The 230686-nt window shown below is 70.8% G+C and carries 183 protein-coding genes, 5 tRNA genes and 1 pseudogene (1 of these 189 cut by a window edge); 82 read left to right on the forward strand and 107 right to left on the reverse strand.

What is annotated here, in order from left to right:
• Positions 1 to 102: 102 nt before the first annotated feature.
• Together ACFYNU_RS00005 and ACFYNU_RS00010 are read right to left on the reverse strand one after the other, a co-directional pair.
• The gene (locus ACFYNU_RS00005; RefSeq protein ID WP_356592755.1) at positions 103 to 2796 is read right to left on the reverse strand and encodes a GH92 family glycosyl hydrolase; all 2694 of its coding nucleotides are present in this window, start codon (positions 2794 to 2796) and stop codon (positions 103 to 105) included.
• Positions 2797 to 2938: 142 nt separating this feature from the next.
• Positions 2939 to 4051, reverse strand: coding sequence for a PfkB family carbohydrate kinase (locus ACFYNU_RS00010; RefSeq protein WP_356592757.1), 1113 nt, complete (start codon positions 4049 to 4051; stop codon positions 2939 to 2941).
• A 190-nt stretch (positions 4052 to 4241) separates the two neighbouring features.
• On the opposite strand from ACFYNU_RS00010, the gene ACFYNU_RS00015 reads away from it, so the two are divergent.
• Positions 4242 to 5804 (forward strand): HEAT repeat domain-containing protein, encoded by a 1563-nt coding sequence (locus ACFYNU_RS00015; protein ID WP_356592759.1) that lies wholly within the window; start codon positions 4242 to 4244, stop codon positions 5802 to 5804.
• Positions 5805 to 5862: 58 nt separating this feature from the next.
• Here the strand turns inward: ACFYNU_RS00015 and ACFYNU_RS00020 are convergent, their stop codons facing one another.
• The 6 genes from ACFYNU_RS00020 to hrcA form a co-directional block, all read right to left on the reverse strand.
• Entirely contained in the window at positions 5863 to 6771 is a 909-nt protein-coding gene (locus ACFYNU_RS00020; protein ID WP_356592761.1) for a ribonuclease Z, read from the reverse strand.
• Positions 6772 to 6774: 3 nt separating this feature from the next.
• Positions 6775 to 7134 carry a histidine triad nucleotide-binding protein gene (locus ACFYNU_RS00025; protein ID WP_356592763.1) on the reverse strand — a complete coding sequence of 120 codons (360 nt, stop codon included), beginning with the start codon at positions 7132 to 7134 and terminating at the stop codon, positions 6775 to 6777.
• An 84-nt stretch (positions 7135 to 7218) separates the two neighbouring features.
• Positions 7219 to 7959, reverse strand: a complete 741-nt coding sequence (locus tag ACFYNU_RS00030; RefSeq protein WP_356592765.1) for a 16S rRNA (uracil(1498)-N(3))-methyltransferase — start codon at positions 7957 to 7959, stop codon at positions 7219 to 7221.
• Entirely contained in the window at positions 7956 to 9029 is a 1074-nt protein-coding gene (locus tag ACFYNU_RS00035) for a nitronate monooxygenase (RefSeq protein ID WP_356592767.1), read from the reverse strand. The genes ACFYNU_RS00030 and ACFYNU_RS00035 overlap by 4 nt, the downstream gene beginning before the upstream one ends.
• A 110-nt stretch (positions 9030 to 9139) precedes the next feature.
• A complete protein-coding gene (gene dnaJ, locus ACFYNU_RS00040; RefSeq protein ID WP_356592769.1) occupies positions 9140 to 10273 on the reverse strand; it encodes a molecular chaperone DnaJ in 1134 nt (377 codons plus the stop codon).
• Positions 10274 to 11290 (reverse strand): heat-inducible transcriptional repressor HrcA, encoded by a 1017-nt coding sequence (gene hrcA / locus ACFYNU_RS00045; protein ID WP_356592927.1) that lies wholly within the window; start codon positions 11288 to 11290, stop codon positions 10274 to 10276.
• 165 nt (positions 11291 to 11455) lie between these two features.
• Here hrcA and ACFYNU_RS00050 point away from each other — a divergent pair, with 165 nt between their 5' ends.
• Both ACFYNU_RS00050 and ACFYNU_RS00055 read left to right on the forward strand, forming a co-directional pair.
• Positions 11456 to 12175, forward strand: coding sequence for an MBL fold metallo-hydrolase (locus ACFYNU_RS00050; RefSeq protein WP_356592771.1), 720 nt, complete (start codon positions 11456 to 11458; stop codon positions 12173 to 12175).
• A 25-nt stretch (positions 12176 to 12200) separates the two neighbouring features.
• Positions 12201 to 13028: a DUF3097 domain-containing protein gene (locus ACFYNU_RS00055; protein ID WP_356592773.1), complete on the forward strand. Its 828-nt coding sequence runs from the start codon at positions 12201 to 12203 to the stop codon at positions 13026 to 13028.
• A 644-nt stretch (positions 13029 to 13672) separates the two neighbouring features.
• Here ACFYNU_RS00055 and hemW read toward each other — a convergent pair.
• On the reverse strand, positions 13673 to 14905 hold the full coding sequence (gene hemW / locus ACFYNU_RS00060) for a radical SAM family heme chaperone HemW (RefSeq protein WP_356592775.1): 1233 nt from the start codon (positions 14903 to 14905) through the stop codon (positions 13673 to 13675).
• A gap of 30 nt (positions 14906 to 14935) precedes the next feature.
• Positions 14936 to 17089 (reverse strand): SpoIIE family protein phosphatase, encoded by a 2154-nt coding sequence (locus ACFYNU_RS00065; RefSeq protein ID WP_356592777.1) that lies wholly within the window; start codon positions 17087 to 17089, stop codon positions 14936 to 14938.
• A 253-nt stretch (positions 17090 to 17342) separates the two neighbouring features.
• Between ACFYNU_RS00065 and ACFYNU_RS00070 the strand changes: the two genes are divergently transcribed.
• Complete coding sequence (locus ACFYNU_RS00070) at positions 17343 to 17969, forward strand: response regulator (RefSeq protein WP_356592779.1); 627 nt, start codon at positions 17343 to 17345, stop codon at positions 17967 to 17969.
• A 51-nt stretch (positions 17970 to 18020) separates the two neighbouring features.
• On the opposite strand, the gene ACFYNU_RS00075 is transcribed toward ACFYNU_RS00070, so the two are convergent.
• The gene (locus ACFYNU_RS00075) at positions 18021 to 19910 is read right to left on the reverse strand and encodes a long-chain fatty acid--CoA ligase (protein WP_356592781.1); all 1890 of its coding nucleotides are present in this window, start codon (positions 19908 to 19910) and stop codon (positions 18021 to 18023) included.
• A 238-nt stretch (positions 19911 to 20148) separates the two neighbouring features.
• Positions 20149 to 22014 carry a translation elongation factor 4 gene (gene lepA, locus ACFYNU_RS00080; RefSeq protein ID WP_356592783.1) on the reverse strand — a complete coding sequence of 622 codons (1866 nt, stop codon included), beginning with the start codon at positions 22012 to 22014 and terminating at the stop codon, positions 20149 to 20151.
• Positions 22015 to 22214: 200 nt separating this feature from the next.
• Between lepA and rpsT the strand changes: the two genes are divergently transcribed.
• Positions 22215 to 22481, forward strand: coding sequence for a 30S ribosomal protein S20 (gene rpsT / locus ACFYNU_RS00085; RefSeq protein ID WP_356592785.1), 267 nt, complete (start codon positions 22215 to 22217; stop codon positions 22479 to 22481).
• Positions 22482 to 22669: 188 nt separating this feature from the next.
• On the opposite strand, the gene holA is transcribed toward rpsT, so the two are convergent.
• On the reverse strand, positions 22670 to 23656 hold the full coding sequence (gene holA, locus ACFYNU_RS00090) for a DNA polymerase III subunit delta (RefSeq protein ID WP_356592787.1): 987 nt from the start codon (positions 23654 to 23656) through the stop codon (positions 22670 to 22672).
• Positions 23657 to 23725: 69 nt separating this feature from the next.
• Here holA and ACFYNU_RS00095 point away from each other — a divergent pair, with 69 nt between their 5' ends.
• Together ACFYNU_RS00095 and ACFYNU_RS00100 are read left to right on the forward strand one after the other, a co-directional pair.
• Positions 23726 to 23977, forward strand: a complete 252-nt coding sequence (locus ACFYNU_RS00095) for a hypothetical protein (protein ID WP_356592789.1) — start codon at positions 23726 to 23728, stop codon at positions 23975 to 23977.
• Between the two features lie 274 nt (positions 23978 to 24251).
• Positions 24252 to 25238 carry a hypothetical protein gene (locus tag ACFYNU_RS00100; RefSeq protein ID WP_356592791.1) on the forward strand — a complete coding sequence of 329 codons (987 nt, stop codon included), beginning with the start codon at positions 24252 to 24254 and terminating at the stop codon, positions 25236 to 25238.
• Positions 25239 to 25273: 35 nt separating this feature from the next.
• Here ACFYNU_RS00100 and ACFYNU_RS00105 read toward each other — a convergent pair whose 3' ends face one another.
• The 5 genes from ACFYNU_RS00105 to leuS form a co-directional block, all read right to left on the reverse strand.
• Positions 25274 to 27778: a ComEC/Rec2 family competence protein gene (locus tag ACFYNU_RS00105; protein WP_356592793.1), complete on the reverse strand. Its 2505-nt coding sequence runs from the start codon at positions 27776 to 27778 to the stop codon at positions 25274 to 25276.
• A complete protein-coding gene (locus tag ACFYNU_RS00110; protein ID WP_388764599.1) occupies positions 27775 to 28884 on the reverse strand; it encodes a helix-hairpin-helix domain-containing protein in 1110 nt (369 codons plus the stop codon). The genes ACFYNU_RS00105 and ACFYNU_RS00110 overlap by 4 nt, the downstream gene beginning before the upstream one ends.
• Positions 28885 to 29038: 154 nt before the next feature.
• Positions 29039 to 29884, reverse strand: coding sequence for a DegV family protein (locus ACFYNU_RS00115; protein WP_356592798.1), 846 nt, complete (start codon positions 29882 to 29884; stop codon positions 29039 to 29041).
• A gap of 299 nt (positions 29885 to 30183) precedes the next feature.
• Complete coding sequence (locus ACFYNU_RS00120) at positions 30184 to 31041, reverse strand: hypothetical protein (protein ID WP_356592800.1); 858 nt, start codon at positions 31039 to 31041, stop codon at positions 30184 to 30186.
• A 268-nt stretch (positions 31042 to 31309) separates the two neighbouring features.
• Positions 31310 to 34219: a leucine--tRNA ligase gene (gene leuS, locus ACFYNU_RS00125; RefSeq protein WP_356592802.1), complete on the reverse strand. Its 2910-nt coding sequence runs from the start codon at positions 34217 to 34219 to the stop codon at positions 31310 to 31312.
• Between the two features lie 534 nt (positions 34220 to 34753).
• Between leuS and ACFYNU_RS00130 the strand changes: the two genes are divergently transcribed.
• Both ACFYNU_RS00130 and ACFYNU_RS00135 read left to right on the forward strand, forming a co-directional pair.
• Complete coding sequence (locus ACFYNU_RS00130; RefSeq protein WP_356592804.1) at positions 34754 to 36289, forward strand: ferric reductase-like transmembrane domain-containing protein; 1536 nt, start codon at positions 34754 to 34756, stop codon at positions 36287 to 36289.
• Positions 36286 to 37881: an NADH-ubiquinone oxidoreductase-F iron-sulfur binding region domain-containing protein gene (locus tag ACFYNU_RS00135; RefSeq protein ID WP_356592806.1), complete on the forward strand. Its 1596-nt coding sequence runs from the start codon at positions 36286 to 36288 to the stop codon at positions 37879 to 37881. Before ACFYNU_RS00130 ends, ACFYNU_RS00135 begins: the two co-directional genes overlap by 4 nt.
• Positions 37882 to 37909: 28 nt before the next feature.
• Here ACFYNU_RS00135 and ACFYNU_RS00140 read toward each other — a convergent pair whose 3' ends face one another.
• Together ACFYNU_RS00140 and ACFYNU_RS00145 are read right to left on the reverse strand one after the other, a co-directional pair.
• Positions 37910 to 38809: a putative RNA methyltransferase gene (locus tag ACFYNU_RS00140; protein WP_356592808.1), complete on the reverse strand. Its 900-nt coding sequence runs from the start codon at positions 38807 to 38809 to the stop codon at positions 37910 to 37912.
• 75 nt (positions 38810 to 38884) lie between these two features.
• A tRNA-Ala gene (locus tag ACFYNU_RS00145) sits at positions 38885 to 38957 on the reverse strand.
• Between the two features lie 119 nt (positions 38958 to 39076).
• Here ACFYNU_RS00145 and ACFYNU_RS00150 point away from each other — a divergent pair.
• On the forward strand, positions 39077 to 40351 hold the full coding sequence (locus ACFYNU_RS00150; protein ID WP_356592810.1) for a glycosyltransferase 87 family protein: 1275 nt from the start codon (positions 39077 to 39079) through the stop codon (positions 40349 to 40351).
• Here ACFYNU_RS00150 and ACFYNU_RS00155 read toward each other — a convergent pair.
• From ACFYNU_RS00155 to ACFYNU_RS00165, 3 genes are all read right to left on the reverse strand, one after another.
• The gene (locus ACFYNU_RS00155; RefSeq protein WP_031231688.1) at positions 40330 to 40563 is read right to left on the reverse strand and encodes a hypothetical protein; all 234 of its coding nucleotides are present in this window, start codon (positions 40561 to 40563) and stop codon (positions 40330 to 40332) included. The genes ACFYNU_RS00150 and ACFYNU_RS00155 overlap by 22 nt on opposite strands.
• 3 nt (positions 40564 to 40566) lie before the next feature.
• Positions 40567 to 40731 (reverse strand): hypothetical protein, encoded by a 165-nt coding sequence (locus ACFYNU_RS00160; RefSeq protein WP_356592812.1) that lies wholly within the window; start codon positions 40729 to 40731, stop codon positions 40567 to 40569.
• An 82-nt stretch (positions 40732 to 40813) separates the two neighbouring features.
• Entirely contained in the window at positions 40814 to 42310 is a 1497-nt protein-coding gene (locus ACFYNU_RS00165) for an MFS transporter (RefSeq protein WP_356592814.1), read from the reverse strand.
• 111 nt (positions 42311 to 42421) lie between these two features.
• Here ACFYNU_RS00165 and ACFYNU_RS00170 point away from each other — a divergent pair, with 111 nt between their 5' ends.
• A complete protein-coding gene (locus tag ACFYNU_RS00170) occupies positions 42422 to 43342 on the forward strand; it encodes a helix-turn-helix transcriptional regulator (protein ID WP_356592929.1) in 921 nt (306 codons plus the stop codon).
• Between the two features lie 20 nt (positions 43343 to 43362).
• On the opposite strand, the gene ACFYNU_RS00175 is transcribed toward ACFYNU_RS00170, so the two are convergent.
• The 6 genes from ACFYNU_RS00175 to ACFYNU_RS00200 all read right to left on the reverse strand — a co-directional run bounded on the left by ACFYNU_RS00175 (position 43363) and on the right by ACFYNU_RS00200 (position 47349).
• Positions 43363 to 43435: transfer RNA gene (locus ACFYNU_RS00175), tRNA-Ala, on the reverse strand.
• 129 nt (positions 43436 to 43564) lie between these two features.
• Positions 43565 to 44218: a histidine phosphatase family protein gene (locus tag ACFYNU_RS00180; protein WP_356592931.1), complete on the reverse strand. Its 654-nt coding sequence runs from the start codon at positions 44216 to 44218 to the stop codon at positions 43565 to 43567.
• The gene (gene rsfS, locus ACFYNU_RS00185; RefSeq protein WP_023541808.1) at positions 44215 to 44646 is read right to left on the reverse strand and encodes a ribosome silencing factor; all 432 of its coding nucleotides are present in this window, start codon (positions 44644 to 44646) and stop codon (positions 44215 to 44217) included. Before rsfS ends, ACFYNU_RS00180 begins: the two co-directional genes overlap by 4 nt.
• Before the next feature lie 108 nt (positions 44647 to 44754).
• On the reverse strand, positions 44755 to 46497 hold the full coding sequence (locus ACFYNU_RS00190) for an LCP family protein (protein ID WP_356592816.1): 1743 nt from the start codon (positions 46495 to 46497) through the stop codon (positions 44755 to 44757).
• A gap of 19 nt (positions 46498 to 46516) precedes the next feature.
• Positions 46517 to 47146 carry a nicotinate-nucleotide adenylyltransferase gene (gene nadD, locus ACFYNU_RS00195; RefSeq protein WP_356592818.1) on the reverse strand — a complete coding sequence of 210 codons (630 nt, stop codon included), beginning with the start codon at positions 47144 to 47146 and terminating at the stop codon, positions 46517 to 46519.
• Between the two features lie 38 nt (positions 47147 to 47184).
• Positions 47185 to 47349: a hypothetical protein gene (locus ACFYNU_RS00200; RefSeq protein WP_356592820.1), complete on the reverse strand. Its 165-nt coding sequence runs from the start codon at positions 47347 to 47349 to the stop codon at positions 47185 to 47187.
• Between the two features lie 196 nt (positions 47350 to 47545).
• Between ACFYNU_RS00200 and ACFYNU_RS00205 the strand changes: the two genes are divergently transcribed.
• Positions 47546 to 48661, forward strand: a complete 1116-nt coding sequence (locus ACFYNU_RS00205; protein ID WP_356592822.1) for a M48 family metallopeptidase — start codon at positions 47546 to 47548, stop codon at positions 48659 to 48661.
• 28 nt (positions 48662 to 48689) lie between these two features.
• Here the strand turns inward: ACFYNU_RS00205 and ACFYNU_RS00210 are convergent, their stop codons facing one another.
• The 12 genes from ACFYNU_RS00210 to ACFYNU_RS00265 form a co-directional block, all read right to left on the reverse strand.
• Positions 48690 to 49790, reverse strand: coding sequence for a hypothetical protein (locus ACFYNU_RS00210; RefSeq protein ID WP_356592824.1), 1101 nt, complete (start codon positions 49788 to 49790; stop codon positions 48690 to 48692).
• 151 nt (positions 49791 to 49941) lie between these two features.
• On the reverse strand, positions 49942 to 50538 hold the full coding sequence (locus ACFYNU_RS00215; protein ID WP_356592826.1) for a hypothetical protein: 597 nt from the start codon (positions 50536 to 50538) through the stop codon (positions 49942 to 49944).
• Between the two features lie 95 nt (positions 50539 to 50633).
• Positions 50634 to 51926 carry a glutamate-5-semialdehyde dehydrogenase gene (locus ACFYNU_RS00220; RefSeq protein ID WP_356592828.1) on the reverse strand — a complete coding sequence of 431 codons (1293 nt, stop codon included), beginning with the start codon at positions 51924 to 51926 and terminating at the stop codon, positions 50634 to 50636.
• 105 nt (positions 51927 to 52031) lie between these two features.
• Positions 52032 to 52559: a hypothetical protein gene (locus ACFYNU_RS00225; RefSeq protein WP_356592830.1), complete on the reverse strand. Its 528-nt coding sequence runs from the start codon at positions 52557 to 52559 to the stop codon at positions 52032 to 52034.
• Positions 52560 to 52704: 145 nt separating this feature from the next.
• Positions 52705 to 53832 carry a glutamate 5-kinase gene (proB, locus tag ACFYNU_RS00230; RefSeq protein ID WP_356592832.1) on the reverse strand — a complete coding sequence of 376 codons (1128 nt, stop codon included), beginning with the start codon at positions 53830 to 53832 and terminating at the stop codon, positions 52705 to 52707.
• Between the two features lie 444 nt (positions 53833 to 54276).
• Entirely contained in the window at positions 54277 to 56442 is a 2166-nt protein-coding gene (locus ACFYNU_RS00235) for a hypothetical protein (protein ID WP_356592834.1), read from the reverse strand.
• Positions 56443 to 56583: 141 nt separating this feature from the next.
• A complete protein-coding gene (locus ACFYNU_RS00240) occupies positions 56584 to 58086 on the reverse strand; it encodes a bifunctional cytidylyltransferase/SDR family oxidoreductase (protein ID WP_356592836.1) in 1503 nt (500 codons plus the stop codon).
• Between the two features lie 306 nt (positions 58087 to 58392).
• On the reverse strand, positions 58393 to 60429 hold the full coding sequence (locus tag ACFYNU_RS00245) for a glycosyltransferase family 4 protein (protein WP_356592838.1): 2037 nt from the start codon (positions 60427 to 60429) through the stop codon (positions 58393 to 58395).
• Positions 60430 to 60855: 426 nt separating this feature from the next.
• Complete coding sequence (gene obgE / locus ACFYNU_RS00250) at positions 60856 to 62292, reverse strand: GTPase ObgE (protein WP_356592840.1); 1437 nt, start codon at positions 62290 to 62292, stop codon at positions 60856 to 60858.
• A 139-nt stretch (positions 62293 to 62431) separates the two neighbouring features.
• The gene (gene rpmA, locus ACFYNU_RS00255; RefSeq protein ID WP_023541794.1) at positions 62432 to 62689 is read right to left on the reverse strand and encodes a 50S ribosomal protein L27; all 258 of its coding nucleotides are present in this window, start codon (positions 62687 to 62689) and stop codon (positions 62432 to 62434) included.
• A 14-nt stretch (positions 62690 to 62703) separates the two neighbouring features.
• Positions 62704 to 63027 carry a 50S ribosomal protein L21 gene (gene rplU / locus ACFYNU_RS00260; RefSeq protein WP_031231678.1) on the reverse strand — a complete coding sequence of 108 codons (324 nt, stop codon included), beginning with the start codon at positions 63025 to 63027 and terminating at the stop codon, positions 62704 to 62706.
• A 286-nt stretch (positions 63028 to 63313) separates the two neighbouring features.
• Positions 63314 to 64753: a hypothetical protein gene (locus tag ACFYNU_RS00265; RefSeq protein ID WP_356592843.1), complete on the reverse strand. Its 1440-nt coding sequence runs from the start codon at positions 64751 to 64753 to the stop codon at positions 63314 to 63316.
• A gap of 231 nt (positions 64754 to 64984) precedes the next feature.
• On the opposite strand from ACFYNU_RS00265, the gene ACFYNU_RS00270 reads away from it, so the two are divergent.
• The 3 genes from ACFYNU_RS00270 to wecB all read left to right on the forward strand — a co-directional run bounded on the left by ACFYNU_RS00270 (position 64985) and on the right by wecB (position 67942).
• On the forward strand, positions 64985 to 66187 hold the full coding sequence (locus ACFYNU_RS00270; protein WP_356592845.1) for an acyltransferase family protein: 1203 nt from the start codon (positions 64985 to 64987) through the stop codon (positions 66185 to 66187).
• Positions 66132 to 66740 carry an acyltransferase gene (locus ACFYNU_RS00275; RefSeq protein ID WP_356592847.1) on the forward strand — a complete coding sequence of 203 codons (609 nt, stop codon included), beginning with the start codon at positions 66132 to 66134 and terminating at the stop codon, positions 66738 to 66740. Before ACFYNU_RS00270 ends, ACFYNU_RS00275 begins: the two co-directional genes overlap by 56 nt.
• A gap of 77 nt (positions 66741 to 66817) precedes the next feature.
• Positions 66818 to 67942: a non-hydrolyzing UDP-N-acetylglucosamine 2-epimerase gene (wecB, locus tag ACFYNU_RS00280; protein ID WP_356592849.1), complete on the forward strand. Its 1125-nt coding sequence runs from the start codon at positions 66818 to 66820 to the stop codon at positions 67940 to 67942.
• A 72-nt stretch (positions 67943 to 68014) separates the two neighbouring features.
• Here wecB and ACFYNU_RS00285 read toward each other — a convergent pair whose 3' ends face one another.
• From ACFYNU_RS00285 to ACFYNU_RS00325, 9 genes are all read right to left on the reverse strand, one after another.
• Positions 68015 to 69568 (reverse strand): glycosyltransferase family 4 protein, encoded by a 1554-nt coding sequence (locus tag ACFYNU_RS00285; RefSeq protein WP_356592851.1) that lies wholly within the window; start codon positions 69566 to 69568, stop codon positions 68015 to 68017.
• 24 nt (positions 69569 to 69592) lie between these two features.
• The gene (locus tag ACFYNU_RS00290; protein ID WP_356592853.1) at positions 69593 to 70876 is read right to left on the reverse strand and encodes a nucleotide sugar dehydrogenase; all 1284 of its coding nucleotides are present in this window, start codon (positions 70874 to 70876) and stop codon (positions 69593 to 69595) included.
• Positions 70873 to 72510, reverse strand: coding sequence for a glycosyltransferase (locus ACFYNU_RS00295; RefSeq protein ID WP_356592855.1), 1638 nt, complete (start codon positions 72508 to 72510; stop codon positions 70873 to 70875). The genes ACFYNU_RS00290 and ACFYNU_RS00295 overlap by 4 nt, the downstream gene beginning before the upstream one ends.
• Positions 72507 to 74111 (reverse strand): glycosyltransferase family 4 protein, encoded by a 1605-nt coding sequence (locus tag ACFYNU_RS00300; protein ID WP_356592857.1) that lies wholly within the window; start codon positions 74109 to 74111, stop codon positions 72507 to 72509. The genes ACFYNU_RS00295 and ACFYNU_RS00300 overlap by 4 nt, the downstream gene beginning before the upstream one ends.
• 54 nt (positions 74112 to 74165) lie before the next feature.
• Positions 74166 to 75179: a Gfo/Idh/MocA family oxidoreductase gene (locus tag ACFYNU_RS00305; RefSeq protein WP_356592859.1), complete on the reverse strand. Its 1014-nt coding sequence runs from the start codon at positions 75177 to 75179 to the stop codon at positions 74166 to 74168.
• On the reverse strand, positions 75176 to 76294 hold the full coding sequence (locus tag ACFYNU_RS00310) for a DegT/DnrJ/EryC1/StrS family aminotransferase (RefSeq protein ID WP_356592861.1): 1119 nt from the start codon (positions 76292 to 76294) through the stop codon (positions 75176 to 75178). The genes ACFYNU_RS00305 and ACFYNU_RS00310 overlap by 4 nt, the downstream gene beginning before the upstream one ends.
• A gap of 361 nt (positions 76295 to 76655) precedes the next feature.
• Positions 76656 to 80813 carry an Rne/Rng family ribonuclease gene (locus ACFYNU_RS00315; RefSeq protein ID WP_356592863.1) on the reverse strand — a complete coding sequence of 1386 codons (4158 nt, stop codon included), beginning with the start codon at positions 80811 to 80813 and terminating at the stop codon, positions 76656 to 76658.
• A 237-nt stretch (positions 80814 to 81050) separates the two neighbouring features.
• Positions 81051 to 81833 carry a TIGR03936 family radical SAM-associated protein gene (locus ACFYNU_RS00320; protein ID WP_356592933.1) on the reverse strand — a complete coding sequence of 261 codons (783 nt, stop codon included), beginning with the start codon at positions 81831 to 81833 and terminating at the stop codon, positions 81051 to 81053.
• 131 nt (positions 81834 to 81964) lie between these two features.
• Complete coding sequence (locus tag ACFYNU_RS00325; protein WP_356592865.1) at positions 81965 to 83110, reverse strand: hypothetical protein; 1146 nt, start codon at positions 83108 to 83110, stop codon at positions 81965 to 81967.
• Between the two features lie 351 nt (positions 83111 to 83461).
• Here ACFYNU_RS00325 and ACFYNU_RS00330 point away from each other — a divergent pair, with 351 nt between their 5' ends.
• Positions 83462 to 84436, forward strand: a complete 975-nt coding sequence (locus ACFYNU_RS00330) for an SGNH/GDSL hydrolase family protein (protein ID WP_356592867.1) — start codon at positions 83462 to 83464, stop codon at positions 84434 to 84436.
• Positions 84437 to 85694: 1258 nt separating this feature from the next.
• On the opposite strand, the gene ACFYNU_RS00335 is transcribed toward ACFYNU_RS00330, so the two are convergent.
• A complete protein-coding gene (locus tag ACFYNU_RS00335) occupies positions 85695 to 88076 on the reverse strand; it encodes a P-loop NTPase fold protein (protein ID WP_356592869.1) in 2382 nt (793 codons plus the stop codon).
• A 280-nt stretch (positions 88077 to 88356) separates the two neighbouring features.
• Here ACFYNU_RS00335 and ACFYNU_RS00340 point away from each other — a divergent pair, with 280 nt between their 5' ends.
• Positions 88357 to 89877: a hypothetical protein gene (locus ACFYNU_RS00340; RefSeq protein WP_356592871.1), complete on the forward strand. Its 1521-nt coding sequence runs from the start codon at positions 88357 to 88359 to the stop codon at positions 89875 to 89877.
• 142 nt (positions 89878 to 90019) lie between these two features.
• Here ACFYNU_RS00340 and ACFYNU_RS00345 read toward each other — a convergent pair.
• Together ACFYNU_RS00345 and ACFYNU_RS00350 are read right to left on the reverse strand one after the other, a co-directional pair.
• Positions 90020 to 90867 (reverse strand): IS5 family transposase gene (locus ACFYNU_RS00345; protein WP_388764869.1). Its coding sequence is split into 2 segments (ribosomal slippage): positions 90020 to 90513 and positions 90513 to 90867, totalling 849 coding nucleotides; the frame shifts between segments, so codons are not numbered across the junction.
• Positions 90868 to 90889: 22 nt separating this feature from the next.
• Positions 90890 to 91153, reverse strand: a complete 264-nt coding sequence (locus ACFYNU_RS00350; protein WP_356592873.1) for a hypothetical protein — start codon at positions 91151 to 91153, stop codon at positions 90890 to 90892.
• 269 nt (positions 91154 to 91422) lie between these two features.
• Here ACFYNU_RS00350 and ACFYNU_RS00355 point away from each other — a divergent pair, with 269 nt between their 5' ends.
• From ACFYNU_RS00355 to ACFYNU_RS00365, 3 genes are all read left to right on the forward strand, one after another.
• On the forward strand, positions 91423 to 92163 hold the full coding sequence (locus tag ACFYNU_RS00355; RefSeq protein WP_356592875.1) for an SAVMC3_10250 family protein: 741 nt from the start codon (positions 91423 to 91425) through the stop codon (positions 92161 to 92163).
• A gap of 64 nt (positions 92164 to 92227) precedes the next feature.
• On the forward strand, positions 92228 to 94369 hold the full coding sequence (locus tag ACFYNU_RS00360) for an AIPR family protein (protein WP_356592877.1): 2142 nt from the start codon (positions 92228 to 92230) through the stop codon (positions 94367 to 94369).
• On the forward strand, positions 94347 to 95711 hold the full coding sequence (locus ACFYNU_RS00365; RefSeq protein WP_356592879.1) for a serine/threonine-protein kinase: 1365 nt from the start codon (positions 94347 to 94349) through the stop codon (positions 95709 to 95711). Before ACFYNU_RS00360 ends, ACFYNU_RS00365 begins: the two co-directional genes overlap by 23 nt.
• A 460-nt stretch (positions 95712 to 96171) precedes the next feature.
• Here ACFYNU_RS00365 and ACFYNU_RS00370 read toward each other — a convergent pair whose 3' ends face one another.
• Positions 96172 to 98883, reverse strand: a complete 2712-nt coding sequence (locus ACFYNU_RS00370) for a helix-turn-helix domain-containing protein (protein ID WP_356592880.1) — start codon at positions 98881 to 98883, stop codon at positions 96172 to 96174.
• 103 nt (positions 98884 to 98986) lie between these two features.
• On the opposite strand from ACFYNU_RS00370, the gene ACFYNU_RS00375 reads away from it, so the two are divergent.
• Both ACFYNU_RS00375 and ACFYNU_RS00380 read left to right on the forward strand, forming a co-directional pair.
• Positions 98987 to 99184 carry a hypothetical protein gene (locus ACFYNU_RS00375; RefSeq protein ID WP_147879091.1) on the forward strand — a complete coding sequence of 66 codons (198 nt, stop codon included), beginning with the start codon at positions 98987 to 98989 and terminating at the stop codon, positions 99182 to 99184.
• 196 nt (positions 99185 to 99380) lie between these two features.
• Positions 99381 to 100471, forward strand: a pseudogene (locus tag ACFYNU_RS00380) (IS630 family transposase).
• Positions 100472 to 100664: 193 nt separating this feature from the next.
• On the opposite strand, the gene ACFYNU_RS00385 reads toward ACFYNU_RS00380, so the two are convergent.
• The 11 genes from ACFYNU_RS00385 to ACFYNU_RS00435 form a co-directional block, all read right to left on the reverse strand.
• Entirely contained in the window at positions 100665 to 102599 is a 1935-nt protein-coding gene (locus ACFYNU_RS00385; RefSeq protein WP_356592883.1) for a TIGR03960 family B12-binding radical SAM protein, read from the reverse strand.
• Positions 102600 to 102680: 81 nt separating this feature from the next.
• Positions 102681 to 104300: a CYTH and CHAD domain-containing protein gene (locus ACFYNU_RS00390; protein WP_356592885.1), complete on the reverse strand. Its 1620-nt coding sequence runs from the start codon at positions 104298 to 104300 to the stop codon at positions 102681 to 102683.
• 61 nt (positions 104301 to 104361) lie between these two features.
• On the reverse strand, positions 104362 to 105561 hold the full coding sequence (gene rodA, locus ACFYNU_RS00395; RefSeq protein WP_356592887.1) for a rod shape-determining protein RodA: 1200 nt from the start codon (positions 105559 to 105561) through the stop codon (positions 104362 to 104364).
• 3 nt (positions 105562 to 105564) lie between these two features.
• Positions 105565 to 107841 (reverse strand): penicillin-binding protein 2, encoded by a 2277-nt coding sequence (gene mrdA / locus ACFYNU_RS00400; RefSeq protein ID WP_356592889.1) that lies wholly within the window; start codon positions 107839 to 107841, stop codon positions 105565 to 105567.
• Entirely contained in the window at positions 107838 to 108503 is a 666-nt protein-coding gene (gene mreD / locus ACFYNU_RS00405) for a rod shape-determining protein MreD (RefSeq protein ID WP_356592891.1), read from the reverse strand. Before mreD ends, mrdA begins: the two co-directional genes overlap by 4 nt.
• An 11-nt stretch (positions 108504 to 108514) precedes the next feature.
• Positions 108515 to 109474: a rod shape-determining protein MreC gene (mreC, locus tag ACFYNU_RS00410; RefSeq protein WP_356592893.1), complete on the reverse strand. Its 960-nt coding sequence runs from the start codon at positions 109472 to 109474 to the stop codon at positions 108515 to 108517.
• Between the two features lie 235 nt (positions 109475 to 109709).
• The gene (locus tag ACFYNU_RS00415) at positions 109710 to 110729 is read right to left on the reverse strand and encodes a rod shape-determining protein (protein WP_031231655.1); all 1020 of its coding nucleotides are present in this window, start codon (positions 110727 to 110729) and stop codon (positions 109710 to 109712) included.
• A 285-nt stretch (positions 110730 to 111014) separates the two neighbouring features.
• Complete coding sequence (gene ndk, locus ACFYNU_RS00420) at positions 111015 to 111425, reverse strand: nucleoside-diphosphate kinase (protein ID WP_023541729.1); 411 nt, start codon at positions 111423 to 111425, stop codon at positions 111015 to 111017.
• 130 nt (positions 111426 to 111555) lie between these two features.
• On the reverse strand, positions 111556 to 111918 hold the full coding sequence (locus ACFYNU_RS00425) for a DUF4233 domain-containing protein (RefSeq protein ID WP_356592896.1): 363 nt from the start codon (positions 111916 to 111918) through the stop codon (positions 111556 to 111558).
• 5 nt (positions 111919 to 111923) lie between these two features.
• The gene (locus tag ACFYNU_RS00430) at positions 111924 to 113438 is read right to left on the reverse strand and encodes a folylpolyglutamate synthase/dihydrofolate synthase family protein (RefSeq protein ID WP_356592898.1); all 1515 of its coding nucleotides are present in this window, start codon (positions 113436 to 113438) and stop codon (positions 111924 to 111926) included.
• A gap of 68 nt (positions 113439 to 113506) precedes the next feature.
• Entirely contained in the window at positions 113507 to 116128 is a 2622-nt protein-coding gene (locus ACFYNU_RS00435) for a valine--tRNA ligase (RefSeq protein WP_356592900.1), read from the reverse strand.
• A 136-nt stretch (positions 116129 to 116264) separates the two neighbouring features.
• Between ACFYNU_RS00435 and ACFYNU_RS00440 the strand changes: the two genes are divergently transcribed.
• Positions 116265 to 117239 carry a hypothetical protein gene (locus ACFYNU_RS00440; protein WP_356592902.1) on the forward strand — a complete coding sequence of 325 codons (975 nt, stop codon included), beginning with the start codon at positions 116265 to 116267 and terminating at the stop codon, positions 117237 to 117239.
• A gap of 88 nt (positions 117240 to 117327) precedes the next feature.
• On the opposite strand, the gene clpX is transcribed toward ACFYNU_RS00440, so the two are convergent.
• The 5 genes from clpX to ACFYNU_RS00465 form a co-directional block, all read right to left on the reverse strand.
• Positions 117328 to 118620 carry an ATP-dependent Clp protease ATP-binding subunit ClpX gene (gene clpX / locus ACFYNU_RS00445; RefSeq protein WP_023541724.1) on the reverse strand — a complete coding sequence of 431 codons (1293 nt, stop codon included), beginning with the start codon at positions 118618 to 118620 and terminating at the stop codon, positions 117328 to 117330.
• Between the two features lie 153 nt (positions 118621 to 118773).
• Positions 118774 to 119457, reverse strand: a complete 684-nt coding sequence (locus ACFYNU_RS00450) for an ATP-dependent Clp protease proteolytic subunit (protein ID WP_031231654.1) — start codon at positions 119455 to 119457, stop codon at positions 118774 to 118776.
• Positions 119458 to 119511: 54 nt separating this feature from the next.
• Positions 119512 to 120117: an ATP-dependent Clp protease proteolytic subunit gene (locus tag ACFYNU_RS00455; protein ID WP_031231653.1), complete on the reverse strand. Its 606-nt coding sequence runs from the start codon at positions 120115 to 120117 to the stop codon at positions 119512 to 119514.
• Between the two features lie 277 nt (positions 120118 to 120394).
• Positions 120395 to 121837 (reverse strand): trigger factor, encoded by a 1443-nt coding sequence (tig, locus tag ACFYNU_RS00460; RefSeq protein ID WP_356592905.1) that lies wholly within the window; start codon positions 121835 to 121837, stop codon positions 120395 to 120397.
• A gap of 176 nt (positions 121838 to 122013) precedes the next feature.
• Positions 122014 to 122090: transfer RNA gene (locus ACFYNU_RS00465), tRNA-Pro, on the reverse strand.
• Positions 122091 to 122225: 135 nt separating this feature from the next.
• On the opposite strand from ACFYNU_RS00465, the gene ACFYNU_RS00470 reads away from it, so the two are divergent.
• Positions 122226 to 122296, forward strand: a tRNA-Gly gene (locus ACFYNU_RS00470).
• A 78-nt stretch (positions 122297 to 122374) separates the two neighbouring features.
• On the opposite strand, the gene ACFYNU_RS00475 is transcribed toward ACFYNU_RS00470, so the two are convergent.
• From ACFYNU_RS00475 to ACFYNU_RS00490, 4 genes are all read right to left on the reverse strand, one after another.
• The gene (locus ACFYNU_RS00475) at positions 122375 to 122887 is read right to left on the reverse strand and encodes a hypothetical protein (RefSeq protein WP_356592907.1); all 513 of its coding nucleotides are present in this window, start codon (positions 122885 to 122887) and stop codon (positions 122375 to 122377) included.
• 7 nt (positions 122888 to 122894) lie between these two features.
• Positions 122895 to 124622: an alpha/beta hydrolase gene (locus ACFYNU_RS00480; protein WP_356592909.1), complete on the reverse strand. Its 1728-nt coding sequence runs from the start codon at positions 124620 to 124622 to the stop codon at positions 122895 to 122897.
• Between the two features lie 6 nt (positions 124623 to 124628).
• A complete protein-coding gene (locus ACFYNU_RS00485) occupies positions 124629 to 125078 on the reverse strand; it encodes a hypothetical protein (RefSeq protein ID WP_356592911.1) in 450 nt (149 codons plus the stop codon).
• 168 nt (positions 125079 to 125246) lie between these two features.
• On the reverse strand, positions 125247 to 125441 hold the full coding sequence (locus ACFYNU_RS00490; RefSeq protein ID WP_031231641.1) for a hypothetical protein: 195 nt from the start codon (positions 125439 to 125441) through the stop codon (positions 125247 to 125249).
• A gap of 447 nt (positions 125442 to 125888) precedes the next feature.
• Between ACFYNU_RS00490 and ACFYNU_RS00495 the strand changes: the two genes are divergently transcribed.
• Positions 125889 to 127091 (forward strand): acyltransferase family protein, encoded by a 1203-nt coding sequence (locus ACFYNU_RS00495; protein ID WP_356592913.1) that lies wholly within the window; start codon positions 125889 to 125891, stop codon positions 127089 to 127091.
• Here ACFYNU_RS00495 and ACFYNU_RS00500 read toward each other — a convergent pair.
• Positions 127071 to 127517: an HD domain-containing protein gene (locus ACFYNU_RS00500; protein WP_356592915.1), complete on the reverse strand. Its 447-nt coding sequence runs from the start codon at positions 127515 to 127517 to the stop codon at positions 127071 to 127073. The genes ACFYNU_RS00495 and ACFYNU_RS00500 overlap by 21 nt on opposite strands.
• A gap of 133 nt (positions 127518 to 127650) precedes the next feature.
• On the opposite strand from ACFYNU_RS00500, the gene ACFYNU_RS00505 reads away from it, so the two are divergent.
• Positions 127651 to 128859, forward strand: coding sequence for a cation:proton antiporter (locus tag ACFYNU_RS00505; protein WP_356592917.1), 1209 nt, complete (start codon positions 127651 to 127653; stop codon positions 128857 to 128859).
• A gap of 100 nt (positions 128860 to 128959) precedes the next feature.
• The gene (locus ACFYNU_RS00510; RefSeq protein ID WP_356592919.1) at positions 128960 to 130012 is read left to right on the forward strand and encodes a hypothetical protein; all 1053 of its coding nucleotides are present in this window, start codon (positions 128960 to 128962) and stop codon (positions 130010 to 130012) included.
• Between the two features lie 54 nt (positions 130013 to 130066).
• On the opposite strand, the gene ACFYNU_RS00515 is transcribed toward ACFYNU_RS00510, so the two are convergent.
• Positions 130067 to 131275 (reverse strand): MFS transporter, encoded by a 1209-nt coding sequence (locus tag ACFYNU_RS00515; protein ID WP_356592935.1) that lies wholly within the window; start codon positions 131273 to 131275, stop codon positions 130067 to 130069.
• Between the two features lie 124 nt (positions 131276 to 131399).
• Positions 131400 to 132545: a PP2C family protein-serine/threonine phosphatase gene (locus ACFYNU_RS00520; RefSeq protein ID WP_356592921.1), complete on the reverse strand. Its 1146-nt coding sequence runs from the start codon at positions 132543 to 132545 to the stop codon at positions 131400 to 131402.
• Positions 132546 to 132653: 108 nt separating this feature from the next.
• Between ACFYNU_RS00520 and ACFYNU_RS00525 the strand changes: the two genes are divergently transcribed.
• The gene (locus ACFYNU_RS00525; protein ID WP_356592923.1) at positions 132654 to 133925 is read left to right on the forward strand and encodes a GNAT family N-acetyltransferase; all 1272 of its coding nucleotides are present in this window, start codon (positions 132654 to 132656) and stop codon (positions 133923 to 133925) included.
• A gap of 46 nt (positions 133926 to 133971) precedes the next feature.
• On the opposite strand, the gene ACFYNU_RS00530 is transcribed toward ACFYNU_RS00525, so the two are convergent.
• Together ACFYNU_RS00530 and ACFYNU_RS00535 are read right to left on the reverse strand one after the other, a co-directional pair.
• Entirely contained in the window at positions 133972 to 134793 is an 822-nt protein-coding gene (locus ACFYNU_RS00530) for a DNA-formamidopyrimidine glycosylase family protein (protein ID WP_356592925.1), read from the reverse strand.
• 102 nt (positions 134794 to 134895) lie between these two features.
• Positions 134896 to 135384 (reverse strand): ribose-5-phosphate isomerase, encoded by a 489-nt coding sequence (locus tag ACFYNU_RS00535; RefSeq protein WP_388764635.1) that lies wholly within the window; start codon positions 135382 to 135384, stop codon positions 134896 to 134898.
• Positions 135385 to 135538: 154 nt separating this feature from the next.
• Between ACFYNU_RS00535 and ACFYNU_RS00540 the strand changes: the two genes are divergently transcribed.
• The gene (locus tag ACFYNU_RS00540) at positions 135539 to 136888 is read left to right on the forward strand and encodes an FAD-binding oxidoreductase (protein ID WP_356590019.1); all 1350 of its coding nucleotides are present in this window, start codon (positions 135539 to 135541) and stop codon (positions 136886 to 136888) included.
• 45 nt (positions 136889 to 136933) lie between these two features.
• Here the strand turns inward: ACFYNU_RS00540 and ACFYNU_RS00545 are convergent, their stop codons facing one another.
• Positions 136934 to 137527 carry a biotin transporter BioY gene (locus ACFYNU_RS00545; protein ID WP_356590017.1) on the reverse strand — a complete coding sequence of 198 codons (594 nt, stop codon included), beginning with the start codon at positions 137525 to 137527 and terminating at the stop codon, positions 136934 to 136936.
• Between the two features lie 333 nt (positions 137528 to 137860).
• Between ACFYNU_RS00545 and ACFYNU_RS00550 the strand changes: the two genes are divergently transcribed.
• A complete protein-coding gene (locus ACFYNU_RS00550; RefSeq protein ID WP_356590015.1) occupies positions 137861 to 139291 on the forward strand; it encodes an amino acid permease in 1431 nt (476 codons plus the stop codon).
• Positions 139292 to 139325: 34 nt separating this feature from the next.
• On the opposite strand, the gene ACFYNU_RS00555 is transcribed toward ACFYNU_RS00550, so the two are convergent.
• Positions 139326 to 139700, reverse strand: coding sequence for a MerR family transcriptional regulator (locus ACFYNU_RS00555; RefSeq protein ID WP_356590013.1), 375 nt, complete (start codon positions 139698 to 139700; stop codon positions 139326 to 139328).
• A 152-nt stretch (positions 139701 to 139852) separates the two neighbouring features.
• Between ACFYNU_RS00555 and ACFYNU_RS00560 the strand changes: the two genes are divergently transcribed.
• Entirely contained in the window at positions 139853 to 140758 is a 906-nt protein-coding gene (locus ACFYNU_RS00560) for an NADP-dependent oxidoreductase (RefSeq protein WP_356590011.1), read from the forward strand.
• Positions 140759 to 140806: 48 nt separating this feature from the next.
• Here the strand turns inward: ACFYNU_RS00560 and ACFYNU_RS00565 are convergent, their stop codons facing one another.
• A complete protein-coding gene (locus ACFYNU_RS00565) occupies positions 140807 to 141379 on the reverse strand; it encodes a helix-turn-helix domain-containing protein (RefSeq protein WP_356590009.1) in 573 nt (190 codons plus the stop codon).
• Between the two features lie 89 nt (positions 141380 to 141468).
• On the opposite strand from ACFYNU_RS00565, the gene ACFYNU_RS00570 reads away from it, so the two are divergent.
• Positions 141469 to 142350 carry an NAD-dependent epimerase/dehydratase family protein gene (locus ACFYNU_RS00570; protein WP_356590007.1) on the forward strand — a complete coding sequence of 294 codons (882 nt, stop codon included), beginning with the start codon at positions 141469 to 141471 and terminating at the stop codon, positions 142348 to 142350.
• Between the two features lie 145 nt (positions 142351 to 142495).
• Positions 142496 to 142678, forward strand: a complete 183-nt coding sequence (locus ACFYNU_RS00575; RefSeq protein WP_356590005.1) for a hypothetical protein — start codon at positions 142496 to 142498, stop codon at positions 142676 to 142678.
• Between the two features lie 355 nt (positions 142679 to 143033).
• Here ACFYNU_RS00575 and ACFYNU_RS00580 read toward each other — a convergent pair whose 3' ends face one another.
• Both ACFYNU_RS00580 and ACFYNU_RS00585 read right to left on the reverse strand, forming a co-directional pair.
• Entirely contained in the window at positions 143034 to 143675 is a 642-nt protein-coding gene (locus tag ACFYNU_RS00580) for a histidine phosphatase family protein (protein ID WP_356590003.1), read from the reverse strand.
• A complete protein-coding gene (locus ACFYNU_RS00585) occupies positions 143672 to 145102 on the reverse strand; it encodes an FGGY-family carbohydrate kinase (protein ID WP_388764643.1) in 1431 nt (476 codons plus the stop codon). Before ACFYNU_RS00585 ends, ACFYNU_RS00580 begins: the two co-directional genes overlap by 4 nt.
• 144 nt (positions 145103 to 145246) lie before the next feature.
• On the opposite strand from ACFYNU_RS00585, the gene ACFYNU_RS00590 reads away from it, so the two are divergent.
• Genes ACFYNU_RS00590 through ACFYNU_RS00625 form a run of 8 tightly spaced genes read left to right on the forward strand, consistent with a single transcriptional unit; the run spans position 145247 to position 154045 of the window.
• Positions 145247 to 146677: a sugar ABC transporter substrate-binding protein gene (locus ACFYNU_RS00590; protein ID WP_356589998.1), complete on the forward strand. Its 1431-nt coding sequence runs from the start codon at positions 145247 to 145249 to the stop codon at positions 146675 to 146677.
• 6 nt (positions 146678 to 146683) lie between these two features.
• Positions 146684 to 147691: a sugar ABC transporter permease gene (locus ACFYNU_RS00595; RefSeq protein ID WP_356589996.1), complete on the forward strand. Its 1008-nt coding sequence runs from the start codon at positions 146684 to 146686 to the stop codon at positions 147689 to 147691.
• The gene (locus tag ACFYNU_RS00600) at positions 147688 to 148557 is read left to right on the forward strand and encodes a carbohydrate ABC transporter permease (protein ID WP_356589994.1); all 870 of its coding nucleotides are present in this window, start codon (positions 147688 to 147690) and stop codon (positions 148555 to 148557) included. The genes ACFYNU_RS00595 and ACFYNU_RS00600 overlap by 4 nt, the downstream gene beginning before the upstream one ends.
• Entirely contained in the window at positions 148554 to 149669 is a 1116-nt protein-coding gene (locus ACFYNU_RS00605) for an ABC transporter ATP-binding protein (RefSeq protein ID WP_356589992.1), read from the forward strand. The genes ACFYNU_RS00600 and ACFYNU_RS00605 overlap by 4 nt, the downstream gene beginning before the upstream one ends.
• On the forward strand, positions 149666 to 150472 hold the full coding sequence (locus ACFYNU_RS00610; protein WP_356589990.1) for a DeoR/GlpR family DNA-binding transcription regulator: 807 nt from the start codon (positions 149666 to 149668) through the stop codon (positions 150470 to 150472). Before ACFYNU_RS00605 ends, ACFYNU_RS00610 begins: the two co-directional genes overlap by 4 nt.
• Positions 150450 to 151580 (forward strand): ABC transporter ATP-binding protein, encoded by a 1131-nt coding sequence (locus ACFYNU_RS00615; RefSeq protein WP_356589987.1) that lies wholly within the window; start codon positions 150450 to 150452, stop codon positions 151578 to 151580. The genes ACFYNU_RS00610 and ACFYNU_RS00615 overlap by 23 nt, the downstream gene beginning before the upstream one ends.
• Entirely contained in the window at positions 151577 to 152587 is a 1011-nt protein-coding gene (locus tag ACFYNU_RS00620; protein ID WP_356589985.1) for a 2-hydroxyacid dehydrogenase, read from the forward strand. Before ACFYNU_RS00615 ends, ACFYNU_RS00620 begins: the two co-directional genes overlap by 4 nt.
• Before the next feature lie 36 nt (positions 152588 to 152623).
• Positions 152624 to 154045 carry an FGGY-family carbohydrate kinase gene (locus tag ACFYNU_RS00625; protein WP_356589983.1) on the forward strand — a complete coding sequence of 474 codons (1422 nt, stop codon included), beginning with the start codon at positions 152624 to 152626 and terminating at the stop codon, positions 154043 to 154045.
• Here ACFYNU_RS00625 and vanX read toward each other — a convergent pair.
• From vanX to vanH, 3 genes are read right to left on the reverse strand one after another with little or no spacing between them, the layout of a single operon-like run.
• Complete coding sequence (gene vanX, locus ACFYNU_RS00630) at positions 154042 to 154650, reverse strand: D-Ala-D-Ala dipeptidase VanX (protein WP_356589981.1); 609 nt, start codon at positions 154648 to 154650, stop codon at positions 154042 to 154044. The genes ACFYNU_RS00625 and vanX overlap by 4 nt on opposite strands.
• Positions 154647 to 155714 carry a D-alanine--(R)-lactate ligase gene (gene vanA, locus ACFYNU_RS00635; protein ID WP_356589979.1) on the reverse strand — a complete coding sequence of 356 codons (1068 nt, stop codon included), beginning with the start codon at positions 155712 to 155714 and terminating at the stop codon, positions 154647 to 154649. The genes vanX and vanA overlap by 4 nt, the downstream gene beginning before the upstream one ends.
• Positions 155707 to 156705, reverse strand: a complete 999-nt coding sequence (vanH, locus tag ACFYNU_RS00640) for a D-lactate dehydrogenase VanH (RefSeq protein ID WP_356589977.1) — start codon at positions 156703 to 156705, stop codon at positions 155707 to 155709. Before vanH ends, vanA begins: the two co-directional genes overlap by 8 nt.
• A gap of 142 nt (positions 156706 to 156847) precedes the next feature.
• On the opposite strand from vanH, the gene murF reads away from it, so the two are divergent.
• The gene (gene murF, locus ACFYNU_RS00645) at positions 156848 to 158197 is read left to right on the forward strand and encodes a UDP-N-acetylmuramoyl-tripeptide--D-alanyl-D-alanine ligase (RefSeq protein WP_356589975.1); all 1350 of its coding nucleotides are present in this window, start codon (positions 156848 to 156850) and stop codon (positions 158195 to 158197) included.
• Between the two features lie 27 nt (positions 158198 to 158224).
• On the opposite strand, the gene ACFYNU_RS00650 is transcribed toward murF, so the two are convergent.
• Positions 158225 to 159403, reverse strand: coding sequence for a peptidoglycan bridge formation glycyltransferase FemA/FemB family protein (locus ACFYNU_RS00650; RefSeq protein WP_356589973.1), 1179 nt, complete (start codon positions 159401 to 159403; stop codon positions 158225 to 158227).
• 87 nt (positions 159404 to 159490) lie between these two features.
• On the opposite strand from ACFYNU_RS00650, the gene ACFYNU_RS00655 reads away from it, so the two are divergent.
• The 4 genes from ACFYNU_RS00655 to ACFYNU_RS00670 all read left to right on the forward strand — a co-directional run bounded on the left by ACFYNU_RS00655 (position 159491) and on the right by ACFYNU_RS00670 (position 163307).
• Positions 159491 to 160186, forward strand: coding sequence for a response regulator transcription factor (locus tag ACFYNU_RS00655; protein ID WP_356589971.1), 696 nt, complete (start codon positions 159491 to 159493; stop codon positions 160184 to 160186).
• On the forward strand, positions 160179 to 161267 hold the full coding sequence (locus ACFYNU_RS00660) for a HAMP domain-containing sensor histidine kinase (protein ID WP_356589969.1): 1089 nt from the start codon (positions 160179 to 160181) through the stop codon (positions 161265 to 161267). The genes ACFYNU_RS00655 and ACFYNU_RS00660 overlap by 8 nt, the downstream gene beginning before the upstream one ends.
• 150 nt (positions 161268 to 161417) lie before the next feature.
• Positions 161418 to 162509: a glycerophosphodiester phosphodiesterase family protein gene (locus ACFYNU_RS00665; RefSeq protein ID WP_356589967.1), complete on the forward strand. Its 1092-nt coding sequence runs from the start codon at positions 161418 to 161420 to the stop codon at positions 162507 to 162509.
• A gap of 153 nt (positions 162510 to 162662) precedes the next feature.
• Positions 162663 to 163307 carry a superoxide dismutase gene (locus ACFYNU_RS00670; RefSeq protein WP_356589965.1) on the forward strand — a complete coding sequence of 215 codons (645 nt, stop codon included), beginning with the start codon at positions 162663 to 162665 and terminating at the stop codon, positions 163305 to 163307.
• Positions 163308 to 163427: 120 nt separating this feature from the next.
• Here the strand turns inward: ACFYNU_RS00670 and ACFYNU_RS00675 are convergent, their stop codons facing one another.
• On the reverse strand, positions 163428 to 164675 hold the full coding sequence (locus ACFYNU_RS00675) for an MFS transporter (protein WP_356589963.1): 1248 nt from the start codon (positions 164673 to 164675) through the stop codon (positions 163428 to 163430).
• Positions 164676 to 164808: 133 nt separating this feature from the next.
• On the opposite strand from ACFYNU_RS00675, the gene ACFYNU_RS00680 reads away from it, so the two are divergent.
• Positions 164809 to 165570 (forward strand): TetR/AcrR family transcriptional regulator, encoded by a 762-nt coding sequence (locus ACFYNU_RS00680; protein WP_356589961.1) that lies wholly within the window; start codon positions 164809 to 164811, stop codon positions 165568 to 165570.
• Positions 165571 to 165601: 31 nt separating this feature from the next.
• Here ACFYNU_RS00680 and ACFYNU_RS00685 read toward each other — a convergent pair whose 3' ends face one another.
• Positions 165602 to 166240 (reverse strand): DsbA family protein, encoded by a 639-nt coding sequence (locus ACFYNU_RS00685; protein ID WP_356589959.1) that lies wholly within the window; start codon positions 166238 to 166240, stop codon positions 165602 to 165604.
• 160 nt (positions 166241 to 166400) lie between these two features.
• Here ACFYNU_RS00685 and pepN (ACFYNU_RS00690) point away from each other — a divergent pair, with 160 nt between their 5' ends.
• From pepN (ACFYNU_RS00690) to ACFYNU_RS00705, 4 genes are all read left to right on the forward strand, one after another.
• Positions 166401 to 169010, forward strand: coding sequence for an aminopeptidase N (gene pepN, locus ACFYNU_RS00690; RefSeq protein ID WP_356589957.1), 2610 nt, complete (start codon positions 166401 to 166403; stop codon positions 169008 to 169010).
• 218 nt (positions 169011 to 169228) lie between these two features.
• The gene (locus tag ACFYNU_RS00695; RefSeq protein WP_356589955.1) at positions 169229 to 170296 is read left to right on the forward strand and encodes a hypothetical protein; all 1068 of its coding nucleotides are present in this window, start codon (positions 169229 to 169231) and stop codon (positions 170294 to 170296) included.
• Positions 170297 to 170492: 196 nt separating this feature from the next.
• A complete protein-coding gene (locus tag ACFYNU_RS00700) occupies positions 170493 to 173798 on the forward strand; it encodes a S8 family serine peptidase (protein ID WP_356589953.1) in 3306 nt (1101 codons plus the stop codon).
• 217 nt (positions 173799 to 174015) lie between these two features.
• Positions 174016 to 175044 carry an aspartate-semialdehyde dehydrogenase gene (locus ACFYNU_RS00705; protein WP_356589951.1) on the forward strand — a complete coding sequence of 343 codons (1029 nt, stop codon included), beginning with the start codon at positions 174016 to 174018 and terminating at the stop codon, positions 175042 to 175044.
• A gap of 142 nt (positions 175045 to 175186) precedes the next feature.
• On the opposite strand, the gene ACFYNU_RS00710 is transcribed toward ACFYNU_RS00705, so the two are convergent.
• Entirely contained in the window at positions 175187 to 175684 is a 498-nt protein-coding gene (locus ACFYNU_RS00710) for a DUF1203 domain-containing protein (RefSeq protein WP_356589949.1), read from the reverse strand.
• Between the two features lie 192 nt (positions 175685 to 175876).
• Here ACFYNU_RS00710 and pepN (ACFYNU_RS00715) point away from each other — a divergent pair, with 192 nt between their 5' ends.
• A complete protein-coding gene (gene pepN, locus ACFYNU_RS00715) occupies positions 175877 to 178447 on the forward strand; it encodes an aminopeptidase N (protein WP_356589947.1) in 2571 nt (856 codons plus the stop codon).
• 84 nt (positions 178448 to 178531) lie between these two features.
• Here pepN (ACFYNU_RS00715) and ACFYNU_RS00720 read toward each other — a convergent pair whose 3' ends face one another.
• Entirely contained in the window at positions 178532 to 179434 is a 903-nt protein-coding gene (locus ACFYNU_RS00720; protein WP_356589945.1) for an NAD(P)-binding domain-containing protein, read from the reverse strand.
• Between the two features lie 129 nt (positions 179435 to 179563).
• Here ACFYNU_RS00720 and ACFYNU_RS00725 point away from each other — a divergent pair, with 129 nt between their 5' ends.
• Positions 179564 to 179893: a helix-turn-helix domain-containing protein gene (locus ACFYNU_RS00725; RefSeq protein ID WP_356589943.1), complete on the forward strand. Its 330-nt coding sequence runs from the start codon at positions 179564 to 179566 to the stop codon at positions 179891 to 179893.
• A gap of 57 nt (positions 179894 to 179950) precedes the next feature.
• On the opposite strand, the gene alc is transcribed toward ACFYNU_RS00725, so the two are convergent.
• From alc to ACFYNU_RS00755, 6 genes are all read right to left on the reverse strand, one after another.
• The gene (gene alc, locus ACFYNU_RS00730) at positions 179951 to 181195 is read right to left on the reverse strand and encodes an allantoicase (RefSeq protein ID WP_356589941.1); all 1245 of its coding nucleotides are present in this window, start codon (positions 181193 to 181195) and stop codon (positions 179951 to 179953) included.
• A 59-nt stretch (positions 181196 to 181254) separates the two neighbouring features.
• The gene (locus ACFYNU_RS00735) at positions 181255 to 182178 is read right to left on the reverse strand and encodes a LysR substrate-binding domain-containing protein (RefSeq protein WP_356589939.1); all 924 of its coding nucleotides are present in this window, start codon (positions 182176 to 182178) and stop codon (positions 181255 to 181257) included.
• 153 nt (positions 182179 to 182331) lie between these two features.
• Positions 182332 to 182568 carry a hypothetical protein gene (locus ACFYNU_RS00740; RefSeq protein ID WP_356589937.1) on the reverse strand — a complete coding sequence of 79 codons (237 nt, stop codon included), beginning with the start codon at positions 182566 to 182568 and terminating at the stop codon, positions 182332 to 182334.
• 58 nt (positions 182569 to 182626) lie between these two features.
• Entirely contained in the window at positions 182627 to 184756 is a 2130-nt protein-coding gene (gene malQ, locus ACFYNU_RS00745; RefSeq protein ID WP_356589935.1) for a 4-alpha-glucanotransferase, read from the reverse strand.
• Positions 184757 to 185014, reverse strand: a complete 258-nt coding sequence (locus ACFYNU_RS00750; protein ID WP_356589933.1) for a hypothetical protein — start codon at positions 185012 to 185014, stop codon at positions 184757 to 184759.
• 268 nt (positions 185015 to 185282) lie between these two features.
• Positions 185283 to 185819 (reverse strand): HNH endonuclease, encoded by a 537-nt coding sequence (locus ACFYNU_RS00755; RefSeq protein WP_356589931.1) that lies wholly within the window; start codon positions 185817 to 185819, stop codon positions 185283 to 185285.
• A 289-nt stretch (positions 185820 to 186108) separates the two neighbouring features.
• Between ACFYNU_RS00755 and ACFYNU_RS00760 the strand changes: the two genes are divergently transcribed.
• From ACFYNU_RS00760 to ACFYNU_RS00825, 14 genes are all read left to right on the forward strand, one after another.
• Positions 186109 to 187188 carry a mechanosensitive ion channel family protein gene (locus tag ACFYNU_RS00760; RefSeq protein ID WP_356589929.1) on the forward strand — a complete coding sequence of 360 codons (1080 nt, stop codon included), beginning with the start codon at positions 186109 to 186111 and terminating at the stop codon, positions 187186 to 187188.
• Positions 187189 to 187483: 295 nt separating this feature from the next.
• Positions 187484 to 188650 (forward strand): ROK family transcriptional regulator, encoded by a 1167-nt coding sequence (locus ACFYNU_RS00765; RefSeq protein ID WP_356590033.1) that lies wholly within the window; start codon positions 187484 to 187486, stop codon positions 188648 to 188650.
• 140 nt (positions 188651 to 188790) lie between these two features.
• Positions 188791 to 190125 (forward strand): ABC transporter substrate-binding protein, encoded by a 1335-nt coding sequence (locus ACFYNU_RS00770; protein ID WP_356589927.1) that lies wholly within the window; start codon positions 188791 to 188793, stop codon positions 190123 to 190125.
• Between the two features lie 19 nt (positions 190126 to 190144).
• Positions 190145 to 191086 carry a sugar ABC transporter permease gene (locus ACFYNU_RS00775; protein ID WP_356589925.1) on the forward strand — a complete coding sequence of 314 codons (942 nt, stop codon included), beginning with the start codon at positions 190145 to 190147 and terminating at the stop codon, positions 191084 to 191086.
• A 2-nt stretch (positions 191087 to 191088) separates the two neighbouring features.
• Positions 191089 to 192009: a carbohydrate ABC transporter permease gene (locus tag ACFYNU_RS00780; RefSeq protein ID WP_356589923.1), complete on the forward strand. Its 921-nt coding sequence runs from the start codon at positions 191089 to 191091 to the stop codon at positions 192007 to 192009.
• 7 nt (positions 192010 to 192016) lie between these two features.
• A complete protein-coding gene (locus ACFYNU_RS00785) occupies positions 192017 to 193291 on the forward strand; it encodes a 6-phospho-beta-glucosidase (RefSeq protein ID WP_356589921.1) in 1275 nt (424 codons plus the stop codon).
• Positions 193288 to 194295 (forward strand): BadF/BadG/BcrA/BcrD ATPase family protein, encoded by a 1008-nt coding sequence (locus tag ACFYNU_RS00790; RefSeq protein ID WP_356589919.1) that lies wholly within the window; start codon positions 193288 to 193290, stop codon positions 194293 to 194295. The genes ACFYNU_RS00785 and ACFYNU_RS00790 overlap by 4 nt, the downstream gene beginning before the upstream one ends.
• Positions 194296 to 194629: 334 nt before the next feature.
• Complete coding sequence (locus ACFYNU_RS00795; RefSeq protein WP_388764667.1) at positions 194630 to 196042, forward strand: hypothetical protein; 1413 nt, start codon at positions 194630 to 194632, stop codon at positions 196040 to 196042.
• Positions 196043 to 196053: 11 nt separating this feature from the next.
• Complete coding sequence (locus ACFYNU_RS00800; RefSeq protein WP_356589915.1) at positions 196054 to 197130, forward strand: glutamate ABC transporter substrate-binding protein; 1077 nt, start codon at positions 196054 to 196056, stop codon at positions 197128 to 197130.
• 106 nt (positions 197131 to 197236) lie between these two features.
• Positions 197237 to 198565 (forward strand): hypothetical protein, encoded by a 1329-nt coding sequence (locus ACFYNU_RS00805; protein WP_356589913.1) that lies wholly within the window; start codon positions 197237 to 197239, stop codon positions 198563 to 198565.
• A 64-nt stretch (positions 198566 to 198629) separates the two neighbouring features.
• Complete coding sequence (locus ACFYNU_RS00810; protein WP_356589911.1) at positions 198630 to 201473, forward strand: tetratricopeptide repeat protein; 2844 nt, start codon at positions 198630 to 198632, stop codon at positions 201471 to 201473.
• 2 nt (positions 201474 to 201475) lie between these two features.
• Entirely contained in the window at positions 201476 to 203005 is a 1530-nt protein-coding gene (locus ACFYNU_RS00815; protein ID WP_356589909.1) for a PP2C family serine/threonine-protein phosphatase, read from the forward strand.
• A gap of 141 nt (positions 203006 to 203146) precedes the next feature.
• Positions 203147 to 204502 (forward strand): VWA domain-containing protein, encoded by a 1356-nt coding sequence (locus tag ACFYNU_RS00820; RefSeq protein ID WP_356589907.1) that lies wholly within the window; start codon positions 203147 to 203149, stop codon positions 204500 to 204502.
• A gap of 66 nt (positions 204503 to 204568) precedes the next feature.
• Positions 204569 to 205849 (forward strand): FHA domain-containing protein, encoded by a 1281-nt coding sequence (locus tag ACFYNU_RS00825; protein WP_356589905.1) that lies wholly within the window; start codon positions 204569 to 204571, stop codon positions 205847 to 205849.
• On the opposite strand, the gene ACFYNU_RS00830 is transcribed toward ACFYNU_RS00825, so the two are convergent.
• The gene (locus ACFYNU_RS00830; RefSeq protein ID WP_356589903.1) at positions 205830 to 206855 is read right to left on the reverse strand and encodes a methyltransferase domain-containing protein; all 1026 of its coding nucleotides are present in this window, start codon (positions 206853 to 206855) and stop codon (positions 205830 to 205832) included. The genes ACFYNU_RS00825 and ACFYNU_RS00830 overlap by 20 nt on opposite strands.
• A gap of 134 nt (positions 206856 to 206989) precedes the next feature.
• Here ACFYNU_RS00830 and ACFYNU_RS00835 point away from each other — a divergent pair, with 134 nt between their 5' ends.
• The 4 genes from ACFYNU_RS00835 to ACFYNU_RS00850 all read left to right on the forward strand — a co-directional run bounded on the left by ACFYNU_RS00835 (position 206990) and on the right by ACFYNU_RS00850 (position 214889).
• Positions 206990 to 207388 carry a globin gene (locus ACFYNU_RS00835; protein ID WP_023541640.1) on the forward strand — a complete coding sequence of 133 codons (399 nt, stop codon included), beginning with the start codon at positions 206990 to 206992 and terminating at the stop codon, positions 207386 to 207388.
• A 226-nt stretch (positions 207389 to 207614) separates the two neighbouring features.
• A complete protein-coding gene (locus tag ACFYNU_RS00840; RefSeq protein WP_356589901.1) occupies positions 207615 to 211061 on the forward strand; it encodes an ABC transporter permease in 3447 nt (1148 codons plus the stop codon).
• Position 211062: 1 nt separating this feature from the next.
• Positions 211063 to 213921 (forward strand): FtsX-like permease family protein, encoded by a 2859-nt coding sequence (locus ACFYNU_RS00845; RefSeq protein ID WP_356589899.1) that lies wholly within the window; start codon positions 211063 to 211065, stop codon positions 213919 to 213921.
• The gene (locus ACFYNU_RS00850; protein ID WP_356589897.1) at positions 213918 to 214889 is read left to right on the forward strand and encodes an ABC transporter ATP-binding protein; all 972 of its coding nucleotides are present in this window, start codon (positions 213918 to 213920) and stop codon (positions 214887 to 214889) included. The genes ACFYNU_RS00845 and ACFYNU_RS00850 overlap by 4 nt, the downstream gene beginning before the upstream one ends.
• 457 nt (positions 214890 to 215346) lie before the next feature.
• Here ACFYNU_RS00850 and ACFYNU_RS00855 read toward each other — a convergent pair whose 3' ends face one another.
• The 7 genes from ACFYNU_RS00855 to ACFYNU_RS00885 form a co-directional block, all read right to left on the reverse strand.
• Complete coding sequence (locus tag ACFYNU_RS00855; protein WP_356589895.1) at positions 215347 to 216039, reverse strand: hypothetical protein; 693 nt, start codon at positions 216037 to 216039, stop codon at positions 215347 to 215349.
• Positions 216036 to 216461, reverse strand: coding sequence for a thioesterase family protein (locus tag ACFYNU_RS00860; protein WP_356589893.1), 426 nt, complete (start codon positions 216459 to 216461; stop codon positions 216036 to 216038). Before ACFYNU_RS00860 ends, ACFYNU_RS00855 begins: the two co-directional genes overlap by 4 nt.
• Before the next feature lies 1 nt (position 216462).
• The gene (gene ettA, locus ACFYNU_RS00865; protein ID WP_356589891.1) at positions 216463 to 218127 is read right to left on the reverse strand and encodes an energy-dependent translational throttle protein EttA; all 1665 of its coding nucleotides are present in this window, start codon (positions 218125 to 218127) and stop codon (positions 216463 to 216465) included.
• A 196-nt stretch (positions 218128 to 218323) separates the two neighbouring features.
• Positions 218324 to 219817 (reverse strand): Cys-Gln thioester bond-forming surface protein, encoded by a 1494-nt coding sequence (locus ACFYNU_RS00870; RefSeq protein WP_356589889.1) that lies wholly within the window; start codon positions 219815 to 219817, stop codon positions 218324 to 218326.
• A gap of 137 nt (positions 219818 to 219954) precedes the next feature.
• The gene (locus tag ACFYNU_RS00875) at positions 219955 to 220527 is read right to left on the reverse strand and encodes a single-stranded DNA-binding protein (protein WP_356589887.1); all 573 of its coding nucleotides are present in this window, start codon (positions 220525 to 220527) and stop codon (positions 219955 to 219957) included.
• A 202-nt stretch (positions 220528 to 220729) separates the two neighbouring features.
• Positions 220730 to 222583: a GTPase gene (locus tag ACFYNU_RS00880; protein WP_356589885.1), complete on the reverse strand. Its 1854-nt coding sequence runs from the start codon at positions 222581 to 222583 to the stop codon at positions 220730 to 220732.
• A 5-nt stretch (positions 222584 to 222588) separates the two neighbouring features.
• Positions 222589 to 224181, reverse strand: coding sequence for a dynamin family protein (locus tag ACFYNU_RS00885; RefSeq protein ID WP_356590031.1), 1593 nt, complete (start codon positions 224179 to 224181; stop codon positions 222589 to 222591).
• Positions 224182 to 224506: 325 nt separating this feature from the next.
• Here ACFYNU_RS00885 and ACFYNU_RS00890 point away from each other — a divergent pair.
• From ACFYNU_RS00890 to ACFYNU_RS00900, 3 genes are all read left to right on the forward strand, one after another.
• Positions 224507 to 224579: transfer RNA gene (locus ACFYNU_RS00890), tRNA-Arg, on the forward strand.
• Positions 224580 to 225372: 793 nt separating this feature from the next.
• A complete protein-coding gene (locus tag ACFYNU_RS00895) occupies positions 225373 to 225738 on the forward strand; it encodes a hypothetical protein (protein WP_356589883.1) in 366 nt (121 codons plus the stop codon).
• 65 nt (positions 225739 to 225803) lie between these two features.
• Positions 225804 to 226253, forward strand: a complete 450-nt coding sequence (locus ACFYNU_RS00900) for a hypothetical protein (RefSeq protein ID WP_356589881.1) — start codon at positions 225804 to 225806, stop codon at positions 226251 to 226253.
• A gap of 281 nt (positions 226254 to 226534) precedes the next feature.
• On the opposite strand, the gene ACFYNU_RS00905 is transcribed toward ACFYNU_RS00900, so the two are convergent.
• Entirely contained in the window at positions 226535 to 226738 is a 204-nt protein-coding gene (locus ACFYNU_RS00905; protein WP_356589879.1) for a hypothetical protein, read from the reverse strand.
• Positions 226739 to 226871: 133 nt separating this feature from the next.
• Between ACFYNU_RS00905 and ACFYNU_RS00910 the strand changes: the two genes are divergently transcribed.
• The 8 genes from ACFYNU_RS00910 to ACFYNU_RS00945 form a co-directional block, all read left to right on the forward strand.
• A complete protein-coding gene (locus ACFYNU_RS00910; protein ID WP_356589877.1) occupies positions 226872 to 227075 on the forward strand; it encodes a hypothetical protein in 204 nt (67 codons plus the stop codon).
• Positions 227039 to 227437, forward strand: a complete 399-nt coding sequence (locus ACFYNU_RS00915) for a DUF6879 family protein (RefSeq protein WP_356590029.1) — start codon at positions 227039 to 227041, stop codon at positions 227435 to 227437. Before ACFYNU_RS00910 ends, ACFYNU_RS00915 begins: the two co-directional genes overlap by 37 nt.
• The gene (locus ACFYNU_RS00920; protein ID WP_356589875.1) at positions 227427 to 228269 is read left to right on the forward strand and encodes a helix-turn-helix transcriptional regulator; all 843 of its coding nucleotides are present in this window, start codon (positions 227427 to 227429) and stop codon (positions 228267 to 228269) included. The genes ACFYNU_RS00915 and ACFYNU_RS00920 overlap by 11 nt, the downstream gene beginning before the upstream one ends.
• An 87-nt stretch (positions 228270 to 228356) precedes the next feature.
• A complete protein-coding gene (locus ACFYNU_RS00925; RefSeq protein WP_356589873.1) occupies positions 228357 to 228536 on the forward strand; it encodes a hypothetical protein in 180 nt (59 codons plus the stop codon).
• A gap of 84 nt (positions 228537 to 228620) precedes the next feature.
• The gene (locus ACFYNU_RS00930) at positions 228621 to 228839 is read left to right on the forward strand and encodes a hypothetical protein (protein ID WP_356589871.1); all 219 of its coding nucleotides are present in this window, start codon (positions 228621 to 228623) and stop codon (positions 228837 to 228839) included.
• The gene (locus ACFYNU_RS00935; RefSeq protein WP_356589869.1) at positions 228836 to 229012 is read left to right on the forward strand and encodes a hypothetical protein; all 177 of its coding nucleotides are present in this window, start codon (positions 228836 to 228838) and stop codon (positions 229010 to 229012) included. Before ACFYNU_RS00930 ends, ACFYNU_RS00935 begins: the two co-directional genes overlap by 4 nt.
• Positions 229013 to 229630: 618 nt before the next feature.
• Positions 229631 to 230443: an AfsR/SARP family transcriptional regulator gene (locus ACFYNU_RS00940; RefSeq protein ID WP_356589867.1), complete on the forward strand. Its 813-nt coding sequence runs from the start codon at positions 229631 to 229633 to the stop codon at positions 230441 to 230443.
• Positions 230444 to 230650: 207 nt separating this feature from the next.
• A protein-coding gene (locus tag ACFYNU_RS00945) for an NADH oxidase (protein WP_356589865.1) crosses the window boundary here: on the forward strand, positions 230651 to 230686 show its 5' portion. Its footprint extends 591 nt past the window's final position; only the first 36 of its 627 coding nucleotides appear in the window; the start codon lies at positions 230651 to 230653; the stop codon falls past the right edge of the window.

Genomic DNA, 230686 nt, shown 5'->3' on the forward strand with positions numbered 1-230686 from the left:
GGGGGGGGGGGGGGGGGGGGGGGGGGGGGGGGGGGGGGGGGGGGGGGGGGGGGGCCCGGCGGGGGGGGGGGGGGGCCCCCCCCCCCCCCCCCGCCGGGCACCTCAGCGCCGCCTGACCTTCACCACGACCGGGTCGCTGGTGGAGCCGGTCGCCCGCTCGCCATCGGCCGGGACGTACTCGGCCGTGAACGTGCGGTTACCGACCGTGGTGTCGGACTCCAGGGTGTACGTCGCCCTGCCGGACCGCACGGGCGCGGTGGAGAGCTTCTGCCCGCCCGACCGGAAGACCACGGTCCCGGCCGGCCGCGCCTGCGGGTCCAGGGTCACCCGGGCGGTGAGCCTGACCGGGTCGTTGGTGCCGTACCGCTGCGAGTCGTCCGATGCCTTGAGCTTCACCGCGGACGTCGCGGCCGGAATCTCCTGCGCGCCCAGCATGGCGGGCGGCTGGTTCCGCACCCCGCGACCCCACCGGCTGCTGGCGCCGTCGGTGGTGAGCTTGAAGTTCACCGTGCCGGCGGAGAGCAGGTCGTGCTCCGAGATCCAGCTGCGGGCGGTCTTCTCACCGGCGACGGTCAGCGTGTCGATGTACTGGATCGTCGACGCCTTCGCGCCGGGGGCGTTCAGGGTCAGCCGGGTGCCGTCGGGCCGCGTGATCACGGCCTTCGGGAACATCGGCGCGGAGAAGACGTAATTGCCGGAGCCGGGCTGGGCCTCGAAGAAGCCCAGCATCGCGAACGCGGCCATCGCCGAGCTGGCACCGAGGTCGTCGTTGCCGGGAACGCCGTTGTAGGTGTCGGTGTAGAGCGCCCGCTGGGCGCGGGTGACCGCGGACGTCTTCCAGGGGCTGTCCGTCCACGCGTACATCCACGGGGCGTGGAAGTCGGGCTCGTTGTTCGGGTTGAACTCGAAGTGGCCGTTGTAGTCGATGGGCCCTGTCACCCAATGCTTGGACGCGGCAGTCGCGACGTCGTCCTCGATCGCCGGGAAGGTGAAGAATGTGTCGAGCCGCTTCTCGGCCTCGTCGGCGCCGCCCATCAGCGCGAACAGGGCCTCGGGGTGCTGCTGGCCGAGCCACTGGTACTGCCAGGCGGTGCCCTCCTTGAAGCCCTTGCCGTTCACGACGGCGTCCGTCGGTACGAAACTGCCGTCGGCGGCGCGGACGTGCGGGAATCCGGTGTAGCCCTTGGATTCGATGTCCGGATTCCAGATGTGCGCGAATTCGTCGCAGCGCGGCCGGAGTTGGTCCGCCTCCTCGTACTTCTTCAGACCGATCGCCATTGTGCCGAGCGCGCAGTCCGCGAGGGAGTATTCCAGGCCGATCGACGCCGCCTCGTTCGCGCTCAGCTCGGCGGGAATGTAACCCTTCGCCAGATACTGCGGGTTGAATTCACGCGCCTTGATGTTGGTGGCGGGCGGCGGCACTTCGTTGACGTTCTTCCACAGTGCGGCGAACAGCTTCTCGGCGAGTTCGTCGTCGAGCAGACCGCGCGAATAGAGGGTGACCACGAACGGGGTGACGGGGTCACCGCTGGTGGCATTCGTCTCGGCCTGGCCGAGGGACCAGCGCGGTACCCAGCCGCCCTGTTCGTAGATCGCCAGGATCGACCGGGCGATGTCCGTCGCGCGTTTGGGTTCGAGCAGCGCGACCAGCTGGTTCTGGGACCGGTAGGTGTCCCACATGGACAGCATCTGGTAATAGTCGTCGCCCGGTGCGACCTTGTGCTTCTTTCCGTCGAAGCCCTGATAGGTGCCGTCCACGTCCTGTGCGACCGACGGGTGCAGCAGGCTGTGGTACAGCTCGGTGTAGAAGGTCTTCAGGTCGTCGTTCGAGTCGCTGGAGACCCGTACGCTCCGCAGCTGCTTCTGCCACGCCCTGTGGGCGTCGGCGCGCACCGTGTCGAAGGACTTCAGCTTGCTTCCGGACCCGGTGGAGAGTTCGGCGACGCGGTTCTTCTCCGCGCCCTCGACCGAGGTGTAGGAGACGCCGGTGTGGGTGACGACCGGGGCCTTGCCGCCGGGCGCGAAGGAGATCACGGCGCCGCCGGTGGCCGCCGTACGCCCGGCGACCGGGACCTTCTCGCCGCGGTTCCAGGTGGCGACGCCGGCGATCGGCTCGGACAGGGTCATGCTGAAGTGCAGGGTGTAACGGCTGGGCCGGTCGGGCCCGCAGAACGATCCGCTCGTCACGGAGCCCTGGATCTTGTTCCCGACCACCTTCACGTCACTGGCGAACGTCTGGCCCCACACGTCCGTCACATTGACGATCAGTTTGCGGTCCTGGGCACCCTTGTCATAGGTGAACCGGTCCACACCGGTGCGGGTGGTCGACGTCAACTCGGCCCGGATGTTGTTCTTTTCGAGCGTGACTCCGTAGTAACCCGGCTTCGCCACCTCGGTGTCATGACTGAATTTCGACATGTTCGCCGACAGGGAGGTGTCGGTCACATCACCCACGGTCGGCATCACCCGTATCCAACTGCCCGCGGGACAGCCGATACCGGAGAGATGCACCTGACTGAATCCGGTCAGCGTGGTCGCGTCGTAGTTGTAGGCCGCGTTTCCGACATTCGTGTCGGGGCTGTTCTGCACCATGCCGAAAGGCATCGACGCCCCGGGGAATGTCATTCCCGAAGTCGTCGTGCCCACCATCGGATTGACATACACGGTGGGGTCCGAGACCAGAGGCGGTGCGGCACTGGCGACGGGAGCCCCCAGCAGGCCCGCCACCACCGCCGCCGCGACCGTACCCACCGTTGTCCCCACCGCCGTTCGCCAGCGGGTGCCGAATCCAGACATGTTGACCCCTCCCGATTGACAACGTTGTCTTCTCAACACCTCGGATGTTTACAGGTGCTGTGCGGCAAGTCAATAGACCGCGCAGCGGCGACCGACAGTGACGGGAAGGGGGATCGAGAGGGGATCGAGGGGAGATGCGGGGTCAGCCGGAGCGGCCGAAGCCGATCGTCGGTACGGCCCTGCGCAGCGGCCACGGCCGGGTCGGCGCGGGCAACAGCCCCGCCAGGAAGGCGTATCGGCGCAGCGCCGCCGGATCCTGGTCGGAGGACTCCTGGACGTAGTTCCACCACGCGGCGACCTCCGCCCAGCCGGGCGCCGACAGCGATCCGCCGAACTCCTGGACGGACAGGGCCGCCGTGAGTCCGGAGAAGGCGAGCCGGTCGGCGAGCGGCCAGCCGGCCAGGGTGCCGGTGACGAACCCGGCGACGAACACATCGCCCGCGCCCGTCGGATCGAGCGCCTCCACATCGATGGCGGGCACCTCGGCGGTGGCGCCGGTGGCGCTGTCCACCGCGTACGCGCCCTCCGCGCCGAGGGTCACGACCACCAGCGGCACCAGCTCGGCGAGCGCCCGCGCGGCGGCCCTCGGGCACTCGGTACGGGTGTAGCGCATGGCCTCCTCCGCGTTGGGCAGGAACGCCTCGCAGTGCGCCAGGTCGGGCAGGCTCGCCAGGTCCCAGCGGCCGGTGTCGTCCCAGCCCACGTCGGCGAAGACCCGTGCCCCGTGCCGGGCGGCGCGGGCGATCCATCCGTCGCTGCGCCCCGGCGTGAGCGCGGCGACGGCGGCACGCGCGCGCGGCGGGCACTCGGGCAGGGCGCCCTCGGGCGGCGGGGCCTCGTGGCCGTGCGAGACCATCGTGCGCTCGCCCTCGTACGCCATGGAGACGGTGACCGGCGAGTGCCAGCCGGGGACGGTGCGGGAGCCGGACAGGTCGATGCCCTCGCCCTGCTCAAGGGCGTCCCAGCAGTACTCCCCGTAGTGGTCGTCGCCGAAGGCCGCCGCGAGCGACGTACGCAGGCCGAGCCGGGCCAGCGCGGAGGCCATGTTGGCGATGCCGCCCGGGCTGGAACCCATGCCCCTGGCCCAGGATTCGGTGCCGCGCACGGGGGCGCTGGCGAGGCCGGTGAAGATGATGTCCAGGAAGACCGTGCCGGTCAGGTAGACGTCGCAGTCCGGGTCGTCCGGGGAGCGCAGGGCGCCCAGCGGGTCGACATGGGCGATGTGCTCCTGCGGCGTTCCTTCACGTGGGGTCACGGTCGCGCTCCCGGATCGGCTAACGGTCCGGACAGTGTGCCCGATGCCACTGACATTCGACGTCAGGAGCGCGCCAGGCGGTCGGGACAGGTCGGTGCCCCCTCCGGCAGCGCCGGATGCGTGCCGGTGTACGTCGCCGGCGGGGCAACCCCGGCGTCCGCCGCGGGTCTCACACTGAAAGGGGGGCAACATGAGCAACGAACATCAGATCGCCTTTTTCCTGCGGGAGTTGTCGGCCCCGCAGCCGTGGCGGCGGGCGGCGGCGGCCAAGGGGCTCGGCCGTACCGGGAGGGCCGGGAGGGCGGGGCACGCCTCGGCGCTCGTCACGGCGGGCGGAGATCCGGATCCCTCGGTCCGCGCCGCCGCCGCGCTCGGCCTCGGCCGCCTCGGCGCTCCCGCCGGGCACGCCGACGGTGTCGAAACCGGCACGGGCGCCGCGACCGGCACGAGCTTCGGCGCCGACACCGAGACCGACACCCTCGACTTATTGATCCGGCTGATGCGGGACGCCGACCCGCGCGTACGGCGCCGGGCCTCGCTCGCCGCCGACCGGCTCCGGCTGACCGGCCCGGCCGTCACCGAGGCGTTCACGCGCCTGCTGCGGGACGAGGACTGGCATCTGCGGCTCAACGCGCTCCTCGCCCTGAGGCGGCTGGACACGCTCGGCGACATCGAGGCGATGGTCCGGCTCCTGGGCGACCCCGAGCCCATGATCTGGGGGAACGCGCGAATGCTGGTGTGGCCGCGGCTGGCTGACAGCGACGTCGGGGCGGAAGTTCTCCGCTCGGCGCGCCACGGCTCCGGTGCGGCCCGTGCCCGCGCGCTCGACATGCTGCCCGCCCGCGACACGCGGCGGCTGTGGGACTCGCTGGTCGAGGGTCTGCGTGATCCGTCCCCGGAGGTGCGCCGGGCGGTGGTGCGCAGACTGGGCTCCGCCAAGAGACGCGGAACGGCCGATCTGCTGCTGGCACGGCTGGACGACGAACAGGACCCGGATGTCGCGCGGTCGCTCCTCGCGGCCCTGGGGTCGATGGGCGAACACCGCGCCCTGCCCGCGGCACGGCGCTGGATCGACCATCCCGAACTGGGCCCGACCGTCGTGGACGCGCTGGCCGGCATGGGTACGTCGGCCGCCGCCCGGCTGCTGAGATCCGTCCTCACGCGGTGGCCCTGCCACCCCCAACTGCGCGCGGCGGCGGCCGGTGCCGTCGGTGAGCTGGGCGACCGGGGGGACCTCGATCTCCTCCTGCCGCTCCTGCGGGACGAGGACGTACGGGTCCGGGCGGGGGCGTTGAACGGCCTGGCCCATCTGGGCCGGCACCGGCTGCGTCGCCCGGACCGCGACAGGGCGGCGGGGGCGCTGATGGACTGTCTGGTGACCGACCCCCAGGTGAGCTGGCAGGCCGGTCGCGCGCTGGCCCCCTATCCCGAAGTCCTGCCGTCGATAAGGCGGTTGCTGGACGGGCCGTCGGCGGGGGCCGAGGTCCGGGCGGTGGCGCTGTCACTGCTGGACGACCCGGACGCGGCGGACGGGGCGCGCTTCGTGGCGCATCTGGACGACCCGGAGGAGGCCGTCCGCTACCAGGCGGTGGTGCGCCTCGGCGGGTACGTACGGGAGTACGGCGGCCCTCCGGCGGGCGCGGACAGGGCGGTCGAGTCGCTGACCGCGCTCACGTCCGACGCCTCGCGCCGTACCCGCGAGGCGGCGGCCGAGCTGCTCGGCGCGTGGAGACCGGCGACCGCCCGGTCCTGACCGGCGACGGCCCCCGCCGTTCGGGAGAACGGCGGGGGCCCAGGCCGGATCGGCCGGATCAGCCGGAGCGCTTGGGCAGCGGTACGCGGACGAGGTCGGCGGCGACGGTCAGCTCACCGTCGTAACCGGCCGCCCGCGCCTGCCGTTCGAACTCGGCGGGGTCGCTGTAACGCTGCGAGAAGTGCGTCAGCACGAGGTGCCGTACCCCGGCCTCCTTCGCCACCGCGCCCGCCTGACCGGCGGTCAGATGACCGTGGTCGGCGGCCAGTCGGGCGTCCTCGTTGAGGAAGGTCGACTCGATGACCAGCAGGTCGCAGCCGTCGGCCAGCGCGTGCACCCCGTCGCAGAGCCGGGTGTCCATGACGAACGCGAAGCGCTGGCCCCTGCGTTCCTCGCTGACATCGGCGAGCGTCACCCCGCGCAGTTCGCCGTCCCGCTGGAGACGCCCCACGTCGGGCCCCTCGATGCCGTGCGCGGCGAGGCGTTCGGGGAGCATCCGGCGTCCGTCGGGCGCGGTGATCCGGTAGCCGTAGGACTCGACGGGGTGCGAGAGCTTGTGGGCCCGGAGGGTGTACGAGTCGGTCCGGGCGAGCACGCCGTCTGCGTCGACGGGCGCCTCGGTGATCCCGACGGTCTCGCGGTACGCCGTCGCGTACCGCAGCCTCCTGAAGAAGACGTGTCCGCTCGCCGGGTAGTGCGCGGTGACCTCGTGCGGGACGCGGTCCAGATTGATGCGCTGGATCACCCCGGCGAGACCGAGCGAGTGGTCGCCGTGGAAGTGCGTGACGCAGATCCGGTTGATGTCGTACGCGGCGACGCCCGCGCGCACCATCTGACGCTGGGTGCCGTCCCCTGGGTCGAAGAGGATGCCCTCGCCGTCCCAGCGCAGCAGATAGCCGTTGTGGTTGCGGTGCCGGGTGGGCACCTGGCTGGCGGTGCCCAGGACGACGAGTTCCCGTACGGACACGGCCTAGCCGGGGGGCCAGTTGAGGCCGCGTCCACCAAGGACATGGGCGTGCGCGTGGAAGACGGTCTGACCGGCGCCGCTGCCGGTGTTGAAGACGATCCGGTAGCCGCTGCCCACGGTCTTGTCCTCGGCGGCGACCTCGGCGGACTCGCGCAGGATGTCGGCGGCGATCCCCGGCTCGGCGGCGGCGAGGGTGGCCGCGTCCGGGTAGTGGACCTTGGGGATCACCAGCACATGCGTGGGGGCCTGCGGGTTGATGTCCCTGAAGGCCACGGTGGTGTCCGTCTCGCGTACGACGGTGGCGGGCACCTCCCCGGCGACGATCTTGCAGAACAGGCAGTCGGCCTGTCGTTCTCCCGCCATGGTCCGGGTCTCCTCATCGGTCGGCCGGTCGCCCCTGGTCACTTCCGTACGAAGGCATGCTATCCGGCCGCCGAAGCCTCGCGATCAGGACCAGCGGCCGGTACGGCCCAGCAGCAGCGCGCAGGCGGCCGTGCCGGCGGTGGAGGTGCGCAGGACCGTGCGGCCGAGCCGGTACGGCGCGGCCCCGGCCTCCGCGAACAGCGCCAGTTCGTCCGGGGAGACGCCGCCCTCGGGTCCGACGACGAGCACGATGCTTCCGGCGCCGGGGAGTTGGGCGGTGGCCAGCGGCTCGCTGCCCTCCTCGTGCAGGACGGCGGCGAGGTCGGCCGATGCCAGCAGCGCCGCGACCTCTTTGGAGGACGCCGCCTCGGCGACCTCGGGGAAGCGGAGCCTGCGCGACTGCTTGCCCGCCTCGCGGGCGGTGGCGCGCCATTTGGCCAGGGACTTGGCGCCCCGCTCGCCCCTCCACTGCGTGACGCAGCGCGCGGCCTGCCAGGGCACGATCGCGTCGACGCCGGTCTCGGTCATCGTCTCGACGGCCACCTCGCCCCGGTCGCCCTTGGGGAGTGCCTGGACGACGGTGATACGTGGCGCGGCCGGGCCTTCCGTACGTACGCCGGTGACCTCCACGTCCAGCCGGTCCTTGCCGTGGACGGCGGCGACGGTGCCGTGGGCGCCGGTGCCCGCGCCGTCGGTCAGGACGATCTCCTCCCCGACGCGCAGCCTCCTTACGGAGACGGCGTGGCGGCCCTCGGGTCCGTCGAGTGTGACGATGCCCGGCCGCAGTCCGACGGTGGCGTCGACGACGAAGACAGGTGCGGTCATGAGGCGTTTCCCGGGGTCAACGAGGCGCGGGCGGCCTCAAGTTCGTCGGCGAGGACTTCCACGAGCTCTCCGGCGGGCAGGCCGCGGGCCATCCGGTGGCCCTGGCCGGCCCACAGGGCCATGCCCTGGGGGTCGCCGACCTTGGCGGCGGCCCTGCGCAGTCCGGCGGTGAGATGGTGCACCTCCGGGTACGCGGGCGGGGCGTAGGGGCCGTGTTCACGCATGAAGCGGTTGACGAGCCCGCGCGCCGGCCGCCCGGTGAACGCGCGGGTGAGTTCGGTGCGGGTGAACAGCGGGTTGGTCATGGCGTGCTTGTGCAGGGCGTGGGCGCCGGACTCGGGGCAGACGAGGAACGCGGTGCCGAACTGCGCGGCGTCGGCGCCCGCGGCCAGCACGGCGGCGATCTGGGCGCCGCGCATCAGCCCGCCGGTCGCGATGACCGGCAGCCGTACGGAGTCCCGTACCTGCGCGACGAGGGACAGCAGCCCGATGCCCGCCCCGTCGGTGGCGGGATCGTCGCGGTGCGTGCCCTGGTGACCGCCTGCCTCGACGCCCTGCACGCAGACGACGTCGGCGCCCGACCACTGGGCGGTCTGGGCCTCCTCGGGTGTGGTCACCGTCACGATCGTCAGGGTGCCCACGCGGGTGAAGGCGTCCAGGACGGTGGGCGTGGGACAGCCGAAGGTGAACGACACGACCGGGACGGGATCGTCGAGGAGTATGGCGAGCTTGGCCTCGTACCCGTCGTCACGGCCCGCCTCCGGGTCGCCGAGCGGAGTCTCGTACCAGGTCGACTCACCGGCGAGCTGTTCGCGGTAGACCTCCACGGCGGCGCGGTCGTCGTGGTGCGGCTGCGGCATGAACAGATTGATGCCGAACGCCGCGCCGGTGAGCCCCCGGAGCTGTTTGACCTCTTCGTACATCCCGTCGGCGGTCTTGTACCCGGCGGCGAGGAAACCCAGCGCCCCGGCGTCACCGACGGCCGCGACCAACTGCGGGCAGGACGCGCCGCCGGCCATGGGAGCCTGCACGATCGGATACCGGCAGATGTCGGTCAACACGGAGGACATGCACGCATGGTGCCATGTCGCCCCACAGGCGCCGGTGCCGGTTCGCCGTCAGGTGGCGTGGTTGGCGTGCTTCCGGGCCAACCACGCCACCCGAGAACCGGCAACTGGGCCTAGCGGCCGTTGAACGCGTCCTTCAGCCGGGAGAAAAGCCCCTGCTGCCCCGGTTGAAACTGGCCGGTGGGCCGCTCCTCGCCCCTGAGCTTCGCCAGCTCTCGCAGCAACCGCTCCTGCTCCGGGTCGAGTTTCGACGGGGTCATGACCTCGACATGGACGATCAGGTCGCCCCGGCCGCCACCCCGCAGATGCGTGATGCCGCGGCCGTGGAGCGGGATCGACTGGCCCGACTGGGTGCCCGGCCGGACGTCGATGTCCTCGACCCCGTCCAGCGTCTCCAGCGGACACTGTGTGCCCAGGGCGGCGGCGGTCATCGGGATGGTGACCGTGCAGTGCAGATCGTCACCGCGCCGCTGGAACACCGCGTGCGGCGACTCGTGGATCTCGACGTACAGATCGCCCGCCGGACCGCCGCCGGGCCCGACCTCGCCCTCACCGGAGAGCTGGATACGGGTGCCGTTGTCGACGCCCGCCGGGATCTTGACGGTCAGCGTGCGGCGCGACCGGATACGGCCGTCGCCCGCGCACTCGGGGCAGGGGGTCGGCACGACCGTACCGAAGCCCTGGCACTGCGGGCACGGCCGCGAGGTCATGACCTGGCCCAGGAAGGACCGCGTGACCTGCGAGACCTCGCCGCGACCGCGGCACATGTCGCAGGTCTGCGCGGAGGTGCCGGGTGCGGCGCCCTCGCCCGAGCAGGTCGTACAGACGACCGCCGTGTCGACCTGGATGTCCTTCGTCGTACCGAAGGCCGCCTCGTTGAGGTCGATCTCCAGCCGGATCATCGCGTCCTGGCCGCGCCGCGTCCGCGACCTCGGCCCGCGTTGCTGCGACGTCCCGAAGAACGCGTCCATGATGTCGGAGAAGTTGCCGAAGCCACCCGCCCCGAAACCGCCTGCCGCGCCGCCCGCCTGTGACAGCGGGTCGCCGCCGAGGTCGTAGACCTGCTTCTTCTGCGGGTCCGACAGCACCTCGTAGGCGGCGTTGATCTCCTTGAAGCGCTCCTGCGTCTTCGGATCGGGATTGACATCCGGGTGCAGCTCGCGGGCGAGTCTGCGGAATGCCTTCTTGATCTCGTCCTGTGATGCGTCGCGGCGTACGCCGAGTACGGCGTAGTAGTCCGTGGCCACTTACGACTCCGCCAGGATCTGTCCGACGTAACGTGCCACTGCGCGTACCGCTCCCATCGTTCCGGGGTAGTCCATGCGGGTCGGTCCGACCACGCCGAGTTTGGCGACTGCCTCGTCGCCCGAACCGTAGCCGACCGCGACGACGGACGTGGAGTTGAGGCCCTCGTGGGCGTTCTCATGCCCGATTCGTACGGTCATGCCCGAGTCCTCGGCCTCGCCGAGCAGCCTGAGGAGCACGACCTGCTCCTCAAGTGCCTCCAGCACCGGCCGGATCGTCAGGGGGAAGTCGTGCCCGAAGCGCGTCAGATTGGCGGTGCCGCCGATCATCAGCCGTTCCTCGGTCTCCTCGACCAGCGTCTCCAGCAGCGTCGCGAGGACCGTGGTCACCGTGGCCCGGTCCTCCATGTCGAAGGACTCGGGCAACTCCTGCACCAGCAGCGGCACATCGGAGAACCGGCGCCCCACGACCCGGGCGTTGAGCCGGGCCCGCAGATCCGCCAGCGACGTATCGCCGAACGGGACCGGACAGTCGATCATGCGCTGCTCGACCCGGCCGGTGTCGGTGATCAGCACCAGCATCAGCCGCGCGGGAGCCAGCGAGAGCAGTTCCACATGCCGCACCGTCGAGCGGGTCAGCGAGGGGTACTGCACGACCGCGACCTGCCGGGTCAGCTGCGCGAGCAGCCGCACCGTACGGCCCACCACGTCGTCCAGGTCGACGGCGCTGTCGAGAAAGTTCTGGATGGCCCTGCGCTCCGGCGCCGACAGGGGCTTCACGCCCGCCAGTCGGTCCACGAAGAGCCGGTAACCCTTGTCCGTCGGAATACGCCCCGCACTCGTGTGGGGCTGGGCGATGAAGCCCTCGTCCTCCAGGACCGCCATGTCGTTACGGACAGTGGCCGGGGAGACACCGAGCTTGTGCCGCTCGGTCAACGCCTTGGAGCCGACGGGCTCCTCGGTGCCGACATAGTCCTGGACGATGGCGCGCAGCACCTCAAGCCTGCGTTCGCTCAGCATCGCGCACACCTCCAGCTCTGGTTCCTCGGATCCGGCTTGGCACTCGATGCGTAGGAGTGCCAGCATTCCCCGGGCCAGTGTACGGCCGTGAGGTACGCCCCTAGCAAGGCCGACCGGACACGCTACCGCGCGCGGTACCGCCCGCCCCACCGATAGCGTCGCCGTATGAACGTCCGTTGGGAAGAGCACGGCTGGGAACGGATCGCCCCGGGAGTCGGCAGACGGCGGCTGCCTGGCTGGGATGCGACGGTCGGCCTCGTCGTCGGCGAGGAAGCCGTCCTTCTGTACGACACGGGCTCCACGCTCCGTGAGGGCGCGGAGATCCGGGCGCAGGCCCAGGCGCTGAGCGGGCGGCGCGTCAGCCATATCGCGCTCAGTCACCCCCACTTCGACCACGTCCTCGGTACGGCGGCCTTCTCGGGCACGCGGGTCTACGGCGCGGTCGGCCTCCGGGAGCTGCTGCTGCGCGCCCGCGAGAGCCTGCTCACCTCGGCCGTACGGCATGGCGTACCCGCCCCGGAGGCCGCCTCCGCGGTGGACGCGCTTGTCGTGCCGCACCACCCGGTGACCGGCGAGTGGACGCTCGACCTCGGCGGCCGGCAGGTACTTCTCGCCAATGTCGGCCCCGGACACTCCGGGCACGATCTCGCGCTGTTCGTCCCGGGCGACCGCGAGGTCGTCTTCTGCGGCGACCTGGTCGAGGAGTCGGGCGAACCGCAGGCCGGCGACGACGCGATCCCCACGCGCTGGCCGGCCGCGCTGGACCGGCTGCTGGCCCTCGGCGGCGAGGACGCGGTGTACGTTCCCGGCCACGGCGCGGTGGTCGACGCGGCGTTCGTACGGGCCCAGCGCGGGGCGCTGGCCGCGCGTTTCGGCACGGCGTAGCGCGGGGCCCCGTTATCGTCTGCGGATGCGCAGTTACAGCCCCGACCTCACCCCGCCGTGGAAGCGTTCGAAGCCGGTGCCCGAGGTGCCCGCCGAACCGGATCTGGTGGTCGAGGAGGTGTCGACGGGCTTCTGCGGAGCGGTGATCCGCTGCGAGAAGACGGCGCAGGGCCCGACGGTCACGCTGGAGGACCGCTTCGGCAAGCACCGGGTGTTCCCGCTGGTGGAGCGGGGGTTCCTGCTGGAGGGCCGGGTCGTGACCCTGATCCGCCCCACCGCCGCCGGCCCGGTCAGGCCCACCCGTACGGCCTCCGGCTCGGTCGCCGTCCCGGGCGCGCGAGCACGGGTGGCCCGTGCGGGCCGCATCTATGTGGAGGGGCGGCACGACGCGGAGCTGGTCGAACGGGTCTGGGGCGACGACCTCCGTATCGAGGGCGTGGTCGTGGAGTACCTGGAGGGCATCGACGACCTCCCGGCGATCGTCGCCGATTTCGCCCCGGCGCCGGACGCGCGCCTCGGCGTCCTGGTCGACCACCTGGTGCCGGGCTCCAAGGAGTCGCGGCTCGCCGAGCAGGTGACGGGGGCGGACGTACTGATCGTGGGCCACCCGTACATCGACGTGTGGGAGGCGGTGAAGCCGTCGTCGGTGGGCATCCCGGCGTGGCCGACGGTGCCGCGCGGCCAGGACTGGAAGACGGGGGTGTGCCGGGCGCTGGGCTGGCCGGAAAACACCGGTGCGGCGTGGCAGCGGATCCTGTCCTCGGTCCACACGTTCCGCGACCTGGAGCCGTCGCTGCTGGGGCGGGTGGAGGAACTGATCGACTTCGTGACGGAACCGGACGCTGAGCGCTGAGCTGTTTTGGGGTTCGCCCGGGGGTTGGTTGCGGGTTGCGGTTGTCGGTTGACGGTCGGGGTGCGGGGTCTTCGGAGGGGGGTGTCCGGACGGCGTGACTTACGCCGCGTGCAAGGCTCGTTGGACCCGATGAGGCCTCCTTGTTCACGCGACACAAGTCAGCCTGAGTGTCCGGACACCCCCCTCCTGCGACCCCGCCCCCCTCACACCGCCACGACGTCCCCACAAACCCCGGGGAGGGGTGGGCTGAGCCTGGACGTGCGGCCATGACACCCGTCTTGCCGGGGTGGGTTGCCTGCCGGGCAGCGTGTTGCGGGTCCCCGCCCCCCACCCGCGGGTTGGGAGGGGGACGCGCAGGGGTCGTGGTCGGACACTCAGGCTGACTTGTGCCGCGTGGACAAGTTGGGTCGTCGGGTCCAACGAACCGTGCACGCGGCGTAAGTCACGCCGTCCGGCCATGACCCCGGAGCGGCACCCGGACACCGGCCGCAACCCACCCAGCCCGTCCGGCGCCTGAGGACGAACCCACCCACCGGCCTGCGGGTGGACCCGGACACCAGCACAACCCACCCAGCCCGTCCGGCGCCTGAGGACAAACCCGACCCGCAGGCGCGGACCCCGGCGGACCCGGTACACGAACCCCCTCAGTCCACCAGATCCCGCACCACCGCGTCCGCCAGCAACCGCCCCCGCAGCGTCAGCACCGCCCGGCCCTCCCCGTACGGGCCCTCCGACAGCAGCCCCTCCCCCAGTGCCCGCCCGGCGGCGGCCAGGCCCGCAGGGCGCAGCAGGGACAGTTCCACGCCCTCCGACAGCCGCAGCTCCAGCAGGATCCGCTCCACGCGCCGGTCCTCCGCCGTGAGGAGTTCGCGGCCCGCGCCCGGTGAGCGGCCGGACGCGAGCGCCGCCGCGTACGCGCCGGGGTGCTTCACGTTCCACCAGCGGACCCCGCCCACATGGCTGTGCGCGCCCGGCCCCGCGCCCCACCAGTCCGCACCGCGCCAGTACAGCTCGTTGTGCAGGCACCGGCCGGCCGGCGTGGTGGCCCAATTGGAGACCTCGTACCAGGAGAAGCCCGCCGCGGCCAGCGTCTCGTCCGCGATCAGATAGCGGTCGGCGTGCTCGTCGTCGTCCGTCATGGGGACCTCGCCCCGGCGGATACGGCGCGCCAGCCCCGTGCCCTCCTCGACGATCAGCGCGTACGCCGACACATGGTCCGGCCCCGCCCCCACCGCCGCCGCCAGGGACGCGCGCCAGTCGTCGTCGCTCTCGCCGGGCGTGCCGTAGATCAGGTCGAGGTTCACATGGTCGAACCCGGCCGCGCGGGCCTCCGCGACGCACTCCTCGGGCCGCCCCGGGGTATGCGTGCGGTCGAGCACCTTCAGGACGTGCTGCTTCGCGCTCTGCATGCCGAAGGAGATCCGGTTGAAGCCGCCCGCGCGCAGCTCCGCGAGGTACGCGGGGCCGACGGACTCCGGGTTCGCCTCGGTGGTGATCTCGGCGTCGTCGGCGAGGCCGAACTCCTCGCGTACGGCGCCCAGCATCCGTACGAGGTCGGCCGCGGCCAGCAGCGTGGGCGTACCGCCGCCGACGAAGACCGTGCGGACGGGCCTGGTGTCGTCGCCGAGGACCTTGCGGGCGAGCCGGATCTCGTCGGTCAGGGTGTCGGCGTAGTTGTCGCGGGAGGCCAGTACACCGCCCGAGCCGCGCAGCTCCGTCGCGGTGTAGGTGTTGAAGTCGCAGTAGCCGCAGCGGGTGGCGCAGTACGGCACGTGCAGATAGAAGCCGAGCGGCCGGTCCGCCGCGCCCTGGAGGGCGTACGCGGGCAGCGCACCGGACTCGGGCATGGGTTCACCGTCGGGCAGGGCGGAAGGCATGACCCCAGTGTCCCGCACCGCCGGAGGAAGCTACTCCGCGCGCAGCACCAGCAGCGCCAGGTCGTCCGAGGGCGGGCTCGGGTCGTAGTCGTGCACGGCCCGTCTGATCCGCTCGGCGACGCCCTGGGCGTTCAGGCCGGTGCAGCCCGCGAGGATCGCGGCGAGACCGTCGTCGTCGTCGAGGAGCAGCCGGCCGGAGCGGCGCTCGGTGACGCCGTCGGTGACGCACAGGAGGGTGTCCCCGGACTCCAGGTCGAAGCTCAGGCTCTCGTACGCGACGTTCTCGTCGACCCCGAGGAGCAGCTGCGGCTCGGCTGCCACGCGTACCGTCCCGTCCGGTTTCAGGAGCAGCGGCAGCGGGTGGCCCGCGCTCGCCAGGGTGCAGCGGGCGCCGCCGGCGGTGCCGGGGAGCGGGGCCAGTTCGCCGTAGAGGAGGGACAGGAAGCGTGACTGGCCGCCGTCGGCGAGACCGCCGCCCCGGCCGCCGTCGCCGAGGCTCTTCTCCATGTCGCCGATCTCACTGAGGGCGCCCAGGTCGCTGAGGCCGGGGAGCGCGCCGTCGCCGCCCGACAGGTCCTGTCCGCCGGCGACGGCGACCATCAGCGCGGCGGCCTCGGCGGCTTCCATGGCGTCGTCGAGCAGGAGCCGGTTGAGGCGGTCGAGCACTTCGCCGACGCCGTACCCCTCGCGGGCGAGGAGCCGCAGCCAGGGCCGGGCGAGGCCGGTGACGACGGCGGCCTCGGGGCCGCTGCCCTGGACGTCGCCGAGCATGAAGCACCAGCGCCCGCCGGGCGGCGCGGGGAAGACGTCGTAGAAGTCGCCGCCGACCACGCCGTCGTCGGCGGGCTCGTAGACGAGGTGGCTCTCAACTCCGGGGATCCGGGCGACCTGGCTGGGCAGCAGGCTGCGTTGCAGGACCCGGCTGATGGTGACCTGCCGGGTGTAGCGGCGGGCGGCGCCGATGGCGAGGGCGACGCGGCGGGCGAAGTCCTCGATGAGCGCGGTCACTTCGTCGGGCATCCGGGCGAGCCGGCGCCGGCCGAGGACGAGGGTGCCGAGGGGGCGGCCGTTGGCGACGAGCCGGCAGGCGACGGCCGCGCCGTCGTGCGCGCCGGTCTGGCCCGAGCCGGGCCAGGGGACGGGCACAGGAACGTTACGGCCGCCGGTGCCGCCCCCGGCGCCGTCCTGTCCGCGCTGGGTGTCGAGCAGCCGTGGCGGCTCCTTCTCAAGGAGGGCGCGCAGCAGCTCGATGCGGGACTCGTCGGAGTGCCAGACGCGGGCGAGGCGGGGCGCGCCCGTCCGGCCGTGTGCCTCTTCGCCGTCGAGCCAGATCGCGCACCAGTCGGCGAGCCGGGGGACGAGCAGTTGGCCGGCGAGGGCGGCGACCAGGTCCTCGTCGAGCTGTCCGGCCAGCAGGTCGGAGGCTTCGGCGAGGAAGGAGAGGGCGCCGCGGCTGATCCAGTCGGGGTCCTCGCGGGGCATGCCGCGCGGTGCGGCGGCGAGGATCTCGGCGGCGCGCAGGCCACGGCGCAGGGCGGGTTCGCCGACGACGCCGTTGACCGCCATGGCTCCGTCGGCGGCGTTGCCGGCCGGGACCTCGGCGGTCGGTCCGTCGAGCGGGAGACGTGCCCAGACGGTCTTGAGGCCGGTGCGGTAGGTGATGCCCCAGCGTTCCGCGAGGGCGGCGATGAGCTGGAGGCCCCGGCCGTACTCGGGGGAGCCGTCGGTCGCGGGGCCGTGGGCGTCGCTGCGTACGGAGCGGGCGGGGTGGTGGTCGGACACCTCGACGACGAGTGCGGCGGGCTCCTGGTCGGAGGGGGTGAGGGCCGGTCCCGCGGACGGGTCGTCGGATCTGACGGCTTCCGGGTCACCGGTGGCCGGTTCGAGGCGGCAGAGCAGTTCGACGTTGGTGCCCGCGTGGACGACGGCGTTGGTGACCAGCTCGTCGACGATCAGCACCGCGTCGTCGGCGAGCCCGTCGGAGCTGTGCCGGCCCGGCGGGCAGGCCTCGTCGCCCTGGCAGAGGGCGCAGGTGGTGAGCAGTCCGAGGCTGGTCCACTCGGCGAGCGCCGCGCGTACGAACCGGCGCGCGGCGGACGGGGCGAGCGGGTTCCCCGGCAGGCTGGTGCGAGCCGTGCGTCGCTCGTCGTTGCGGAACGTCCGGCTCCGTGCCGGAGGCGGCACTTCCGGATCATTCGGATTCCGACGGTCCCCTATAGGCCCCACGTGCGGCTCCTGGTCGTTTCTCTCGTTGCGCCGCTTACGACCCCGACAGAGTGACAGACTGAGCGTGCCCATAAGCGTCGAGTCATCGAACTGGGTGAAGAAGTGGGCGAAGAACGGAGCTCAGAGGCCCCTCCCCGGTCGCCGCACCCCCGACACACTACGCACCCGGATCCCCCCAGCCCGGCCCTCACGTACTCGGACACCACCGACGATGAGCACCCAGATACCCACCGACCCACCCGCTGACACCCCGGTCACCGACCGCGCGGGAATCCTTCTCGTCGACGACATGGAGGAGAATCTTCTCGCGCTCGAAGCGGTGCTCGCCTCGCTCAACGTCCCGCTGGTGCGGGCCCGTTCGGGCGAGGAGGCGATACGGGCGCTGCGCCGCGAGCGGTTCGCGCTGGTCCTGCTGGACGTACGGATGCCGGGCATGGACGGCTTCGACACGGCCGCCGGCATCAAGCGGCTGGATCAGGCGAAGGACGTCCCGATCATCTTTCTCACGGGGAACGACCCGGACAGCGGTTTCACGTTCCGCGGTTACGCGACGGGCGCCGCCGACTTCATCCCGAAGCCGTTCGACCCGTGGGTGCTGCGCGCCAAGGTGACGGTCTTCCTCGAACTGCACCGTAAGAACCGCCAGTTGGAGGCCCTGCTGGCGCAGGACCACGTACAGCTCGCCGAGATGGCCCGGCGGCTCTCCGCGATCGAGGCCCTGCTCGGCGAGGACCGGGGCGAGGGCGACGACGCCGGAACCGCGCAGATGCGGGCACATGTGACCGGGCTCGACAACATACTGCGGGAATTACGACACGGGCGGAGCCCTCAGCCGTAGTTCCCGGCCGCCGGCTCCGCCCGCGTACTCCGTCACGACGCGTAGATGTGTCTACGCCTCCCGCGCGCCCTCGTACATCTCGTCCAGCAGATGCTTGTACTCGCGCTCCACGACCGGCCGCTTGAGCTTCAGACTGGGCGTCAGCTCACCGTGCTCGATGTCCAGGTCGCGCGGCAGCAGCCGGAACTTCCTGATCGTCTGCCAGCGCTGGAGGCCCGCGTTCAGCTCGTTCACATAGCCCTCCATCAGCTCCCGTGTGCGCGGTGACGCGACGACGTCCGCGTACGAGGCGCCCTCCATGCCGTTCTCGGCGGCCCAGCCGAGCAGCGCCGGCTCGTCCAGCGCGATGAGCGCGGTGCAGAAGTTCCGGTCGGCGCCGTGCACGAGGATGTTGGAGACGTACGGGCACACGGCCTTGAACTGGCCCTCGACCTCGGCCGGCGCGATGTACTTGCCGCCGGACGTCTTGATCAGGTCCTTCTTGCGGTCGGTGATCCGCAGATAGCCGTCGACCGACAGCTCGCCGATGTCGCCGGTGTGGAACCAGCCGTCGGATTCGAGGACTTCGGCGGTCTTCTCGGGCAGCCCGTGGTAGCCGTCCATGATGCCGGGACCGCGCAGCATGATCTCGCCGTCGTCGGCGATCCGGACCTCGCAGCCGGGCAGCGGCTTGCCGACGGTGCCGGTGCGGTACGCCTCGCCGGGGTTGACGAAGCTGGCGGCGCTGGACTCGGTGAGGCCGTAGCCCTCCAGGATGTGGATGCCGGCGCCGGCGAAGAAGAAGCCGATCTCGGGGGCGAGGGCGGCGGATCCGGAGATCGCGGCGCGCAGCCGGCCGCCGAACGCCTCGCGGAGCTTGGCGTAGACGAGCTTGTCGGCGACGGTGTGCTTGGCGGAGAGGGCGAAGGGCACCGAAGCGGTGCCGGTGTGGCGGAAGTTGTCCTGGCTGACCTTGGCGTACTCGCGTGCGACGGCCGCGGCCCACTGGAAGATCTTGTACTTCGCGGCGCCGCCGGCCCGTGCCTTGGCCGCGACCCCGTTGTAGACCTTCTCGAAGATGCGCGGCACCGCCGCCATGTAGGTCGGGCGCACCACCGGCAGATTCTCGATGATCTTGTCGACACGGCCGTCGACGGCGGTGACATGCCCGATCTCGATGTGACCGGACGTCAGCACCTTGCCGAAGACGTGTGCCAGCGGCAGCCAGAGGTACTGGATGTCGTCCTTGGTGAGGAGCCCGGTGCCCGCGATGGCCTTCGCCATGTACGACCAGTTGTCGTGCGGCAGCCGTACGCCCTTGGGGCGGCCGGTGGTGCCGGAGGTGTAGATGAGGGTCGCGAGCTGGTCGGACGTGATCTCGCCGACCCGCTCCTTGACGGCCTCGGGGTGCTCCTGGAGGTACTTCGTCCCGCGCTCCTCCAGCTCCGCGAGGGAGAGCACCCAGCCGTCCGGGTCGCCCTCGGCGGGCTTCGCGTCCGCCGCGTCGATCACCACGACATGGGCGAGGTTCGGCAGCTCGGCGCGGCGCTCGCGCGCCTTGGCGAGCTGTTCGCCGTCCTCGGCGATCAGGACGCGGCTCTCGGAGTCGGCGAGGATGTACGCGCACTCCTCGGCGTTCGTCGAGGGGTAGACGGTCGTGGTCGCGGCGCCCGCGCACATCACACCGAGGTCGCAGAGGATCCACTCGACGCGGGTGGCGGCGGCGAGCGCGACGCGCTCCTCGGGCCGTACGCCGAGCGACATGAGGCCGGCGGCCACCGCGTACACCCGGACCGCGGCCTGGCCCCAGCTGAGGGACTTCCAGTCGTCGGGGCCCTGACCTGTGGCGGGAGGAACGGGATAGCGGTACGCCTCCGCGTCCGGCGTGGCCGCCACGCGCTCAATGAAGAGGGCCGCCACCGACGGCGGCCGGTTCTCGATCAAGGTCTTTGTGTCGCTCACGACGTCCTCCGGGCCCCGCAAAGCTTGCGCGACTGGTTTGTTGTTTAACTGGTGAGTAACCATCGAGCAGTGATCAGAGTAGAGCGCACCCGCCCGGTGCGTAAGGGGACGCGGGCAGCCGCTTCATAACGAACCGGACCCGTGAACGACGGTCGGGCCCGCGCCTCAAGCGCACGGACCCGAACCGTTCCTACTCGCGAGTCATCCGCCCGCTACTTCCCCGTGCCACACGGTCGTGTCATTTCTTCTTGCCCGACGACTCGTCGCTGGAGAGCACCGCGATGAACGCCTCCTGCGGCACCTCCACGCTGCCGACCATCTTCATCCGCTTCTTGCCCTCCTTCTGCTTCTCCAGCAGCTTGCGCTTCCGGGAGATGTCACCGCCGTAGCACTTGGCGAGGACGTCCTTACGGATGGCGCGGATCGTCTCGCGGGCGATGACCCGCGATCCGATGGCCGCCTGGATGGGCACCTCGAAGGCCTGGCGCGGGATGAGTTCCCTGAGCTTGGCGACGAGCCGTACACCGTACGCGTACGCCTGGTCCCGGTGCGTGATGGCGGAGAAGGCGTCGACCTTGTCGCCGTGCAGCAGGATGTCGACCTTGACGAGCTGGGCGCTCTGCTCGCCGGTGGGCTCGTAGTCCAGGGACGCGTAGCCGCGGGTCTTGGACTTCAGCTGGTCGAAGAAGTCGAAGACGATCTCGGCGAGCGGGAGGGTGTAGCGGATCTCGACCCGGTCGGCGGAGAGGTAGTCCATGCCGAGGAGCGTGCCGCGGCGGGTCTGGCACAGCTCCATGATGGAGCCGATGAACTCGCTGGGCGCGAGGATCGTGGCCCGTACGACCGGCTCGTGCACCGAGTCGATCTTCCCCTCGGGGAACTCGCTCGGGTTGGTGACGGTGTGCTCCTTGCCGTCCTCCATCTCCACCCGGTAGACCACGTTCGGCGCGGTCGCGATCAGGTCGAGGTTGAACTCGCGCTCCAGCCGCTCCCGGATCACATCGAGGTGCAGCAGGCCGAGGAAGCCGACGCGGAAGCCGAAGCCGAGGGCCGCGGAGGTCTCCGGCTCGTAGACCAGGGCCGCGTCGTTGAGCTGGAGCTTGTCGAGGGCGTCGCGCAGCTCGGGGTAGTCGGAGCCGTCCAGCGGATAGAGGCCGGAGAACACCATCGGCTTGGGGTCCTTGTAGCCGCCCAGCGCCTCGGTCGCGCCCTTGTTGAGGGACGTGATCGTGTCACCGACCTTGGACTGCCGGACGTCCTTCACACCGGTGATGATGTAGCCCACCTCGCCGACCCCGAGACCGTCGGCCGGGGTCATCTCGGGCGAGGAGACACCGATCTCCAGCAGCTCGTGGGTGGCGCCGGTCGACATCATCCGGATGCGCTCGCGCTTGTTGAGCTGGCCGTCGATGACACGGACATAGGTGACGACACCCCGGTAGGAGTCGTACACCGAGTCGAAGATCATGGCGCGCGCCGGGGCGTCGGCGACGCCCACCGGCGGCGGCACGTCCTTGACCACCCGGTCGAGCAGGACATCGACGCCGACACCGGTCTTCGCGGAGACCTTGAGGACGTCCTCGGGCTGGCAGCCGATCAGGTTCGCCAGCTCCTCGGAGAACTTCTCGGGCTGCGCGGCCGGCAGGTCGATCTTGTTGAGCACCGGGACGATGGTGAGGTCGTTCTCCATCGCCAGATAGAGGTTGGCGAGGGTCTGCGCCTCGATGCCCTGGGCGGCGTCCACCAGCAGGACCGTGCCCTCGCAGGCGGCGAGCGAGCGGGACACCTCGTAGGTGAAGTCCACGTGGCCCGGTGTGTCGATCATGTTCAGGACATGGGTGGTGCCCTGGTCAGGACCCTCGTTGGGGGCCCATGGCAGCCGGACCGCCTGGGACTTGATCGTGATACCGCGCTCGCGCTCGATGTCCATCCGGTCGAGATACTGGGCGCGCATCTGCCGCTGGTCGACCACCCCGGTCAGCTGGAGCATCCGGTCGGCGAGTGTCGACTTGCCGTGGTCGATGTGCGCGATGATGCAGAAGTTACGGAGCAGTGCCGGGTCCGTACGGCTCGGCTCGGGCACGTTGGTAGGGGTCGCGGGCACGCAGGGTCCTGATTCTTGAGACGCGCGGCGTCTCGTCTCGGGTCACATCGGATCGATACGTAGGCTCCATCGTCCCACGGGTACGGGGCTGCGCCCGGTTTGGGCCGGTCGGACAGTGGCTGGTAGCGTGGGCGGCTGTGTCTGCTGTCGTCTCGGCGTGGACGCTCATTCAAAGATCATCGAACCTGAAAAGGCATTTCGTGGCGAACATCAAGTCCCAGATCAAGCGGAACAAGACCAACGAGAAGGCGCGCCTGCGCAACAAGGCCGTCAAGTCGTCGCTCAAGACCGCGATCCGCAAGGCCCGCGAGGCTGTCGTCGCCGGTGACGTCGAGAAGGCCAACGTGGCCGTCCGTGAGGCGTCGCGCAAGCTCGACAAGGCCGCCTCGAAGGGTGTCATCCACAAGAACGCCGCCGCCAACAAGAAGTCGGCGCTGGCGTCCAAGGTTGCCGCCCTCCAGGCCTGAGCGAATTCTCGCTCACTCTTGATTCGAACCGCCGGAACGGACTCAGCGGGCCCTCTCTACCGCTCCTGACCGGTGTCTTACGGATCCGCGCACGACTGCGTTCGCCACGCGGGTGCGGGTCCAACCAGGTTTGACGACGAAGGCCCCGGTACTCACCGGGGCCTTCGGCATTCCCTGCCAGGTCGGGCTCAGCGGCCGGCGCGCGCCGCGCGGGCGATCGAGACGACCGCCTTCTCCAGCGCGTACTCGGGGTCCGCGCCGCCGCCCTTGACGCCTTCGTCGGCCTCCGCGACCGCGCGCAGCGCCGTCGCCACACCGTCCGGGGTCCAGCCCCGCATCTGCTGCCGGACCCGGTCGATCTTCCACGGCGGCATGCCCAGCTCACGGGCCAGATCGGCGGGCCGGCCGCCCCGCGCCGACGACAGCTTGCCGATGGCCCGTACGCCCTGCGCGAGGGCGCTGGTGATCAGTACGGGCGCGACGCCCGTCGACAGCGACCAGCGCAGCGCTTCGAGCGCGTCGGCGGCGCGGCCCTCCACGGCCCGGTCGGCGACGGTGAAACTGGAGGCCTCGGCGCGGCCCGTGTAGTAGCGGGCGACGACGGCGTCGTCGATCGTCCCCTCGACATCGGCGGCGAGCTGCGACACCGCGCTCGCCAGCTCCCGCAGATCGCTGCCGATCGAGTCGACCAGCGCCTGGCACGCCTCGGGGGTGGCCGAGCGGCCCAGCGTCCGGAACTCCGACCGTACGAAGGTGAGCCGCTCGGCCGGCTTGGTCGTCTTCGCGCAGACGACCTCACGGGCGCCGGCCTTGCGGGCGGCGTCCAGCAGGGCCTTGCCCTTGGGTCCGCCCGCGTGCAGCAGCACGAGGGTGATCTCCTCGGCCGGCGCGTCGAGATACGCCTTGACGTCCTTGATCGTGTCCGCGGCGAGGTCGTGCGCGTTCCGTACGACGACGACCTTGCGCTCGGCGAACAGCGACGGGCTCGTCAGCTCGGCGAGGGTGCCCGGCTGGAGCTGGTCGGAGGAGAGGTCGCGCACGTCCGTGTCCGGGTCGGCGGCGCGGGCCGCCGCCACGACCTGCTGGACGGCGCGGTCCAGCAGCAGGTCCTCCTGGCCCACGGCGAGCGTGAGAGGGGCGAGCGGATCGTCGGGGGAAGTCTTCCTGGTGGCCATCGCCGTCCAGCATCGCACGGCCCACCGACACCGCTCCGCGTGCCCGCACGCGTACGGGAGAATGAGCGGGTGAGCGATGTGCGACATGTACTGGTGCTGCCCGACCGCGACGCCGCCGAGGAGGTGGCGGGCGAACTCGCCGACCGCTTCGGGGTGCTGGAGGAGCCCCAGCTCGTCCGGGACGCCCTGGCCGGCGAGGACGACGCCGAGGACGCGCAGTGGCTGGTCGTGATCGAGGACGCGCGGGCGCGGCTCGACCCGACGGCGCTGGACGCCTTCGCGGCCGAGTACGAGGGCTGGCTCGAAGCACCGCAGGACTGAGGCCCGGCGCTGGACGCCCCCCGGCGCGGTCCGCGCACGGGTGGCGCCCGGCTCCACGCCGCTGCGTGAACTCCCGTCACCTCCCCATCCCCGCCCGGGACTTGTCCGGTCCACGACGGGCCGTGACGGCTCTCCTCCCTCACCCACGCCCCGCTGGCAGCTCCCGGTCTCCCTCATCGGCGTGCCTGCCGGAGACATCCCGACATATGCGTAACTCTCGGTCATGACTCGCGGCTGTGCGGGTCATGGGAAACGTTCTTGTTGGAGGTGGAGAGTGTCACGCACGCGTCAACGGCTCGGAGTTCTCGCCCTGGCGGCGCTGGTCCTGTCGGGTCCATCGGTCGCTCCGGCGGCTTCGGTAACCGCTCGGCCGGTCGCCACGACCGTCCAGAGCCCGATTCTCCGGGCAGGCACGGCCGCCGCGGAGGATCCCGGATTCGTCAAGAGGCGCCAGGAGGCCCAGGCCAAGGGGCTCATCGACTCTGACGGCAGGGTCCCGGGAAGCCAGCGCGAGGGAATCCGGGCCTGGCCGCACGATGACACGGGATACCGCATCCAGTCCCGGGACCTGGCGTTCCTGGGACTGTCGCGGCAGCAGGTCGACTGGTGGCGCCGCTACCAGGCGCCGCTGGGCACGACACCCCGGCAGTTCAAGGCCATGTCGTCGTCCCTGTTCGAGGCCCTGTGCGCCCGCTGCGAGCGAGCCGGGGAGTACGACGTACGGCTCCAGGGATCGTGGGCCTTCTTCTTCTCGGGCCGCCACAAGGACTTCCCCACCGAGAAGGAACTGGCCGGCCAGCCTCTGGCGCAGGAACGGCTGCGTGAGTGGATGGGCTCCACACCTCCCTCCGAGCGCCCCGCACGCCGCCCGTTCGACACCCTGCACAAGCTGGGCGTGGCCGACGAGACCGGGAAGCCGACCGGCCCCAGCGACGGCGACTTCCAGATCTCGTCCGATGTGATGGTCGACGCGGCCCGGCAGAAGTGGGACGAGCTGAAGGCCGCGGGGAAGCTCAGCGACGACGACCTCCAGAAGGGCTTCATCCACCGGAAGTACAACTTCGTCAACCGCACCGCGGTGCGGGAGGCGTTCCCGGACCTCGTCAAGTGGGCGACGGTGTGGGAGGAGCGACTGGGGCGCGGTGTCGTGCCCTCGGTGTTCCCCAGCTCCGGACCGCCCGACACCTCGCAGAAGGGGAACGGAGTCTCCACCCACTTCCGTAACTCCGACTGGGTCGTGTCCCACTCCCCGAGGCGCTGACCCCGTCCCCTGACGGTCCCGGCACGCGGCCCCGGTCACCCGGGGCCGCGTGCCACCGCCCGCAACTCCTCCCCCGCGCCCGTCACCGCGACCGCGCCGTCGGTGTCGGTACGCAGCACCACCGCTCCCCCGGCCCGCAGCGCGCCCACCGTACGCGGCGCGGGATGGCCGTACGGGTTGTCCCTGCCGCAGGAGATCAGGGCCAGCCGGGGCCGCACCCGACGCAGTAGCCCCGGGTCCTGGAAGGCCGAGCCGTGGTGCGCGACCTTCAGCACGTCCACCGGCGGCAGCGCCGGGTGGTCCCTGGACAGGCCCTGCTGGGCGGGCGGTTCGAGATCGCCGAGCAGCAGCAGCGTGGGTCCGCCGGCCGTCCGGACGAACAGGGTGACACTCGCGTCGTTCGGCCCGCCCGCGCCCAGCCCGGGCCCGGCCCTCGGCCACAGCACCCGCCAGTCGAGCCGCCCGACCCTCCGCCGCTCCCCCGGTATCGCGCGCACCAACGGCACACGTGCGGCCCGCGCCGTCCGCGTCACGAACTCGCTCTGCTCCCAGGGCTCTTGAAGGGTCGTCGTCTGGATGGCCCCGACGCTCCGGCCACGCAACACGCCGGGCAGCCCGGTGACATGGTCGGCGTGGAAATGGCTCACCACGAGCAGCGGTACCCGGGTGATCCCGAGGTCCCGCAGACAGCGGTCGGCCAGCCGGGGATCGGGCCCGGCGTCCACGACCACACCCGCGCCCTCGCCGGCCGCGAGCACCATGGTGTCGCCCTGGCCGACGTCGCACATCGCCAGCGCCCAGCCCGGCGGCGGCCAGCCGGAGACCATCCGGGTGAGGGGCGCAGGGCGCAGCACAGCCAGCAGCAGGAGCACCACACAGGTGGCGGCGACCCACGGGTGGCCGCGTATGCGCCGTACCGCGCAGACGACGAGGACCGTGACGACGGCGAGCAGCGCCCCGCCCCGCCAGCCGCCGGGCCACTCGGCCTCGGCGCCGGGCAGTGCCGCGCCCGTGCGGGCGACGGAGGCGATCCAGCCGGCGGGCCAGCCCGCGCACCGGGCCAGCAGCTCCGCCACCGGCATGGCCACCGGCGCGGTGGCGAGCGCCGCGAACCCGAGCACCGTCGCCGGCGCCACCGCCAGCTCCGCGAACAGATTGCAGGGGATCGCGACCAGGCTGACCCGCGCGGCGAACACCGCCACCACCGGTGCGCACACGGCCTGCGCCGACGCGGCTGCCGCCAGTACCTCGGCGAGCCTGGGCGGCACCCCGCGCCGCCGCAACGCCGCACTCCAGCGCGGCCCGACGGTGAGCAGCGCGCCCGTGGCGAGCACGGACAGCACGAAGCCGAAGCTGCGGGCCAGGGCGGGATCCCACAGGACAAGAAGCAGTACGGCGGCGGCCAGCGCCGGGATCAGCGATCTGCGCCGGCCGGTGCCGATGGCGAGCAGGGTGATCAGTCCGCAGGCCGCCGCCCGCAGCACGCTGGGCTCGGGCCGGCAGACCACCACGAACGCGAGCGTGAGGACCCCGCCGAACAGGGCGGTCGAGCGCAGTGAGATCCCCAGCCGTGCGGCGAGCCCGCGCCGTTCGGCCCGCAGCGCGAGCCCCGGTGGTCCGATGAGCAGGGCGAGGACGATCGTCAGATTGCTGCCGGAGACGGCGAGCAGATGGGACAGGTCGGTCGCGGTGAACGCGTCGTACAGCTCGGGCGGGATACGGGAGGTGTCGCCGACGACCAGGCCGGGCAGCAGGGCACGGGCGTCCGGCGGGAGCCCTTCCGTCGCCTCCCGCAGTCCGGCGCGCAGTTGACCCGCCGTGCGTTGCAGACCGGTCGGCGGGTGCACGACCCGCGGCGGCCCGCTGCCCTCCACCCGCAGCAGGGCCGCGTACCTCTCGTCCCCCTCCGTGGGCGGCGTGAGCCGCCCCGCCAGCCTGAGTCCGGTCGACGGCAGCAGGCGCTGCCAGGCCTCGGCGCTCTCCCCGGCACCGGCCCCGGCGAACACGAGCACCGGTGTACGGACGGCGGTGGCGGCCCCGTCGGCGGACGTCACCCGTGTGAGGTCCGCGTCCAGGACGAGGCCCGCCGCCGAGAGCCGGTCGCCGTGGACCCGTGGCCGGGTGGGGCGCGGGTCGGAGGTGACCGTCAGCTCCACGGTCACGCGTGCGTACCGGTCCGCCAGTCCCGGCACCGGGCCCCGGTGCCGGTCCGCGCCGTGCAGCCAGGCGGACCCCGCTCCCGCGACGGCGCAGAGCAGCACGGCGGCTACCGCGACGCCGTTCACCCGCCGCCGCACACCTCGCTGCCCTGATCCCGGCCCCGGCAGCAGAGCGGCCCGGACCAGCAACACCCCTGCCACGACGAGCCCGGCCGGCACCAGAGCGGCGATCCACCCGCCCGGTGCGCCGGCCGCCAGCGCCGCCGCGGCCCAGGCCGCCAACGCGGGTGGCACCAGCCGCAGATCGGCCGGTCCCTCCTGACGAGGGGCGGCGGCGCCGAGCGGATTCCCCGAGGCCGCGTGGACGGCCGCGCGGGTCATGGCCGCACACGGGGCTCGATGTCGGCGAACCGGCGTTCGCCGATCCCGTTCACCTCGCGCAGTTGGTCGACGGAGCTGAATCCGCCGTGCTGCGCGCGGTAGTCGACGATGTGCCGCGCGAGCACCGGTCCGACACCGGGCAGGGTGTCGAGCTGTTCGACGGTGGCCGTGCTGAGACTCACCGGCGCCCCCTCCGGACCCGCGGCGCCGGTGCCCGGCACGGTGGCGGCCTGCGCGGGCGGCTGGGGGCCGCCCACGACGACCTGCTCGCCGTCCATCAGCACCCGTGCCCGGTTGAGCCCCGTCAGATCGGCGCCGGGCTTGACTCCCCCGGCCGCCCGCAGCGCGTCGGTGACCCTCGATCCGGCGGGCAGCCGGCGGACGCCGGGGCTGCGCACCTTGCCGCTGACGTCGACCACCACCCGCTTCGACGCCGGCGCGGCGGCCGAGGGAGCGGCCCCCGGCGGCGGGGCGGGATCGCGCGCGGGCCCCGTCGCGGTCACCGCGTCCCGGACGGTCTCCGGCGCGCCGACCGCCTGCGGCCGACCCGACCAGAAGTGCTGGGCCGCCAGCACGGCGGCCACGACCAGCACCACGACCAGCGCGGCAAGCGTCCTCGGCTCAAGCCCGCATCTGAGCTGCACCCACAGCGGCAACCGCTCCCGTACGGCGAGCCACACCCGCTCCCGCCGCCCACCGGGCGGCTCCCCCACACCGGGTGGCGCCACCGGGTCGGCGGCGCCACCGGGCGTCGGCCCGGCCGGAGTTGGCCCGGCCGGAGTTGACGCCCCGGAAGTTGCCCCCGCCACAGTCGACCCGGCCGGAGTCGGCGCCGGGGCCGGGGCAGGCGCCGCGCCACCCACCGCCGCGGCCGACCGCGCGGCCCCCGCGTCCGCGTCCGCGAGTCCCACCGCGAACATGGCGTCGGCGCGGCGGCGTAACTCCGTCGTCGCGGGTGCCGTCCCCGCGCGCCGGTGGCGCGCGCGTGACGCGGAATAGACGAACGTCCGGCCACGGCCGGCGCCTTGGCGAACATGACGGACCCGGCCGTCCGAGGCAGGAGCGCGACCGGGGCCGCTGGTCACGGAGTGTGATCGAAGACTCATGCCCCAGACGGTAGGGACTCCCGCCCGATGCCGCCGAGGAGGCCGAATTGCCGTGGATAACTCACCAGTTGTGGATAACTCGGCCACCCGAACGAGTGATTCCGCCCGGTCACCCGACCCGCGCCGGCCCCCGGCCCCAGCCTCAGCCCCGGCCTCAGCGTGGCGAGACCACTGCCCCCAGCAGCCCCGGCCCGGTGTGCGCCCCGATCACCGCGCCCACCTCGCTCACATGCATCTCGGCGAGACCCGGCACCCGCTCCCGCAGCCGGTCGGCGAGCGCGGCGGCCCGCTCCGGCGCCGCGAGATGGTGCACGGCGATGTCGACCTGACCGGTGCCCGCCCGCTCGGCGACGATCTCCTCCAGGCGTGCGATCGCCTTCGAAGCCGTACGCACCTTCTCCAGCAACTCGATCCGCCCGCCGTCCAGTTGGAGCAGGGGCTTCACCGCGAGCGCCGAGCCGAACAGCGCCTGCGCGGCGCCGATACGCCCGCCGCGCCGCAGATAGTCCAGCGTGTCGACGTAGAAGTACGCGTACGTCCCGGCGGCCCGCTTCTCCGCGGCGGCCACCGCCTCGTCCAGCGAGCCGTCCGCCTCCACGGTCTCGGCCGCCGCCAGGGCGCAGAAGCCGAGGGCCATCGCGACCATCCCGGTGTCCACCACCCGTACGGGCACGGGCGCGTCGCGCGCGGCGAGAACCGCCGCGTCGTACGTCCCGGAGAACTCCGCCGACAGATGCAGGGAGACGATGCCCGTCGCCCCGGCGTCGGCCGCCGCCCGGTAGGCGGCGGCGAAGACCTCGGGGCTCGGCCGCGAGGTGGTCACGGAGCGTCGTTTCTGAAGCGCGAGCGCGAGCGATCTGGCGGAGATCTCGGTGCCCTCTTCGAGCGCCCGGTCGCCGAGGACCACGGTCAGCGGGACCGCGGTGATGCCATGGCGTTCCATCGCCTGGGGCGGCAGGTAGGCCGTTGAATCGGTGACGATCGCGACATGGCGGGACATGAGCGGGAGGTTACCCGGCGCGACCGCCGGTCGGCAGCCCGGCCCCGCCAGGCCGGTCGAATTCGAAGAGGTCCCCATTCGGCTTTCGCCCTCTTCCTTGCCTCGCCGTGTCCGATCTCGACGGGTCCATGTCTCCGACGGCCCGCCACCGCCTCATGCGTGTGCCCCTTCCGACCACCCGCAACCCGGTCAACGGCGAGCGGGCCAGACGGGACTTTCCGGACACGCCCCAGGGCATCGGGACGGGCAGGGCGGCCCGCTGCCGGGCCGGCCCGCACGTCACTTCATGTCACATCTCGTCAGTTCGTCGTCTCCGGACGCGCCGACTTCTCCTGCCAGGGGTAGGTGGTCTGCCGGGGGTCGGGCGGGTTGATCGCCTGGGGTCCTTCGCCCGCCGGCGGCGGCTCGGGCCAGGTCTGGTCGGCGAGCGTGGGCTCCACACCGGCCGGGCGCGCCGCGCGCCCGCCACGGGGCGATGCCTTCTCCGGCCCGCTCGTGGGCTCCGGCTCCGGCCACTCCATGGGCTCGGGCTGGGGCTGCGGCTGTGACCGCGAGATCCCCTCGCCGTTCCCCTGCGCGTTCGGGGCCGCGTTCGGGGCCGTGCTCGGGTCCACCGCCGACCAGTGCCGCAGCGCCCCCGATTCCACGTCGATCTGCTCGCTCAGCAGCGCCAGCTCGTCCTCGGAGAACTTCCGCGCCCGGTCCCTGGCCGCCCACCGCAGCGAGTCGGCCGACTTCGTGATCCGTTCCGTACGCTCCCGCAGCTCGACGAGCCGCTGCGCGATCGTCGCCCGGTCCGGGTCCCGCTCCAGCCGCTTCAGCTCGTCGTCCAGCTCACGCCCGTACACACTCAGCCGCTGGAAGAGGCTCAGCGACTCCGCGAGCGAGGCGTCCTCCGCCTCGTTCGCCCGCAGCGCCTCCTGGGTGGCCCGCATCGACGTACGCAGCGTCAGCCGCAGCTGCGCCAGCTCGGCGGGCACGCCCGTCTGCCCGAGGCTCTTCGCTCTCAGGGTGGTGTCCTCGACGGTGCGGCGGGCCTGCGTGATCGTACGGTCCACGCCTCGCTTGGCAGCACGGACCGCCTTGACGCTCACGAATACGCCCAAGGCCACGAATGCGACAAAGAGCAGCGCCACGATCAAAAGCACGGCCTCCATGTGGATGCCTCTCCGGTGTCGACGTCGGTACCTCCACGGTAAACGGAACGGGCAGCCTGAGGGTTCCGTGCGGACCCTCAAACTGCCCGTAAGGGAAAGCCCTGTGCCTTCGGGCCACCCTCAGCGACCTTCGCGCCGCCCTCGCGCCCCCTCAGCCGCCCTCAGACCGACCGCCGAACGCCGACCGCCGACCGCCGACCGCCGACCGCCGACCGCCGACCGCCGCGACGGTCTGCCCCGCATACCCCACCGGGGCAGACCCCAGGCCTTACACGGTCACGATGTTGACCAGCTTCGGCGCCCGCACGATCACCTTGCGGATCCCCGCGCCGCCCAGCGCCGCGACGACACCCGCGTCGCCCAGCGCCAGCGCTTCCAGCTCCTCGTCCGAGATCGACGGGGAGACCTCCAGCCGCGCCTTGACCTTGCCCTTGATCTGTACGACGCAGGTGACCGTCTCGTCGATCACATACGCCGGGTCGGCCACCGGGAAGTCCTCGTGCGCCACCGAGCCGGTGTGCCCCAGCTTGCGCCACAGCTCCTCGGCGACGTGCGGCGCCAGCGGCGCCACCAGCAGCACCAGTCGCTCCGCGACGGAGCGCGCGACCGGCCCGCCCACCTTGGTCAGATGGTTGTTCAGCTCGGTGATCTTGGCGATGGCCGTGTTGAAGCGCAGGTCGGCCATGTCCTGGCCGACCCCGTCGATCGCCTTGTGCAGGGCGCGCAGGGTCGTCACATCGATCTCGGCGTCCGGCACGTCCACGACCGTGACCTCACCGGTCGTCTCGTCCACGACGTTGCGCCACAGCCGCTGGAGCAGCCGGTACTGACCCACCACCGCGCGCGTGTCCCACGGCCGTGAGACATCCAGCGGACCCATGGCCATCTCGTACAGCCGCAGCGTGTCGGCGCCGTACTCCGCGAAGATCTCGTCCGGAGTGACCGCGTTCTTCAGGGACTTGCCCATCTTGCCCAGCAGCCTGCTGACCTTCTCGCCCCGGAAGAAGTACCCGTCCTCGCGCTCCTCGACCTCGGCGGCCTCGACCGCGATGCCGCGGCTGTCGCGGTAGACGAACGCCTGGATCATGCCCTGGTTGTACAGCTTGTGGAACGGCTCGACGGAGGAGACATGACCCAGGTCGAACAGCACCTTGGACCAGAAACGGGCGTACAGCAGGTGCAGTACGGCGTGCTCCTGACCTCCTACGTACAGGTCGACGCCGCCGTGCGGCATGCCCTCGCGCGGGCCCATCCAGTACTGCTCGACCGTGGGGTCGACCAGCTTCTCGGTGTTGTCCGGGTCCAGGTAGCGCAGCTCGTACCAGCACGAACCGGCCCAGTTCGGCATGGTGTTGGTCTCGCGGCGGTAGCGCCGTACGCCCTTGCCGTCGCCCAGGTCCAGCTCGACGGCGACCCAGTCCTCGTTGCGTGACAGCGGTGTCTCGGGGCGGGTGTCCGCGTCGTCCGGGTCGAAGGTGCGCGGCGAGTAGTCGTCCACCTCGGGCAGTTCCAGCGGCAGCATCGACTCGGGCAGCGCGTGCGCGATGCCGTCCTCGTCGTAGACGACGGGGAAGGGCTCGCCCCAGTAGCGCTGCCGGCTGAACAGCCAGTCACGCAGCCGGAAGTTGACGGTTCCCTCGCCGATGCCCTCGGCGGTCAGCCACTCGGTGATCCTCGCCTTGGCGTCGACCACGCCCAGCCCGTCCAGCGTGAGGGCGGGGGCGGAGGAGTTGACGATCTTCGCGTCGTACGCGACGAACGCGTCCTCCCACTGAGAGGCGTCGGTGCCCCGGCCGTCCGTCGGCTCCACGACGCAGCGCATCGACAGCTCGAAAGCGCGTGCAAACGCAAAGTCACGGCTGTCGTGCGCCGGGACGGCCATGATCGCGCCGGTGCCGTATCCCATCAGGACGTAGTCCGCGATGAAGACCGGGATCCGCTCGCCGTTGGCCGGATTGGTGGCATAGGCACCCGTGAAGACGCCCGTCTTGTCCTTGGCCTCGGCCTGCCGCTCGACGTCGGACTTCGACGCGGCCTGCTTGCGGTACGCGTCGACGGCGTCGGCGGGCGTCGCGTGACCGCCCGTCCACACGTCGTGCGTGCCCTCGGGCCAGGCGGCCGGGACGATCTTCTCGACCAGCTCGTGCTCCGGCGCCAGCACCATGTACGTGGCGCCGAACAGGGTGTCCTGACGGGTCGTGAAGACGGTGATGGCACCGGCGTCGCCGACCGCGAAGTCGACGCGCGCGCCCTCGCTGCGCCCGATCCAGTTGCGCTGCGCCTGCTTGATCGCGACGGGCCAGTCCAGCCCGTCCAGGTCGTCCAGCAGCCGGTCGGCGTAGGCGGTGATGCGCATGTTCCACTGACGCAGCTTGGACTTGAAGACGGGGAAGTTGCCGCGCTCGGACCGTCCGTCGGCGGTGACTTCCTCGTTCGCCAGGACGGTACCCAGGCCGGGACACCAGTTGACGGGGGCATCGGAGGCGTACGCCAGCCGGTACTCGCCCAGGATGTCCGCCCGCTCCTTCTCGGTCAGCTCGCCCCAGCTCCGGCCGTCCGGCGTCGGGCGCTCGCCGCTCTCGAACCGTGCCACCAGCTCGGTGATCGGGCGGGCCCGGTCGGCCTCGGGGTCGTACCAGGAGTTGAAGATCTGTACGAAGATCCACTGGGTCCAGCGGTAGAACTCGGGGTCGATCGTGGCGACCGAGCGCCGCTTGTCGTGCCCCAGACCCAGCCGGCGCAGCTGGCGCGTCATGTTCTCCATGGCGGCCTCGGTCGACACCCGGGGGTGGGTGCCGGTGCTGATCGCGTACTGCTCGGCGGGCAGGCCGAAGGCGTCGAAGCCCAGCGTGTGCAGCACGTTGTAGCCGCTCATGCGCTGATGGCGGGCGTAGACGTCGGTGGCGATGTAGCCGAGGGGGTGCCCGACGTGCAGTCCGGTACCGGAGGGGTACGGGAACATGTCCATGACGTACTTCTTGGGGCGGGCGACGACGGCGGGGTCCCCGGCCAGGTCACCCGTCGGGTTGGGCGCCTCGTACGTGCCCTCGGCGTCCCAGAAGTCCTGCCAGCGTGCCTCGATGTCGGCGGCCATGGCAGCCGTGTAGCGGTGCGGGGCGGTCGTCGCGGTCGTCGCGGTTGTCTCCACGCCGGCGGCGGCCGGATTCGTCTCGCTCATGTCCTCTGAAGCTCCATCGGTCGTCTCTGCCGCGGGGAATGAAAAAACCCCTCACACAGGAGGGGCAGCCACGCTGATTCCGACCGGATCTGTCATCCGTCGGTACTGATCAGCGCGGCTCGCTAAGCAGAAGGCGTACGGCACGCATGCGAGCAGGGTACCGCAGCGGGAGCGGGGCTCGCACGGCGGATTCGGGCGCCACGGGACGTGTGGGGGGAGCGGGAAGAGCGTGCCTGGAGAGGGCGCCCGGACGTTCGAGACCCATACAAGATCGTTCGAGCCGGGAACAGGCCATCGGCGATATGTGATTCATCGAACCTTCGGCGCCCGGATTACTCCGCGTATCGACCCTATCCGGGGCAACCCCAGGGTCAGTTGACGCTCAATCCCCTCGGTAAACCTGCAAACGGCCTACTGCCCGGTTTTGCGCGACTTAGCATGCGGCAGCAACGGGACCGCTTTGCCGAGCCATTCGGAGTTGCCCCTATGACGCTTCAAAGCAAGATCCGTTCATCGCTTCCCTCACGCCACGGTATGAGCCCCTCGGTCCGCGGCGGAGTGTCGGTCGCCGCGCTCGTTCTCGTCCCGCTCCTCGCGGTCGCGGGGGGCGAGGGATTTCGCGCGATGCTCGACTTCACCGCCGGTGTGCTGTCACTGGTGTCCCTGACGGCGGCCGTCGCCTGGGGCCTGATGGCCACCGACCGGCTGCTGCTCTCCCCGCGCCACCGGCTGCTCGCCCAGGGCATCCACCGGTTCACGGCGATGGCCTCCCTCGGCTTCCTGCTGCTGCACGCCACGGTGAAGGTCTCGCTCGGGCATGTGGCGCTGATCGGCGCCGTGCTCCCCTTCGGCCTCGGGATCACCGGCACGAACGGCCTCATCGGCCTCGGGTCGCTCGCCGGCTTCCTGATGGTGGTCGCCGCGTCGACCGGCGCGCTGCGCAGCGCCTTCGCCGCCCCCGGCAAGATCGCCGGGCGGTGGCGCGCGCTGCACATGCTGGCCTATCCGGCCTGGTGCTTCGCGCTGATGCACGGGCTGTACGCGGGGCGCGCCGCCGCGACATGGGTGATGACGATGTACTGCCTGGCGCTCATCGCCGTCATCGGCGCCGTCTCCGTACGACTGCTGCCCCCGCCGGTCAAGCGGCGTCTCGCCGACAAGATCCTTCAGCTGAGCGGCGGTGTACGCGAGGCTCCCGAGCCGGAGCAGCAGGCGCGCCGCGATCTGACCCGCGACCCGCTGCCGGGCGCCGCGAACGTGCCGGAGGTGGAGTTCGAGCAGCGCTTCCCGCGCCAGCGGTCCGCGTCGGCCCCCGCCGGGGCGGCGATGCCGCTCGGGCCGCCGCTGGGCGCGAGCCGGGTCCCGCCGCGCATCGCCCCGCCGTCGCCGCCTCTTTACGAGGCGGGGCGCCCGCCGACCGCGGATCCGTACGCGGACACCTTCGTCCCGGAGTCCTACGCGCCCCCGTCCGCCGCTCCGTACGCCGCCGCCCCGCCGGCGCCGCCCGCGACGCCTCCCTATCCCGACCCGCTCGCGGACACCTACGTCGACCCGGGGGCCGAGCGACGTGGTCCGGGCTCCGGCCCCGGTACGAGGCTGTCGGCCGGCTACCGCGCGGTCTCGGGCACACCGGTGTCCGCGCCCCCGCCCTCGCCGTTCGCCGGCCCGGCGGACCCGTCCGACCCGTTGACGTCGCCCGAGATCCCGTACGCCGAGCGCATCCCGATGACCGAGGAGATACCGGTCATCAGCGAGCCTTCGGCGGCCGGGGCCGGGCTGTGGCCGACCCCGTCGCCCCCGCCGCCCGCGTATCAACAGCCCTACCAACAGCCGTACCAACAGCCCTACTCGCCGCAGGAGACCTACCCGAGGGCTGAGACAAACCCGCTGTCCGACACGTACCTACAGTCGGCCCCCTATCCGCAGCCCGACACCACCCCGGCACCCGACGTCCGGCAGACCGCCCCGTACCGGCAGTCGGACGAGACGTTCCCGCAAGCTCCCGCCGACGGCGGGGGAACCCCGAGTGCCGGTGAACCCTGGTACCCACCCGCAGGAGACCGACAGTGAACGCCCCCCTCCCCGATGTCCCCGAAGTCCGTGTCGTCGGCCTTCCCCAGCTGACACAGGGATTCGACCTCGTCGAGCGACTCGACCTCGCCATGCACCTGAAGGTGCACGGGCCGCTGGAGCCGATGACCGGGGAACTGCTCGCGCAACTCGCCGAGAACATCACCCTGCGCGGGCGCGGCGGCGCCGGATTCCCCTTCGGCAAGAAGCTGCGCGCCGTCGCGAAGGCGTCGATCCGGCGCGGGGTGCGCCCGGTCGTCGTCATCAACGGCAGCGAGGGCGAACCGGCCTGCCGCAAGGACACGGTGCTGCTCAACCGCGCGCCGCATCTCATCCTGGACGGCGCCCTGTTGGCGGCCGAGGCGCTCGGCGCCCGCACCCTGGTCGTCGCCGTCACGCGTAACTCCACCGAGATATCCATGCGGGCCGCGCTCGCCGAACGCGGTCTGTCCGACCGGCGCGGGCAGCAACTGCGGGCACGTGTGATCCGTACGCCCGAGCGCATGGTCTCCGGCGAGGCCTCGTCCGTGATCCGCGCGGCGAACGGCGGCCCCGCCCTGCCGCCCGGCCGCCGCGAGCGGGCCGCCGAGTCGGGCGTCGGGGGCGCCCCGACGCTGCTGTCCAACGCCGAGACGTACGCGCAACTGGCCATCGGCGCCAGGATCGGCGCACGCCGCTACGGGCACACCGGACTCGACGCGGAGCCGGGCACCGTCATGCTCACCGTCTCCGGCGGCGTCGCGCGCCCGATGGTCGTCGAGGTACCGACAGGCGTGCCGCTGCGCTACGTCCTCCAGCTCGCCGGGGCGCCGCCGCTCCCCCAGGGCGTGCTGACCGGTGGCTACCACGGCAACTGGATCGACTCCGTGGCCGCGCACGACGCCGTCGTGTCGCGCGAGTCCCTCGCCGCGGTGGGCGGTTCGCTGGGCGCGGGCGCGATCCTGCCGATCGGCCCCGAGACCTGCCCGCTGGGTGAGGCGCTGCGGGTGGCCAACTGGCTCGCCGCCGAGACGGCCGGCCAGTGCGGGCCCTGCAAGCTGGGCCTGCCGGCCGCGGCCGGGGGTCTGAGCGATGTGCTGAACGGGGGCGGCCCCGCGGCCCTGGAGGCGCTGCGGGAGGTGACCCAGGCGGTACGGGGGCGGGGCGCGTGCAAGCATCCCGACGGGTCCGCGCGGTTCTTCATGTCGACGCTGTCCGCCTTCACCGACGATCTCGCGGCGCATGTGCTGGACGGCGGCTGCGGTCGTGACACCACCGGTGTGCTGCCGCTGCCGGGGCCCGGCTACCAGACCGCCGAGGAGTCCATCCCGAGCGGCGAGAAGCTGGCCGTGGACTGGACGCTCTGCCAGGGTCACGGGCTCTGCGCGGACATCGTGCCGGAGCTGATCCGGCTCGGCCCCGACGGCTATCCGGCGCTCGCCGACGCCTCCGTACCGATGCATCTGCGGGGCCGTGCCCAGCGTGCCGTACGGCGCTGCCCGGCACTCGCGCTCCGTATCGAGCAGCCGGCGCCGCAGCGGCCCGCGCGGCAGGGCGGTCCGGCGGCGCTGCCGTCGGGCGGTGGCAGGAAGGCCCTGGGCAGCGGGCGCTGACCCGCTCGCCTCTTTAAGAGGCCGACGGTCAGTGCGGCCGGTAGACGGAGACGAGGAAGGAGACGGTCACCGGGAGCGGTGTGTCCAGCGACGCGACGCTCCGGTGAACGTCCTCAGGGCTGAGATGGTGGGCGCTCGGCCCCATCAGGATCAGGTCGCGCACGTCCTGGTCGGTCATGGTGACCTCCCGCTCCACCACCTCGGTACGCTCCTGCCGGAAGTGACCGGACAGGGTGCGGTGCAGCCGGTCCTCCTTGGCGGAGTCGACCGACAACATGCCGAGGCTCGCGGGGAGTTCCCCGAGGTGGCGCGCGGTGGGAGTGACGACGACAAGGGCGCCGTCCGGTCGCAGGACGCGCTGGAACTCCGGGCCGTTGCGGGGCGCGAAGACGTTGATCACGACATCGGCGGCGCCGCTCACGACGGGCAGCGGCTTCCAGATGTCCCAGGTCGCGGCGCCCGCCCTCGGGTGGGCCCCGGCGGCCCGGCGCAGCGCGAACTTCGAGGCGTCGAGGCCGAGTCCCACGGCTTCGGGCAGCGCGTCGAGGACGGTGGCCAGGTAGTAACCGGTGCCCGCCCCGGCGTCCATGACGGTGCCGTCCCGCGGGCACAGCCCCTCGACGGTCGCGGCCAGCGCGCGGGCGAGCGGCTCGTAGTGGCCGGCCTTCAGGAAGAGCGTCCGGGCGCTCACCATGTCCGCGCTGTCGGCGTTCGCCGCGTTCGTGTTGCCGGTCAGCAGGCTGAGGTAGCCCTGGCGGGCGACATCGAACGAATGACCCCCGGCGCAGCCGAGGGACTTGACGTGCCGGAGGGTCGTGAACGACGCGGGGACGCCGTGCGGGGGTGCGAGCGGTCCGTCGCACAGGGGGCACCTCAGCACATCGAGGAGCCGGTGCCAAAGATCGGGCGCGGTGGGCGAGTTGGGCACGGCGTTCCTCCGCGACGGGCTGTCAACGAGAAGAACCCGCCCGGACGAGGTGTCCGGACGGGAACTTCCGAGATGTGGAGCTAAGGAGAATTGAACTCCTGACCTCCTGCATGCCATGCAGGCGCTCTACCAACTGAGCTATAGCCCCTTGTGAGGTACCGCACTTCGGGCATCCCCTCGGCGGCGGTGCCAACATTACACGGTCCCTCGGGCCGTCCGCCAAATCGTTTCCGATTTGCACCGATAAGGCTGCTACTGTCACCCTTCGTGACCGCACTCACACCCGTACTCGCACGGGTCACCGCCGGTCGGCGTTCCGTCCTCGTCGGCGCCGCAGTCTGTCTGTTGTCCTTCACGGTGTTCTGGATCGCGCAGCGCGCCGCCGCGGTCTCGATGATCGACGTGATGGTCTACCGGGCCGAGGGCCGTACGGTACTCGACGGGCGCGACCTGTACGCGATGCGCGCCACCTACGCGGGTCTCCCGACGACCTATCCGCCTTTCGCGGCACTGCTGTTCACCCCGCTGACGCTGCTGGGTGTCCCGGAGATGCGCACCCTCGCCACGGTCGGCAATCTCGTGCTCCTCGTCGCGTTCGTCCACCTCTCACTGAGGTTGACGTTCCGCGGGGCGGTGCGGCCCGGTGCCGCACTGTGGGTGGCGGCGGTCGCCGTCTGGTGCGAGCCGGTGTGGACGACCTTCCGCTACGGACAGATCAATCTGCTGATCGGCGTCGCCGTCCTGTGGGACCTCACCCGGCGTGACGGCCACCGCTGGGCGGGCGTCGGCATCGGTCTCGCGACGGCGGTCAAGCTGACGCCCGCGCTCTTCGCCGTCATGCTGCTGATCACCGGCCTGCTGCGGTTCCGCGAGGCCGGCTGGAATCCCTGGCTGCGCACGACCGCGACGGCGGTGGGCACGTTCCTGACCGTGACCGTCGCGTCCGCCGTCCTCCTGCCGTACGACTCCCACCGCTTCTGGACCGACATCGTCTTCCGCGCGGACCGGGTGGGACGTGTCGAGGGCGCGGCGAACCAGTCACTGCGCGGAGTGTTCGCGCGGGTGCTGCACACCACGGAACCGTCGCTCTGGTGGCTTCCGGTGGCCACCGTGGTCGCCGTGGCCGGGCTGACCGTGGCGGTGACGGCCGCCCGGCGCGGGCTGACGGCGGAGGCCACCGTCGCCTGCGCGGCCACGGCCCTGCTGATCAGCCCCATCTCCTGGTCGCACCACTGGGTGTGGTGTGTGCCGATGGTGCTGCTCCTGGTGGCGCACGGGCGGACGGAATGGGCGGCGGTGACGGGGATGGGCTTCTTGTCGTACGCGCTGTGGCGGGTGCCGCACGGCGCCGTGGAACGGCTTGAACTCGCCCAGAATCGCGGCCAGATGATGCTCACCGCGATCTATCCGACGATGGCGCTGGGGCTGCTGGTTTATCTGTGGTTCGCCGGCCGGCAGGAGCGGACGACCGCGCCGCGTACGGTGCGGAAGGTACCGGCGGCGGCCGAGCGGTCGCCGGACTACGCGGTGGCGAAGGAGTAGAAGCGCTTCAGCGTGCAGTGCTCGTCGAGGAGCCGCCCGTAGATGGGCTCGCCCTCCAACTCCCGGTACGTCTCGATGGGGTCGCCTTTTATGATCAGCGCGCGGGCGCACTCCTCGCACCAGTACTGGAACGAGGCGTTGAGCGGGTCCATGTCCCGGACGATGGGGGTGCCGCTGCCGCACCAGTCGCATTTTCTCCTGTGTGCACCCATCACTCAGCTCCAGCTGTGGCCGCAGGCCGTGCACACGTAGGAAACTCCGCCGTTGTCGCCGAGCACTTGGGCCACATGGAACGAACCGCACGAGGGGCAGTTCAGACCGGTGGCCGACTCCGCCGCCGCGAGCAGGGCACCGACCTGGTCGATGCTGCTGGCGGGCATCGCGCTCTCTCCTCCCCATCCGTGCCGTCGTCCCCCTCCGGCCGTCCGATTCTGTCATGGCTTCGCAAGGAGGACAGCATGATCAGGCCGGGTCGTCGCCTTGAACGGAGCCTCGGCGCCGTCCAGGACGGACGGCCGGGCCGGCGGTCGGACGGGCGGCCGGGCCGAGAACCGCGCCGAGCACCGCGGCCCCGGCCAGCGCGAGCGTCGCGACCCACAGCGCGTGGCCGGACGCGACCGGCCCAGGCCCGTCCAACCGGCCGAGGAAAAGCGTGCCGAAGGTGGCGACGCCGATCAGCTGACCGAGCTGGGTCACGGTCATCAACAGCCCACTGGCGTCCGCCGCGTCCTCTTTACGTACGGCGGCGAGCGCGCCCGTCAGCGTGGGGCTGTACCCGAGCGCCAGGCCCGCGCCCATGCCGAGGAACGCGGCGTACATCCACACCCCGCCGTCGCCGCCGTCGCGCAGCACCAGTCCGACGGCCACCGCGAACAGCGCGACGAGAGCGAACCCGGCCGGGACCAGCCTCCTTCGGAGGCGGGCGGGCCAGCTGCGCCAGGTCAGTCCGACCACGCCGAAGACCACGGCCGTCGGCGCGAAACTGAGCCCGGTACGCAGCGCGCTGTGCCCGAGGCCGGCCTGGAAGTGCAGCGCGAAGACGAAGAGGAAGCCCGCGTTCACCGCCATCACCAGGGTGATCCGCAGGGCCGCGCGGCCCATCCCCGGAAGACGCAGCACCCGCGGTGCGATCAGCGGGGCGCCGCCGCGCCGGGCGAGCCGGGACTCATGCGCGAGGAAGCCACCGAAGGAGACGGCGGCGGCCCCCAGTGACAGCCAGGTCCACAACGGCCAGTCCTGGTCCTGTCCGAGGACGAGCGGGACGGTGAGCAGCGAGACGGCGGCGGCGAGCAGCACCAGACCCGGCAGATCCGGGCCACGGGTCCGGCCGCCCGCCGCCGGCCGGTCGTCCGGCAGCAGCCGCGCGCCGAGGACGAGCAGCACGAGGCCGACGGGGACGTTGACCAGGAACACCGGCCGCCAGCCGGCGCCGAACAGATCGGCGCTGACCAGGAGTCCGCCCGCGACCTGCCCCGCCGCCGCGCCGGTGGCGATGACCGCCGCGTACGCGCCCAGCGCCCGCGTCCGCCGTTCGCCGGTGAATTCCCGCTGGATGAGACTGAGCACCTGCGGGATCATCAGCGCCGCGCCGGTGCCCTGCACCAGCCGGAAGGCGATCAACTGGCCGGTGTCCGCGGCCAGTCCGCAGGCCAGCGAGGCCGCGGTGAACACGGCGAGCCCGCCGAGATACGCACGGCGGTGGCCCAGTGTCTCGCCGAGCCGCGAGCCGGTGATCAGCAGTACGGCGTACGAGATGGTGTAGCCGGCGATGACCAGCTGCAACTCGACGCCGGACGCGTCGAGTTCGGTACGGATCGTGGGCGCGGCCACATTGACGATGAAGCCGTCGAGCAGGGCCATGAACTGCGCGGCGAGCACGACGGCGAGCAGCGGGCCCGGCCGTCTGTCGGTGCCACCGGCTTTACTGGGTACCGGGGTCGCGGTTGGGGTGGTCGTCATGGCGGCGAGCCTCACCCGGTTCGGACACCGGTGCCGAGAGCCCCCTGATACGGGTACTGGCAGCACCTGGCAACGGCGGGGCGGGCACCGCACGATGGGGGCGTGACGGCGATGACGGTGACACACACGACGGGCGGGCGGCGCCGCCCTCAGCTGGCGGCGTTCCTGCGCGGACGGCGGGCACGGGTGACTCCGGCGGATGTCGGGATGCCGCCGGGGCTGCGACGGCGTACGCCCGGTCTGCGACGTGAGGAGGTCGCCCAGCTCTCCGGCGTCGGGGTGACCTGGTACACGTGGCTGGAGCAGGGCAGACCCATCAACGCGTCCGCCCAGGTGCTGGACGCGGTGGCGCGCACGCTGCGTCTCGACCGGAGCGAGCGCGAGCATCTGTACCAACTGGCGGAGGTGCCGTTCGAGCGGGACCGGGAGACCGCCGCGCACCGGGTGAGCGACGAGATCCAGGGCGTCATCGACGGACTCGACCCGCGTCCGGCCGTCGTCTACAACGCGCGCTACGACATCCTGGCCGCCAACGCCGGCTACCTCGACCTGTTCGATCTCCCGGCGCTGCGCCGGATCGGGGTGCGCAACGTGCTGTGGATGCTCTTCGCCGTACCGGAGCCGGACTGTCCGCTGGTCTGCCGGGACCTGGAGCTGCCGGTGATGGTGGCCACGCTGCGCGGCGCGTACGGACGGCATGTGGGCGAGCCGGCGTGGGAGTCGTTCGTACGGCGCCTGTCGGCGGCCAGCCCTTATTTCGCGGAGCTGTGGAACGGCGGTGACGTGGTGCGGCCGGGCCCCCGGGTGAAGAGGTTCCGGCACGCGGCGGTCGGTGAGATACGGATGACGTCGGTGTCCCTGTCGATCGACGGAATGCCGGACTGCCGGATCGTGGTCTACACCCCGGACGACGAGGAGAGCCGGCGAAGGACGGCGGATCTGCGCGAACTGCGGGAGCCGCAGGAACCGCGAGAACCGGGAGAATCGCGGGACCGGCCGGTGGACGAGACACAAGAAATCCCGCCCTCGTGACGAGGACGGGATTCGTGGTGTGGAGCTAAGGAGAATTGAACTCCTGACCTCCTGCATGCCATGCAGGCGCTCTACCAACTGAGCTATAGCCCCTCATGTTCGTCGCGCTCCGCGCTGTGAACAAGAAGAACTTTAGCCTGCGGTCAGCCGGAAAGTGAAATCCCGCCCGGCGGCCCGCGAAGACCTCACCACGGCGGCCTCACCACGGCTCCGCCCGGCTCTTCAGTCGTCGTCGCCCAGCACCGGCTCCGGCAGCGTCCCCGCGTTGTGCTCCTGGAGACGCCAGCCCCGCGCGCCTTCGCCCAGGACGGACCAGCAGCAGTTGGAGAGCCCGCCGAGACCTTCCCAGTGATGCGCCTCGAGACCGAGCAGCCGGCCGATCGTGGTGCGGATCGTGCCGCCGTGGCTGACCACGACGAGCGTCCCGTTGTCGGGGAGCTTGTCCGCGTGGTGGAGCACGACGGGCGCGGCCCGGTCGGCGACCTCGGTCTCCAGTTCGCCGCCCCCGCGCCGTACGGGCTCACCGCGCTTCCACGCCAGATACTGCTCGCCGAACCGCTCCACGATCTCCTCGTGGGTCAGTCCCTGCCAGGCGCCCGCGTACGTCTCACGGAGCGCGGAGTCGTAGCTGACGGGGAGACCGGTCAGCGAGGCCAGCTCGTTGGCCGTGGCCACGACGCGCTGGAGGTCGGAGGCGACGAGCGCGTCCGGCCGCAGCGACGCCAGCAGCCGGGCGGAGCGGCGCGCCTGCGCGACGCCGGCCTCCGTCAGCTCGATGTCCGTCGTGCCCTGGAAGCGGCGCTCCAGATTCCAGGCCGTCTGCCCGTGCCGCCAGAGAATGATCCGGCGGCCTCTGCCGCCTTTGCCGCCGTTCAGCTCAGCTCACCTTCCATGGAACCGTTCACCTCGGCGTGCTCGGCGCCCTTGCCACGGGTCTTGACGGCGTCCTCCGGCAGCGGCAGCTCCGGGCAGTCCTTCCAGAGGCGTTCGAGCGCGTAGAAGACCCGCTCCTCGCTGTGCTGGACGTGGACGACGATGTCGACGTAGTCGAGCAGGATCCAGCGGGCGTCGCGGTCGCCCTCGCGGCGCACCGGCTTGGCGCCGAGCTCCTTGGAAAGGCGCTCCTCGATCTCGTCCACGATCGACTTGACCTGACGGTCGTTGGGCGCGGAGGCGAGCAGGAACGCGTCGGTGATCGACAGCACGTCGCTGACGTCGTACGCGATGATGTCGTGCGCGAGCCGGTCTGCCGCCGCCTGGGCGGCGGCGTTGATGAGCTCGATGGAGCGGTCCGTGGCGGTCACAGGCGATGCTTTCGTCGGCGGTCTGGAGACCCCCAGGGTCTCACGGACCGCCGACAAGCCGGTGCAGCCTTCTGGTCGGCGGCTGACCGGCCGCCGCTCCACGGTTGATCAGCCGCTTTCGTAGTCTCCGCCGAGAGTGACCAGGACGTCGGCGTTCGGCGGGGCCTTGTCCTTCTTGACCGCGTCCACCGGCAGCCCGAGCGTCTTGGCGACCTCTTCCGCCTGTGCCTTGTTCTTCGCGTCACCATAGGTGACCTGCGACGACGCGGCCTGGTCGGCCGTACCGCCGTCGACGAAGGTGTAGCCGCCGTTGATGATCGAGACCCGGGCGGCCTCGGTGTCGGCCTTGTCGCCCGTGGCGTTCTTCACACCGACCCGCAGGGCGGCGCCCTCCTCGGGAGCGCTGACGGTGCCGCCGAGGACGTCCTTGACGACGGTCTCGGTCGCCTTCTCACCGAGGCTGCCGTCCTCGCCGACGGGCAGGACAGTCGTCTTGTAGTCACCGACCTTGGCGTGCGCCGCGAGCTTCGCCAGGGCGGCGCCCAGGTCCTGCTCGGTCATCGGCGGCTCCAGGATCTGCGCCAGGGTCTCGACGGTGATCGTGGCGCCCTTGGGGTCTTCCGAGATCTTCCGCAGCACGCCCTGCATGACCGCGCCGAACCGCTCCAGCTGCTTGACCTCGGACTCGTCGGGGCCCAGATAGGTGGCGTACGCGACGGCCGCCTGTCCGTTCAGGGTCTGTCCCTCGCCCTTGGTGACGATCGGGTCCTCGCCCTTCTTGGCGGCCGGGACCTCGGCGTTCGTGGTGATGTCGATGTTGCCGACCAGCTCGACGAGATTCTCCAGATACGGGGTGTCGAGCCGCCAGGTGCCGGAGATCTTGGTGCCGAGCAGGGTGTCGACGGACTCGCGGGTGCCCTGGGAGCCGCTGTCGGCGACGGACTTGGCGAGGGTGCCGGTGGCGCCGGTCTCCCCGTCCGCCACGAGAAGGGAGTTGGGGAGAAGGACGGTGGTGCCCTGCTTGGTCGTGGAGTTGTTGACGAGCAGCGCCGTGGAGGTGGCCTTGTCCTTCGTGTTGTGCAGATTCACCATGATCACGTCGCGCTTCTGCGGCCCGGTGGCGGTGTTCTGCTTCTCCTCGTCCCCCGAGAAGCCGGGCAGTTTGCCCGCGTACCAGAGGTAGCCGACGCCGCCGACGACGACCAGCGCCATGACGACGACGAGGGCGATCACCCGGCTACGGCCGCGGCGGCGGGCCTCCTCGCGGCGCTCGGAGCGGCTCTCGGTGAACTTGAGCCAGTCGATGACGTCCTCGGAGTCGGCGTCCGGCTCCTCTATGAAGGCGAACTGGTCCGTCTTGTAGTCGCCGTCGGGCGCGGACCGCCGCTGCCCGGGTACGGCGGGCTCGGGGGCGGGGGCCGGGGCGGGAGCGGGCGGGGCCGCCGGCGCGGGCTCCTCGACCGGCGCCGACTGCTGGTGCTGGTGGTGCTGTTGCTGCTGAGGGATGTTCCACTGCGAGGTGTCGACGGCCGCCTGCTGCTGCCCGGTGTCGTAGCCGTATCCCTGCTGCTGTTGCTGGTGTTGCTGCTGGGCGTACGGGTCGTACGGGGCCTGCTGCTGGCCGTACGGGTCGTAGCCGTACGCCTGTTGTTGCTGATGCGGTTGCGGCTGCTGCTGCTGCGCGTACGGGTCGTACTGCTGTGCCTGGGGCTGTTGTTGCTGGTCCTGATGCTGTTGTTGCTGCTGCTGTTGCTGCTGGTACACCGGTTGCCCGTACTCGTCGTAGCCCACGATCTGCGGCTGCTGCGTGTAATACGGGTCGTACGGGTCGTACGGCTGCTGGTCGTTCACCGGTGCCCCTCTCCGTGGCTCATTCGCCGCGGTACAACTGGCGCTTGTCGATGTAGCGCACCACACCGTCCGGCACCAGATACCAGACCGGATCGCCCTGCGCGACCCTTGCCCGGCAGTCGGTCGACGAGATCGCCAGCGCGGGAACCTCCACCAACGAGACGCCGCCCTTGGGCAGTCCGTCGTCCGTCAGATCGTGTCCGGGCCGGGTGACACCGATGAAGTGGGCCAGCGCGAACAGCTCTTCGGCGTCCCGCCAGCTGAGGATCTGGGACAGCGCGTCCGCCCCGGTGATGAAGAAGAGATCCGCGTCGCCGTGCAGGGAGTGCAGATCCCGCAGCGTATCGGTGGTGTAGGTCTTGCCGCCACGGTCGATGTCGATCCGGCTGACCGAGAACTGCGGGTTGGAGGCCGTCGCGATGACCGTCATGAGATAACGGTCCTCCGCCGGCGAGACCGCCGCCTGGCTCTTCTGCCACGGCTGTCCCGTCGGTACGAACACCACCTCGTCGAGGCCGAACAGCGCGGCCACCTCGCTGGCCGCCACCAGGTGCCCGTGGTGGATCGGATCGAACGTCCCGCCCATCACACCGAGACGGCGCTTGCCACCGTCTCCCGCCCCGGCCGGCACTGCTTCCTGCTTTCCCATGCCTGCTGAGCCTACTGGCACGGCGCCACGGCCCCGGCTCAGCGGTCGCGGTTGAAGCGGGTGGTGATCCACAGCATGAGGAGCAACGCGAACAGCGCGCCACCGCCCGTGAGATAGGCGCTGAGGCTTTCGTGGTTGCCGCCGTGCTCGCTGCCCTCGGCGGCGACGGTGACCAGGTTGGCGGCGGTGCTGGAGAGGCTCATCTTCGGCAGGACCTATTCGATCGGGGAGCGGAGACTTCGCGCACATCGTATGCGGGCCCGCCGGGCACGCCCACGCCGACTCAGACGTTGTTGTCGACGACGGCGCACGGCAGCCCACGCACAACCGTAGCCGCAGCACATACGGTGGGGGCTGTCAGGGGGACGAGCCGATGACTCGTACGAACAGGGGATTTCCATGACCGAAGACAGCCACGAGGCAGCCAGTCACGAGAATGTGCCGAGCCGGCAGCGCAAGCGCTTCCCCGGTATCTCCTCACGCGCGTACGAACACCCCGCGGACCGCTCGGCCCTGGTCGCGCTGCGCAAGCTGAGCGGTTTCGACACGGTCTTCAAGGCCATGAGCGCCCTGCTGCCGGAGCGCAGCCTGCGACTGCTGTTCCTGTCGGACTCGGTGCGGGTCAGCGACGTGCAGTTCGCGCATCTGCACACGATGCTGCTGGACGCCTGTTACATCCTGGACCTGGAGAAGGTCCCCACGATGTACGTCGCGCAGAATCCGATGCCGAACGCCATGTGCATCGGTCTCGACGAGCCGATCATCGTGGTCAACACGGGCCTCGTCGAGCTGCTGGACGAGGAGGAGATGCGCGCGGTCGTCGGCCACGAGGTGGGCCACGCGCTGTCCGGGCACTCCGTCTACCGCACGATCCTGCTCTTCCTCACGAATCTCGCGCTGAAGGTCGCCTGGATCCCGCTCGGCAATGTCGCGATCATGGCGATCGTGTCGGCGCTGCGCGAGTGGTTCCGCAAGTCGGAGCTGTCGGCGGACCGGGCGGGGCTGCTGGTCGGCCAGGACGCGCAGGCGTCGATGCGCGGGCTGATGAAGATCGCGGGCGGCAATCATCTGCACGAGATGAACGTGGACGCGTTCCTGGAGCAGGCGGCGGAGTACGAGGCGGGGGGCGACCTGCGCGACTCCGTGCTCAAGATCCTCAACGTCCTGCCGCGTACGCACCCGTTCACGACGGTGCGCGCCGCCGAGCTGAAGAAGTGGGGCGAGAGCCGCGACTTCCAGCGGATCATGGACGGGCACTACCCGCGTCGTACGGAGGACAAGGACACCTCGGTCAGCGACTCGATCCGGGACTCCGCCTCGCACTACGCGGACACGGTCCGCACGAGCAAGGACCCGCTGATGAAGCTGGTCGGCGACATCGCGGGCGGCGCGGGCGACCTGGGCGGCAAGCTCCGGGACCGCTTCACGGGCGGCTCGTCCGGCAACGGCGGGACCAGCGGCAACGGCAACGGGAACGGCAACGGAGACAGGCCGGCGGACGGCGAGGCCAAGTAGCGGCCACGGGCAGCCGCCGGCCCGACCGCTACCGGTCGCGGGGCTGTGCGCCGGTGTCGAGCACACCGCACAGCCCGGCGGTCGGCGGCCCTGTCGCGTACGGGTCGGTGCTGCCGGCCGGGCCCGTGGACGTCGCCCTGCCACCGGCCAGCAGGGGGCGCAGGGTGCCCGCCGCCTCGGCCGAGCAGGTCTGCGGCCCCGCCTGGACCTGGCTGGTCAGCAACTCGGTCCGGTGCCTGGGCAGATCCTCCCGGTCGAAGCGGAAGTGCAGTGTCCGCCGGACGGTGAACAGCGACGCGTCCTGCCCCGTCGCCCGCCCGGCCGGGCGGAGCGCGTAGACGAAGGTGTGGTCGGAGAGCACGTCGATCGTGTCGGACGCCGACTCCGCGAACCGGAGCGTGCCCCGGACACGGACGGCCGGTTCGGCGAGGGCCACCTTCGACGGGTCGAAGCGCACCAGCCAGCCCGCCGGCGCGTGTCTGCCGTCGTCGGAGGGGTCGGCGAAGGTCTGGTCGAACTGCGCGAGCTGCTGCGGGTCCAGCAGCATCCGCACGGAGCGCCGCTCGGCGCCGCTGAGGACGTCGGGGTCGACGGACGAGGCGACGAGATAGTCCTTGGCGGTGGTCAGCGCCGTCGTCACCTCGGTCTCCGTGAAGTTCGGGGTACGGCGCGCGAGCGGCAGCGGAATCCCGGAGGCACCGGCCTCGAACCGCGCGGCCGGACTGCGGCGCAGCAGACTCTCGGGGGTGTCGCCCGGGACCGCGCCGGTCGGGGCGAGCGGAATGACCGTCATACGCAGCGGTTCCGCCGAACGGGTGAAGGCGGGCCGGTACGGGGGCCGGACACCGACGTACACGGCGGTGCCGAAGGCCACGGCGACGACCAGCACCAGCAGCAGTGCCTGGACCGATCCCCGGCGGGGTGTCAGCGAGCCGGCGCCGGGTCTCTCGGCGGGGTCCCGTCTGCGTACGGCGTGGGAGTGGTCCCCCATCCGTTCCTTGGCGGAGAACTCCTGGAGCCGGGCAGCGCGGACGAACGATTCGTCGAAGACGACGGACCGGTACTCGTCCTCGCCACCGCCGGGGGTCCCCTCGGGCGTGCCCTCGGGTGGGTCTCCGCGACCTGCCATACCTTCAGGTTAGGTCGGCCGGGCCGAACATAAACTCGGACGCCGTCCCCGGGAACGACCCGAGTCACGGAGCGTCACAGGCGTCACGGGGACCACAGGTTTCACGGCGCGACGCCCCCACCCGGCGCCGCGACGTCACTTCACCGAGACGTCATGGCGTGCTGCGCGGCACCGCCGAGACCTTGGGCACCGCGTACTCGTCCGAGGCGGCGGGCCCGCCTCCGCCGTGCGACGTGTCGACGCCCGTCGTGGCGGGCGGTGGCACCCGGTCCTGCCGGTTGCCCGACGCCCCGCGGTAGACGGCCGTGAACGCGAGGGCGACCATGCCGATGCCCATCACCACGGCCAGGAGCCAGGCGACGGGCCGGTGCCAGCGGGCGCTGCCCCGGTAGGGGCGCAGAGCGCCGCCGTGGGGTCCGTAGGGGCCGAAGACGCCGTGCGGGTCGTCCGGGTCGTACGCGGCGCCGTACGGCCGCTCGTCGCCGTACTCGCCGCCACGGCCGTAGCCGTCCTCGTAGCGGTCGTCGTCGGACGAGCCTCCGTAGGACCGCGCGCGGGCCGCCTCGGCGTCGGCGCGCGCCTGCGCGGCGGCCAGCAGCCGCTCGACGGCGGTCGGTTCATGGACGGGTGCGGACCGGATGAAGTCCTCGTCGAACACCACGGAGGCGAAGTCCTCGTCCGCGCCTCCGCGGTCGTCGTCGGGCTCCCAGCCGTCCGGGAACGGCTTGCCCCCCACGTCGTCCGGCACCGTCCCAGAGTAGACCGGGACGGGCGATTTCGGCAGAGACAGCGGAGATTCTCCCCCGCTGACTACCTCGGGTGACCGCTGCTCCCGGGTGGGTGCTACCGGGTGTGACCGTCGCCCGTGACGATGTACTTGGTCGAGGTCAGCTCGGGCAGTCCCATCGGGCCCCGCGCGTGCAGCTTCTGCGTGGAGATGCCGATCTCGGCGCCGAAGCCGAACTGGCCGCCGTCCGTGAAGCGCGTCGACACGTTGACGGCGACCGTCGTGGAATCGACCAACTGGGTGAACCGGCGGGCCGCCGCCTGCGAGGTGGTGACGATGGCCTCGGTGTGACCGGACGACCAGAGCCGGATGTGCGCGACGGCGGCGTCCAGCGAGTCGACCACGGCGGCGGCGATGTCGTACGACAGGTACTCGGTCTCCCAGTCCTCGGCGGTGGCCGCCACGACGGTGGCCTTCGTGCCGCCCGCCGCCTCCACGAACTCCAGCACCCGCTCGTCGGCGTGCACGGTGACCCCGGCCTGGGCGAGCGCGTCCAGCGCGCGCGGCAGGAACGCGGCGGCGATGTCCTGGTGGACCAGGAGCGTCTCGGCGGCGTTGCAGACACTCGGGCGCTGCGCCTTGGAGTTGATGAGGATGTCGACGGCCATGTCGAGGTCGGTCTCGGCGTCCACGTAGACATGGCAGTTGCCGGTGCCGGTCTCGATGACGGGGACGGTGGACTCCTCGACGACGGTACGGATCAGCGAGGCGCCGCCGCGCGGGATCAGCACGTCGACCAGACCGCGGGCGCGCATCAACTCGCGTACCGAGTCACGGTTCTCGCCGGGCACGAGCTGCACCGCGTCGGCCGGCAGCCCGGCCCCGCCGACGGCGTCGCGCAGCACGCGCACGAGCGCGGTGTTGGAGGAGTACGCGGAGGACGAGCCGCGCAGCAGCACGGCGTTGCCCGACTTCAGGCAGAGCGCCGCCGCGTCCACGGTGACATTGGGGCGCGCCTCGTAGATGATCCCGACCACGCCGAGCGGGACGCGCACCTGGCGCAGGTCGATCCCGTTGGGCAGGGTCGAGCCGCGCACCACCTCGCCGACCGGGTCGGGCAGCGCGGCCACGTCCCGTACGTCGGCGGCGATGGCCCGTACGCGCTCGGGCGTGAGGGTCAGCCGGTCGATGATCGCCTCGCTGGTGCCCGCTTCCCTGGCGCGCTCGACGTCCTCGGCGTTCGCCTTGATGATCTCGTGCGTACGGACCTCAAGAGCGTCGGCGATCGCCAGCAGAGCGTCGTCCTTGACCGAGCGCGGCAGTGGAGCGAGATCGGCGGCTGCGGAGCGGGCGCGGTAGGCGGTCCTGGTGACCGGGGTCAGGTTGTCGTACGGCGAGAGCGAGGTCATGCCCGCAGGGTAATGCGCGTACTGCGGGCACTTCCCCGGTATCCCGTACTCCGAGACGGCCACGCCCCGAACCGTGTAGGGCGCGGCCCCCTGCCCCTCCGGCCGTCAGAAGGGGTGGACGCCCACCGGCGCGGCGGGCGGCGGGCCGTAGCCCTCCGCGATGCGCAGGTGGTAGGTCTCCCGGTCGATGACCTCAAGACCCACGATCTCCCACGGCGGGAGCTTGGCGCTCGACCGGTGTTCGCCCCAGAGCCGCAGCGCGACGGCTGCCGCGTCGTGCAGATCCCGGGCCTCTTCCCAGTAGCGGATCTCGGCGTGATCGTTCGCGTACCTGCTGGTCAGCAGGAACGGATGGTCGTGGGCGAGCTGTTCGAGGCCCCGTCTGACCTCGGTGAGCGGCGCCTCGGAACCCGACACGCTGAGCGTGATGTGCCACAGCTTCGACACCGCGCGGTCCTCACCGCGCGACTGTGCCTTGCGGGACGTGCCCTGATCCGTCACGTCGTCGAAGTCGTCGAAGTCCGGCCCCGCTCCGACGCTGGTCAGCGTCCGCTCTTCCCCCGCGGCCCTCCGGGCGTGCACGGTGCCTCCTCCTGACCCGAGGGACCCCGCCCCCGGGCGCGTTCGTCTCACCGGCGGCCTCCTGTTGGTGCGTCGTCGTACTGCTACCCCGCCTCGTACCCCTGAGACAAAGTTGACCAGTCCGGGACGGGGCATGGGGTGCTTTCGGTAAAGGTCCCTTCCAAAAAACCGGACTTTCAGCCGTTTCAGGGGAAGGTCAAGGATGCAGGATGACCAGATCGTCCCTGTGTACGACCTCCCTCTCGTACGCGGGCCCCAGATCCCGCGCCAGATCCCGGGTGGAACGGCCGAGGAGCTGGGGAATCTCCTTGGCGTCGAAGTTGACCAGACCCCGGGCCACGGCCAGGCCGGCGGTGTCGCGCAGTTCGACCGGGTCCCCCGCGCTGAACTCGCCCTCCACCGCGGCGATCCCGGCCGGCAGCAGCGACGTACGACGCTCCACGACGGCCCGTACGGCGCCGTCGTCGAGGGTCAACGCGCCCTGCGGGGTGGACGCGTGGGCGAGCCAGAGCAGCCGGTCGGCCGATCTGCGCCCGGTTCGGCCGAAGTACGTACCCGTGTCGCGCCCGGCGAGGGCGTCGCCCGCGCGTCCGGCCGAGGTCAGTACGACGGGGATGCCCGCGGCGGCGGCGATCCTGGCCGCCTCGACCTTGGTGACCATGCCGCCGGTGCCGAGCCCGGCCTTGCCCGCGCTGCCCATGGAGACGCCGACCAGGTCGTCGGGGCCGTCGACGCGGGCGATGCGTGAGCTGCCGGGCCTGGCGGGGTCGCCGTCGTACAGGCCGTCGACGTCCGAGAGCAGGACGAGCAGGTCGGCGCGGACGAGATGGGCGACGAGCGCGGCCAGCCGGTCGTTGTCGCCGAAGCGGATCTCCTCGGTGGCGACGGTGTCGTTCTCGTTGACGACCGGGACGGTGCCCATGGTGAGCAACTGGTCGAGGGTGCGGTAGGCGTTGCGGTAGTGGGAGCGGCGGCTGGTGTCGTCGGTGGTGAGCAGGACCTGCCCGACGCGGAGCCCGTACCGCGAGAAGGACGAGGCGTACCGGGCGACGAGCAGCCCCTGGCCGACGCTGGCCGCCGCCTGCTGCCGGGCGAGGTCGCGGGGGCGGCGGGCGAGGCCGAGCGGCGCGAGTCCGGCGGCGATGGCGCCGCTGGAGACGAGCACGATCTCCTTCTCGCCGCCGCCGCGGGCCTTGGCGAGTACGTCGACGAGCGCGTCGACCCGATCGGCGTCGAGCCCGCCGGCGGCGGTGGTGAGCGAGGAGGAGCCGACCTTGACGACGATCCTGCGGGCTTCCGTTACGTACTGCCTTGCCACTGTCACGGCCCGAATGTATGCCAGCGGGCCGCCCCGGCGCGCGTACGTTTCACGCGCTGGACAGGGCGGGTGCCGCTCGCCGGGGCGCGACACGGCGCGGGCCCGCGCAGCCGCGAACGGCCCGCGCGCACGCACGCCGACGCGCGTCCGGTCGGCCTTCGGAGACGGCCCGGGAGGTCGCACGCGTCAACCGCCGGGCCGGGTACGGGCGTACGCCGCCGGGCGCCGTGCCGGACCGCCGGGGCCGCGTGGACGCGCCGGCACCCGCCGACGCGTCCGGCGCGCGCCGGCTGTCCGGGGCGTACGCCTGCGGGGGTACGGCCGGCGCTGCGCCGGGCGTACGGACACGGCGCCGGGGTCCGTGCTCCCGCGAACCCGCGCGGATGCGGCGACGGCCCGGACCGCCCCCGGCAAGGGGCTGATCCGGGCCGTAGGGTCCGCCGGCGTGCGTCAGCGCGCGACCGGGGCCTGCGCGCCGTTCGGCTCCTGGGCGTCGGCCGGGTCCGTCGGCGCCTCCGCCACCGCGCCCTCCGCCTCGGGGTCCGCCGCCGGTTCGCGCTCCGGCTCCGTGCCCGGCTGCTCCTGGGCGCTCAGCCGCTGCGCGACCCCCGCGTTGCGGGCCACGGCCTTGGCGCCCAGCGCCGTCAACGCCGCGTTGAACTGCTCGATCGACGTCGGCTCGTCGGGGCCGAGCAGATACGTCTTCAGCTCGCGCCGCGCCGGCGCCAGCCGGTCGGCCTTCGGGTCGGCGACCGCCTTCAGCAACTCGTCCAGTTCGGCGGCGCTGTTGGACAGGACGACGGCCGCCCGCACGGCGGTGTTCTGCCGCTTGAACTCCTCGACGCCCAGCTGCGCGGAGTCCGTCACCGCGTACGGCTTGCCGCTCGCGATGAAGTCCGACACCACGCTGGAGATGTCCGAAACCATGCCGTCGGACTGGTTGAAGCAGTCGTACAGCTTGGGCTCGGCGCCCGTGACGACCCTGTGCTCCCACCAGCCGAAGGTGCGCCAGTAAGCGTCGTTCCACTCGGCCCGCAGCGCCTTCGCGCGGTCCAGCCGTTCGGGGTCGGCGAGCGAGACGCGCGACTCCTCCGACTCGTCGCCGCCGGAGCGGCCGGGGGCGGTGAGCGCGGCCAGCCGCTCCTCGATACGGGTCAACTCGGCGCGCGCGGCGGCCTGTCCGGCTCCCGCGTCGGCGCTCTCCTTCGCCCAGCGGGGCTCCGCGGCGCGTGCCACGTTCGCCGCGTTCACCATCGCCGTGATCCGATCGTGGACGGCCTTGGCCTTCTTGTCGCGGATCCCGGTGAAGGGGTGCGGCTTGTAGATGACCCGGACCGGCTTCTCGGCCTTCAGCAGCCGCTTGACGATGTTCTCGCCGGCCAGCAGGAGCGAGGTGTTGCCGGGGTTGTCGTCCCAGCCCTCCCAGGTGGGGGCGTACAGGATGGTCGGTACGGGGTGGCCCGGCGCGCCCGTGCCGGTCCTGATCGGCGCGAGCTGCGGGCGGCCCACCTCGACGATGTCGTCGTCGCGTACGCCGACGTCGGCCAGCGCGTAGCGGTCGCGGCCGGCCCGGCCGGCCGTCCACACCTCGTCGTACACCTTGCTGAACGGGTTGACGCTGGCGATCTTGTCGCTGTCGCCGTGGCCGATGAAGACGTGCTTCATGGTCGGTACGCGCAGCAGGTGGATGTTCTTGCCGACGTTCGCCGCGTAGAGCGCGACCTGGACCGACGACAGGTCGAGGTTCATCAGGTGCGTACCGCCGGGGACGCAGAGCACCGGCAGCCAGGTCGGGGCGAGTTGGGTCATGATGGCCCGCTCGCGCAGGATGACCAGCGGCCGGCCCTCGGACTGCTCCAGGGTCTCCAGCCACATGTTGACCTGGTACGCGGACTCCTTGGAGCCGGAGAAGTACAGGACCACCGAAGGCTGGTACTCGCGCAGCCAGTTGTCGACGGCGCCCAGGACGGCGGGCGGCGTCGGTACGCGGCGGCTGCGGCGCAGATAGGGCACGAGCAGCAGGATGTAGACCACGCCGAGGACGAGGGTGATGCCGAGTCCCGCGTAGCCGTACCAGTCGGTGCCCGTCTGGGCGGCGGCCAGCAGACCGGCCATCGCGAACAGGTCGAGGTGGAGCATCTTCTCGGCGGAGCGGTTGACCAGGTAGTTCGGCGGGGCGTCGGGGATGCGCAGGGCGTGCAGGTCGACGTTGCGGGCGACGACCGGCATGCCGCGGCGCAGCCGGATCAGTGTCGCCAGCGCGCCCTGCGGTGCCTGGATGCCGTAGAAGAGCAGGAAACCGGCGACCGCCGCGTAGAACAGGGGCTGTTCGGCCAGGTCCATCCGGGCCAGCAGCAGCACGAGCAGCAACTGGCGTACCAGGAAGCGGATCGACAGACCGGCCCGGACCTTGTTGAGCCGGTTGATCAGATAACTGCCGCGCTGGTGCAGGAATCGGTCGGCACCGTAGGTCACGGCGCAGGCCGCCGCGAAGAACCAGAGATTCGGGATCAGCGCTGCGAGCATGACGCAGGGGTATCCCAGCCCCAGCAGGGCTGCCGCGGCCAGCTCGGCTCGGCTGCCCACGCGGGCCAGGCGGATGGCGGTCGAAATCACGAAGAACCTGCTCCAGGAGAGGGTGCCGGTTAATTCACGGTTGGCGGGAATTGTGAAGCCGTGGCTTCACGCACACGGGCCTCTGCAATTCACCGAATAGGTGAACGCAAAGGCCCGTGAATGCAAACTTGTCGAGAATTATTACACATCTTCCTGACGGTCAAGAACCGAGGCCAGCGCCTGCTCGAATCCGGAGCCCGCGGCGGAGGCTTCCCGCGTCGGATCCTGCTGTCGCACGTCGATCACATGACCGGTCAGTTCAGAGAGAAGAACGTCGAGCGAGGTACGGGCCACGGCCTCGGAGGAGAGCAGCGAGCCGGCGGGCTCGACGCCGAAGGCCTTGGTGCGCATCGGGGTCGCGGTACGTTCCGGGTTGACGCAATTCACCCGGATGCCCTCACCCGCCCATTCGTCGGAGAGGGCCTGGGTGAGATTCACCATGGCCGCCTTGGTGGACGAATAGAGGCTGTATTCGGCGCGACCGCGCGTGTAGCTGCTGGATGTGTAGAGGAGCAGCTGGCCCTTGGTCTCGGCCAGATACTTGTACGAGGCGCGGGCGATCTGGACGGGCGCCAGATAATTGACGTTCAGAGCTTCCTGAATCGTCGTGTTGTCGGTCTCGGCCAGTTTGCCGATACGCAGCACGCCCGCCGTGTTGATCACGTAGTCGATCCGGCCGGTCGCCGAGTACGCCTTCGACAGCGCGTCGTCGACATGCTCCGGGTTCTCGACATGGGTGCCGGTGGTGGAGCGGCCCAGCGCGTACACCTTCGCGCCGTACTGCTCGGCGAGGGCGGCGATGTCGGCGCCGATGCCGTACGAACCGCCGAACACCACCAGCGTCTTGCCGGACAGCAGCTCACGGTAGGCCGCCTCGTCCGCCTGCACGGGGGCGGCGGAGGAGGCGAGTTGGAAGAGCTTGTCGGCGATGAAGACGTCGACGGGCTGCGTCACCTTCATGTTGTACTCGTCGCCGGCGACGACGTAGATCGGCACGTCGGGCAGATAGCGCAGGACCACCGAACAGTCGTCGGTGGCCTGGAAGTTGGGGTCGCCCGCCGCGATCTCGTACGCCTTGCGGATCGTGGACAGCTTGAACGCCTGGGGCGTCTGGCCGCGCCGCAGCCGGGAGCGGTCGGGGACCTCGGTGATGAACTCGCCGTCGTTGCCGTGGGTGCGGGTCACGATGATGGTGTCGGCGGAGGGAATGGCGACGTCGACGGCCTGGTAGCGGTCGAGCGCGTCCACACAGTCCTTGATGACGCGCTGTGACAGAAGCGGACGGACGGCGTCATGGAACAGGACGTTGCGGTCCTCGCCGTCGGCCAGTCCCTCGCCCAGCGCCGAAATCGCCCGCTCGGTGGTCTCGTTGCGGGTCTGGCCGCCCTCGATGACCTTGGTCACCTTGGTGAGGCCGGCCTTGGCGACGATCCGCTCGACGTCGGGCACGAAACCCGGTGCCATCAGCACGATCACGTCGTCGATCGAGTCGGACTGCTCGAAGATCGACAGCGTGTGCTCGATGACAGCCTTCCCCGCGATCTTCAGCAGCTGCTTGGGGATCGACAGACCCACGCGCTGACCGGTACCACCGGCGAGCACGACTGCCGTGGTGCGGGGATGGGCTGCTTGCGGCACAGACACAGAACGACCTACCTTGCGACGAGTGGGGGACGCTGTGATGGTCGCACTCTCCGTGACCGTCTCGCAAGGCGGACGCCCGCTGCCCCTCACCCACAGGAAACCATCCGTTCACCCTCTGGCCAGCCACATTGGGTCGGCATCCGGCCAAGTGCGGCGTGACCGACTCCACATCGACACACCGCCCGGGCATATACCTCCACCGGACCTCTACTTCGCGTCCGCTATTTCCCGGCCGCGGTGTAAGCGTCGCGTAAGGGAAATCCCCTGCTCGTCGGGGGTGTCCGCGTTCGCCGAGGCGTTGCGGCGCTATTTCAGCGGTGCGTCAGCCACGTTGACGATCAGGTCGTTGGTGCCCATGTACATGATCCGTACCCGCACCCACTGGGCCGGCCGGCTCCTCAGTTTACGGACCACCCTGCGCAACGGTCCCCAGGGCCTGCTCTTGCGCACCTCGGTGACCGGGTACTCGTAGATCGGCCGCTTCTCCACGACGTCGTCGAGCACCCGTGCGACCTTCACCGGCGCGGCGTCCGGGGCGTACTTGAGCAGCAGGTCCCACGACTCCGACCTGGCGATCTGCCGTCCGGCCGGCCCCGCCGCGGGGAAGGTGAAGCGGAATCCGCGCTCCCCCAGCCGACTGCCCGAGTACGTCAACTCCTCGGCGGGCTTGCCCCGTCGGCGTACCACCAGCGAGGGCTCCTGGGCCATCGCGCCGACACCGAACAGCTCGCCCGCGACCGTGATGCGCTTGCCCTCGACGCGGATGTCACCGGCCTCCGCGTGGATGGGCCGGAGCCAGGAGCGGAGCGAGAGGTACTTGTGGGGCCGGCTCGCGTACGGCACCAGATTGTGGACGGGCTCGCCGCGCCGCGCGCGTTCGCAAGCGCTCATCGCGCCGCGCTGGTCGATGGAGCGGGCGGCGATCCGTACCCGCCGTCCGGATTCCGGGAGTTCGGCGTAGCACTCCCAGATGCCCTCGGCGAACGCCTCCCGCGCCGAAATCGTGACCGTGCCGTTGCCGGAGAGCGGGAAAACATGCTCCTCCGTACGGACGTCGGCGCGTACGCAGACGAGTTTCAGCCCCTCGTGGACGGCCGCGGCGGCCTGCGGGGCGACGAGCGAGAAGGCCAGCGCGCCGCCGGAGTCCACCACGCAGTCGGCGACCGGGGCGAAATCGCCCACGGCCGCGCGCTGGGCGGCGACCGTCCGCAGCTCGCCGAAGAGTTCCTCGTACTTCTTCGCGACCTGGCCGGGGTCGAACCGGGACGCGTTGCGTACGGCCGCCGCGCTCATCCGCCGGCGCCGCGGCTCGTCGTCGATGAGCCCGAGCAGCGCCTCGGCGACCGCGCCGGGATCCGACACCGGCACCAACAGGCCGTCCACGCCGTCCTTGAGGATCTCCCGGGGGCCGTAGTCGCAGTCGCTGCTGACGACCGGCAGGCCGCAGCGCATGGCCTCCACGAGCGTCATGCCGAACGACTCGTGGCGTGAGGTGGACGCGGCGATGGCGCCCTTCGCCCACTCCGGCTCGATCGGCGAGACCGAACCCATCAGCCGCACACTGTTGTAGAGGCCGAGCCGGTCGATCTGCCGGCGGAGGTTCTCCTTCTCCGGGCCGCCGCCGTAGATGCGCAAATCCCATTCCGGGCGCGCGGCCACGACCTCGGCGAAGGCGTCGACGAGCACGCTGTACTGCTTCTCGGCGGACAGCCGCCCGGCGGCGACGATCGTCGTGCCCGAGCCGGTGGACGGCCGGATCGACGGCTCGGGAACGCTGTTGGAGATGGCGAGCACCCGGGTCGCGGGCAGCGGCATGTGCGCGCGGTAGACGGCGGCGTCGCCCTCGGAGACGGTGACGTAGGCGTCGAGCGCGTCGATGTGCTGGTACATCTCGTTGCGCAGCGCGGGCTTGTGGTGGTTGTACGTCATGTGCTCCTGGCCGATGAGCACGGCGCTCGCCGGGGCGAACTGGGCGACGTACGCGGCGAGTCCGGGCCGGGTCCCGATGACGACGTCGGCGTCCGAGTCCGCGTAGTGGTCCCTGACCCGCTCGTCGGTGAGCTTGCTGTACTCGCGGTAGCGGGCCTCGTGCCGGGGAAAGTACTCGGCGGGCTGGAGATGGAGCGGGTGCTCCTTCTCGTACGCCGGGGACTCCTTCCAGGTGTAGACGAGCGGTACGAGTCCGATGCGCGGGTCGATGTCGAAGGCAGCGAGCGGACGGTGCTTGAACACCGAGACGATCTCCACCTCGTGCCGGTCCGCGAGCTCCTCCGCGAGATTCAAGGTGGTGCGGATGGTGCCGCCGATGCCGTAGATGGTGTGGATAAGGAAAGAGATCTTCATCAACGCTCCGTTCGGGGTGCGGGATCCTGGGCGGTCAGTCCCAAGTCCCCTTGCGTTCCGGACGGGTTCACGCGACCGTCACCGGCCGCCCCCCACATGCATGACAGGCGGGGGCGGCCGACGGTTGTGCGAGCACTTGAAGAGAAACCGCATGACCCATTATTCCGCCCATATCGCTCAATGCCCGCAGTTGTCTTTCGGCCATGCGGCGCGTCGTGCGGGTGTCGTGCGGTGCGCGTACGACAAAGGCCGTGGTCCGCTCCGAGGGGAGCGGACCACGGCCTGGCCGGCGGACGCCACTACGTCATGCATTCGATCCGTCACCGCTCGAATTCGACGGCTACGCCCCCGAACTGGAACCGAACGGAAGTCGGACCCGGGCCGGCCGCGGCCTTGCACAGCCCCGACGGCACCGCGGCCGAATCGCTAGAACGGCTTGAATTCGTCGTACTCCTTGTCCGCGTCGTCCCGCTCCGCGTCCCGGTCCTTGCGCCGGATCGCGGCCGGGCGCGGCGTCTCCAGCCGGTGGTCCTCGCCGCGCCGTCCGAGCATCTCGGCACCGGCCAGCACGGTCGGCTCCCAGTCGAAGACGACCGCGTCGTCCTCGGGGCCGATCGCGACGCCGTCACCGGCGCGGGCACCGGCCTTCATGAGTTCGCCCTCGACACCGAGCCGGCTGAGCCGGTCCGCGAGATAGCCGACCGCCTCGTCGTTGTTGAAGTCGGTCTGCCTGACCCAGCGTTCGGGCTTCTCGCCGCGTACGCGGTACAGGCCGTCCTCCTCCAGCACGACGGTGAAGCCGGAGTCGTCGACCGCCTTCGGCCGGATGACGACCCGGGTGGCCTCCTCCACGGGCTTCGCCGCGCGCTGGGCGGCGATGATCTCGGCGAGCGCGAAGGACAGCTCCTTGAGGCCAGTACGGGCCACGGCGGACACCTCGTACACACTCAGGCCGCGCGCTTCGAGTTCGGGCCGGATCATCTCGGCGAGGTCCAGGCCGTCCGGGATGTCGATCTTGTTGAGGACCGCGATACGCGGGCGGTCGTCGAGGCCGCCGTACTGCTTCAGCTCCTCCTCGATCATGTCGAGATCGGAGATGGGGTCACGGTCGGACTCCAGCGTGGCGGTGTCCAGGATGTGCACGAGGACCGAGCAGCGCTCCACATGGCGCAGGAACTCCAGGCCCAGACCGCGGCCCTGGCTGGCGCCCGGGATCAGGCCGGGGACGTCCGCGATGGTGTAGACGGTCGAACCCGCGGTGACGACGCCGAGGTTCGGGACGAGCGTCGTGAACGGGTAGTCGGCGATCTTCGGCTTGGCCGCGGAGAGCACGGAGATCAGCGACGACTTGCCGGCGCTCGGGTAACCGACGAGCGCGACGTCGGCGACGGTCTTCAGCTCCAGGACGATGTCGCCGGAGCGGCCGGGCTCGCCGAGGAGCGCGAAGCCGGGGGCCTTGCGGCGGGCGGAGGCGAGAGCGGCGTTGCCGAGCCCGCCGCGACCGCCCTCGGCGGCGACATAGGTGGTGCCCTGGCCGACGAGGTCGGCGAGGACGTTGCCCTTCTTGTCGAGGATGACCGTGCCGTCGGGGACGGGCAGGACGAGGTCCTGGCCGTCCTTGCCGGAACGGTTGCCGCCCTCGCCGGGCTTGCCGTTGGTGGCCTTGCGGTGCGGCGAGTGGTGGTACTCCAGCAGCGTCGTCACCGACTGGTCGACGACCAGGATGACGTCTCCGCCACGGCCGCCGGTGCCGCCGTCGGGGCCGCCGAGCGGCTTGAACTTCTCACGGTGAACGGAGGCGCAGCCGTGGCCTCCGCTACCCGCGGCGACATGCAGCTCGACGCGGTCCACGAAGGTGGTCATGGTGGTGCCTCCAGTACATACGGAAAAGTCTTTGGCGTTCAGACAGTGGAACAAGCGAAGGGCGGACCCGCTTCCCCTACGGGAAGTGAGGTCCGCCCTCGCGAGAAACCGATCAGAAGATCGCTCTACGGATACCGAATTACTCGGCGACCGGAACGATGTTCACGACGTTACGGCCACGGCTCTTGCCGAACTCGACCGCCCCGGGGGCGAGCGCGAACAGCGTGTCGTCGCCACCACGGCCCACACCCGAACCGGGGTGGAAGTGGGTGCCACGCTGGCGGACGAGGATCTCACCGGCGAGCACGACCTGACCGCCGAAGCGCTTCACGCCGAGCCGCTGAGCGTTCGAGTCGCGCCCGTTACGGGTGGACGATGCGCCCTTCTTGTGTGCCATGTCTCCTCAGTCCCTTACTTCTTCGCCGCGGCGGGAATAGCGGTGACCTTGATCGCCGTGTACTGCTGGCGGTGGCCCTGGCGACGGCGGTAGCCGGTCTTGTTCTTGTAGCGAAGGATGTCGATCTTCGCGCCCTTGTGGTGGTCCACGACCTCGGCCTGGACCTTGATGCCGTCCAGGACCCACGGGTCGCTGGTCACGGCGTCGCCGTCGACCACGAGCAGGGTCGAGAGCTCGACCGTGTCGCCAACCTTGGCAGTGGGAATCTTGTCAACCTCAACGATGTCGTCAACAGCAACCTTGTGCTGACGACCACCGCTGCGCACGATGGCGTACACGCGGATCTCACTCTCGCTCGGAACGGAACCCCTGAAGCCAGCCGCTCACGGGGCCCGGGGGCCCCGCCGCATCCGGATCGGACGAGCGGCCTCCGCCGACGGCGTCGAGGACAGCCACCGGAAGGTGAGGTGCTCAGAAGGTCGGCGCGCACAGAAACACGCCGAGGGTCAAGACTACGGGGCGGCTGTACGGGGGGTCAAACCAGGTGGGGGCGGCCCTGGCTCCGGGAGTCACCGTGCCCGGAGGTCCACGAAGCCGTCGCCACCAGCGCGGTCACGACACTCCCTAGGGGTTCGGGTCCTGATCGGGCTGGGTCAGCCCTGTGCCGGCCGTCCACAGCTGACCGGTGAAGCTGCCGACCGACTCGTGCCACACAGCGGTGGCCCGGCCCTCCGGACCGCCGGCGACCTGCCCGATGGCCACACCCGACGGCTTCCTGCTGAGCTGCGTCGGCGCGCTCCACACGCCGTCGACGCGTGCGGCGTGCAGGAAGACCCGCCCGTCGTCGCCCGTCGAGGCGTTCTCCACCCAGCCCGCCTGGACCGTGCCGTCGGGGCCGATCTCCGCGTCGAACTGCTCGGGGACGTACTCCGTGGACAGGGTCTGTACGGCGGACCAGTCGCCGGTCGTCGACCGGGTGGCGGTTCGGGTGCCGTAGGTGTCGCGCCAGTCGACCCACACCAGGGTGATCTCCCCGTTCGGGGCGACCAGCGGCCGGGGGTCGAGAACGTTGTCGACCGGGCCGAGGCTCTCGATCGGGCCCCACTGGGTGCTTCCCGCCGGGCGGACAACAGCCTCAAGCCGCGTGACCCCCTCCAACTCGCCGGAGGCGGTCCACACGAGCACGGCCCGGCCGTCCGGCCCCACGCCGGCCCGGACTCCGCCGGCCGCGGAGGCGGGGGCGGAGAGCGTCCGGGGGGCGGTCCATCCGGTGGCGCCGACGGGCTTGTCGACGGCCTTGACCGTCCTGTGCTCGGGACCGTTCTCGCTCCACACCGCGGTCAGCGATCCGTCCGGGGCGACGAGGACCTGCGGGCCACCTTCGAGGGTCTCGGCGGGAGTGTCGTCGAGACGGACGGCCGAGGACCACGCGCCGTTCGCTCCGTCGCGCTCGGAGGCGAAGAGCTGGGTGGAACGCCCGCCGGACTGGTTCCACACCGCGACGGCCTTTCCGGACGCGCCGATCGCCATGGTCACGTCGGAGAAACGGGTGCCCTGAGCGATGTCGACCGGGCTGGACCAGGCGGAGGCGCCGGCGGTGAGCGTCGAAGTGCGGATGGTGTTCTGGCTGCCCGCACGCACCCACGTCAGGGTGACGGAACCGTCCGGCGCGGGCAGCAGTTGCACGGTCTCCCGGCCCAGGCTCAGGGTGTCGATCACCGTCGGCGCGCCCCAGGTCTCGCTGGCCGCGGGGCGGACCGCCACCCGGAGTTCGAGCCGGGAGGTCGCGGGGACCTGCCGGTACATCGCGGCGACCACCGTTCCGTCGGCCGCGGTCCGTACATCGATGACGTCCACGATCTCCGTGGTGCCGGTCAGTGCGGTCGGGACGCTCCACGGGCCGTCCGCGTCGGCGCGCGTGCCGACGCGGACGGACTCCGGCGCGGCGGTCGCGGCTGTCGCGACCGCACCCGAGGCGGCGATGCCCAGTGCGAGAACCGGTACGAGTGAAGCGCCGAGGATTCTTCGTACGGTCGCACGGCGAGGCTGGACGCTACTTCTCAAGACTTCCTCCGATTACCTGTCTGCGGGCATGGAGGGAACACGGCGCACGCCGCTGTCGTCACGCGAAGCAAGCCCCCCGGCCCGATCCCCCCAGGTGGACAGAGAGTAACAAGGTCCGCACGGCATGTGCATCCGTCTTTTCGAAGATCGAACGGGAGTCCGGGCGTGTGCGGGGTCGTGGCGAGAGAGTCGTCCGCGGCCTGATTCGAAAACACGCTCTAGGGTGTCGTGATGGTCGAATCCCTCTCCCGGAAGCACCCCGAAGCCCCCGCGGGCGCCGATGCCAGTGCCCCTGCCGAGGCCCAGGCCGGTCCCGGCGCCGTGGAGCGGGATCCGTTTTTCGACAACGCGAAGTATCTGGCCATCGTCCTGGTCGCCGTCGGGCACTCCTGGGAGCCGCTGCCGGGCAGCGGGCGGGTGGTCGAGGCCCTCTACACCTTCGTCTACGCGTTCCACATGCCGGTCTTCATCGTGATCGCGGGCTATTTCTCGCGCGGCTTCGACCTGAGCCCCAAGCGGGTGTGGCGGCTGTTCACGGGGGTCCTCGTGCCGTACGCGATCTTCGAGGTGGCGTACACGCTCTTCCACCGCGCGGTCGAGGATCCGGGATTCCCGCTGACGCCCACGGACCCGTACTGGATCCTCTGGTTCCTGCCCGCCCTGTTCCTGTGGCGGATCACCACACCGTTCTGGCAGCTGGTCCGGTGGCCGGTCGCCCTGTCCCTCGCCGTCGCCGCGCTGGCGTCGATGTCGACGGGGATCGGGGACGACCTCCAGCTGATGCGCGTCCTTCAGTTCCTGCCGTTCTTCGTCCTGGGGCTGCGGCTGCGCCCCGAGCACTTCGCGTATCTGCGCCGCGCCCGGGTACGGGTGGCGGCCCTGCCCGTCCTGCTGGTCGCCCTGCTCGTGGCGTACTGGTCGGTCCCCCGCATGAGCACCTCGTGGCTCTTCAGGAGCTACAGCGCCCGAGAGCTGGACGAGCCGGTGTGGACCGGCGCGGCGATGACCCTGCTGATGTTCGCCGCCGCGCTGGTCCTCGGCGCGTGTTTCCTGGCCTGGGTGCCGCGCCGCCGGCTGTGGATGACCGCGCTGGGCGCCGGGACGCTGTACGGGTATCTGCTGCACGGCTTCTTCATCCGCGGCGCGCGATACCTCGGCGGCTACGACGACCCCTTCCTCGAAACCCAGGCGGGCCGGATCGCGGTCACCCTGGCCGCCGCGCTGCTGGTGACGGCGCTCTGCACGCCGCCGGTACGCCGGATGTTCCGGTACGTGGTGGAGCCCCGGATGGAGTGGGCGCTGCGGGCGGGCGCCGGAATCGGGCTACGGGCCCCGACGTATGCTCAACCGTCGGAAAAGAACTCGGAGAGGCAGCCGCGTGAACTACAGGGTCCAGCCCACCGCACAGGTCGACGAGACCGCGGTGGTCGGTGACGGCAGCAGCGTCTGGGAGCTCGCGCAGATCCGGGAGAACGCGCGGCTGGGCGAGAACTGCGTCGTCGGGCGGGGTGCCTATGTCGGGACCGGGGTCCGGATCGGGGACAACGTCAAGATCCAGAACTACGCGCTGGTGTACGAGCCCGCCGAGCTGGCCGACGGGGTCTTCATCGGGCCCGCCGTCGTCCTCACCAACGATCTCAATCCCCGCTCCGTGGACCCCGACGGCAAGCTGAAGCGCGGCTCCGACTGGGAGGCCGTCGGTGTGAAGATCGCGGAGGGCGCCTCGCTGGGCGCCCGGTCGGTCTGTGTGGCGCCCGTACGGATCGGCCGCTGGGCGATGGTCGCCGCCGGCGCCGTCGTCACCCAGGACGTACCGGACTTCGGGCTGGTCGTGGGCGTTCCCGCCCGCCGGATCGGCTGGGTCGGGCGCGCGGGCGTGAAGCTCGTGGCGCGGGACGGGGAGCCCGGTGTGTGGGAGTGCCCGAGGACCGGCGCGCTGCACGACGAGAAGGACGGCGTCCTCGCCGAGCGGGACCCCGCCCGCTGAACTCCGCACGCACACGTACGAAGAAACCCGTCACACACCAGATCGCCACCACCTGTGGCCTTGCAGAAGAGTGTTCGATGAAAGTCATCAGCATCGTCGGTGCCCGCCCACAGCTGGTCAAACTCGCGCCCATCGCCGCCGCGTTCGCGCGGACCGAGCACCAGCACGTCATCGTCCACACCGGACAGCACTACGACGCCGACCTCTCGGACGTCTTCTTCTCCGGCCTCGGGATACCCGACCCCGACGTCCACCTGGGCGTCGGGTCCGGCAGTCACGGCGTCCAGACCGGGGCCGTACTCTCCGCCCTCGACCCGGTCCTCGAAGCCGAGCGGCCCGACTGGGTGCTGGTCTACGGAGACACCAACTCCACCATCGCCGGGGCGCTCTCCGCGGTGAAGCAGCATCTGCCGGTCGCCCATCTCGAAGCGGGGCTGCGGTCGTTCAACCGCCGGATGCCCGAGGAGCACAACCGCGTCCTCACCGACCACTGCGCCGATCTGCTGCTGGCGCCCACCGCCGAGGCCATGCGCCACCTCGCCAACGAAGGCCTCGCGCAGCGGGCGGAGTTGGCCGGCGACGTCATGGTGGACATCTGCCTGCGGATCCGCGACGCGGTGCTCGCCGGTGAGTTCGCGGCCCCCGCGCTGCCGGAGGGGATCGATCCCGGCGCGCCGTTCCTGCTCGCCACCCTGCACCGCCCGGACAACACCGACGACCCCGACCGGCTCGCCGCGATCCTCAAGGCGCTGGGCGAACTGCCGCTGCCGGTGGCACTGTTGGCACACCCCCGGCTGGTCGCCAAGGCGCAGCTCCACGGCATCGAGCTGAATCAGGGCTCGGTACGCGTGGGCCGGCCGCTGCCGTACGCGGGTCTCGTCGCCGGTGTCCTCGCGTCGGCCGGTGTGGTGACCGACTCCGGCGGCCTTCAGAAGGAGGCGTACCTCCTGGACCGTGTCTGCACCACGATCCGGCCCGAGACCGAGTGGGTCGAGACCCTTGAGGACGGCTGGAACCATCTGGTCCCGGACCCGCACGAGCTGTCCCCGCAGAAGTGGGTGGCGCTGGCCGTACGGCCGGCCCCGACGGCCCCGCACGGCGCCCCGTACGGCGACGGAACGGCCGCGCGCCGTGTCGTCGAGCTGATGGAACAGGCCACCGGGCGGGCGGCGATCCCCGCCCAGGCGGCCGTACGCGTCTGACAGGCACGGCAGTTGTACGAGTGAGGGCCCACCCGCGGCGCGGGTGGGCCCTCACTTCGTGAAACGCGCTCGTCAGCCGAGATGCTTCAACAGCCGCTCGTACAGCTCCACATACTTCTCCGCCTGCGCTTCCCAGCTCCACTCGTCGAGCATGCCGGGCCGGTCGTACGGCGCGGTGTACCGGTCCCGGTCGCTCAGCACCGCGCCCACCGCCCGCGCCAGGTCCTTGCCGTCCTCGGAGCGGAAGACCTCGCCGTTGCCGACCCGGTTCACCTCGTCCGCCATGGCCTTCACATCGCTGACCACGACGGGCAGCCGTGCCTGCATGAACTCGAAGAACTTGGTGCTCAGGGCGACTTCGTGGTTCACCGGCCCCTTGCGCAGCGGGTGGATGCCCACGTCCGCCGTCGACAGGAACCGCACCAGCACGTCGTACGGCACGTACGGCATGAAGTGCACGCGGTCCGCGGCGCCGATGCTCTCGCTGAGTTCGCGCAGCGAGCGTACGTAGTCGCCCTCCAGGTTGTTGATCATGAAGGCGGCGTGCACGTCGTCCGCGAACGCCAGCGACTCCACGATCGTGTGCAGACAGCGCTGCGGCGCCGCCCCGCCGCAGTACACGGCGAGGGGCGTCTCGGGCCCGAGTCCGCACGCCTCGCGTACGTCCCTGGCGCCGTCCTCCGTGGTCCAGTCCGAGGACGTCTCCTCGCCGGGCACGAGCTTCGGCGGCGCGTTGAGGGTGACGACGGGCAGTTCCTTGAGACCGTGCGAGGTCTGGAGCATCTCTGCCAGCGCCGGCGACACCGTGACCACCGCGTCGACGTAAGGAATGTGCTCGCGCTCGTAGGCGACCTGCGAGGCGAGCCACTTCTTCGAGGGGCTGGCCTGCGCGAGTCCGGGCACGAACTCGTGCGCGTCGTACACGACTCGTACGTCACGGCCCGCCGCACGGGCCCGTACGCCGGCGCGCGCCGCGACACCGATCATGCGGTAGTCGTGGGCGTGGATGAGATCGGGCTGAAGCTCCTCGATCTTGTCGCGGTAGCTCAACTCGTAGCGCAGGGGCAGCGGATCAAGCCGCCGCCATGCCCTGTCCCCCATGGTGGCGCCCCAGAAGGCCATCTCAAGACCTTCCAGCGTGCCGTTCTTGTCGCCCCAGGCAGCGGCGGCGGCCTTCGTCTGACGGGTCCTGGCCCGGATGGTGGTGCGCCGGACCTTGCCCGCCAACCGCGCCGCGATCAGCGGCAGTTGCTTGGTGCTGGAGGGCTCCGCGATACCGGTACGGGCCCCGGCGCCGGCGCCGCGCACCTCAAGCTCCGCCCAGTCCACCTTGATCCGGCGGTTCTTGAGCACCGCCTTGTCCTGGCTGTCGTACGCCAGCGGGTAGCGGACACCCGTCACGCGGCGGCGCAGCGTCTTGCGCGGGGGCAGCCGGCGCAGGACCAGCCGGTGGATCTGTGCCTCGCCGAGCCGGTAGCTGTCGGGGCCGCTCGCCGGCGCGCGGCCGATGAGATGGACCTCCCACCCCGCGTCGGCCATCGACCGGGCGTGCTTCTGGACCCGTGAGTCACCGTCGATGGTGTTGTCGACGAGCATCACGACTCGTCCGGGGCGACGCTCTGGCATGTCTCTCGTTCCTCTGCTCACCGCTCAGCCGCCGATGACGACGCGGCGTACGCCGCGCCAGGCGTCCGGGTCGGTGGTACGGCGGCCGTCGACCAGCACCGTGACGTCCGGCAGGTCGGCCGGCTTCAGGTCGCGGTACTCGGCGTGGTCCGCCTGGAGCACGGCGGCCGTGACCTTCTGCCCCTCGTGCGGCGGCAGGCCGTGCGCGGTCAGTTCCTCGGACGTGTACATCGGGTCGGAGACGTACGGCACGGCGCCGCGCAGCCGCAGCGCCTCGACGGTCGGGAAGACGCCGGAGAACGCCGTCTCCTTGACGCCGCCGCGGTAGGCCGCGCCGAGGACGAGCACGCCGACGCCGGTGAGGTCGCCGTACGCGGCGGCCAGCAGGTCAACGGCGTACTCGGGCATCGCCGCGTTCGCCTCGCGCGCCGAGCGCACGACGGTGGCCGCCGGGTCGTTCCACAGATACATCCGCGGGTAGATCGGGATGCAGTGCCCGCCGACGGCGATACCGGGCTGGTGGATGTGGCTGTACGGCTGGCTGTTGCAGGCCTCGATGACCTTCTTGATGTCGATGTCGTTCTGGTCGGCGAAGCGCGCGAACTGGTTGGCCAGGCCGATGTTGACGTCGCGGTAGGTGGTCTCGGCGAGCTTCGCCAGCTCGGACGCCTCGGCGGTGCCGAGGTCCCACACGCCGTTCGCGCGCGGCAGGTCCTCGCGTACGTCGAAGTCGAGGACGGCCTCGTAGAAGTCGACACCGTGCTTGGCCGACGCCTCGTCGATACCGCCGACGAGCTTGGGGTAACGGCGCAGATCCGCGAAGACCCGCCCGGTCAGGACGCGTTCGGGCGAGAAGACGAGATGGAACTCCTCGCCGGGGGTGAGCCCCGAGCCCTCCTGGAGCATCGGCGCCCAGCGGGTGCGGGTGGTGCCGACGGGCAGGGTCGTCTCGTAACTGACGAGGGTGCCCGGCTTCAGGCCCTGGGCGATCGCCTTCGTCGCGGAGTCCATCCAGCCGAAGTCGGGCACGCCCTCGGCGTCCACGAAGAGCGGCACGACGACCACGACGGCTTCGGACTGCGCGACGGCGGCGGCGGTGTCGGTCGTGGCCGTCAGCAGCCCGGCGTCGACGCACTGCTTGAGCTTGACGTCGAGGTCGTGCTCCCCGGGGAAGGGCTCCGTACCGGCGTTGACCAGCTCGACGACCTTCTCGTTGACGTCCGCGCCGATGACGCGGTGGCCCTTGGCGGCGAACTGCACGGCGAGCGGCAGACCGATCTTGCCGAGCGCGACTACACAGATATTCATCGGACTACTTTCCTTTTGAACCGGGGCAGCAGGCTTCGTACCCGCGCGCGGAAGGATGCTGTCGGCTCCCACAGCGGGGCCGTGGTGATCACCAGTCGCCCCTTGGGATTCACATTGGCCGACGCCCGGTACGGGACGGCGTCGCCCCAGCGCCGGGCGAGCGGCATCGGCAGACCGCGGGTGCGGACGGGGATCTCGTACGTGGAGCCGGCGACGTCCACGTAGACGCGGACACCGGCCTTGATACGGGCCGCCGCGAGCGGGATCCGGGCGGTCAGAATGGTGCCGCCACCGCCGTCGGGCTCCGGCGCGCGGGTGAACTCCCCCACCGCATCGGGGAGTTGGTCGTCGGCCCCCAGCCGACGGGCCGCCGCCTTGTCCGCGCTCTTGGGCATCGCGGTCCGGGCCAGCCGGATCACGGCGGAGTCGGTCTGCCCGCTGACGCCGATGCGTACGGTGAACACCGCGAAGAGCGTGTCGCCGTGCCGTTCCCAGCCCGCCTCGAGCAGCCGGGTGCCACTCGCGAGTCGGCCGGGGACCGACTCGCCCACCAACTCGTAAGCGCGATCGGGCAGTTGGACGGCGGGATCACGCAGACCGGGGTAGGCCGCGAACGCCCGTCCGGCGTCGAGCAGGAACGGTGGCGCGCCGTGCTCGGCCTCGTCGGCGATGGCCTTGCTGAGTTCGGCCACAGCGCCACGCTGGGCCAGCAGTATCCGTACCCGGCGTTTGACGTCGAGCGAGTCACGAAGCTCGTCCGTCAGATAGTCGTCGGCGAGTTCGGCGATGCCCGCGCACAGCTCGCGCTGGGTCACGGGGTCGAGCGGCAGGAAGTCGTCCTGGACGAGCTTGGCAAGCTCCCAGGTGAAGTGCCGCTTGAACACGGCGTCGCGTCGCGGCCCCGCCTCGATCAGACCGGCCGTGTGGCGCATGATGCGAGTGGTGCAGTGCAGCCTGGCCAGATGGTCGGCCCGGTAGGTGATGTTGCTCGCGTCGCCGCGCTTCACCGCGTAGTAGTACGTGTAGTCGCCGAGAACGGAGATCCGCTCGGCCCGTACGCAGGCCTCGATGGTGAACGGCTGGTCGCTGCCGACCGGCAGGTCCTCGGGGAAGCGGAGCTTGTACTTCTCCACCAGCTCACGCCGGAAGAGCTTGGTGTTGGCCAGGGCGAACGGCAGGTCGGAGCCGTACAGACTGACGTCGGGATCGTTCTTCTTGTACATCGCCTGGCGGACGTAACGGCCGTTGGTGCCGACCATCTTGCCGATCACCACGTCCGACCCGTGCTCGTCGGCGCAGGCGACCATGCGCTCCAGCGCCTCTTCGCCGAGGTAGTCGTCGGAGCCGATGAAGTAGACGAAACGGCCGGTGGCGATCTCCAGGGCGCGGTTGCTCGGCGCCGCCGGGCCACCGCTGTTCTCCTGGTGGACGACCTTGACCGTGTCCGGGTACTCCTTGGCGAACCGGTCGAGTTCGGCGCCGCTGTCGTCGGTCGAGCCGTCGTCGACGGCCACGACCTCAAGCCGCGCCAGGCCGATGCTCTGGCCTACGAGCGAGTTAAGGCACTCGGTCAGATACGGCATCGTGTTGTACACGGCCACCACGACCGTGACATCGGGAGTGGTCGTCGTCATCGTCTGGCCTCCGACTTCTTCCGGTCCCCGACGAGCGTCGAGTACAGCCCGTCGAGCACGTCGGCCTGCGCCTCCCACGTCCACCCGTCCAGCAGCCCCGGCTTCTCGTACGCCGCCTTGTACGGCTCCGGGTCCGCCAGGACCTGCTTGATCGCGCGGGCCAGGTCGTCGGTGTCCTCGGCCGTGAAGACCTCGCCCTGGCCCGTCGCGCGGGTGACCTCGGACATCGTTCTCACATCGCTCACCACCAGGGGCAGCCGGGCGTGCGAGTACTCGAAGAACTTGGTGATCAGCGCGATCTCGTGGTTCGGCCAGTGGTGGATCGGGATGCATCCGGCGTCCGCCGCCGACAGGAAGCGCACGACCTGCCAGTGCGGTACGTACGGCACCGTGTGCAGCCGGTCGCCCGCGCCCAGCTCCGCGGCGCGCGCCAGCAGCGTCTCCATGTAGGCGGACGTGGGGTTGGGCACGACGAACGCGATGTGGACGCCGTCGAGCTTCGGCAGCGTCTCGACCAGGTCGCCGAGGCCGCGCTGCGGGCCGGGTGAGCCGCTGTAGACGATCAGCGGCACGTCCGGGCCCACGCCGCACAGCTCACGCAGGTCCGGCGTCGGCTCCGGCTCGCCGTCGGCGTCCGCCGCGACGCGCGTGACCGACTCCCCCGGCCGGTCCGGCGCGTTCAGCACGACCGTCGGCCGCTCCGTCAGCCCGTGCCGCTCGATGAGCAGGTCCGACAGCCCCTCCGAGACCGTGACCACCGCGTCGGCGTACGGCGCGTACTCGCTCTCGTGCGCCGTGTTGCCCGGGATCCAGTGGGCGTTGTCCTCCCAGGGGCGCACCCCGGGCAGGAACTCGTGCGCGTCCCAGACCAGCTTCACCGACCGTCCGGCGGCCCTGGCCCGGACCGTGGCCCGCGCGCCGACGCCCAGCATGCGGAAGTCGTTGGCGTGGATGAGGTCGGGCTTCAGCGCGTCGATCTCCGGTCCGTAGGTCAACTCGTAGTCCCACAGGGCGGGTTCGAGCCTGCGCCAGGCACGCCTGCCCTTGACCGCGGTCCAGGAGGCGGTGAACAGCCGGTCCAGCGGACCCCGCAGCCGGCGGCCGGCCTGCTGGGCCTCCTTGCTGTGCCGTGACCGGAGTCCGACCCAGCGCTGCACGATGTTCGACACGGGTCCGGCGACGCGCAGGCGAAGGCCTTCGACCCGGCGGAACAGCGGGCTGCCGACGGCTCCCGGTGCCACCTTGAGCGCGGCACGGCGCGTCGCGACATCCGCGCGCCACGCCTTGGCCCACTGCCGCCGGTAGGCGGCGAGCGGGCCGGGCGGGTAGGCGAGCGGGCGGCGCAGCAAGGAGCGGTGGCGTTCGGCGTGGCGCTTGGCGAGCGGGGCCTTCAGCGGCAGCAGCCGTACCTCCGCGTCGCCGAGCTTCCAGCTGCGGCCCTTGCCGCTGCGGACCAGTCCGAGCAGGGTGACGTCCCAGCCGGCGGCGGCGGCCGACTCGGCCGCCTTCTGTACCCGCGAGTCGCCGTCGACCTTGTTGTCGACGAGCATGACGATGCGCCCCTTGCCGGTCGTCTCACCACCGACACTCTGCGTATCCATCAACTGCCTTTCTGAACCGGTCACTTCAGGAAGCTGGTGCGGACGGACGGGACGTCAGCCGGGGACGGATTCCGTCGCGAGCTGGACGGTCGTGCCGTTCGCGGCGGACTCCAGCAAGGACGCCGCCACCTCGACCGTGCGAAGGCCCTGCCGCAGCGTGCAGATGTCGTGCGACTCGCCGAGTACGGCGTCGCGGAACAGCTCGTGCTCCACCAGCAGCGGCTCGCGCTTGGGGATGGCGTAGCGGATCATGTCGCCCTCGGCCACGCCGCGGAAGGCGCGCAGCGCCTCCCATTCGGTCGTCACCGCGGCGTTGGAGTAGAAGGTCAGGTCGGCGGTGAGCGTGTCGGCGATGAAGCAGCCGCGCTCGCCGGTGACCGAGGTGAAGCGCTCCTTGAGCGGGCTAAGCCAGTTGACCAGGTGGTTGACCATGGTGCCGTCGGAGAGCCGGCCCACGGCGGAGACCATGTCCTCGTGCGGCCGGCCGCTCTTGGACACCGTGTGGGCGGAGATCGAGGTGTACGTCTGGCCGGTCACCCAGCCGGTCAGGTCGATGTCGTGGGTGGCGAGGTCCTTGACCACGCCGACATCGGCGATGCGGTGCGGGAACGGTCCCTGACGGCGTGTCACCACCTGGTACACGTCGCCGAGTTCACCGGCCTCCAGGCGGGCGCGCAGGCTGCGCAGCGCCGGGTTGCAGCGCTCGATGTGGCCGACGCCCGCGACGAGGTTCCGCGACTCGAAGGCCTCGACCAGCCGGCGGGCGCCCTCGACGCTGTCGGCCAGCGGCTTCTCGATGAGCGCGCCCACGCCGGCCTCGGCGAGCTGGAGGCCGACCTCCTCGTGCAGGGCGGTCGGGCAGGCGACGACGGCGTAGTCGACGCCGCGCGCCAGCAGTTCCTCGACGGTGTCGAGGACGGGCGCGCCCTGCGCCAGTCCGTTCTTGTCGCCGAGCGGGTCGACGACCCCGACGAGCGTGACGCCGTCGAGTCCCGCCAGCACGCGTGCGTGATGGCGCCCCATCGAACCCAGTCCGATCAGGCCGGCGCGCAGTCCACCAGTGGTCACAGGTTCTCTCCCAGCTCGTTCACGGCGGTCGCGATCCGCTCCAGTTCGCTCTCGGACAGCGAGGGGTGCACGGGCAGCGAGACGACCTCGGCGGCGGCCCGCTCGGTCTCCGGCAGGTCCCAGTCGCGGCCGGCCTTCTGGTCCGGCTCCCAGAACGGCCGCAGCCGGTGGATGGGGGTCGGGTAGTACACGGCGTTGCCGACGCCCGCCTCGGTGAGCTTCGCCATCGCGGCGTCGCGGTCACCGGTGATCCGGACCGTGTACTGGTGGTAGACGTGGTACGCGCCGTCGGCGACCGGCGGCGTCACCACGCCGGGCGCGGTGATGTGCTCGCTCAGGTAGGCGGCGTTGGCGCGGCGCTGCTCGGTCCAGCCGGCGAGCTTGGTGAGCTGGACGCGGCCGATGGCGGCGGCCACGTCGGTCAGACGCATGTTGGCGCCGACGATCTCGTTCGCGTACCGCTGCTCCATGCCCTGGTTGCGCAGCAGCCGCAGGGTGCGGGCGACCTCGGCGTCACCGGTGGAGATCATGCCGCCTTCGAGCGAGTGCATGTTCTTCGTCGGGTAGAAGCTGAAGGTGCCGCCGGAGCCGAAGGCGCCGACCGGCGTGCCGTGCAGCGACGCGGCGTGCGCCTGGCAGGCGTCCTCCACGACGGCGAGCTTGTGCTTGTCGGCGATGGGCATCAGCTTGTCCATCGAGGCCGGGTTCCCGTACAGGTGGACCGGCATGATCGCGGCGGTGCGCGGGGTGATCGCGGCCTCGACGGCGGCGGGGTCGAGTCCGAAGTTGCCGGGCTCGATGTCGGCGAAGACGACGTCGGCGCCGACGAGCCGTACCGCGTTGGCGGAGGCGGCGAACGAGAACGACGGCACGATGACCTCGTCACCCGGGCCGATACCGAGGGCGAGCAGCAGCAGGTGGAGTGCCGACGTGCCGGAGTTCACCGCCACGCAGTGGCGGCCGGCGACGAGCTCGGAGAAGCCTTCCTCGAAGGCGGCCACCTCGGGGCCCTGGACGACGCGGCCGGTGCGCAGGACGCGGACGGCGGCCTCGATCTCTTCCTCCCCGATGACCGGACGGGCTGCGGGGATGGGCTGCACTTCACTGCTCGACATGGACGTCGTCCTCCTTGAAACACCGCGAAAGCTCTCTGTGGCAGAGGCCAGGAGTGCGGCGGGCGTCTCACGAGACCGCGCGTACCCATACGGCGCGATGGCCGACGCCCTGCCGAGGAATTGGGACCGCTGTCCCTGTACGGGCCGGTCACCGACCGCAGGTTCCGGGCGGGGACTGTCGACGGCGGGGACCGCCAGTCACATTATCAGGGATTTCCGGTGGAATTTCGGCGGTGTTAACCGCCAATCGCATCAATTCCGAAACAAAGAGGGCCCGTACCTACCACTGGAATCCCAGAGGCAGGTACGGGCCGTTCAACCGCCGATCAACCGGCGATCACCAAACGTTCAACCCGGTCACTCACCCATCAGTGGCCACCGACACGGCGGGAGCGGTCTGCTGCTCGGCCGCCGATGTCTTCTTGGCCGCGGACTTCGTGGTGGCCTTCTTCGCGGTGGTCTTCTTGGCGGCGGTCTTCTTGGCCGCCGTCTTCTTCGTGGCCGCCTTCTTGGCCGTGGCCTTCTTGGCGGTCTTTCGAGCCGCCTTCTTGGCCGGAGCTGAAGATTCCGCATTGCTGTCGTCGCCGGACCCGCCGGAGTCACCGGCGTGTCCTTCGGATTCGGCCGACCGGGTGGACTCGGCAGCCGAATCCACCACGAGGACGGCCGCTTCCCCGGCGCCCGCCGGCGAACCGGCCGGGGCCGACGCCTTACGGGTGGCCCTGCGGCGCGCCCGGGGCGGCGCCGCGTCGGACGTCTCCGCGACCGGCGTGTCGGCCGGGGATGTCCCGGTCGCGGGCGCGTCGTTCACGGACGCGTCGGTGCCGGGCGTGTCGGTGACCGGCTCGGTCCGCGCCGGCTCCGAGGGAACGGACTCCGACGGCACGGACTCCGACGGCTCGACGACCACCTCGGCCGCCTCCCGCGCTTCGCCCGACTTCGGCGAACCGGCCGGAGCCGACGCCTTACGCGTCGCCCGGCGGCGGCCACGGCCCTGCGGAGCGACCTCCTCCACATCGGCCTCGGGCTCGGTCACCGGCGCGGACGAGGCGACCGGGACCGGCACCGTGGCCGGCTCCTCGGCCCGTACCTTCGGCTCGGGCTCCGACGACCTCGGCGAACCGGCCGGAGCCGACGCCTTGCGCGACGCCCGGCGGCGCGAGCGCCCGCCACGGGCGGCCGTCTCGGCCTCCGCGACGCTGCTGTACAGCTCCTCGTCGGGCACGAACTCCGGCGCGGGCAGCGCCACCGGGGCGGCGACCTCCGCCGCCACCTCGGCCTCGGACTCCGACTCCGCGTCGACGAGGACATCGGCCGCCGTCTCGTGCTCATGGTCGTGCTCGTGGTCCGCACCGGACCCGCCCCGGCGCTTCTTGGCGCGCTTGCCGTTGCCGCCACCGCCGGCGTTGCCACCGCCGCCGGAGCTGGTCGGCTGCTCCATGTGCACGATCACGCCGCGCCCGTTGCAGTGGACGCAGGTCTCGGAGAACGACTCCAGCAGCCCCTGGCCCACCCGCTTACGGGTCATCTGGACCAGGCCCAGCGAGGTGACCTCGGCCACCTGATGCTTCGTCCGGTCCCGGCCCAGGCACTCCAGCAGCCGCCGCAGCACCAGATCCCGGTTCGATTCGAGGACCATGTCGATGAAGTCGATGACGACGATGCCGCCGAGGTCCCGCAGCCGCAGCTGACGCACGATCTCCTCGGCCGCCTCCAGGTTGTTCCTGGTGACGGTCTCTTCGAGATTGCCGCCCTGCCCGGTGAACTTCCCGGTGTTGACGTCGACCACGATCATGGCCTCGGTCTTGTCGATGACCAGCGAGCCGCCGCTCGGCAGCCAGACCTTGCGGTCCAGCGCCTTCATCAGCTGCTCGTCGATCCGGTACGACGCGAAGACGTCGACCTCGCTCGTCCAGCGGTTCAGCCGGTCGGACAGGTCGGGGGCCACGTGCTCCACGTAACCGTGGATGGTCTGCCACGCCTCGTCACCGCTGACGATGACCTTCGTGAAGTCCTCGTTGAAGATGTCGCGCACGACCCGGACGGTCATGTCCGGCTCACCGTAGAGAAGCGTCGGAGCGTTGCCGCTCTTCGTCTTCTTCTTGATGTCCTCCCACTGCGACTGGAGGCGCTCGACGTCGCGGCGCAGCTCGTCCTCGCTCGCGCCCTCGGCGGCCGTCCGGACGATGACGCCCGCGTCCTCGGGGACGATCTTCTTCAGGATGGTCTTCAGCCGGGCCCGCTCGGTGTCGGGGAGCTTGCGGCTGATGCCGGTCATCGAGCCCTCGGGGACGTACACGAGGTAACGGCCGGGGAGCGAGACCTGGCTGGTGAGACGTGCGCCCTTGTGACCGATCGGGTCCTTCGTCACCTGGACGAGGACCGACTGGCCGGACTTGAGCGCGGTCTCGATACGGCGCGGGCCGCCCGCCATGCCCAGCGCCTCGAAGTTGACCTCACCGGCGTACAGGACGGCGTTGCGCCCCTTGCCGATGTCGACGAACGCGGCCTCCATGGACGGCAGTACGTTCTGCACCTTGCCCAGGTAGACGTTGCCGACGTAGCTGGTGGCCTGCTCCTTGTTGACGTAGTGCTCGACGAGCACGTTGTCCTCGAGGACGCCGATCTGGGTGCGCTCGCCGCTCTGCCGGACGACCATCACGCGCTCGACGGCCTCGCGGCGCGCCAGGAACTCCGCCTCGGTGATGATCGGCACCCGGCGGCGGCCCTGCTCACGGCCTTCGCGCCGGCGCTGCTTCTTCGCCTCAAGGCGGGTCGAGCCCTTGATGGACTGGACCTCGTCCACGCCGGTGCCGGGCTCGGTGTCCTTCGCCCGGCGCTCGCGCGGCTCGCGGACCTTGACGACCGTGCGCTCCGGGTCGTCCACGCCGTTGTTCTCGGTGTCGGAGCCACCGTCACCGCTGCGACGGCGCCTGCGGCGACGCCGACGGCTGCTGCTGCTCCCGCCGCCCGACTGGCCGGCGGAGTCGTCGTCGTCCTGTTCGTCGGAGTCGGCGGCGTCCGTGTCGGACCCGTCCTCGTCCTCGGTGTCGGCGGCGTGCTTCTTGCCGCGGTCCTGGCCCCGGTCCTCGGAGGCGTCGTCGGTGTGCTCGTCCGACTGCTCGTCGCTCTCGGCGGACTCACCGCGGCGACGGCGCCGGCCGCCCCTGCGGCGGCGGCGCGACGGACGGTCGAACTCGTCCGAGTCCTCGGAGTCGGCGTCCGACTCGTCGCTCTCGGCGGCCTGCTCGGTGTCGGGCTCGTCGTCGGCGTCCCGCGCGGCCGGGGTCTGCACGGGCGCGGGCTCGGCGGTGTCGGCGGACTCGCCGCGCCGACGGCGCCGACGGCGGCCCGAAGGCTCGGGGGCGGGCGCGGCGACGGGCTCGGCCGTCGTCTCGTCCTCGATGTCGAGATCGTCCTCGTCGTCCTCGACGTCACCGGCGGCGGCCATCGCGGCGGCCGTCTCGGGCGTCTGGAACATCGGCTCGGCGAAGACGGGCGCCTGGAAGACGGCCACGGCGGGCCGGGCGGCGCGCCGACGCGACCGCTCGGGCGCCTCGGTCTCCTTGTCCTTCGTGGCGGACGGCCCCGAGCCGTTGCGCTGCTCGGCCTTCCTGGCCCTGGGCTCGGACGCCTTGCGCTCCTCGGCCTTGGGCTCGGCCTCGGGGGTGAACTCCGGCGAGCCGGCGCCCCTGCGACGGGTCCGGCCGCGGGTGGCGGCCTTCTCGGCGGCCTCGACCCGCTCCTCGTCGGCGGTGATCTGCGTGACGGTGTTCGCCGGCAGCGTCTCGCCCTGCGTGACCTCGTCGGTGTCGTCGTCCGCCTGGACGGGCTGGGGTGCGGTGGCCGGCGCGGTCACCTTGCGGGTGGCCCGGCGCCGCGCACGCGGCGGCGCGGCCTCGTCGGCCTGGGCCACGGGCTCGGCGACAGAGGCGGAAGCGGTCTCGGCGGCCGGCTCGACCGGCTCCGGCACGCTCTCGGCGGGAGCGGCGACCTTACGCGTCGCCCGACGGCGGGCCCGCGGCGGCGCGGGCTCGTCGGCGACGGCCGCGGACTCGGCAACCGGCTCCGCGACGGCCTCGGGAGCGGCGGGCTCGACCACCGGTGCGACCACCGGCTCGGCGACCGTCTCGACGGGAGCGGCGACCTTACGCGTCGCCCTGCGCCGCGCCCGGGGCGGCGCGGGCTCGTCGGCCTGGGCCACGGGCTCGGCGAGAGCCTCCGGTGCGGCGGCCTCGGGAGCGGGGTCGGCCACGATCTCCACGGGCGCGGTGGCCTTACGGGTGGCCCGACGGCGGGGCCGCGCGGGCGGGGCCTCGCCGGTGGCGGCGGCGGGCTCGGAGGTCTCCTCCGGCGCGCTCGCCGTGGTCTTCGCCCCGTCGGCGGCCTCGGCCGCCGCGGACGGCGGCCCCGCCGGACGCGACGCGGCGCGGCGCCTGCGGCGCGGCGGCAGCGTGTCGCTGGGGCTGTTCAGTTCTTCTTCGGTCTCCCGGTTCGTACCGGGCTCGTTCTGGGACATGCGGGCGGTTCTCCCGTCACGCTCCCGGGCGCCACGCCTTCATCCGGTCCGGCCACGGCCGCGCTGAGGCGCGAATGCCGCCGTCCGGGGCGCGGGCGCCGCACAGGAGCTGTTATGTCTGGGTCGCCGGTTCCGTACGTACGCGTCGTACGTACGGCCTGGCGAAAGTCTTCGTGGTCAGCGCGCCGCCCGACCCAGGTGGCTCCCGAGTCAAAGAGCTGCGCTACGACAACCGTCCTACGCGGAAACCGCACCTTCCGGCGTCTTCGCGGCGGCGGGTCCGGCGGCCGTGGATGGGCCTGCCGTGACTGCCTCGCGGTCGGGCGCGAGCGGGTCGGTCACCGTTCCGGACTCCTCGTCGAAGAGCCCCTGCGCCAGCCTGGTCACCGCTGCGGGGACCGGCGGCGCCAGGTCGGCCACAGCTCGGAGACCGGAAAGGACGTCGTCGGGTCGAACGGCGGGTGTCACGTGCCGAACAACCAGCCGCAGTATCGCACAGCGCTCGGCCCCCGGCCTATCGGCCTGTGGACGAAGTGCCCGCAGGTCGACAACGGCGGCCCGTGCGTCGAAGGTCCGCATGCCGTTCTTCGCGCGCCGTTCGACCTCCACGACCTCGGCGGCCAGGAAGGCGGTCACGGCGCGCTCGGCCTCTTCGTGGTCCACCCCGTCGAGCCGCAGCTCCCACTCGGAGGCGGTCAGCCGGTCGGCGAGTCCCGATGTACGGGCCTCGACGGCGTCGATGATGTCGAGCCCGGTGGGCAGCGAATCGTCGAGCAGTTCGCGCAGGGTGGCGGGGTCGCGCGGCGCCGCGAGCGCGATCTCCAGATACTCGGCCTCGCTGCCCGTGCCGGTGGGTGCGGCATTGGCGTAGCTGACCTTGGGGTGGGGGGTGAAGCCCGCCGAGTACGCCATGGGGACGTCGGCGCGGCGCAGGGCCCGCTCAAAGGCGCGCTGGAAATCGCGGTGGCTGGTGAACCGGAGGCGGCCACGCTTGGTGTAGCGCAGTCGGATGCGCTGCACCGCCGGCGCGGGCGGTGGGCCTTCGGGCTGTCGCTTGCCCAGTGGTTCTTCTCCTCGGTGCGGGGTGCGCGCGGTGGCGCGCACCCTCGAAACGCGCGGCCGACCGGGCGGTCGGCCCCGGAAAACCCGGCTCACACCTGCTTGCGCAGGGAGATCTCGGGTGCGGGTACCACGCCGGGGACGGTTGTCGTACCTCCCAGCGTACGCGCCCCGTCGAGTGACGCCTTCACAGGCTCGGCTGTGCGGGGCGGGCCGACCAGGGCGCGCCAGGCGTCGCGGCGGGCCTGGCGGACCGTTTCGCCGGCGGAGCGCAGCGCGCTCCTGACCGCCCGGCCGGTCTCGACGGCCGCCTTCCTGGCCGGGGCCCACACGTAGTCGCGCACCGCATGCCCGACGGGCGTGCAGACGGCGCGGTAGAACCAGCTCACGGGCTGCCCGATCAGGATCCAGGCCAGCCATTTCAGCGCCCGGCCGACCGCGCGGGAGATCTGTCCGGCGATCCGCCAGGCGACGCCGATCGCGTCGGCGATCTCACGGCCGACGGGGGCGAGGACGGTGCGGTGGAGCCAGCTGAGCGGGGTGACGAGCAGGGTGACGACCAGCCATACGGTCCCCGTCCAGAGGCCGACGGCGGTCAGGGCGACGGCCTTGGCGATCCCGGTGACGAGCCAGGCGATGCCGTGGCCGACCGGGGTGAGGACGTTCCGGTACAGCCACACCACCGGCACCACGAGCCCGTAGCGCACCACCGGCACCAGCGCGTACCGCCAGAGCGCCACCCAGGGCCAGACGAAGAGCGCCCTGCCCAGGAACACCAGCACGGCACCCAGGACATGTCCGGTCGGCGTGAGTAACGTCTCGTACAGCCAGGAGCAGACGGAGCCGATGCCGCGCCCGACGGGGGCGAGGACGCTCTCGTACAGCCACACCACCGGCACCACGAACCCGTACCGCGCCACCGGCACCAGCACGTACCGCCACAGCGCCACCCACGGCCAGACGAAGAGCGCCCTGCCCAGTAACCACCCGACCGGTGCGAGCACCGACTCGTACAGCCAGGAGCAGGCCAGGGCGATCCCCCGTCCCACCGGCCGGAGCACGGAGCGGTGCAGCCCCCGCGCCCCGGCCGCGAGCAGATCCCACACCAGCCGCACGGGCACGACGAGGACGAGTACGACGATCCGGACCGGAATCCGGATGGCCGTGGTGAGACAGCCCTCACCCGGCTCGTAGGGCCGGGGGGCCGGCCCCGGGGCCGGCGTCTTGTCCAGATCCATGCCTCACAGGACGCGCCCGACGCCTGTCCGGCTCCCGGATCGCCGTGCGGCCCGGCATTCGTGCCCGATTCGAGACCGGAACGGGCCGCGTCGGATGATCGGGAACCGGACAGCGGCCGGGAGTGGGGCGCCGAGCCGGGACTCGGCCAGTTGATCAAGGACTCGACTCGCGCCGGACAAATACCGCACGACATCTGTCAGTTGTCGGACGCGAACCGCCGACGCCCCGAAGCAAACCGCCCGAAAGTGGCTCCCTGCGATCATCGATGACTGTCCGCATTGGATCTAGTGCCATGAGTGACGGGCTTCGTACGGTCATTGCGGCATCAACGCCGTACATCTGGAGGATTCGTGACCCCTTTCCGTAGGCGCCTGACACTGCTGGGCTCGACCGCCGCCCTGATCGCGGGGGCCCTCGTGCCGACACAACTCGCCGGGGCGGCCCCGGCGAACGCGGCGGCGTCGTACGAGTGGGTGGCCCTGGGCGACTCGTACACCGCCGGGGTCATCCCGGCGGCGGGCGATGTCTTCGAGGTGCCCCGGGACGGCTGCGATCGCACCGACCGGTCCTACCCGCAGGTCATCGACCGCGACCTCGGCTCGCTCATCGATCTGACCAACGTCAGTTGCGGCGCCGCCACGATCGAGGACATCACCTTCAGGGCCCAGCAGCCGATCGGGCGCCATCTGCCGCCCTTCTCGGAGGACCCGGACTACCCGTTCCCGCCGGTGCCGCCCCAGTCCGAGGCCGTCGGCCCCGGCACGGACGTGATCACCGTCGGCGCGGGCGGCAACACGCTCGGGTTCGCCGAGATCCTCTTCACCTGCCTCCAGCTGGGCTCGGAGAGCGGCGGCGTCGGCACGCCGTGCCGGGACGCGCAGGCCGCCGGCGTCCCCGAGCGGCTGAACAAGGTGAGCGCCGACTACGACAAGATGCTCACCGTGCTCCACGAACGGGCCCCACACGCCAAGATCCTGTCCGTCGGCTACCCGACGGTCATCCCCGACGACACGTCCAAGTGCCGGTACAACGACTGGGAGCAGTTCGCCTCGATCACCCAGGGCGACCTGGACTGGCTCCGCGAGGACGTGCTGGAGCCCCTCAACGCGATCATCGAGAAGTCGACGGGCAACCACGACGCGTCCTTCATCGACCTGTACGACTCCTCCCGGAACCACAGCGTCTGTGACGCCGGCAAGTGGGTGGAGGGCGTCTTCGCCCAGTTCCCGAGCGAGGTGGCCCTCGTCCACCCCAACGCCAGGGGCCACCAGAACGCCGCCGACCGGGTCGCACCGGCCCTGCTGGAAGCGCTGAACGTCGGCTGATCCCCCGATGAAACGCCTCCGGCCGACCGGCCGGAGGCGTTTCGCCGTCTCCCCCGACTGCTTCGCGTGCCTGCCTACTTCACGACCGTCAGCGGCAGCAGCTTCTTGCCCGTCGGGCCGATCTGGATGTCGAGATCGAGCTGAGGCCAAACACCAACTCCACAATCCACGAGAATCTTCCCTGGTCAAAGCGTTATGGGAGCTGATCTACTTGCCAACGACGGTAGGCAGCGGACGCCTCTAGACACTCAGGGACCCGAACACTCCGCAGCCTTCGTGGCCTTGTCACGCAACCCGTTGTCAGAACATCTATGAAGGACAGCCGTGTCGTCTCGCTTTCTCTAGCGAGAGAAGCGTCACCGCTGTAATCGTTGTTTCCGAACTGTCCGGGGTACCGCACCCCCGGCCGGGTCCTGACTGCGTGAGGCGTAGTGGAAGCCAGTGAGCGTAAGGGCCTTGTCCCGGTCACAGGTGAGGGTGTCGGGGCAGGCGCGGACGATGGCACGCAGTCCGTCGACGTCAGCGCCCCGTCGTCGCGCTGCATATAGCCGAGCATCGTGGGCGAAGTACACGGGTTGGTTTCCCCTCCGGTCGGATGCGAGCCGATGGAGTGTCATGTCATCCGCGCCGACGCCGTGCAGCGGACGCCCGGCGCGGACAAACGCCGCGGAGTCGCTGCAGCGACACTCGCTGCCGAACACGGAGTCCGTCGACCGGACCTGGCCCGTGAGGACACGGGAGAGATCGCGGCCCGGATCGCCATCGAACGCGGCATCGCGCTGCCCACCCCCACCACGTCCCAGAGTCCCCGTTCCCTAGCCGCAGTACCGCTGGCCCGTACGCCCGCGGTACCCAGCCCGCGTGAGGAGCCGACCTCTTTGCTGCGGCGGATCTTTCGCTGTGGCGACTGACCTGGCCGCGTGACCGCTACTGGCCATGGATTGGCGGGGATCCTCCAGCGGCCGCAGCACGTTTCCGTGCATCGTGCTTGGGGTCGATGGGCAGGGCCGGGACTTCGGCGTGCCCGAACGGCCGCAAAGCGCGCGCGGGTGTTCACCGGGCAGTGCCGCCTGCAGCGGATCGTCGGCCTGCTCCTCGGAGCCATGGTCTGTCTCAGTGTCGCGGCTGGGTGCTTGCTCACACGCTGGGCGTGTCCACCCCACCTCGCTCTCGCCAACGGATCCGTCGGCAGATCCGCCGCGGGACCCATCGGACGCGCCCGTGGTGGCCTTCGGTGATGAGGCGCCGGGTGGCGGTGTCAGGAACGGCCGCGTACAGCGGATCGTCTGGGCTCTGCGTCCGGTCCGGGCTGCGGCAGGATCTGCGGCAGTGCGGCGGGGCGCAGTGCCCAGTGCACGCGGAACTGTTCCAGGATCTTGCGGGCGCTGTGCGGGGATACGGTCATCTCCAGGCGTGCTTCGGCCAGTCGCTGGAGGTCGGCGGGTGCTTTGTCGGTGCCGGTGTAGGCCTCTTTGCGGGCGGCGAAGTTACGTCGCGCGAACACTTCGAGCAGGGTGCCGATGAAGTAGAGGTAGCAGGAGAACTCCTCCCACCGCTGGGCAGGTTCGCCGACGGGCTCGGCGCCTTCGGGGTGGGGAGGGTGCACTGTGTGTGCCAGGTGCAGGATGCGCTGCTCGAGTTCGGGGTTGGCCCGGCTGGAGTCGGCCTCGCGGATCAGGGTGATCAGGGTGTGCAGGTCGTGCACGGTCTGCGCGGTGGCGGCGGAGTCGTCGTGGCGAGCCAGTAGCGCGCGAAATCCGGCCAGGGCCTGTGCGGCCTCCTCCCACAGCACTTCACGGGCGAGCGCCGCCAATCCGGGCTGCCGGGTGCGCCGGTGGGTCTCTGTCACCTTGCGGGTGTAGCGGATGAGGTCGCGCGGGAGCCCGCCGGACAGCGCATGGACGAGTGCAACGAAGGGGTCGGTGAATCCCGGGACCCGTATCTGCAGCAGCGATCTGGACTCCTCCAGGGTGCGAGCCTCGATGACCAGGACGTCTTCCAGCGAGCTGTCGGTGATGTCGCGGGTGGGCAGTCCGCGGCGGATGAAGGCCGACCCGATGTCCTCCGACACCGACAGGACGAAGTACACGCGCGGTACGTCGAAGATGGCCTTGATCTCAGCGAGGAACGCGCGTGCCTGCTCGCTCGAGCCGAGCCGGTCGAGCTCGTCGATGCCGATGAAGACCTTCCAGTTGTCCTGGCGCTCGATGGCGCTGATGCGGGACAGCAGGCTTCGGAACTCCCACACCAGCTCCGGGTAGGTGAAGGTGCGGGAGCTGCTGCCGCTGGTACGGCCGAATCCCAGGGTGAGGGCGCGGGCCGACGCGCCGAGCGAGGTCGAGGTGCCGACGGACTGGATGTGCTGCAGCAGGTTCAGGTAGTTGTGGCAGTCGTGCACCAGGCGTCGCATCGGCCGTCGGGTGAGCCAACTCCTCGGATCGGCCCAGCACAGCAACAGCGTCCCTACCGCGAGCAGCACCAGTCGGGAGACCACGGAATGCTCCTGCCATGCGGTCAGCGTCCACTCCTGCAGACCCACCGCCCACCCCGCGGCGGCGGGGTGAGCGGACTGGTAGACGGCATCGACGAGATCGCGGACTTCCCTCTGGATCGCCAGGACGACCAGGCCGAGCCCGGCCAGGAGCTGGGTCCACCGGAGGGCCGAGAAGTAAAGGCGCCGGGGGCTCTGTGCTGCACGGGCCCGCGAGCGGAACAGAAACGGGGTACGCGGACGGCGGCCGTACAGCGCGAGGTAGTCCCGGCACACCGACTGGAACAGCGAGAGCAGGAACTCCTCGGGACGGTAGTTGGCCGGCGTCTGGACGATGGTGTGGAAATGCAGTTGGCGGAACGGGCCGAGCCGACCCTGGCATGCCTTCTTCAGCAGGGTGCTCTTGCCGACGCCCCGAGGGCCGCAGATCGCGATCGCGCCGCCGCTCATCTGGTCGAGCTTGCGCTGCAGTGTGGCCTCGACCTGTGTCGATATCCAATACCGGGAGTTGCCGGCGTCGATGAGACCGTCATGGCTGCGGGCCACCAGCAGTGACTCGTGATCAGGCCCGAGCAGCGCCGTCATCTCACGCCGCATGATCGGATCCATTGTCTTCTTCAGCTTGACGAGCGCCCACCAGCCCAGTCTCACCTCGGAGTCGGCCGCGCAGAAGGCACACAGCACGCCGTACACGGCGGTCTGCATCTGTTCGACGAAGTTGCTCCGGTTGTCCGCGTCCCTGAACTCCTTGACGCCGCAGTAGCCGATGGGCCAGATATGGACCGTGACACCAGCCCACCAGGGCATTCCGACCGCTGCGTCAGCCAGCCAGTAGACGAGCGCCACCAGGAACACGAGGGACAGGAAGGGCGTGGCGCGGCATCGCTCCCGGGACTCGATGAAACGTTGACGCAAGGAGTCGACGCGGGCGGCCCGCCGGCGAAGATCTAGGTAGGAGGGATCGGCGCGCAGCACTTCGGAGATGATCCGGGGCTGGTCGAAGGCCTGTTGCAAGTGCTCGTCCGTGACCTGCGGACGGTCCAGGTCCAGATACGCCCGGATCTCTGGGTGCGCGATTGACGCCGTCACGGCACGCTCGTACCAGGGTCGGATCCGCCGGGGCTCCAGGTGCCAGATTCCGCTCGGCATCGATGCCTTCCTCTGAGCAGCGAACGCATCCTGTGGCCCGAGAACGATGGGAAACCGTATGGGGCTGACACCTGCTGTCCCGTCTGGCGCCACTGGACCGAGGCAGCATCGTAGGAGCCATCATGCTCAACAGGACCCGTCACGAGGAAGGTTGACGCAATATCGCTGGTGGCAGCTGGCGGTCGCGGCATTTCATGGATGCGGCCCATCGAGGTCCGGTGGAGGACACGGTCGGCGCACGCGTTGCATCGAGGAGCAACTGCACCAAGGAGAGGGCAACGTGGCCTGGCCGAACATGACTTACCTGCGCAGATACGAGGTGGAGAAGCTTCTCCACCTGGAAAAAGGCGAGCTGGATCGTCTGCTGGAGGAAGACGGAGACTTCCCTGAAGGGTCCCGGGAACATCACAACCTGTTCGACCAGGCACTCGGCAAGGAGCCCCCCGTGACGTGGGACGGCGGCTCGATCTATTCCTGGGCGGCCCGCTCCAGCCGGTTTCGTGAGCGAGGAGCCGTGCTGCTTGATCCGTCCCTGGACACTCGGTCCGTCGCCCCCGGCAAGTGGCTCGGATTCCAGCCCACGTCACAGGGCCCGGCCATGGACTGGGAAACAGAGCTCGGTGTCGTGCGCATCGTTCACACCACTCGTCGTGGCGCAGCCTGCGCCATGGCCGAAGAACTGGCCGAGGACCCCGGCGCTCAGGGCGTCATCACCGTATGCGTCCTGTTCGGCGACATCGGATTCTCAGGACCGGCCCTGATTGCTGCCGACACCGCACAGCCGTCCCTGGAGTACGAAACCCAGTGGGGTCTTCTCACCCGGCTCGTCGGCCAGCCGCTGCCCTGGTGGCCCCGCGCGCTGCGACGCTCCGACGTGATCAGCCAATGGTCTCCGGGCGCACCCGTCACCCCCGCCGAAGTCCTGCCCGACGAGAAGGAGAGCACCCTGCGGCAGGCAGCCACCGTCCGATGGCCATACGACGCTGCCAAAACGGCACTCCTTGACCTGGCCAACTCCATGCGCAATCAGCACATCGACAACCTCGCCAGCGAGATACGCATCTTCGCCGAGCACGGTGGAGATCCTCGCGGCGCCCCGCTCCTCATCGCCGCCCGCCACCGCACCGACGGCTATCCCCTGCCCCGCACCGGTGACCGTGACGTGCTTGCCGCAGGCTGGCGCAGCATCGCCTCCAGCCAGCTCTTCGAAGCTTACGAACCGATGGAGATCGGCATGTGCTACGCAACCGACCTCCTGCCGTACGGCCCGCACACTGAAGTACGCACCCGAGGCCCCGCCGCCCGCCGGTGGGGGCAGCAACTCACGCCGTGCACCCCCACCGCCGTGCACGCCGTCCTCGCCGACGACGCCCAGGACGTGACCTTCTACACCGACCACACCACCGGCATTCCCGCCGTCCGCAAGGGATCCTCCCGCGACGGCACCTGGGCCTTCCTGGCCCCACTGCGGCTACCAGACCAAGGCGCCCAGCTCAAGTCCGTGATTCTGGAAGACACCGTGTGGATACAGACCACGGACGGCCGGATCCACCCCGGGCCATGCACCCCCGGGGATCATCTGTGGTGGGGCCCCGGCGGAGGGGACCGGCCCACGGAAGCCTCCTGGGTCATCTCCCAGCTCATGGACGACATTAGTACGCACGTGAGCCTGACCGACCACTGGCGCCACGCCCCCGCCGGCCTAACGAAGCTGCTCAACCAAATCCGGGCGTACGGCACGGAATTCCCATGGGCCGCACTCGAGCATGCCCGGACGCAACAGGCCGACGACACCCCATAGCCCACGGTCCACGCCGCCTCACGAGAGAGCACGGTCGGCGGGGACGCTGCCGTAGATCGTCGCGAGGAGCACCTCACCCAGCGCCGAACGCGACCACCGGATTGGACGGGGCGGACCACCCAACTAGGCCGTTTCGTTTGGATCATCGGGCTGACCACAGGAAGATGCCTGCGATGTGGAGTCCGGCCAGGTAGATCGTGGCGGTCTTCTCGTAGCGGGTGGCAATGCCGCGCCATTGCTTCAGGCGGTTGATGCATCGCTCGACGGTGTTGCGTTGTTTGTATGCCTCGCGGTCGAAGGCTGGGGGTCTACCGCCTTCGCTGCCGCGCCCCAGCCGATGGCCCTGCTGGTCTGCCGGAATAGGGATCAGTGCTCGGATACCGCGCTCGCGGATGGCGCGTGAGGAGTACGCCTTGTCGGCCAGGACGACATCTGGCCGGGTGCGGGGCCGCCCGCGTGGGCGAGGGACGCGAAGTTGGGCCATCACATCGGTGAAAGCCGGGGCGTCGCCAGCCTGTCCGGCGGTAAGAACGAAGGCCAGGGGCCTGCAGTGGGCGTCGGAAGCGAGATGGATCTTTGTGGTCAGTCCTCCGCGGGACCGGCCGATGGCGTGGTCGTGCGGCTCGCCGGCCGGGGCCCCTTTTTGCGGGCACCGGCAGCGTGCTGGTGAGCGCGCACGATAGTCGAGTCCACCGAGACGACCCAGTTCAGGTCCTCATCAACATCGGCCTGGGCCATGAGCGCGGTGAACACCCGCTCCCAGGTGCCGTCCACGGCCCACATCCGCAGCCGGTTGTAGACGCCCCACCCGTTGCCGTACCGCTCCGGCAGGTGCACCCACTGCGATCCGGTCTGGAACTTGAAAGCGATCGCGTCGATCACCTGCCGATGGTCGCGCCACCGCCCACCCCGCTTTCGCGACCGGTCCGGAAGCAACGGCTCGATCCGCGCCCACTGCGCGTCAGTCAACGACACACCCAGACTAACGATCGGATGATCCGAACGAAACGGCCTAGTCCTTGTTCGGCAGGTACCACCCGTGCTCGCGATGCCTAGGCTCTGGTGGGTTCGGGTTCTCGCGGGCATAGGCCTCGTTTGCACGGCGCGTCATCTCTTCGTCGTAGTGGTGCAGCTCGTCGTAGAGTTTCGACGCCTCGCTGACATCCCCGCTAGACACGTAACGCTGTCGCAGCGCCTCGCGCTCATCTTCGAGTTCCGCGTCGGACAGCGGGCGGAGGCTACCGAGGCCACGCCCGATGGAGTCGAAGATGCCCATGCGTTGATGTTGTCACACTGGGGGCTACCGCCGCGCCGTTGTCCACCACTACCGCCACGAAGGTGAGCGAAAACGCTCGGCTCGCGGCCGCCGAGATCACCGCGCCGGAAGGTCCCATCCACAACTCTTGACTATTGCCCGCCTGCGCGAGCGCAAGAAGCGTCACCACCAGAGGACCTGACCTTTGCGTAGACAGCTCGCCAACGACAGGATCATGGCAGCATGGCACACAAAGAAGCAGCACCGTAAACAGAGCAACTGGGGGGCCAGTGCGTGAGGTTGTCTACTTGTCCGAGGGAAAGCTGAATGAGTTCCTTCCGGAGCCTCGCCGCGCCCTCCCAACCGTCAAGCTGCACGCTGGAGTATCCGTAGCCGGGATCAACGTCGAGACGCCCGCGCCGGACAACGCGCGGGATCTACGGCGCCATCTGGAACGGGTGGAGAAGGAGATGAGTCTTCACACAGCCTGGTACACGGAACCGGATCTCACACCAGGTCGCTGGGTCCAGTTCGAGGCACCGCTCAACTGGTTCACACTCCGGGGCCGGCACCAAGATCTCGTGCTGTTCGTGGATCCGACCTCCGAGTCAGAGTCGCCTCATGAGCCCGGTGCCGGCCGTCGACTGCTGCTGCATGGATCTGCCCGGCATCTGCTCGGTCAACCCCCTATCCAGATCGACGGGCCAGAATTGACCGGCCTCGAGGGCAACGGCCACAGCGCTGGCAGACTCTTCGTCACTAACGCTGGCCATGTCGTCAATGCGCTGACTCATGCTCACGACCCACTTGAAGTGGGTAGCGGAGCCCCCGAGAGGCCATCCGTGCCCCCAACATCCCTGCGGCGCAGTGGCATCCGCGATCTCCTCGCGGCCGTGGACGCCGACAGCAGCGAAGTCAGCACGCACGCCTTGATGATCGGCTACGCCCGAGTTAGCGCACTACTACCTGAGACCGACACCGAGATGGGCTGCCTGGTGGCTAGCCCACTCATTGTGGAATACGCGAACTAGCCCAGTTTTACGGCGGTACCAACCCGGACCGCGTGTCGCAAGACCACCCTGGAGGGAGGCCACCGTGGAAGATCGAAACGACACACCTCAGGACCTACCGGTGCAGGTACAGCAGGTACGTCAGGCACTGACCCACGAGTTCGCCAACCTCCTGGATCTGACCGACGTATCCAGCCGCTCTCGGGAACAACAGGAGACGGTTTTCCTCAGTCGCGCGCTGGCCGCGAAGGCAGTGCAACTGGTCGCGGGATGCACGACAGTGGAGGCGGCAAATTCCGTCACTGATGGGGTCGATGATAACGGTATCGACGCCATCATGGTCTCATCGGACACAGCCGAAATCTGGTTGACTCAGGCACGTTGGAGTAACAAAGGAAGAGCCAGCTTTGACAGCGCTTCCATATTGCAGCTACTTCACGGTCTGCGGCGACTTATTAATCTTCGATACGACCGCTTTAATGCAAAGTTTGACCCGCTGATCGAACAACTCAACACGGCTCTCAAGGCGCCATCTTGCCGAATTCATTTGGTTCTCGCCGCCATGGGCGACACTGGACTTGCTGCTGGAAGTCGAGACCTCTTGGACGAGGAGGCATCAGACTTCAACCACGAACAAGAGTTGCTGGACTTTCGATTCCTCGGTGCCGCCGACTTTCATTCCGCGGCACGGCGGGGCGTGGTTCCCGAGTCAGTGTCTGTGACCGCCACGCTGTCCGACGGCTGGCACATGAACTCCACCCCATACCAGACCTATCTCGGCACGGTGGGCGCAGACGAACTCGCTAATTGGTACGAGGAGCACGGTCGGCAGCTCTTCGACCAGAACATTCGCTATCCTTTGGGCTTGACCAATGCCAACCTCGCCGTCATCGAGAGTCTGCTTAATAACCCTCATGAGTTCTGGTACTTCAACAACGGCGTCACGGTGTTGTGCGACTCCGTACGAGCCCACTACTTTGCCAGACGCGCGATCGGCCAGCCCGCACGGCTAGAACTGGTCAATGCCCGAGTGGTCAACGGTGCTCAGTCAGTCGCTTCCATTCATCACGCTTATGGACGGGATCCCGAAGCGGTCATGGAAGCGCGCGTCTCGCTCCGAGTCATCTGTTTGGACGGTGCCCCGGCCGACCTGGCTCAGCGGATCACGCAAGCCACCAATACTCAGAATCATGTCGAGCCACGAGATTTCGCCGCGCTCGACCCTCAGCAGCTGCTCATCCGTCAGGATTTCGCTGTGTCCCTCGGCAAGATATACGTCCTCAAACGCGGTGAGCTCGAGCCTGCACCCGCCGCTGGATGCACCGTTGTCGAGGCGGCATTTGCTCTGGCCTGCGCCTACCCCGACGCTGCCGTGGTCGCCCGCCTCTGGCGGGACAGTAGCGTTTTGTGGAGCCATGGCCCCCGCGGAATCTACACCCAGCTCTTTGTCAGCCCCCCGACCGCACTGCAGATCTGGCGGTCAGTCGGGCTCATGCGCGGAGTCCGCGATGCGCTAGCGACTCTTTCAGCCGGCCTTGAAGGCCGCGCCCAGATGGTCGCCGATCGAGCTGATTTACTCATCACCCACATCGCCTTCCAACTGATCGGCAACGATGGCATCGATGAACCAGGCGACGAGTGGGATGCCAGACAGCAGGCAGCGCTCAGGCGGACCGATGAGCTTCTGTTGGGGCTGATTGAAAAACTGGGCGCCGAGTATGGCCAGTTCGCGCTACTCGCACGCATCCTCCGCGATGAGGAGCGCTGCCGTCACCTGGCGTCGAGTGTGCTGGAGTCCCTGAAAAATGGTGGGGCCGCGCAGCTTCCACGCCCAGGACAGCCAGCTCGCCGACGACGACGCTCGAACGCCGTTCCCCTGCTGGTTCAATACGGCCGCCTCGAAGATGGGACGCAGTTGGTCTACCGACCGAACAGCGCCCCGGAACGTGAAGCACTTCACGAGTGGCTCAGCGAGGCCCCAGAGCGGTATCTGGCCTCCTGGGTCAACGACGACCGAAAGCCTCTGGTCTGGGCTGTAGACGGGCAGCGCTATTCGCCGACCGGTCTGGTGTTCCGGATCTGGGAGGAGGCTCACTGGGCCGAGCATCCAGCGGCAGTAGCCGGTACGAGAAACTGGTACGTGCCGGGCGAAGGCACACTAGCCAGCCTTGCAAGTGAGCTGTCGGCCGATGAAGAAATAGCGAGTGACGGTCCTGGTGCGAAGTGACGCCCGCGTCCTCAATGAGCGCTACGAGATGCGTCAGCGAATCGGCGGCGGCGCCATGGGAGAAGTGTGGCTGGCATACGACTCCGAAGCGCGTCGCTCTGTTGCCGTCAAGTTGATTCACCAGGAGCTACTAGATTCGCACGCTCCAGAGGAGGCGATTCAGCGCTTCGAACGAGAGGCGGAGTTGCTCGCACGACTGCAGCACCCTGGCATCCCAGAATTCCTTGACGCCCACCTGGGCCTCGGGGCAGACAACCCTTACCTCGTGATGGAGCTTATTCTCGGGCAGGATCTGACGGAAATCGTCGGCGGCAGAGGCAGACTGTCCGAGGACGAGGTGGTGTCCATCGCCGTTCAGATCTGCCATGTCCTCGAGTACACTCATGCAATTCCGGTTGTCCACCGGGACCTCAAGCCAGCGAACATCATGTTGACGGACTATCAGCGAGTGGTGATTCTTGATTTTGGCGTAGCCAGGATATTCAGGACGGACCACGCGCGATTGACCCAGCACGACAGGGTGCTAGGCACGGTCGCGTATATGTCTCCTGAGCAATGCGAAGGACGCGATGTCAATCCGCGTAGCGATCTCTACTCTCTTTCTTGCTTGCTGTACGAACTTCTAACAGGCGTTCCGCCATTCACTGGCAACGCCACCAGGGTCATGTACCACCACCAGTACCATGCACCCATTTCGATCAGCGTGCTGCGCCCCGGGGTCAACCCGGCGCTGGAGTCTGTAATCATGGCTGGATTGGCGAAGCGGGCTATTGATCGGCCAGCGACAGCTCGCGAGTTTCGGGAACGAATTGGCTCACATCCGTTGAAATCCGAGGATTCTGACACTCCTCCCTCGAACCTTCCCATCCAAGCCCCGAACGTGCACAGCCCGAGCCATGCTGTGGCCGAACCTCTTCCGCTACAGGTGCGGGTCGTGCAAGCCCAGGCGCTCTTCGACGAGGGCTTGATTGCACAATCCATGCCGATGTTCGCCAGCCTCGTGCGAGAGTTGGAAGAACGCGGCTCGGAGTATGCCGCCGAGGCAGCGAAGTGCCGCTTCAGCCACGCGCGATGTCAGGCGCACCTTGGACTTCAGCAAAATGCACTGAAGGGCATGCAAACGCTCGCGGAACAACTGCGCCTGTGTAGTGCACCTGATGATCGGTTTCTGCTCGAAGTTCGCTTCCAAATAGGGCAGTTACTACTTGACTTGGGAGACCAACACGGTCTTAGCGAGTTCGCAGACGTCTACACGATCTTGACCGCGGCTGGTCGCGCAGGGGATGCGCAGATGATCGCGGAGGTGCGTACGGCACTGGCCCGAGCGGCCTCGTTCGGCTAGTACTCCGGCCGTGGTTCTCCATTTGTCCTGGTCAAATGGCTCTCTTGGAGTCTAGTTGGCTGACGTCCCGTCGGGTGAGTGGTGGTTCGTGACTCACCCGATCGGGGTGCGTTGAACCGGTCATGGAAATGGAGAGTGATGTCGAAGTAGGGCAGTGGGATGCCGAGTTGGAGTCGTTGTTGAACCGCTCATCGACGAGGGAATGCCCTTCCTCATCGACGACGACCTCCGGTCCGAAGACGATGCCGGCCCCCGACCGACGGTCGCCGCGAACCAATGGCTCGGGCAACTGTCAACCAGCGGCGTCCGGTCCGCGCACACCTGGCCGGGGTACGCGCGAGCCCTACGTTCCTGGTTCGAGTTCCTGGAGAGCCGCGGCGTGCACCCGTACGGCGAGAGGGAGAGCCTGCCTGGGGGGCGCCGAGTACCGCTCCGCACCATCCCGGAGACTATGACGTTCCTACGACGCTGCTGGCGGTACATGTGAGCCGAGCGGGGCAGACGACAACTGCTGCCACGGAGGTGTCGGCGTACCATTCGGGTCCAGTCCGTTCGGCCACAGGCCGTTGAACAACCCCCGTATTCTGATCACAGGCCACGGGACGCTCTCACGGCCGTGGTCGGCGGCCTGGCGGGCCAGCGTCTTGGCGCCCTCCCGGTCCCCGGCCTCCTCCCGCATCTCGGCCAAGTGATACAGGGCGTAGGTATTGCCGTGGTCGGCGGCCTGCCGGGCCAATATCTCGGCGCCCTCCCGGTCCCCGGCCTCCTCCCGCATCTCGGCCAAGCAGCGCAGAGCTTCGGTGTCGCCGTGGTCGGCCGCCTGCCGATAAAGGGCCTCGGCGCCCTCACGGTCCCCGGCCTCCTCCCGCTCCGCAGCCAAGTGGTACAGAACGGCGGTGTGGCCCTGGTCGGCGGCTTGCCGGGCCAGTGTCTCGGCGCCCTCCCCGTCCCCGGCCTCCTCCCGCATCTCGGCCGCGCGGCGCAGGGCGTAGGTGTCGCCGTAGTCGGCCGCCTGGCGGACCAATATCTCGGCGCCCTCCCGGTCCCCGGCCTTTTCCCGCACCTCGGCCAAAAGGAGCAGAGCCTCGGTGTCGCCGTGGTCGGCCGCCTGCCGATAAAGGGCCTCGGCGCCCTCACGGTCCCCGGCCTCCTCCCGCTCCGCAGCCAAGTGGTACAGAACGGCGGTGTGGCCCTGGTCGGCGGCTTGCCGGGCCAGTGTCTCGGCGCCCTCGTGGTCCCCGGCCCTCACACGCATCGCGGCCAAGTGATGCAAGGCGTTGGTGTCGCCATGATCGGCGACCTGCCAGAAAAGGGCCTCAGCGCCCTCAGCGTCCCCGGCCTCCTCCCGGACCATGGCCAAGCGGCGCAGAGCTTCGGTGTCGCCATGGTCGGCGGCCTGCCGGAAAAGGGCCTCGGCGCCCTCACGGTCCCCGGCCCTCACGCGCATCTCGGCCAAGCGGCGCAGGACGTAAGTGTCATCCTGGTCGGCGACCTGCCGGACCAGTGCCTCAGCGCCCTCACGGTCCCCGGCCTCCTCCCGCATCTTGGCCAAGCGGCGCAGGGCGTAGGTGTCGCCGTGGTGGGCGGCCTGGCGGACCAATATCTCGGCGCTCTCCCGGTCCCCGGCCTCCTCCCACGCCATGGCCAAAAGGCACAGAGCAAGGGGGCTTCCGTGGTCGGCGGCGCGGTGGCGGAGGTGGTGGGCCCATTGCAGGCGGTGCCGGAATTCCGCTGCGCTGGTGAGCTCGTTCAGTTCGTCGGGGTCGGTAAGGCGGGTGTGGGCGGCGTGCCAGAAGGAGGCGGGTGGGCAGAGGTGGCGTCGGGTGTCGCGGCCGTGTTGTTCGAGGTAGTCGGCGAGCCGGAACTGCGGCCCTGCGGATAGCGGAACCGCAGGTCTGGGGGCGGTGCCGGGGGTGGGCGGGCGTCGTGGCGGTCGGGGGGTGGTGCGGCGTAGGGGGGCTTGTTTGCCGTGGACGGGTTTGGCGAGTTCGGCGAAGGCAGCTTCGGCCCAGTCGTCGGTGAGTTGGTCGTAGTCGATCTGATTAAGGTAGTCGGGGGCGGCGTCGGTGAGGAAGGCGTGGGAGAGGTGAGGTCCGACGCCGAGGCGGCGTGCGTCCATCGCCGCTTCCAGCAGCGCCCTGGCCGCCGGGCCGGCGTGCTGGTATCGGTTGAGGAGTTCGGGCGCGCCGGCCAGGTCCTGCGTCACCCGACCGTCGGCGCGGGTGCGGGTGAGCGCATCGCTCAGCAGCCGGTCACCGCCCTCGGCAAGGACTTCGGCCGCAGCCAGGGCCTGGGAGTCGAACGCGTCTGGGACGGCCACGGTCCGGCCGGAGAGCAGTTCCCGGACCCGGCTGTGCGGATCCTGCGCTCCTGGCGCGGGCAGGACCGTGTACTGGCGGGCGTAGTCGGGCCAGAGTGTCGCCAGCACGAGGACGGGCCCGCGCTCCGGGCTGACCAGCAGGTGGTGGACGGCTGCCGCGACTCGCTCACCCAGCGTCTTGTCATCGAGGTAGTGCTGGGCCTCGTTCAGCCACACCACCGTGCGCGGCCCGACGCGGTGCAGGTCCTCCAGCGCCGCCTGTGCGCGGGTCGGGTCGAAGGGATGCCACAGCAGCCACCCCCGGTCGGCGAGCGGCTGCACAGCTTCCCAGCAGGCCCGTGTCTTGCCCGTCGACGAGGTGCCCACCAGGACCACGATCCGGCTGCGGCCGGCCGCCGCATCCTTTACCGCATCAGCCAGCACCCGGTCATGTTCGCGGGGCACATACCCGGGCAGCGCCCGCACCGCAGGAGCATCAGCGCCTGAAGCTACGCTGCCGGGTCCGGCGGGATGAACCTCCAGATCATGCGGCTCCCACTGCCCGATCGGACGCCCCGATCCGCCCGTTGGAACCGTGCCCGCCGCCTCGGTGGCGGTCCGCTGCAACTCCAGCAGCTCCTGAACCGGCAACTTCAGCACACGGGCCAGTTCCTCCACCGTCTGCGCAGACGGCACGGGCTTCTTGGCCGAGAGAGCCTCCGACACCGTGGTGCGGCCCAGCCCTGCCAGGCCGGCGAGTTCCGACTGGTTCAGCCGGGCCCGTGTCATCCCGCCCGCCAGCCTCCTGCGCAGATCGGTGAGTGCTCGGTTCCGGTCGTTCTGTTCGTCGTGCACGTGCTCGCCCCCGGCCATGATGTGTCCGCCGGTGTTCATCTTCGCTCCGGCGGACCACGGCGCACACCGTTTCCAGGACCTTCGGTCACGTCAACACCCCACCGAATTCAGGGAGCTTGCCGTGACTGTCGCTGTCGTCCTCCAGTCCACCGCTGTCGTGATTGTCGTCGCGCTGCTGACCGCCGCCTGCACGGGCAAGCTCGCCCGCATGGACGGAGCCACCTACCCCGCCGCGCTCACCCGCGCCGCCACCGCCTTCGCCGCAGTCATCACCCTCGCCGCCACCGTGACCGCAGCCCTCGCCGCTCTCTTCACCTGAACCAACCCAATACCGCAGCGACCGTTTTCATGCCACCAAGGGCGGTCCTCCAGCACGATTGCCAAGGCGACACGTCCTGAACGTGACACGGCGAGTGCACGGATAACGCGCGAAGTTTGGGCGCTCATGTCGCTTTCGCGACAAAAGAGAGGTTATGAACTAGTGGCCTGAGTCAGAGATTCGTCGTTGGTTGGGTATAAGTCGTCCGGGTCCGAGGATTCCGCCGTTGTCGGTCACTGATGCCCAGCGGGCGGTGCTGGAGGGCTGGGTGCGTCGCCGCACGACGGCGCAGGCTCTGGCTCTGCGGTCGCGGATCGTGCTGGAGTGCGCCGAAGGCCACTCGATCATGGAGGTGTCCCGGCGGCTGCGGGTTGTGCCGGACACGGTCCGCACCTGGCGGCGGCGTTTCATTGAGCGGGGCTTGGACGGTTTGTGCGACGACCCGCGGCCCGGCGTCCCCCGGAAGTTCACCGATGCCGATGTTGAGCGGGTGATCGTCAAGACGCTGGAAGAGACGCCGAAGAACGCGACCCACTGGTCGACGAGGTCGATGGCCGCGGCCACGGGAATGTCGCAGTCGACAGTCTCAAGGATCTGGCGGGCGTTCGCCCTGGCCCCGCACCGGTCGCAGACGTTCAAGCTGTCCACCGACCCGCTGTTCATCGACAAGGTCCGCGACGTCGTCGGCCTGTTCTCGATCCGCCGGAGAAGGCCCTGGTCCTCTGCGTGGACGAGAAGTCGCAGATTCAGGCCCTGGACCGGTCCCAGCCCGTCCTGCCGATGATGCCCGGTGTTCCCGAACGCCGCAGCCACGACTACGTCCGGGCCGGCACCACCACCCTCTTCGCAGCCCTCGAAGTGGCGACCGGGAAGGTGATCGGCTCCCTCCACCGCCGCCACCGGGCCGCCGAGTTCAAGAAGTTCCTGGCTAAGCTCGACAAAGAGGTCCCGGCCGATCTCCAGGTCCACCTGATCCTCGACAACTACGCGACCCACAAGACACCCGACATCAAGAAGTGGCTGCTCACGCACCCGCGCTTCCACGTGCACTTCACGCCGGCCAGCGCATCCTGGCTGAACCTGGTGGAACGCTGGTTCGCCGAGCTCACCCAGAAGAAGCTCAAGCGCGGCGTCCACCATTCCCTCCAAGCCCTCGAACACGACATCCGGACCTGGCTCGCCGACTGGAACGAGCACCCCAGACCATTCCTCTGGACGAAGACAGCCGACGAGATCCTCGACAAAGTCGCCACCTACTGCCACCGAATCTCTGACTTAGGTCACTAGTGAACCTGGCCTTGGTCGGGGCACTTCGGGCAGCTCGTAGCGGGGTCTGCCCTTCCGCTCTCCGAGACCTGGGGGCGGCTCGAATCACACCGAGTGAAGCCAGAATCCCCAAAGCTTCGTCCTCGGTACTCCCTGAGAGCGCACTCGCGATCCGCCCTGCCGCCCTATCCGCTCCGCCCCCTGTTTCCACAGCTCAGGAGTCCTTCTTGACCGTCAACGGCAGCATCTTCCTACCGCTCTCGCTCAGTTGCGGCCATGTGTCAAACTGCGGGCACACGCCGCAGTCGAAGCACGGTGTCCAGCGGCAGTCCTCGACCTCCGTCTCGTCCAGCGCGTCCTGCCAGTCCTCCCAGAGCCAGTCCTTGTCGAGACCGGAGTCCAGGTGGTCCCAGGGCAGGACCTCCTCGTAGGTGCGCTCGCGAGTGGTGTACCAGTCGACGTCCAGGCCGACCTCCGGGAGCGTCTTCGCGGCGGCCGTCATCCAGCGGTCGTAGCTGAAGTGCTCGCGCCAGCCGTCGAACCGGCCGCCGTCCTCGTAGACCGCGCGGATCACCGCGCCCACCCGGCGGTCGCCGCGCGAGAGCAGGCCCTCCACGATGCCGGGCTTGCCGTCGTGGTAGCGGAAGCCGATCGAGCGGCCGTACTTCTTGTCGGCGCGGATCTTGTCGCGGAGCTTCAGCAGCCGGGCGTCGGTCTCCTCGACGCTGAGCTGCGGCGCCCACTGGAAGGGGGTGTGCGGCTTGGGTACGAAACCGCCGATGGAGACGGTGCAGCGGATGTCGTTCTGGCCGGAGACCTTGCGGCCCTCGGCGATGACCTTGACCGCCATGTCGCCGATCTGAAGGACGTCCTCGTCGGTCTCCGTCGGCAGCCCGCACATGAAGTAGAGCTTCACCTGACGCCAGCCGTTGCCGTACGCGGTGGAGACCGTACGGATCAGGTCCTCCTCCGAGACCATCTTGTTGATGACCTTGCGCAGGCGCTCGGAGCCGCCCTCGGGGGCGAAGGTGAGGCCGGAGCGGCGGCCGTTGCGGGTGAGTTCGTTGGCGAGGTCGACGTTGAAGGCGTCGACGCGGGTGGAGGGGAGGGAGAGGCCGATCTTCTCCTCCTCGTACCGGTCGGCGAGGCCCTTGGCCACGTCGGCGATCTCGCTGTGGTCGGCGGACGACAGCGACAGCAGGCCGACCTCCTCGAAGCCGGTGGCCTTCAGCCCCTTCTCGACCATCTCGCCGATGCCGGTGATGCTGCGCTCCCGGACGGGCCGGGTGATCATGCCGGCCTGGCAGAAGCGGCAGCCGCGGGTGCAGCCCCGGAAGATCTCGACGGACATCCGCTCGTGCACGGTCTCGGCGAGCGGCACCAGCGGCTGCTTCGGGTACGGCCACTCGTCCAGGTCCATGACGGTGTGCTTGGAGACCCGCCACGGGACGCCGGAGCGGTTGGGGACCGTACGGGCGATACGGCCGTCCGGCAGATACTCGACGTCGTAGAAGCCGGGGACGTACACCCCGCCGGTCTTCGCGAGCCGCAGCAGCAGTTCCTCGCGGCCACCGGTCCGGCCCTCGGCCTTCCAGGCCCGGACGATCTCGGTGATCGTCAGCACGGCCTGCTCGCCGTCGCCGATGACGGCGCAGTCGATGAACTCGGCGATCGGCTCGGGGTTGAACGCCGCGTGGCCGCCCGCGAGCACGATCGGGTGGTCGACGGTGCGGTCCGCCGCGTTGAGCGGGATCCCGGCCAGGTCGAGCGCCGTGAGCATGTTGGTGTAGCCCAGCTCGGTGGAGAAGGAGAGCCCGAAGACGTCGAAGGCGGAGACGGGGCGGTGCGCGTCCACCGTGAACTGCGGGACGTTGTGCTCACGCATCAGCTCTTCGAGGTCCGGCCACACGCTGTAGGTGCGCTCGGCGAGCACGCCCTCGCGTTCGTTGAGGACCTCGTAAAGGATCATGACGCCCTGGTTGGGCAGCCCGACCTCGTACGCGTCGGGATACATCAGCGCCCAGCGGACGTCGCACGCGTCCCAGTCCTTGACGGTGGAGTTGAGTTCACCGCCGACGTATTGGATCGGCTTCTGCACATGCGGGAGCAGAGCTTCGAGCTGTGGGAAGACCGATTCGACAGCAGACATCACGGCGACTTTCGTGGGCTGACAGGGTGACCATCCAGGCTACCCCGCCCGGCGACCGCCCCCGTCCGGCGAAAGCGGACTTCAGCCCCGCAGCGCCGTCCGCAGCCCCGGCTCGGCCGACTTCCGCCAGACGCGCGGCAGTTCACGCTCCCGGTCCGCCGCCCGCGCCTCCTCCTCGCCGTACAGAAGTCCCCAGGTGAAGGCGGACTCACCGGCGGCGTGGGCCTGGATCGCGAGGGCGCGCAGGGCGTCGCGGGCCACCACGCTGTCCTGGTGGTCGCCGAGCACGGTCTGCACGGCCTTCATCCGCTTCGAGAAGCGCTTCGCGGGCTTCCCCAGGGCGGGCACGGCCGCGTCGGCCGCGTAACGGGCCCGCTTGGCGGCCTTACGGGCGTCGTGCAGCGCCAGGTCCCGCTCCTCCCCCGGCGCGAGGGCCAGCGCGTGCTCGACCCGGCCGGCCAGGCGCTCGTAGTCCTTGACGATCGCGCGGGGCAGCACCTTGCCGGGCTTGCGGTCCGCGCTGTCGCCGAGCAGCGGCGGATCGGCGAGCAGTGCCTCCATCGAGTCCAGCAGCCGCAGATAGCGCGCGCTGTCGAGGACGGCGAGGGTCCTGGCCCGTGCGTCGGTGCGGCCGTCGGCGTCCCAGATACGGAGCCGGGCGTGCACCGGGCCGAGGAGCAGGGTGGTGTCGTGGGCGTCGACGCGTTCGGCGAGGCGCTCGGCGAGCACCTCCTGGTCCCGGTCGACGCCCAGCTCCCCGGCGAGCCACTGCAACTCCGCGCCGATGGGCCGGCTGGCGTCGCGGTCGAGCACCTTCTTGTACGTACGGAACGCGGACCGCATCCGGCGGGTGGCGACCCGCAGCTGGTGCACCGAGTCGGGCAGGTCGCGGCGGACGGCGCAGTCGTACGAGACGATCGCGTCGGCCTGTGCGCGCAGATAGGCCAGCACATGGTCCCCGGCGGTGACCGGGGCGCGCTTCTTCGACCGCGCGGACCGCACGGACCGCACGGACTTGTCGGACGTCGCGGCGGGCGCCGTCTCCGCGAGGGCCCTGGCGAGCTTGGACTTGGCGGACGCCGGTCGTACTCCCGCCTTGCGGAGCACCTTCTCCACGGCGTCGAGCAGCGCCGGGTCGCCGCCGTCGGCCAGCTCGACCTCGATCTCGGTCCAGTCCGCGGTCCGGCCCCCGGTCCGCGTCTTAGCAGCAGTCCCGGCCCCGGCGCCCAGGCGTTCGGCGTGGACACGGTCCACGGCCACCTCGGCGAGCGTCCGCCCGGCCGAGTCGACGAGCAGGCTGATGTCGCGGGAGGTCCGCAGCCGGACGACGGGGGCCAGCTCCGCGCCGCGCACCCGCGAGCGCACCAGCGCGGCGAGTTCGCCCGGGAGGGTGTCGGAGAGCGGGGCCTGGATCTCGTCGCGTACGCCGTCGCCGACGGGGAGTTTGAGATGCCAGCCCTCGTCTCCGCCGCCGGTGCGGCGGCGGAGGGTGAGTGAGTCGGCGGTCAGCCGCAGGTCGGACGTGTCGTGGTAGACGGCGTCCAGTTCGGTGACGCCCCGCGCCGTGACGGCCGAGACGGCGCGGACCTTGGTGAGGTCCGGCAGGAGGGCGTGCCCACCGGGCCGCGGTCCGCTGTCGCCGCCCGCGGGGCCCACCGGGAGTTCGTACTTGCGTTCGATCTCGCGCTTCGTGTCGGCCATCTTCACAAACGTAGTCGCAGGGGCCGCCGAGTGGCAGCCCCCGCGACGCCGAACGGGCGGATCAGGCCGACATCGGCTTCTGCACCCTGATCGACTGGAGCAGCCCGACCGCGATCCAGACCGCGAACATGGACGTGCCCCCGTAACTCACGAACGGCAGCGGCAGCCCCGCCACCGGCATGATCCCGAGCGTCATCCCGACGTTCTCGAAGGACTGGAAGGCGAACCAGGCGATGATCCCGGCCGCCACGATCGTCCCGTACAGCTCGGTCGTCTCACGGGCGATCCGGCAGGCGCGCCACAGCACCACACCGAGCAGCAGCAGGATCAGCCCGGCGCCGAGGAAGCCCAGCTCCTCGCCCGCGACGGTGAAGACGAAGTCGGTCTGCTGCTCGGGGACGAACTGTCCGGTGGTCTGCGAGCCCTTGAAGAGCCCGGTGCCGGTGAGCCCGCCCGAACCGATCGCGATCCGCGCCTGGTTGGTGTTGTAGCCGACGCCCGCCGGGTCCAGCTCCGGGTTGGCGAAGGCGGCGAAGCGGTTGATCTGGTACTCGTCGAGCACTCCGAGCGCGGCGACCGCGACGGCGCCCGCGACACCGGCGCCGACGAGCCCGAAGATCCACCGGTTGGACGCCCCGGAGGAGAGCAGGACGCCGAGCACGATCACCGCCATGACCATCACCGAGCCGAGGTCCGGCATCATCATGACGATCACGATCGGGACGACCGCCAGACCCAGGGACTTGGCGACCGTCCGATGGTCCGGATGGACCTGATCACCCGCGTCGACCCGGGCCGCGAGCATCATCGCCATCCCCAGGATGATCGTGATCTTCACGAACTCGGAGGGCTGGAGGGTGAAGCCGCCGCCGAGCACGATCCAGGCGTGCGCGCCGTTGATGGTGGCGCCGAGCGGGGTCAGGACCAGCAGCACGAGCACGACGGAGATGCCGTAGAGCACCGGCACCGCGCCGCGCAGGGTGCGGTGGCCGAGCCAGATCGTGCCGATCATCAGGGCGAACCCGATACCGGTGTTCAGTATGTGGCGGAAGAAGAAGTGGTACGGATCGCCGGTGTTGAGATCCGTACGGTTACGGGTCGCCGACCAGACGAGCACCGACCCGACCGCCGACAGCGCGAGCGCGGAGAACATCAGCGGCCAGTCCAGCCTGCGCGCCATCGAGTCACGGGCCGCGAGTGTGGCCCACAGCCCGCGCTCGGGACCGTATCCGGAGACGGAGAAGCCGCTCGTGCCGGCCATCGTTCAGTCCCTCCGCGCGGGTGGGCCCGCGAGCTGTTCGTTGTCGCCCGGTGCCTGCCCCGGGTCGGCCGGGGCCTGTCCGGGATCGTCGGGTGCCGCACTCGCGTCGTCCGGCACCTGCCCGGTGTTGTCACCGGCCGGCGCGATCTCGTTGCCGTCCAGCGGCTTCTTGTCCGGTACGAAGGGCTTGACCTCAGGCGCGTCGATCGTGCCGTCGGGCTGGATCTTCGGCAGTCCGGTGCGCGGCTTGGGCAGCAGGGCCTTCTTCAGGTTCTGCCCGCCCTTCGCGTCGAGGCCGTACATCGCCTCGTAGATCTTGCGCACGGCGGGGCCGGAGGCTCCGGAGCCCGTACCACCCTGGGAGATGGTCATGACGATCGTGTAGTCCTCGGTGTACGAGGCGAACCACGACGTCGTCTGCTTGCCGTAGACCTCGGCCGTACCCGTCTTGGCGTGCATCGGGATCTTGTCCTGCGGCCAGCCGCCGAACCGCCAGGCGGCCGAACCGGTGGTGGCCACGCCCGCCAGCGCCTTGTCCAGCTGGTCGCGCAGCTTGCGGTCGATCGGCAGCTTGCCGTGCGACTTCGGCTTGATCTCCGTCACGCTCTTGCCGTCGGGGCTGACGATGGCCTTGCCGACGCTCGGGTCGTACATCGTGCCGCCGTTGGCGATCGCGGCGTAGATCGTGGCCATCTGGATCGGGGTGACGAGGGTGTCGCCCTGGCCGATCGAGTAGTTGACCGCGTCACCGGCGCGCATCCGGTTGCCTTCGAGGCAGCCCTCGTACGCGAGTTGCTCGACGTAGTCGCCGCCCTTCTTGCCCTGCTTGCACCAGGCGGCCTTGTTCGCCTCCCAGAAGTCCTGCTTCCACTGGCGGTCCGGGATCCGGCCGGCGGTCTCGTTGGGGAGGTCGATGCCGGTCTCCTTGGCGAGGCCGAACTCCTTGGCGGTCTTGTAGAAGTAGTCGTTGGCGCCCTTCTTGGGCTTGTTGCCGCCGTCCTTCTGCCACTCCTTGTGCGCGAGCCCGTAGAAGACGGTGTCGCAGGAGACCTCCAGGGCGCGGCCGAGGTCGATGCTGCCGTAGCCCTGGGACTCGAAGTTCTTGAAGACCTGGTTGCCGATGGAGTACGAACTGGGGCACGGGTAGCTGCCGTTGAAGTCGTACCCGGCCTTGACCGCCGCCGTCGAGGAGATGACCTTGAAGATCGAGCCGGGGGCGGCCTGCGACTGGATGCCCCGGTTCAGCAGCGGGAAGTTGGACTTCTTGCTGGTGAGCTTGGCGTAGTCCTTCGCGGAGATCCCGCCGACCCAGGCGTTGGGGTCGTACGTCGGCTGGGAGGCCATCGACACCACGCGGCCGGTCTTGGACTCCAGGACCACCACGGCGCCCGCGTCGGCCTTGTAGTTCTGGTTGGTGTTGCGGTCCATCTCCTTGCGCGCGGCCTTCATCGCCTCGTTCAGCTCGAACTCGGCGACGGCCTGCACCCGCGCGTCGATGGAGGTGACGATGTTCGAGCCCGGCTCGGCCTGGTCGCTCTGGGCCTGGCCGATGACCCGGCCCAGATTGTCGACCTCGTACCGGGTGACGCCCGCGTCGCCGCGCAGGTACTTGTCGTACGTGCGCTCCAGCCCGGAGCGGCCGACCTGGTCGGAGCGGAGGAACGGCGAGTCGGTGTCCTGCGCCTTGGTGATCTCCTCGTCGGTGACCGGCGAGAGATAGCCGAGCACCTGGGCGGTGTTGGCCTTGGCGGGCGCGGCGTAGCGCCGTACGGCGGTCGGCTCGGCGGTGATGCCGGGGAAGTCCTCGGCGCGCTCGCGGATCTGGAGCGCCTGCTGGGTGGTGGCCTCGTCGGTGACGGGGATCGGCTGGTAGGGCGAGCCGTTCCAGCAGGGCTGCGGGGTCTCGTTGTCGCAGAGTCTGACCTTGTCGCCGACCTCCTTCGGCGTCATGCCGAGGACGTCGGCGAGCCGGATGAGGACGGCTTTGCCGCTGTCCTTCATCTTCATCAGCTCGGTGCGGCTGGCGGAGACGACGAGCCGGGTCTCGTTGTCGGCGAGCGGTACGCCCTGCGAGTCGAGGATCGAGCCGCGGACGGCCGGCTGGACGACCTGCTGTACGTGGTTGTTCTTGGCCTCGTCGGTGTACTCCGCGCCGTTGCGGACCTGGAGGTACCAGAGCCGTCCGCCGAGGGTGAGCAGGAGCGAGAAGACGAGGACCTGGATGACGACGAGCCGGATCTGGACCCTGGGTGTCCGTCCGGTCTCCGGAATGTTGCTCACAGTCGTTTGACCCCCTTGATCCGTCCGGCACGTGCCGCGCGCGACCGGGCCGTCTTCATCCGCAGCCCGCCGCGCTGGTTCCCGATCTTCAGTCCGGTGCCCGCGGCCAGCCAGCCGGAGGCGACGTCGCTGCCGCTGCTGGACTTCTCGGCGAGCGGGTCGTTCTCGGCGCGTCTGGCCAGGGCCATGATCAGCGGCACGGTGAACGGGGCGAGCAGCAGGTCGTAGATGGCGGAGGTGAGGACCAGGTTGGTGAGGCCGACATGGCGGGCGGCGGTGTCGCCGACGAGGGCGCCGACGCCCGCGTACAGCAGTGTGGTGGTGACGGCCGCGCCGACCACGACGACCATCGGGCCCAGCGCGGTGCGCAGTTGGCCGTTGTCGGGCTTGGCGAGTCCGGCGAGATAGCCGATCACACAGAGGACCAGCGCGTAGCGTCCGGCGGCGTGGTCGGCGGGCGGGGCGAGGTCGGCGAGGAGTCCGGCGCCGAAGCCGATGAGCGCGCCGCTGGTGTGTCCGTAGACCAGGGCGAGCGCGACGACGACCAGGAGCAGCAGATCGGGTACGGCTCCGGGGAGTTGGAGCCGGGCGAGTACGGACACCTGGACGACCAGCGCGACGACGACCAGGGTGACGGAGAGCAGCGTCCGGTTGAAGCGCATGGGGATCAGCTCTACTCCTGCTCGTTGACCTGGCCGTCACCCTGGGCGTCCTGGCCGTTGGGCGAGGGGGTGGCCGTGACGGTGACGGTCGGGGTGGGCTTGGGCTTGGCGGGCTTCTTCGGCAGGACCATGTCGCGCGGGTTCTCGCGGGGTGCCTGGACGACGACGCCGACGATGTCGAGCTTGGTGTAACCGACGTACGGGCGGACGAAGATGTCACGGGTGAGGTCGCCGCCGGAGGGGTCGACCCGTACGACCTGACCGACCGGCACTCCGGGGACGAACGGCCGGTCCTTGCTGGATCCGAAGGTGACCAGCCGGTCGCCGGGCTTCACCTTGGCCTTGCCGTTGAGGAGTTGGACGTTGAACGGCTGGTCGCCCTGGCCGGTGGCGAAGCCCAGTTCGTTGGACTTCTCCATCCGGGTGCCGACCGTGAAGTCCGGGTCGTTGGCGAGCAGTACGGTCGCGGTGCCCGGTCCGACGGTGGTGACCCGGCCGACGAGCCCGTCCCCGTTCAGTACGGTCATGTCGCGCTTGATGCCGTCGTCGGCGCCCGCGTCGATGGTCACGGTCCAGGAGAAGCCCTGGGCCGCTCCTATGGCGATGACCTCGGCGGCCTTGATGCCGTACTGGCCGGCGCCGGCGGTCTTGAGCAGCTTGTCCAGCTCGTTCACCCGGCTGCGGTTGCGGTCGTCGCTGCCGAGCCGCTGCTTGAGCGCCGCGTTCTCCCGCTCCAGGGCGGTGACGCGGTCGTGCCGCTGACCGGAGTCGCGTACGGCGCCGATGGCGTTGCCGACCGGGTCGACAGCGCTGGAGACGCCTTTCTGCACGGGCCCGAAGACCGTGGACGCGGCCTGTCGGGCACCGTCGACGGGTGACTCCTCTCCCCCGCGGATATCCACCGTGATCAGTGCGAACGCGATGGCGATCAGCAGCACCAGGAGCAGCCGGCTCTCTCGTGTGTCCCTCACGTGCGGCGGCCGTGCCTTCCTCGTTGGAATGCCTCGTCGGAAATTTTCGTGCGAATCGCGGGAATCACCCGCAAGGGATTCGTCTCAATTGGCAGTTCGGCTTGGTCTTGTCTGTATATCAACGATCCACCGACGGGGACGTCAGCGTTCCATATGGGGTGTCCCCCGGGCCTGTTGGGGCCCGGGGGATATTCGCTCTTTTCATGATCTGCGCGGATCGGCCGGGGCCGGGCCGTCATCTGCGCGGCGAGGCGTCCAGCACCTGCTGAAGCGCCTCGAACTCCTCGACGCACTTGCCGGAGCCGAGGGCCACCGAATCCAGCGGGTCCTCGGCGATGTGGATGGGCATTCCGGTCTCACGGCGCAGCCGCTCGTCGAGGCCGCGCAGCAGGGCGCCGCCGCCGGTGAGGACGATGCCGCGGTCCATCACGTCGCCGGACAGCTCCGGCGGGCACTTGTCGAGCGTGGTCTTCACCGCGTCCACGATGGCGTTGACCGGCTCCTCGATGGCCTTGCGGACCTCGGCGGCCGAGATGACGACGGTCTTCGGCAGTCCCGACACCAGGTCGCGGCCCCGGATCTCGGTGTGCTCGTCCTTGTCGAGGTCGTAGGCCGAACCGATGGTGATCTTGATCTGTTCGGCTGTGCGCTCACCGAGGAGGAGCGAGTACTCCTTCTTGATGTGCTGGATGATCGCGTTGTCCAGCTCGTCACCGGCGACCCGGATCGACTGGGCGGTGACGATGCCGCCGAGCGAGATCACGGCGACCTCGGTGGTGCCGCCGCCGATGTCCACGACCATGTTGCCGGTCGCCTCGTGGACGGGCAGTCCCGAGCCGATGGCGGCGGCCATGGGCTCCTCGATGATGTGCACCTGACGGGCGCCCGCCTGGGTGGACGCCTCGATGACGGCGCGTCGCTCGACTCCCGTGATGCCCGAGGGCACACAGACGACGACCCGCGGGCGCGCCAGATAGCGGCGCTTGTGGATCTTGAGAATGAAGTAGCGCAACATGCGTTCGGTGATCTCGAAGTCGGCGATCACGCCGTCCTTCAGCGGCCGGACGGCAACGATGTTGCCCGGTGTCCGGCCGATCATCTTCTTCGCTTCGGCGCCGACCGCGAGGATGCCGCCCGTGTTGGTGTTGATGGCGACGACGGACGGCTCGTTGAGCACGATCCCTCGGCCCCTGACGTACACCAGCGTGTTGGCGGTCCCGAGGTCGACAGCCATGTCACGGCCGATGAACGACATCTTGTTCCCCATGAGGATGCGTCTGGCCTTCCCAAATCGAGCGTTGACGGCTTTTCAGGATGGCGAGGTGGATGCTGTGGCGTGGAGGCTTCCATCGTAGTGCCGCCCCTGCTGACGCGGCGCGGTAGATCCACCTCTAATAAAGGTGACGATGTGTCGCAGCCATGCGTTCCCGATCTGGCTCCGCATATGCCGGGGGTGGCCGAATTCCGTCCGTCGCCACAGGCGCGTTCAGCGCTGTATGGCTGACGTATGGTCAGGAAAGCCCAGGGTAAGGGGTGTCTTTCAGTGCTCGGGAAAGAAAAGTTTCAGTTCCCGAATGGCGGACTCCTCGGAGTCCGAAGCGTGGATGAGGTTCTCGCGGACGATCGTTCCGAAGTCCCCCCGAATGGACCCCGGCGCTGCGGCGATCGGGTCAGTGGGACCCGCCAGGGCGCGTACGCCCTCGATGACGCGCTCGCCCTCGACGACCAGCGCGACGACCGGTCCCGACGCCATGAACTCGATCAGCGGCTCGTAGAACGGCCGGCCCTTGTGCTCGCCGTAGTGCTGCTCCAGCGTGCTCCCGTCGAGCGTGCGCAGCTCCAGTGCGGTGATGCTCCAGCCGGCCTTGCGCTCGATACGGCCGATGATCTCTCCCACCAAAGCGCGGCGGACTGCGTCCGGCTTGAGGAGGACGAGAGTGCGCTGGGTCATGGTGTGCGGCTCCTTGCGGACATTCGCTGCGGGCAAACGGGTGAAGGTGGTGTGAGGCTACAGGTGCGCGCGGGGCGCTCCGTACCCGGTCCGGGTACGGGCGCCGGCGGGACCGGTCCGCGGACAGGCGTCAGCTGCCCGGCTCCGCCGAGGGCGCGGTGGTGGCCTGGGCGGCCCAGCGTGCCTTCGCCTCGTCGATCTTGCGTCCGTAGTGGATCGACGCCCACCACAGCGCGCCGAAGAGCACGCCGAGGAAGAACATCACCGGCACCACGAACCCGCCCGCGACCAGGGCGATCTGGAACGCCCAGCCGAGCTGGACCCCGCCCGGCCTGGTGATCATCCCGCACAGCAGCAGGGACAGCAGCATCGCGATGCCGCAGACCGTCCACACGGTGGCCATCGACACGTCGTCGGACTTCATGGCGACGAGCCCGGCGAAGCCGATCACGAAGAACTCGCCGATCAGCGTGGACGCGCAGAGCGTACGCATGCGAATCAGCCCTTTCCCAGAAGCAGCCGGGCCTCGCCGACCGTGATCACCGAACCGGTCACCAGCACCCCGGCGCCCGCGTACTCGTCGTCCTCCTCGGCGAGCGTGATCGCCGCCTCCAGCGCGTCGTCGAGCCTCGGCTCGACCTGTACGCGGTCGTCGCCGAACACCTCCACGGCGACGGTCGCCAGCTCGTCTGCGCTCATCGACCGGTCGCTGGAGTTCTGCGTGACGACGACCTCGGCCAGGACCGACTCCAGGGCTTCGAGGAATCCCCGGGCGTCCTTCCCGGCGCTCGCGCCGACCACCCCGATCAGCCGGCTGAAGCCGAACGACTCACCGACCGCCGCCGCCGCGGCCCGCGCGCCCGCCGGGTTGTGCGCCGCGTCCAGGACGACCGTCGGGGAGCGGCGTACGACCTCCAGACGGCCCGGCGAGACCACGGAGGCGAACGCCGCACGCACCGTGTCCACGTCCATCACCCGGGTCTGCTCCGCGCCGACCCCGAAGAACGCCTCCACCGCCGCCAGCGCCACCACCGCGTTGTGCGCCTGGTGGGCGCCGTGCAGCGGGAGGAAGATCTGCCCGTACTCCCCGCCGAGGCCGCGCAGCGTCAGCATCTGGCCGCCGACCGCGACCTCGCGGGCGACGATGCCGAACTCCATGCCCTCGCGCGCCACCGTCGCGTCCACGTCGACGGCCTTCTTGAGCATCACCTGCGACGCGTCCACCGGCTGCTGCGCCAGGACGACCGTCGCCCCCTGCTTGATGATCCCGGCCTTCTCCACCGCGATCTCGCCCGGGGTGTTGCCGAGCCGGTCGGTGTGGTCCAGGTCGATGGGGGTGATGACGGCGACGGTGGAGTCGATGACGTTCGTCGCGTCCCAGCTGCCGCCCATGCCGACCTCGACCACCGCGGCGTCCACGGGGGCGTCCGCGAAGGCCGCGTACGCCATGCCGGTGAGCACCTCGAAGAACGAGAGCCGGTACTCCTGCGCGCCGTCCACCATGTCGACGTACGGCTTGATGTCCTCGTACGCCTCGATGAACCGCTCCGGCGCGATCGGTTCGCCGTCGAGGCTGATCCGCTCGGTGACCGACGAGACGTGCGGGCTGGTGTAGCGGCCGGTACGCAGGTCGAAGGCGCCGAGCAGCGCCTCGATCATGCGGGCCGTGGACGTCTTGCCGTTGGTGCCGGTGATGTGGATCGACGGATACGCCTTCTGCGGATCGCCGAGCACGTCCATCAGCGCCTCGATGCGGGTGACCGAAGGTTCGAGCTTGGTCTCGCCCCAGCGGCCGGCCAGCTCCTGCTCGACGGCGCGCAGCGCCTTGTCGACCTCCGGGTCGGCGGGCCGGGCCGGGACGCCGTCCCCCTGCGGAGGACCCGCCTGGGCGCGCAGTGTGCGGCTCCCGGCCTCGATCACGGCGAGGTCGGGGTCGCGGGTGGTCTCGGCGTGGACGATCTCGTCGAAATCGTCGCCGGGCTGGTCTGGCCGGTCGGGCTGGTGCTCGCTCACAGGACCAGTCTACGGAGCGGGTACGACACTGCCGCCGCCCCGCCCCGTAGGGCGCCCGTCCCGGTCCGTCAGCCCTCCGGCAGGGCCGCGAGCTGCGCCGTGAGCCGCTCGATGTCCGCCTCCGCCTTGGCCAGCCGGCCACGGATCTTGTCGACCACGTTGTCCGGGGCCTTCGCGAGGAACGCCTCGTTGCCGAGCTTCGCCGTGGCCTGCTGCTTCTCCTTCTCGGCCGCGTCCCGGTCCTTCGTCAGACGCTTGCGCTCGGCCGGGATGTCGATCGTGCCCGACAGGTCGAGCGCGACCGTGGCACCCGCGACCGGCAGGGTGGCGGTCGCCTGGAAGGCGTCGCCCTCCTCCTGGAGGCGCAGCAGTTGCCGGATCGCCGCCTCGTGCGCGGCGAGCGGCGTCGCGGACAGGTCGAGCCGGCCGGGGACCTTCTGGCCCGGCTTGAGCCCCTGGTCGGCCTGGAAGCGGCGGACCTCGGTGACGACCTGCTGGACGTGCTCGATCTCCCGCTCGGCGGCCTCGTCGCGGAAGCCGGAGTCGGCCGGCCAGTCGGCGACGACGACCGACTCCTTGCCGGTGAGCGTGGTCCACAGCGTCTCGGTGACGAAGGGCACGATCGGGTGCAGGAGGCGCAGGGTGACGTCCAGGACCTCGCCGAGGACCCGCCCGGAGACCTTGGCCTGCTCGCCGCCCGCGAAGAACGTCGTCTTGGACAGCTCGACGTACCAGTCGAAGACCTCGTCCCACGCGAAGTGGAAGAGGGCGTCGCTGAGTTTGGCGAACTGGTAGTCCTCGTAGAGCGCGTCGACCTGGGCGACGGTCTCGTTCAGCCGCGAGAGGATCCAGCGGTCCGTGGCGGACATCTCCGAGGCGTCCGGCAGCGGTCCTTCGACCGTCGCGCCGTTCATCATCGCGAACCGGGTGGCGTTCCAGATCTTGTTGGCGAAGTTGCGGGAGCCCTGGACCCAGCCCTCGCCGATCGGCACGTCGACACCGGGGTTGGCGCCGCGCGCGAGCGTGAACCGGACCGCGTCCGCGCCGTACTTGTCCATCCAGTCCAGCGGGTTGACGACATTGCCGAAGGTCTTCGACATCTTCTTGCCGTGCTCGTCACGGACCATGCCGTGCAGGGCGATGGTGTGGAACGGCGGGGTGCCGTCCATCGCGTACAGGCCGAACATCATCATCCGGGCGACCCAGAAGAAGAGGATGTCGTAGCCGGTGACCAGGACCGAGTTCGGATAGAACTTCTCCAGGCTCGGTGTCTGTTCGGGCCAGCCGAGCGTGGAGAACGGCCAGAGGCCCGACGAGAACCAGGTGTCCAGGACGTCCGTGTCCTGGCTCCAGCCCTCACCCGTCGGCGGCTCGTCGTTCGGGCCGACGGCGACGGTCTCGCCGTTGGGACCGTGCCAGACCGGGATCCGGTGGCCCCACCACAACTGCCGTGAGATGTTCCAGTCGTTGAGGTTGTCGATCCACGCGAAGTAGCGGGACTCCATCTCCTTGGGGTGGATCGTGACGCGGCCGTCCCGGACGGCGTCGCCGGCCGCCTTGGCGAGCGGGGCGACCTTGACCCACCACTGGAGCGACAGCCGCGGCTCGACGGTCGTCTTGCAGCGCGAGCAGTGGCCCACGGAGTGGACGTACGGCCGCTTCTCGGCGACGATCCGGCCCTCCGCGCGCAGCGCCGCGACGATGGTGGAACGGGCCTCGAACCGGTCGAGCCCCTGGAAGGGCCCCGGGACCGTGATGACGGCCCGCTCGTCCATGACCGTGATGTTCGGCAGATCGTGGCGCCGGCCGATCTCGAAGTCGTTCGGGTCATGGGCGGGAGTCACCTTGACCGCGCCCGTACCGAACTCGGGGTCGACGTGCTCGTCCGCGACGACCGGGATCGACCGGTCGGTGAGCGGCAGCTTGATCCGCTTGCCGACCAGGTGCGCGTAGCGCGCGTCGTCCGGGTGGACGGCGACGGCGGTGTCACCCAGCATCGTCTCGGCGCGGGTGGTGGCGACGACGAGCGTCTCGTCCCCGTCGCCGTACTTGATGGAGACCAACTCGCCGTCGTCGTCCTGGTACTCGACCTCGATGTCGGAGATCGCGGTGAGACAGCGCGGGCACCAGTTGATGATGCGCTCGGCGCGGTAGATCAGGCCGTCGTCGAAGAGCCGCTTGAAGATGGTCTGGACGGCCGCGGACAGCCCCTCGTCCATCGTGAACCGCTCACGGGACCAGGCGACGCCGTCGCCGAGCCGGCGCATCTGCCCGGAGATCTGGCCGCCGGACTCTTCCTTCCACTGCCAGACCCGCTCGACGAAGTCCGTACGCCCCAGGTCGTGGCGGGACTTGCCCTCCTTCGCCAGCTCGCGCTCGACGACGTTCTGGGTGGCGATACCGGCGTGGTCCATGCCGGGCTGCCACAGCGTCTCGTAACCCTGCATGCGCTTGCGGCGGGTGAGGGCGTCGATGATCGTGTGCTCGAAGGCGTGACCGAGGTGCAGGCTGCCGGTGACGTTCGGCGGCGGGATGACGATGGTGTACGGCGGCTTCCCGCTCTTCTCGTCAGCCTCGAAGTAGCCACGTTCTACCCAGCGCTCGTACAGCTTCCCCTCCACCTCGGCCGGCGCGTACTGGGTCGGCAGTTCAGGGTTGGCTGCGGGCTGCGCTTGAGAGTTCTCGGTCACCCCCACAGTTTAGGGGCGTCACAGCTCTGCACTGAAACGGGATAGTTCGGTAACGGTGCGCCCCCCGATGGTCCACGGCACCGCTCCTTCAGTCAGGATGTCGGGAACGCGTAAGCATCTGGAGGGGACAGAGCACATGAGTTACAACCAGCCGGGCCCGTACGGTGGGCAGCAGCCGCAGGGCCAGCCCGGACCGTACGGACAGCAGCCGCCGCAGGGCCAGCCCGGCTACGGGTACCCGCAGCAGCCGCCCCAGGGTCAGCCCGGTTACGGGTACCCCCAGCAGCCGCCGCAGGGAGTCCCCCAGCAGGGGTACGGCCAGCCGGGATACGGCCAGCCGCAGCAGCCGGGCCCGTACGGGCAGCCGCAGCAGCCCCAGTACGGCGGGGCCCCCGGGTTCCCGCCGCCGCAGGGTGGCACCCCGAAGAAGAAGACGGGCCTGATCATCGCCTCGGTCGTCGTGGCACTCGCGGTGATCGGTGGTGGGGCGTACTTCCTGGTGGGCGGAGGCAGCAGCGATGTCGCCGACGACGGCCCGCACAAGCTGATCACCCCGGCCACGGTGCTCGACGGCAAGTACAAGAAGAGCGAGGGCTCGGGCGGCTCGGACAGCGGCGGTATGAGCAAGGACGACATGAAGGACGCCGAGAAGTGGGGGGTGAAGAACCCCAAGGACGTGGAAGCCCAGTACGAGGCGGGTGACGTCGAGAAGAATCCGTTCGCCGCGCAGCTGCTGCCCTTCGCCGGTGTCTACGGCGAGGTCGAGGACCCCGAGAAGGCCGTCGACGGCATGTTCGCGTACCTGAAGTCGGAGTCCGAGAAGGACGGCGGCACCGACGTGCCCGTGCTCGTCGGGACCCCGAAGGAGTACAAGCCGGAGGGACTGGACGGCGCGGTCGTCAAGTGCCAGGAAATGTCGATGAAGAACGAGGACGCGACCGCGGGTCCCAAGGAGATGAAGTTCCCCGTCTGCATCTGGGGTGACTACAGCACGCTGGGCTTCTCCATGCCGGTGGACCTGGCGAACGCGATGGCCGGCAAGAGCGGCTCGCTCGAAGAGGCCGCCGCCACAACGGCCAAGCTGCGCAACGACGTTCGCGTCAAGCTCTGACGAGGTGCGCCACCCCCGGTGACACGCGAGAGGGGCGCCCGGCCGGTTCGACCGGCCTGGCGCCCCTCTTCGCGTCTGTCGCCCTCGGCTACGCCGACTTCTCGTGGCGGCCGTCGTTCTTCACGATCCTGGGCTCGCGCGGGACCAGCGTCGGGTTCACGTTGTTGCGGACGACGTCCGCCGTGATGACCACGCGGGCCACGTCCTTGCGGGAGGGGACCTCGTACATCACCGACTGGAGGACCTCCTCCAGGATCGCGCGCAGACCGCGCGCGCCCGTGCCGCGCAGGATCGCCTGGTCGGCGATGGCCTCAAGCGCGGGGAGGTCGAAGTCCAGCTCCACACCGTCGAGTTCGAACAGCCGCTGGTACTGCTTCACCAGCGCGTTGCGCGGCTCGACGAGGATCTTCAGGAGCGCCTCACGGTCCAGGTTGTGCACCGAGGTCAGGACCGGGAGGCGGCCGATGAACTCGGGGATCATCCCGAACTTCACCAGGTCCTCCGGCATGACCTCCTGGAACTGGTCGCTCTCCTCGATCTCGCGCTTGGAGCGGATCGTCGCGCCGAAGCCGATGCCCTTGGCACCGGCCCGTGACTCGATGATCTTCTCCAGACCCGCGAAGGCACCACCCACGATGAACAGCACGTTCGTCGTGTCGATCTGGATGAACTCCTGGTGCGGGTGCTTACGCCCGCCCTGCGGCGGGACCGACGCCGTCGTGCCCTCCAGGATCTTCAGCAGGGCCTGCTGGACGCCCTCGCCGGAGACATCGCGGGTGATCGACGGGTTCTCGCTCTTGCGGGCGACCTTGTCGATCTCGTCGATGTAGATGATCCCGGTCTCGGCCTTCTTGACGTCGTAGTCGGCCGCCTGGATCAGCTTCAGCAGAATGTTCTCGACGTCCTCGCCGACATAGCCGGCCTCGGTGAGCGCCGTCGCGTCCGCGATGGCGAACGGTACGTTCAGCATCCGGGCCAGCGTCTGGGCGAGGAGCGTCTTGCCGGAGCCCGTGGGGCCCAGCAGCAGGATGTTCGACTTGGCGAGCTCGATCGCGTCGTCGCGGCTCCCGGAGCCGCCGTTCTCGCCGGCCTGCACGCGCTTGTAGTGGTTGTACACCGCGACGGACAGAGCCTTCTTCGCGGGCGCCTGCCCGACGACGTACCCCTCGAGGAACTCGTAGATCTCGCGCGGCTTGGGCAGTTCCTCCCACCGCACCTCGGAGGTCTCCGCGAGCTCCTCCTCGATGATCTCATTGCAGAGGTCGATGCACTCGTCGCAGATATAGACCCCGGGGCCTGCGATGAGCTTCTTCACCTGCTTCTGGCTCTTCCCGCAGAACGAGCACTTGAGCAGGTCGCCGCCATCACCGATGCGTGCCACGAGGTGCTTCCCCTTCGCCTGGGAGCAGCCTGGTTCAGCGGCTCCTGTGCCTCATACCCGACGGTACCTTGCCTGGCCCCCCGTACGGGCCCCCCTTGGCACGGTTCACGTGGACGTGAGACCACGCACACCGCGCCAAGGGCACCGGACGGGTCAGGCCGCTGCCGCCGCCGTGGTCTTACGGGTCGAGACGATCTGGTCGACCAGACCGTAGGCCAGAGCGTCCTCGGCCGTCAGGATCTTGTCGCGCTCGATGTCGTCGCGGACCTTCTCGATCGGCGTGGTGGAGTGCTTGGCGAGCATCTCCTCCAGCTGCGCGCGCATGCGCAGGATCTCGTTGGCCGCGATCTCCAGGTCGGAGAGCTGCTCCCGGCCGGTCTGGCTGGACGGCTGGTGGATCAGGACGCGCGCGTTCGGCAGGGCCAGGCGCTTGCCCGCCGTGCCGGCCGCGAGCAGGACCGCCGCCGCGGAGGCGGCCTGGCCCATGCAGACCGTCTGGATGTCCGGCTTCACGAACTGCATCGTGTCGTAGATGGCCGTGAGGGCCGTCATCGAGCCACCGGGGCTGTTGATGTAGATCGAGATGTCACGGTCGGGGTCCATGGACTCCAGGCACAGCAGCTGCGCCATGACGTCGTTGGCCGACGCGTCGTCGATCTGGACACCGAGGAAGATCACGCGCTCCTCGAAGAGCTTCGCGTACGGGTCGTACTCGCGTACGCCCTGCGAGGTGCGCTCCACGAAGCGCGGGATGACATAGCGGTTGTCCACCTGAGGGCCGGTGTAGAGGCCGCTCGCAGAGGCGCCGGGGTAGTTGTTCATAAGGGTGTTCACCATCCTGGTGGCGTTCGAAAGGGCTGACGTGGCCGGTCCGGGGCGTGACTCTCGCCCTCAGGCGCCGGTGCCGCCGCCGCCCGGAACACCCGAAGCAGCGGAGATGATCTCGTCGATGATGCCGTAGGAGACGGCCTCCTCGGCGGTGAACCAGCGGTCGCGGTCACCGTCGCGGATGATGGTCTCCTCGGTCTGACCCGTGTGGCGGGCGGTGATCTCGGCCATGCGCTTCTTCGTACGGAGAAGCTGCTCGGCCTGGATCTTGATGTCGGAGGCGGTGCCGCCGAGACCCGCGGAGCCCTGGTGCATGAGGATGTCGGTGTTGGGCAGCGCGAAGCGCTTGCCGGCGGTGCCGCCGGTCAGCAGGAACTGGCCCATGGAGGCCGCCATGCCCATGCCGATGGTGACCACGTCGTTCGGGATGTACTGCATGGTGTCGTAGACCGCCATGCCCGCCGTGACGGAACCACCGGGGCTGTTGATGTAGAGGTAGATGTCCTTCTCGGGCTCGGCCGCGAGGAGAAGGAGCTGCGCGGTGATCTTGTTGGCGATGTCGTCGTCGACCTGCTGGCCGAGGAAGATGATCCGCTCACCGAGCAGTCGGCTGTAGACCTGGTCGCCGAGGCCACCACCGAGGGACGGCTCGCCGGCGGCGTAAGGCATCAGATTCGTCACGTGTCCACCTGCTCGTCTCTGACGGCTCCGGCCGTCTCAGCGTCTTTCGTTCCGGGGGACGGGGGATACCCCAGCCCTCGTATTCATGGACCCTAACGCGCTGGTCGGCGGGCGCCATCCCGCTTCCTGGACTGTTCGCTGGCAGCGCAAGGTAGTTGAGTGGTGGCAGGGCCCGGGGAGGGTGTGCGGCGGCGGGGCGGGGAACGGAGCGGGCCCCGGGCGCGAGTCGCGTCCGGGGCCCGGAGATCCGGTCGAGCGGGGACGCTCAGCCCTCGTTCTTCGCGTCCGCGGGCTTGTCGTCCGCGGCGGCGTCGGTCTTGGCCTCGGCCCCGGCCTCGTCGGAGGAGGCCTCGGCGGCGTCGGCCGTCTCGGCGGTGGCGTCCGTCTCGTCGTCCTCGTCGTCCTCCAGGTCGACGACCTCACCGTTGGTGTCGGTCACCTTGGCGGCCTCGACCACCACGGCGAGCGCCTTGCCGCGGGCGACCTCGCCGACGAGCATCGGCACCTGGCCGCCTTCGACGACGGCCTGCGCGAACTGGTCGGGCGACATGCCGGAGGACTGCGCGCGACGCATGAGGTGCTCGGTGAGCTCCTCCTGGTTCACGTTCAGCTTCTCCTTGTTGACCAGCTCGTCGAGGATGAACTGGGTCTTGATGCCCTTGACCGCCTGCTCCTTGGTCTCCTCGTCGAACTCCTCCTCCGTCTTGCCCTGGATCTCCAGGTACTTCGGAAGGTCGAGGCCCATCTGACCGAGCTGGTGGTGCTCCAGGTTGTGCTTGCGGGTCTTGATCTCGTCCTCGAGAAGCTTCTCGGGGATCGGGACCTCGGCCAGCTTCAGCAGCTCGTCGAGGACGCGCTCCTGGGCCTGGGTGGCCTGGTCGTACTGCTTCATGCTGCCGAGGCGCTTGCGGCTGTCCGCCTTCAGCTCGTCCAGGGTGTCGAACTCGCTGGCCATCTGCGCGAACTCGTCGTCCAGGTCGGGCAGCTCGCGGGCGGCGACCTGGGTGACCTTGACGGAGACCTCGGCGTCCTTGCCCTCGGCGGTGCCGCCCTTGAGCTGGGAGGTGAAGGTGGCCTCGCCACCGGCCTCCAGGCCGGTCACGGCCTCGTCGATGCCGTCGAGCAGCTCGCCGGAGCCGATGGTGTACTGCACGGCGCTCGCGACGCCGTCCTCCAGCACCTCGCCGTCGACCTTGGCCTCCAGGTCGATCGTCACGACGTCGCCCTCGGCGGCGGCGCGCTCCACGGGGTTGGTGGAGGCGAAGCGCTCACGCAGCTCGTCGACGGACTTGTCGACGTCCTCGTCGGACACGTCGACCGCGTCGACGGTGACCTCGATGCCGGAGTAGTCCGGGATCTCGATGACCGGGCGGATGTCGACCTCGGCGGTGAAGGAGAGCAGCTCGCCGTCCTTCAGCTCCTTGATGTCGACCTCGGGCTGCCCGAGGACATTGAGCTCACCCTCGTTGACGGCCTCCGTGTAGAACTTCGGAAGGGCGTCGTTGACGGCCTCCTCCAGCACAGCTCCACGGCCGAACCGCTGGTCGATGACGCGGGCGGGGATCTTGCCCTTACGGAAGCCCTTCACCGTGACCTGCTCGTTGATCTTCTTGTACGCCGCGTCGAGGCTGTCCTTGAGCTCCTCGAAGGGCACCTCGACAGTGAGCCGAACCCGGGTCGGGTTCAGGGTCTCCACGGCGCTCTTCACGGTTCGGTCTCCTTGGTGGCTGATTCTGGGGTTCTGCCGCCCACCGTGACTCCGGCGGACCAGCGGATTCGGCCCGGTTCTTCGCAGTCTCTTCAGACACACGGGCACGCAGCTTGCATAGTAGCCGCAAGCAGGATGAGGCCCACAACGCGATCATGAACAGGCACGTGTACTGATGGTCGGGGTGGCCGGATTCGAACCGACGACCTTCCGCTCCCAAAGCGGACGCGCTACCAAGCTGCGCCACACCCCGTCGGTGCGACACGTAGGGTACATGCCCGCGAGCGGTACGCCGGACCCAATAACCGGGGGAGATGTGGTGTGCGTGGGACGCCACGGACCCGCTACGATGTTTCCGGTGCCGCGATCCTCGTGACCTGCGGCCCGTGCGGGCGTAGCTCAATGGTAGAGCCCTAGTCTTCCAAACTAGCTACGCGGGTTCGATTCCCGTCGCCCGCTCTTGGCAGGAAACAGTCAGACGAGAGCCGGTGTCCACGCGATGTGGACACCGGCTCTCGGCGTTGTTCTGCCGTGCTGTCAGATGTCGACCTTCGATCCCTCGGGGACCTGGAGACAGGCGGAGCCGAGAGCGACGGAAATCATGGACGGATCGTCACTGCGTCCGCGCCTGTCCAGAAGTGTGATGCTCAGGGAGTAGTTCTTCTTCGTGGTTACGGCCGTGAGTTCGAGACTTCTCGCCCGGCTGGAGTCAGGACCGTAGTGGTCGATCTTCCAGCCGTGCGCGGGGAGTTCGCCCTTGAGACGCACCATCGCCTTTTCCATATCCGCGACAGGCACGTCGTACAGGCTCCAGAAGTGGCCCAGCGAGTAGTACTTCTCGAAATCCTTTTCTCCGCACGGCGTAACTTTGGGACCAGCGTCGGAGAGTTTGCCGGGCAGCCCGATGACCTCCCTGATCTGCTCGGCGTACGTCACCGCGTCGGTTCGCGCGGCATCCACTTCTCGGATCTCGGGCGCCTCATCAGATCCAGACATTCCTGAACATCCTGTCAGTGTCGCGGCCATGGATATCACGAGCAGCATCTCCACCAGACGCCTAGTCAAGCTTCACCTCGTCGTATTTCCCCGTGATGACGGCGGCCTGGTTCAGCAGACTCAGCGAGCCCTCTCTCCAGTAGCCGCTGTGATCCACTGTGTCGGTGCGCATGATGTTGGCGCCGAATTCGGGATCGGTGGGTACGTTCCTGTCGCCCCCGAGACCGACCAGGCGTCCCCCTTCCGGCACTTGATCCACACTGAAGGAACCCGCCATCGCCCATACGTGCCCCTTGTCCACGTCAAGGTTGTCCGCGTGGCCCGTCTGCATGCCGGGGCTGCCGGCGACCACGATGTCGTCGGCGGCGAGATCGCCGTGTTTCGACGCCTCGCCGATGGCCGTGCTGCCGTAGCTGTGTCCGACGATCGTGGTGTGACTGCCGTCGGGCCCGCCCTGAGCCTCCTGGACGCCGCTCATGAACTGGTTGAGAGCGGGAGCCGCTTTCTGGGCGTATTCAGGGTCGGTGGCCTCGGGAACGAAGTCACCGTCCTTGATCGGGACCGCCGATCTGGGGGTGTCGTAGTCGAGCCAGGTGATGGTGGAAATCTCTCTGCCGGGGGCGGCGACCTGGCTCGCCCCCCAGAGGATCTCACCTCGTGCGAGATCACCTCCGATATTGGAAAGGCCGGCTCCGGTCCCTGGCACATACACCGCCGTGTGATCGGCGGTATCCGGATTGCCGTTGGCGATAATGACCCGGCCGTCTCCGGCGCCTACAGGGTCGAAACCCAGAAGATACGCTTGAGGAAGAATTGATTCACCGGGCTTTGGGGCCGTTCCGGTGCGGTCGAACCGTTCCTCGATCTGTTCCATGCCTTTGAGGGATTCCTCCAAGAACTCGATCCGGTCCTCCCCGCCGGTCCTGTCCCGCCATTCGTCGTACTCGTCCGTGGTGCTGGAAGTCGGCGGCTGATACTTCATGGGCATCTTCGGGAACGAGTCGAGTTCCAGTTGGAACTTGGCCCTCTTCTCCTCCAGCACCGTGCGGTTGGCGTCGTCGCGGACATCGCTCGGCAATCCGTCAAGCGCGCCCACCGAGGCCGGATAGAGCGCGGTGTAGCCGGCTCGTTCGTCGGCGGTGAGCCCTCTCCACCACTTGGCGTTCTCCGCGGGGGACTTGCCGTCGGGGATGTCGTCCTTGGCGAGGTGGCCGCCCGACACCTTCCGCAGGGCGACGGTGTCGTTGTGTACGTCGGCCCAGTCCTTGTCCGAGACGGTGAGGTCGTTGTGCGCCTTCAGCCGCTCCAGTTGCGGGGCCCATTTCTGGTCCGCCTTCGTCGCGTCGCCGAGGGCGTCACCGATGCGGTCGGCGAAGCCCTGGGCCTTCGTACGCTTGAAGTCGGCGTCTTCCCTGACCTCACCGAACGTCGCCTCCCAGTGCACCGATCCGTCGCCCTGGACCGTGAAGCCCGCACTGACCGCGTCGTCCATCGCGTCGTTCAGCTTCCGCTGCGCCGACCTCAGCTCGGCGGCGAAGCCGTTCAACGCCAGGGTGATCAGGCCGCATTCGACCTGTGTGTAGTGGAAGTTGTCGCTCAGCCGCTCCAACCGCTTCAGCGCGGCTGTCAGCGCCGCGCCCTTCAACTCGCCGCCGCGCATCTGAACCATGGTCTGGTCGGTGATGCGGTCCTTGGCCGCGTGGGCCGCCTTGCCGACCGCCTGATAGCCGTCGGCCGCCTGCTCGAACTCGGCCGGCTTCGCGTCCCGTAACGTGCTGAGACTCGTCATGACGCGTCATCGCCCCCCGGCCGACGGGTGGCCGCCGCCGGCGGGCGGCGCCTCGGGCTTGGTCGCCTGCTGGGTGAACGCCTCCTCGATGGCCTGGTCGTTCTTGTAGAGGTCATTGCCCGCGTGCCTCAGCTTCCCCGCGACCTCACCGCATTCGCGGCCGACCAGGTTCAGGTAGCGCTGCCAGGTCTGATGGACGCCGGCCTGCGCCGCGCCGGTGACGAATCCCGTGACGGCGTCACCCGCTCCGAGTCCGGTCTGTCCGTCGTCAAGCCTCACCGCCGCCTTCTTGAGGTCGCCCCGCAGCTCGGCGATGCTCGTCGCCGCTCTGTTCCAGGCGGTCTTCGAGGTCTTGAGGTCACCGTCACCCGGGCCACCGCCGTCACCGGCGGTGGCCAGATTCATCCTGGTCGCGGCGTCCGCTTTGAGCTGGGCCCACTCCTCGTCGAATGTCACCGATGTCTCCCCGTGTCCGATCCGTCGCTACTCGCCCGGCGGGTACGGGAGTTCACCGGCCGCCGGACGAGCTGCGGCGCAATCACAGCGCGTGCGTTCCCGCACGTACAAGACGGCTCGCCCGGGGAAGAGCGAGCCGTCTCGTGTGGTGTCCGGTGTCGGGGATGGCTAGAAGCTGATCTGGTTGATCGTCTCCGCTATCGAGTCCATGAACCTGTTCACCGACGGTGCCATGTCCGTGGAGGCCAGGAAGAAGCCGAACAGGATCGCGACGATGGCCGGGCCGCCCTTCAGGGAGCCGCCGCGGATCAGTACCACGAGGACGATCGCCAACAGCAGCACCACAGACAGTGAAATGGCCACAACTGATCACACCCTCGGTCGGTCCACCTTGCCGGCCGCGGGAGCTCACGGCCTCGCACATACCCGCTCCCTCCATCGTGCCACCAACCTCCGCCCGTGTGGGCGTCCGTGACGAATCATCGAGGTAAGGATCACGCCAATCGCGTGGCCGGGGGGCCGGGTGGGGGGACGGTTGCGCCTGCGGCGGGGGATAAATGCGGACGTCAATTCGGGGTGAGCGCACAGTCGCTCTCACAGCTCCTTCACAGGTAATTCGAGTTGACCTCCCGACAGCTCACCCCAGTGAATTCACACGCAGTCACCATGCACGGCAGACCCTGATGATATGCACCATTTAAGGGGGATTAACAGGGGCATATCTACCGGTGGGCGACTGTTTCGGTGCCGAACACCCCAGTTACGCGGGAGGTTTTACTCCGCGCATTGTGCGGCGCTAGGGTTAATCAGATGTCTCACGCTCCGCACGGATATGAGAGGGCCTCGCTCCCCCAGACCGGGGAGTTGGATGCCATCCCCCCAACGGCACAGACCGCATCGGCCGCTGTGGCCGAAACCCCTGTACGGACCCCTCAGGATTCAGCGAAGTCGGCGCCCCCCACGCCCAAGACGTCCACGAAGCGAGACGCGTTCTTCGACAACGCGAAGTACCTGGCCATCGTGCTGGTGGCCATGGGACACGCCTGGGAGCCCGTGATGGAGGGCAGCCGGGCGACGAAGGCGCTGTACATGGTCGTCTACTCGTTCCACATGCCGGCCTTCATCATCATCTCGGGCTATTTCTCCCGGAGTTACACCGGCAGACCGCACCAGATCAGACGGCTGCTGACCGGGATCGCCGTCCCGTACATCGTCTTCGAGGTGGCGTACTCGCTGTTCAAGCGGGTCACGAACGATCCGGGCCACCCGATCAGTCTGCTCGACCCCTGGTATCTCACCTGGTTCCTGGCCGCGTTGTTCATCTGGCGGCTGACCACCCCGATCTGGCTGTCGCTGCGTCACCCGCTGCCGGTCGCTCTCGGTATCGCCGCGCTCGCCTCGTTCACGCCGAACATCGGCGAGGACCTCAACCTCCAGCGGGTGCTCCAGTTCCTGCCGCTCTTCGTGCTCGGGCTCGTCCTCAAGCCCGAGCACTTCCAGCTGGTCCGCCGCCGGGAGGTCAGGCTGCTGGCCGTGCCGGTCTTCGCGGGCGCGCTCGTCTTCGCGTACTGGGCGGCGGCACGGATGCAGAACGCGTGGTTCTACCACAACAGCGCGGCCCAGGATCAGGGGGCGCCGTGGTGGCTGGGCGTCGTCATGACCTTCGCGCTGTTCGGCTGCTCGGTGGTGCTGACGGCCGCGTTCCTGGCGTGGGTGCCGCGCCGCGCGATGTGGTTCACGGCACTCGGCGCGGGCACGATCTGCGGCTATCTGCTGCACGGTTTCCTGGTCAAGGGCGCCGTCTACAGCGGCATCTTCGACACGAACGCCTGGCTGACCGAGCCCGCCGGCCGGGTCTTCCTGACGCTGCTCGCGGGCGCGGTGATGACGCTGCTGTGCACGCCGCCGGTCCGGCGGCTCTTCCGCTTCGCCACCGAGCCGGAGATGTCGTGGGCCTTCCGGCGGGACCCGCGCGGGGCGGACGTCCGTACGTCAGCGAGGCAGGCCGAGTAGCCGTCGTACCTCCGCGTATTTCTCGGTGAGCCTGATCCGGGTCGCCTCGTCCAGCACGGCGAGGCGGCCCGGATCCGCGTTGTGCGCCAGGTCCGACTCCTTGACGAGGAGCGCGCCCGGCGTGGCCAGGATCCGGCGGGTGTACGCGGCGGTGTCCTCGCCCCGCACCTTCGTCACCGCCAGGACCATTTCCTTGACCGCCGCCGGCAGCGCGGCCCCGTCCAGCCACGCGCGGGAGAGCGCGCCGTCCTCGACGGAGTCGTGCAGCCAGGCCGCCGCGATCTGCTCGTCGGTGCCGCCCCGCGCCCTGACCCCGTCGGCGACCGCCCGAAGGTGCTCGACGTACGGCCGGCCGGCCTTGTCGGTCTGGGCGGCGTGCGCCTCGCGGGCGATCAACTCCACCTCGGTCAGGCTGAGATATGTCATAGGGCCAACTCCATGGGTCGGTCAAAAGTTGCAGAGTAAATCGTTTGGTAAACTAATTACTGACGCATCCTTGACGCGCCTTTGACTTGTATGGAGGAACGGTCCCATCGGACACGCAGACACGCTCATAGCCATGGGTGGCGCCTTCCTCGCCGCCGCTTTCCTCGCCCGCCTCGGCAGCCGGATCGAGCTGCCGACGATCCCGCTGTTCATCCTGGCCGGAATCCTGCTCGGCCCGCACACACCCGGCATCGTGCTCGTCTCCGATCCGCACGAGCTGGAGATGCTGTCGGCCCTCGGCCTCGTACTGCTGCTCTTCTACCTCGGTCTCGAATTCCATCTGGACGATCTCAAGGCCGGCGGCCGGAAGATGGCCCTCGCCGGTGGCGCGTATCTCGCGCTGAACGTCGGCGCCGGGCTCGGCTTCGGCTTCGCGCTCGGCTGGGGCACGTCCGAGGCGCTGGTCCTCGCCGGTGTGCTCGGAATCTCCTCGTCCGCGATCGTCACGAAGATCCTGGTCGACCTGGGCCGTATCGGGAATCCCGAGACCAAGCCGATCCTCGGGATCATCGTCGTCGAGGACATCTTCCTGGCGCTGTACCTGGCCGCGCTCCAGCCGATCCTGTCCGGCGCCGACAGTCTCTCGGCCGCGCTGACCGACGGCGGCAAGGCGTTCGGATTCCTGCTGCTGCTGGCGCTGGCCGCGCGCTTCGGCAAGAAGGTCATCGGCCGCCTCATCAACACGAAGGACGACGAACTGCTCGTCATCTCCTTCCTCGGCGCCGCGGTCTTCATGGCCGGGGTCTCCGAGTGGTTCGGTGTCGCGGACGCGATCGGCGCGTTCATGGTCGGTCTGATGCTGGGCAGTACGACCTCCGGCGACCGGATCCGCACCCTCGTGCACCCGCTGCGGGACGCGTTCGGCGCCATCTTCTTCTTCGCCTTCGGGCTCTCCATCAATCCGGGCGACCTGCCGACGGTGCTGTGGCCGGTGCTGGCCGCCGTCGCCGTCACGCTGACGATGAACATCCTGGCCGGGCTGGTGGCCGCCCGTGTCTACCGCTTCGGCTCCGGCCCCGCCGCGAACATCGCGACGACTCTGGTCGCGCGGGGCGAATTCGCCCTGATCCTGGCGACGATGGCGGCGGGGGCGGCGCTGGACGCGCGGCTGGCGCCGTTCATCGCGGGCTATGTCCTGATCCTCGCGGTCCTCGGCCCGCTGGCGGCGGCCAAGTCGCACTGGCTGGCCCGGGTGCTGCCCGGTGGCGGTCGCGGCGGCGGCGGTGACGGCGGGGCCGCCACCGGTGGTGAACTGTCGCTGACGAAGACGTCCGGCGCCTGAACCGCCACGGGGGCCGGCGGCGCCCACGCCCCGGCCCCCGAACCGTCCGCTTCCGCTCAACCGTTCGTGTCGCAAGGGGAGTTGACCCTAGCGTGCGATCATGCAGCCATCCTCGCTCCTACGCCCCTTACTCATCACCGTCCTCGCCCTGGCACTGGTGCCGCTCTGGCCCGCACAGGCCCGGGCCGGCACCGGTGGCAACACCCGTGTCACGCTCACCGCGGACAAGGACATACCGCGCGGAGCCACGGTCGAACTTCTCAGACAGACGCTGACACTCGCCGCCGGTGAGAAGCGGCATCTGCGTGGCCGCCTGGAAGCCACCAGCTCGACAACCGGAATCGTCGGCCTGACCAACCGAGTGAAATGCGTGAACGCCACCGGCTCGACGGTGCCCGTCATCGCGGCCTCGGCCCGTAACCACGAGGGCTACGACACGGCCACGTACGCGACACCCGGCCATCTCCCCCTCTTCGCCGACCTGCTCCTCACCGCACCGGCCGCCGGCGTCTACACCTGCTTCCTGTACGGCTCCGCCTACTCGACCCTCCCCGGCACCTACCACTTGACGGCCGTGCCGAAGGGCACCTGGCTGGAAGTCAGCACCGCCGATCAGCTCGGCGCCCGGTGGTGGCAGAACCCCTCGTGCGAGAGCGCGGACCCGGCGGGAGCCTGTACGTACGTCGGCGGCGCCCCGGCCAGGTCCGACGCGTGGGTGTTCTACGACGACGGCACCCCGTCGTACCAGTGGCGGGCGCGGCCGGACGCGACCGCGGTCTCGGCGCAGGCGAACGTCGAACTGACCACGTGCCCCGAGGGAACAGCCTCGTGCGCGGCCTCCATGCAGGCCCATCCGCGCGGCGAGAACGCGGTGCTGGACACGCGGTTCGAGTTCGTCCAGCTCGATGCCACCGACCACGCGTGCCGCACGCACAGCACGGCCGCGCGTAAGACCGTGACGGACGACGCGCACCACTCGGTCGCGTACTTCGCGCTGCCGGATCTGCCGGTGGATCCCGGCTGTGGAAGCCGCGATTTCGTCATGCGGGTCTATGTGAAGCACGTGACGGGTCAGACAGTGAAGATCGACGGGGTGCAGGGCGGGCTCACTTCGCTCACCAACGGCATCGCGTTCAACCATCTGCCCGGCTAGACACGTGACGACGGGGCCGGTGCCGGTGGGTGCCGGTGCCGGCCCCGTGGCGGCCTAACGGGCCGCCGGCTTCGGCGCGTAGTCGCGTCCCAGTAGCAGAAGCGGTGTCGTCAGGAGCAGCAGGCCCGCCAGCGCGATGGCCGTGCGCGGGCCCGTCGCGGCGGCCAGCAGGCCCCACAGTGCCGTCAGAGCCGCGGTGGTGGTCTTGGTCGTGACCGACCAGGCGGAGAGGGTGCGCACGGTCCGGTCCGTCGGGGTCTGTTCCAGACGGTAGGTGGCGTACACCGGGTTGAAGACGCCGATGCAGGTGATCAGCACCAGTTCGACCGTGATGACCAGCGCCATCCCACCGATGCCGGGGCCGACGAAGGCCAGGGCGAGCGGCCAGCACGCGCGCAGGGTGCCCGAGGTGAGCATGACCCGGTGGCGGCCGAACCGGGTGACCAGGGGCTGGGCGAGGCGTGCGCCGATGATGCCGCCGACGCAGGGCACCGCGAACGCCACGGCGTACTGCCAGGGGGCGAACCCGAGGGGGCCGAGCATGAGGAAGGCGATCAGCGGCACCGGCGCCATGATCAGGCCGTTGACGAGAGCGGTGTTGAAGAACAGCGGGCGCAGCGCCGGGTGGGCCAGGATGTACCGCCATCCCTCGAACACGTCGGCCGCGCGGAACCGCTTGTCGCCGGTGCGCACGGGGAGCGGCTCCTGCCCGCCGATCGCGCGTACGCCGATGGCGGAGAGCAGATAGCTGACCGCGTTGACCACCACGGTCGTCAGCGGGCCGAGCAGGCTGATCGCGGCGCCGCCGGCGGGCGGGCCGAGGATGGTGGCGGTCCATGTCGTGGATTCGAAGCGGCCGTTGGCGACGAGCAGGTCCTCCGGGCGTACGAGCCACTTCAGGTACGCGCCGCTCGCGGCGGTGAAGGTGATGTCGGCCGCCGCGACGACGACGGACACGACGAGGAGTTGGGCGAAGCCGAGCGCGCCGAGGGCGTACGCGGCGGGGACGCTCATCAGCGCCGCGAAGCGGATCAGGTCCATCGCCACCATCACGGGGCGTTTACGGCGGAACTCCACCCACGGTCCGAGCGGTACGGCCACCGCCGCGCCCACCGCGAGTCCGGCGGCGGCCAGCAGCGAGACCTGGGTCGGGCCGACGTGCAGGACGAGGATCGCGATCAGGGTGAACGCGTCGAAGGCGAAGCGGGTGCCGAACGCGCTGGCCGCGTACGCCGCCCAGAGCCAGGCGAACGGGCGCCCCAACGAACGCCCCGACTGCCCTGACTGCCCTGACTGCCCCGACGGTTTCGCCGGGTCCGGGCCGGCACCGACCGCCCGAGCGACGGCCTCGCCCGCGTCGGCCGACGCGTCCGGTCCCGCCACCGGCTCAGCCCTCCCGGCAGATCAGCAGCAGCGCCCGGTCGTCGTTCACGTGTTTCGCCACCGCCTCGATCAGATGCCAGGCCGCGCCCTCGAAGCCCGCCGCGACATAGCGGTCCGCCTCGCCGGAGAGCCGGTCGATGCCCTCGCTCAGATCGCGGCCCGACGCCTCGACCAGGCCGTCCGTGAACAGCATCAGTACGTCGCCCGGCAGCAGCGACCCCTTCACCGGGTCGAACTCCGCCCCGTCGTAGACGCCGAGCAGCGGGCCCTCGCCCGCCATCTCCTCCCACCGGCCGCTGCCGGCGTGGAGTTGCAGCGCGGGCAGATGGCCCGCCGACAGCAGCTCGTAGTCGCCCGATTCGAGGTCCAGGACGAGATGGATGGAGGTCGCGAAGCCCTCGTCCCAGTCCTGGCGGAGCAGATAGCCGTTGGCGGCCGGCAGGAAGCCGTGCGGCGGGAGCGAGCCGAGCAGGCCGCCGAAGGCGCCGGACAGCAGCAGCGCGCGGGAGCCGGCGTCCATGCCCTTGCCGGAGACGTCCGTGAGGACGACTTCGAGGGTGCGGCCACCGTTGGTGCGGGCCGCGACGACGAAGTCGCCGGAGAAGGACTGGCCCCCGGCCGGCCGCAGGGCCATCTCGCGGTGCCAGCCCTTCGGCAGCCGTGGCAGGGCGCTCTGGACCCGGATACGTTCGCGCAGGTCGAAGAGCATCGTGCCGCCGCGCCGCCACGGCACCCCGACGCGGGCCCTGAACTGGGCGATCAGCAGCCCGAAGAGCCCGCAGGCCGCCACCACCAGGACGGTGCCCGGTGTCACGGTGGCCGGCCCCTGGGCGTACGGGCCGAGGACGAGCGATTCGACGATCAGGGCGACAGCGGCGGCGGCGTACAGGGCGAGGAGGCTGGAGGGCCGCAGCAGCAGTCCCCCGGCGACGATCGGCAGGACGAGCGCGGACGGCGCGAACCAGACCGGAACGGACATGGTGGCGAAGGCGATTCCCGGGACGGTCAGCAGCAGTCCGACGAGAGCGATCCAGTCCGAGCCGTCGCCGCGGAAGTAGTCCACCCCGGACTTGCGCACGGCGTTGCGGGCCCGGTGCAGCGACTTGCGCAGCCGGGCCGTGTACGAATCCGCTTTCGCGCCACTGGCCATTGTCGTTGGACCCTATCCATCAGCGGGCCGGGCGTGCAGGGGGACCCCGGTGACATTGCGTTCGATACCGGGTCGCCTCGACCACCCACGTCCTGGTACTGATGGCATATGACCACAGACTTGCGAGTACTCGAAGCCGCCGACTGGGACCGCTGGTTCGGGACGCTGGAGAGAGCGTTCGGCGGGGCGCTCGTCAGCTCCACCGAGGAGCGCGAGGTGTGGCGTTCCGTGACGGAGTGCGAACGCTCCGTCGGGGTGTGGGACGGCGAGGAGTGTGTGGGAACGGCGGGCGCGTTCACCTTCGGGCTCACGGTGCCCGGCGGCGGAACCGTGTCGGCGGCGGGCGTGACGATGGTGAGCGTGGCGGCGACGCACCGGCGGCGCGGGATCCTCACCTCCATGATGCGGCGGCAGTTGGACGACGTCCGCTCGTGGGGGCAGCCGGTCGCGCTGCTGACCGCGTCGGAGCCCGAGATCTACGGCCGGTTCGGATACGGCGTCGGGACCCGGCAGTTGAGCGCCGAGATCGACACCTCGCGCGTCTCGTTCCGGATGCCGCGCGGCGACGGCGCGACGGGCGCGGACGGCGCCGACGACGGGATACGGCTGCGTTACGCGGCGCTGGACGACGCGCGTGAGCCGATCGAGTCGGTGTACGCGCGCCTGGTCCCGGGCCGCCCCGGCATGCTGGAGCGCCGGCCCGGCTGGGACCGGAAGCTGCTGCTGGACGCGCCGGAGAGCCGCGAGGGCGCCTCCGCGCTCAGCTGCGTACTCGCGCGGCGCGGCGAGGGCGACGACGCCGAGGTGGTGGGGTACGCGCTGTATCGCGTCAAGCCGACCTGGGACGCGGCGGGGCCGAAGGGCACGGTCGTGGTCGATCAGCTGGCGGCCCTGGATCCGGTGACCCGCGCCACGCTCTGGCGCTTCCTCGGAGGGATCGACCTGACATCGTCGGTGAGTGTGTCGAATCTGCCGGTGGACGACGCGGTCCAGTTCCTGGTCTCGGACGTCCGGCGCTCCAACATCCGGCTGCGGGACTCGTTGTACGTACGGCTGGTGGAGGTGGGCGCGGCGCTCGCGGCGCGGGCGTACCAGGCGCCGGTGGACGTGGTGTTGGAGGTGGACGACGCCTTCTGCCCCTGGAACGAGGGCCGTTGGCGGCTGACCGGTGACGAGAAGGGCGCGTCGTGCGAGCGGACGGCGGACGCGGCCGATCTGTCGCTCTCCGTAAGGGAGTTGGCCTCGATGTATCTGGGCGACGCGTCACCGGCGGCGCTGGCGGGGGCGGGGCTCGTACGCGAACTGCGCCCCGGCGCGCTGGCGGAGGCGTCGGTGGCGTTCGCGTCGCCGGTCGCGCCGTGGCTGCCGCACGGTTTCTGACGGCGGCCGGGTCCGGTCCAGGCGTCGGCGTCCTTCGCCGGCTGTCCTACGCCCGCTGGCAGCCGGGGCACCAGAACAGATTGCGGGCGACGAGTGACGCCGTACGGATCTCGCTGCCGCACAGATGGCACGGCATGGTCGCGCGCCGGTAGACGTACACCTCACCGCCGTGGTCGTCCACGCGCGGCGCGCGGCCCATGGCCTCGGGCAGATGCTCGGGCCGTACGGTGTCGATCCGGTTGTACTTCACGCCCTCCCGCATCAGCGCGACGAGGTCGGCCCAGATCGCGTCCCACTCGGCGCGGGTGAGATCGCGGCCGGCGCGGTACGGGTCGATGCCGTGCCGGAAAAGGACCTCGGCCCGGTAGACGTTGCCGACGCCGGCGATGACCTTCTGGTCCATGAGCAGGGCGGCGACGGTGGTACGTGAGCGGGAGATCCGGGCCCACGCGCGCTCCGGGTCGTTGCCCTCCGCGCCGGGCCGGCGCAGCGGGTCGGGACCGAGCCGGTCGTGTATCGCCCGCTTCTCGGGTTCGGTGATCAGCGCGCAGGCGGTGGGACCGCGCAGGTCCAGGTACGAGGTGTCGCTCAGCAGTCGCAGCCGGACGGTGTCGGTGGGCGGCGGGGCGGGGGTGTCACCGAGCGCGACCTTCCCGAAGAGGCCGAGATGGACATGGATCCAGCCGTTGTCCCCGAAGCCGACGAAGAGATGCTTCCCGTGCGCGCTCGCGCCGTCCAGCACCCGTCCGTCGAGCAGCGCGGCGCTCTCGGCGAACCGGCCCTGCGGGCTGGCGACGCGTACCGGGCGCCCGGCGAAGCGTTCGGTCAGGTCCTCGGCGAGGCGGTGGATCGTATGCCCCTCGGGCACGGGGTCTCCTTGAGGCGTCAGGCGTCAGGCGTGGGGGTGGTGACATGGCGGTGCCGCCGGGCGCGCGCCCGGCGGCACCGTCACTCTGTTACGGGGCCGCGCTCAGTCCTGCCGCGGGTGGTGCGCCGGGATCGGGGGCAGTTCGCCGGACGTCTCGTACGTCGCGAGCATCTCGATCCGGCGCGCGTGGCGCTCCTCACCCGTGTACGGGGTGGCCAGGAAGATCTCCACGAACTTCGTCGATTCGGCCTGGCTGTGCATCCGGCCGCCGATGGAGATCACGTTCGCGTCGTTGTGCTCGCGGCTGAGCGCGGCGGTCTGTTCGTTCCAGACGAGCGCGGCGCGCACGCCCTTCACCTTGTTCGCGGCCATCTGCTCGCCGTTGCCGGAGCCGCCGATCACGATGCCGAGGGCCGCCGGGTCGGCCGCCGTCCTCTCGGCGGCGCGGAGGCAGAACGGCGGATAGTCGTCCTGGGCGTCGTAGATGTGCGGGCCGCAGTCGACGGGCTCGTGGCCATGGGCCTTCAGCCACTCGACGAGGTGGTTCTTGAGTTCGAAGCCGGCATGGTCGGAGCCGAGATACACGCGCATGGGCGAAGTGTGGCACGTCGGGCGTGGTGCGGAGCGCTCCGGGGTCGAGAGTTCGTTACGCATACATGACGGTGGATGTCAGGTATCGGCGGGAGTCTGCCGGTGTCCGGACGCGCCTCTCGGCGCGTACCCAAGTATGGAGGGAGAACGTCCCATGTCCGACAGCTCACTCACGGCGCTGCCGTATGTCTTTCGGCCCGGCGACCCCGGCTACGACGACGAGGTGGCCGGTTTCCAGCTCGGCTTCGCCCCGCGCCCCGAGGTGGTCGTCGGGGCCACGGGCGAGGGCGATGTCCGGGCGGCCGTCGCCCATGCCGCCGCGCACGGGCTCCCCGTGGGTGTCCAGGCGACGGGCCACGGTGTGCCGGCGGCGGCCGAGGGCGGGCTGCTGATCACGACGCGGCGGATGGACGGGGTACGGATCGATCCCGGTACGCGTACGGCCAGGATCGAGGCGGGGGTGCGCTGGCGGCAGGTGGTCGAGGCGGCGGGGCCGCACGGGCTGGCCCCGTTGAACGGTTCGGCGCCGGGGGTCGGCGCCGTCTCGTATCTCCTGGGCGGTGGACTGGGCCTGCTGGCACGGGAGTTCGGCTACGCCGCCGACCATGTGCGCTCACTGGACGTGGTCACCGCCGACGCGCGGCTGCGGCACGTGACACCGGCGAGCGACCCCGATCTGTTCTGGGCGCTGCTCGGCGGCGGGCACAACTTCGGTGTGGTGACGGCCCTTGAGGTGGGTCTGGCGCCGGTCGCGCGGCTGTACGGCGGGGCGCTGCTCTTCGACGGCGAGCTGCGCGACGAGGTCGTACGGACCTATCTGGACTGGGTGGAGACCGTGCCCGACACGCTGACCTCGTCGCTCGCCGTGATGGTCTACCCGGACCTGGAGCAGGTGCCGCCGTTCCTGCGGGGCCGGTACACGCTCTCGATCCGGATCGCGTTCACCGGCGACGAGGCGCACGGCGAGCGCCTGGTGGCGCCGCTGCGGGCGATCGGGCCGGTGATCACGGACTCGCTGCGGGAGATGCCGTACACGGAGTCGGCGACGATCCACAGCGATCCCGAATTCCCGCACGCCTACTGGGGGGACAGCGCGATGCTGTCGGGGCTGGACGCGGGGACGCTGACGGAGTCGCTGGAGCTGACGGGTCCGGGCGCGCCGGTGATGTGCATCGTGCAGCTCAACGCGCTGGGCGGGGCGCTCGCGAGGCGGCCGGCGGTGCCCAATGCCGTACCGCACCGTGGAGCGGCGTTCCTGCTCCGGGGGCTGTCGCCGCTGGCGGGCCCGGAGCTGGCGCCGGTACGGGAGTTGTACGGGAGGTTCTTCGAGCGGCTGGCTCCGGTGACCGTCGGCCGCTCGCTCAACTTCGCCTTCGGCGACGGGGCCAGGACCGAGGGGCTGTACGACGAGGGGACGGCGCGCCGGCTCGCCGGGCTCAAGGCCCGGTACGACCCGGCGAACCTGTTCCGTCGTAACTACAACATCGTCCCGGACAACCCGTAGGCCGGACGACCCGCAGTACGGCCCGTGGGCCGGACGACCCGTAGGTCAGTCCTGGCGGCCGACGAGCTTCCAGGACGCGGGCAGCAGCCCCATCGCCAGCGCGGCCTTGAGCGCGTCACCGAGCAGGAAGGGGGTGAGCCCGGCGGCGACGGCCGCGCTCGGCGACAGGTTGGCCGCGACCGCGAGATACGGCACGCCGACCGCGTAGATGATCACGGAGCCGAGCACCATCGTGCCGGCGGTGCGGGGTACGGAACGGTCGCCGCCGCGCCGGGCCAGCGAGCCCACGACGGTGGCGGCGAGCAGCATGCCGAGGACATAGCCGAAGGAGGCGCCGCCGGGACCCGACGAACCCTCGGAGAACCACGGCACACCGGCCATGCCCACCAGGGTGTAGACGGCGAGCGCGAGGAAGCCCCGGCGGGCGCCCAGCGCGGTGCCGACGAGCAGCGCGGCGAAGGTCTGGCCGGTGACCGGGACCGGGGAGCCGGGGACCGGCACGGCGATCTGCGCGGCGATGCCGGTGAGCGCGGCGCCGCCCAGGACGAGGGCCGTGTCGACGGCGTAGCGGTTGCGGGCGGCGGGCAGCAGATCGGCGAGGACCGCTCCGGTGCGGGTGGTGGCGGCAGCAGTGCTCATCGGGACTCCGCGAGGTGAGGACAGGTGTACGGGCAGGGGAACAGGCTGACGGTAGCCCACCGGCGTACGCCGGGACACGGGTGACCGGACACAAGACGTCGACCCGCCTCATGGTGGACTCCCGACAACTCGCGCGCTCCATGCGGCCGATGGGCGTGACACTCGTCACGGAATCCACTGAGGTGAGGGTCGTGACGGCTCGACGGAGATCATTTTGCGTGACGGGCCGACTGTCGAGCAGACTGTGACTTCCCACCAAAGGGGCGGCCGGAGCCCTGTACCGCTCCCGCTCCCCCGTCCCCCCCACCGTCCGCCAGCGAACAGGGCCGCCCCATGTCACCCCCCACGCCTCGGACTTCCGTCCCGGAGGCCGCTTCCGAGACCTCCGCCGCACCCCCGGCCGACTCCGCGCTGACGCACGGACTCAAGCAGCGCCATCTGTCGATGATCGCCCTCGGCGGGGTGATCGGCGCCGGGCTGTTCGTCGGCTCGGGCGCGGGCATCGCCGCCGCCGGACCGTCGGTCGTCGTCGCGTACGGCGCCTCCGGACTGCTCGTCATGCTGGTGATGCGCATGCTCGGCGAGATGTCGGCGGCGAACCCGGCGTCCGGTTCGTTCTCCGTCCACGCGGAGCGCGCGATCGGCCCGTGGGCCGGCTTCACCGCCGGATGGGCCTTCTGGGTGCTGCTCTGTGTGGCGGTGGGACTTGAGGGGATCGGCGCGGCGCAGATCGTCTCCGGCTGGCTGCCCGGGACCCCGGAGTGGGCCTGGGTGGCGGGCTTCATGCTGGTCTTCCTCGGCACGAATCTCGCGGCGGTGAAGAACTTCGGGGAGTTCGAGTTCTGGTTCGCCTCGCTCAAGGTCGCCGCGATCGCGCTGTTCCTCGTGCTGGGCGTGCTCGCGATCCTGGGTGTGCTGCCCGACACCGACGCGCCCGGCACCGCCAATCTGACCGGCGACGGCGGTTTCCTGCCGAACGGCTCGGAAGGCCTGGTGATCGGTCTGCTGGCCTCCGTCTTCGCGTACGGCGGCCTGGAGACGGTCACCATCGCGGCGGCCGAGTCCCGGAGCCCGGTCCAGGGCGTCGCGAAGGCCGTGCGTACGGCGATGTGGCGCATCGCGCTCTTCTACGTCGGCTCGATGGCGGTCATCGTCACGCTGGTGCCGTGGGACGACCCGAAGATCGTGGAGAAGGGCTCCGGCCCGTACGTCGCGATGCTCGACCGGCTCGCCATCCCCGGCGCGGGCCAGATCATGAACGTCGTGGTGCTGGTGGCGCTGCTGTCCGCGATGAACGCGAACATCTACGGCGCTTCGCGCATGGCCCGCTCCCTGGTGGTGCGCGGGCAGGGCCCCAGGGTGCTGGGGAAGGTGACGGGCGGCGTCCCGCGCAACGCGGTGCTCGCCTCGTCGGCCTTCGGTTTCCTGTGCGTACTGCTCAGTTACTGGCGCCCGGACGACATCTTCGCGTGGCTGCTGAACATGACGGGCGCGGTGATCCTGGTCGTATGGGCCTTCATCGCGGTCTCCCAGCTGATCCTGCGCCGCCGTACGGAGCGCGAGGCGCCCGAGAGGCTGGTGGTGCGGATGTGGCTGTTCCCGGCGCTGACCTGGGTGGCGCTGGCGGGCATGGCGACGGTGTTCGTCCTGATGCTCCGTCAACCGGACACACGTGATCAGCTGTTGGCGACGGGGGTGCTGACGCTGGGGCTCGCGGCGATCGGAGCCGTACGGCAGCGGCGGGCGGCGGCGCCGGGCCGGTGACGGCGGCCAGGTGGCGGTCAGCGGGTGTCGGACCTCAGCGCAGCAGGTGGGAGCAGTCGGAATCAGGGTCCCGCGTGAGGGCGATCACGTCGTCGAGCCGGTCGCGCACGGCGAGCAGGTCGGTGATCCGCCGGTCGATGCGGACCCGCTCGGTCATCATCTGGTCCAGCAGTCTCGGGGGCGCTTCCTCCGCATCCGAGTCCATGCACGGCAGCACATCGCGGACCACCCTGCTCGGCAGGCCCGCCGCGTACAGCTGCTGGATCAGCCTGACCCGCCCGACGGCCGCGTCGGGATAGTGCCGCTGGCCACCGGGGCTGCGGCGCGCCTGGAGCAGTTCCTGCTCCTCGTAGTAGCGCAGCGCCCGGACGCTGACTCCCGCCTTCTCGGCGACCTCACCGATGCGCACCTGTCCTCCTCTGTTCCGGCGGCGGCGCGCCGCCGGACTTGCACCTGACACCGACGTCAGCTTTTACCGTAGTGCGCGTCGGCAGCGGCCGGACATTCACCCCACTGATCTCACGAACGGCCGATTCGGGCCTCGTGGAAAGGCAGAACGTCATGCGCGCAGTCCGTTACCACCAGTACGGCGGTGTGGAGACCCTCGTGGTCGAGCAGGCGCCGGACCCGCACCCCGGATCCGGCGAGATCCGCGTCCGCGTCGCGGCGGCGAGCGTCAACCCCGTTGACTGGAAGGTGCGTTCCGGGGTGGTGCGCGAGGTGTTGCCCGTGGAGCTGCCCGCGATTCCCGGGCGGGACGCCGCCGGTGTGGTCGACGAGATCGGCGCGGACGTACAGGGGGTGAGCATCGGCGACCGTGTCTTTGGGCTGGGCGGTGTCACCGGCGCGACGGCGGAGCTGGCCGTGCTCTCGGCCTGGGCCCACACGCCCGCCAACTGGACCGACGAGGAGGCCGCCGGCGCCGGTCTGGCGTCGGTGACCGCGATGGGCGGACTGAAGGCGCTCGGTCCGCTGCGGGGGCGCACCCTTCTCGTCGAGGGCGCCGCCGGGGGCGTGGGCAGCGCCGCGGTCGAGATCGCGGTGGCTCAGGGCGCCACCGTGATCGGGACGGCGGGCGAGCGAAACCACGGGTTCCTCAGCTCTCTCGGAGCGCTTCCCACCACGTACGGCCCCGGCCTCGCGGAGCGCGTCGCCGCCCTGGCTCCGGGCGGCGTCGACATCGCGCTCGACACCGCGGCCTCCGGGTCCCTGCCCGATCTCGTCGCGATCGTGGGCGACCCCGCGCGCGTGTCGACGATCGCCGACCACGCCAACGCGGATCGCCTCGGTGTGCGTCTGGCCAACGCGGCGAACGACCCGGCGCTCCTCGCCGAGGCGGCCGAACTCGGGCGGCAGGGCCGCTACATCCCACGCGTCGAGCGGACCTTCCCGTTCGAACAGATCGCGGAAGCGCACGCGTACGCCGAGCGCGGACACACGCGGGGCAAGATCGTGGTCCACATCTGAGCCCGCGCCGGACAGGCCTGGGCGGGCCAGGCCAGGCGCTGTCAGGCGCTAGTCGAGCGCGGTGATCGCCGCGCGGAGCCCGTCGAGTTCCTCGCGCGCGAGGTCGGGGAGCGTCCGCTCCTCGGCCGGCTCGCACCACCGCGCGTACGCGGAGTGGAACGCGCGGACCCCCAGTTCCGCGGCGACGCCCGCCACCGGCTCCGGCACCTCACGCTCGCGCAGTGCCCCGCTCATCACCTCCGCGAGGCTCGCCCGCTTGAACTCCGAGCGCTCCCGAAGCTCGGCGTTGTCCGCGACGACCCGCAGGAGCCGTGGGCCGAACTCGCGCTGTTCGGCGGTGAACGAGGCCGTCAGCGCGTCGAGACCGGCGGCGACGGCCCGCAGCGGGGTGGCCCCCGCCGGCGCCTCGGCGATCCCCTGCGCGAGCAGCCGGCCGTGGACCTCCTGGCCGGCGAAGAGCACCTCGCGCTTGTCGCGGAACTGCCGGAAGAAGGTGGTCTTGGTCAGCCCCGCCCGCTCGGCGATCTGGGCGACCGCGGTGCTGTCGTAGCCCTGCTCCGCGAACAGGTCGATCGCGGCGCGTACCAGCCGCTCCCGCGCGTTCGGTTCCCATCGAGCCATGGCGTACACCCTATGTGATGTGACTCGGTACCGTCACTCTGCTACGGTGATGTTACCGAGTCACATCACTTTCTCCCGCAGGAGCTGCCATGCGTGTTCTCGTCACCGGTGCCGGCGGCTACATCGCCTCGGCCGTCGTCCCCGAACTCCGCGAGGCCGGCCACGAGGTCGTCGGCCTCGCCCGCTCCGAGAAGTCGGCCGCCGCGGTGGCGGCCCTCGGCGCCGAAGTGCGCCGCGGCGATCTGGCCGACCTGGACAATCTGCGCGAGGCCGCGGCCGGCGCGGACGCGGTCGTCCACCTCGCGTTCGACCACGCGGCCATCGCGGCCGGGAAGTTCGCCGAGGCGGCGGCTGCCGACCTCACCGTCGTACGGACCTTCGGCGAGGTACTGGCAGGCACCGGCAAGACCCTCATCGGCATCGGCGCGACCCCCAACGGGGACCCGGAGCACGACGCCTCGGTCAACGCCAACCCGCGCTCCGTCGTCTCCCGCGAGATCGCCGGCCTCACCGAGCGGGGGGTGCGCACCGTGCTCGTCGCCATCCCGCCGGTCACCCACAGCGCGCACGACAGGACGGGATTCGTCCCACAGCTGATCAGGGTCGCCCGCGAGACGGGCGTATCGGCCTACGTCGGCGACGGCACCAACCGCTGGCCGGCCGCCCATGTCCTGGACATCGGCCGGCTCTACCGGCTGGCGCTGGAGAAGGCCCCGGCCGGGGCGCAGCTGTACGGCGCCGCCGAGGACGGTGTCCAGGTCCGCGACATCGCCGAGATCATCGGCCGGCACCTGGGCGTGGAGACGAAGAGCATTCCGGCCGACGCCGCCGCCGAGCACTTCAGGACGTTCCCGTTCATCGCCCTCGACGTCACCATGCCCCACGCCGGGACCCGCGCACTGCTGAACTGGCGGCCGACCCACCCGGGCCTGCTCGCCGACCTCGAAGAGGGCCACTACTTCACCGGCTGACGGCGGCGACCGGAACTGCCGGAACGCGGCGCCGCCGACGCCACCCGGGTGTAGGTCACGGCGATTGGCGGGCCGGGCAGTGACCGATGAGCGGGTCCGGCGTTGATCACCGCGATTCACCCCCGGTCCTGGAAAGGAGCCATCGATGCGCCATCGCTTCGCCGCCCTCGTCTGCGCGACGGTCGCCCTGGCCGCCGCGTACACCGCCCCGGCCCTGGCGGCACCCACCGCCTCCCCGGTACCCCCGGCCGCCGAGTCCCTCCTCAAGGACGGGCTCACGATCGAGGGCCCCCTGATCAACAACATCGCCCTGCCGCAGCTGCTGTAGCACCCGAAAGGCCCGGCCGGGGGCGCCTCCCGGCCGGGCCTCGCGCTGCTGTGACGGGCGGAATCACCGCACAGGCTTTAGAAGGTGAGGCCGCCACCGAGGTCGATGCCGATGGCGGAAGCGGGCGCGGCAAGGGCGGTGACGAGGGCGAAGGCCCCGACCAGGACAGTGGCGATCCGACGACGCATTGAGCTGCCTTTCTCAGAATGAACTCGGGCTGTAGCACTGCCCAGTGTGAAGATCACGGACGCCCAATACCGAGACAACCACGCCGGAAACACCTGAATGCGTGGTTGAAGGGCTCATACACCTAGCAGGCCGCGGTTCGTGCGAGCCGAGGCGTGGGCATCCGGAGCTACGGATGGCGCGGATCGCACGGCACGTTCAGCGACAGCAGCGCCGCGCGGCCGGTGTCGGTGGTCAGGTGGATCTCGCTCACCGCCGCGTTCCGCAGGGCCGGGAAGACCCTGCGGTAGTCGCTCAGCGGGATCGACAGCAGGTCGCAGAGCACCAGGCGCAGCAGGGTGTTGTGGGCCACGACCAGTACCCGGCCGCCTTCGTGCGCCGACGCGATGCGGTGGAGCGCGGCCGTTCCCCGGGTGGTGGCGGTGCGGGGGTCCTCCGCCGCGGGGAAGGGGTTGACCACCGGGTCGGCGCGGAAAGCCGCCGCCGCCGTCGGGTCCACCGTCTCGAACTCGGCGAGGGTGCGGCCCTCCATCACCCCGAAGTCGCATTCCCGCAGGTCGTGTTCGCGTTCCGGTACGAGGTCCAGTGCCCGGCAGGCCGGCTCCGCCGTGGCGATGGCGCGGGGCACCGTCGAGGTGACCACCGCGTCGATGGGGGCGCCGGCCGCCGCCTGCTGTCCGGCCCACCGGCCGAGCCGCAGGGCCTGGGCGCGGCCCTCGTCGGTGAGGCCGATGTCGCTCACGCCCGCGTAGCGGTTCTCGGCGTGCCAGAGTGTCTGGCCGTGGCGGGCCAGCAGCAGGGTCGTACTCATGAGGTCTCCAAGGCGTCGGCGCGCGTGCGGGCGTGGGTGGCGACGGGTGCCGGGAGCCAGCCGCGCCGTTCCAGTTCGCCGACCATCGTCAGGTACGGCTGGAGGAAGCGCGCGGTGCGCGCCGGGTCGGGGCGCAGGACATGGCCGAGGCCGATCATGCGGCCGGCGGCGTCCGCGAGGGTGGGGGCGGCGCCGGCGCCGTACGCCGCGAGGACGGCCATCCCGAGGGCGGGTTCGCTGTGCCGGGGGATGTGCACGGTGCGGCCGAGGATGTCGGTGCGCAGCTGGTTCCAGTACGCGCTGCGCGAGCCGCCGCCGGTGAAGGTGAGCGGGCCGTCCTGCGGGGCGCCGAGGTGGTCCAGGTAGTCCAGGCAGAGCCGTTCGGTGTGGCCGACGCCCTGGAGGAGCGCCGCCCAGTGGTCGGCGTCCGAGCGGGGTTCGCCGAGGAGGAAGGGCGTGGCGTCGGGGGCGAGGAACGGGAACCGTTCGCCGCGTGAGACCAGCGGGTAGGCGAGCGCGGTGGACGGCTCGTGCGCGGCGGCGAGGGCGTCGAAGCGCGCCGGGTCGGCGTCGGGGAAGGCGTGGGACAGTGCGCCGGCTCCGACGCCGGAGGCGCCGCCGGGCAGCCAACTGCCTTCCGGGGCGCGGTGGTTGTAGACCACGCCGGTCTCGTCGTGGATCGGCCGGGCGGTGACGCCTTTGAGGACGAGCGTGGTGCCGAGCACCGAGTTCCAGGATCCGACGTCGAGCGAGCCGGAGGCGATCTGGGCCGCGCAGCCGTCGGTCATCCCGGCGATGACGGGGGTGCCGGCGGGAATTCCGGTGGCCGCCTCGCCGTCGGCGCCGACCTCGCCGAGGCGCGCGCCGGGGCGTACGACCTCCGGGAAGAGGTCGGGCGCCAGGCCCAGGGCGTGCAGCTTCTCGTGCGGCCAGCTGCCGGCCGTCAGGTCGTAACCCGTCTTCAGGGCGTGGCTGGAGTCGGTGGCCGTACGGCGGCCGGTCAGGCGGGAGACGATGAAGTCCGGCTGGTGGGTGAGGTGTACGCCCGAGGTCGTGGGACACCGGTTCAGCAGCCACATCGCCTTCGGCAGCGCCCAGGCGGGCTGCACCCCTGCCGCCGCCGCCTCGGCCGTGGCGCGCCCGTCGTCGTACATCAGACCGGGGGTCAGCGGGCGGCCCGCGCCGTCGGTGAGCAGGACCGTGCCGGAGGTACCGCACACGGCGAGCGCGCGGACGTCACGGCCCGGCGCGGACGCCAGCGCCCCGCCGATCGCCGTGCGCGCCGCCTCCCACCAGTCGTCCGGCGACTGCTCGTGCCGTACCCCGTCGCGGCTTCCGCCGAGTGGGGCGGCGCCGCTGCCGAGCAGGGTCCCGTCGTCCCCGACGAGCACCGCACGGACGCTCTGTGTACCGAGATCGATACCCATCCACATATCGGCTCCCTCTGTGAAGTTCTCACTCTGCACCGAGACTTTGCGATGCGCGAGGGATTGACGCGCAACTACCGGTGTTCCAAGCTCTGTTAACCACTCGAAGGAACGCGTTATCCGCTCGGACCGTGGAGGTCACGGATGGACAGGCACGGGCACCTCGGGCACGACCGGCGGCGGTTTCTCGCGCTGACGGCGGCGGCGTCTTCCATCCCGCTGCTGAGCGCGTGCGGCGCCGGTTTCGGTGGCGGCGACAGCAAGAGCGACGGTTCGGCGGCCGACGATGTCACCGGGTCCTTCGACTGGCGGCGGCACAAGGGCACGACCGTGAAGGCGCTGCTCAACAAGCACCCGTACACGGACGCCTTGATCGCCGATCTCAAGGCGTTCACCGCGAAGACCGGCATCAAGGTCGAGTACGACGTGTTCCCCGAGGACAACTACTTCGACAAGCTGACGGTGGATCTCTCCAGCGGCCGGGCGTCGTACGACATCTTCATGCTCGGCGCCTACATGGTGTGGCAGTACGGCCCGCCGGGCTGGCTGGAGGATCTGGGGCCGTGGATGCGCAACGAGTCGGCCACCGGCGCCGAATGGGACCAGGACGACTTCCTGCCGAGCCTCCTCGAAGGCACCCAGTGGTCTCTCAAGGCCGGCACACCGCTCGGCCAGGGCGGGCAGTACGCGCTGCCGTGGGGCTGGGAGGCCAACGTCGTCGCGTACAACACGGAGGTCTTCGACAAGCTGGGGCTGCGGCCCGCGGAGTCCTTCGACGAGCTGCGTGAACTCGTCGGCACCATCAAGCGCAAGGCGCCGGGCGCCGGTTTCGACGGTATGTACGGGGTCGCGGTGCGCGGTTCGCGGAGCTGGGCGACGATCCATCCCGGCTTCATGACGATGTTCTCCCGCTACAAGCTCAAGGACTTCACGGTCGACGGGGAGAGCCTGAAGCCCGCCATGAACTCGCCCGAGGCCATCACGTTCACCCGGGACTGGGCGGACATGGTCAAGAAGGGCGGGCCGCCGTCGTGGACCTCGTACACCTGGTACCAGTGCTCCAGCGATCTGGGCGCGAAGAAGGCGGGGATGCTCTTCGACGCGGACACCGCCGCGTACTTCCAGGCGGTGAAGGGCGCTTCGCCCGCCGCCGGGAAGATCGCCTTCCATCCCGGGCCGAAGGGTCCCGACGGGTCGCTGGCGACGAACATGTGGATCTGGTCGCTGGGGATGAACGCCAAGAGCGAGAAGAAGAGCGCGGCCTGGCTGTTCCTCCAGTGGGCCACCGGCAAGGAGCATCTGCGCAAGGGCGCGATCGAGTACAACCACATCGATCCGGTGCGCAAGTCGGTGAGCGACGACCCGGCGTACCGGGACAAGATGAGTGAACTCCCGGGCTTCATCGAGACGTTCGAGGCGGTCCAGGACCAGACACGGATCCAGTTCACCCCGCAGGAGCAGTTCTTCGACGCGACCACGAGCTGGGCGTCGGCGCTCCAGGAGATCTACGGCGGCAAGAGCGCGGGGCCGGTGCTGAACGGTCTGGCGGACGATCTGGCGTCGAAGGTCGGGTGACGCCCCATGGACTCGTCGACGGAGGCCGATCACGGGGCGGCCTCGTCCGACGACGCGGCCGTGGCCGGCGCCCCTGAGAAGGCGTCGGCCGCGGTACCGGGCTCGGAGCCGCCCGTGGAGCGGGCGGTGCCGAAGTGGCGGCGAACGCTGCGGCCGTATCTGCTCATCGTGCCCGCCCTGCTGCTGACCGGCGGCATCCTCTACCCCTTCGGACTCGGCCTGTACTACACGGTGTTCGACTTCGCGGCGAGCAAGCCGCAGCCGGACTTCGTGGGCCTGGAGAACTACCGGCGGATCTTCACCGACTCCTCCTTCTGGGACTCGGCGTGGGTGACGGTGCTGTACGCGGTCGGCGCCGCCGCCGTCGAGACGGTGCTCGGCGTCGCGGTGGCCCTGCTGCTGCACCGCTCGACCCTGGTGGGCCGGGTGCTGGAGAAGGTGCTCATCCTGCCGCTGATGATCGCGCCGGTGATCGCCGCGATCATCTGGAAGCTGATGCTCCAGCCGTCGGTCGGGGTGGTGAACCATCTGCTGCGGCCGTTCGGTCTGGGCGGTGTGCAGTGGACGGACACCCCGACGGGCGCGCTGCTGTCGTCGATCGCCGTGGACGTGTGGGTCTACACGCCGTTCGTCGCGATCCTGGCGCTGGCCGGGCTGCGCTCGCTGCCCGCCTCGCCGTTCGAGGCGGCGGCGGTGGACGGCGCGGGCTGGTGGTTCACCTTCCGCAAGCTGACGATGCCGATGCTGTGGCCGTACGTCCTGGTCGCCGTGATCTTCCGGTTCATGGACTCGCTGAAGGTCTTCGACATCATCTACGCCCTGACGGAGGGCGGCCCCGGCGACTCCACGGTGGTGCTCCAGATCCGCGCGTATCTGGAGGCGATCCGCTTCCAGCGCTACTCGTTCGGGCTGAGCTACATGATCGTGCTGTGGGCCGTGGTCTATCTGGCGGCGATGGTGCTGGTGCGTTATCTGGGCCGGATCCAGAACCGGGCCGCGGAGGTGCCGAAATGACGGAACGTCGGACACGGCCGAGGCCCAACGGCGCCTGGAAACGGCGGGTGTGGGGGTTCGCCGCCGACGGCGCGCTGATCCTCTACTTCCTCTTCGCGCTCTTCCCCGTCGTGTGGATGGTGATCCTCTCCCTGAAGCCGGCGAACGAGCTGTTCAGCACGTACTTCTCCTTCACCCCGACGCTGGACTCCTACCGGACGGTGCTCGGCGCGGGCGAGGACGAGGGGGTGCCGTTCGTCCGGTTCTTCCTCAACAGCCTGGTGGTGTCGCTGGGGGCGGTCGGGCTCTCCCTGGTGATCGGGCTGCCCGCCGCGTACGCCGCCGCGCGCTGGCGTTTCCGCGGCTCGGAGAATCTGATGTTCACGCTGCTGTCGTTCCGCTTCGCGCCCGAACTGACCGTGATCATCCCGCTGTTCGTGCTCTACCAGCAGCTCGGGCTCTTCGACACCTACGTCGGCATGATCTGGGTGCTGCAACTGGTCACGCTGCCGCTGATCGTCTGGATCATGCGGTCGTACTTCGCCGATCTGTCACCGGAGTTGGAGCAGGCGGCGCTGCTCGACGGCTACACCCGTAAACAGGCGTTCTTCCGTGTCGCGCTGCCGCTGGTGAAGCCGGGGATCGCCGCCGTGTCGCTGCTGGCCTTCATCTTCGCGTGGAACAACTTCGTCTTCCCGCTGATCCTGACGTCGTCGGACGCGCAGACCGTGACCGTGGGCGCGCTGTCGTTCCTCGGCGGCGACCGGCCCAAGTACAACCTGACGGCCGCCGCCGCGCTGGTGTCGGTGGTCCCGCCGCTGATCCTGGCGCTGACGATCCAGCGGTATCTGGTGCGGGGGCTGTCGTTCGGGGCGGTGAAGTCATGACGCGGGCCACCGGGTCCGCCTCGATCGCGCTGCGCGGCGTCCACAAGTCGTACGGGCGCACCCAGGCGCTCGACGGACTCGAACTGGACGTCGCCGAGGGCGAGTTCTTCTGTCTGCTCGGCCCCTCCGGCGCGGGCAAGACGACCACGCTCAAGACGGTCGCCGGTCTGGAGGAGCCGGACTCCGGCGCCGTCGAGCTGGACGGCCGGTCCATGACCGGCGTCGAGCCGTACGACCGGGGCGTGGCCATGTGCTTCGAGTCGTACGCGCTCTATCCGCACCGCTCCGCCTACGACAACCTCGCCTCGCCGCTGCGCTCGCCCAAGTACCGGCTGCCGGCGGCCGAGGCCCGCGTGAAGATCCATGAGATCGCGGAACTCCTCGGTATCGAGGGGCTGTTGGACCGCCCGGTCGGCGCGCTGTCGAACGGGCAGCGGCAGCGGGTGGCGCTCGGCCGGGTGCTCGTACGGCCCGCCCGCGCCTTCCTCCTCGACGAACCGCTCTCCCATCTGGACGCCAAACTGCGTCAGGCGATGCGCGCCGAGCTGAAGGCGATCGGCGATGTGCGGCGCACCACCACGCTGTATGTCACGCACGACTCGGTGGAGGCGCTGGCGCTCGGGGACCGGATCGGGGTGATCAGGGACGGGCGGATCGTGCAGACCGGCACCCGGGAGGAGATCTGGCACCGCCCGTACGACACGTTCGTCGCCCGCGCCTTCGGGCGCCCGCTGATCAATCTGCTGCCGGGGACGGTCACCGCCGACGGGCACTTCGGCTCGGCGGACGGCGGCTTCGAACTGCCCGTGGACGTGCCGGCGGCGCCGGGCACCGCCGTACAGCTGGGTGTACGGCCCCGGGACATCACCCTGCGCGGGGAGGGCGGCGGCGCGCCGGAGCTGACCGGCACCGTCTACATCACCGAGGTCCTGGGCCGCGCCACCGAGGTCACCGTCCGGCTCGGCGCCCAGCAGCTGTCGCTGGTGGCGCCGCGCGCCGCCGCGGCGGGTCTGCGCGCCGACGATCCTGTACGGCTCTCGGTCGGAGTTGAGAACCTGCTCCTGTTCGAGGCCGACCGGCCGGAGCGTCCAGGACGAAGGATCACCCCATGAGCACCCAGCAGCAGCGCGGTCCCGCCCCGCGCCAGGCGGCGATAGCCGAGTACGTCCTCGCCCGGGGCGAGGGCACCGCCGCCGAGCTGGCGGCCCGCTTCGACGTCAGTCTGATGACCATCCACCGGGACCTGGACGAGCTGGAACGGCAGGGCATCGTACGGAAGTTCAGGGGCGGGGTGACCGCCCAGCCGTCCGGTGTGTTCGAGTCGAACGTCGCCTTCCGGCTCAAGGCGATGCACGAGGAGAAGGCGGCCGTCGCCCGGCACGCGCTGACCCTGATCGAACCGGGCATGGCGGTGATGCTGGACGACTCGACCTCCACCCTGGAGATCGCGCGCCGGCTCGGCTCCATCAGCCCGCTCACCGTCGTCACCAACTTCCTGGAGGCGATCAATCTGCTGTCCGGCGAGCGCGGCATCCATCTGATGGCGCTCGGCGGCGACTACGACCCCCTGCACTCCTCGTTCCTCGGAGTCAGCTGCGTCGAGGCCGTGCAGTCCCTCCAGGTGGACGTCTGCTTCACCTCCACCTCCGCCGTCTCGGGAGGCTTCGCCTACCACCAGGAGCAGCACATCGTCTCCGTGAAGCGGGCGATGCTCGGCTCGGCGGCCAGGAACGTCCTGCTGCTCGACCACTCCAAGCTCGGCCGGGTCGCGCTGCACCGGCTGGCCCCGCTCTCCGCCTTCGATCTGGTGCTCGTCGACGCCGGCGCGTCCGCCGACGCGCTGCGCGACCTCGACGAGCACAAGGTCCCCTACCACGTCTGCGAGGTGGGCGGTGACGGAACTCGCCCTGCGTGAACTGCGCAAGACCTATACGGCGCGCGGCCGTCCGCCCGTCGACGCGGTGCGCGGCATCGACATCGAGCTGCGCTCGGGCGAACTGCTCGGTCTGCTCGGTCCGTCCGGCTGCGGCAAGTCCACCACGCTGCGGATGATCGCCGGGCTGGAGTCCGTGACCGGCGGCGACATCCTCGTCGGCGGGGACTCCGTCGTCGCGCTGCCCGCGCGCGAGCGCAACATCGGGGTGGCCTTCGAGAACTACGCGCTCTACCCGCCGCTGACCGTCGCGGAGAATCTCGGCTTCGGTCTGGCGGCGCGCGGTCTGTACGACGCCCGGGAACGGGCGCGGCGGGTCGCCGACATGGCGGAGCGGATCGGCCTCACCTCACTGCTCGGCGCCCGCCCCGCCGGTCTCTCCAGCGGACAGAAGCAGCGTGTCGCGCTGGCGCGCGCCCTGATCCGGCAGCCGGACGTGCTGCTGCTGGACGAGCCGCTGTCGCATCTGGACGCCGGGCAGCGCGACACGACCCGCCGTGAACTCAAGCGGATCCAGCGGGACTTGGGCCATACGACGATCCTCGTCACCCACGACCAGGAGGAGGCGCTGTCGCTCGCCGACCGGATCGCGGTGATGAGGGACGGCGTGATCCAGCAGCTCGGCACGCCGTACGAGATCTACGACGCCCCGGCGAATGTGTTCGTCGCCGACTTCGTGGGGGAACCGGCGATCAACCTGCTGCCGGGCGTCGTGGAGGCCGACGGGTGGGTACGGCTCGGTCCCGAGGTGCGGCTGCCGTGCCCGGCCGGTCCGCCCGTCGGCCGCGCGGTGGTGCTCGGCATCCGTCCGGAGGACCTGCGGCTGACCCGGGAGGGTGAGCCGGGCGACGGGACGGGAGACACCGGGCCGGAGGCGACGGCGGACAGCTCCGTACGGGCTACGGTCAGCGCCCATGAGCCGCTCCTGGAGTCCGGAATCGCCACGCTCACGCTGGACGGCGTCGCGGAACCACTCGTCGTGGAGACCGGCCCGGAGATCCGGCTGGACCGGGACGACACCGTGCGCGTCACCGCCGACCCGCAGCACACGCACGTGTTCGACGCCGAGACAGGAGATGCCCTGACGTGAAGATCCTCGCCGCCGGTGACCACTTCGTCCTCAACTCCCTGATCATCGAGGCCCTGCGGCGCGGTGTCGCCGCCCCGGCCGAGATCACCGAACTCACCCTCCCCTGGCCGCTCACCCCGTTCGGCAAGGTAGCGGAGGTCGACGAGGCCAACGACTGCGAGGACGCGCTGATCGAGGCGCTGGACGGGGTCGAGGTCTGTGTGACCCAGATGGCGCCCTTCACCGAACGGGTGCTGGCCGCGTCGCCCGCGCTGCGGCTGATCGCCGTGTGCCGGGGCGGACCCGTCAATGTCAACGTGGAGGCGGCGCGGGCGCGTGGCGTCACCGTCTGCTTCGCGCCGGGGCGCAACGCGGCGGCGACGGCCGAGTTCACCATCGGGATGATGCTGGCGGCGCTGCGGCGCATTCCCGAGGCGCACAACTCCCTGGCCCTGGACGGGGAGTGGGACGCCACGCACTACACGTACGCGCGCTGCGGCCCGGAGCTGGAGGACCTGCCCGTCGGGCTGATCGGTTACGGCGCGGTCGGCAGCCGGGTCGCCCGGGTGCTCACCGCGTTCGGCGCCGAGGTGGAGGTGTACGACCCGTATGTGCGGGGCGATGTGCACGGCATGCGGTCCCCCTCGCTCCAGGCGCTGCTCGCCCGGTCGAGCGTCGTCACGCTGCACGCGCGGCTCACCCCGGAGACCCGGGGGCTGATCGGCGCGGCCGAACTCGCCCTGCTGCCAAGGGGATCGACCCTGGTGAACGTGGCGCGCGGCGGGCTGCTCGACACGGAGGCCCTGTGCGACGCGCTCGACAGCGGGCAGCTCGCGACGGCGGCGCTCGACACGTACGAGCAGGAGCCGCTGCCGGCCTCCTCCCGGCTGCGCGGCACCCCGAATCTGGTGCTGACCCCGCATCTGGGCGGGGCGAGCAAGGCCGTGGCGCACAAGGCGGCGCGGATCGCGGCGGCGGAGGTGGCGCGGTACGCCAAGGGCGAGCCGCCGGCGCACGCGGTGCGTTGAGCCCGTCCGCCGCCCGACGATTCTGAGGAGAGCGTGATGTACGTCGGTATCGATGTCGGCACGTCCACGGTGAAGGCCGCCGCCTTCGACGCGGGCGGCAACGCGCTGGCCGTCGAGTCCCGCCCGGTGCGCCTGGACATCCACGGCGGCCATGTCGAGCAGGACATGGAGGAGTTGTACGGCGCGGTCGTCGACGCCCTCGGCACGCTCACCGCCGCCCTGCCCGGACCGGTCGAGCTGGCCGGGCTCACCGGCCAGGGCGACGGGGTGTGGCTGGTCGACGCCGAGGGGCGTCCGGTGCGGCCCGCGATCTCCTGGATGGACGGCAGGGCCCACGAGTTCGTGGACGCGTGGCTGGCGTCGGGTGTCTTCGAGTCGGTGTTCCGCCGCAGCGGCAGCGCGATGTTCCCGGGCTGCCCGGGGCCGGTGCTGGCCTGGCTCGACCGGTACGAGCCGGCCTCGCTGGACGCGGCGACGGCGGCGCTGTACTGCAAGGACATGGTCTTCCAGCGGCTGACGGGGGTGCGGGCGACGGATGTGTCGGACGCGTCGATGCCGTTCCTGGACCCGAGGACGCGCGCGTACTCCGGTGACGTACTGGCGGAGTTGGGGCTCACGCACCGGGCGCGGCTGCTGGCCCCGGTCAGTGATCCGGTCGCGACCGGTGAGCTGCCCTCGGGCGTACGGATCGCCAACGGGCCGTACGACCTGGCGGCCAGCGCGCTGGGCGCGGGGGTCACCGAGCCGGGCGACGGGCTGCTCATCATCGGCACCTGCCTGGCGTCACTGGTCGCCACGGACACGCTCGACCTGGACGGTGAGCCGGGCGGGCTGCACATCTCCACGGACCGGCCGGGGCACTGGCTGCGCGCCATGCCCGCGATGGTCGGGACGGCCGCGCTCGACTGGGTGCTGACGACGACCGGCACCGACCACGCGGAGGTGGACGCGCTGCTGGACGCGGTGGAGCCGGGCGCGGGCGGGGTCAGGGTGCTGCCGTACTTCGCGCCGTCCGGCGAGCGCGCGCCGTTCGTGGATCCGGCGCTGCGGGCCCAACTGACCGGTGTCTCACTGGAGTCGACGCCGGCGGATCTGATCCGCGCCACCTGCGAGGGCATCGCCTACGCGGCCCGCCACTGCCTGGAGGCGGCGGGCCTGACGGGCACCCTGGCGGTGTGCGGCGGCGGCACGCGAAGTCCCGCGTGGATGCGGCTGTTCGCGGATGTGCTGGGCCGCCCGCTGCGGATCGTGGAGGGCGAGGTGGGCGCACGGGGCGCGGTCCTCGCGTCGGCCGCGCGCCACGGCGTCACGCTGGACATCGCCGCGTGGACGGCCCCGACGGCGGTGGTGGACCCGGATCCGGAGCGGGCGGCGTACTACGCGAAGGGGTACGAGGACCATCTGGCACGGCTGGGGGCGGCGCGGGGACGGCCCTCGCCCGCTTCGGACACGCCCTAGCTGACGGGGAAGTCGAAGTAGGTGTCCGGGTAGGGCTCGTCCTTCAGTGTGTAGTGCCACCACTCGCGGTCGTAGGCGCGGAAACCGCCGGCGTCCATGGCGGAGAGAAGATGCCGGCGGTTGCTCGCCTCGACGGGTGTGATGCCCCGCGCTCCGTGGTGGGAGACGGGGTCCATCAGGTCATGGCCGCCGCCCATGGGGGCGAGTTCGCCGGTGGCCAGGTGGTAGAGCGTCAGATCGACGGTGCCGCCCCGGCTGTGGCCCGACCTGGCCGCCACGTATCCCTTGTCGAACATCTCGGCCCTGTCGATGTTCGGGTAGTGCCGTCGCTTGGTCCGGCCGTCCTCAGGCTGCCGCGACCAGTGCAGGAAGCGGTCCACGGCGCGCTGCGGGCGGTAGCCGTCCCAGAGCAGCAGCCCGAAGCCGCGGGACTCGGCCTCTTCCCCCGCGCGTGCCAGGGCCGCGCACAGCGCCGTCGTGCCGACGATCCGGTTGGCCAGATATCCGTCCACCGGTTTCCCGGTGAAGTTGTCCCAGGTGGCGTACTTGGCGTCCCAGCGGATTCCGCGTACGGACTCGTCCACGTAGCCGAAACCGTCCTTCATCGGCTCGTCCCGGTGGGCGCCGGCGTCGGCGACGCTGTCAGCGCCGACGTGAGTACGCGGTCGAGCACATCGGCCAGCGGCAGCCCCGCGGCGGCCATCATCCTCGGATAGCGGCTGTACGAGGTCATGCCGGGAAAGGTGTTGACCTCGTTGAGGACCACTCTTCCGTCGCCGGTGAGGAACATGTCGACCCGGGCCAGTCCCCCGCATCCCAGGGCGCGGTAGACGGCCTTCGCCGTCTCCTGGACGAGGGCCCGCGACGCGGCCGGGATGTCGGCCGGGACGACCGCCGCCGAGTTGTCGGACCCGCGCTCCGGCGCGTCCTCCTGATGGATGCGGAAGAAGCCGTGGGACAGGGCGATCCGGTCGACCTCGCCCACGGTCGGATCGTGGCCTCCGCCCAGTACGGCGCAGCCCACCTCCTCGCCGGCGACGGCCTCTTCGATCAGTACCTTCGAGTCGTACCGCCTCGCGGTCTCGACCGCGCCCGGCAGCTCGTCCTTCCCGGACACCTTGCTGACGCCGAAGGACGACCCGGAACGGGCCGGTTTCACAAAGACGGGATAGCTGAGGCGATCGGCGTCGACGGACTCGCCGGCCGTGACGGTCCGGAAGTCCGGCGTCGCGATTCCCGCGCCGTCTGCGACGAGGTAGGCGAGGGCCTTGTCCATGCAGAGGGCGGAACTCGGGACGTCGCATCCCGCGTAGGGGATGCCGGACAGCTCCAACAGCCCCTGGATCACGCCGTCCTCGCCTTGTCTGCCGTGCAGGACGGGCAGCACGACGTCGAGGCCGATCGTTTCGTACTTCCCCTCCTCCAGCACGAGCAGTCCGCGCGCTCCGCTGTCCGGTGACAGCACGGCCGGGCGGCACTCGCCGCCGTTCTCCCAGTCCGGGCCGGGGCCGTCACAGAGTTTCCAGGCGCCGCTCCTCGTGATCCCGATGTAGAACGGCTCGTATTTTTCGACGTCGAGATTCTTCGCGACCTCTTGCGCGGATTTGACGGAGATGGGGTGTTCCTCGGAACGGCCCCCGAATATGATGCCGACCTTCAACCTATCCATGCCGGTGCTCGCTCTCGAATTCAAGGCAGTTGGTGAGTGAGTTTTCCACGGTGTCGCTCAGGGCGTGGTCCGTGTAGTAGGCGGTGTGCGGACTGACCAGCACATTCGGCATCTCTTGCAGTCGCAGCAACGCCTTGTTCCCGATGGGATCGTTTCTGCGGTCGGCGTAGAATATTCCTTCCTCGTCTTCGAGGACATCCAGCGCCGCACCGCCCAGCCGGCCGCTCTCCAGGGCCGAAATCAGGGCTTCGGTGTCAATCAGCGGGCCGCGTCCGGTGTTGATGACGAACGCGCCGCGCTTCATCCGCTCGATACGCCGGCGATTCAGCAGATGGTGGGTGTCCGCGTGGAGTGGCGTATGGAGCGTCACGATGTCGCTCAGCCGTAGCAATTCATCGAGCGGTACGTAGTCGGCGGCGGCCTCGGGGCGATTGTCGTGGGCCAGTGTCCGACAGCCGAAACCGCGCAGCCTGTCCATGACGGCCGTACCGATGCGCCCTGTTCCCACCACTCCGACGGTCAGATCGCGCAGCTCCTTTCCGCGTACGTCGTTCAGCCGGTAGTCGTGCGCGTCCGTGCGGCGGACCATGGATTTCGCGTGCCGGACCGCCATGAGCATCAGCATGAGCGTGTAGTCCGCCACGCTGTCCGGCGAGTAGGCGACATTCCCGACGGAGATGCCGAGGCTGTCCGCGTGGTCCACATCGATATGGTTGTGACCGATGCTGCGCGTGGAGATGTATCTGACACCGGCCCGACCGAGCGCGCGCAGAGTGGAATTCGTGATCCTGGTCTTATGACCCACGCTGATGCAGCGGCTCCGGAAGGCGAGTTCGACATTGGCCATCGAAACCGGCGCCTCGGTGATGGTGGCCACCATACCGAAGCGAGGAGCCATCTCACGGAAAAGGGCGGCCTCGTCCCGCCCGCAGCCATAGACGGTGATTCCCGGGCGACGGGACCCCGTTCGGGGTGGTTCGCTGTTGGACATGCCTTCAGTCAAAGGGGCACGGTGTTGCCCGCGCGTATGTGGTTCTCGATATGACGACGATATGTTCCCGCCCGGTAGCATATTGTCCGCGTATCGAAATGAGGATACGCGACGGCAACACCGCGCCCTTTTGACTGGACGCATGAATCACATCCCGCTCGGCGTCGGTGAGATCGCCGCGATCGTCGGCGGAAGGGTCGAGGGTGACGGCGCCGTGACGGTGACCGCGCCGGCCGTGCTCGACAGCAGGCAGGCCGAGCCGGGCGGCCTCTTCGTCGCCTTCACCGGTGCGCGCGCCGACGGCCACGCGTACGCCGAACAGGCGGGCCGGTCCGGCGCGGTGGCCGTGCTCGGCTCCCGGCCCACGTCCCTTCCCACCGTCGTCGTCGACGACACCCGGGCCGCGCTCCAGGCGCTCGCCGCCCACGTCGTGGCCCGGCTGCGCGCCGGACTGACCGTGGTCGCGCTGACCGGCTCCCAGGGCAAGACCGGCACCAAGGACCTGGTGGCGGCGGTGGTTTCGGGCGCCGCCCCGACGATCGCCACGACCGGTTCGCTCAACAACGAACTGGGGGTGCCGCTCACCATGCTGCGCGCAGGCGCGGCCACCCGGTTCCTCGTCCTTGAGATGGGGGCCCGCCACCTCGGCGACATCAGCGCCCTGACCGGGCTGGTCGCGCCCGACGTCGGCGTCGTCCTCAACGTCGGCCGGGCCCACATCGGCGAGTTCGGGTCGCGCGCGGCCATCGCCGAGACCAAGGGCGAGCTGGTACGGGGGCTGGCGCCCGGCGGGACCGCCGTACTCAACGCCGACGATCCCCGGGTGGCGGCGATGCGCCCGCTCGCCGACGGACCGGTGCTGACCTTCGGCCGGGCGGAGCACGCCGACGTACGGGTGCTGGACCTGGCGCTGGACCGGCTGGGCCGGCCGTCCTTCACCCTGCGGACCGCCGCCGCGTCGGCTCGCGTCACGCTGCCGTTCGTGGGCGCCCACCAGGCGCTCAACGCGGCGGCTGCCGTGGCGGCGGGGCTGGCGGCCGGCGTACCCCTGGACCTGGCCGCGGCGGCGCTGCCCACCGCCTCGCTGTCGAAGTGGCGGCTGGAGCCGCGTGCGCTCGCCTGCGGCGCGACGCTGCTCAACGACTCCTACAACGCCAACCCCGACTCGGTCCGCGCCGCCCTGGACGCGCTGGCGGCGATCGAGGGCGGGCGGCGTATCGCGGTCCTCGGCGAGATGCTCGAACTCGGCGACGACAGCGCGGCGGAGCACCGCTCCGTCGGGGAGTACGCCGCCCGCCGGGCCGATGTGGTGGCCGTCGTCGGCGAGGCGGCCCGGCCGATCGCGGACGGCGCGGCAGGGCGGGCGGTGGTGCTGGCGGACAACGGCGCGGCCGTCGACCGGCTGCGCGGCCTGATCACCGCCGGCGACGTGGTGCTCGTCAAGGCGTCGCGCGGGGCGGGTCTCGACGAAGTCGCTGCCGCCCTCGGGTAGTTGTGCGCGCGGCGGGGGCACACGGGTTCAGCGCCCGCGTCCCCTGCGGTGCTCGCGCCGCCTCATGTAGTAGTCGAACGCCCGGTAGACCACCGGCCGCAGCGGCAGGTCCCACTCGCCGACGGACCGCACCGCCTGACCGCCCGTGCCGACCTTGAACTGGATCAGCCCGACGTGCGGGTCGTCCGCGTCGAGCGTGGGGGTGATGCCCCGCAGGTCGTAGACGTCGCAGCCGGCCGCCAGTGAGTCGCGGATCATCGCCCACTGGCAGGCGTTGGAGCCGCGCACCTCGCGCTTCTCGGTGGAGGAGGCGCCGTAGGCGTACCACGCGTGGGCGCCCACCCGGACCAGGACGGTGGCGGCGACCAGGTCGCCCTGGTGGCGGGCCAGATAGAGCGTGATCCGCCCGGGGTCCTCGGCGCGCAGGGCGGCGAACATGGTCTCGAAGTAGCGCAGCGGCCGGGGCGTGAAGTGGTCGCGCTCGGCGGTGTGGACGTAGAGGTCGTGGAACGCCTTCAGATCGTCCCCGACCGTGACCTCGACACCTTCCCTGGCGGCCTTCTTGATGTTGCGGCGCCAGAGCTGGTTCATGCCCCTGATCAGGTCGTCCTCGGTCCGGCCGGCCAGCGGGATCTCGTACGTGAACTGCGGATGCCCGACCCCGAAGCCGTCCTCGGGACTCTGCGGCAGCCAGCCCGCGTCCCGGAGCGCGCCGGTCACGCGCAGGCCGACCGGGTCGGCCTGCCGGCCGGGCAGGTCGGTGAGCCGCTCGACGCGCAGGTCGGCGATGCCCTCCTTGACCTGCGCGGCGCTCCAGGTGTTCGTACGCACCGGGGGGCCGAGCCGGATCGCGAACGCGCCGTGCGCCTTGAGCCGGGCCGCCAGCGGGTCGAGCCACGCGCCGATCCCACCGGTCCAGTCGATGACCGGGCCCTCGGGCAGATAGGCCAGCGTGAAGCGCTCCAGCCGCGGGATCCGGCGGTGCAGGACGAGCCCGGCGCCGACCAGCCGCCCGCCGTCGAACCAGCCGAGGGACTCTTCACGCCACTCGGTCTTCACATGGCCCCACGCCGGGGTCTGGAGGAAGCTGACGGACCGCTGTGCCCGTACGAACGCCAGATGCTCGGCCGCGCTGATGGGCTCGACGGTCGGACCCGCGCCGACCGGGGACCGGGCCGCTGTTCGTGCTGGTTCGCTGAAGGACATGGCGCCAGCCAAGGCGGCGCGGCGTTGCCGCAACGTATGGGGTTTCGGATACGCCCGCGATACGTGCCCGCTCGTAGCATCGGCGGCATGCGTGTGCTGATCGTCGAGGACGAGCCCTATCTGGCGGAGGCCATCCGTGACGGCCTGCGTCTGGAGGCGATCGCGGCCGACATCGCGGGGGACGGTGACACCGCGCTGGAGCTGCTGGTCAGCAACGCCTACGACATCGCCGTCCTGGACCGCGACATCCCGGGGCCGTCCGGCGACGAGGTCGCCACCCGCATCGTCGCCTCGGGCAGCGGCATGCCGATCCTCATGCTCACGGCCGCCGACCGGCTGGACGACAAGGCCTCCGGCTTCGGACTCGGCGCGGACGACTATCTCACCAAGCCCTTCGAGCTGCGGGAACTCGTGCTCAGGCTCCGGGCTCTCGACCGCAGACGCGCGCACAGCAGACCGCCGGTGCGGGAGATCGCGGGGCTGCGGCTGGATCCGTTCCGCCGGGAGGTCTACCGGGACGACCGCTATGTGGCGTTGACCAGGAAGCAGTTCGCCGTGCTCGAAGTCCTCGTCGCCGCCGAGGGCGGTGTCGTCAGCGCCGAAGACCTCCTGGAACGCGCGTGGGACGAGAACGCCGACCCGTTCACCAACGCCGTACGCATCACCGTGTCGGCGCTGCGCAAGCGTCTGGGCGAGCCCTGGATCATCGCCACCGTGGCCGGTGTCGGCTATCGCATCGACGCGGCTCCCGGCGCCCGGCCCGAGGGAGGGGACCGTGGATAGGCGGCGGGGTCTGAGCGCGCGCCTCAAACTCACGCTCAGCTACACCGGGTTCCTCATGGTCGCCGGTGCGCTGCTGCTCGCCGCCATCGGGATGTTCCTTCTGCGGGAGGGGTGGTTGCAGACCAACGAGGAGGGGTCGTGGAGAGCGACTCCGGGCACCACCTTCGTGCGCGGTTTCGCCCCGACGGCAGCCGCCGTCATGGTGTTCCTCCTGTTCTTCGGCCTGCTGGGCGGGTGGCTCCTGGCCGGCCGGATGCTCGCTCCGCTCACCCGTATCACCGACGCCACGCGCATGGCCACCAACGGATCGCTCTCGCACCGGATCCGGTTGCCGGGCCGCAGCGACGAGTTCCGTGAACTCGCCGACGGTTTCGACACGATGCTCGCCCGGCTTGAGGCCCAGGTCGCCGAACAGCGGAGATTCGCCGCCAACGCCTCGCACGAGCTGCGTACGCCACTCGCGATCTCGAAGTCGCTCCTCGACGTGGCCCACAGCGATCCGACGCGGGAGCCCGGCAGACTCGTCGACCGTCTTCGTACCGTCAACGCGCGCGCGATCGACCTGACCGAGGCGCTGCTCCTGCTCAGCCGCGCCGAACAGAGGTCCTTCACCGGCGAACACGTCGACCTGTCCCTCTTCGCGGAAGAGGCCACCGAGACACTGCTCCCGCTCGCCGAGAAGCGCGGTGTCACCATCGAGACCTCGGGTGACATCGCCCCGGCCTTCGGGTCGCAGGCGCTTCTGCTCCAGCTGACGACGAACCTGCTGCACAACGCGATCGTCCACAACCTGCCCGGCCGGGGCACCGTGTGGGTCAGCACCGGTGTCCGTCCCAAGACCGTGGTGCTCACCGTCGAGAACACCGGCGAGCACCTCACCCCGGAGCTGACCGCCACCCTCGCCGAGCCGTTCCGGCGCGGCACCGAACGCGTCCACACCGACCACGCGGGCACCGGCCTCGGCCTGGCCATCGTCAACACCATCACCCAGGCGCACGACGGCACCCTCACGCTCACTCCACGCCCCGCCGGCGGGCTCCGCGTCACGGTGGAACTGCCCCGCTCCGACGCCGCGGCCTAGTCGACGGACACCGTCGTTGCGGGCATGGTGAACGGGCCGTGTCCACCCGTCGCACAGCCGGTGAATCCAGGGCGCACCGGGCCAACTCGGCCCGTCCGCGCGCCTATCGTGCTGCCGCCGACCTTCACGAGCCCGACGAGGGAGACCCGTATGTCCGTACAGCCCAGACGCCGCTCGATACTGCTCGCGGCCGGTGCCGCCACCGCGGCCACCGCCGTGGGCGCCGCCGGCGCGGTGCCCGCCGCCGCTGCCTCTCCGCGCCCCGGCCGGCCGGTCGTCATCGGTCACCGGGGTGCCGCGGGCTGGCGGCCCGAGCACACGGCGGCGGCCTACACCTACGCCGTGGAGACCGGCGCCGACTGGATCGAGCCCGACCTCGTCCCCACCAAGGACCATGTGCTGGTCGTGCGGCACGAGAACGAGATCGGGGGGACGACGGACGTCGCGAAGCACCCTGAGTTCGCCGGCCGGCGGACGACGAAGACGGTCGACGGGCGGCCGGTGACCGGCTGGTTCACCGAGGACTTCACGCTGGCCGAGCTGAAGACCCTGCGGGCGGTCGAGCGGCTGCCGCTGATCCGTAACCGCAACACCGTCTTCGACGGCCGTGAGCCGGTGCTGACCTTCGAGGAGGTCGTGAAGCTGGCCCGTGAGCTGTCGCGGCGCCACCGCCGCCGGATCGCCGTCTTCCCGGAGACCAAGCACCCCACCTACTTCCGGTCCATCGGGCTGCCCCTGGAGCCGGCGCTGGCGCGGATCGTACGGCGCCACCGGCTGGGCGCCGACGAGTGCGTGGTCCAGTCGTTCGAGCCGAGCAGTCTCGCCGCGTTCGCCGAGGAGCGGCTGCGGCTGCCGCTCTGGCAGGCGCTGGGGACGACGGGCGCGCCGTACGACCTGGTCGCGGCGGGTGACCCCACCACGTACAAGGACATGATGACGCCGGAGGGGCTGCGGAGGATCGCGCGGTACGCGGACTGGATCGGCCCGGACAAATCGTCGGTCGTGGAGCCGTTCACCCTGCTGGCGGACGCGCACCGGGCGGGTCTGAAGGTGGGCGCGTACACCTTCCGGGCGGAGAACCAGTACCTGCCCGCGCAGTTCCGGCGCGGGACGAACCCCAACGACTTCGGTGACGCCTTCGCCGAGTACGCGCTGCACTTCGGCCGTGGCGTGGACGCGGTGGTGACGGACTACCCGGACATCGCGGTGATGGCGCGGGACACGGCGGACTCCGGGGACTAGGACCAGGACCTGGCCGGACCTGGACTCGGCCGGACCTGGACCTGGCCGGACCAGGACTCCGGGACCAGGACCGGCGCCTGATCAACACCGGGCCCTCTTGCTGTTAGCGTGCAGTTGCATAGGATGCGCAATAAGCAGCAGGAGGGCTCGGCCATGGCCATCTACACACTCCCTGAACTCCCCTACGACTACGCGGCGCTCGAACCGGTCATCAACCCGCAGATCATCGAGCTGCACCACGACAAGCACCACGCCGCGTACGTGAAGGGTGCGAACGACACCCTGGCGCAGCTGGACGAGGCGCGCGACAAGGAGTCCTGGGGCGCGATCAACGGCCTCCAGAAGAACCTCGCGTTCCATCTGTCCGGCCACATCCTCCACTCGATCTACTGGCACAACATGACGGGCGACAACGGCGGCGGCGAGCCGCTGGCGGCCGACGGTGTCGGTGACCTCGCGGACGCGATCACCGAGTCGTTCGGCTCCTTCGCGGGCTTCAAGGCCCAGCTGACGAAGGCCGCGGCGACGACGCAGGGCTCCGGCTGGGGCGTGCTGGCGTACGAGCCGGTCAGCGGCAGGCTGATCGTGGAGCAGGTCTACGACCACCAGGGCAACGTCGGGCAGGGCTCCGTGCCGGTCCTGGTCTTCGACGCCTGGGAGCACGCCTTCTACCTCCAGTACAAGAACCAGAAGGTGGACTTCATCGAGGCGATGTGGCGCGTCGTCAACTGGCAGGACGTGGCCAGGCGTTACGCGGCGGCGAAGGAGCGGGACGACGTCCTGCTGCTCGCGCCCTGACGCGACCGGCCACCCCCACAGGCGTCCTGCTCGTGATCGTCTTCTCAACCTTCACCTGCCGGACGGAATGACGAAGGACCCCCGCGAGGACATGACTCGCGGGGGTCCTTCCGTACGTCCCTACTCGGCCGGCGCGGCGAGCGTGGCCCGGCGGAGCGCCGGGAAGGCCGCAGCCACCGCGAGCGCGGCCACCACGCAGACCACTCCCCCGGTCACGACGGCGGCCGACGCGCTCGTCAGCTCCGCGAGGAAGCCGACCGCCGCGTTGCCGAGCGCCGGTGAGACCGTCGCCTGGACCATCCACAGACTGCTGACCCGGCCCCGCAGACCGTCCGGTGTGCCGTGCTGGAGGAGCGCCGAGCGCAGGGTCTCGGATATGAGGTCGCCGAGCCCGGCGAGGGCGAGCAGGACCAGCGCGAGGGGCAGCAGCGAGGTGAGCCCGAAGCCGGTCAGGGAGACACCCCACAGCAGTACGGCTCCGATCAGCGCGTGGCCGCCGGCGCGGGCGGTCCAGCCGCTGGTCGCGGCGCCGACGAGGGCGCCGAGCGCGGGTGCGGCGTACAGCAGACCGACCACACCGGGGCCGCCGCCGAACTGCTCGTCGGCCAGCACCGGATAGAGGGCCTGGGGCATCGTGAAGACCATCGCCGCCACGTCGATGAGCAGCAGCCCGACGATCAGGCGGTGCCCCCGGATGAAGCGCAGCCCGTCGCCGACCGCCGCGAAGGCCTGCCGTACGCCCTTGCCGGGCGCGGGGTCCTTCGCGGGCGGCAGCGGGCGTACGAAGAGCAGCGCCACCGAGAAGACGAGGAATCCCGCCGCGTCGACGGCGTAACAGGCGGCGAGGCCGGGCCCGGCGATGAGCAGACCGCCGACGGCCGGTCCCAGCAGCGCGGCGAACTGTGTGGACGCGGCCGTCAACGCGCCCGCCGCCGCGAGGCGTTCGGTGCCGACGAGCGCGGGGATGGCGGCGAGCATCGCGGGCCCGCCGAGCCCGGCGAGCAGCCCGGTGCAGCCGGTCGCGACGTAGACGACCCAGAGCCGGGGCTCGGGCTGGAGGGCGTTGACCGCGAGGGCCGCGGCGACGAGGGTCAGCGGCAGCCGGGTGAGGAGCATCAGCTTCCGGCGGTCCACCCGGTCGGCGAGCACACCGCCCACGAGGACACCCACCACCAGCGGGAGCGCGCGGGCGAGGCTGACGAGGCCGATCTGGAGCGGTGAGCCCGTGAGGTCGTAGATCTGTACGGCGACGGCGACGCTCGTCATCAGGGTGCCGAACAGGGCGCCGACGAAGCCCGCGTAGAGCAGCCGGAAGTCGCGGTTCTCGCGGAGCGGGGTGACATCCATGACGAGGCCGGCCAGGCGCATGTACGACTCCAGGAAGAGGCTGGGCGAGAGGTTAGGTGAGCCTTGCCTGAGCAACCTTGGACGTCCATGAGCTTAAAGTCAACATGTGTGAAGTTCAGTGCCCGGCCCGGCCGGTTGTTAGCCTCGGGCCCTGATGAGCAGCGACCATCCGCCGGCCCGGCGCCGGCCCACCCACCGCAAGGGACGCGCCACCCTCACCCGGGAATCCGTGGGGCGGGCGGCGCTGGACTTCCTCGGGGAGCACGGGGCCGCCGAGCTGACGATGCGGTCGCTGGCCGCCGAACTCGGGGTGTCACCGCGGGCGCTCTACAACTACGTCGAGGACCGGCGCGATCTGATCACCGTCGCCGCCGAGATCTTCGAGGCGGCGTGGCGGCCCCCGGAGCTGGACCCGGCGCCCGGCCGCTGGCGGGAGTCGCTGCGCGCGTTCTGCCGTGATCTGCGGGCCCATCACCGGGCCCATCCGGGCATGACCACACTGGCGTTGAGCGAGAACATCACGGCCGCCCGGCATCCGGTGATGCTGCGGAACGTGGACGCGCTGATCGGGTTCTTCGCGGGCGCCGGGCTCTCGCCGCAGGACGCCTACCGCGCGTGCATGGAGTCGATCAGGCTGGTCGTGGGCTTCGTGGAATTCACGGACTCGCTCCACGACCGGCCGCCCGCCCACCTGGACCCGGCGGAGCTGGGGCAGTCGCCGCCGCCCTGGCTGCGCGCGCAAGCGGGAAAGGCGGAATCGTCAGGGGAAGCGGGGGGATCGGTGGACGAGGTGGAGTTGGCACACCTCGGCGGGGCCGGCGAGCTGGAGCCCGACTCGCCGGACACCCTCTTCGAGTTCTCCCTGGACGTGTTCGTCGAGGGGATCGCGGCCCGCGCGCGACGGCGCGGGCCGTAAGCCCGGAGCAAGCCCGGAGGGACGGACGGGCTCAGTCGAAGATCGGACCCTGCGTACGGGTGCGCTTGATCTCGTAGAAGCCGGGGATCGACGCGACCATCAGCGTGCCGTCCCACAGCTTGGCGGCCTCCTCGCCCTTGGGCGCGGGGGTGACGACCGGACCGAAGAAGGCGATCTGCTCGCCGTCCGAGCCGGGCACCGCGATCACCGGGGTGCCGACCTCCTGGCCGACCTTGTCGATGCCTTCCTTGTGGGAGGCGCGCAGCTCGGTGTCGTACGTGTCCTTGTCCGCGTACTCGATGAGGTCCGCCGGCAGGCCGACGTCCGCCAGCGCGGCGGAGACGGTCTCCAGGCTGTTGCCGCCGCCCTGGTTGTGGATACGGGTGCCGAGGGCGGTGTAGAGCTTGCCGACGACCTCGTCGCCGTGCAGCTGCTGGGCGGCGATCACGACGCGGACCGGGCCCCACGCGGCCTTCAAGCCCTCGCGGTACTGCTCGGGCAGTTCGTCGAGCTTCGACTCGTTCAGCACGGCCAGGCTCATGACGTGCCAGCTGACCTCGACGTCCCTGACCTTCTCCACCTCCAGCATCCAGCGGGAGGTCATCCAGGCCCAGGGACAGATCGGGTCGAACCAGAAGTCGACCGGTGTCTTGGCCTTGGTCTCAGTCATGGGGGTGTCTCCTCGGAAATGAAAGGGTGCGCTCCGCTGATGGGCAACGTATCGGGCAACGCCACGGGGCGCCGCAGTCATTCCCGGCACCTGTACCCCGGGTGCCGCGTGGGAGAATTCGAACCGTTGTAGGCAAAAACACGCACACGAAGGAGTGCCCGTGCCCGGTGAGAATCTGTCCCGCGACGAGGCCCATGAGCGGGCCGAGCTGCTTTCCGTCGACGGGTACGAGGTCGCCCTCGACCTCCGTTCGGCGGTCGGTGAGACGCCGGACAACTCGCCGGGGAGCGACGCGGCACGCACCTTCCGCTCCGTGACGACGATCCGCTTCCGGTCGGCGCAGCCGGGCATCGCGACCTTCGCCGACCTGGTGGCGCCGAGCGTGACGTCCGTGACGCTGAACGGGCGCCCGCTGGACCCGTCCGTCGTGTTCGACGGGTCACGGATCGCGCTGTTCGGGCTGGCCACCGAGAATGTGCTGGTCGTGGACGCGCAGTGCGCGTACAGCCGGACGGGCGAGGGCATGCACCGCTTCGTCGACCCGGAGGACGGCGAGGTCTATCTCTACACGCAGTACGAACCGGCCGACGCGCGCCGGGTCTTCGCCAACTTCGAACAGCCCGATCTGAAGGCGCCGTTCACCTTCGAGGTGACCGCGCCGGAGGGCTGGACGGTCTGGAGCAACGGTGCGGCGACGGGGTCCGGCGCCGGGACCGGGCGGTGGACGTTCGCCCCGACCAGGCCCATCTCGACGTACATCACGGCCGTCGTGGCGGGGCCGTACCACCACGTCACCGATGTGTACCGGCGCGCGCTCCCCGACGGCTCCACCCTGGAGATCCCGCTCGGCGCGCTCTGCCGCAAGGGTCTCGCCCGGCACTTCGACGCCGACGACATCTTCCGGGTGACCAAGCAGGGCCTGGACTTCTTCCACGACAACTTCGACTATCCGTACCCCTTCGGCAAGTACGACCAGGCGTTCGTGCCGGAGTACAACATCGGCGCGATGGAGAACCCCGGCTGTGTGACCTTCCGCGAGGACTACGTGTTCCGGGGCAAGGTCACCCAGGCGTCGTACGAGCGCCGCGCGAACGTCATCCTGCACGAGATGGCGCACATGTGGTTCGGCGACCTCGTCACGATGCGCTGGTGGGACGACCTGTGGCTGAAGGAGTCGTTCGCCGACTTCATGGGCGCGCTGTCACTGGCGGAGGCGACGCGCTTCACCAACGCCTGGGTCACCTTCGCCAACAGCCGCAAGTCGTGGGCGTACCGCGCGGACCAGCTGCCGTCCACCCATCCGGTCACGGCGGACATCCGTGACCTGGAGGACGCCAAGCTCAACTTCGACGGCATCACCTACGCCAAGGGCGCGTCGGTGCTCAAGCAACTCGTCGCGTACGCCGGGCGCGAGGCGTTCCTGGAGGGCGCGCGGCGCTACTTCAAGCGGCACGCGTACGGGAACACCAGCCTCGGCGATCTGCTGTCCGTGCTGGAGGAGACGTCGGGGCGCGACATGACGTCGTGGTCGCGCTCCTGGCTGGAGACGGCGGGCGTCAACTCCCTCACCCCGGCGGTCATCTACGACGCCTCCGGGCGGGTGACCGAGCTGGCGGTGCTCCAGGAGGCCGCCGACTCCCATCCCGAGCTGCGCCCGCACCGGGTGGCCGTGGGGCTGTACCGGCGCGAGAGCGTGGACGCTGAGCTGGTCAGGTACGCGAGGGCCGAGGTCGACGTCGAGGGGCCGCGCACGGTCGTCACGGAGCTGGCCGGGGCCGAGCGGCCCGATCTGATCCTCGTCAACGACGACGACCTGACGTACTGCAAGATCCGTTTCGACGAGGGCTCGCTGGAGACGCTGCGCGAGCACCTCGGCGAACTCACCGACCCGCTGGCGCGGGCGCTGTGCTGGTCGGCGCTGTGGAATCTGACGCGTGACGCTCTGATGCCGGCCCGGGACTTCATCGGCCTGGTGCTGCGGTTCGCCGGGCGCGAGTCGGACATCGGTGTGCTCCAGACGCTGCACGCCTCGGCCCTGGGCGCGCTGGTCCACTACGCGGCGCCGGGGTGGCGCGAGGAAGGCGGGGCCGCGCTGGCGGAGGGCGCGCTGCGGGAGCTGCGGCTGGCCGAGCCGGGCAGTCAGCACCAGCTGACCTGGGCGCGGTTCTTCGCGTCGACGGCCACCTCGGACGCCGACTTCCAGCTGCTGCGGGGCCTGTTGGACAACACGGCGAAGATCGACGGTCTCGACGTCGACCAGGAGCTGCGCTGGAGCTTCCTGCGCCCGCTGGCCTCGCACGGTCTGGCGGACGAATCCGTGATCGCGGCCGAACTGGCCCGCGACGACACGGCGTCCGGCAAGCGCCACCAGGTCCGCTGCCTGGCGGCGCGGCCCTCGGCGGAGGTCAAGGCGACCGCGTGGGCGGACGTCGTGGACTCCGACGCGCTGTCGAACGCGCTGGTGGAGGCGACGATCGCGGGCTTCGCGCAGCCGGGGCAGCGGGAGTTGACCGCGCCGTACGCGCGGAAGTACTTCGAGGCGATCGAAGGGGTATGGGCGGCGCGCTCGATCCAGATCGGCATGGACGTGGTCCGGGGCCTGTACCCGAGCCTCCAGGACCGCGAGGAAACGCTCCACGCGACGGACACCTGGCTCACCACCCACCCCGAGTCCCCACCGGCCCTGCGCCGCCTGGTACTCGAGGCCCGGGACGACCTGGCCCGAGCCCTGTCCGCCCAGGCATGCGACGCGGCGGCGGCGGAGCTGTGACGGCCCGGGGCGCGGCGCGCGCGAAGCGGGCGGGGTAGCCGGGGCGCCCCGGCCCGGGCCGGGGCGCGGGCCGAGTGCGCCGGTGGATCGGGGGCAGCCGGACGCGCGCCGTCTGGTCGGCAGTCGAACGTCCGTACTTTAGGGCGAGCTTGTCCGGGTTTGTCGACGGGCTCGTAACAGCGGTTAGCGGGTGGGGCGTTCGCGGGGAAGTCCCGGGCATGAACAACTCCTTCACCTCCCGGGGCGGCGAAACCCCCTCCCCGCTCAGCCACCTCGACGGCGCGCGGTCGCGCGTGCTGTCCGCCGCGCAGCTGCGTGAGCACGGTGTCGGCGCCGCCCGGGCCGCCGCGCGCTGCGCGCCCGGGGGGCCCTGGCAGCAGTTGCTGCCGGGGGTGTTCCTGCTGCGTCAGGGACCGCCCACCGGCGAAGAGCGCCTGCGGGGCGCGCTGTTGTACGCGGGGCGGCGCCCGGCGCCCGGTGCGGCGCGCGGCAATGTCCCCGCGCAGCCCGCCGAGTCGGTGGTCCCGACGGACGCCGCCATGATCACCGGCCTCGCCGCACTCACCCTGCACGGTCTCGCCGCCGCCCCCGCGCTGACCGCCCTGCCCCACATCGACGTACTCGTCCCCCGTACCCGCCGGCTGCGCTCCACGGGCTTCGTCCGTATCGTGCGCGCCCACGCGCTGCCCGCCGCCGAGCGCGTCACCGGACTGCCCGTCGCGCCCGTCGCGCGCGCCCTGGCCGACGCGGTCGCCGGGCTCACCGACGCGGCGGCCGTACGCCGGCTGCTGACCGAGGCGGTACGTGCCGCGCACTGCGAACCGGCCGCCGTCGTACGGGAGTTGGGCCAGGCCCGGTTGCTGGGCCGACCGCATGTCGTGGCCGCCGTGGACGCGCTGCTCGCCGCCGGCCGGGCGCTCGCCGAGGGCCGGCTGTACGAGATGGTGCGGACGTACGGGCTCCCCGAGCCGGTCTGGAACGTCGACCTGCGGCTGCCGGGCGGCCCGCATCTCGGCGGCCTGGACGCCTACTGGCCCGACCACGCGGTCGCGGTGGAGCTGGACACCCGCGCCCCGCGCCACGGGCGCACCCCGCAGGACGACATCGAGTGGTCGCGGTGCGCCCGCAAGCGTGAGCATCTGGAGCGGCTGGGCATCGCGGTCGTCCATCTGACGCCCGGGAAGCTGCGGGACTCGCCTGAGTTGCAGGCGACCGTGGTGCGTACGGCCCTGCTCGCGGCGGCCGACCGGGAGCCCCCGGCGCGGGTGGTCGTCCTCCCGAGGTGACGGCCACCGGCACCGGCAGGGCGCCAAAAAGCCCGCATATAAGGCGGTTGGTCCTCGATGGCGGATGCGGCGCGGTGGCGGATGTACGCCACCGCCGATTCCCGGCATCGACAGCTCTCCACAAACCCTGGTCATTTACGCAAAGCTGAGCGGTCATCCGGTACCGAAATCCGGACTGTCTCTTTCACAAGCAGGGATGCTGATGACCTCCGAATCCGAGAGCTCCATATCCGGTCCGAGACGCGTGGCTCGGGTCGCCGCCGCCACGGGCCTCGCAGCCGCGCTGATAGCCACCGGCGCACTGCCTGTCTTCGCCGCTCCGGCTGCCGACGACCCGGCCGCCTCCGCACCGGTGAAACCCGCCGACTCCGCTTCCAAGAAGCTCGGTTCGGCCGATGTCGACCTGCTCGACAAGGCCGTCGCCGAGGGCGAGAAGAACGTCACCGTCATGGTGGCCACGGCCCCGGGCCAGACCGAGCAGGTCTCCGACCAGTTCGACGCCGTCTCCGGCGCGGTGGTCGGCAAGACGTACGACAAGCTCGGTTACGTACGGGCCACCCTGCCCACCGGCAAGGCCGAGGCCGCGCTCAAGGCGGCCGGGAAGCTCTCCTCCGTCCACGGCATCGACCTCAAGCACGAGATCGAGCTGGACGACCCGACGCCCGCCGCCGACACGGTGAAGGGCGCGGCGAAGGCCAAGGGCGCCAAGGCGTCGGTGGCGCCCGGCGCGAACACCCCGGCGAAGAACCCGTTCAACCCGTCCTTCGAGACCGGTGCGGTGGACTTCGTCAAGCAGCACCCGAAGGCCGACGGCCGCGGGGTCACCATCGGCATCCTGGACTCCGGCATCGACCTGGGTCACCCTTCGCTCCAGAAGACCAGCACCGGCGAGCGCAAGATCGTCGACTGGGTCACGGCGACGGACCCGGTCAACGACGGTGACGGCACCTGGCGTCCGATGCAGCTCGACGTCAAGGGCCCGTCGTTCACGGTCAACAACCGTGCCTACACGGCCCCCGCCGGCTCCTACAAGTTCAACCTGTTCGCCGAGTCCGCCACGCGCGGCGGCGACATGGCCGGGGACCTGAACCGCGACGGCGACACCACCGACGTGTGGGCGATGCTGTACGACCCGGGCACCCGGACCGTGCGTGTCGACCTCAACAACGACGCCAAGTTCGGCAACGACAAGATCATGAAGCCGTACCGCAACGGCTTCCAGGTCGGCTACTTCGGCGAGGACAACCCGAAGACCGAGATCGTCGAGCGCATCCCGTTCGTCGTCGAGGTCCGCGAGGACGTCGTCAACAACGCCGGTGTGAAGTCCGACTACGTCAACATCGGTGTCATCGAGGGCTCGCACGGCACGCACGTCGCCGGTATCACCGCGGCCAACAGCCTGTTCGGCGGCAAGATGAACGGCGCGGCGCCCGGCGCCCAGCTGGTCTCCTCGCGCGCCTGCACCTGGAGCGGCGGCTGCACCAACATCGCCCTCACCGAGGGCATGGCCGACCTCGTCATCGAGCGCGGCGTGGACATCGTCAACATGTCCATCGGCGGACTGCCCGGTCTCAACGACGGCAACAACGCGCGCGCCGAGCTGTACAACCGGCTCATCGACACCTACGGCGTCCAGCTGGTGATCTCCGCGGGCAACGACGGCCCCGGCACCAACACCATCAGCGACCCCGCCGTCGCGGACAAGGTCATCTCGGTCGGCGCCTCCATCTCGAAGGAGACCTGGGCGGCGAACTACGGTTCGGTCACCACGGTCGACTACGACATGATGCCGTTCTCCGCCCGCGGTCCGCGTGAGGACGGTGGCTTCGCGCCGATCATCACGGCCCCCGGCGCCGCCATCAACACCACGCAGACCTGGTACCCCGGCGGCCCCGTCGCCGAGGCCGGTTACACCCTGCCGCCCGGCTACTCGATGCTCCAGGGCACCTCGATGGCCTCGCCGCAGGCGACCGGCGCGAGCGCGCTGCTGCTCTCGGCGGCCAAGCAGGAGGGGATCGAGCTGACGCCCGCGAAGCTGCGGACGGCGCTCACCTCCACCGCCACCAAGATCGCCGGCAAGAAGGCGCACGAGCAGGGCGCGGGCCTCATCGACGTCGTCGGCGCGTGGGACTCGATCCAGGACGGCGCCAAGGCCCACGAGTACGCGGTCAAGGCCCCGGTCGACACGTCGATCGACTTCGCGCTGAAGACCCCGGGCTTCGGCACCGGTGTGTACGACCGCGAGGGCGGCCTCCAGGCCGGCAAGAGCCGGACGTACGACGTCACCATCACCCGCACCACCGGCCCCAACCGCCTGGTGGAGCACCAGCTCAACTGGAAGTACAACGACGGCACCTTCAAGCTGCTGAGCGGCAAGAAGGTCAAGCTGCCGAAGAACAAGGCGGTCACCGTGACCGTGCAGGCCAAGCCCGACCAGGCGGGCGCGCACAGCGCCATCCTGGAGCTGGACGACCGCTCCACCACCGGTGTGGACAAGCAGATCCTCACCACGGTGGTCGTCTCGAAGAAGCTGGCGAAGCCCTCGTTCACGTACTCGTCCCTGGGCTCGGTCGAGCGCAACGGCACCGAGTCGTACTTCGTCACCGTCCCTGAGGGCGCCAAGACCCTTGAGGTCGCGCTCGGCGGACTCGCGGAGGGCAGCCAGACCCGCTTCATCAGCCTCCACCCGCAGGGTGTGCAGATGGAGGACAGCTCGACGATCTTCTGCTACCCGAACTACGAGAACCCGGCCAACACCTGCCGTCCGGACCTGCGTTCGTACGCGGACCCGACGCCGGGCGTCTGGGAGATCGAGGTCGAGTCGCGTCGTACGTCGCCGCTGCTGAACAACCCGTACAAGCTGGACGTCACGGTGCTGGGTGCCTCCTTCGACCCGGCGGTCACCACGCTCCCCGAGGCCAAGATCGGTACGCCGACCCCGGTCGACTGGACCGTGACCAACAAGTTCGCCGCCATCGACGGCAAGCTCGCGGGCGGCTCGCTCGGCTCGGCGAAGGTCGACCGGCCTTCGATCGGCCAGGGCGAGGAGAAGGAGACGACCGTCACCCTCGGTGCGGGCGTCGAGCGCCTGGACGTCGCCATCGGCGGCACCTCGGACGCCTCGGCCGACCTGGACCTCGCGGTCTTCAGGGACGGCGTGCTCGTCGGCCAGGCCGCCGACGGCGACTCCGAGGAGGCCGTCAGCCTGATCGAGCCGGCAGCCGGTGAGTACACCTTCGTGGTGGCCGGCTACTCGGTCCCGGCCGGGACCACCGAGTACGACTACCGGGACGTCTTCTACTCGGCGTCGCTCGGCGAGGTCACGGTCGGCGACGCTCCGGTGAAGCTCGCCAACGGCGCGTCGGCGGAGGTCTCCGCCGAGGTGACGGTGGCCGGCGCGGCTCCGGAGGGCCGGCAGTTCTTCGGCGAGGTCCAGCTGCTGAACGCACGCGGTACGGCCGCGGGCACCGGCAGTGTCGTGATCGAGAAGGTCCTGCCGTAGCGGCGGGTCATACGTAAGGAGGGGGCGGGCGTCCGTACGGGCGCCCGCCCCTTACGCGTGACAGGACCCGTGGCATGACACGTGACGGGACGTGCGGCCGGCCGTGTGAGCGGCGTCGCACCCGTCCCGACCGGCGGAATGGATTGGACAAGGCGGCCTCGGACAGACGCATCATGGACGCGGCACCCGGGCCGCATGTACGTACGGAGGAGTCCCTGTGAAGGTCGGAATCGTCGGAGCCACCGGTCAGGTCGGCACAGTCATGCGCACCATCCTGGCCGAGCGGAACTTCCCGGCCGACGAGCTGCGGCTGTTCGCCTCCGCCCGTTCGGCGGGCTCGACCATCGAGTGGCGGGGCGAGCCCGTCACCGTCGAGGACGCGTCGACCGCCGACTACACCGGCCTGGACATCGTGCTCTTCTCCGCCGGCGGCGCCACCTCCCGGGCGCTCGCCGAGAAGGTGGCCTCGCAGGGCCCGGTCGTGATCGACAACTCGTCCGCCTGGCGCGGTCACCCCGAGGTCCCGCTGGTGGTCTCCGAGGTCAACCCGCACGCGGTCGCGGACCGGCCCAAGGGCATCATCGCCAACCCGAACTGCACCACGATGGCCGCGATGCCCGTGCTGCGCCCCCTGCACGACGAGGCGGGTCTCACCGCGCTCGTCGCCACCACCTACCAGGCCGTGTCCGGCTCCGGCCTCGCGGGCGTCGCCGAGCTGCACGACCAGGCCCGCAAGGTCGTCGAGAACGCCGACCGGCTGACCTTCGACGGCGACGCCGTCGACTTCCCCGAGCCCACCGTCTACAAGCGCCCGATCGCCTTCAACGTGCTGCCGCTCGCGGGCTCGATCGTGGACGACGGCTCCTTCGAGACGGACGAGGAGCAGAAGCTCCGTAACGAGTCCCGCAAGATCCTGGAGATCCCGGGGCTGAAGGTCTCCGGGACCTGTGTACGGGTGCCGGTCTTCTCCGGGCACTCCCTCCAGGTCAATGTCCGCTTCGAGCGCCCGATCAGCGTGGAGCGGGCGTACGAGCTGCTGAAGGACGCCCCCGGCGTCGAGCTGTCCGAGATCCCGACACCGCTCCAGGCGGCCGGCAAGGACGCCTCCTACGTAGGCCGCATCCGCGACGACGAGACGGTGGAGAACGGACTGGCGCTGTTCGTCTCGAACGACAACCTGCGCAAGGGCGCCGCGCTGAACGCGGTGCAGATCGCCGAGCTGGTCGCGGCGGAGCCGCGCGGCTGAGCGCCGCCTTCTCCTACAGAGGACGCCTCTCCACCGAGCGGGGCGGCCGGCCTTCCACGGAGGCGGGCCGCCCCGCCGTCACGACCGCGCCCCCCGACGCCACCACGACCGCTGACGGCCGGGACGGCCGCCGTCCCGGCCGTCAGCGGCGGACCTCGTACAGGAAGCAGCCGTACTCCACGGCGCGTACATGGACGAGCGCGACCTCCGGGTCCGCGAAGGCCTCGGCGAACGCCTCGTCGAAGCCCTCCTCGGCGGCTTCGGGGATCTCCAGCAGCCGGCCGCCGACGATCCGCCCCTCGGAGTCGTAGCGGCGCACGGTGCGCAGCGCCCCCGCCCTGTCGAAGGGGTAGCCGGCCCGGTCGGCGGCCGGTCCCTCGCAGCTGTCGGCGTGGATGAAGACCGGGCCCTGCTCGTCGTACGCGCCCGGCCTGGCCCAGGTCTCGGCGGCCCAGCGGCGCAGCGGGGCGTAGGTGACGAGCGCGATCCGCTCGCCCGCGCGGCTGCGCCGCAGACAGCAGCGCAGCGGGGCGCCGCCCTCGGTGTCGGTGTAGGGGCTGCTGGTGGCGCCCCCGTCGTCGGTGTCGCGGAGTTCCTTGAGGACGGTGGGCTCGATGGGCCGTGCGGTGTGCTGTGTCATGCGTCCGAGCCTCGCGCCCACGCGCGTGCTTGACCGGCGGTTTTCGGACGTCGCGGTACGGCTCCGGGCCGACGCGAAGTCGGGGCGAAGTCGGCGCGAAGTCGGCCCGGGGCGACGTGATTACCGCCGGGCGGTGGACCGGGTCCGCATGGAAGGATGGGCGAAAACGTACCGATCCGAGGAGATGACCGGGTGCCTGGCACAAATCTGACCCGCGAAGAGGCGCAGGCGCGGGCGCGCCTCCTCACCGTTGACTCGTACGAGATCGACCTCGACCTCAGCGGCGCTCAGGAGGGCGGGACCTACCGGTCCGTCACGACGGTGCGCTTCGGGAGCGCGGAGGCCGGGGCGGAGACCTTCATCGATCTGGTGGCGCCCGCCGTGCACGAGGTCGTGCTGAACGGCAAGCCGCTGGACGTGGCCGTGGTCTTCCGGGACTCGCGTATCGCGCTGCGTCATCTGCGTGAGGGCGCGAACGAGCTGACGGTGGTGGCGGACTGCGAGTACACCAACACCGGTGAGGGCCTGCACCGGTTCGTCGACCCGGTCGACCAGCAGGCCTATCTGTACACGCAGTTCGAGGTGCCGGACGCGCGGCGCGTGTTCGCCAACTTCGAGCAGCCGGACCTCAAGGCGACGTTCCGCTTCACCGTGACGGCCCCCGAGGGCTGGACCGTCGTCTCGAACTCCCCCACGCCGGAGCCCGAGGGGACCGTGTGGCGCTTCGAGCCGACGCCGCGGATCTCGACGTACATCACCGCGCTGATCGTCGGCCCGTACCACTCGGTGCACAGCACGTACGAGAAGGACGGCCGGTCGGTGCCGCTCGGCGTCTACTGCCGGCCCTCGCTCGCCGAGTACCTGGACGCGGACGCGATCTTCGAGGTCACGCGGCTCGGCTTCGACTGGTTCCAGGAGAAGTTCGACTACGCGTACCCGTTCGACAAGTACGACCAGCTGTTCGTGCCGGAGTTCAACGCGGGCGCGATGGAGAACGCGGGCGCCGTCACCATCCGCGACCAGTACCTCTTCCGGTCGAAGGTGACGGACGCGGCGTACGAGATGCGCGCCGAGACGATCCTGCACGAGCTGGCGCACATGTGGTTCGGCGACCTGGTCACCATGGAGTGGTGGAACGACCTGTGGCTGAACGAGTCGTTCGCGACGTACACCTCCATGGCGTGCCTCGCGCACGCGCCGGACTCGCGGTGGCCGCACGCGTGGACGACGTTCGCCAACTCCATGAAGACATGGGCGTACCGGCAGGACCAGCTCCCGTCGACGCACCCGATCATGGCGGAGATCGCCGATCTGGACGACGTGCGCGTCAACTTCGACGGGATCACGTACGCGAAGGGCGCCTCGGTCCTCAAGCAGCTCGTCGCGTATGTCGGTCAGGACGAGTTCTTCCGGGGCGTACAGGCGTACTTCAAGGCGCACGCGTATGGCAACACGCGCCTGTCGGATCTGCTGGGCGCGCTGGAGCAGACCTCCGGCCGTGATCTGAAGACCTGGTCGAAGGCCTGGCTGGAGACGGCCGGCATCAATGTCCTGCGGCCGGAGATCGAGCTGGACGAGGCGGGGAACGTGGTCTCCCTCGCCGTACGGCAGGAGGCGCCGGCGCTGCCCCCGGGCGCGAAGGGCACGCCGGTGCTGCGCCCGCACCGCATCGCGATCGGCTGCTACGACCTGGACGGGGACGGCAAGCTCGTCCGCACCAGCCGGATCGAGCTGGACGTCGACGGCGAGCTGACGCGGGTGGAGTTCCCGGCGGACACCCCGCGCCCGGCGGTCATCCTGCTCAACGACGACGACATGAGTTACGCGAAGGTCCGTCTCGACGCGGAGTCGCTGCGGGTCGTCAGCGCGCACCTCGGGGACTTCACCGAGTCGCTGCCGCGCGCGCTGAGCTGGGCGTCGGCGTGGGACATGACGCGTGACGGCGAACTCGCCACACGTGACTACCTGGCGCTGGTCCTGTCGGGCATCGCCAAGGAGACGGACATCGGCGTCGTGCAGTCGCTGCACCGCCAGGTGAAGCTCGCGCTGGACCTGTACGCGGCGCCGGAGTGGCGCGAGGCGGGGCTCTCGCAGTGGTCGGATGCGACGCTGGCGCATCTGCGGACGGCGGAGCCGGGCAGCGACCATCAGCTCGCCTGGGCCCGGGCCTTCGCGGCGACGGCCCGTACACCGCAGCAACTGGACCTGCTCCAGGGGCTGTTGGACGGTTCGGAGTCGGTCGAGGGGCTGGCCGTGGACACCGAGCTGCGCTGGGCGTTCGTCCAGCGGCTGGCGGCGGCCGGGGTGTTCGACGAGGAGGAGATCGCCGCGGAGTACGAGCGCGACCGTACGGCGGCGGGCGAGCGGCACGCCGGGGCGGCGCGTTCGGCGCGGCCGACCGAGGAGGCGAAGGCCGAGGCGTGGGCGTCGGTCGTGGAGTCCGACAAGCTCCCGAACGCGCTCCAGGAGGCGGTCATCGGCGGCTTCGTCCAGACGGACCAGATCGAGCTGCTGGCGCCGTACGCGGAGAAGTACTTCGCCGCGGTGAAGGGCATCTGGGACTCGCGCAGCCACGAGATGGCGCAGCAGGTCGCGCTGGGCCTGTACCCCGCGCTCCAGATCGGGCAGCCGACCCTGGACGCGACGGACGCGTGGCTGGAGACGGCGGCGCCGAACGCGGCGCTGCGGCGTCTGATGTCGGAGTCCCGGGCGGGCGTGGAACGCGCGATGCGCGCCCAGGCGGCGGACGGCGCGGCGAGCTGAGCGGCACGCCGGGGTGACCAGGTGACCAGGTGACCAGGTGACGAGGTCGGGGGGCGGCTCTTCGGGGCCGCCCCCCGACCGGGTTCACCCGGCTCTCGGGGGGTCTCTGAGGACCTCCACCAGGGCCGAGACGCTGTGGTCGGCGTGGCCCGCCGCGACCGCACGGCGGATCAGGTCGTTCAACGGGGCGTGCCAGGCGATGTCGATGCCCGCCTCGGCGCCCAGCTCGGCGTCGTGGGGGATGGCGTCGTGGAAGAGGCGGACGGACGAGGCGGCCTCGGTGTAGTCACCGGTGTCGATCTCCTCCGCCAGTGTGGGCAGAATCGCGGCGATGGCCTCCAGCCACTTCACGCTGTAGGGGATCAGTGTGCGCGCGGGCAGTCCGCGGGCCGTGACGAGCGCGGCGCCCTCGAAGAAGCCGACCAGGGCCGGCAGGAGCGTGGCGCCCACCGCCGACTCGTACAGCGCCGCGAGATCCACGTCGGTGCCGAGATGGACGGTGTCGCCGCCCAGCACGCGCAGCGTCTCCACATGGTCGTCGAAGACCGCGCGGTCGCCGCTGTAGTAGAGGAGCGTGTCCGGCTCCCCGACGGCCGCCGGTACGTTCTTCACCGCGCCGTCGAGGAATCGGGCGCCCCGGCCGGCCATCCAGGCGGCCGTCCTGCGGGCGCCGGCCGGGGTCCCGCTGTTCAGGGTGACCACGGTGCGGCCGGCGAGCGCGGCGGCGGCCGGTGCCAGCACGTCGAGCGTGACCTCGTACGTGCTCAGGCAGGTGACCGTCAACGGGCTCGCGGCGACCGCCGCCGCTACCGCGCTCTCGTGGGTCGCGCCGAGGGCGACGAGCGGCGCCGCCCTGTCGGGGTCGCGGTTCCAGACGGTCGTCGGGTGTCCGGCCGCGACGAACGCCTCGGCCAGTGCCGAGCCCATCGAGCCGAGACCGACGACGGTCACGGGCGTACGGGGCGGGACGCGGTTGTCCTCGGGCATACGGGGGCTCCCATCCAGAACTCGGCCGCGCGGTGCGGCGGTTGCTCCATGCTGGGGTGGTCACATACATATGATCAAGTACCGACATTTCTGTCAGTACTGACATTCCTGTTCGTGAGGAGCACGCCGGTGGACGACCGGAAGTACACCTGTGGCCTGGACGCGGCCATCGCCGTGATGGGCGGCAAATGGAAAGGGCTGATCCTGTTCTCGCTCGATGAAGGGCCGCTGCGTTTCGGTGAGTTGAGACGGTCGGTGTCCGGTATCAGTGAGCGGATCCTGATCCTTCAGCTGCGGGAGATGGAGCTGAGCGGGCTGGTGCACCGGAAGGTCCATCAGCAGGTCCCGCCGAAGGTGGAGTACTCGCTGACCGGGTTCGGCCGGACGCTCAACACCGCGCTGGGGCCGCTCGGCGAGTGGGGCGAGGAGCACATGGAGCGCATCGAGGCGATCAACTGAGGCGGTCGGCCGAGGCGACCAACTGAGGCGGTCGGGCGAGGCGGTCGGCCGAGCCGATCAGCCGACAGGCCCCGGGTGTGGCGCGGTGCCCCTCTCGTGGCGCGCGCGCAACTCCGCCGCACCCGCCTCGGTCAGCGAGCCGTGCAGCCGCATCCGGGCCACGCCGCCGTCCGGGAAGGCGTCCAGGCGGACGTGTGTCACCACCGAGGGGGCGGGCAGGACGAATCGGTGCGCGGTGTCCGGCTGGAGGCGGGTGCGCGGAATCAGCTCCAGCCATTCCCCGCTCTCGCCGTCGCGGCCGTGCAGCGCGATCCAGCCGGCCGAGTTGCCTTTCAGATACGCCGTGTCGATCTCCACCGCGCGCACCACCGCCTGCGCGGCGAGCCGGAACCGTACCCAGTCGTTCGTACCGCGCACGCGCCTGCGCCGGTTCTCCCAGCCGTCGTCCATCTTGCGGGACGTGCCGGGCAGGATGATCTGCGTGGGCGAGGAGTAGAAGCGGTCGGAGGCGTCCTCGTGCACACCGCCGTTGAGCACCGACAACAGGTCGATCGTGCCGAGGAGTTCGAGCCACGCGGGGTCCGGCACGACCTCGCCGTGGACGCGCAGCCGGGCCACGCCGCCGTCGGGGTGCAGCCGCAGTCGCAGATGGGTTTGGCGGCGGCCGGAGGTGACGGTGAAGCCGTTGGCGGCGTGTCCGCGTACGGGGGTGGGCGCCACCAGTTCCTGCCACACCACGCCGGGAGCGAGCAGTTGTTCGGGGCTCGGCGCGCCGTCGAAGGAGGCCGCCTGCACGGAGATCCGCTGCGGGTAGTTCCCCCGGAAGTGCGCCGTGTCGACGACGATCCCGTGGATGACGCCGGGCGCGCCGAGGCGGACGATCGCCCAGTCGTGGTCGTCGGCGGCCGGGAACGGGTGACCGGCGTCCGCGCCCCGGCGGCGGCGGGTCTCCCAGCCGTCCATGATCTTGCCCTTGTGGCCGAAGCGCTCGGGGTCGAAGACGGCGCGTTCGGTCACGAGCAGATTCTCGCGCTGTGCGAAGAACTCGTCGTTGGCGGCCACGACACCGGCGCCGAGCCGCCGGTCGGCGAGGTCGACCAGTTCGGTGAAGGGGAAGTCACCGGCGCGGTAGTCGGCGTACGGGTCGCCACCGCCGTACGGCGCGGCGTCGTTGGCGTGCGGGTCGTCGTGGGCGTCGTTGGCGTGCGGGTCGTCGTGGGCGTCGTGGGCGTGCGGGTCGTCGTGGGCGTCGTAGGTGGTGTCGTGCGGGGTGCTCGCGTTCTGGTGCGTTTCCGGAGTCATGTCTCGACTGTCGCGCCCGCCCCCGCCCCCGGTCCATCGAATGTTTTCGACAGGTCCGTTCAGCCGAGCTGAACGGTTGTACGTGCCTGCGCCGCCTCCCGCAGCGCCGCCAGCACCCGCCCCACCACCGGACCGCCCTCCGCCCCGCGCCGTACCGCCGCCACCACATGGCGACGTGGCTGGTCAGCGCTGAGGATCCGGGTCACGACCCCGTCGCGGCGCTGTTCGGCAGCCGCCATCCTCGGTACGAGGGCGACGCCCATGCCCGCGTCGACCATCGCCAGGATCGCCGTCCAGCCGGCCGCGCTGTGGGCCTGTTCGGGCACGAAGCCGGCCGCCTCGCACGCGGCGAGCGTGATCTCGGACCAGGGGCCGCTGCCGCCGTAGATCCACGGCTCTTGGGCGAGGTCGGCCAGCCGCAGCCCCGGCGCGTCGGCGAACCGGTGCCCGGCGGGCAGCGCCACGTCGAGCGGGTCGACGAGCAGCGGGAGCCGGCTGAACCGCGGATCCCGGGCGGTCGGCGCGTGGGCGGCCAGCGACAGCGCCAGATCCACCGCGCCGGCGGACAGCAGCTCGTACGCGTGCGCCGCCTCCGCCTCCCTGACCCGCACCACCAGCCCCGGCGCCACCGCGCGCAGATGCCGCACGGCCGGAACGACCAGCGCGGGCACGGCCGTCGAGAACGCGCCGATCCGCACCTCACCCGTCTCACCGCGCAGATGGCCGGCCAACTCCGCGTCCGCGCGCTCCAGTTCGGCGAAGACCACCTCCGCGTGCCGCAGCACCAGATGCGCGGCGTCGGTCAGCCGTACCCGCCGGCCCTGTGCCGTCAGAAGCGGTACGCCGAGCTGCTTGGCCAGGTTGGTCAGCTGCTGGGACACGGCCGACGGGGTCATCAGCAGAGCCTCGGCGGTCGCGGTGACGGTGCCGCGCTCGCGCAGCGTCCTGAGGATGCGGAGCTTCTTGATGTCCCACTCGGTCATGCCGTCACCCTGTCACGCCGAGGGCCGCAGGGATCGAAAGGTCGGCATCGAAAGGTCGGCGCGGATTCGTTCGCCGGAACTGAACAGTCACCGGACACAAAGGCGCCGCACGGCACACCTGTGCCGTGCGGCGCCTTCAGAAGAGGGCGGGCGTCAGACCCGGTGCTCCTTCTTGGACTTGTCGAGGACCATCACCAGACCGGCGATCACCGCGAACAGCAGCAGCGGCGCCGCCACGTAGAGACCGAGGGTCTCCCCCACGGTCAGACCCGGTCCCGGGTCGTCGCCGTCGTCGCGGGCGGCGGCGAGCACGGGGGACGACATGAGCAGCATCATCAGCGTCGTTCCGGCCACGAGAGCACCGGCGCGCAGGGCGTTCTTCTTGTCCACGGTGCCAACGTAGCGAACGCGTGGGGCGTGCGCGCGCCCGGGGGTCCCGTACAAGGTGTCAATTCTCCACAGAGGGCCGCAAGACGCCCATCAGGGCGTGCAGTCGGGGCGAGGCGGCCAGCTCCTCCAGCGTCATCGGCCGGCCCTCGGCGTCGGCGACCGGCAGCCGCCAGTTCGGATACTGGTCCCAGGTGCCCGGCAGATTCTGCGGCCTGCGGTCACCCACCGCGTCCGGCAGCCAGACGCCGACCATGCGGGCGGGGGTGCGCAGCAGGAAGCGGTAGACCGCGCGGATCCGCTCCTCCTCGTCGGCCCCGTCGGCGGGCAGCAGGCCGAGCCCGGTGAGGGTGGTGAGCCAGTCGGCGACCTCGGCGGTCTCCTCGCGCCGCTCCTCCTCCAGGGGGCGCGCCAGCAGCCCCAGCCGGTGCCGCAGCTCCACGTGCTCGCCGGTGAGGCGCGCGGCGGTGGACGGCAGGTCGTGGGTGGTGGCGGTGGCGACGCAGTCCTCGCGCCAGCTCTCCGGGGCCAGCGGACGCCCGGTGCCCTGCCAGTCGCGCTCGAACCAGAGCACGGAGGTGCCGAGCACCCCGCGGCGGTGCAGTGCCTCCCGTACGCCGGGCTCGACCGTGCCGAGGTCTTCTCCTATGACGACGGCGCCCGCGCGGTGCGCCTCCAGGACGAGCACGGCGAGCATCGCCTCGGCGTCGTATCGCACATAGGTGCCCCGGGTGGGATCCGCGCCCGCGGGGACCCACCAGAGCCGGAACAGGCCCATCACATGGTCGATCCGCAGGGCGCCCGCGTGCCTCAGCAGGCCGCGGAGCAGTCCTCGGTACGGGGCGAAGCCGGAGGCGGCGAGGACGTCGGGGCGCCACGGCGGCAGCCCCCAGTCCTGGCCGTGGGCGTTGAAGGCGTCCGGCGGCGCGCCCACGGACATCCCGTCGGCGAACGCGTCGCGCTGCGCCCAGGCGTCGGCCCCGTCGGGGTGCACCCCGACCGCGAGGTCGTGGACGATGCCGACGGCCATGCCCGCGTCGTGGGCGGCGCGGCCCGCCGCCGCGAGTTGTTCGTCGGTGAGCCAGGCCAGCCAGCTGTGGAAGTCGACGCGGTCGATCAGCTCGTGCCGGGCCCGGCCGGTCTCGGCGGAGCGCGGGTCGCGCAGCCCCGGCGCCCAGGCGCGCCAGTTCGGGCCGTGCGTCTCGGCGAGGGCGCACCAGGTCGCGTGGTCCTCCAGGGCCTGGCCCTGCTCGGCCAGGAAGTGGTGGTAGGCGGCGCGGCGGCCGGGGCCGAGGGGGACCTCGCGCACGATCTCCAGGGCCTCGCGCTTGAGCTGCCACACGGCGTCGCGGTCGATCAGCGCGCCCTTGTCGAGGACGGCGGCGCGCAGCCCGGCGGCCCGCTCCAGGAGCCCTTCGAGCGCCGCCGCGCCCCGGCCGCCGACGTACGCGTACTCGGGAACGGCCTCGATCCGCAGATGGACGGGGTCGGGGAAGCGGCGCGAGGAGGGCCGGTACGGCGAGGGGTCGGTCGGGTCGCCGGGGACGGCGGCGTGCAGCGGGTTGATCTGCACGAATCCGGCGCCCAGCTCGCGGCCGGACCAGACGGCGAGTTCGGCGAGGTCGCCGAGGTCGCCCATGCCCCAGGAGCGGGTGGACAGCAGGGAGTAGAGCTGGACGAGGAAGCCGTGCGTACGCGGCGGCGGCTGCGGCACCTCGCGCGGCGCGACGACGAGCACGGCGCCCGCCGTACGGCCGTCGGGGGCGACGGCGGCCAGCCGGTGCACACCGAGGGGCAGTCCGGGCCAGGAGCGGCCTCCGGGGGCCGGTACGGGGTCCGTGTCGGGCGCGGGCCACTCGACGGTGTCACCGGACTCGGTCTCCACCCGCAGGAGCGTGCCGGGCGGCAGGTCGGCCAGCGCCGGTGGCAGGGCGGGCGGCAGGACGGCGGCGGAGGCGTCGGGGTCGGGCGTGGTCCACACGACCACGGTGGGCGGCAGCAGGCGGCTCGCGGCGGCGGCCTCGGCGCGGGTCAGCTCGGCCCGGACGGCCTCGTCCGTGGACGCGTCGACACCCAGCGCGGCGAGCACCGCAACGACCGTCTCGTCGGGGACCGGGACGGTGACGTCGGGGCCGGGCGAGTGGACGGTGGCGACACCGTGCAGCGCCGCGAGCGTGGCCAGGCGGCCCATTCAGACTCCTGAGAACTCCGTGCCACCGGCCGTACCGGGCGCGGTCGGCTCGCTGGTGAGGGGGGCGGCATCGGCGAGCGGGGGCTCGCTGGTGAGGGGTGCGGCGTCGGCGAGGGGCGGTTCGCTGGTGAGCGGGCCCGGGATGTCGCTGGTCAGCGGTCCGGGCAGGGTGACGGCGAGGGGTTCCTCACCGGCCGGGTCACCAGGAACCGGGCGTTTGGAGAGGGCGGAGAGGAGCAGCTGTGCGGATGCGGCCATGACGGCGCCTCCAAGGACGACTCGGACAACGGGACACAGCAGCCCTACCCAGTCGGCACGGTCGCAGACGTACGGGTCCGGTAAACGTGCCCCCGGTCACGCCGCGTCCCTTGGGCGGGAGTCGGCCCCCCTGCCTATCACAACGGGTGAAAAGGGGCGCGGCGGCCACGCGCGACGGCCACGCGGGGCGGTCCCCCGCCCCGGGCGGGCCGGCCGCTCGCCCCGGGTGCGGAGCCCACCGGCCCCGGGGACGACGAAGGCCCGGATCCTAGGCAGAGATGCCGTCGATCCGGGCCACCGCGTCCTCGGCGCCGAAGGGTTGCAGATACGGCATCCAGCGCGGATCCCGGTGTCCGGTCCCGATGATCCGCCAGGCGAGTCCCGACGGCGGCGCGGGCTGGTGGCGCAGTCTCCAGCCCAGCTCCCGCAGGTGCCGGTCGGCCTTGACGTGGTTGCAGCGGCGGCAGGCGGCCACCACGTTGTCCCACACGTGCTTCCCGCCCCGGCTGCGCGGGATGACGTGGTCGACGCTGGTGGCGACGCTGCCGCAGTACATGCAGCGTCCGCCGTCCCTGGCGAAGAGCGCGCGCCGGGTGAGCGGGACGGGCCCCCGGTAGGGGACGCGGACGAACCGCTTCAGCCGTACGACGCTGGGCGCGGGCAGGACCACGGTCTCGCTGTGCAGGAAGGCGCCGGATTCCTCGAGGCAGATGGCCTTGTTCTCCAGGACGAGGACGAGCGCGCGGCGGAGCGGTACGACGCCGAGCGGCTCGTACGACGCGTTGAGAACCAGGACATGTGGCACGGTGCCTCCAGTTACGCCGGCGGCGCGTGGCTCGCGCCGGGACGATCTGTCCCAGTCTCCCCTCATGCCTGGTCGGAACGCCACCACGTCTTGGTAACGGGCTCGGAGTGTTTTCGCCCACATCTCCCCCACGACCCCTGACCTGGTACGTCCCCGTCACCGCGCCTTCCTGGGACTTCTCGCCGCGCCGCCGGGTGAGGAGTGTCTCTCCCTCCCGCACGGCAGCCGCGGGCGCGCGATGCCCCGTTAGTGTGGTTGGTCCCGCCCGTGTTTCCAGGAGGTTCCCGCCGTGTCCCTGTCCGCCGCGCCGGCCCCGGACCCGTCGTCCGGGACCGCCACCTTCGACGAGGCCGCGGAACGAGCCAACGACGCCGCGGGCTGGGTCGAGGAGAATTGGTCCACCTGGCTGAGCGTCGGCCTGCGCATCCTGCTGATCGTGGTCATCGCGCTCGTCCTGCGCCATGTCCTGCGGCGCACCATCACCAAGCTGATAGAGCGGATGAACCGCAGCGCCACGGCGGTCGAGGGCACGGCCCTCGGCGGTCTGCTGGTCAACGCCGAACGGCGCAGGCAGCGCTCCGAGGCCATCGGATCGGTGCTCCGGTCGGTGACGTCGTTCACGATCCTGGGCACGGCCGCGCTGATGGCGCTGGGGGCGCTGAACATCAATCTCGCCCCGCTGCTGGCGTCGGCGGGTGTCGCCGGTGTGGCCCTGGGCTTCGGCGCGCGCAATCTGGTCACCGACTTCCTCTCCGGCGTCTTCATGATCCTGGAGGACCAGTACGGGGTGGGCGACACCATCGACGCGGGCGTCGCGTCCGGCGAGGTCATCGAGGTCGGGCTGCGGGTGACCAAGCTGCGCGGCGACGACGGCGAGATCTGGTACGTCCGCAACGGCGAGGTGAAGCGGATCGGCAACCTGAGCCAGGGCTGGGCCACGGCCGGTGTCGATGTGACGGTCCGGCCGACCGAGGATCTGGAGCGGGTCCGCGAGGTCATCACCGCGGTCGCCGAGAAGATGGCGAAGGAGGACCCCTGGGCCGAGCGGCTCTGGGGCCCGGTGGAGATCCTGGGCCTGGACTCCGTCCTGCTCGACTCGATGACGATCCGGGTGAGCGCGAAGACGATGCCGGGCAAGGCGCTGGGCGTGGAGCGCGAGTTGCGCTGGCGGATCAAGCAGGCGTTCGACGCCGCGGGCATCCAGATCGTCGGCGGGCTGCCGCTGGCGGGCACGGAGGCGGCCCCCGCCGACCCGGCGGCCGGGGTGGCGGCCCCGTCGGCCCTGGCGAGCCCCACGTCGCCGCAGTCCCTCGCGGCGTCGCCGATACCGCCGCAGCAGGTGCCGGCCAATCCCAATCTGACGAAGTAGGACCGCGCCTCCGAAGGAGGATGCCGCCGCCCGTGTCCGTCGCGGCGGGCGGCGCTCGAAAACCGGTCGCACACGCACCCCCGCAGGTAACGCTTTGGTTGCTGCGGGGGCTTGTGCGTTTTACGGGTATTGACTGCTCCCTGACGCCCGGCCTACTTTCCTCCCATCAAATAGGAAACTTTCCTAACAGTGTCGTCCGGACGACACCGGGGAGAGCAGTCGCCGAAGGGCAGGTGCACACGTCGTGAGCGATCCGTCCACGCCGTCCCCGGGCACACCACGCGTACTGCGCGCCATGAACGACCGCGCGGCGCTGGACCTGCTGCTGGCGCACGGCACCCTGTCGCGTACCCGGATCGGCAAACTGACCGGGCTCTCCAAGCCCACCGCGTCCCAGTTGCTGGCCCGTCTGGAGGCGGCAGGACTCGTCGTCGCCACCGGCACCACCGAGGGCCGGCCGGGCCCCAACGCCCAGCTGTACGCGGTCAACGCGGGCGCCGCCCACGCCGCCGGGCTCGATGTGAACCCGCAGCGCGTCCTCGCCGCCGTCGCGGACATCACCGGCGCCACCGTCGGCCGGTTCGAACTGCCCACCCCCGGGCGCCGGTCCGCCGACGGTGTCGTGACCCAGGTGACCGACGCGCTGGAGGGCGCCGTCAAGGCCGCCGGTCTGGCGCGCGGCGACGTGCACCGCGTCGTCATCGGCACGCCGGGCGCCTTCGACCCGTCCACGGGGCGGCTGCGGTACGCCTCGCACCTGCCCGGCTGGCACTCCCCCACGCTGCTGGACGAGCTGGCCGCCGCGCTGCCGATGCCCGTCGAGTACGAGAACGACGTAAATCTCGCGGCAGTCGCCGAACAGCGCCTGGGCGCGGCCCGCGGCCACGACGACTTCGTCCTGCTCTGGAACCAGGAAGGCCTCGGCGCCTCCCTCGTCATCGGCGGCCGGCTGCACCGGGGCTTCACCGGCGGCGCCGGCGAGGTCGGCTTCCTGCCGGTGCCGGGCACTCCCCTCGTACGCCAGGTGGTCAAGGCCAACAGCGGCGGCTTCCAGGAGCTGGCGGGCGCCCAGTGCGTACCGCGCCTCGCACGCGGCCTCGGCATCGAGACGCCGGAGCAGCCGTACGCGGACGTCGCCGCCGCCCTCCTGACGAAGGCCGCCGCCGGACACGAGGACGATCCGCGGCTGGCCGAGCTGCTGCGGCTGTTCGCGCAGCGCCTCGCCACCGGTCTCGCGTCCGTCACGGCGGTGCTCGACCCCGAGGTCATCGTCCTCGCGGGCGGCGTGACCACCGCCGGCGGCGAACCCCTGCGCGCGCTGGTCCAGGCGGAACTCGCCGAACTGGCCGCCTCCAGACCCCGGCTGCTCATCGGCGAGGTGCGGCGGGACCCCGTGTTGCGCGGCGCGCTGGAGAGCGCGCTGGCGACCACCCGCGACGAGGTCTTCGACACCTCCCGCTGAGCCGCCCCCGGCCGTACCGGCCACCCGGCCGCCCCGGTCCACCGCCCGGCCCTCCGGCCGCCGGACCGGCCCCCAAGCCCCCTCGACACCCCACACCACACCATCCCTTTCAGGACCCGACCGACACCGGGAGTTCCGTCATGCCCAGAAACCGCCGTCTGACCGCTTCCGCCGTCGCGGTCGCCGCCCTGTCCGTCCTCACCGCCGCCTGTACGGGGCAGTCCGGGAACGCCGCGTCGGACGACCCGAACGCCAAGACCACGATCACCTTCTGGCACGGCTGGAGCGCGCCCTCCGAGGTCAAGGCGATCAAGGAGAACATCGACCGGTTCGAGGACGCCCACCCGAACATCAAGGTCGATGTCGTCGGCAACATCAACGACGACAAGCTCAACCAGGCGCTGCGCGCGGGCGGTTCGAAGGGCCCGGACGTCGTGTCGTCCTTCACCACCTCCAACGTCGGCAAGTTCTGCTCGTCCGGCGCCTTCGCCGATCTCGGCCCCTTCATCAAGAAGGACAAGATCGACCTGGCGAAGACGTTCCCGAAGGTGCTGCTCCAGTACACCCAGTTCGAGGGCGACCGCTGCGCGCTGCCGCTGCTCAGCGACGCGTACGGGCTGTACTACAACAAGGACGCCTTCAAGGAGGCGGGCATCACGGCCCCGCCGAGGACGATGTCGGAGCTGGCCACCGTCGCCAAGAAGCTGACCAAGCCCAAGGGCGACAGCTACGAGCAGGTCGGCATGATGCCGACGTACCACGGCTACGAGACGGTCGTCGACCACTACATGTCGAGCTGGGACCACGCGTACTTCGACAAGGACGGCAAGTCCAACGTCGCCAAGGACCCGGCGTTCGCGGAGATGTTCACGTACCAGAAGAAGCTCGTCGAGGACCTCGGCGGCTTCGAGAAGCTGGAGAAGTACCGCAGCACCTTCGGTGACGAGTGGGGCGCCAAGCACCCCTTCCACACCGGTCAGGTGGCGATGCAGCTGGACGGCGAGTGGCGGCTCGGCATGGCCGAGGACGCGGGCGCCGACTTCGAGATAGGCGTGGCGCCGATGCCCGTCGCGGACGACGAGGCGGACAGCTACGGCAAGGGCTTCCTGTCCGGCACGATCATGGGCATCGCGCCGCAGAGCAAGAAGCAGAACGCCGCGTGGGAGCTGGTGAAGTACATGACCACCGACACGGAGGCGGTCGTGCAGTTCGCCAACGGCATCCGCAACGTGCCCTCCACGCTCCCCGCCCTCAAGTCGCCGGACCTGGACTTCGACCCGCGCTTCAAGACGTTCCTCGACATCGCCCAGCACCCGAAGTCCAGCACCCCCGACGGCGCGATCAACGGCGCGACGTACCAGCAGACGCTCCAGGACTTCGGCTTCCAGTACGAGAAGGGCGCCGTGAAGGACCTCCAGGAGGGCCTGGAGAAGACGGCGAAGCAGATCGACCGCGACATCGAGCAGGCCAAGTAGCAGGCCGGGAAGCCGACTGATGGCAAGCAACACGCTGCGTTCGAAGCGGCGCAGGAGCGCGCTGCGGACGCTGGCGTTCCTCTCCCCCTGGTTGATCGGGTTCACGGTCTTCTTCGCGTATCCGCTCGTGTCGACCGTGTACTTCTCCTTCATGAAGTACGACGGTTTCAACTCCCCCGTCTGGAACGGACTCGGGAACTGGAGCTATGTCTTCAGCGACTACCCGATGTTCTGGCCGTCGCTGCGCAACACGCTGTGGCTGGTCGTGGTGATGGTCTCGTGCCGGGTCCTGTTCGGTCTCGGCGTCGGCATGCTGATCACCAAGATCAAGACGGGCACAGGGGTCTTCCGGACCCTGTTCTATCTGCCGTACCTGGCGCCGCCCGTCGCCGCCACGCTGGCCTTCGTGTTCCTCCTCAACCCCGGTACGGGGCCGGTCAACACGATCCTCGGCGATCTCGGGCTGCCCACCCCGGGCTGGTTCAACGACGCCTCCTGGTCCAAGCCGGCGCTCACGACGCTGGCCGTCTGGGGCATCGGGGACCTGATGGTGATCTTCATGGCCGCGCTGCTCGACGTACCGAAGGAGCAGTACGAGGCGGCCGAGCTGGACGGCACGTCCGCGTGGCAGCGCTTCCGCTTCGTGACACTGCCGAACATCTCGCCGATCGTGCTGTTCGCCGTGGTCACGGGCGTGATCCAGGCGATGCAGTACTACACACAGCCCCTGGTGGCGGGCAAGGTCGCCTCCGGTGTCATCGGCGGCTCCGGCCAGATGTTCGAGCCCGGCTATCCGGACAAGTCGACGCTGACCCTGCCGCAGCTCGTCTACAACCTCGGCTTCCAGCGCTTCGACTACGGCGCCGCCTGCGTCGTCGCGCTCGTCCTGTTCGCCCTGGCCATGGTCTTCACCGCGCTCCTGATGCGGCGTCGCGGCGGATTGATCGGAACGGGTGACTGACCATGTCCCAGCAACTCACGTCCCAGCAGCTCACCGACGCGCCCGGCCGGCCCCTGAAGCAGCCGGACGGCGCGACCCCGGCGGCGCGTACCGCGCGCCGCAAGGCGGTGCTGCACTGGATCGCCGTGCACGCCCTCGGTGTCGCGGCGGCGCTGTTCTTCGTGCTGCCGTTCGTCTTCCTCTTCCTCACCTCGGTGATGAGCGACCAGCAGGCGCTCACCCGCGATCTCACCCCGAACAGCTGGGAGTGGGGCAACTACGCCAAGGTCTTCGACACACCGGGCTTTCTGACCTGGTGGAAGAACACCCTGCTGTACGCGGGGCTGGGGACGCTCCTGTCGGTGGTCTCCTCGATCCCCGTGGCGTACGCGCTGGCGAAGTTCCGCTTCCGCGGGCGGCAGTTGTCGCTGATGCTCGTCATCTCGATGATGATGCTGCCGCCCCAGGTGATCATCATCCCGATGTATCTCTTCTGGGCGAAGCAGTTCGACCTGTCGGGCACGCTGTGGCCGCTGATCATCCCGATGGCGTTCGGCGACGCGTTCTCCATCTTCCTGCTGCGGCAGTTCCTGCTCACCATCCCCAACGAGTACCTGGACGCGGCCCGCGTGGACGGCTGCGGCGAGTTCCGTACGCTGCTCAGGGTCGTCCTGCCGATGGCGAAGCCGGGCATCGCCGCGGTGGCGCTGTTCCAGTTCTTCTACGCGTGGAACGACTACTTCGGCCCACAGATCTACGCGTCGGAGAACCCGGCCGCCTGGACGCTCAGTTACGGGCTGGAGTCCTTCAAGGGCGCGCACCACACCGACTGGAACCTGACCATGGCCGCGACCGTTCTGGTCATGGCCCCTGTGATCCTCGTCTTCTTCTTCGCACAGAAGGCGTTTGTCGAGGGCGTCACACTGACCGGAGTGAAGGGCTAGAAGAACAATGAAGCTCGCAGTAGTGGGTGGCGGGTCCACCTATACACCTGAGTTGATCGACGGCTTCGCCCGGTTGAGGGACACGCTCCCCATCAGTGAGCTGGTGCTCGTCGACCCGGCGGCCGACCGTCTCGACCTGGTGGGCGGTCTCGCGCGGCGGATCTTCGCCAAGCAGGGACACCCCGGAAAGATCGTCACGACGTCCGACCTGGACGCGGGCGTGGCCGGCGCCGACGCCGTCCTGCTCCAACTGCGCGTCGGCGGCCAGGCCGCGCGGCAGCAGGACGAGACATGGCCGCTGGAGTGCGGCTGTGTCGGCCAGGAGACGACGGGCGCGGGCGGTCTCGCCAAGGCGCTGCGTACGGTGCCGGTCGTGCTGGACATCGCCGAGCGGGTACGGCGCGCCAACCCGGACGCGTGGATCATCGACTTCACCAATCCGGTCGGGATCGTGACGCGCGCCCTGCTCCAGGCCGGGCACAAGGCGATCGGGCTGTGCAACGTCGCGATCGGCTTCCAGCGCAAGTTCGCGAAGCTGCTGGACGTCGCCCCCTCGCAGGTCCATCTGGAGCACATCGGGCTGAACCATCTGACCTGGGAGCGGAGCGTACGGCTCGGCGGCCCGGACGGCGAGGACGTGCTGCCGAAGCTGATCGCCGAGCACGGCGACGCCATCGCCGCCGATCTGCGGCTGCCGCGCCGGGTGCTCGACACCCTCGGCGTGGTGCCCTCCTACTACCTGCGCTACTTCTACGCGCACGACGAGGTCGTCCGGGAGCTGGGCACCAAGCCGTCGCGGGCCGCCGAAGTGGCCGAGATGGAGGCGCAGTTGCTCGCGATGTACGGGGATCCGGCGCTGGACGAGAAGCCGGAGCTGCTGGCCAAGCGCGGCGGCGCCTTCTACAGCGAGGCCGCGGTCGATCTCGCCGCCTCGCTGCTGGGTGACACGGGCAGCGGCGGCAGCCCGGTCCAGGTCGTCAACACGTACAACAACGGCACGCTGCCGTTCCTCGCCGACGACGCGGTGATCGAGGTGCAGGCCGGGGTCGACGCCTCGGGGGCGACGCCGCTGGCCGTACCGGCGGTGGACCCGCTCTACGCCGGACTGATCGCGAATGTCACCGCGTACGAGGACCTGGCGCTCCAGGCCGCGCTGCACGGCGGGCGCGACCGGGTCTACAAGGCGCTGCTGTCCCACCCGTTGATCGGTCAGTACGAGTACGCCGAGGGCCTTACCGACCGACTGATCGCGCACAACCGGGAGCACCTCGCGTGGGCATGAGCCGGACCGAGCCGGCGGCGGGGCGCGGCAGCGTCCTGGCCGTCGACGCCGGGAACAGCAAGACCGATGTGACCGTGATCGGTGCCGACGGATATGTGCTCGGCGCGGCGCGCGGCGGCGGCTTCCAGCCGCCCGTCGTGGGGGTGGAGCCGGCGATCGACCGGCTGGCCGCGATCGTCGCCGACGCGGCAGCCGCCGCCGGCCTGCGTACGGAAGGGATCGTCGGGCATGTCTCCGCGTGTCTGGCCAACGCCGATCTCCCGGTGGAGGAGCGGGAGTTGGCGGCGGCGGTGCAGCGGCGCGGCTGGGGCCGCACGACCGAGGTGCGCAACGACACGTTCGCGATACTGCGTGCCGGGCTGCCGGGCGGCGCCGAGCCGCGCGGGGTGGCCGTCGTGTGCGGCGCGGGCATCAACTGCGTGGGCATGCTGCCCGACGGGCGTACGGCGCGCTTCCCCGCCATCGGCCGGATCTCCGGCGACTGGGGCGGCGGCTCCGGGCTCGCCGAGGAGGCGCTGTGGTTCGCGGCGCGCGCCGAGGACGGGCGGGGCGAGCCGACGGAGCTGATGCGCACGGTGCCGGGGCACTTCGGCCTCGGTTCGGTGTACGCGCTGATCGAGGCGCTGCACCTGGGGCACATCCCGTTCGCGCGCAGGCATGAGCTGACGCCGGTCCTCTTCGCGACCAGCGCGGCGGGCGACGCGGTGGCCTCGTCGGTGGTCGACCGGCTCGCCACCGAGGTGGTGGCGCTGGCGGGGGTGGCGCTGGAGCGGCTGGGCCTGCTGGACGAGGAGGTGCCGGTGCTGCTGGGCGGCAGTGTGCTGGCGGCCCGGCATCCGCGACTGGACGACGGGATCCGGGAGTTGCTGGCGGCCCGCGCGCCGAAGGCCGTGGTGGGCGTGGTGACGGCGGCGCCGGTGCTGGGCGCCGGACTGCTGGGGCTGGACCACACCGGCGCGGCGGCGCAGGCGCACGCGAGACTGCGGGCGCACTACGACGGCTGACGGCGGGCGGCCGGCGATCAGCGGCCGGCGGCCGGCGCGGGCGCGGGCGCCCAACGCCGGGCGTGCACCGGGCGCGTACGGCTTCGAGACCCGTGATCGGACCCTTCCGAGTGGGAACCGATCACGGGTCCGTGACGTATTCAATGGGGGAGCACGGTGGGGGGATCGTGCTCCGTCGTCCGGCTCCGGCGGTACGGGGCCGGTCTCCGGCAGCACAAGATCACGTCAAGGCTTGTGTGGATGTCGGTCCCTGCGGCCATACTGCTGGCCGGGACTTGTCCCTCCGTCCGCCGAGGGGCGCGACGCCGTCGTCAGTGACCGAGGGGGAGGTCAAGTGACATACCCGCCGAATGTGCGCACAGCGCCCGTTCCGGCGCCGACGCACGCGCCCGCGCCGTCCGCTCCACCGCCCACGCCGCCACCGGCGCCGCGCGGTGCGTGGGCCGAGGGCAGGGACCGCGTGCGCGCAGCGGCGACGACCGAGCCCGGCCGGCTCCAGATCATCGGGGCGCTCCTGGCCCTGCTGGTCGTGGTGTTCGGGGCGGTGACGGCCTTCGAGGTCTCCGACCGGTACTCGGCCGCGGACGACGTCGTCGAGCGCAGCCAGCCGCTGAGCGCGGTCGCGGCGAAGATCTACGGCTCGCTGGCCTCCGCCGACACGGCCGCCTCCAGCGGCTTCCTGGCGGGCGCGCAGGAGCCGGCGTCGGTGCAGAAGGTCTACCGGGACGACATCACGAGGGCGTCCGAGCTGCTGATCGAGGCCGCGACGAGCACGGACAGCTCCAGCGACTCCGGCCGCCAGATCGCCACCATCAACGAGAAACTGCCGCGCTACACCGGCCTGGTCGAGCGCGCGCGGGCCAACAACCGGCAGGGGCTGCCGCTGGGCGGCGCCTATCTGCGCTACGCCAACCAGCTGATGACGCAGGAGATCCTGCCGGCGGCCGAGAAGCTGTACGCGTCGGAGACGGCCCGGCTCGACCGGGACCACGAGGACGCCCGGGTGTGGCCGTTCCTGGCCCTCGCCGCCGGTGTCGTCGCGCTGGCTGTCCTCGCGTGGGCGCAGCGCCGCAACTACCGGCGGACGAACAGGGTGTTCAACCACGGTCTGCTGGCGGCGACGGCCGCCGCCACCGTGGTACTGCTGTGGCTGGCGGTGGGTCACACGGTGGCGCGCGTCGAGCTGAACAACGCGAACAAGACCGGGCAGGCGTCGCTGAAGGTCCTCAACGACGCCCGGATCAGCTCGCTGAAGGCCCGCGCGAGCGAGAATCTGACCCTGGTCGCGCGGGGCGCCGTCCTCACGGAGAAGAAGGGCGACGAGCCCCAGCGGGACCAGTACGAGGTGGACTACCAGTCCTACATGTCGGCCCTCGGCGCCGCGCTGGCGAAGGCGGAGAAGCTCGCCGACGACACGACGGGGCGCCTGCCGGTCGAGAGCGCGCGCACGGCCACCACCGAGTGGCAGTACCGGCACAAGTCGGCGACCGCCACGGACAAGGCCGGCAACTACGACGACGCGGTGGACAAGGTCATCGGCGGCAACGCCTCCACGGGCCAGTCGTTCGACATCGTCGACGACGAGCTGGCGAAGGCGATCACGCACGAGCAGCGGGAGTTCACGGACTCGGCGGAGTCGGGCCGCGGCGCCCTGTTCGGCCTGACGATCGGGGCCCTCGTGCTCGGCCTGCTCGGCGCGGTCGGCGCCGTCCTGGGTATCAACCGCAGGCTTTCGGAGTACCGGTGACAGGGGGAGGAATGAGAGCCGACGCCATGGACACGCCCGAGTCGCGCGAGCCGTACGGTTCGCCGGAGACCGCCGGCCGGCCGGTCCGCCGCCGTACTACGGGAGTCACGGTCGCCGCCGTCGTCGCGCTGGCCGCGACACTCACCCTGCTGCCCCTGTCCCGCGACGACCGGGCCGACGACCGGGAGGCGCGGAAGATCGCCGCCGAGGCCGCGCCCGCCGCCGCCGAGGCCGCCGACTGCGAGGAGCCGGAGCGCAGTCTGCGCCCCTCGTCGGCCGACGGACCGACCATCGAGAAGATCAAGGCGCGCGGTCATCTGATCGTCGGCATCGACCAGAGCAGCTTCCGCTGGGGTTACCGCGATCCCGCCACCAAGACCATCGAGGGCTTCGACATCGACCTCGCGCGGGCGATCGCCGAGGACATCCTCGGCTCCCCCAAGGACATCGTCTTCCGCGCCATTCCCACCAACCAGCGGGTCGACGCCCTGAACACCGACACGGACAGCGGGGTCGACCTGGTCGTACGGACCATGACGATCAACTGCGCGCGCAGCGAGCAGGTCGCCTTCTCCACCGCCTACTTCGAGGCCGGCCAGCAGATCCTCGCGCCCAAAGGCTCGGACATCACGGGATACGACAAGTCCCTCTCCGGCAAACGTGTCTGCTCGGCGGACAGCACGACCGCCTACGACGAGCTGATGAAGAACTCGTTCGGCTCGGTCTTCCAGGACGAGCACGACGGGACGCCTCGGGACAAGGACATCCTGACGGTGCCGAACCAACTGGACTGTCTGGTACGGCTCCAGATGGGCGAGGTCGACGCGATCGTCACGGACAACGCGCTGGCGGCCGGACAGGCCGCCCAGGACCCGTCGGTGGAGTTGGTGGGCGAGCCGTTCACCAAGGAGTACTACGGCGTCGCGGCCAAGCTCGGCAACGACGACCTGGTCCGCCGGGTCAACCAGGTGCTCGTGGAGTACCGCGCGGGCGGCGCCGACAGTCCGTGGATGCGGTCGTACGACCGGTGGCTGAAGGCCGGGCTGCCCGGCATAACGGGGCCGCCGGAGGCGAAGTACAAGGACTGAGGAACGGGTAGCGAGAAGCGAGGGATTCGACAGCCAGGACCGAGGACCGCGCACCGGCACCGAGAGCGGCGCCGGAGGCGGTCGGGCAGAAGCGGAGAGGTGATCGATGGGCGACGCGGGCTCCTTCCCCGGCTCGACGGGGAAGCCGGCCGGTCCTGCCATGGACCGGGACGAGGCGGACCGTGCCCTCGCGCGCCTCGGCGCCGAGCACGAGGCGATCGAGACGTCCCTGCTCGCCCTCCAGGACCACGCGGGCCGGCGGCTGCTGGAGGGCGCCGCCCTGAGCGGAGTCACCAAGGACCGCTGGGCCACCACCGAGCAGGCGATCACCCTGCTGTGGAGCTACTTCGACGCCTACTCCGCCGCCCTGCGCGGCGCCCGTGAGGCCCGCTCCCGGCTGCGCTGGCTCAACCAGCAGGATCTGGTGGACCTGACCGAGAAGCTGCGGGGCCGCAGTGTCACGGTCGCGGGCTCGGCCGCCGCCACCCCGTCCCTCACGGGACCGCCCAAGCTCTCCGAGCACTTCACCCTCGCCGAACTGGTCGCGCGGATGAACGAGCTCTACGCGCAGTCGCTGGACATGGTCGTGGCCTCGGACTCCGTCTGGTCGGCGCTGCCCGCCCGGATAGATCTGCTGGCCGCCGAGCTGAACCGCACCCGGTCGCTGGCGCACTCCGCCGGGGTGCGGCCCGGGGAGCACCCGGCGGGTGACGACCTGGAGGCGATCACCGACGAGCTGACCACGCTGCGCGCCCAGGTGATCTCCGATCCGCTCGCCTTCTGGCAGCCGGTGCACGGCAGTTCGGCGCCCGGCGGCGGCAGGCCCGACACCGAGCGCTACGACCGGGCGGCCCGCGCCCTGGAGGACGTACGCCGTGAGATCGACGCGGTCCTGACGGTGCGCCAGGACTCGGAGGCGCGGCTGCTGCGGCTGCGGGACGTGCTGTCGCGCGCCGACCGTACGCTCACCGAGGCCCGGTCGGCCCGGGGCGAGGTGCTGGCGAAGATCGCCGCGTCCGAGGTGCCCGCCGTGAGCGGCCCGTCGACGGCGCTCCAGGAGCGGCTGTCGACGGCCGCCGAGTACCGCAGACACGCGCAGTGGCACCGGCTCTCGCCGCTGCTGGAGTCCCTGGAGCGCGAGGCCGAGGACGAACTGCACCGGGCCCGCGCGTCGTTGACGGCCGTCACGGCGCCGCTCGCGGTCCGGGCCGAGCTGCGCGGCAGGCTCGACGCGTACAAGGCGAAGGTGGCCCGGCACGGACTCGCCGAGGACATGGTGCTGACCGAGCGCTACGACGCGGCCCGCCGGATGCTGTGGAGCGCGCCCTGCGATCTGCGCGTCGCCGAGCAGGCGGTGCTGCGCTACCAGCAGGCGGCGGCCGAGGCACTGGCCCAGCGGCAGTCCGGGCCCACCGACCGCGGGGGGAGCGCGTGAACGTCGCCGGAGTCGGCACAGTACGGGGCGGGACATCGAACGGCTTGGGCGAACGGGGGGAACGATGAGCGGGACGAGAAGTTGCCAGCGCCCCGGCTGCGAGGGCGCTTACGAGGACATGGGCGGCGGTGAGCTGTACTGCGACACCTGCGGTCTGGCTCCGGTCGTCTCACCGACCGGCATGGTCTCGTCGCCGCCCACCGGGATCACCGGCGGCGGCAGGGAGAGCGGGGTCAGCGGCAAGGGCGGTGGCCGGGACAGCGGTTCGACGCGCGGCGGTTCGTCCCGCGCGTCGTCGCGCGCCTCCTCGCGCTCGTCGACGTCACGGCGCTCGGTCTCGGGACGGCTGTCGCGTTCGCTGTCCGGCCGGCTCTCCAACCGGTCGGTGTCGGTGCGCAGTTCGGGCGTCTCCACGGGCGCGTCGGGGCGCAACCGGCTGGGCGCGGGCCTCGTCTCCGTACCGGGCGTGCCGAGGCCCGATCCGCGGTCGGCCGTGATGACGAGCGCCGAGGTCCCCGAGCGCAAGCGGTACTGCTCGCGTTCCGACTGCGGGGCGCCGGTGGGCCGGGCGCGCGGTGAGCGGCCGGGGCGTACGGAAGGGTTCTGCACCAAGTGCGGCCACCCGTACTCGTTCGTGCCGAAGCTGCGCGCGGGCGACATCGTCCACGGGCAGTACGAGGTCGCGGGCTGTCTGGCGCACGGCGGTCTGGGCTGGATCTATCTCGCCGTCGACCGCGCGGTCTCCGACCGCTGGGTCGTGCTCAAGGGCCTGCTCGACACGGGCGACCAGGACGCCATGGAGGCGGCGATCTCCGAGCGGCGCTTCCTCGCCGAGATCGAGCACTCCAACATCGTCCGCATCTACAACTTCGTGGAACATCTCGACCAGCGGACCGGCTCCATGGACGGCTACATCGTCATGGAGTACGTGGGCGGCAAGGCGCTCAAGGAGATCGCCAACGAGCGGCGCGGCCCCGACGGCAAGCGCGACCCGCTGCCGGTCGAGCAGGCGTGCGCGTACGGCATCGAGGCGCTGGAGGCTCTCGGGCATCTGCACAGCCGCAATCTCCTCTACTGCGACTTCAAGGTCGACAACGCGATCCAGTCCGAGGACCAGCTCAAGCTCATCGACATGGGCGCGGTCCGCAGGATGGACGACGACGAGTCGGCGATCTACGGCACCGTCGGCTACCAGGCGCCGGAGGTCGCGGAGGTCGGCCCGTCGGTCGCCTCCGACCTGTACACGGTGGCGCGCACGCTCGCGGTGCTGACGTTCGACTTCCAGGGCTACACGAACGTGTTCGTGGACTCGCTGCCCGACCCGGACAACATCCATGTGTTCCGGACGTACGAGTCCTTCTACCGGCTGCTGGTCCGCGCGACGGACCCCGACCCGGCGCGGCGGTTCGCCTCGGCGCAGGAGATGGCCGAGCAGCTGACCGGTGTGCTGCGCGAGGTCGTGGCCCTCCAGACGGGCCGGCCGCGGCCGGCCCTGTCGACGCTGTTCGGCACGGAACTGCGCGTCACGGACACCCAGTTGTTCGCCGACACCGGGCAGGACGTGTCACGGCTGGGGCTGCGCCCCGAGCCGGAGCGGACGGGTCTGTTCGGCCGCCGCGCCAAGGCCGCGCCGAGCGTGAACGGCGCCATGAACCGTCCCTCGAACGGGACCGTGATCGGTGCCGTCGGCGCCGTCGGCGGCGCCGAGCTGCCTCCGGGCGGCGGGCGGCACCCGGGCACGGGCGTGCCCACGCCGCTTCCCGGCCACCCGGCGATCCAGCCGCCCCCGCCCCCGTTCGGGGCGCCCTCCGGGCTCCCGTCCGGCGCCCAGCAGGGCGGCGTCCCGGCGCCCCGGACCGGACCGGGAGCCGGGCCGGGAGCCGGGCCGGCCGGCGGCGGTGTCCCCGCCGTGCACGGCGCCGAGGCACTGGCGACAGGCGCCCGGCTCGCGCGCATCGACGCGCGCGCCACCGCGCTGGCGCTGCCCGTGCCCCGGGTCGACGCGAACGACCCCAACGCGGGCTTCCTGGCCGGTCTGATGGCATCGGCGCCCGCCGAGCTGATCTCCGCCCTCGCGGGGGCGCCCGCCGACTCCGTCGAGCGCCGGCTGCGCGAGCTGCGCGCCCGGCTGGAGATGAGTGAACTGGTCACGGCGTCCGAGGCGTTGAGCGAGCTGGAGGCGCGCCACGCCGACGACTGGCGGGTCGTCTGGTACCGGGGCCTCGCCTCGCTCGTGTCGGGTGAGAACGAGCTCGCCGCGCTCTCCTTCGACGCGATCTACGACGCCTTCCCGGGCGAGGCCGCGCCGAAGCTGGCGCTCGGAGTCTGCGCGGAGGTGCTGGGCCAGCTCGACAACGCGGCGGAGTACTACCGCCTCGTATGGATGACGGACCCCAGCTATGTGAGCGCGGCCTTCGGCCTCGCCCGGGTGCAGAACGCGGCGGGCGACCGGACCGGCGCCGTACGGACGCTGGAATCGGTCCCCGAGGCGTCGATCCACTACACGGCGGCCAGGATCGCGGCCGTACGGTCCCGGCTGCGCCGCTCCGACCTGCGTGAGTTGCCGCCGCCCGGCCCGCCGGGAGCCGTCGCGGACACACCGCTGATCGACGATCTGAGAGCGGCGGCCGACCAGGTTTCGCGCCTCGGGCAGTTCGGTCTGGACTCGATGCGCCGGGAGCAGTTGTCCACGGAGGTTCTGGGCACGGCTCTGGACTGGGTACTCTCCGGTGGTCCAGGGAATCGGCCCGGACAGACCTCGCTGCTCGGCAGTGAACTGAACGAGCGCGGTCTGCGGTTGGGACTGGAACGCTCGTACCGGGTGCTCGCCCGGCTCGCTCAACGTGGCGAGGAGAGGATCGACCTGGTGGAGCGGGCCAACCGCTTCCGCCCCCGGACGTGGGTGTGATGATGTCGCAGATGCACCAGCCGACAGGCCTTTCGAGGTGCCCCGGTTGCGAGGAGCCGCTGGAGTCCGGCGACCTGTTCTGTGGTGCGTGCGGGTACGACCTGTCGGCCGTGCCGCCGCCCCCGGACGACCACCCCACCATCGTCATGAACGGCGCGCCGGGTGCGGCGCCCCAGGGCGCCGTCGACTGGCCGGCCGCCGCCGAGACGGACAGCACGGCCACGCCCGCGCCGGTGCATGTGCCCGGCGAGCTGCCGGGGCTCGACTCGACCGGGGTGCCGCTGTCCGGGCACACGGCGGGCGGGCACACTGCGGGCGGGCACACTGCGGCGGGACATACGGCGGCAGGACATACGGCGGCAGGACATACGGCGGGCGGGCACCGGCCCGCGCCGTCGGCCGCGCCGGTCGCACCCGCCACCCCGGCCGGTGACTTCGAACTGCCCGCGCCCACGCCGGTGGCCGTGCCGGCGCCCGCGCCGGGCGCCGGGGCCCCGCTCTCCGTGCCCCATGTCACCGACCTCCCGTCGGCCGAGCCGCCGGACCTCGCCGACCCGCGGACCGTCCCGCCCGCCGTCCCGGCGGGCACCAAGCTCTGTGTGGCCTGCCGGGCGGGCCATGTCGACACCGACGGCTACTGCGAGAACTGCGGACACGCCCAGCCGCGCGAACGCGACCATGTGGAGCAGGAGTTGGACGCCGTCGCGGCGGTCAGCGACCGGGGCCTGCGCCACCACCGCAACGAGGACGCGTTCGCCGTCTCGTCGGCCGCCCTGCCGGACGGGTCACCGGCCGTCATCGCGATCGTCTGCGACGGCGTGTCCTCGGCGACCCGCCCCGACGAGGCGTCGGCCGCCGCCTCGGCCGCCGCCAACGAGGTCCTGCTGGCGGCGCTGCCGCGCGGCACGCACCCGCAGCAGGCGATGCACGAGGCGATCGTGGCCGCCGCCGAGGCCGTCAACGTCCTCGCCGACCGGCCGGGGCGCACCGGCGAGCACGAGCCCGCGCACCGCGCGCAGAACGCTCCCGCGTGCACGATCGTCGGCGCGGTCGTGGCGAGCGGACTGCTGGTCATCGGCTGGGTCGGCGACAGCCGCGCCTACTGGGTGCCCGACGACCGCACCGGACCACCGGCCCGGCTCACGGAGGACGACTCCTGGGCCGCCCAGATGGTCGCCGCGGGTCTGATGAACGAGGCGGAGGCGTACGCGGACGAGCGCGCCCACGCCATCACCGGCTGGCTCGGCGCCGACGCCTACGAACTCGAACCGCACACGGCGTCGTTCAAACCGGACCGCCCCGGTGTCGTGGTGGTGTGCACGGACGGCCTGTGGAACTACGCGGAGAGCCCGCAGGACATGGCCCGGGTGCTGCCGCCGGACGCCGCCGGCCGCCCCCTGCGCAGTGCCCAGGTGCTGGTCGGCCACGCGCTCGACGGTGGGGGCCACGACAACGTAACAGTGGCCCTGCTGCCGTTCGCCGTACCGAGGCAAGGGGCAGGATCCGGCGGACAGGTCCCGAGCCCGGCCTGAGCACCCCACTGCCAGGACCACCGGCCGGACAGCCGGCCCGGACGCCGCCCGGTCCAACCCCGGGAGCGCACCGGCCCGTTGTCCCGCCGTCCTCTCAAGTCTTCTGTTTTTTGCCAGTGGAGCGTCAAGGAGCCGATACAGATGGCGAACTTCTCCAAGTCGACCGTGCCGCAGTTCTCCGTCGAGGTGTACCAGAACGAGTTCCTGCCGGAGGGCGGGCGCGAGGTCAACGCGATCGTGACGGTCACGTCCACCGGGGGCGGCACGACCGGCCGGGCACCGCTCTCGGGAGTCCCCGCCGCGCCGGCGGCGCTGCCGGGCCAGGGGCCGAACGCGGCCGTGGTGATCATGGTCGACTGCTCGGGATCGATGGACTACCCGCCGACGAAGATGCGCAACGCGCGCGACGCCACGTCCGCCGCCATCGACACACTGCGCGACGGTGTCGCCTTCGCCGTGGTCGCCGGTACGCATGTGGCCAAGGAGGTCTACCCGGGCAACGGGGCGCTCGCGGTCGCGAACGCCACCACCCGCGCGGAGGCCAGGAACGCCCTGCGCGGACTGAGCGCGGGCGGCGGTACGGCCATCGGCACCTGGCTGGGGCTCGCGGACCGGCTGCTGGCCTCGGCCGACGTGTCGATCAGACACGGCATCCTGCTCACCGACGGCCGTAACGAGCACGAGACGGCGGAGGCTCTGCGGGCCGCGCTCGACGCCTGCGCGGGCCGCTTCACCTGTGACGCGCGCGGCGTCGGCACGGACTGGGTGGTGAAAGAAGTCACAGGGATCGCCTCGGCGATGCTCGGCACGGCGGACATCGTCGCCGATCCCGCCGGGCTGGCCGCCGACTTCACCGCGATGATGGAGAACGCGATGGGCAAGGAGGTCGCGGACGTCGCCCTGCGGCTCTGGACGCCCGTCGGCGTGGAGATCAAGTTCGTCAAGCAGGTGGCGCCGACGGTCGAGGAGCTGACCGAGCGGCGTACGGAGGCGGGCACCCGTGCCGGGGACTACCCGACGGGCTCCTGGGGCGACGAGTCCCGGGACTACCACGTATGTGTCCAGGTCCCGGAGGCGGGCGTGGGCCAGGAGATGCTGGCGGCCAGGGTCTCGCTGATCCTCCCCGCCGCCGACGGCACGTCGCAGGTGCTGTCCCAAGGGCTGGTACGGGCGGTGTGGACGGACGACATGGTGGCGTCGACCTCGATCAATCCGCAGGTCGCGCACTACACGGGCCAGGCCGAACTGGCGCAGGTCATCCAACAGGGCCTTCAGGCCCGTAAGTCGGGGGACTTCGACGGCGCGACCGCCAAACTGGGCCGCGCGGTACAGCTCGCCTCGGACTCCGGGAACGCGGATACGGCGAAACTGCTTTCGAAGGTGGTGGACGTGGTGGACGCGGCGACAGGTACTGTGCGACTGAAAGCGAAGGTCGCGGACGCGGACGAGATGACACTGGAAACTCGCTCGACCAAGACCGTGCGCGTCAAGAAATAGCGGACCACCGCGAGAAGCGATCAGCTGCGGCCTGCGGGCCGGACGAGGAGAGGGGGAAGCGCCGACATGCCGACTTGCCCGAACGGACACCAGTCGGGTTCCGACGACTGGTGCGAGGTCTGCGGCCATCGCATGGCCGGAGCCGGCGCTCCCGCCGGTTCGGTGCCACCGCCGCCCCCACCGCCGCCCGCGCCCGGTTACGGCTATCCACCGGATCCGAACGCGACGGCGCAGGCCGAGCTGTGCCCGCAGTGCCGCACCCCGCGCGAGGGCAACGCCCTGTTCTGCGAGGAGTGCCGGTGGAACTTCCTCACGAACACGGCGACCTCGTACACGCCGCTGGCTCCGCAGCACCAGCAGCCCGGTGGGCCGGGCGGCCCCGGTGGGCCCGGTGGGCCGCCGCCTCCCGGGCTGAACCTGCCGCCGGGCTTCCAGGCCCAGCAGTCGCCGCCCCGGCCGCCGGAGCCGTACGACTACCAGGGCTCACGCCCCTCGCAGCTGAACCGGCCCGCCGAACCGCTCTCGCCCGACCAGCAGAGCCAGCCGGGTCAGCAGGGCCGGCCGGGCGGGTTCGGCCCGCAGGGCGGACCTCCCGGGCCTCCCGGACCGCCCGGTGACGGTGGTCCTCCCGGACCGCCCGGACCGTACTCCCCCCAGGGCCCGCCGCCGCCCCCGCCGTACCAGCAGCAGGGTCCGCCGTCGCCGCCCTCGTTCCAGCAGTCGGGGCCGCCGGCCCCGCCGCAGCAGACCGGTGGCGACGACTGGGTGCTGCCGCCGCCCTCGCAGGCGCAGGCGTCCGCGCCGCCCCAGCAGTTCCAGCAGGGCCCGCCGCCGCAGCAACACCAACAGCAGCAACACCAGCCGCCGCAGCACCAACAGCAGCAACAGCACGACCCGATGCGACAGCAGCAGCAACAGCCGCCGCACCAGTACCAGCCGCCCGGCAACTGGACCGCGGTCGTCGCACCGGACCGTGACTACTTCATGGCGATGATGCAGCGCAGCGGTCCCGAGGCGACGGGCCTCAACCTGCCCGCGTACTCACCGGAACAGCACCTTCCGATGACCGGGAACCAGATCACCATCGGCCGCCGGCGCCACTCCACCGGCGAGTCCCCCGATGTCGACCTGTCGGTCCCGCCGGAGGACCCGGGCGTCTCGCACCAGCACGCGGTCCTGGTCCAGCAGCCGGACGGCGGCTGGGCGGTGGTCGATCAGAACTCCACCAACGGCACGACGCTGAACGGGGCCGAGGACCCGATCCAGCCGTACGTCCCCGTCCCGCTCCAGGACGGTGACCGCGTGCACGTCGGCGCCTGGACGACGATCACGATCCGCCGGGGCTGAGCGACCAGACGTACGGTCCCGAGGGGTCGTCCAGCCAGGCCCACTGCCGGTCGGGACCGACCGTGATGCCGAACCTCTCCCGCTGCGGGCGCCCCTCGCGCTCCCAGAGGGAGAGGGCCTCGTGCGGGTCGAGGCTGCCCGCCGTCAGCGAGAGCATGAAGCGGAAGAGATCGTTCTCCAGCGCCCTTCTGGGCAGTCCGCCGATCCGCTGGAGAACGGGCAGCGCGGGCTCCTCCAGACCGCCCCGCAGCGGCACGAAGAAGGCCGACGTGTGCAGGAAGTGCCCTTCCGCGTAACGGCCGTGGGGGGCGTCGCCGACATCCAGCGCGATCAGCCCGGTCGACAGCGGCGCCAGGATCCGCGCCCCGTCCGCGCACTGGGCCAGCCAGTCGGACGGCACTGCGGGCAGTGTGCAGGTCGCGATGATCCGGTCGAAGGGCGCCCGCCGCCGGACACCGACCGAGCCGTCGCCCGTGACGACCGCGGGCCGGTAGCCGGCCGTCGCGAGATGCGCGCGGGCGGACTCGGTGATCTCCGGATCCAGATCGACAGTCGTCACGCGCCCTTCGCCCAGCCGGTGCGAGAGCAGACCCGCGTTGTAGCCGGTGCCGGCGCCGATCTCCAGGACGGTGTGCCCGTCGCGTACGTCCAGCGCCGTGAGCATCCGGGCCATCAGGGAGGGCTGGCTGCTGGAGGAGATCAGTTCACCGTCCCGTACCCGGGTGGCCAGCGCCCCGTCCGCGTACGCGCCGCGCAGCCAGCGCAGCCGCCGGACCGGGTCGGGGTCGTCGCACCACAGCCGGTCGTGGCCGCCGGGTCTGCTGACGAAGTAGTACGGGACGAACAGATGGCGCGGCACCTCTTCGAACGCCGCGCGCCAGGCCGGGTCGTCCAGCGCCCCGTCGGCGGCCATGCCCCGCACCATGGCGGCACGCGCCTCGGCCGCGACACCGGCTTCGTCGTCGCCCGGCCCGTACGCCTCGCGGTGCTCGTGGTGAACGCCCATGGGTCCACTGTCCTGTGTCACGGGCGCGGAAGCGAGCAGTCCCGGGTCAGGACTTGTCGGACAGGGCCGCATCCCGCTCGGCGGCGGGCCCTAGGACCGAAGTCCTCGGCCGGTGGGTCTGAGACCATGGAGGGGTGAACGAGATTCCGCGCGGCACGCTTTCGGAGCAGACCTTCTACGAGCAGGTCGGCGGCGAGGAGACCTTCCGGCGCCTGGTGCACCGCTTCTACCAGGGCGTCGCCGAGGATCCGCTGCTGCGGCCGATGTATCCGGAGGAGGATCTGGGTCCGGCCGAGGAGCGGTTCACGCTGTTCCTGATCCAGTACTGGGGCGGTCCGCGCACCTACAGCGACAACCGGGGCCATCCCCGGCTGCGGATGCGGCACGCGCCGTTCACCGTCGACCGGGCCGCGCACGACGCCTGGCTGCGGCACATGCGGGTGGCGATCGACGAGCTGGGGCTCTCCGAGGAGCACGAGACGCAGCTCTGGAACTACATGACGTACGCCGCCGCGTCGATGGTGAACAGCTGACCGCTCACGCTCCTGCCTGGTCCGGTGCGTCCCGTGGCGTCCCGTGGCGTCCCGTGGCATCCGGTGGCGTCCCGCGGCATCCTGCGGCGCTCCGGAATGCGGACTTCCTGTTCCGGACAACGGTTACGATCCGATCAAAGTCCGCCCGTAAGCGGTTTCCACGGGCGCCCGCCCTCTGAAAGTATCCAAAGCTCCGGGGGCGGGAAACGGATCGGCGGGGGGACGTGTGACGGGGTTCGTCTTCCTGCGCGTCCGCGCGCACCGACTGCTGCTCGCGGCGGCCCTGCTGGCCGTGCTGCTGACGACATCCGTCCTGTCCGCCCTCACCGCCTTCTCCGGTTCCATCGGGGACGCCGCGCTCCGCCACACCCTCCAGGGCCGTGACGCCGCCGCCGCGGCGCTGGTGATCACCGCGCAGGTCCCGGCGGGTGACCGGCCGGCCGCGAACAAGGCGGCGACCGAGGTCGCGCGCGAGTCGTTCGACGGACTGCCCGTCACCGTACGGAAGCTGGAGCGCTCCGGGTCGTACGCGCTCCCCCGCGCCCTTCAGCCGCCGGCCGCCCGCGCGGGCGATCCCGACCTCACGCACTTCGCGACGCTCGACCGCTCGCGCGTACGACTGGTGACCGGCTCCTGGCCCACGGCGACGGGGACTTCCGCCGCCGACCCCGTGCGGGTGGCGTTCCCCGAGGAGGCCGCGACCGAGCTGGGGCTGAAGGCCGGCACACGGCTCACGCTCGTCGACCGGCTGGGCGGCAAGCCCCTCACGATCCATGTCACGGGCGTCTACCGGCCGGCCGATCTCACCGACCCGTACTGGAAACTCGACACCCTCGGCGGCCAGGGCGTCCAGACGGTCACCTTCACCACCTACGGTCCGCTGCTCACCGACCCCGCCCTGTTCGACTCCGGGCGGCTCCAGGCCGGCGACCTGTCCTGGCTGGCCGCCGCCGACTTCCGAAGCGTCACCACCGGCCGGATCGACGCGCTGCGCGCCGCCGCCGAGCGCGGGCCCAAGTCCCTCGCCGCGCAACCGGTGTTCGCCGATGGGGTGACCGCGCGGACCACGCTGCCCGGCGTACTCGACCGGACCGAACGCGCGCTGCTCGTGTCCCGCTCCACACTGCTGATCGTCGCCGTCCAGCTCGTCCTGCTGGCCGGTTACGCCCTGCTGCTGGTCGCGCGGCTGCTGAGCACCGAGCGGACGGGTGAGAGCGAACTGCTGCGGGCCCGCGGTGGTTCGGGGCGCCGGATCGCCTGGCTCGCCTCCGTCGAGGCACTGCTGCTGGCGCTGCCCGCCGCGCTGTGCGCGCCGCTCCTCGCGGGCCCGCTGACCCGGCTGCTCGTGCGGCACGGCGGGCTCGACGACATCGGGCTGCGGCTCGGTGACACCTCGACCGCGCAGGTGTGGCTGACCGGCGGCGGGGTCGCGCTGGCGTGCGCCGCCGCCGTCGTGGCCCCCGCCCTCGCGTCGGCCGGGCTGACCCGGCTGCGGCGCGGCAGGGCGGGGACACTGCCCGGCCCGGTGCGCGCGGGCGGCGACGTGGGACTGCTGCTGATCGCCGCCGTGGCGTACTGGCAGCTGGACCGGCAGACGGCCACGTCCGGCGGTGGCGCGCTCAGCGGTGACAGCCGGGGCGAGCTGGGCGTCGATCCGCTGCTGGTCGCCGCCCCCGCGCTGGCGTTGCTGGCCGGCACCGTACTGACCCTGCGCCTGCTGCCGCCCGTGGCGCGCCTCGCCGAGCGGCGCGCGGCGAGCGGGGCGGGCCTGTCGTCGGCGCTCGCCGGCTGGCAGTTCAGCCGCCGGCCGCTGCGCGGCGCGGGCCCGGTGCTGCTGCTGGTGCTGGCCGTGGCGATGGGGATGCTGGCGATCGGGCAGAGCGCGTCGTGGGACCGTTCGCAGGAGGACCAGGCGGATTTCCGGACGGGCGCGTCGCTGCGGGTGCTGGCCAACCGGCCCGGGGATCCGGGCCAGGCGGGCATCTACGCCGCGCTGCCGGGGGTGCGCGCGGCGGCCCCGGCGCACCGCGCCACCTCCGAGCTGTCGGCCGACCGGACGGCGACCGTCCTCGCGCTGGACACCGGCCAGGCGGACGAGCGGATGCTGCTGCGCGAGGATCTGTCCGGACTCTCCGGGGACGACGGGGCGGCCCGGCTGCTCGAAGCCGTACAGCCGCCGAACACACCGCGGACGCCGAAGGGAACGGCAGGGGCGAAGGCGGCGGAGACGGCGCGGGTCGGCGTCCCGCTGCCCGAGGACACCCGGCAACTCCGGGTCACGCTGCGGCTCACCGACACCTCGGCGCCGGACGGGGTCTCGCCGACCGGCAGCGCCCCGTTCACGACGGTGCTGGTCGAGGACCGGTACGGGATCGGCTACCGGCTGCTCGCGGGCGAGGTGCCCGTCGACGGCCGCCCGCACACCGTCACGCTCGATCTGGCCGGCGACGCGGACTCCGCGCGCGGCCCCGGGGCGGCGCGCACGCCGCTCGCCCCCGCCGGGCCGCTCGCCCTGACCGGTCTGGAGCTGGACCTGAGCGCCCCGCAGGGCAGGAGCGAGACCCACCGGGTCGGCGTGGACGCGCTCCAGTCCCTGGACGCGGACGGCGCCGTACGCCCGGTGGATGTCCCGGCGGACTTCGGCTGGCGGGCGACGCTCCTCGCGTCGCTGGACGGCGAGTCGGACCCGGACCTGCCGCTGAAACCGGCCGCACCCTCGAAGGCGCCGCTGGCGCTCTCGTACAAGACAGGGGTCAGCCCGCAGGCCGGTGCCTATCTCGACCCGGTCCGCAGGCTCACCGTCCATGTGGGCGTACCGCGCCCCGAACCGCCCGCCGTGCTGCCCGCGATAGCCACCGACAGCTTCCTGCGCGCCGCCGGGGCGAAGACCGGGCAGAGCCTGGACGTCGAGGTCGCGGGCGACCGGCTCCGCGTGCGGATCGTGCGCACGGTCGACGCGTTGCCCACCACCGGTCCCGGCGCCCTGAGCGCGCAGGCCGCGAGCGAGAGCGCCGACAGCGCGCGCACGGGCGACGGCGGCGGGCTCCTGCTCGATCTGCGCGCCGTCAACCAGGTGCTCGCCGACCGGCGGGAGCCGTCGCTGGCCCCCACCGAGTGGTGGCTGAGCGCGGCGCCGGGGCGGGCGCCGGAGATCGCCGAGACCCTGCGCGCGCGGTCCGACGTCGACCCGGCGCAGGTCATGGTGCGCGAGGAGACGGCGGCGGAGCTGCTGAGCGATCCGCTGGGTGTCGGACCGCAGTCCGCGCTGCTGGCCGCCGCGATCGCAGCGGCGGCGCTGGCGGCCGTCGGCTTCGCGGTGAGCGCGGCGGGGTCGCTGCGTGAACGGGCCGCCGAATTCGCCCTGTTGCGGGCGCTCGGCACCCCACGCCGGCAACTCGCCCGGCTGATAGCCACCGAACAGGGTCTGCTGCTCATGGTCGCGCTGCTGGTCGGTCTGGCCCTCGGCTCGGTGCTCACCCGGGCCGTCGTACCGCTGGTCGTGCTGACCGGCCAGGCCACCCAGCCGGTGCCCGCCGTCCTGGTCGAACTGCCCGCAGGCCAGGTCGCCGCGCTGCTGGCGGGGGTGTCCGCGCTGCCGCTGCTGCTGATCGCGTATCTCACCCTGCGCCGCACCGACCCGGCGGTCACGCTGCGCGAACGGGGAGGCAACTGAGATGAGCGCACCTGTCCCCGCCGATCGTGACCGGCGCCCCGCGCGGATCGTCGCGCCCTGGGTGCGGACCCGGCTGCGGACCGCGCCCGGGGGCGCCGCGGCGATGTTCGTGCTCGTCGTGCTGACCGCGTATCTCGCCGCCGCCTTCCCCCGTTCCGTCGACGCCTACGAGACGAACGGCCTGCGCCACGACATCCGTTCGGCCGTGGCCACGGAGAGCGTCCTGGAGGTCAGCACCCGCGCGCCCGGCCTCGGTGTGCCGCAGGCGCAGCGTGAGGAGGCCCTGCGCGGCGCCTGGGTGGCACAGGCGCAGCGGAAGATCACCGGCAGTCTGCCGGCGCCGGTGCGGGCCGACGAGGGCGCCTCCGCGTACGGCGTACGGACCTCCCAGCCGGTCGAGGGCACCGACGCCTGGCTGCCCGCGCCCGACAATCTGCCGCCGATGTTCACCCTCGCCGCCCAGGCGCGTCTGGACCGCCACTCCACCCTCCGCGAGGGGCGGCTCCCGCGCGCCGACGGCGCGGTGACGGAGCGCACCGGGGAGGTGGAGGCGGCGGTCACCGCCGAGACCGCCAAGTCGCTGCGCATCAAGGTCGGTTCGGTGGTGCACATACCGGGCGTGGACCGGGACGAGCTGGCCGTACGGATCACCGGGATCATCGTCCCCCGGGACCCGGCGAACAGCTACTGGGCCGTCGAGACCACCCTCGGCTCCCCCGTCCTCGTCACCAAGCCGACCAGCGACGTGCCGCCTCCGCGCTACTGGCGGGCCTCCCTGCTGCTGGCGCCCGACGCCGCGCCCGTGCTGCTCGGCACCACCGGCGAGCCCCAGACGTACTGGCGGATCGCCCCGGACGCCGCGGCCCTGACCGCGCGCGACGCGCCGGCGCTCGCGTCGCGCATCGCCTCCCTGGAGAACGGCCCCGAGCTGACCCGGCTGCGCGCGCCGACGCTGGTCGGACCCTCCGCCGTGGTGACGACGGGACTTGACGAGATCGTCGCCGCGCACCGCTCGATGCGGTCGGCCATCGCCCCGGTCGTCAGCGTCGCCGCGCTGGGGATCGGCGCCGTGGCGGCCGTCGTGCTGGTGATGGCGGGCGGTCTGTCGGCCGTACGGCGGCAGGCCGAACTCGCCCTCCTGCGCTCACGCGGCGGATCGCTGCGCGCGATCGGCGGCCGGCTGCTCGCCGAGACGGCGGTGATCGCCGTGCCCGCGGCGGCGGCCGGTCTGCTGCTGGCCGTGCTGACCGTTCCGGAGGCCCGGCTGCTGCCCGCCGTGGCCGCCGCGGGCGGTGTGTGCCTGCCGGCGTGCGCGGCGCTGCCGGTCCTGGCGGTCGTACGGCACCGCAGGCCCCGGCCGCACGGGGGCCGCGACGATCTCGTACAGGCCAGGCCGTCGCGTCGCCGCACCATCGCCGAACTGACCCTGCTGGCCCTGGCGATCGGCGCGGTCGTCGCGCTGCGCCGGCGCGGCACGGGCGGCACGGGCGGCACGGGCGGGGTCGACGACGTGGACTATCTGGTCAGCTCCGCGCCGGTGCTGGTGGGGCTGATCGCGGCGCTCGTCCTCGTACGGCTGTATCCGTTGCCGCTGCGTCTGGCCGGCCGCCCGGCGGGACGGCTGCGCGGCGCCGTCGGTTTCCTCTCGCTGGCCCGCGCGGGCCGGGCGGCGTCCTCGGGCGCGCTGCCGCTGCTCGCCCTGCTCATCGCGCTGACGACCGCCGCGTTCGGCGGCTCCGTGCTCGCCGGGATCGACGGCGCCCGGGAGCGGGCCGCCGTGCTCGCGACGGGCGCGGACGCCCGGGTCAGTGTCGTCGGCTCGTCGCCGGTGCTGCCCGACGGGCTGGCGCCGGTCGTACGGAAGAGCGCCGGTGTCGGGGAGGTGACCGCCGTACGGATCGAGTACGGCGTACCGCTCCCGTCCGACGCCAAGGGCTTCCGGACGGCGCTCGGCGTGACCATGATCGGCGTGGAGCCGAAGGCGTACACAAAGCTGGCCCGGCAGACCGGGCTCGGCGAGTTCCCGGCCGACGCGCTGAAGTCCGTGGGCGGGGGCGGCGTACGCGACGGCGGGTCCGACGCCGGCCGGGTACTGCCCGCCATCGCCTCGCCCGCCATCGCCGAACGGCTCGGTGAGGGGCCGCGCGACATCCAGTCGCCCGCCGGGGACTTCAAGGTGCGGGTGGCGGCGATCCGTTCGAACACCCCGGCGGCGCCCGGCGCCGAGTACCTCCTGGTGAACGCCGCCGACCTGACACAGCGCGCGCCGACCACCCTGCTGGTCACGGGGGCCGAGCTGGACGGCGCGGCGCTGCGCCGCACGGTCGCCGGATTCGGCGAGCGGACACGTACCCCCCTCACTGTGAAGCTGCGCGCCGAGGAGCGGAAGACGTTCGTCAACACGCCCATGCAGGAGGGCGCCGAGCGGATCTACGCGGCGGCCATCGCGGCGGGCGCGGGCTACGCGCTGCTGGCCCTGCTGCTCTCGCTGTCGCAGACGGCCCCCGAACGCCTCACGCTGCTGGCGCGGCTGCGCACCATGGGCCTCACCAGACGCCAGGGCCGCCGGCTCCTGGCCCTGGAGGTCCTGCCGCAGGCGCTGCTCGCGGCGGTGGGCGGGGCGTTCGTCGGCTGGGCGACCGTCGTACTGCTGGCGCCGGGGGTGGATCTCGTACGGCTGGCGCTCACCGCGACATCGGACGTGACACTGGACGGGGCACCGCTCCGCGCCGATCCGTGGTCGCTGGTGCTGCCGGCGGTGGGCGTGCTGGCGCTCGCCGCGGCGGTGTCGGTCGTGCAGGCGTGGTGGGCGGGACGGCGGGGATCGATCAACGAACTCAGGGCAGGAGACAGCCGATGACATCGTCGACGGGGTCCCCGGTGACGCTGGAGCAGTTGGAGCGGCGCGCGGGCACCCACCGCGACCGCCCTTCGTACGGGCACGACGCGCTCATCGCGTGCGACCGGCTGGTGCGGATCTTCACCGCCGACGGGGTGGAGGTGCAGGCCCTCCAGGGGCTCGATCTGCTCGTTGCCGAGGGCGAGTTGATGGCCCTCGTGGGCGCGTCCGGCAGCGGCAAGTCGACGCTGATGAACATCCTGGCGGGCCTGGACGTCCCGACGGCCGGCGCCGCGAAGGTCGCCGGCCGCGATCTGCTGGCCATGGACGCGAAGGCGCGGCTGCGCTACCGGCGCGAGGCGGTGGGCTTCGTCTGGCAGGAGACCGGCCGGAATCTGCTCCCGTACATGACGGCCGGTCAGAACGTCGCGCTGCCGATGCAGTTGAGCGGCTCGGGCGGGAGGGGCCGCCGGGCGGAGCGCGCCGCGCGGGCGGAGTCGCTGCTGACGATGCTGGACGTCGCGGACTGCCGCGACCGCCGCCCGCACCAGATGTCCGGCGGCCAGCAACAGCGCGTCGCGATAGCCGTGGCTCTCGCCAACTCGCCCTCCGTGCTGCTGGCGGACGAGCCGACGGGTGAGCTGGACTCGGCGACCGGGGAGCAGGTGTTCGCCGCGTTCCGGCGCGCGAACGAGGAGCTGGGCACGACGATCGTGATCGTCACCCACGACCAGGAGGTCGCGTCCGAGGTCCGCCGCACGGTCGCGATCCGCGACGGCCGCACCTCCTCGGAGGTCCTGCGCCGCACGGAGGTCGACGCCACGACGGGCCAGGAGTCGGTGGTGGCCCGCGAATACGCGATGCTCGACCGCGCGGGCCGCCTCCAGCTCCCCGCCGAGTACACGAAGGCGCTGGGCATGGAACACCGGGTGATGCTGGAACTGGAACAGGACCACATAGGAGTCTGGCCGGACACCCCACCCGACTAACCCGCCGGGCGGGGCCGCCGACACCCGCCGTGCGGGCCCGCCCCCGGCCACAGCCCGTCCGGGCGCATCGGGTACGCCAACCCCGCGCAGCAGTCTCACCGCCCGGACAACTCCGTCCGACGCACCGCACGGCACGCCACGACCAGTTCCCGCCGGAGCGGACCACGCCTCGCGGGGCGACAGCCCCGCCCCAGGACGGTCGGCCCGTAGCGCCACGGCCGGCACCCGGCGAAAACGCCCACGCCTCAGGGGAGTTGGCCCACCGGCACCCGATGGGCCCCAGGCCGGCAACGGCCCGGCCGGGCGGACCGGGTACGCCAACCCCGCGCCGCAGTCCCACCGACCGGACATCTGCGGAAAGGCTCGCGTCTCAAGGGAGTTGGGCCCGCCAGGGGCTGTTCGTCCTACCGAGCCGGTCCGGAGCCGCCCCGGGCCCGGCCGTCGCACGTGTGGCCGCTCAGGTCGGGGTCACGCTCAGGCCGGTGATGCCGGCCGTGCCGGCCGGGCGGACCGCGATCGAGCCGTACGGGGTGCGCAGGCGCAGCCATGTGGCCGTGCCGAGCAGGGCCACCGGTGCGTTCTCCGGCATCGGGCGCAGGAAGCCCACCGACTGCGCCGCGTGGACCGCGCGCAGGGGGAGGGGGGTGTCGGCGACCGGGCGGGACCAGATCTCGCGGCCGATTCTGTCCCGTTCGGCGCGGTCGCGGTGCGCCTCGGGCAACGCCTCGTCGCGGGTGCGGAATTCGGCGACGGCCGCCGCGATCTCCTGGCGCAGCCGGGCGGGTCCCGGCAGGCCGGGGATCCGCTGCCAGCCGCCGCGTGGCGGCAGCACCCCCGTCCACGGAGGGCCCGTGACGGCGGCCGGCAGCGCGAAGCCGCCGGTCGACTCGTCGATCGCTTCGAGGAGTTCACCGGCCGACACGGTGACATCCAGCTCCGCCGAGGTGGCGTCCGCACGCAGCCGGCCCGTACGGATCGCCAGGACCTCGAACGCCGGGGGCCGCCCGAACACCGCCACGGCCCCGCCGCCCACCTGGAGACGTACCGCCGCCGCCCGGTCGTAGCGGATCAGCCGGCCGAGGAAGGCGGCGAGATCCGCCGCCTCCGCCGTGTCGGCGAGCCGCAGGGCCCGTACGGTCGTCGCCGTCATGCCGCGAGAGCCTCCGCGTCGTCCAGGTACTTCAGGAGGAAGGACTTCTCCTCCGCCGTGATCCGCCGTGGCCGGCCCGCCTGGAGGTCGTACGGCACGATGACGGTCGAGGCCCGTACGTACACCTGGTCCTCGTCCTTGATCTCGTACGCGATCGTGAGCGTCGCCGCGCCGATCTTCGTCACCCACAGCTCCACGTCCACCGGCTCGTGCCGGTGGACCAGCGGCAGCTTGTAGTCGATCTCGTGCCGGGCCACGACGGACCCGCCCGAGAAGGACGGCGAGCCCTCCCCCGGCGCCAGGCGGAACATGAAGTCGATCCGCGCCTCCTCCAGATAGCGGATGAAGACGACGTTGTTGACGTGCCCGAAGGCGTCCATGTCCGACCAGCGCATGGGGCAGCTGTAGTGGTGGCGGGCCATGTCAGCCTCGCGTCAGCTTCTTGTAGGTGGCGCGGTGCGGCCGGGCGGCGTCGGCGCCGAGCCGCTCCACCTTGTTCTTCTCGTACGACTCGAAGTTGCCCTCGAACCAGAACCACTTGGACTCGCCCTCGTACGCCAGGATGTGCGTGGCGACGCGGTCGAGGAACCAGCGGTCGTGAGAGATGATCACGGCCGCGCCGGAGAACTCCAGCAGCGCGTTCTCCAGCGACGACAGGGTCTCGACGTCCAGGTCGTTGGTCGGTTCGTCGAGGAGCAGCAGGTTGCCGCCCTGCTTGAGCGTCAGCGCCAGGTTGAGGCGGTTGCGCTCACCGCCGGACAGGACACCGGCCGGCTTCTGCTGGTCGGGGCCCTTGAAGCCGAACGCGGAGACGTACGCCCGCGAAGGCATCTCGACATGGCCGACGTTGATGTAGTCCAGCTCGTCGGAGACGACGGCCCACAGCGACTTCTTGGGGTCGATGTTGGCGCGGCCCTGGTCGACGTAGCTGATCGCGACGGTCTCGCCGACCTTGATCTCGCCGGAGTCCGGCTGCTCCAGGCCCTGGATCATCTTGAACAGCGTGGTCTTGCCCGCGCCGTTGGGGCCGATGACGCCGACGATGCCGTTGCGCGGGAGCGAGAACGACAGGTCGTCGATGAGGACCTTGTCGCCGAACGCCTTGGAGAGCTTCTCCACCTCGACCACGACATTGCCGAGCCGCGGCCCCGGCGGGATCTGGATCTCCTCGAAGTCCAGCTTCCGCATCTTGTCCGCCTCGGCGGCCATCTCCTCGTAACGGGCCAGCCTGGCCTTGGACTTGGCCTGGCGCCCCTTCGCGTTGGAGCGGACCCATTCGAGTTCGTCCTTGAGCCGCTTCGCGCGCTTGACGTCCTTCTGGCCCTCGACCTTGAGACGTGCCTGCTTGGTCTCCAGGTACTTGGAGTAGTTGCCCTCGTAGCCGTGCAGCCGGCCGCGGTCGACCTCGCAGATCCAGCCGGCCACGTTGTCGAGGAAGTACCGGTCGTGAGTGACGGCGACGACGGTGCCGGGGTACTTCGCGAGGTGCTGCTCCAGCCACTGCACGGACTCGGCGTCCAGGTGGTTGGTGGGCTCGTCGAGCAGCAGCAGGTCGGGCGCTTCGAGCAGCAGCTTGCAGAGCGCGACACGGCGGCGCTCACCACCGGACAGGGTGGTGACCGCCCAGTCGCCGGGCGGGCAGCCCAGCGCGTCCATGGCCTGCTCCAGCTGGGTGTCCAGGTCCCACGCGTTGGCGTGGTCCAGGTCCTCCTGGAGCTTGCCCATCTCGTCCATCAGGGCGTCGGAGTAGTCGGTCGCCATCAGTTCGGCGACCTCGTTGAACCTCTTCAGCTTGCCCATGGTCTCGGCGGCGCCGTCCTGGACGTTCTCCAGGACGGTCTTGGTCTCGTCCAGCGGCGGCTCCTGGAGGAGCATCCCGACCGAGTACCCGGGCGTCAGGAACGCCTCACCGTTGGACGGCTGCTCCAGCCCGGCCATGATCTTCAGCACGGTGGACTTACCGGCGCCGTTGGGGCCGACCACACCGATCTTCGCGCCGGGCAGGAAGCTCTGCGTCACGTCATCGAGGATGACCTTGTCGCCGTGCGCCTTGCGCGTCTTGCGCATCGTGTAGATGTACTCAGCCAAGAGAAACCGTCCGGCAGATCGAGAAGGGCCAATGTGCGGCTCCACCGCGTGAGGGCAGATGGAACCATCTTGCCGCACGTCCCTCCCTGGGGAGAAACCGGTTGTCCAGGCCTCGGACAGACCGTCCCGGCCCGCGCGGTCCGCGCGGGCCGGCGCCGTGCCGGTCAGAGGCCGTGAGGGGCCGTGAGGGGCCCGGTCAGTCCTCGGTGGAGGGGTCGTTCTTCTTACGGAAGAAGAAGACCGCCGCGCCGCCTATCAGGACCAGCCCGATCGCGACGCCCCCGATGATCGGGGTGGCGTTGGACGTGCCCGTCTCGGCCAGGTCGAGACCGTCCGTGCCCACGCCGCCCCCCGCCGTGGCGGGTGCCAGCTGGGTGGTGGTCTCGTCGGCCGGCGGGCCGGGGTTCCCGGTCGTGCGGCAGTCGAGAACGCCCTGGAAGTTCTTGGTGAGGCCACCGGGTCCGGTGATCGTGAAGTCGTACGCCTGGTCCTCGGCGACCGCCACCGTGACCGTCCTGGACTTGCCGGCCTCGACCGCGTACTGCTGACCGGCGAGCGTGAAGGAGAACGGCTCGTCGCCCGTGTTGGCCGCGGTGACGTCCACCCCGCCCTTCGCGCAGTTCTTCTCGGCGGTGATCGCCGGTATCGCGCCCTTCGCGGCCCAGGTGGCGGTGGCCGCCGCCGAGACCGTGGACTCGCTGGAGCCGGCCAGGATCTGTGTCTGGCTCTTGGTGACCCCGGCGAACGCCCTGCCCACCGGCACCGACGTGGTGGCCTGCACGCTCAGCGCGGCCGTGCCGTCGGCCGCGTTCTCAGGGACGTCGAAGTAGAGCCGTGTGCCGTCGGTCGCCTCGGTGACGGGCTCGCCGTCCTTGTCGGTGATCTCGATGCCCATCGCGGCGGCGTCGGCGGGCGGGGACACCGCGACACTGTCGGCGTCGGTACGGACGGTGACCGGGCCGATGCGCTCGCCGCTCCGCCCGGAGACCGCGCCGGGCTCCAGGGTGAGCGAGGCCTTGGGCTCACCGACATGGTCGGCGCCGCGCTCCAGCCAGTCGGCCAGCTTCTCGGCCTGCGGGTCCACGGCGTCGACGTCCGCGTTGTCGGAGTGGCGCCAGATGGCGACCTGCGTACCGGCGGCGGCGGTCTGCGCGGTGAGCGGCCCGGTGTCGGCGTCCTCGGCGAGCGCCGCGAGGTCGTCGACCTGGGGGTAGGAGTTCTGGAGGATCCAGCGGATCTTCCCGGCGTTCTTGTTCGCGCCGAGCGAGGTCTGCGCCCAGGGGGTCTCCAGATATTTCGCCTGGTCCTGGGTGGGGTTGTGGATGTCGATGCAGTACGTCTTGAGCTTGCCGCCGCCGTCGACGGTCATCTCGAAGAGCCCGGCGGGCAGTTCACGCTTCTCGCCGTCGGTGGTGAGCACCGCCTTGTCGAACGTCATGAGGCCGTCGAGCGTGGCGGCGGCGCCGCCCCGGTGCTGGAGCGTGTCGTCGGCCACGGCCGCACCCGCGCCGGCCAGGGAGCCCGCGACGACAAGACCCGAGACGGCCAGCGAGGCGGCGAGACGGGCGGCGCCCCGCCTTCGAGCGGTTGGAGCAAAGAACGCAGACAACACAGATTTATCCCTCCGGGCGAGGTCCTCCGCTTGGGACGCGTGGGGGGATTGCCTCGCCAGCAGACTCAAGTGCCCCATGAGTACTCGGGAATCCTATGGATGGAGGAGACCGCCGATGCCCGTTCGTGCGTTCCGATAACCGTTCCGAATCGGAATCGTTACCGCTCACACCTTCGAAGTCGTTCGACTATCGACAAATCTCCACAACTCCCCGGTCAGAGCGGTCCGGTCGGCCCGGCGACCGCCCCGGCCGGCGCCGGTGACTCGTCCTGTTCGGACAGCCACGGTTGCGTATGCACCGGTTTGCCGACCGCGCCCGTACTCGTACTCGTACTGGCTCCCGCACCGGAGCCGGAGCCGGAGCCGGCGGCCTTCGCGGCCGACGTCGCCGCCAACAGATCCGCCGGACGCTCCGTCAGCGCCGGGTTCGCCCGCGCCACCCGCTTGAACGCCGAGGTCCCCCACGTCAGATCGTGACCGATCGACACCGCGTCGATGTCCACGAACGTCCTGCGCTGCCCGTCGATCGCCTCGTCCCGCACCCGCAGCCTGCCGTGCACGACCAGCGGATCACCCACATTGACCGAGGCGGTGAGATTCGCCCCCAGACTCCGCCACGCGCAGACGGTGTAGAAGCTCGTACCCCCGTCCGTCCAGACCGAATTGCGGCGGTCCCAGCGGCGCGGGGTCACCGCGAATCTGAACCGCGCCACCCCACCCGTCGGTGTCTCCCGGTAGTCCACCCCCGTCGCCGCGTTTCCCACCAGCGTCACCATGGTGTCGTTCATGACAGCCCCCGATTCCCCGTTTTCCCGATCTCCCGGCCCCGTCGGCCGACCACTCCCTCATGCTGGACCCGGAAAGAAATCCCCGCCGACGCCTGTGGATTACTCGCCGGTTGTGGACAACTCCGTCACCCGTACGTGGTCGCAACCCCAAGCCGCAAGCCCCAAGCCGCGAGCCCCGCCCCCACCTGCCGCCCCCGCGGAGCTATCTCGTCAGGCCGGACACCGTCGAGTACTGCTCCCGCACCTCCCGGTACCGCATCAGCTCCGCCGCGATCGGATCGAGCACCTTGGCCCGCCCGCACCCCGCCGCCGCCTCCCGCAACCGCCGCTCGGCGTCCTGCCCGTACCGTCTCGCCGGTCCCCGCGCCGCCGCCGCGCACGCCCACTCCACCAGCGGCCCGCCGATGATCCCGGCCAGCATCACCAGCACGGGCGGCACGATGCCGGGCTGGAGGACGCCGATGATCTGGCCGACCAGCCACAGCCCGCCGTAGATCTGAAGCAGTGTCATGGACGCCTGCGCGAGGACCGCCGCCGGCCACCACGCGGGGCGCGCGGGGCGCCCGCTCGGCGGCCCCGCCGTCACGGCCAGCTCGTCCAGCGCCTCCGGCAGCCCGACGGCGCCGCGGACCGCCGCCTCGCGCACCGCCTGCGCCCATGGCCTCGGCAGCCCGGCCGCCGCGTCCTCCGCGACCGTACGGACGGCCTGCTCGACCCGCTGCCGGGCGGTGAGTTCCTCCTCCACGATCACCTCGGCGCGCGGCGCGGTGCCACCGGGCGTCCGGGTCCGCTCGTACCAGCGCCACAGCCGCAGCCACGGCGTCCCGCACGCGCGTCCCGCGTTCCTGCGCCACTCGCGCTCGGCCGCCTCGCCGGTGGCCACCGCGCCGACCGCCCACGCGAGCCGTTCGCCGAACTCCTCGCGGGAGCGCTCGCCGAGGCCCGTGCGCCCGTCGGCGACGTACACCGACCGCAGCCGCCTCGCCGCCGCGTCCACGTCGGCCGACAGCCGCCGGGCCGCGGCGTTGCGCTCCTGCACGAACCGGCCGACCAACTCGCGCAGTTCGCCCACACCCTGGCCGGTGAGCGCGGAGATCGGCAGCACGGTGGCCCCCGGCTCGCCGTGCTCGCCGAGCGCCATGCCGTCCTCGTCCAGCAGTCTGCGCAGATCGTCCAGCACCTGGTCGGCGGCCTCGCCGGGCAGCCGGTCGATCTGGTTCAGCACGACGAAGGTGATCTCCGCGTGGCCGGCGAGAGGTCGCAGATAGCGCTCGTGGAGCGCGGCGTCCGCGTACTTCTCCGGGTCGACCACCCAGATGACCGCGTCGACCAGGGCCAGTACCCGGTCGACCTGGTCGCGGTGCGCCACGACGGCGGAGTCGTGGTCGGGCAGGTCGACCAGGACGAGACCCTTCAGCTCCTCGTCCCCGTCGCCGCCCGCGAGCGGCCTGCGACGCAGCCTCCCGGGGATGGCGAGCCGGTCGAGCAGCCCGGCGGCGCCCTCGGACCAGACGCAGGCGATGGGCGCGGACGTGGTCGGCCTGCGCAGTCCCGTCTCCGAGATCGGCACCTCCGCGAGGGCGTTGAACAGGGTCGACTTGCCGCTGCCGGTGGCACCCGCGATGGCCACGACGGTGTGCCGTGACGAGAGCCGCTGCCGGGTGGACGCCTCGTCCAGCACCCGTCCGGCCTCGGCGAGCGTGGTTCCCTCGATCCGGGTCCGCGACAGCCCCACCAACTCGCGCAGGGCGTCGAGCCGTACGCGCAGCGGTCCTTCGTAGGCGCCGCCGATGGGCTGGTGGAGGTCGGCCTGGTCCGCCGCCGTGCCGTCGGCGCCGTCGACCGCCGCCACCCCGACGGTGACGCCCGAGGCGCCGGCGGCCTTGCGGCCGGCCGCGTGCCGGGCGATAAGGCCGTCGTCCCAGCGCCGCCCCGCACCGTCCGCCTCGGCGTTCGCGCCGGCCACTCCTGTCGCGGGCGCCGCCCCGGTCCCGGCGGGCCCGCCGGGCCCGTCCGGCAGTGTCGTCACGTCCGTCACGTCCGTCGTGTCCGCCATCTCGGTCACATCTCCTTCTGAAGTACGGACAGCGCGGCGATGAGTTCCGCCTGCGGCTCCGGCGCCACGTCGAGCGCGTCCAGCGGAGCCAGCCGCCGGTCCCGTTCGAATTGCAGTACGTCGTCGATGTAGGTCGCCACCAGGTCGCCGCCCTTGTCGCGCAGCCGCAGCGCGCCCTGTGCCCCGATCCGCTCGGCGAGCCGCTCCCCCGCGACCCGGGTGCGGTGGCCGCCCAGCAGGGCGGCGGCCAGGAGCGCGGCGACCGTCTCGGCGTCGGGCGCCGCGTTGCGTTCGAGGAGCCGAACCTCCTCCTCGGCGAGTTCCTCCACGACCCGCCGCCAGCGCCGTACGGCCATCCCGATCCGCTCGGACACCTCCCGGTCGGGCCCCGGCGTCAGGACCGCCGCCGACGCCGGCTCGCGCCGCCACGCCTCGGCGACCCGCTCGTCGGCGGCGGCGACGGCGCACTGGAGGAGCGCGGCCAGGCTCTCGACCAGGGAGTCGAGCAGTTCGCGCGCCGAGCTGTCCCTCGGATGGCCGCGCCAGCGGGTCCGCGCGTCCCCGGCGAGCACGGCACCGGCCTTGACCCGCCCGCGTACCCGCTCACGCTCGGCGGCGTACGCCTCCTCGACGGCGCCCGTGAGACGTACGGCGGCGGCGTACTGCGCGGCGACGGCGCCCGCGAGTTCCGGCATCCGCACATTGAGCGAGCCGATGACGCCCGCCGCCGTACGGACGACGGCCTGCTGGCGGGCCGCCGGGTCCCGCACCCGGTGGGTCAGCCAGTCGAGCAGCGGCGCGACGGCGGTGGTGGGCAGCAGTCCGCTGCCGCCGCCCGCCGACTCGGGCAGTTCGGGGATGGTGAAGCGGGGTACGTCGCCCAGCCCCGCCTTGGTGAGCAGCGCCGCGTACTGGCGTGACACCTCGTCAATCACCTGGTGCGGCACCCGGTCCAGGACGGTCACGAGCGATGCGTCGTACTCCTTCGCCGTACGGAGCAGATGCCAGGGCACCGCGTCGGCGTAGCGCGTCGCGGTGGTCACCATCACCCACACGTCGGCCGCGCAGATCAACTCGGCGGCGAGCACGCGGTTCCTGACGACGAGCGAGTCGATGTCGGGCGCGTCCAGCAGCGCGAGGCCGCGGGGCAGTGCCACGGCGGTGTCGATACGCAGCGCGTGCTCGTCGTCCCCGCTCCAGGCCCCGGCCCCGCCGTCCTCCTCCTGCTGGGTCAGCCAGACGCGGGTCAGCTGCGGAAGGACCCGTACGCCGTCGAACCAGTGGCAGTCGTCGGGGTGGCACACCAGTACGGGGGTACGGGTGGTGGGCCGCAGCACGCCCGCTTCGCTGACCCGCCGCCCCACAAGGGAGTTGACGAGCGTCGACTTCCCCGCGCCGGTGGAACCGCCCACCACGGCGAGCAGCGGCGCTTCGGGGTCCCGGAGCCGCGGCACCAGATAGTCGTCGAGCTGCGCGAGGAGTTCCTCCCTGGTCTGCCGGGCACGCGGAGTCCCGTCGAGAGGGAGTGGAAGACGCACGGCGGCGACACGGTCGCGCAGCGCGGAAAGTGCGTCGATCAGCTGAGGCCGTACGTCCAAGGTCACCACATGCGAAGAATGCCCAACTTTGGCGCCTTTTTGAAGCGTATAGACATCTCCTGCGCGCCGGTCAGGCGCGGGGGACAGACGGGACGAGTGGGGCACAGGCATAACGAGTGCACAACACCCGTAGCTTCAGGCGCGAAAAGCACTGCGGGAATCGCACCTGCCTGCGATTATCGGTTCGCTTCACCGAACCTCCACATCGTGCCACGCAGGTGAAGCAACCGGGCCAGGGTGAACGGAGCCCTATCCTTGTCCCGGCACAGGTCACGGACCGCACGGAGCGCCCCTCGGCACTCCGGGCCACCGAGGCCACGTTTCGGCCCCCGTAGCTCAGTGGATAGAGCAGGCGCCTTCTAAGCGCTTGGCCGCAGGTTCGAGTCCTGCCGGGGGCGCACACATAGCCTCACCAGCGAAGACGCGGGTGAGGCCGCTCCATGTCCGACACCATGCCGAGGCCACCGCCCGGCAGGGCCACGGAGGACCGGGGCTGGCGGGAGGACGCGCCGCCGCCGGGCGGACCTCGGATACGGGCTGATGGCCTGCCTGTTGATGGCCGGGTTCGCGTTCCTGGTGATCCTGGTGCAGGGCATGTCGGACGACTTGCGTACGGCGAACGAGGCGCGGCATCAACTTGCGGCGCAGGTGCAGCGGCTCGGTGGGAAGCCGGTCGCGGGGCCGCCCGGGTCTCGCGGCGAGCCCGGTGTGGGTGCGGTCGGCCCGCGCGGTCCCACCGGGGAACAGGGCGAGCAGGGGCCGACAGGCCCGACCGGGCCGGAGGGCATGCCCGGTGACGACGGGGCAGACGGTTCTGGCGAGCCCGGGGAACCGGGGGCTCCCGGCCAGGACGGCGCGGCGGGGGTGGGTGAGCCGGGGCCATCTGGTCCGCAGGGTGAGCCCGGGCCGGCCGGGCCACCAGAGGCGGACAGCGCCGACGGGGCTGATGGCCGCGACGGGGCGGACGGGCAGACGTGCCCTGACGGTACTCGCTTCAGCCGCCACCGGGTGACCCGGACGGGCTGGTGTGCCGGCGGGACAGCGCGCCCGAACCGGGGCCGGAACCGCAGGCGCTAGGTCTGGACCCAACACGACGCCAGTACCCGTAGGTCACCGTTCCGCTACACCGCCTTCACGAGGGCTGCACGGGTCGGATGATGCTCCTCACGATCCATGCCCGTGGGGGGGACCATGCGTACAACCACCGCAGCGATAGGCGTCGTTCTGCTGCTCGCCACACTCACCGCCTGCTCCAGCTCGGATGGCAGGGAACCGGCAAAAGTCACGGTAACGGTGACGAAGACTCCGGAACTGTCGACCGAGGAGGCGCGCGCGGCATGCGTAAAGGCGTGGGCCGACACCATCAGCGCCCGCCCCTCGGACTGGGATTCGGAGGTGGACAGCGATCCGGAGCCGGAAGCGTGCAAGGGGTTGCCGGAGAGTGACTACACCGATCGCTACTTCGAGGGATTGCAGCAGTCGAACAAGGAAGCGCGGGACGAGCTGGGTGAGTGCCTGGACGATCCGGCGTGCACGAGTTTCCCCCTGGAGCCGTAACACGAAGCCCCAGCGTTGTCAGTCGCTGGCCGTAGTCTCGCTTCAGGGCGATCGAGTGAGGTGCCATGCCTGAGATCACCGAGAGAATGTGCGGCAACTGCGGCCAACGCTGTCGACGCGGTTGGTTGCGAGTTCACGAGCAGGGCGACGCCAGAGCACCTGGGGCGAACAAAGGGCCGCAGCACGAAACCGTCTACTGCTCTGAGAAGTGCCTCCGTACTCAACTTTTCCACGCCGCAGGCAACACGCAACTGATCGTGGAGCAGCAGCGCGAAATCGACAGGCTCAAATCAGCGCTCCGCAACCGACGGCAACATGAGCAGTGGACTGAAGACCAACAGCGGGGGGCCGAAAACGTCTTGCGGGCCATCGCGACTCAAGCTGAGATCATCGCCGGGGTCGCTAATGGCCGAGCGGTCCAGCCGGGCAGCGAAGAAGCCGAACGTTTCGGCGTTGCCGCCCACAACATCCTCAAGATCCTTGGCTCGCATCCTGCACGGCCGTGTCAAGACTGACCCTCTGCGAAGGCGCCCACCCCCTGTTCCGGCTCAGGCCGGAGCAGGGGGTGCCTTTGTCGTGCGTGCTATCAGGCGAGTTGGCGGGCTCGCTTCTCCGCGCGTGCAACCAGTTCCCGCGACTCCTCGGAGCGGCAGTCCACGCTGTGGGTGTCCAGTGGGGTCAGGCGTCGGGGTGCCGTACGACGGTAACTGCGGCGCGCTCCAGGGCGATCAACTCGTCGGTGAGTTCGATCTTCGCCACTGTCACGACTCCTTCGGTAGGCCGTCAGCAATCTCGTTCATGCGCCTTCCCCTTCTGCGCCCTTCAGTAGGCCCCGCAGGTACTCGGGTGTCCAGCCGGTGATGTGGACGACGGCAGCTTGCGCGTCGGGCTGCTGGAGTGCTGCGACGGCTTCGGCCTGGAGGTCGGTGTGTGCGGCTTCGAGGGCCTGCTCGGCCTCTCTGTAGCGCTGGGCTGCGAGTTCGAGTTTCGCGGTGTCCATGCTCCGATCCTCCCACCCGCACCCTCGCCGATCTCTACGCCGCCGCCGGCCGCTGCGTGTTTCTCGAACCCACCGCTACCGTCACACCACACCCGCCACACACGGCCGGCCTCACGACCGAGAGGGGCATCCCATGACCCGCAAACTGCGGATGCTCGGAACCAACAGCAAGAGCGGTGAGTGCCCAACGCTGTACGAGGACGAGGCGACAGGCGAAATCCTGGTACAGGGATACACGGTCACCGACCCCGAGGTTCTCGCGACGAGAGCACCGAGGAGTACCAGCGGTTCCTCGCCGGAATCGATCCGCCGCGAGATAACGGCCCGTGGTTCGTGAACGTGCGCGAGCAGACAGCAACGGGCAAGCGGATCGAGCGAGTTCGCCTGGTTGACGAGCCGCCGACGGACGGGCAGAGGTACCTCCTGGCCACGACACCGGACAACCTCGCGGCCGGCGAGGACATCCGCTTCATGCTGCGATCGGACGCCGTACAGCACGGGCTGCCCGAGTTCGACTTCTGGCTGTTCGACTCCCGGGTCTTGGCCCGCTTCAACTGGGATGACGCCTCACGCCGCATGGAGCTGAGCACCACCCCAGAGGACGTCGTACGAGCGTGCCAGGCCCGCGACGCAGCCTGGCACCACGCCCGCACGCACAAGGATTTCACCGCGCGGGTACGTTCCGTGTGTGAGCACTGACTACCAGCAGGCCAGGGTCGCCCTCGGTGCGCGGCTGCGCGAGCTGCGCACCGAGGCGGGGCTCACTGTCCGCGGGCTCGCCGCGATGTGTGGGTGGGCCCCCTCGAAGGTCAGCAAGCTGGAGAACGGCAAGCAGACCGCTTCGATTGCGGACCTGGAAGCGTGGGCCACCGGCGTCGGCCGGCCCGAAGCTGCGGCCGAGCTGAAGGGCCGCCTCGCCGGGCTCGAATCGACGTACCGTTCGTGGCGTCGGCAGCTCGCCGGCGGCCACCGCGCGGTCCAGGACGCACTTGGCGCCCAGCATGAGAGGACCACGGTGCTCCGAGGCATCTCCGCGTCCGTCGTTCCGGGGATCTTCCAGACCCCGGAGTACGCGCGCGCCGTGCTGACCAGCTACGCCGAACTGCACAGCGCCGTACGGGATGTCGAGGGCGGCGTGGCGTCCCGCATGCGCCGTCAGGAGGGCCTGTACGCGCGCGGCAAGCAGTACAAGGTGCTCCTCTGGGAATCGGCGCTCCACGTGCGTATCTGCTCGCCGATGGTCCTCGCTGACCAGTTGGACCGGCTGATGTCCGTGAACGGGCTGTCGACCGTGGAGCTGGGCATCGTGCCCCTGGGGGCGACCGTACGAATCGCGGCGGGTGACGACTTCTGGATCCACGACGACCGCCTGGTCGTCGCCGAGACCTGGCACGCCGAGATGTGGCTGGACTCCCCGGAGGACATCGCCCTGTACCGGAAGGTCTGGGACACGCTCGCCTCAAGCGCGGTCAGCGGACGAGACGCTCACCGGATAATCGCCCGCGCCAGGACGGCCGTTACCCCCGCCTGAGCAACACGTGGCAACACGAGACTCGAAGTGAGAAACATCGCGAAACACGCCTGATCCTGAGAAACAGTCAGTCGTACGGTCACGGACATGGCTACCGCGACCAGCACATTCACCCCTGCTGCTGAGCCTGCCCCCGAGGTCTACTACCGGGGCTGGGGCTGGCCCGCCTCCCGGCTGCGGCCCCTGGACGTGAGCCCGGCCGAGGAGACGCTCTTAGCCTCCCGCCTGACCGCGTTCACCCGCCTCGTGCAGAGGACCGGGCGGTGAGCGCGCCGCCCGAGGGGGCGCTCGTCGAGCTGCCGCCCGTGGAGTCCCTGACGGAGCGCCAGCAGCGCGGCGTGGACTGCGTCGGTGCGCTCGCGGCCGTCGGGCGCCCCGTACCGGCAGCGCGTCACCGTCACTGGGGTCGCCGAGGTGGACGCGATTGACGGCGTGTTCCCGCGTACGGATCCGTGGCAGGCGCTCCTGGCCCACGCGGACTCGTGCACCACGTGCGCCCTGCGTACGGACGGCAGTTACTGCCAGGGGGCGGCACGCCTGGTGCGTGAGGAGAGGGGGAGCAGACGATGACGCGACTGCCGGGCATGCCCGCCGAGCGGGTGCACATCCCGGGGCTGTGCTGGATCCCCCGGCCGGGCACGGATTCAGTGCAGCGCTGCATTGAAGGCGCTGACCATGCCGGCCTGCACTACGACTGCTACACCCGTGACGAGTGGCCACGCCGCGCGAGCGAGACGCAGTGACCGAACAGCGTGGCTGCCTGACCGTGTTGGCCATACCGTCGTGCTTCGGATTCCTCGCGGTGATCGGGCTGCTGCTCGGCGGGTGCGCGCGCTCTGAGGCTCCCTCGTCCGTGTCGCGGCGGCGCCGCGGGCGGGGGATCAGGCGGTCCCGGTCGGTGCGTCCCCCGTCGGCGGCCCGGGGCTTACTCCTCGCGTACCCGCTCGGACGGCGGTGACGGTGGCGGCACCCGGCCACGCTGGAGTGATCATGATCAGACTAGCCGTCAGCCCATGTGGCGGGCGATGGAGCTGCGGCAGGCCATCTCGCGCGAGGCAGGCCGCTCCATCTCCAGCACCACACCGAGGCCACCGCCGCCATCCCCGGAGCCGCGTCGGCGAAACCGCCACCGGCCGGGTCAACGGGTCGAACATTTCAGGGGCCTTCGGTGTGACCGGACGCCACGGAACCGCCGTGTTCGAAGAGTCTCGGCAAGCGGTGCCGGGCGCGGTTCCGCCTTCGGCGTATGACCTGCTCATGTTCCGGGCCTGGTGTATTCACGCGTACTCGTGGCGTCGTCACTACCGCCGGTCCCGCTCCGAATGCCAGGCTCGATGGCACTCGCGGTGGAAGGAATCAGCATGACGCGTCTGGAGATCGGGCTGCTAGGTCCACTCGTCGTCAAGGTGGACGGAATCACGATCGTGCCCAGTGCCACGAAGCAGCGGAAGCTGCTGGCCCTGCTCGCCGTCAGCGCGGGGCGGGAAGTGGGGATGTCGGCCATCGCCGAGGAGTTGTGGGCGGGACGGCCGCCGACCGGGCCGGCCGCGGCCGTGCAGACCTATGTGAAGCAGCTGCGGCAGCGCATCGCGGGCGCGGTGTCGCTCGCGCCGGGCGGCGGGGGCGCCGGGTCGAAGGAGATCCTCAGCCGTGACCACACCGGTTACCGGCTGGGCGCGCCCGACCTCTACGTGGACGCGCGGAACTTCGAGGCGATCGTGGCGCGGGCCACGCATCTGCTGGCTCGTGGCGACGACGAGGAGGCCACCCGGCTGCTCACCGACGGCCTCGCGATGTGGCGCGGGCGCGCCCTTGACGACGTACGCGAGGGCGGCGTCCTGCGTGCCGAGGCCCTGCGGCTGGACGAGATCCGGCTGGCCGCCGTGGAGGCCAGGATCGCGGCGGATCTGCGGCTCGGCCGGCACGCCCATGTCATCAGTGAACTGACCGCGCTGACTTGTCGTCATCCCTTGCAGGAGAATCTGCACGCCCAGCTGATGCTCGCGCTGTACCGCAGCGGTCGGACGTCCCAGGCTCTCAAGGTCTTCCGGCAACTGCGCGACGTCACCGTACGGGAGCTGGGGATCGAACCCTCCCGCCGGGTTCAGGAACTGCATCGCTGGGTCCTCACCTGCGACCCGATCCTGGACGCGCCGGTGCCCAGCCTCGCCTAGGGGGTGTCTTGTCGATCAGGCCGGATCAGTGAGCGGGGTCCGGTGCTGTGGATCGCAAGGCGGAGGAGGGAGGCATGGCGGAGCCATGCCGACCGACGACAACGCGGCGAGGCGCGGCACCGGGGCACGCGAGCCCGGCCTGATCGACAAGACACCCCCTAGGCGAGGCTGGGCACCGGACCTGGTTCTCAGATCGAAAGGCACGACATGCGCCCCTTGTCCCCGGGGATCGCCACCCTCCAC

Source organism: Streptomyces sp. NPDC006643 (assembly GCF_042870175.1).
Lineage (GTDB): Bacteria > Actinomycetota > Actinomycetes > Streptomycetales > Streptomycetaceae > Streptomyces.

What these genes read in the sequence shown, in the direction of transcription:
- ACFYNU_RS00005 (WP_356592755.1), bottom strand. Translation starts at nt 2,796, where the DNA reads ATGTCTGGATTCGGCACCCGCTGGCGAACGGCGGTGGGGACAACGGTG.
- ACFYNU_RS00015 (WP_356592759.1), top strand. Translation starts at nt 4,242, where the DNA reads ATGAGCAACGAACATCAGATCGCCTTTTTCCTGCGGGAGTTGTCGGCC.
- ACFYNU_RS00025 (WP_356592763.1), bottom strand. Translation starts at nt 7,134, where the DNA reads ATGGCGGGAGAACGACAGGCCGACTGCCTGTTCTGCAAGATCGTCGCC.
- ACFYNU_RS00030 (WP_356592765.1), bottom strand. Translation starts at nt 7,959, where the DNA reads ATGACCGCACCTGTCTTCGTCGTCGACGCCACCGTCGGACTGCGGCCG.
- ACFYNU_RS00035 (WP_356592767.1), bottom strand. Translation starts at nt 9,029, where the DNA reads ATGTCCTCCGTGTTGACCGACATCTGCCGGTATCCGATCGTGCAGGCT.
- hrcA (WP_356592927.1), bottom strand. Translation starts at nt 11,290, where the DNA reads ATGCTGAGCGAACGCAGGCTTGAGGTGCTGCGCGCCATCGTCCAGGAC.
- ACFYNU_RS00050 (WP_356592771.1), top strand. Translation starts at nt 11,456, where the DNA reads ATGAACGTCCGTTGGGAAGAGCACGGCTGGGAACGGATCGCCCCGGGA.
- ACFYNU_RS00055 (WP_356592773.1), top strand. Translation starts at nt 12,201, where the DNA reads ATGCGCAGTTACAGCCCCGACCTCACCCCGCCGTGGAAGCGTTCGAAG.
- hemW (WP_356592775.1), bottom strand. Translation starts at nt 14,905, where the DNA reads ATGCCTTCCGCCCTGCCCGACGGTGAACCCATGCCCGAGTCCGGTGCG.
- ACFYNU_RS00070 (WP_356592779.1), top strand. Translation starts at nt 17,343, where the DNA reads ATGAGCACCCAGATACCCACCGACCCACCCGCTGACACCCCGGTCACC.
- holA (WP_356592787.1), bottom strand. Translation starts at nt 23,656, where the DNA reads ATGGCCACCAGGAAGACTTCCCCCGACGATCCGCTCGCCCCTCTCACG.
- ACFYNU_RS00105 (WP_356592793.1), bottom strand. Translation starts at nt 27,778, where the DNA reads ATGACCCGCGCGGCCGTCCACGCGGCCTCGGGGAATCCGCTCGGCGCC.
- ACFYNU_RS00110 (WP_388764599.1), bottom strand. Translation starts at nt 28,884, where the DNA reads ATGAGTCTTCGATCACACTCCGTGACCAGCGGCCCCGGTCGCGCTCCT.
- ACFYNU_RS00115 (WP_356592798.1), bottom strand. Translation starts at nt 29,884, where the DNA reads ATGTCCCGCCATGTCGCGATCGTCACCGATTCAACGGCCTACCTGCCG.
- ACFYNU_RS00120 (WP_356592800.1), bottom strand. Translation starts at nt 31,041, where the DNA reads ATGGAGGCCGTGCTTTTGATCGTGGCGCTGCTCTTTGTCGCATTCGTG.
- leuS (WP_356592802.1), bottom strand. Translation starts at nt 34,219, where the DNA reads ATGAGCGAGACGAATCCGGCCGCCGCCGGCGTGGAGACAACCGCGACG.
- ACFYNU_RS00130 (WP_356592804.1), top strand. Translation starts at nt 34,754, where the DNA reads ATGAGCCCCTCGGTCCGCGGCGGAGTGTCGGTCGCCGCGCTCGTTCTC.
- ACFYNU_RS00155 (WP_031231688.1), bottom strand. Translation starts at nt 40,563, where the DNA reads ATGGGTGCACACAGGAGAAAATGCGACTGGTGCGGCAGCGGCACCCCC.
- ACFYNU_RS00160 (WP_356592812.1), bottom strand. Translation starts at nt 40,731, where the DNA reads ATGCCCGCCAGCAGCATCGACCAGGTCGGTGCCCTGCTCGCGGCGGCG.
- ACFYNU_RS00165 (WP_356592814.1), bottom strand. Translation starts at nt 42,310, where the DNA reads ATGACGACCACCCCAACCGCGACCCCGGTACCCAGTAAAGCCGGTGGC.
- ACFYNU_RS00170 (WP_356592929.1), top strand. Translation starts at nt 42,422, where the DNA reads ATGACGGTGACACACACGACGGGCGGGCGGCGCCGCCCTCAGCTGGCG.
- nadD (WP_356592818.1), bottom strand. Translation starts at nt 47,146, where the DNA reads ATGGGAAAGCAGGAAGCAGTGCCGGCCGGGGCGGGAGACGGTGGCAAG.
- ACFYNU_RS00200 (WP_356592820.1), bottom strand. Translation starts at nt 47,349, where the DNA reads ATGAGCCTCTCCAGCACCGCCGCCAACCTGGTCACCGTCGCCGCCGAG.
- ACFYNU_RS00205 (WP_356592822.1), top strand. Translation starts at nt 47,546, where the DNA reads ATGACCGAAGACAGCCACGAGGCAGCCAGTCACGAGAATGTGCCGAGC.
- ACFYNU_RS00210 (WP_356592824.1), bottom strand. Translation starts at nt 49,790, where the DNA reads ATGGCAGGTCGCGGAGACCCACCCGAGGGCACGCCCGAGGGGACCCCC.
- ACFYNU_RS00220 (WP_356592828.1), bottom strand. Translation starts at nt 51,926, where the DNA reads ATGACCTCGCTCTCGCCGTACGACAACCTGACCCCGGTCACCAGGACC.
- ACFYNU_RS00245 (WP_356592838.1), bottom strand. Translation starts at nt 60,429, where the DNA reads ATGAAGATCTCTTTCCTTATCCACACCATCTACGGCATCGGCGGCACC.
- obgE (WP_356592840.1), bottom strand. Translation starts at nt 62,292, where the DNA reads ATGACCACCTTCGTGGACCGCGTCGAGCTGCATGTCGCCGCGGGTAGC.
- rpmA (WP_023541794.1), bottom strand. Translation starts at nt 62,689, where the DNA reads ATGGCACACAAGAAGGGCGCATCGTCCACCCGTAACGGGCGCGACTCG.
- ACFYNU_RS00270 (WP_356592845.1), top strand. Translation starts at nt 64,985, where the DNA reads ATGGTCGAATCCCTCTCCCGGAAGCACCCCGAAGCCCCCGCGGGCGCC.
- wecB (WP_356592849.1), top strand. Translation starts at nt 66,818, where the DNA reads ATGAAAGTCATCAGCATCGTCGGTGCCCGCCCACAGCTGGTCAAACTC.
- ACFYNU_RS00285 (WP_356592851.1), bottom strand. Translation starts at nt 69,568, where the DNA reads ATGCCAGAGCGTCGCCCCGGACGAGTCGTGATGCTCGTCGACAACACC.
- ACFYNU_RS00290 (WP_356592853.1), bottom strand. Translation starts at nt 70,876, where the DNA reads ATGAATATCTGTGTAGTCGCGCTCGGCAAGATCGGTCTGCCGCTCGCC.
- ACFYNU_RS00295 (WP_356592855.1), bottom strand. Translation starts at nt 72,510, where the DNA reads ATGACGACGACCACTCCCGATGTCACGGTCGTGGTGGCCGTGTACAAC.
- ACFYNU_RS00300 (WP_356592857.1), bottom strand. Translation starts at nt 74,111, where the DNA reads ATGGATACGCAGAGTGTCGGTGGTGAGACGACCGGCAAGGGGCGCATC.
- ACFYNU_RS00310 (WP_356592861.1), bottom strand. Translation starts at nt 76,294, where the DNA reads ATGTCGAGCAGTGAAGTGCAGCCCATCCCCGCAGCCCGTCCGGTCATC.
- ACFYNU_RS00315 (WP_356592863.1), bottom strand. Translation starts at nt 80,813, where the DNA reads ATGTCCCAGAACGAGCCCGGTACGAACCGGGAGACCGAAGAAGAACTG.
- ACFYNU_RS00325 (WP_356592865.1), bottom strand. Translation starts at nt 83,110, where the DNA reads ATGGATCTGGACAAGACGCCGGCCCCGGGGCCGGCCCCCCGGCCCTAC.
- ACFYNU_RS00335 (WP_356592869.1), bottom strand. Translation starts at nt 88,076, where the DNA reads ATGCCGAGCGGAATCTGGCACCTGGAGCCCCGGCGGATCCGACCCTGG.
- ACFYNU_RS00350 (WP_356592873.1), bottom strand. Translation starts at nt 91,153, where the DNA reads ATGGGCATCTTCGACTCCATCGGGCGTGGCCTCGGTAGCCTCCGCCCG.
- ACFYNU_RS00370 (WP_356592880.1), bottom strand. Translation starts at nt 98,883, where the DNA reads ATGGCCGGGGGCGAGCACGTGCACGACGAACAGAACGACCGGAACCGA.
- ACFYNU_RS00385 (WP_356592883.1), bottom strand. Translation starts at nt 102,599, where the DNA reads ATGTCTGCTGTCGAATCGGTCTTCCCACAGCTCGAAGCTCTGCTCCCG.
- ACFYNU_RS00390 (WP_356592885.1), bottom strand. Translation starts at nt 104,300, where the DNA reads ATGGCCGACACGAAGCGCGAGATCGAACGCAAGTACGAACTCCCGGTG.
- rodA (WP_356592887.1), bottom strand. Translation starts at nt 105,561, where the DNA reads ATGGCCGGCACGAGCGGCTTCTCCGTCTCCGGATACGGTCCCGAGCGC.
- mreD (WP_356592891.1), bottom strand. Translation starts at nt 108,503, where the DNA reads ATGCGCTTCAACCGGACGCTGCTCTCCGTCACCCTGGTCGTCGTCGCG.
- ACFYNU_RS00415 (WP_031231655.1), bottom strand. Translation starts at nt 110,729, where the DNA reads ATGTCGTTCATCGGCCGTGACATGGCTGTCGACCTCGGGACCGCCAAC.
- ndk (WP_023541729.1), bottom strand. Translation starts at nt 111,425, where the DNA reads ATGACCCAGCGCACTCTCGTCCTCCTCAAGCCGGACGCAGTCCGCCGC.
- ACFYNU_RS00425 (WP_356592896.1), bottom strand. Translation starts at nt 111,918, where the DNA reads ATGCGTACGCTCTGCGCGTCCACGCTGATCGGCGAGTTCTTCGTGATC.
- ACFYNU_RS00440 (WP_356592902.1), top strand. Translation starts at nt 116,265, where the DNA reads ATGAGTTACAACCAGCCGGGCCCGTACGGTGGGCAGCAGCCGCAGGGC.
- ACFYNU_RS00450 (WP_031231654.1), bottom strand. Translation starts at nt 119,457, where the DNA reads ATGGTGAACACCCTTATGAACAACTACCCCGGCGCCTCTGCGAGCGGC.
- ACFYNU_RS00455 (WP_031231653.1), bottom strand. Translation starts at nt 120,117, where the DNA reads ATGCCTTACGCCGCCGGCGAGCCGTCCCTCGGTGGTGGCCTCGGCGAC.
- ACFYNU_RS00480 (WP_356592909.1), bottom strand. Translation starts at nt 124,622, where the DNA reads ATGACGAGTCTCAGCACGTTACGGGACGCGAAGCCGGCCGAGTTCGAG.
- ACFYNU_RS00495 (WP_356592913.1), top strand. Translation starts at nt 125,889, where the DNA reads ATGTCTCACGCTCCGCACGGATATGAGAGGGCCTCGCTCCCCCAGACC.
- ACFYNU_RS00500 (WP_356592915.1), bottom strand. Translation starts at nt 127,517, where the DNA reads ATGACATATCTCAGCCTGACCGAGGTGGAGTTGATCGCCCGCGAGGCG.
- ACFYNU_RS00505 (WP_356592917.1), top strand. Translation starts at nt 127,651, where the DNA reads ATGGGTGGCGCCTTCCTCGCCGCCGCTTTCCTCGCCCGCCTCGGCAGC.
- ACFYNU_RS00510 (WP_356592919.1), top strand. Translation starts at nt 128,960, where the DNA reads ATGCAGCCATCCTCGCTCCTACGCCCCTTACTCATCACCGTCCTCGCC.
- ACFYNU_RS00520 (WP_356592921.1), bottom strand. Translation starts at nt 132,545, where the DNA reads ATGGCCAGTGGCGCGAAAGCGGATTCGTACACGGCCCGGCTGCGCAAG.
- ACFYNU_RS00525 (WP_356592923.1), top strand. Translation starts at nt 132,654, where the DNA reads ATGACCACAGACTTGCGAGTACTCGAAGCCGCCGACTGGGACCGCTGG.
- ACFYNU_RS00535 (WP_388764635.1), bottom strand. Translation starts at nt 135,384, where the DNA reads ATGCGCGTGTATCTCGGCTCCGACCATGCCGGCTTCGAACTCAAGAAC.
- ACFYNU_RS00540 (WP_356590019.1), top strand. Translation starts at nt 135,539, where the DNA reads ATGTCCGACAGCTCACTCACGGCGCTGCCGTATGTCTTTCGGCCCGGC.
- ACFYNU_RS00545 (WP_356590017.1), bottom strand. Translation starts at nt 137,527, where the DNA reads ATGAGCACTGCTGCCGCCACCACCCGCACCGGAGCGGTCCTCGCCGAT.
- ACFYNU_RS00550 (WP_356590015.1), top strand. Translation starts at nt 137,861, where the DNA reads ATGTCACCCCCCACGCCTCGGACTTCCGTCCCGGAGGCCGCTTCCGAG.
- ACFYNU_RS00560 (WP_356590011.1), top strand. Translation starts at nt 139,853, where the DNA reads ATGCGCGCAGTCCGTTACCACCAGTACGGCGGTGTGGAGACCCTCGTG.
- ACFYNU_RS00565 (WP_356590009.1), bottom strand. Translation starts at nt 141,379, where the DNA reads ATGGCTCGATGGGAACCGAACGCGCGGGAGCGGCTGGTACGCGCCGCG.
- ACFYNU_RS00570 (WP_356590007.1), top strand. Translation starts at nt 141,469, where the DNA reads ATGCGTGTTCTCGTCACCGGTGCCGGCGGCTACATCGCCTCGGCCGTC.
- ACFYNU_RS00575 (WP_356590005.1), top strand. Translation starts at nt 142,496, where the DNA reads ATGCGCCATCGCTTCGCCGCCCTCGTCTGCGCGACGGTCGCCCTGGCC.
- ACFYNU_RS00580 (WP_356590003.1), bottom strand. Translation starts at nt 143,675, where the DNA reads ATGAGTACGACCCTGCTGCTGGCCCGCCACGGCCAGACACTCTGGCAC.
- ACFYNU_RS00585 (WP_388764643.1), bottom strand. Translation starts at nt 145,102, where the DNA reads ATGGGTATCGATCTCGGTACACAGAGCGTCCGTGCGGTGCTCGTCGGG.
- ACFYNU_RS00590 (WP_356589998.1), top strand. Translation starts at nt 145,247, where the DNA reads ATGGACAGGCACGGGCACCTCGGGCACGACCGGCGGCGGTTTCTCGCG.
- ACFYNU_RS00595 (WP_356589996.1), top strand. Translation starts at nt 146,684, where the DNA reads ATGGACTCGTCGACGGAGGCCGATCACGGGGCGGCCTCGTCCGACGAC.
- ACFYNU_RS00600 (WP_356589994.1), top strand. Translation starts at nt 147,688, where the DNA reads ATGACGGAACGTCGGACACGGCCGAGGCCCAACGGCGCCTGGAAACGG.
- ACFYNU_RS00605 (WP_356589992.1), top strand. Translation starts at nt 148,554, where the DNA reads ATGACGCGGGCCACCGGGTCCGCCTCGATCGCGCTGCGCGGCGTCCAC.
- ACFYNU_RS00610 (WP_356589990.1), top strand. Translation starts at nt 149,666, where the DNA reads ATGAGCACCCAGCAGCAGCGCGGTCCCGCCCCGCGCCAGGCGGCGATA.
- ACFYNU_RS00625 (WP_356589983.1), top strand. Translation starts at nt 152,624, where the DNA reads ATGTACGTCGGTATCGATGTCGGCACGTCCACGGTGAAGGCCGCCGCC.
- vanX (WP_356589981.1), bottom strand. Translation starts at nt 154,650, where the DNA reads ATGAAGGACGGTTTCGGCTACGTGGACGAGTCCGTACGCGGAATCCGC.
- vanA (WP_356589979.1), bottom strand. Translation starts at nt 155,714, where the DNA reads ATGGATAGGTTGAAGGTCGGCATCATATTCGGGGGCCGTTCCGAGGAA.
- vanH (WP_356589977.1), bottom strand. Translation starts at nt 156,705, where the DNA reads ATGTCCAACAGCGAACCACCCCGAACGGGGTCCCGTCGCCCGGGAATC.
- murF (WP_356589975.1), top strand. Translation starts at nt 156,848, where the DNA reads ATGAATCACATCCCGCTCGGCGTCGGTGAGATCGCCGCGATCGTCGGC.
- ACFYNU_RS00650 (WP_356589973.1), bottom strand. Translation starts at nt 159,403, where the DNA reads ATGTCCTTCAGCGAACCAGCACGAACAGCGGCCCGGTCCCCGGTCGGC.
- ACFYNU_RS00655 (WP_356589971.1), top strand. Translation starts at nt 159,491, where the DNA reads ATGCGTGTGCTGATCGTCGAGGACGAGCCCTATCTGGCGGAGGCCATC.
- ACFYNU_RS00665 (WP_356589967.1), top strand. Translation starts at nt 161,418, where the DNA reads ATGTCCGTACAGCCCAGACGCCGCTCGATACTGCTCGCGGCCGGTGCC.
- ACFYNU_RS00670 (WP_356589965.1), top strand. Translation starts at nt 162,663, where the DNA reads ATGGCCATCTACACACTCCCTGAACTCCCCTACGACTACGCGGCGCTC.
- ACFYNU_RS00675 (WP_356589963.1), bottom strand. Translation starts at nt 164,675, where the DNA reads ATGCGCCTGGCCGGCCTCGTCATGGATGTCACCCCGCTCCGCGAGAAC.
- ACFYNU_RS00680 (WP_356589961.1), top strand. Translation starts at nt 164,809, where the DNA reads ATGAGCAGCGACCATCCGCCGGCCCGGCGCCGGCCCACCCACCGCAAG.
- ACFYNU_RS00685 (WP_356589959.1), bottom strand. Translation starts at nt 166,240, where the DNA reads ATGACTGAGACCAAGGCCAAGACACCGGTCGACTTCTGGTTCGACCCG.
- ACFYNU_RS00695 (WP_356589955.1), top strand. Translation starts at nt 169,229, where the DNA reads ATGAACAACTCCTTCACCTCCCGGGGCGGCGAAACCCCCTCCCCGCTC.
- ACFYNU_RS00700 (WP_356589953.1), top strand. Translation starts at nt 170,493, where the DNA reads ATGCTGATGACCTCCGAATCCGAGAGCTCCATATCCGGTCCGAGACGC.
- ACFYNU_RS00710 (WP_356589949.1), bottom strand. Translation starts at nt 175,684, where the DNA reads ATGACACAGCACACCGCACGGCCCATCGAGCCCACCGTCCTCAAGGAA.
- ACFYNU_RS00720 (WP_356589945.1), bottom strand. Translation starts at nt 179,434, where the DNA reads ATGCCCGAGGACAACCGCGTCCCGCCCCGTACGCCCGTGACCGTCGTC.
- alc (WP_356589941.1), bottom strand. Translation starts at nt 181,195, where the DNA reads ATGACTCCGGAAACGCACCAGAACGCGAGCACCCCGCACGACACCACC.
- ACFYNU_RS00735 (WP_356589939.1), bottom strand. Translation starts at nt 182,178, where the DNA reads ATGACCGAGTGGGACATCAAGAAGCTCCGCATCCTCAGGACGCTGCGC.
- malQ (WP_356589935.1), bottom strand. Translation starts at nt 184,756, where the DNA reads ATGGGCCGCCTGGCCACGCTCGCGGCGCTGCACGGTGTCGCCACCGTC.
- ACFYNU_RS00750 (WP_356589933.1), bottom strand. Translation starts at nt 185,014, where the DNA reads ATGGCCGCATCCGCACAGCTGCTCCTCTCCGCCCTCTCCAAACGCCCG.
- ACFYNU_RS00765 (WP_356590033.1), top strand. Translation starts at nt 187,484, where the DNA reads ATGAACGACCGCGCGGCGCTGGACCTGCTGCTGGCGCACGGCACCCTG.
- ACFYNU_RS00770 (WP_356589927.1), top strand. Translation starts at nt 188,791, where the DNA reads ATGCCCAGAAACCGCCGTCTGACCGCTTCCGCCGTCGCGGTCGCCGCC.
- ACFYNU_RS00775 (WP_356589925.1), top strand. Translation starts at nt 190,145, where the DNA reads ATGGCAAGCAACACGCTGCGTTCGAAGCGGCGCAGGAGCGCGCTGCGG.
- ACFYNU_RS00780 (WP_356589923.1), top strand. Translation starts at nt 191,089, where the DNA reads ATGTCCCAGCAACTCACGTCCCAGCAGCTCACCGACGCGCCCGGCCGG.
- ACFYNU_RS00785 (WP_356589921.1), top strand. Translation starts at nt 192,017, where the DNA reads ATGAAGCTCGCAGTAGTGGGTGGCGGGTCCACCTATACACCTGAGTTG.
- ACFYNU_RS00790 (WP_356589919.1), top strand. Translation starts at nt 193,288, where the DNA reads ATGAGCCGGACCGAGCCGGCGGCGGGGCGCGGCAGCGTCCTGGCCGTC.
- ACFYNU_RS00800 (WP_356589915.1), top strand. Translation starts at nt 196,054, where the DNA reads ATGAGAGCCGACGCCATGGACACGCCCGAGTCGCGCGAGCCGTACGGT.
- ACFYNU_RS00805 (WP_356589913.1), top strand. Translation starts at nt 197,237, where the DNA reads ATGGGCGACGCGGGCTCCTTCCCCGGCTCGACGGGGAAGCCGGCCGGT.
- ACFYNU_RS00810 (WP_356589911.1), top strand. Translation starts at nt 198,630, where the DNA reads ATGAGCGGGACGAGAAGTTGCCAGCGCCCCGGCTGCGAGGGCGCTTAC.
- ACFYNU_RS00815 (WP_356589909.1), top strand. Translation starts at nt 201,476, where the DNA reads ATGTCGCAGATGCACCAGCCGACAGGCCTTTCGAGGTGCCCCGGTTGC.
- ACFYNU_RS00820 (WP_356589907.1), top strand. Translation starts at nt 203,147, where the DNA reads ATGGCGAACTTCTCCAAGTCGACCGTGCCGCAGTTCTCCGTCGAGGTG.
- ACFYNU_RS00825 (WP_356589905.1), top strand. Translation starts at nt 204,569, where the DNA reads ATGCCGACTTGCCCGAACGGACACCAGTCGGGTTCCGACGACTGGTGC.
- ACFYNU_RS00830 (WP_356589903.1), bottom strand. Translation starts at nt 206,855, where the DNA reads ATGGGCGTTCACCACGAGCACCGCGAGGCGTACGGGCCGGGCGACGAC.
- ACFYNU_RS00845 (WP_356589899.1), top strand. Translation starts at nt 211,063, where the DNA reads ATGAGCGCACCTGTCCCCGCCGATCGTGACCGGCGCCCCGCGCGGATC.
- ACFYNU_RS00850 (WP_356589897.1), top strand. Translation starts at nt 213,918, where the DNA reads ATGACATCGTCGACGGGGTCCCCGGTGACGCTGGAGCAGTTGGAGCGG.
- ACFYNU_RS00855 (WP_356589895.1), bottom strand. Translation starts at nt 216,039, where the DNA reads ATGACGGCGACGACCGTACGGGCCCTGCGGCTCGCCGACACGGCGGAG.
- ACFYNU_RS00860 (WP_356589893.1), bottom strand. Translation starts at nt 216,461, where the DNA reads ATGGCCCGCCACCACTACAGCTGCCCCATGCGCTGGTCGGACATGGAC.
- ACFYNU_RS00870 (WP_356589889.1), bottom strand. Translation starts at nt 219,817, where the DNA reads ATGGGGCACTTGAGTCTGCTGGCGAGGCAATCCCCCCACGCGTCCCAA.
- ACFYNU_RS00875 (WP_356589887.1), bottom strand. Translation starts at nt 220,527, where the DNA reads ATGAACGACACCATGGTGACGCTGGTGGGAAACGCGGCGACGGGGGTG.
- ACFYNU_RS00880 (WP_356589885.1), bottom strand. Translation starts at nt 222,583, where the DNA reads ATGGCGGACACGACGGACGTGACGGACGTGACGACACTGCCGGACGGG.
- ACFYNU_RS00895 (WP_356589883.1), top strand. Translation starts at nt 225,373, where the DNA reads ATGCGTACAACCACCGCAGCGATAGGCGTCGTTCTGCTGCTCGCCACA.
- ACFYNU_RS00900 (WP_356589881.1), top strand. Translation starts at nt 225,804, where the DNA reads ATGCCTGAGATCACCGAGAGAATGTGCGGCAACTGCGGCCAACGCTGT.
- ACFYNU_RS00905 (WP_356589879.1), bottom strand. Translation starts at nt 226,738, where the DNA reads ATGGACACCGCGAAACTCGAACTCGCAGCCCAGCGCTACAGAGAGGCC.
- ACFYNU_RS00910 (WP_356589877.1), top strand. Translation starts at nt 226,872, where the DNA reads ATGACCCGCAAACTGCGGATGCTCGGAACCAACAGCAAGAGCGGTGAG.
- ACFYNU_RS00925 (WP_356589873.1), top strand. Translation starts at nt 228,357, where the DNA reads ATGGCTACCGCGACCAGCACATTCACCCCTGCTGCTGAGCCTGCCCCC.
- ACFYNU_RS00935 (WP_356589869.1), top strand. Translation starts at nt 228,836, where the DNA reads ATGACGCGACTGCCGGGCATGCCCGCCGAGCGGGTGCACATCCCGGGG.
- ACFYNU_RS00940 (WP_356589867.1), top strand. Translation starts at nt 229,631, where the DNA reads ATGACGCGTCTGGAGATCGGGCTGCTAGGTCCACTCGTCGTCAAGGTG.